The organism is Pseudoalteromonas sp. EB27, assembly GCF_001974875.1.
Lineage (GTDB): Bacteria > Pseudomonadota > Gammaproteobacteria > Enterobacterales > Alteromonadaceae > Pseudoalteromonas.
Genome location: NZ_MTQD01000014.1, coordinates 1 through 163543, shown reverse-complemented (window position 1 = coordinate 163543; position 163543 = coordinate 1). Strand labels below are relative to the sequence as shown.

The 163543-nt window shown below is 38.7% G+C and carries 146 protein-coding genes and 1 other RNA gene; 67 read left to right on the top strand and 80 right to left on the bottom strand.

The annotated features are described in order from the left end of the window. Positions 1–140: 140 nt before the first annotated feature. The 10 genes from BW142_RS16110 to prmB form a co-directional block, all read right to left on the bottom strand. Positions 141–620: a hypothetical protein gene (locus BW142_RS16110; protein WP_076925508.1), complete on the bottom strand. Its 480-nt coding sequence runs from the start codon at positions 618–620 to the stop codon at positions 141–143. A 141-nt stretch (positions 621–761) separates the two neighbouring features. Next, positions 762–2318 (bottom strand): AbgT family transporter, encoded by a 1557-nt coding sequence (locus BW142_RS16105; RefSeq protein WP_076925507.1) that lies wholly within the window; start codon positions 2316–2318, stop codon positions 762–764. Positions 2319–2467: 149 nt separating this feature from the next. Next, on the bottom strand, positions 2468–2743 hold the full coding sequence (locus BW142_RS16100) for a YfcL family protein (RefSeq protein WP_002962183.1): 276 nt from the start codon (positions 2741–2743) through the stop codon (positions 2468–2470). Beyond that, positions 2740–3903, bottom strand: a complete 1164-nt coding sequence (locus tag BW142_RS16095) for an ATP-NAD kinase family protein (protein ID WP_076925506.1) — start codon at positions 3901–3903, stop codon at positions 2740–2742. The genes BW142_RS16100 and BW142_RS16095 overlap by 4 nt, the downstream gene beginning before the upstream one ends. Further along, positions 3893–4447, bottom strand: coding sequence for an elongation factor P hydroxylase (locus tag BW142_RS16090; RefSeq protein ID WP_076925505.1), 555 nt, complete (start codon positions 4445–4447; stop codon positions 3893–3895). The genes BW142_RS16095 and BW142_RS16090 overlap by 11 nt, the downstream gene beginning before the upstream one ends. Positions 4448–4564: 117 nt before the next feature. After that, complete coding sequence (locus BW142_RS16085) at positions 4565–5026, bottom strand: zinc-ribbon domain containing protein (protein ID WP_076925504.1); 462 nt, start codon at positions 5024–5026, stop codon at positions 4565–4567. Between the two features lie 62 nt (positions 5027–5088). Then, positions 5089–5736: a glutathione S-transferase family protein gene (locus BW142_RS16080; RefSeq protein WP_076925503.1), complete on the bottom strand. Its 648-nt coding sequence runs from the start codon at positions 5734–5736 to the stop codon at positions 5089–5091. A 106-nt stretch (positions 5737–5842) separates the two neighbouring features. Continuing rightward, entirely contained in the window at positions 5843–6220 is a 378-nt protein-coding gene (locus tag BW142_RS16075) for a DUF4112 domain-containing protein (protein WP_076925502.1), read from the bottom strand. A gap of 120 nt (positions 6221–6340) precedes the next feature. After that, the gene (gene aroC / locus BW142_RS16070; protein WP_007377744.1) at positions 6341–7438 is read right to left on the bottom strand and encodes a chorismate synthase; all 1098 of its coding nucleotides are present in this window, start codon (positions 7436–7438) and stop codon (positions 6341–6343) included. A gap of 65 nt (positions 7439–7503) precedes the next feature. Next, complete coding sequence (prmB, locus tag BW142_RS16065; protein WP_076925501.1) at positions 7504–8439, bottom strand: 50S ribosomal protein L3 N(5)-glutamine methyltransferase; 936 nt, start codon at positions 8437–8439, stop codon at positions 7504–7506. 152 nt (positions 8440–8591) lie between these two features. On the opposite strand from prmB, the gene smrB reads away from it, so the two are divergent. Both smrB and BW142_RS16055 read left to right on the top strand, forming a co-directional pair. Further along, positions 8592–9149 (top strand): endonuclease SmrB, encoded by a 558-nt coding sequence (smrB, locus tag BW142_RS16060; RefSeq protein ID WP_024598396.1) that lies wholly within the window; start codon positions 8592–8594, stop codon positions 9147–9149. A 27-nt stretch (positions 9150–9176) separates the two neighbouring features. Beyond that, on the top strand, positions 9177–10106 hold the full coding sequence (locus BW142_RS16055) for an AEC family transporter (RefSeq protein WP_024598397.1): 930 nt from the start codon (positions 9177–9179) through the stop codon (positions 10104–10106). Between the two features lies 1 nt (position 10107). On the opposite strand, the gene BW142_RS16050 is transcribed toward BW142_RS16055, so the two are convergent. Genes BW142_RS16050 through sixA form a run of 3 tightly spaced genes read right to left on the bottom strand, consistent with a single transcriptional unit; the run spans position 10108 to position 11702 of the window. Further along, a complete protein-coding gene (locus tag BW142_RS16050) occupies positions 10108–10845 on the bottom strand; it encodes an SDR family oxidoreductase (protein WP_076925500.1) in 738 nt (245 codons plus the stop codon). Between the two features lie 8 nt (positions 10846–10853). Next, on the bottom strand, positions 10854–11207 hold the full coding sequence (locus BW142_RS16045; protein WP_076925499.1) for a RidA family protein: 354 nt from the start codon (positions 11205–11207) through the stop codon (positions 10854–10856). Between the two features lie 24 nt (positions 11208–11231). After that, on the bottom strand, positions 11232–11702 hold the full coding sequence (sixA, locus tag BW142_RS16040; RefSeq protein WP_076925498.1) for a phosphohistidine phosphatase SixA: 471 nt from the start codon (positions 11700–11702) through the stop codon (positions 11232–11234). A gap of 192 nt (positions 11703–11894) precedes the next feature. On the opposite strand from sixA, the gene BW142_RS16035 reads away from it, so the two are divergent. Both BW142_RS16035 and BW142_RS16030 read left to right on the top strand, forming a co-directional pair. Beyond that, a complete protein-coding gene (locus BW142_RS16035; protein WP_076925497.1) occupies positions 11895–14618 on the top strand; it encodes an insulinase family protein in 2724 nt (907 codons plus the stop codon). Positions 14619–14672: 54 nt separating this feature from the next. Further along, positions 14673–16925 carry an EAL domain-containing protein gene (locus tag BW142_RS16030; protein WP_076925496.1) on the top strand — a complete coding sequence of 751 codons (2253 nt, stop codon included), beginning with the start codon at positions 14673–14675 and terminating at the stop codon, positions 16923–16925. Here the strand turns inward: BW142_RS16030 and BW142_RS20860 are convergent. Further along, a complete protein-coding gene (locus tag BW142_RS20860; protein ID WP_076925495.1) occupies positions 16922–17116 on the bottom strand; it encodes a hypothetical protein in 195 nt (64 codons plus the stop codon). The two genes, BW142_RS16030 and BW142_RS20860, sit on opposite strands and share 4 nt — an antisense overlap. Positions 17117–17732: 616 nt before the next feature. Beyond that, a complete protein-coding gene (yeiP, locus tag BW142_RS16020) occupies positions 17733–18305 on the bottom strand; it encodes an elongation factor P-like protein YeiP (protein WP_007580599.1) in 573 nt (190 codons plus the stop codon). Between the two features lie 194 nt (positions 18306–18499). On the opposite strand from yeiP, the gene BW142_RS16015 reads away from it, so the two are divergent. Next, a complete protein-coding gene (locus tag BW142_RS16015) occupies positions 18500–18886 on the top strand; it encodes an MmcQ/YjbR family DNA-binding protein (protein WP_024598404.1) in 387 nt (128 codons plus the stop codon). A 36-nt stretch (positions 18887–18922) separates the two neighbouring features. On the opposite strand, the gene BW142_RS16010 is transcribed toward BW142_RS16015, so the two are convergent. The 3 genes from BW142_RS16010 to fadI all read right to left on the bottom strand — a co-directional run bounded on the left by BW142_RS16010 (position 18923) and on the right by fadI (position 23024). Beyond that, positions 18923–19432 (bottom strand): GNAT family N-acetyltransferase, encoded by a 510-nt coding sequence (locus tag BW142_RS16010; protein ID WP_024598405.1) that lies wholly within the window; start codon positions 19430–19432, stop codon positions 18923–18925. Between the two features lie 74 nt (positions 19433–19506). Continuing rightward, complete coding sequence (gene fadJ / locus BW142_RS16005) at positions 19507–21714, bottom strand: fatty acid oxidation complex subunit alpha FadJ (protein ID WP_076925494.1); 2208 nt, start codon at positions 21712–21714, stop codon at positions 19507–19509. After that, positions 21714–23024, bottom strand: a complete 1311-nt coding sequence (fadI, locus tag BW142_RS16000; protein WP_004335629.1) for an acetyl-CoA C-acyltransferase FadI — start codon at positions 23022–23024, stop codon at positions 21714–21716. Before fadI ends, fadJ begins: the two co-directional genes overlap by 1 nt. Positions 23025–23330: 306 nt before the next feature. On the opposite strand from fadI, the gene BW142_RS15995 reads away from it, so the two are divergent. From BW142_RS15995 to BW142_RS15960, 8 genes are all read left to right on the top strand, one after another. Further along, the gene (locus BW142_RS15995) at positions 23331–24287 is read left to right on the top strand and encodes a MoxR family ATPase (RefSeq protein ID WP_024598407.1); all 957 of its coding nucleotides are present in this window, start codon (positions 23331–23333) and stop codon (positions 24285–24287) included. Between the two features lie 3 nt (positions 24288–24290). Beyond that, on the top strand, positions 24291–25235 hold the full coding sequence (locus BW142_RS15990) for a DUF58 domain-containing protein (RefSeq protein WP_024598408.1): 945 nt from the start codon (positions 24291–24293) through the stop codon (positions 25233–25235). Between the two features lie 2 nt (positions 25236–25237). Then, positions 25238–25672 (top strand): DUF4381 domain-containing protein, encoded by a 435-nt coding sequence (locus BW142_RS15985; protein ID WP_076925493.1) that lies wholly within the window; start codon positions 25238–25240, stop codon positions 25670–25672. Beyond that, on the top strand, positions 25665–26651 hold the full coding sequence (locus BW142_RS15980; RefSeq protein WP_076925492.1) for a VWA domain-containing protein: 987 nt from the start codon (positions 25665–25667) through the stop codon (positions 26649–26651). The genes BW142_RS15985 and BW142_RS15980 overlap by 8 nt, the downstream gene beginning before the upstream one ends. Continuing rightward, positions 26651–28594, top strand: a complete 1944-nt coding sequence (locus BW142_RS15975) for a VWA domain-containing protein (RefSeq protein WP_076925491.1) — start codon at positions 26651–26653, stop codon at positions 28592–28594. The genes BW142_RS15980 and BW142_RS15975 overlap by 1 nt, the downstream gene beginning before the upstream one ends. After that, positions 28588–30246 (top strand): BatD family protein, encoded by a 1659-nt coding sequence (locus BW142_RS15970; RefSeq protein WP_076925490.1) that lies wholly within the window; start codon positions 28588–28590, stop codon positions 30244–30246. Before BW142_RS15975 ends, BW142_RS15970 begins: the two co-directional genes overlap by 7 nt. Positions 30247–30307: 61 nt before the next feature. Next, a complete protein-coding gene (locus BW142_RS15965) occupies positions 30308–30865 on the top strand; it encodes a sigma-70 family RNA polymerase sigma factor (RefSeq protein ID WP_032827217.1) in 558 nt (185 codons plus the stop codon). Beyond that, positions 30865–31617, top strand: a complete 753-nt coding sequence (locus tag BW142_RS15960; RefSeq protein WP_076925489.1) for a DUF3379 family protein — start codon at positions 30865–30867, stop codon at positions 31615–31617. The genes BW142_RS15965 and BW142_RS15960 overlap by 1 nt, the downstream gene beginning before the upstream one ends. 62 nt (positions 31618–31679) lie before the next feature. Here BW142_RS15960 and ggt read toward each other — a convergent pair whose 3' ends face one another. Together ggt and BW142_RS15950 are read right to left on the bottom strand one after the other, a co-directional pair. Next, on the bottom strand, positions 31680–33353 hold the full coding sequence (ggt, locus tag BW142_RS15955; RefSeq protein WP_076925488.1) for a gamma-glutamyltransferase: 1674 nt from the start codon (positions 33351–33353) through the stop codon (positions 31680–31682). 92 nt (positions 33354–33445) lie between these two features. Beyond that, positions 33446–33988 (bottom strand): GNAT family N-acetyltransferase, encoded by a 543-nt coding sequence (locus tag BW142_RS15950; protein ID WP_076925487.1) that lies wholly within the window; start codon positions 33986–33988, stop codon positions 33446–33448. A 51-nt stretch (positions 33989–34039) separates the two neighbouring features. On the opposite strand from BW142_RS15950, the gene BW142_RS15945 reads away from it, so the two are divergent. Then, a complete protein-coding gene (locus BW142_RS15945; protein ID WP_008169794.1) occupies positions 34040–34405 on the top strand; it encodes a hypothetical protein in 366 nt (121 codons plus the stop codon). Positions 34406–34509: 104 nt separating this feature from the next. Here BW142_RS15945 and fabB read toward each other — a convergent pair whose 3' ends face one another. Next, the gene (gene fabB / locus BW142_RS15940) at positions 34510–35721 is read right to left on the bottom strand and encodes a beta-ketoacyl-ACP synthase I (RefSeq protein ID WP_004335606.1); all 1212 of its coding nucleotides are present in this window, start codon (positions 35719–35721) and stop codon (positions 34510–34512) included. Positions 35722–35898: 177 nt separating this feature from the next. On the opposite strand from fabB, the gene mnmC reads away from it, so the two are divergent. Then, positions 35899–37908, top strand: coding sequence for a bifunctional tRNA (5-methylaminomethyl-2-thiouridine)(34)-methyltransferase MnmD/FAD-dependent 5-carboxymethylaminomethyl-2-thiouridine(34) oxidoreductase MnmC (gene mnmC, locus BW142_RS15935; RefSeq protein ID WP_076925486.1), 2010 nt, complete (start codon positions 35899–35901; stop codon positions 37906–37908). Positions 37909–37964: 56 nt separating this feature from the next. Here the strand turns inward: mnmC and BW142_RS15930 are convergent, their stop codons facing one another. Continuing rightward, complete coding sequence (locus tag BW142_RS15930) at positions 37965–39446, bottom strand: OmpA family protein (RefSeq protein ID WP_076925485.1); 1482 nt, start codon at positions 39444–39446, stop codon at positions 37965–37967. A gap of 318 nt (positions 39447–39764) precedes the next feature. On the opposite strand from BW142_RS15930, the gene BW142_RS15925 reads away from it, so the two are divergent. Both BW142_RS15925 and BW142_RS15920 read left to right on the top strand, forming a co-directional pair. Continuing rightward, positions 39765–40088: a hypothetical protein gene (locus BW142_RS15925; protein WP_076925484.1), complete on the top strand. Its 324-nt coding sequence runs from the start codon at positions 39765–39767 to the stop codon at positions 40086–40088. A gap of 183 nt (positions 40089–40271) precedes the next feature. After that, the gene (locus tag BW142_RS15920) at positions 40272–40907 is read left to right on the top strand and encodes an NAD(P)-binding oxidoreductase (protein ID WP_007581997.1); all 636 of its coding nucleotides are present in this window, start codon (positions 40272–40274) and stop codon (positions 40905–40907) included. A 34-nt stretch (positions 40908–40941) separates the two neighbouring features. Here BW142_RS15920 and BW142_RS15915 read toward each other — a convergent pair whose 3' ends face one another. Further along, entirely contained in the window at positions 40942–41700 is a 759-nt protein-coding gene (locus BW142_RS15915) for a sulfite exporter TauE/SafE family protein (RefSeq protein WP_076925483.1), read from the bottom strand. A gap of 186 nt (positions 41701–41886) precedes the next feature. Between BW142_RS15915 and BW142_RS15910 the strand changes: the two genes are divergently transcribed. From BW142_RS15910 to BW142_RS15900, 3 genes are all read left to right on the top strand, one after another. Continuing rightward, complete coding sequence (locus tag BW142_RS15910; RefSeq protein WP_076925482.1) at positions 41887–42891, top strand: YHYH protein; 1005 nt, start codon at positions 41887–41889, stop codon at positions 42889–42891. Between the two features lie 35 nt (positions 42892–42926). Beyond that, positions 42927–43223 (top strand): hypothetical protein, encoded by a 297-nt coding sequence (locus tag BW142_RS15905; protein ID WP_076925481.1) that lies wholly within the window; start codon positions 42927–42929, stop codon positions 43221–43223. Positions 43224–43384: 161 nt separating this feature from the next. After that, a complete protein-coding gene (locus BW142_RS15900) occupies positions 43385–44491 on the top strand; it encodes a hypothetical protein (RefSeq protein WP_253188824.1) in 1107 nt (368 codons plus the stop codon). Between the two features lie 104 nt (positions 44492–44595). Here BW142_RS15900 and ssrA read toward each other — a convergent pair. Further along, positions 44596–44952: a transfer-messenger RNA gene (gene ssrA / locus BW142_RS15895) on the bottom strand. A 263-nt stretch (positions 44953–45215) separates the two neighbouring features. Between ssrA and BW142_RS15890 the strand changes: the two genes are divergently transcribed. Further along, positions 45216–46841 carry a FapA family protein gene (locus tag BW142_RS15890; RefSeq protein WP_076925479.1) on the top strand — a complete coding sequence of 542 codons (1626 nt, stop codon included), beginning with the start codon at positions 45216–45218 and terminating at the stop codon, positions 46839–46841. Here BW142_RS15890 and rnt read toward each other — a convergent pair. Beyond that, positions 46825–47529 carry a ribonuclease T gene (gene rnt, locus BW142_RS15885; protein WP_024598424.1) on the bottom strand — a complete coding sequence of 235 codons (705 nt, stop codon included), beginning with the start codon at positions 47527–47529 and terminating at the stop codon, positions 46825–46827. The two genes, BW142_RS15890 and rnt, sit on opposite strands and share 17 nt — an antisense overlap. Before the next feature lie 202 nt (positions 47530–47731). Here rnt and BW142_RS15880 point away from each other — a divergent pair, with 202 nt between their 5' ends. Continuing rightward, positions 47732–48610: an OmpA family protein gene (locus BW142_RS15880; protein WP_076925478.1), complete on the top strand. Its 879-nt coding sequence runs from the start codon at positions 47732–47734 to the stop codon at positions 48608–48610. Positions 48611–48678: 68 nt separating this feature from the next. Here the strand turns inward: BW142_RS15880 and BW142_RS15875 are convergent, their stop codons facing one another. After that, positions 48679–49572, bottom strand: coding sequence for a DMT family transporter (locus BW142_RS15875; protein WP_076925477.1), 894 nt, complete (start codon positions 49570–49572; stop codon positions 48679–48681). Between the two features lie 215 nt (positions 49573–49787). Here BW142_RS15875 and BW142_RS15870 point away from each other — a divergent pair, with 215 nt between their 5' ends. After that, positions 49788–50990 (top strand): aromatic amino acid transport family protein, encoded by a 1203-nt coding sequence (locus tag BW142_RS15870; protein WP_076925476.1) that lies wholly within the window; start codon positions 49788–49790, stop codon positions 50988–50990. Between the two features lie 72 nt (positions 50991–51062). Here BW142_RS15870 and BW142_RS15865 read toward each other — a convergent pair whose 3' ends face one another. The 4 genes from BW142_RS15865 to BW142_RS15850 all read right to left on the bottom strand — a co-directional run bounded on the left by BW142_RS15865 (position 51063) and on the right by BW142_RS15850 (position 55004). Next, a complete protein-coding gene (locus tag BW142_RS15865; protein WP_024598427.1) occupies positions 51063–52253 on the bottom strand; it encodes an amino acid aminotransferase in 1191 nt (396 codons plus the stop codon). Between the two features lie 80 nt (positions 52254–52333). Continuing rightward, complete coding sequence (locus BW142_RS15860; protein ID WP_076925514.1) at positions 52334–52993, bottom strand: GAF domain-containing protein; 660 nt, start codon at positions 52991–52993, stop codon at positions 52334–52336. Between the two features lie 56 nt (positions 52994–53049). Further along, entirely contained in the window at positions 53050–54699 is a 1650-nt protein-coding gene (locus BW142_RS15855) for a SpoIIE family protein phosphatase (RefSeq protein ID WP_076925475.1), read from the bottom strand. Further along, complete coding sequence (locus BW142_RS15850) at positions 54699–55004, bottom strand: STAS domain-containing protein (RefSeq protein ID WP_024598430.1); 306 nt, start codon at positions 55002–55004, stop codon at positions 54699–54701. Before BW142_RS15850 ends, BW142_RS15855 begins: the two co-directional genes overlap by 1 nt. 135 nt (positions 55005–55139) lie before the next feature. On the opposite strand from BW142_RS15850, the gene BW142_RS15845 reads away from it, so the two are divergent. Beyond that, complete coding sequence (locus BW142_RS15845) at positions 55140–55469, top strand: translation initiation factor (protein ID WP_007581414.1); 330 nt, start codon at positions 55140–55142, stop codon at positions 55467–55469. Positions 55470–55481: 12 nt separating this feature from the next. Here the strand turns inward: BW142_RS15845 and BW142_RS15840 are convergent, their stop codons facing one another. Next, positions 55482–58496 (bottom strand): EAL domain-containing protein, encoded by a 3015-nt coding sequence (locus BW142_RS15840; RefSeq protein WP_076925474.1) that lies wholly within the window; start codon positions 58494–58496, stop codon positions 55482–55484. Positions 58497–58850: 354 nt separating this feature from the next. On the opposite strand from BW142_RS15840, the gene BW142_RS15835 reads away from it, so the two are divergent. Next, positions 58851–60008, top strand: coding sequence for a chorismate mutase (locus BW142_RS15835; protein WP_076925473.1), 1158 nt, complete (start codon positions 58851–58853; stop codon positions 60006–60008). 127 nt (positions 60009–60135) lie between these two features. On the opposite strand, the gene tyrA is transcribed toward BW142_RS15835, so the two are convergent. From tyrA to ffh, 6 genes are all read right to left on the bottom strand, one after another. Then, positions 60136–61269 (bottom strand): bifunctional chorismate mutase/prephenate dehydrogenase, encoded by a 1134-nt coding sequence (tyrA, locus tag BW142_RS15830; RefSeq protein WP_024598433.1) that lies wholly within the window; start codon positions 61267–61269, stop codon positions 60136–60138. 242 nt (positions 61270–61511) lie between these two features. Then, positions 61512–61871: a 50S ribosomal protein L19 gene (gene rplS / locus BW142_RS15825; RefSeq protein WP_007581406.1), complete on the bottom strand. Its 360-nt coding sequence runs from the start codon at positions 61869–61871 to the stop codon at positions 61512–61514. Positions 61872–61904: 33 nt separating this feature from the next. Then, positions 61905–62672, bottom strand: a complete 768-nt coding sequence (trmD, locus tag BW142_RS15820; protein WP_007581405.1) for a tRNA (guanosine(37)-N1)-methyltransferase TrmD — start codon at positions 62670–62672, stop codon at positions 61905–61907. Further along, positions 62672–63208: a ribosome maturation factor RimM gene (rimM, locus tag BW142_RS15815; RefSeq protein ID WP_010554631.1), complete on the bottom strand. Its 537-nt coding sequence runs from the start codon at positions 63206–63208 to the stop codon at positions 62672–62674. The genes trmD and rimM overlap by 1 nt, the downstream gene beginning before the upstream one ends. Before the next feature lie 17 nt (positions 63209–63225). Next, positions 63226–63474 (bottom strand): 30S ribosomal protein S16, encoded by a 249-nt coding sequence (gene rpsP, locus BW142_RS15810; RefSeq protein ID WP_002962192.1) that lies wholly within the window; start codon positions 63472–63474, stop codon positions 63226–63228. A 260-nt stretch (positions 63475–63734) separates the two neighbouring features. After that, positions 63735–65114: a signal recognition particle protein gene (gene ffh, locus BW142_RS15805; protein ID WP_076925472.1), complete on the bottom strand. Its 1380-nt coding sequence runs from the start codon at positions 65112–65114 to the stop codon at positions 63735–63737. A gap of 253 nt (positions 65115–65367) precedes the next feature. Between ffh and ccsA the strand changes: the two genes are divergently transcribed. After that, positions 65368–66174: a cytochrome c biogenesis protein CcsA gene (gene ccsA / locus BW142_RS15800; RefSeq protein ID WP_024593585.1), complete on the top strand. Its 807-nt coding sequence runs from the start codon at positions 65368–65370 to the stop codon at positions 66172–66174. Positions 66175–66235: 61 nt separating this feature from the next. Continuing rightward, the gene (locus BW142_RS15795; protein WP_024593584.1) at positions 66236–67504 is read left to right on the top strand and encodes a CNNM domain-containing protein; all 1269 of its coding nucleotides are present in this window, start codon (positions 66236–66238) and stop codon (positions 67502–67504) included. A gap of 48 nt (positions 67505–67552) precedes the next feature. Here BW142_RS15795 and BW142_RS15790 read toward each other — a convergent pair whose 3' ends face one another. Further along, positions 67553–68164, bottom strand: coding sequence for a transglycosylase SLT domain-containing protein (locus BW142_RS15790; RefSeq protein ID WP_010554629.1), 612 nt, complete (start codon positions 68162–68164; stop codon positions 67553–67555). Between the two features lie 145 nt (positions 68165–68309). Beyond that, on the bottom strand, positions 68310–69887 hold the full coding sequence (gene gshA / locus BW142_RS15785) for a glutamate--cysteine ligase (RefSeq protein ID WP_024598434.1): 1578 nt from the start codon (positions 69885–69887) through the stop codon (positions 68310–68312). Between the two features lie 587 nt (positions 69888–70474). On the opposite strand from gshA, the gene BW142_RS15780 reads away from it, so the two are divergent. Next, a complete protein-coding gene (locus BW142_RS15780) occupies positions 70475–72022 on the top strand; it encodes a PAS domain-containing methyl-accepting chemotaxis protein (RefSeq protein ID WP_076925471.1) in 1548 nt (515 codons plus the stop codon). A 52-nt stretch (positions 72023–72074) separates the two neighbouring features. On the opposite strand, the gene clpB is transcribed toward BW142_RS15780, so the two are convergent. The 3 genes from clpB to rluD all read right to left on the bottom strand — a co-directional run bounded on the left by clpB (position 72075) and on the right by rluD (position 76456). Then, positions 72075–74651, bottom strand: coding sequence for an ATP-dependent chaperone ClpB (gene clpB, locus BW142_RS15775; RefSeq protein WP_076925470.1), 2577 nt, complete (start codon positions 74649–74651; stop codon positions 72075–72077). Between the two features lie 96 nt (positions 74652–74747). Beyond that, a complete protein-coding gene (pgeF, locus tag BW142_RS15770; protein WP_076925469.1) occupies positions 74748–75479 on the bottom strand; it encodes a peptidoglycan editing factor PgeF in 732 nt (243 codons plus the stop codon). Then, positions 75479–76456 (bottom strand): 23S rRNA pseudouridine(1911/1915/1917) synthase RluD, encoded by a 978-nt coding sequence (gene rluD, locus BW142_RS15765; protein ID WP_002962209.1) that lies wholly within the window; start codon positions 76454–76456, stop codon positions 75479–75481. Before rluD ends, pgeF begins: the two co-directional genes overlap by 1 nt. Before the next feature lie 141 nt (positions 76457–76597). Between rluD and BW142_RS15760 the strand changes: the two genes are divergently transcribed. Next, positions 76598–77362: an outer membrane protein assembly factor BamD gene (locus BW142_RS15760; RefSeq protein ID WP_024598438.1), complete on the top strand. Its 765-nt coding sequence runs from the start codon at positions 76598–76600 to the stop codon at positions 77360–77362. 48 nt (positions 77363–77410) lie between these two features. Here BW142_RS15760 and glnB read toward each other — a convergent pair whose 3' ends face one another. Continuing rightward, a complete protein-coding gene (glnB, locus tag BW142_RS15755; protein ID WP_008166582.1) occupies positions 77411–77749 on the bottom strand; it encodes a nitrogen regulatory protein P-II in 339 nt (112 codons plus the stop codon). A gap of 160 nt (positions 77750–77909) precedes the next feature. Between glnB and BW142_RS15750 the strand changes: the two genes are divergently transcribed. Next, the gene (locus BW142_RS15750; protein WP_076925468.1) at positions 77910–78461 is read left to right on the top strand and encodes a GspH/FimT family pseudopilin; all 552 of its coding nucleotides are present in this window, start codon (positions 77910–77912) and stop codon (positions 78459–78461) included. 79 nt (positions 78462–78540) lie between these two features. Then, positions 78541–79071: a GspH/FimT family pseudopilin gene (locus BW142_RS15745; protein WP_024589415.1), complete on the top strand. Its 531-nt coding sequence runs from the start codon at positions 78541–78543 to the stop codon at positions 79069–79071. 6 nt (positions 79072–79077) lie between these two features. On the opposite strand, the gene BW142_RS15740 is transcribed toward BW142_RS15745, so the two are convergent. The 13 genes from BW142_RS15740 to murJ all read right to left on the bottom strand — a co-directional run bounded on the left by BW142_RS15740 (position 79078) and on the right by murJ (position 94074). Continuing rightward, positions 79078–79494, bottom strand: coding sequence for a type IV pilin protein (locus tag BW142_RS15740; RefSeq protein ID WP_076925467.1), 417 nt, complete (start codon positions 79492–79494; stop codon positions 79078–79080). 9 nt (positions 79495–79503) lie between these two features. Further along, complete coding sequence (locus BW142_RS15735) at positions 79504–82740, bottom strand: PilC/PilY family type IV pilus protein (protein ID WP_076925466.1); 3237 nt, start codon at positions 82738–82740, stop codon at positions 79504–79506. 1 nt (position 82741) lies between these two features. Then, entirely contained in the window at positions 82742–83245 is a 504-nt protein-coding gene (locus BW142_RS15730) for a hypothetical protein (RefSeq protein WP_007581376.1), read from the bottom strand. Continuing rightward, a complete protein-coding gene (locus BW142_RS15725) occupies positions 83233–84228 on the bottom strand; it encodes a PilW family protein (RefSeq protein WP_076925465.1) in 996 nt (331 codons plus the stop codon). The genes BW142_RS15730 and BW142_RS15725 overlap by 13 nt, the downstream gene beginning before the upstream one ends. 1 nt (position 84229) lies before the next feature. Beyond that, on the bottom strand, positions 84230–84790 hold the full coding sequence (gene pilV / locus BW142_RS15720) for a type IV pilus modification protein PilV (protein ID WP_007581374.1): 561 nt from the start codon (positions 84788–84790) through the stop codon (positions 84230–84232). A gap of 183 nt (positions 84791–84973) precedes the next feature. Then, a complete protein-coding gene (locus BW142_RS15715; RefSeq protein ID WP_076925464.1) occupies positions 84974–85675 on the bottom strand; it encodes a LytTR family DNA-binding domain-containing protein in 702 nt (233 codons plus the stop codon). After that, positions 85672–86706: a histidine kinase gene (locus BW142_RS15710; protein WP_076925463.1), complete on the bottom strand. Its 1035-nt coding sequence runs from the start codon at positions 86704–86706 to the stop codon at positions 85672–85674. Before BW142_RS15710 ends, BW142_RS15715 begins: the two co-directional genes overlap by 4 nt. Positions 86707–86745: 39 nt before the next feature. Then, positions 86746–87675: a 4-hydroxy-3-methylbut-2-enyl diphosphate reductase gene (gene ispH, locus BW142_RS15705; protein ID WP_024598447.1), complete on the bottom strand. Its 930-nt coding sequence runs from the start codon at positions 87673–87675 to the stop codon at positions 86746–86748. Then, positions 87675–88115 carry an FKBP-type peptidyl-prolyl cis-trans isomerase gene (fkpB, locus tag BW142_RS15700; RefSeq protein WP_002958231.1) on the bottom strand — a complete coding sequence of 147 codons (441 nt, stop codon included), beginning with the start codon at positions 88113–88115 and terminating at the stop codon, positions 87675–87677. Before fkpB ends, ispH begins: the two co-directional genes overlap by 1 nt. Continuing rightward, complete coding sequence (gene lspA / locus BW142_RS15695; RefSeq protein ID WP_002958230.1) at positions 88112–88612, bottom strand: signal peptidase II; 501 nt, start codon at positions 88610–88612, stop codon at positions 88112–88114. Before lspA ends, fkpB begins: the two co-directional genes overlap by 4 nt. A gap of 12 nt (positions 88613–88624) precedes the next feature. Beyond that, positions 88625–91453: an isoleucine--tRNA ligase gene (gene ileS, locus BW142_RS15690; RefSeq protein WP_076925462.1), complete on the bottom strand. Its 2829-nt coding sequence runs from the start codon at positions 91451–91453 to the stop codon at positions 88625–88627. Between the two features lie 5 nt (positions 91454–91458). After that, positions 91459–92409, bottom strand: coding sequence for a bifunctional riboflavin kinase/FAD synthetase (ribF, locus tag BW142_RS15685; protein ID WP_076925461.1), 951 nt, complete (start codon positions 92407–92409; stop codon positions 91459–91461). A gap of 84 nt (positions 92410–92493) precedes the next feature. Then, complete coding sequence (murJ, locus tag BW142_RS15680) at positions 92494–94074, bottom strand: murein biosynthesis integral membrane protein MurJ (RefSeq protein WP_290193044.1); 1581 nt, start codon at positions 94072–94074, stop codon at positions 92494–92496. 253 nt (positions 94075–94327) lie between these two features. Between murJ and rpsT the strand changes: the two genes are divergently transcribed. Continuing rightward, positions 94328–94588: a 30S ribosomal protein S20 gene (gene rpsT / locus BW142_RS15675; protein WP_002958225.1), complete on the top strand. Its 261-nt coding sequence runs from the start codon at positions 94328–94330 to the stop codon at positions 94586–94588. Positions 94589–94663: 75 nt separating this feature from the next. Here rpsT and BW142_RS15670 read toward each other — a convergent pair whose 3' ends face one another. After that, positions 94664–95047: a response regulator gene (locus BW142_RS15670; RefSeq protein ID WP_002958224.1), complete on the bottom strand. Its 384-nt coding sequence runs from the start codon at positions 95045–95047 to the stop codon at positions 94664–94666. Positions 95048–95160: 113 nt separating this feature from the next. On the opposite strand from BW142_RS15670, the gene BW142_RS15665 reads away from it, so the two are divergent. Together BW142_RS15665 and BW142_RS15660 are read left to right on the top strand one after the other, a co-directional pair. Then, on the top strand, positions 95161–95604 hold the full coding sequence (locus BW142_RS15665; RefSeq protein WP_076925460.1) for a hypothetical protein: 444 nt from the start codon (positions 95161–95163) through the stop codon (positions 95602–95604). Between the two features lie 106 nt (positions 95605–95710). Next, positions 95711–95956 carry a hypothetical protein gene (locus tag BW142_RS15660; RefSeq protein WP_002958222.1) on the top strand — a complete coding sequence of 82 codons (246 nt, stop codon included), beginning with the start codon at positions 95711–95713 and terminating at the stop codon, positions 95954–95956. Between the two features lie 203 nt (positions 95957–96159). On the opposite strand, the gene BW142_RS20750 is transcribed toward BW142_RS15660, so the two are convergent. Then, the gene (locus BW142_RS20750; RefSeq protein ID WP_171972335.1) at positions 96160–96306 is read right to left on the bottom strand and encodes a hypothetical protein; all 147 of its coding nucleotides are present in this window, start codon (positions 96304–96306) and stop codon (positions 96160–96162) included. 96 nt (positions 96307–96402) lie between these two features. Beyond that, positions 96403–97323, bottom strand: coding sequence for a glyoxylate/hydroxypyruvate reductase A (locus tag BW142_RS15655; protein WP_076925459.1), 921 nt, complete (start codon positions 97321–97323; stop codon positions 96403–96405). Between the two features lie 129 nt (positions 97324–97452). Between BW142_RS15655 and BW142_RS15650 the strand changes: the two genes are divergently transcribed. After that, complete coding sequence (locus tag BW142_RS15650; RefSeq protein ID WP_076925458.1) at positions 97453–99159, top strand: lysophospholipid acyltransferase family protein; 1707 nt, start codon at positions 97453–97455, stop codon at positions 99157–99159. Positions 99160–99205: 46 nt separating this feature from the next. On the opposite strand, the gene dapE is transcribed toward BW142_RS15650, so the two are convergent. Continuing rightward, the gene (dapE, locus tag BW142_RS15645) at positions 99206–100390 is read right to left on the bottom strand and encodes a succinyl-diaminopimelate desuccinylase (protein WP_076925457.1); all 1185 of its coding nucleotides are present in this window, start codon (positions 100388–100390) and stop codon (positions 99206–99208) included. Between the two features lie 263 nt (positions 100391–100653). Here dapE and BW142_RS15640 point away from each other — a divergent pair, with 263 nt between their 5' ends. Further along, a complete protein-coding gene (locus tag BW142_RS15640) occupies positions 100654–101307 on the top strand; it encodes an OmpW family outer membrane protein (protein ID WP_076925456.1) in 654 nt (217 codons plus the stop codon). Positions 101308–101392: 85 nt separating this feature from the next. Here the strand turns inward: BW142_RS15640 and BW142_RS15635 are convergent, their stop codons facing one another. After that, positions 101393–101929, bottom strand: coding sequence for a thioesterase family protein (locus BW142_RS15635; protein WP_024603739.1), 537 nt, complete (start codon positions 101927–101929; stop codon positions 101393–101395). 105 nt (positions 101930–102034) lie between these two features. Here BW142_RS15635 and BW142_RS15630 point away from each other — a divergent pair, with 105 nt between their 5' ends. Continuing rightward, on the top strand, positions 102035–102529 hold the full coding sequence (locus BW142_RS15630) for a hypothetical protein (protein WP_076925455.1): 495 nt from the start codon (positions 102035–102037) through the stop codon (positions 102527–102529). 28 nt (positions 102530–102557) lie between these two features. Here the strand turns inward: BW142_RS15630 and tyrR are convergent, their stop codons facing one another. The 3 genes from tyrR to bcsE all read right to left on the bottom strand — a co-directional run bounded on the left by tyrR (position 102558) and on the right by bcsE (position 107680). Then, positions 102558–104114, bottom strand: a complete 1557-nt coding sequence (tyrR, locus tag BW142_RS15625) for a transcriptional regulator TyrR (RefSeq protein WP_010555118.1) — start codon at positions 104112–104114, stop codon at positions 102558–102560. Positions 104115–104307: 193 nt separating this feature from the next. Continuing rightward, positions 104308–105888 carry a cellulose biosynthesis protein BcsG gene (gene bcsG / locus BW142_RS15620; RefSeq protein ID WP_076925454.1) on the bottom strand — a complete coding sequence of 527 codons (1581 nt, stop codon included), beginning with the start codon at positions 105886–105888 and terminating at the stop codon, positions 104308–104310. A gap of 169 nt (positions 105889–106057) precedes the next feature. Beyond that, positions 106058–107680: a cellulose biosynthesis protein BcsE gene (bcsE, locus tag BW142_RS15615; RefSeq protein ID WP_076925453.1), complete on the bottom strand. Its 1623-nt coding sequence runs from the start codon at positions 107678–107680 to the stop codon at positions 106058–106060. Between the two features lie 114 nt (positions 107681–107794). Between bcsE and bcsR the strand changes: the two genes are divergently transcribed. From bcsR to BW142_RS15555, 12 genes are all read left to right on the top strand, one after another. After that, positions 107795–107974, top strand: a complete 180-nt coding sequence (gene bcsR, locus BW142_RS15610) for a BcsR/BcsP family cellulose biosynthesis protein (RefSeq protein WP_076925452.1) — start codon at positions 107795–107797, stop codon at positions 107972–107974. Between the two features lie 31 nt (positions 107975–108005). Next, entirely contained in the window at positions 108006–108722 is a 717-nt protein-coding gene (gene bcsQ, locus BW142_RS15605) for a cellulose biosynthesis protein BcsQ (protein ID WP_076925451.1), read from the top strand. A 1-nt stretch (position 108723) separates the two neighbouring features. Next, entirely contained in the window at positions 108724–111393 is a 2670-nt protein-coding gene (bcsA, locus tag BW142_RS15600; protein ID WP_076925450.1) for a UDP-forming cellulose synthase catalytic subunit, read from the top strand. Next, positions 111386–113632, top strand: a complete 2247-nt coding sequence (gene bcsB / locus BW142_RS15595) for a cellulose biosynthesis cyclic di-GMP-binding regulatory protein BcsB (RefSeq protein WP_076925449.1) — start codon at positions 111386–111388, stop codon at positions 113630–113632. Before bcsA ends, bcsB begins: the two co-directional genes overlap by 8 nt. Then, positions 113632–114762 (top strand): cellulose synthase complex periplasmic endoglucanase BcsZ, encoded by a 1131-nt coding sequence (gene bcsZ, locus BW142_RS15590; protein WP_076925448.1) that lies wholly within the window; start codon positions 113632–113634, stop codon positions 114760–114762. The genes bcsB and bcsZ overlap by 1 nt, the downstream gene beginning before the upstream one ends. Further along, positions 114753–118571, top strand: a complete 3819-nt coding sequence (locus BW142_RS15585; protein WP_076925447.1) for a cellulose synthase subunit BcsC-related outer membrane protein — start codon at positions 114753–114755, stop codon at positions 118569–118571. The genes bcsZ and BW142_RS15585 overlap by 10 nt, the downstream gene beginning before the upstream one ends. Before the next feature lie 246 nt (positions 118572–118817). After that, positions 118818–120311, top strand: coding sequence for a peptide MFS transporter (locus tag BW142_RS15580; protein WP_076925446.1), 1494 nt, complete (start codon positions 118818–118820; stop codon positions 120309–120311). Between the two features lie 146 nt (positions 120312–120457). Continuing rightward, on the top strand, positions 120458–123190 hold the full coding sequence (locus tag BW142_RS15575; protein WP_076925445.1) for a metallophosphoesterase: 2733 nt from the start codon (positions 120458–120460) through the stop codon (positions 123188–123190). 318 nt (positions 123191–123508) lie between these two features. Next, on the top strand, positions 123509–124555 hold the full coding sequence (gene hppD / locus BW142_RS15570) for a 4-hydroxyphenylpyruvate dioxygenase (protein ID WP_024589439.1): 1047 nt from the start codon (positions 123509–123511) through the stop codon (positions 124553–124555). A 135-nt stretch (positions 124556–124690) separates the two neighbouring features. After that, positions 124691–126004, top strand: a complete 1314-nt coding sequence (fahA, locus tag BW142_RS15565) for a fumarylacetoacetase (protein ID WP_076925444.1) — start codon at positions 124691–124693, stop codon at positions 126002–126004. A 143-nt stretch (positions 126005–126147) separates the two neighbouring features. Continuing rightward, positions 126148–127311, top strand: a complete 1164-nt coding sequence (locus BW142_RS15560; protein WP_076925443.1) for a M23 family metallopeptidase — start codon at positions 126148–126150, stop codon at positions 127309–127311. Then, positions 127301–127783, top strand: coding sequence for a polymer-forming cytoskeletal protein (locus BW142_RS15555; RefSeq protein WP_076925442.1), 483 nt, complete (start codon positions 127301–127303; stop codon positions 127781–127783). The genes BW142_RS15560 and BW142_RS15555 overlap by 11 nt, the downstream gene beginning before the upstream one ends. Positions 127784–127804: 21 nt before the next feature. Here the strand turns inward: BW142_RS15555 and BW142_RS15550 are convergent, their stop codons facing one another. Next, positions 127805–128278 (bottom strand): hotdog fold domain-containing protein, encoded by a 474-nt coding sequence (locus BW142_RS15550; protein WP_076925512.1) that lies wholly within the window; start codon positions 128276–128278, stop codon positions 127805–127807. Positions 128279–128463: 185 nt separating this feature from the next. Between BW142_RS15550 and BW142_RS15545 the strand changes: the two genes are divergently transcribed. The 3 genes from BW142_RS15545 to BW142_RS15535 are packed head-to-tail and all read left to right on the top strand — an operon-like array spanning position 128464 to position 130807. Continuing rightward, positions 128464–129663: a multidrug effflux MFS transporter gene (locus tag BW142_RS15545; protein WP_076925441.1), complete on the top strand. Its 1200-nt coding sequence runs from the start codon at positions 128464–128466 to the stop codon at positions 129661–129663. After that, positions 129660–130304, top strand: a complete 645-nt coding sequence (locus BW142_RS15540) for a LysE family translocator (RefSeq protein ID WP_076925440.1) — start codon at positions 129660–129662, stop codon at positions 130302–130304. Before BW142_RS15545 ends, BW142_RS15540 begins: the two co-directional genes overlap by 4 nt. Positions 130305–130342: 38 nt before the next feature. After that, the gene (locus BW142_RS15535; RefSeq protein WP_076925439.1) at positions 130343–130807 is read left to right on the top strand and encodes a methylglyoxal synthase; all 465 of its coding nucleotides are present in this window, start codon (positions 130343–130345) and stop codon (positions 130805–130807) included. A gap of 9 nt (positions 130808–130816) precedes the next feature. Here BW142_RS15535 and yegD read toward each other — a convergent pair whose 3' ends face one another. From yegD to BW142_RS15505, 6 genes are all read right to left on the bottom strand, one after another. Next, positions 130817–132181: a molecular chaperone gene (gene yegD / locus BW142_RS15530; RefSeq protein ID WP_076925438.1), complete on the bottom strand. Its 1365-nt coding sequence runs from the start codon at positions 132179–132181 to the stop codon at positions 130817–130819. Positions 132182–132243: 62 nt separating this feature from the next. Next, entirely contained in the window at positions 132244–133086 is an 843-nt protein-coding gene (locus tag BW142_RS15525; protein ID WP_076925437.1) for a DNA ligase, read from the bottom strand. Between the two features lie 33 nt (positions 133087–133119). Beyond that, entirely contained in the window at positions 133120–133776 is a 657-nt protein-coding gene (locus tag BW142_RS15520; protein ID WP_076925436.1) for an HAD family phosphatase, read from the bottom strand. 73 nt (positions 133777–133849) lie between these two features. Next, complete coding sequence (locus tag BW142_RS15515; RefSeq protein ID WP_007376885.1) at positions 133850–134149, bottom strand: hypothetical protein; 300 nt, start codon at positions 134147–134149, stop codon at positions 133850–133852. Between the two features lie 105 nt (positions 134150–134254). Beyond that, complete coding sequence (locus tag BW142_RS15510; RefSeq protein ID WP_076925511.1) at positions 134255–136519, bottom strand: TonB-dependent receptor; 2265 nt, start codon at positions 136517–136519, stop codon at positions 134255–134257. A 433-nt stretch (positions 136520–136952) separates the two neighbouring features. Next, on the bottom strand, positions 136953–137813 hold the full coding sequence (locus BW142_RS15505) for a mechanosensitive ion channel domain-containing protein (protein WP_076925435.1): 861 nt from the start codon (positions 137811–137813) through the stop codon (positions 136953–136955). A gap of 200 nt (positions 137814–138013) precedes the next feature. Here BW142_RS15505 and BW142_RS15500 point away from each other — a divergent pair, with 200 nt between their 5' ends. The 5 genes from BW142_RS15500 to BW142_RS15480 all read left to right on the top strand — a co-directional run bounded on the left by BW142_RS15500 (position 138014) and on the right by BW142_RS15480 (position 143938). Beyond that, positions 138014–138223 carry a hypothetical protein gene (locus BW142_RS15500; protein WP_076925434.1) on the top strand — a complete coding sequence of 70 codons (210 nt, stop codon included), beginning with the start codon at positions 138014–138016 and terminating at the stop codon, positions 138221–138223. A gap of 210 nt (positions 138224–138433) precedes the next feature. Further along, positions 138434–140569 (top strand): M3 family metallopeptidase, encoded by a 2136-nt coding sequence (locus BW142_RS15495; RefSeq protein ID WP_076925433.1) that lies wholly within the window; start codon positions 138434–138436, stop codon positions 140567–140569. 138 nt (positions 140570–140707) lie between these two features. Beyond that, positions 140708–141553 (top strand): carboxylate/amino acid/amine transporter, encoded by an 846-nt coding sequence (locus BW142_RS15490; RefSeq protein ID WP_076925432.1) that lies wholly within the window; start codon positions 140708–140710, stop codon positions 141551–141553. Between the two features lie 74 nt (positions 141554–141627). Beyond that, positions 141628–142959 carry a glycerophosphodiester phosphodiesterase family protein gene (locus tag BW142_RS15485; protein WP_076925431.1) on the top strand — a complete coding sequence of 444 codons (1332 nt, stop codon included), beginning with the start codon at positions 141628–141630 and terminating at the stop codon, positions 142957–142959. 244 nt (positions 142960–143203) lie between these two features. Then, on the top strand, positions 143204–143938 hold the full coding sequence (locus BW142_RS15480) for a dienelactone hydrolase family protein (protein WP_076925430.1): 735 nt from the start codon (positions 143204–143206) through the stop codon (positions 143936–143938). Between the two features lie 31 nt (positions 143939–143969). Here the strand turns inward: BW142_RS15480 and BW142_RS15475 are convergent, their stop codons facing one another. Beyond that, positions 143970–144893, bottom strand: a complete 924-nt coding sequence (locus tag BW142_RS15475) for a LysR family transcriptional regulator (RefSeq protein WP_076925429.1) — start codon at positions 144891–144893, stop codon at positions 143970–143972. A gap of 157 nt (positions 144894–145050) precedes the next feature. Here BW142_RS15475 and BW142_RS15470 point away from each other — a divergent pair, with 157 nt between their 5' ends. From BW142_RS15470 to BW142_RS15450, 5 genes are all read left to right on the top strand, one after another. Continuing rightward, a complete protein-coding gene (locus BW142_RS15470) occupies positions 145051–145734 on the top strand; it encodes a type 1 glutamine amidotransferase domain-containing protein (RefSeq protein ID WP_076925428.1) in 684 nt (227 codons plus the stop codon). 116 nt (positions 145735–145850) lie between these two features. Beyond that, positions 145851–146432 carry a rhomboid family intramembrane serine protease gene (locus tag BW142_RS15465; RefSeq protein ID WP_076925427.1) on the top strand — a complete coding sequence of 194 codons (582 nt, stop codon included), beginning with the start codon at positions 145851–145853 and terminating at the stop codon, positions 146430–146432. 77 nt (positions 146433–146509) lie between these two features. Then, positions 146510–147355 carry a glutathione-dependent disulfide-bond oxidoreductase gene (gene yghU, locus BW142_RS15460; protein WP_076925426.1) on the top strand — a complete coding sequence of 282 codons (846 nt, stop codon included), beginning with the start codon at positions 146510–146512 and terminating at the stop codon, positions 147353–147355. 262 nt (positions 147356–147617) lie between these two features. Further along, the gene (locus tag BW142_RS15455) at positions 147618–149558 is read left to right on the top strand and encodes an EAL domain-containing protein (RefSeq protein WP_076925425.1); all 1941 of its coding nucleotides are present in this window, start codon (positions 147618–147620) and stop codon (positions 149556–149558) included. Positions 149559–150078: 520 nt separating this feature from the next. Continuing rightward, positions 150079–151458: a VCBS repeat-containing protein gene (locus tag BW142_RS15450; RefSeq protein WP_076925424.1), complete on the top strand. Its 1380-nt coding sequence runs from the start codon at positions 150079–150081 to the stop codon at positions 151456–151458. A gap of 88 nt (positions 151459–151546) precedes the next feature. Here the strand turns inward: BW142_RS15450 and BW142_RS15445 are convergent, their stop codons facing one another. Beyond that, complete coding sequence (locus BW142_RS15445) at positions 151547–152002, bottom strand: hypothetical protein (RefSeq protein ID WP_076925423.1); 456 nt, start codon at positions 152000–152002, stop codon at positions 151547–151549. Positions 152003–152014: 12 nt separating this feature from the next. Further along, on the bottom strand, positions 152015–152290 hold the full coding sequence (locus tag BW142_RS15440; protein ID WP_076925422.1) for an EF-hand domain-containing protein: 276 nt from the start codon (positions 152288–152290) through the stop codon (positions 152015–152017). Positions 152291–152601: 311 nt separating this feature from the next. Here BW142_RS15440 and BW142_RS15435 point away from each other — a divergent pair, with 311 nt between their 5' ends. Continuing rightward, positions 152602–153459: a PA4780 family RIO1-like protein kinase gene (locus BW142_RS15435; RefSeq protein ID WP_024604677.1), complete on the top strand. Its 858-nt coding sequence runs from the start codon at positions 152602–152604 to the stop codon at positions 153457–153459. Between the two features lie 24 nt (positions 153460–153483). Here BW142_RS15435 and BW142_RS15430 read toward each other — a convergent pair whose 3' ends face one another. The 6 genes from BW142_RS15430 to BW142_RS15405 form a co-directional block, all read right to left on the bottom strand. Next, the gene (locus BW142_RS15430) at positions 153484–154158 is read right to left on the bottom strand and encodes a response regulator (RefSeq protein WP_076925510.1); all 675 of its coding nucleotides are present in this window, start codon (positions 154156–154158) and stop codon (positions 153484–153486) included. A 39-nt stretch (positions 154159–154197) separates the two neighbouring features. Continuing rightward, entirely contained in the window at positions 154198–155643 is a 1446-nt protein-coding gene (locus BW142_RS15425) for an ATP-binding protein (protein ID WP_076925421.1), read from the bottom strand. Then, on the bottom strand, positions 155643–156173 hold the full coding sequence (locus tag BW142_RS15420) for a hypothetical protein (protein WP_076925420.1): 531 nt from the start codon (positions 156171–156173) through the stop codon (positions 155643–155645). Before BW142_RS15420 ends, BW142_RS15425 begins: the two co-directional genes overlap by 1 nt. A gap of 9 nt (positions 156174–156182) precedes the next feature. Beyond that, positions 156183–157844 carry a YHYH protein gene (locus BW142_RS15415; RefSeq protein ID WP_083707594.1) on the bottom strand — a complete coding sequence of 554 codons (1662 nt, stop codon included), beginning with the start codon at positions 157842–157844 and terminating at the stop codon, positions 156183–156185. Between the two features lie 75 nt (positions 157845–157919). Next, on the bottom strand, positions 157920–159851 hold the full coding sequence (locus tag BW142_RS15410; protein WP_076925419.1) for a S9 family peptidase: 1932 nt from the start codon (positions 159849–159851) through the stop codon (positions 157920–157922). A 43-nt stretch (positions 159852–159894) separates the two neighbouring features. Then, complete coding sequence (locus BW142_RS15405; RefSeq protein ID WP_076925418.1) at positions 159895–160503, bottom strand: flavin reductase family protein; 609 nt, start codon at positions 160501–160503, stop codon at positions 159895–159897. Positions 160504–160618: 115 nt separating this feature from the next. On the opposite strand from BW142_RS15405, the gene BW142_RS15400 reads away from it, so the two are divergent. The 4 genes from BW142_RS15400 to BW142_RS15385 form a co-directional block, all read left to right on the top strand. Next, positions 160619–162142 (top strand): deoxyribodipyrimidine photo-lyase, encoded by a 1524-nt coding sequence (locus tag BW142_RS15400; RefSeq protein ID WP_076925417.1) that lies wholly within the window; start codon positions 160619–160621, stop codon positions 162140–162142. A gap of 2 nt (positions 162143–162144) precedes the next feature. Continuing rightward, positions 162145–162279 carry a DUF2256 domain-containing protein gene (locus BW142_RS15395; protein WP_076925416.1) on the top strand — a complete coding sequence of 45 codons (135 nt, stop codon included), beginning with the start codon at positions 162145–162147 and terminating at the stop codon, positions 162277–162279. A gap of 130 nt (positions 162280–162409) precedes the next feature. Beyond that, on the top strand, positions 162410–162847 hold the full coding sequence (locus BW142_RS15390) for an OsmC family protein (protein ID WP_008136991.1): 438 nt from the start codon (positions 162410–162412) through the stop codon (positions 162845–162847). 347 nt (positions 162848–163194) lie between these two features. Then, the coding region (locus tag BW142_RS15385; RefSeq protein WP_171972334.1) for a transposase at positions 163195–163543 on the top strand (349 nt) is incomplete at its 3' end.

The following is a 163543-nucleotide window of genomic DNA, read 5'->3' as shown; positions in this document are numbered from 1 at the left end:
CTCTTGTTCTATTTTTTGCTCTTCCGAAAAGTCGGGAAACAATAAGTTTATAAATTTCAGTTTATTTCGTTTAGTGTTTGCTATTTTCCCGAACTCAAAAACCTTAGCCTCGAATAGTTTCATAAATTCATATATATACTCTATTTTTTAATATCTATCTCGAAGTATGGATCTTCTTTTTTTGTTGGTTTTGGATAAAAGCGTGTAAAAATTAATGTGGCATCTTCAGGTCTAATGCATTTAAAGTTACCATTGAATATAACTGCAGAGAATTTTTCTCTAAATAGAGTTAACTCTTTATGATAGAGATCTATTTTATGCTCAAACTCTTGCCTTTCTATTGTTCTTTTCTGGTAATTCAAATTAGATTGGAACTGTAATGCACGAAAGTTAGCAGTTGCCAAAGTAGCAAGAGGTAATGCTGAACCTAAAATCCATAAAGGCACATTCATATATTCTAAGAAAACAGATAGGGTTTCTTTATTTGGCCATTCAATTGATAGACCATCATTTATAAAAATAAAACTCATCAGTAAAGAAGATAAGCTAACCGGTATAATTATAGCTATCCAAAAATATGAATATGTGAACACACTACTAATTTTTTTATTGTTATTCATATACTTTAAGTCCCTCAATGCACACTCAAGCTAAGAGAGTTATTATTTAATCCAATTAAATAAATATGCTTAATTTAAAGTTCTAAAAAGCCCTACCAGTTCATGATGGGGCTTTTACTTTTGTTATAGTGATTATTCTTGTTATGGCGCTACTGCCGGATACACATAGCTTGCATCTAAACCTAAAGGAATACCAAGTGCCCAATAACCTAATAAAAAGATACTCCAGCCAATCATAAAGACGATTGAGTACGGTAGCATAATAGCAATTAAAGTACCTATACCTGTGCCTTTGACATACTTTTGACAGTACACCACCACTAATGGAAAATAAGGCATTAACGGTGTAATAATATTAGAACTTGAGTCACCTACACGATAAGCGGCTTGAGTTAAGTCTGGCGAAATGCCAAGTTGCATTAACATAGGTACAAAAATAGGGCCAAGTAACGCCCATTTTGCTGAACTTGAACCTACAAACAAGTTAACAAAGCCTGTTAAAAAGATAATGCCCACAACCGTTACTGCACTTGGCAATTCCATTGCCTTTAATAACTGCGCACCTTCGATTGCGAGTAATGCACCTAAATTTGATTTACTAAATGCAGCAATAAATAGCGAACAGAAAAACGCCATAACGATATAATACGCCATGCCGCTCATCGCTTTACTCATAGCATCAATCATATCTTTTGAGGTTTTAAAGGTACCTACCGTAAAACCATATACAGTGCCTGGAATCCAAAAAAGTAAAAATATTAGTGGGACAATTGATTGCATTAAAGGAGAGCTAAAATTAGTAAGGGATCCGTCACTACTGCGCATTGCAGAATCGTCTGGAGCAGAGACAAATGCTAATAACGCAAGTCCTGCAATCATTACTGTACTGGCTATATAAAAAGCACGTTTTTCATCACTACGTGCATCTTCAAATACAGGTAAATCCTCTTTAGCGCCATCAACCGCGGTTTTTTGTAAACGTGGTTCAATAATTTTATCGGTAATGTACCAGCCTAATGCCACAATAAATAAGCTAGATGCTGAAGCAAATGCCCAGTTATTTAACGGGTTAATTGTCATTGCAGGATTAATTATTTGCGCCGCACTTTGGGTAAAACTTTGTAGCAATGGGTCGATACCCGATGGAATAAAGTTAGCCCCAAAACCACCACTGACTCCTGCAAATGCAGCTGCAATACCCGCAAGCGGATGGCGTCCTGCGGCGTAAAAAATCACACCGGCTAATGGAATGACTAACACATAACCTGCGTCAGTAGCGGTATGGCTCACAATGGCCACTAAAATGATTGAAGGCGTTAATAGCTTTTTAGGAGTGACTTTAAGCATTAACTTAAGGCCGGTATTAATAAAGCCCGAATGCTCTGCAACGCCCACACCTAACATAGCCACTAAAACGACACCTAAGGGAGCGAAGCCAGTAAAGGTTTTTACCATAGAGGATAAAAAGGTAGCGAGCGAATCACTTGCCAGCATATTATTAATGATAATCGCTTCACCGGTACGTGGGTCTATTGCATCAAAACTCACGCCTGAAAACCACCACGACAAAAACCAAATTAATAACATTGCAAATAGAAATATTACGGCTGGATCAGGAAGCTTATTTCCTACTCGCTCAACAAAATTTAAAAAACGCGCTACAACCCCTGAAGGTAAAGCGTCTTGATTATTATTCATTCTTATTGTTCCTAAAATTTATTTTAGTAACAATATCGCATAAAAACAAAACAGTAAATTAACATAAAAATCTACTTTTAAAGTTTCGGGCACAAAAAAACACGATAGTGATAAACAAATCGTGTTTTTATATTGTGCTAAAAAAGGTGTTAAGCGAGTGCTTTAACTTCTTCCCATAGGCGAGCAACTAATGTTTTATCTTCTTCATTAAGCTCACCGTTGCGATATGCTTTAACTAAGCTTTGCTCTACAGTTTCGTTTAGCTCATCTATACTGATTGTCAGCTTTTCTACTTCGGCATAACCAACTGCAAGATCAAAATGACCTCGTAAATAGCCGCCTGCAAATAACTCATCGTCAGTTGCTTTTATTACTAAATCATCGAAGTACTGCTGGGCTGCATCGATATAGTTCACTAAACTCATTTATTAATCTCCTGGTTTTGCAAAGCACCTGTATTTTCAATGTTGTGGTGCCCTACTGCATACATAATATGGTCGTTAAATCCGGTGGTTACTTTAATATAACCGGTTAATTCATCATCTAATTCGCCATCGCCTGTATCACAAATAAGGGGACGACCATTAAGCGCTTGTAGTTTAGTTTTTGTTGCTACTACAATAATATTTTCTTTGCCAATTGCACGTATAAGCGCAGGGCTCAATTGCTGGTTACCACGGCCAAATATATGCCCTTGCCCGCCAATGAGCGTAATAACTAACTTAGTACTTTGCTCATGAGTAAGCTCAAATAGTTGCTTAGCCGTTAAATCTTGAGCAACTAAGGTTTGATCTTTTATTAAGTCAACACCAAGTAACGTATTCTCAAGCCCCATTTCTTCCATTATGGCTTCAACAGTTGAGCCGCTACCCATTATATAAAATGTGTCTTCATCCATTTGCGACACAACATGCGCTGCAATGTCGGCAAGTACGAGTTCGTCGGTTTCTTTACCGCCGTTTTTAACCGCTTGCATATAACGTACTTCGCTAGGTGTTTGCATTTCGCCGTAGCGTTTGGCCTTTACTGTGCCTTGTCTGAAAGCATCTTCATCTATATCCATTACATCTGCATCGGCTAAGGTAACTAACTCACCCTTAACCAGCATTTCGACTACGCGCCCTGCAGCCTTTGGCGTAATAGCGTAAACACCAGAATGAATTTTACAACCTGCGGGAATACCAAGTACGGGAATAGTATCCTCGATTGCATGGCAAATATTACGCGCTGTACCGTCGCCTCCAGCAAATAAAACTAAATCAACACCAAAGTCTTTAAGTACTTTTGCTGCTTGTTCTGTGTCATCTGGGGTTGTTATTACTGCAGAGTTGTATACAACCTCTACCTTAAAGCCCAAAGCTTTTGCTGTTTGCTCACCCATGTCACCGTTAACGGTGTAAATGGTTAAACGTTCTTTATAAGGCAATAGCACTTCAAGTGCTGCTTTTGTGCGGCTATTTGCTTTGGGTTCTGCACCTAATTCGATTGCTTTCGCGGCTGTGTGCGCGCCATCACTACCTTTTAAGGCAACTGTTCCGCCTAAACCCGCTACTGGGTTTACAATTAAACCTAATTTAAACGCCATTACAAAGCTCCTTTGGATGTTGCCAATTAAATTGCTGCGCTGTTAATGGCCACGGTGTATTGTAAAAATCACAGAGTGCTCTTAAAAGTGACTCTGTACGGGAGTTAAAACCATTTTCGATTAGCGATAATACCCGTGCATGTACTCGCTGCTGAAAATCAAACCGACACGTTTGCTCACCGTTTAAATTATCCACCGACACATTAAAATTAAACCCTGCTGCGGTGCTTAATAACCACTCAATAGCTTGGGGCTTTACTTCTACGTTTTCAAACTCAGCTTGTTTTTGTTTGTCGCGCCCATCAGGACAATACCAATAGCCGTAATCTTCTAATAAACGACGTGCATCACCGGCCACCAGCCAGTGTGCTAGCTCATGTAATGCACTCGCATAAAAACCATGCGCAAATACAACTTGGTGATATGGCACGTGCTCTGTTGCTGGTAAATACACAGGTTCAAAATCACCTTTTATCAGACATGTATTATGACTTTGATAAAAAGTGCGTTCAAAAATTGAAATTAGATCAGCTATTTGATGCATAAAATTAGGCTAATTTTTCTCGGTTGCAGCGCTATTTTGCGCAGTAAAAACGAGACGAATTGTACGGGCTTTTACAACTAAAGTAAAAATAAGGCGTGATAGTAAAATATAAGCGGACTAATCTTTCACTTTATTGATATTTTTAATAATACCTAAACAGTAAAGCGTATTGGCAAGTTCTTTACGCTGTGTTTTTTCACTTGAGGTTTTATTGGCTAAGCTAGTTAACATATCGTATCGTTTACGAAGAGTAAGTATATATCTGGCATGCTTACGGCATTCAAAGCAATGAGTACAGTGTGAATCGACCCAAAAACCAAGTACCTCAAACCAATATTGCTGCTCTTGAGCAAAAAAAATAAATGCCTTAGAGCAAGTCCCGCACTTCTCTTCAATATCAACATAAAGTGCCCGAGGATAAATAGCATAGTTTTGCTTTTTTATATCAGCCAATATTACCGTATTAGGGAAGTATTTAAGGCTCGAGTAACGCCAGTGCGCATTCTCAATTGCTTCAATAGTCGAAGATGTATTGGTAATAATTGGTTTATCGCCATACCTAGGATGGTTAAGGTACATCAGCTCGCCTACTTTAAAATTATGGTTTTAATACTAAAAAGTAAATCACATAAAAGCAATAGTTATGCAGGCATGCCTGCTTCATCACATTCTACAATATCGGTCTCGGTTAATGCCTGAGTAATCCAAGTTTGCAATACGGGGCAACGCATCACAAAATCACAATATTGCTGCGCCTCTGGCGATAACGTAATTTGATAGGTTTTTAAGCGCAGTACAACAGGCACATACATGGCATCAGCAATACTAAAGTCACCAAAAAACCACTCATTTGGAAACACATCTTGTTGCTGTGCAAATATCTCGTCTATACGGGCTATGTCTTTTAGTGCTTCGCTCGATAGTTCTACTTTACGGGTTGCTCTTATATTCATTGGCATTTCACTGCGCAGTGACATAAAGCCCGAATGCATTTCAGCACTTAGCGCACGCGCTTTAGCTCTTTGGGTAATATATTTTGGCCATGCAGCGCCTGATAAGTAAGCATCGTTAATATATTCACAAATTGCTAGCGAATCCCATACCTGTAAATCGCCATCAATTAACGCTGGGACTTTTTGCAAAGCAAAGGTCTTTTTTAGTTCATTGTAAAAGTCAGGGGTGTCGAGTACTAGCTGGTTTTCACTAAACTCAACATCAAATTTACTCATTAAATACCATGCGCGTAATGACCAGCTAGAGTAGTTTTTATTACCGATAAATAATTGCATATTGTAGATACCAAAGTGAATAGACGCTCCTACCTTACTAGGTGATTAAACAACCAACAACATTTTGTTTAAAGTCTCTTTGCTAACTGTTACTTAAAGCTATAAATTACTCACTTAACTGCTTGTTTAAATGTTTTTTTAATAGTCGAGTATTACGCGTATTGGCTTTAAAAAATGCATCAAATATATCGCCAAAAAATGGCACTAATCCGCCCACAAAGTCAATGAGCATATTGATAATCATCTTAGTCTTTATACGTTTACTCACCCCTAAACGCTGCGCTTCTATAAGCACATAACTTGATAAAATTAGCCCTGCGGCATCACCTATAACGGGAATTAAACCAATTACAGCCTCCAAACCTATATTAAATTTAGTAAAAGGTATGCCAATGCTGCTATCAGTTAACTTACTGAATCGCTCTAAGCGGGCTATTGCAGCTTGGGCTTTTATTTGTGAGTGTTCATTAATATTATCGTTCATGATTACTACCCTCCTTCTTGCAGTATATAGGGCTTACTTGAACAACTCCTGAAAGGCTTCAAACTAAATTACAGACATAAAAAAACGCGGTAGTCCGCGTTTTTTTATAATTATAAATCTTTATACAGAGCCGTTAATTGGCCCGTGTTCGTGATTTACATGTGGATTTTGTCCGCGTTGACGCAGTAAATGGTCCATTAAAGTAATAGCCATCATTGCCTCAGCAATCGGGATTGCACGAATGCCCACACACGGATCGTGACGACCTTTGGTAATCATCTCAACCGCTTCGTTGCTTGTATTAATACTTTTACCCGGAATAGTAATGCTCGACGTTGGTTTTAGCGCGATAGAAGCAATAATATCTTGCCCTGTCGAAATACCCGCAAGTACGCCACCCGCATGGTTTGATGTAAAACCTTCAGGAGTTAACTCGTCACGATGCTCAGAGCCTTTTTGCTCAACTACATCAAAGCCATCACCAATTTCCACGCCTTTAACAGCATTAATACTCATTAATGAGTGTGCAAGTTCGGCGTCAAGGCGGTCAAATACTGGCTCACCAAGACCTACAGGTACGTTGCTTGCCACTACTTTTACTTTAGCGCCAACTGAGTCACCTTGCTTTTTAAGGTCACGCATATATTCGTCAAGCGCTTCAAGCTTACTTGCATCAGGAAAGAAAAATAAGTTATTTTCAACTTCATCCCAATCAAACGTTTCCGCCTTAATAGGACCTAGCTGGCTTAAACAAGCTTTAACTTCAATACCATGAAATTGCTTTAAGTATTTTTTAGCGATAGCGCCTGCCGCTACGCGTATCGCGGTTTCACGTGCAGACGAACGACCGCCACCGCGATAGTCGCGCAAGCCGTACTTATGCCAATACGTGTAATCGCCATGACCTGGGCGAAATACATCTTTAATTTTGCCGTAATCTTGCGAGCGTTGATCGGTGTTTTCAATTAATAAACCAATGCTAGTACCTGTGGTTTTACCTTCAAAAACGCCTGCTAATATTTTTATTTGATCGCTTTCGCGGCGCTGCGTTGTATAACGGCTTTGGCCTGGTTTTCGGCGATCTAAATCAATTTGTAAGTCGGCCTCTGTGATTTCAAGACCTGCGGGAGTACCATCAACAACGCCGCCTAATGCAACGCCGTGGCTCTCACCAAAGGTGGACACTTTAAATAACTGTCCAATGCTATTACCTGCCATTAACTTTCCTCATTCCTAATGACTACCGATAGCCAAGCACAAGGCTTGGCTATTCATTTTTTTACTTATTTTGAAAAATACTCATCTAGCTGCTTTTTGCTAATTACAAATACACCTAAGCCGCCTTGTTCAAATTCAATCCATTCAAACGGTGCGCCCGGATACAGTGCATCCATATGTACCATAGAGTTGCCAACTTCTACAAATAACAAACCGTTATCAGTTAGATGCTCACTCGCTTCACTTAAGATAGTACGCGTTACGTCTAAACCATCGTGGCCTGATGCAAGTCCAAGCTCTGGCTCATGATGAAATTCACGTGGTAAGTCAGCCATATCTTCTGCATCAACATATGGTGGGTTTGCTACTATTAGGTCATATTTTTGACCTGGTACACCGCTAAATACATCAGACTGAATGGGTAACACACGGTCAGTTAACATGTAATCGTTAATGTTAATATCTGTCACTTCAAGTGCTTCATACGATATATCTACCGCATCAACCTGTGCTTCCTCAAAAGCTTGCGCAAGTGCAATTGCGATACAACCCGACCCCGTACATAAATCTAATATGCGGTTAACCGATTGTGGCTCTTCAAGCCAAGGTGTAAAGCGATTGCTGATAAGCTCTGCAAACGGTGAGCGAGGTATAAGTACACGTTCATCCACATAAAATGGCATACCCGCAAACCATGCAATGTTTGTTAAGTAAGGTACTGGTGTGCAGTCGTTAATACGTTCTGCAATAAGACCCGCAAGTCGGTTTTTTTCTGTGCTTGTTAAACGCGCGTGCATTAATTCTTTTGGCGCATCAACAGGCAAGCTAAGCGCAGGCAGTAATAAGCTTACAGCTTCATCCCATGCGTTATCTGTACCGTGTCCAAAAAATATACTACTACTTGCAAATTGGCTTGTAGTCCAACGTAACCAGTCATGTAAAGTTGACAGTTCTGCAACGGCTTCTTCGAGTGTTGCTTCTTCTATTTGTAAATCGCTCATATATTTTTACCTGTATTAGCTTACTGACTGTTTTGAGTCTTTAAGACGATTGCATTGCCTATCTGCGCTGGGCAAATTACAATTGCCCCTCATTTAAGTATTGTACCGCCTTTTGCGCTGCGTTTTTACGTTTTTTTGTTTAGGTAATAGTTATGAAAAAAGACACTCCATCACATTCGTCCCTAAGCAATGACGACATAAGCTTATTTCGTCAAACGATCACAGGCGCCAAGGTATTTAAACAAGATACTCATCGTTTTGATACAAAACCTAAGGTGTCACAAGCTAAGCAATTTGCCCAGCAAAAAAAGCAGGCTCAGTCTGAATTTTTTTTCTCAGACGTTTATATTCCCGATATAGATACACATGGCACCGTAAAATATGTAAAACCAGGCCAAGACAGCTTTTTAGCTAAACAGCTTCGCCGTGGTGACTTTGCACCCGATTTGACGCTAGATTTACATGGTTTAAATAAAGAACTTGCTAAAGATGAACTCGCTGGACTCATTCACGAATGTAAAAAGCAGCATTACTATTGTGCATGTGTGGTGCACGGTATTGGCGGCGGCGTACTAAAGCACAAAGTGCCTCAATACTTAGTACAGCACCCAGACGTAATAGCAATGCATCAAGCTCCTCTCGAATATGGTGGTAGAGGTGCAGTACTTATACTAATTAACTTACCGCAAAGTGATGAATTTAGACGCTAACTTTAGCTATTACTAGGATGTAACTACGTGCATATTTTTTCAATTATTTTTCCGCTCATTTTCATTGTTGGGCTAGGTTATAGCTGTTGCCGATTAAAATTTTTCGAAAAGCAGCATATTGCAGGCCTGAGTAAGTTCACTTTTTATATTAGTTTGCCTGCTTTTTTATTATTAAATATGTCGCAAATTAACTTACAGCAAAGCATTAGCCTTTTTGCATTTTTGAGCTTTTACATACCTGTTCTGAGTGTATTTGGGGTGGGTATTTTAATTGACCGCTTTTATTTAAGTAAAAAGCATTTAAAAAATTACCAACAACACGGTGTATTTGGACTTGCTTCTAGCTATTCAAATATGGTGTTAGTGGGTATTCCTATTGTTATTGCATCGCTTGGCAAAGAGATGATAGCCATTGCGTTTATGATTATTACTTTTCATAGCACATTGTTATTTGCACTTACTTTTTTAATAGGGGCTAAAGGCAGTAGCGATAAATTTTCGTGGTCGCACTTTGGGAAAAGCATGGTGTTAAACCCAATAGTACTGAGTATTGGGTGCGGGCTTATATTAAACATATTAGGAGTAACACTGTTCACCGACTTAGCAAATAGTTTAGAGCTATTAGCTAAACCAGCAATTGCCTGTGCGTTATTTGTACTTGGTGCAAATTTAGCTTTTTATAAAATAGCAGCAAATTGGCAACCGGCCTTAATAGCATCAATTTTAAAAATATTTTTATTGCCTGCGCTAGTTTTATTGGTAGGTACTTATGTATTCAAACTAGACACGCAAATACTTAACGTATTGGTACTTTTAAGTGCGTCCCCTGTAGGCGTAAATGCTTATCTTATTGCGAGTCAAATAAAGCAGCACGAAGCTACTCTTGCTGGGGCTGTGGTATTGTCTACCATCTTAAGTGTTATTAGTTTTACGTTTTGGCTAGCTTTATTAATTTAGCCTACAAACCGCCGGCTACATCAACAAAACTACCCGTTGTAAAAGAAGCGTGCTCTGAAGCTAAAAAATAAATTGCTGCAGCCACTTCTTCGGGTGTACCGCCTCTACCAAGGGGTAATTTACTTTTAAGCCGATCGACTCGGTCTTTTTCGCCACCATCCCTATGCATATCAGTATAGATGAGCCCAGGTCTAACCGAGTTAACACGAATACCTTTACTTGCTACTTCTTTTGCTAAGCCAATAGTAAATGTGTCCATTGCACCTTTAGATGCTGCATAATCAATGTACTCATTAGGAGAGCCCGTTTTAGCAGCCCCCGATGAAACATTAACAATACTACCGCTATTTCCCATTCGCTTTATTGCCTCACGGCTACATAAAAAAGCACTGGTAATATTTGTAGTCAAAACTTCGTTTATGCGCTCAGCACTCATTTCTAACAAAGGCATTTGTGGTTTTAAAATACCGGCGTTATTTATTAGTACGTCAAGTTGACCAAAGACTTTATCTATATGCATAAATAAAGCTAAAACGTCAGCCTCTAGTGATACGTCACCTTGAATTACTTCAGCCTCAACGCCTAATTGCTTTACTTTTTCTGCCACCAATATTGCACTAGCTAAATCTGCTTTATAATTAATGCAAACATTATAACCGTGCTTTGCAAAATATAATGCGGTAGCTGCGCCAATACCTCGACTAGAGCCGGTGATAAGTACAACGGGGGAGCGAGTCATTAAAGCTATTATTCTTTTAAAGCTGCAACGACTGAAATTTCAACTAGCAGAGCATCACGTGCCATTTTAGCTTCCACACAAGCACGTGCAGGTGCATACCCCTCGGTTACCCATGCATCCCATACCGCATTCATATCAGCAAAGTATTCCATGCTTTTTACGTAAATAGTTGCGCTAAGCATATGTTCTTTTGAACTCCCTGCCTCATCAAGTAACGCCTCTACTTTATCGAGCATGGTTTGAGTTTGTTCTTTAATACCTTTTTGCGCGTCGGCGCATACTTGCCCACATAAATACACAGTGCCGTTGTGTTTTACTATGCGGCTCATACGCGCACCTGTTTGTAAGCGTTCTATCGTCATTTTACTTTACTCAATTATTTGTATTTAAACGTTCTCTGGGGCATTTATACTTAAATAACTACTACGCTGGGTTTGCTCATCGTAATTGATTACTGCAACGGCCCCAGTATTAAAAATAGGCATGTTACCTGGGCTTAATTGGTCTACTAAATAACTGACAATAGGCATGTGCGCTACTATAAGCCAAGTATTGCACTTAGGGTGTGCTGCTATAAGCGTTTCGAGGTAGTCGGCTGCAATTTGTGGTTTACCTTCAGGAATAATATCAGATGTGGTTTCGCTAAATTTAAATACATTATTTTTAGCCACACCTGCAGCTGTCTGCTGTGCACGAATGTAAGGACTAACTAACAGTGCATCAGGAGAATGTGCTTTACTGAGCCAAAGGCCCATTTTTTCAGCTTCATCATGCCCTGCTTGGGTTAAATTTCTACCTGCATCATCAGCCTGCATTGGTGTTGCTTCGCCGTGACGCATTATTAGGATTGTTTTCATAAAAAATCAACCGATTAAAGAATATAAAACAGTAGCCAGTTTGCCCGTTTGTCAGCTATATTAACAATATAAACCTATTTATTTCTAAAATAGTTCTTTCATGAGATTCAGGTAAATCTTTAAGCTGTATTTCGCTTTCCTGAAGCCATCATCTGTTGTTAACAAGTAAACGTTTAGTTTCAGGAGCATCATTTGAATATCAGCCGCAATGATAACAGAGCATACCGCGCGTTTACACTGGACAATGGTCTAAAAGTACTATTAGTGCAAGATAAAGATTCTACAAAAGCTGCAGCATCAATGGCAGTTAACGCCGGACATTTTGACGACCCTCTTGATAGACAAGGCCTAGCACACTTTCTAGAGCACATGCTTTTTTTAGGTACTGACCAATATCCAGATTCAGGTAGTTTTAATAATTTTGTTTCGCAAGCTGGCGGCAACACGAATGCGTGGACCGGCACTGAGCATACCTGTTACTTTTTTGATATTAACAATCAAGAATTTGAACAAGCGCTTACCCAATTTAGCCGCTTTTTTATTGCCCCTCTTTTAAATTCAGCCGAAACAGAAAAAGAACGCAACGCGATTGAAGCCGAGTTTAAGCTAAAAATAAAAGACGATGGTCGCCGTATTTATCAAGCCCACAAAGAAACGGTAAATCCAGCTCATCCATTTGCTAAATTCTCTGTAGGTAACTTACAAACATTAGCTGACAGAGAGCGCTGTATTAGTGATGAGCTTCGTGACTTTTTTAATAGCCAGTACCAAGCTCAGTGGATGACTTTAGTTATTTGCGCAAACGAAACACTAGATACACTACAAAGCTGGACTCAAACTTACTTTAGCGCAATTAACGGCAACAAAAGCCTTAAAAAGCCAGAGATCAGTGAGCCACTTTATCGCAAACAAGACATAGGAAAAATACTTCATATTGAGCCGCATAAGCATATGCAAAAACTTATCATAAGTTTTGCTATGCCTAATATTGACGACTTTTATCGCCATAAAACAGTAAGCTTTATTGCTCATTTACTTGGCTATGAAGGCGCGGGTTCTCTTTATTCTATTTTAAAAGAGCAAGGCTGGATAAACGCGCTTTCAGCTGGCGGTGGTATAAATGGCAGCAACTTCAAAGATTTTAATATTAGCTTAGCGCTTACCGATGAGGGTATTGAATACTTTGAAGATATTATTGAAATGGTGTTTGAATATATTTGTTTAATTAACCATAACACCGAAAAATTACCGCGCTTATACCAAGATAAAAAAAATCTATTACAAATAGCATTCGATAACCAAGAAAAGTCACGCTTAATTGATTGGGTCAGTAATTTAAGCATTAATATGCAGCATTACGATGAAGCAAATTACGTGCAAGGCGACTATTTAATGGAAGGCTTTAAAAAAGCAACCCACGAAATGGCCATGCAGTGGTTAACACCCCATAATATGCGCATCGTACTTATACACCCAGATGTAGAGCCTGAACATAAAACAGCATGGTATAACACACCCTATAAAGTAGAACATATTTCACCTAGTTGGCTTGATGCCCTTAGCGAGATAAATAAACCGTTGAGCGAAATGCTGCTACCTACAGCTAATCCTTATTTAACAAAAGAAGTCGTGTTATTTAATGTCGTAAAACCACAAACAAAACCCGAGTTATTAGTAAAAGAACCTGGTTTTGACTTTTGGTTTAAACAAGACAACACATTTCGTGTTGCTAAAGGCCATTTTTATTTAGCAATGGATTCTGATTTTGCTGTAAAAGACGTAAAACATATGGCACTCACCCGCTTATTTACCGATTTATTTATGGATAGCGTGGGCGAGCAATTTTATCCAGCAGAACTTGCAGGACTTAGCTACCACTTAACTTCGCATCAAGGTGGGTTAACTTTACATACTGCGGGGCTTTCATCTAGCCAGTTAGAGCTAGTTGATCAATTAATAGATGCTTTGTTTAATGTAGAAATTTGTGCAAAACGCTTTGCTGAATATAAAAAACAACTTGTAAGGCATTGGCGCAATAGTAACCAAAACAAACCTGTGAGTGAGTTGTTTAGCATTTTAGGCGCAAAAATAATGCCTTGGAACCCACAACCAGGGGAGCTTGCATCAGCATTAAAAAACACCTGTTTTCAGCAATTTAATGAGTTTAGAACAGACTTTTTTAAAGCACTACATGTTGAATCATTTTTACATGGTAACTGGCAGCAAAGTGATGCAATAGCCTTTCAAAAAAAGGTCGCAGATCACTTAAAAAACGCAGCCATAATTGAAGATTTAAGACGCCCTCTTTTTGAAATTAAAAAAGTAACTCGCTACGAGTTAGAACTTCCTTGTAGCGACCATGCAATGGTTATTTACTATCAAGCGCAAACGGATTGCGTGGCCGAAAAAGTAAAAATGATGGCGTTAAATCATTTAATTAATCAAGATTACTTTAATGAATTACGAACTACACAGCAGCTAGGCTACTTAGTAGGCGCAGGTTATGCACCATTTAATACGCGTGCTGGTATCGCATTTTATGTGCAGTCACCTAAGTTTGATGCAAAAACTTTATTGCATCGTCATAACAGCTTTATTAAAAACTACCTTGATAACATTGATGCACTTGATGAAAACGATTGGCAACAGCAAAAACACGGTCTTAGTACTCATATTGCAGAAAAAGATAAAAACCTGCGCCTGCGCTCACAAAGGTTATGGCTTGCTATAGGCAATAGAGATCATGAATTTCATATGCAGCAGCGACTTTTAGATGCCTTAAATGCGCTAACCCTAAAAGAACTTAAAGTTTATGCACTAAGCCTATTTGATGATAATAGACCAAGATATGAGCTTTTAAGTTCGGCAAAAGTCAATAAATCTCAAAATATGCCCGTTTACTCTCAATCTCTTTGACACTAGGTTTAGCTTGTTTTAAATTATCATTTGTAAATTAGAAGTAATAAAAAAATGATAAAAATAATAATAAAACTAAGCATGCTTGTAGTACTTGCTTACTCATTTGAGCTTTTTGCCTTTGAGTCATCATTTAATTACAACTCCGACAATATACTTATACTAGCAAGCGCCATTATAGCGCTTGCTTTGCCCTACCTGTTATTTGTGATCCACAAACTTAGACGATCACGTCGCCAGCTCCGCCTTTCTGAAAAACGCCTTAAAAGTACTGTAGAAGGTAGTGGCGATACGCTTTGGGACTGGAACATAAAAACAGGCGAAGTTATTCGTATTAACGATAAGTACTTAATGGATTCAACTACCTTAATGGGGTTTCCGCCAAATAAAGGCCTTATTCACCCTCACGATATTAATAACGTTGAGCACTTATTAAAGGTACACTTTGCGCAGCAGTCTGCTTTTTTTGAAGCTACTTACCGGATCAAAGATACATTTGGACGTTGGCACTGGGTACTCGATCGCGGAAAAATAATTGAAAAAGACGCTAACTTATCACCTCTAAGAATGACAGGTACAGTTCGTGATATATCACAGCTAAAATCAACTGAAGAGCGCTTAAACCTGTTTGCTAAATGTGTTGAGTCGCTCACCGACGCCTTAGCAATTTACGATAAAAACTTTAAACTGGTTGATATAAACCCTAGCTTTTTAACCTTGTTTGGTGGCGTACGCGAGCAATACTTAGGAAAAGATTTTAATCTATCTGGGTACGAGCCAAGCTACACAAGCAAAATTATTGAAATAGTAAAAGAGCGCGAACATATTCAAAAAGAAGTAAAACTTCGTAATAGTGAACGCATTTTATTGCCTATAGAAATATCGATAGATGAAATTAAAAACGATCAAAATCAAATAACCAACTATGTAGTGGTTTATTCCGATTTAACAGAGCGTAAAAAAGCCGAGTCACAGTTACATAATTTATCGAATCGAGATCGCACAACCAGTCTCCCTAACCGAAATTTATTTTTTACCGATTTACATAAACTAGTAAAACTCAACTCACACCACGCATTGCTTGTGTTCGACTTAGATAACTTTAAAAAAATAAATGACTCGTTAGGACATCAGCTAGGTGACAGCTTATTAGCTAAACTAGCAATGCGCCTAAATAAACTAACCCGCGATAATGATGTATTTTATCGTTTAGGCGGCGATGAGTTTGCTCTGGTAATGTCAGACACTAACGACATTCATGTAATTACACGCATGGCAAAACAGTTTTTAGCAGCCATTGCTACACCATTTAAAATGGCTGGCCACGAACTAGCAATCACCTCAAGTGTGGGTATTGTATTATTTCCAGAAGACGGTAATACGCCTGAACTGCTCTTAAAGAATGCAGATACCGCGATGTATCATGCTAAAAAGAAAGGTAATAGCTACCTATTTTTTAACGACACGATGAACCGCCAAGCCGTCAAACGACTGCAAATAGAAAACCTTATGCGCTTTGGTTTAAAAGAAGATCATTTTGAAGTGTACTACCAACCAAAAATGAATATTCGCACAGGTAAACTAACCGGAATGGAAGCATTAGTGCGCTTTATTACGCCTAAAAAAGGTATTATTAGCCCGGGCGTGTTTATACCTATAGCCGAGGAAACTGGCCAAATAATTGAAATTGGTGAAGTGGTATTAAACAAAGCCTGCAGAGACGTAAAAGAATGGCTAGATAGCAGTTTGTTTAGCGGTCGAGTAGCTGTTAACTTATCAGCAAAGCAATTCAGCCTCCCCGATTTAACCTCTCGTATTGACGTTATTTTGCAAAAAAACGAATTACCTTCTTACTTTTTAGAGCTTGAAATAACAGAAGGTACAGTAATGGACGACCCCAAAGAAGCCATTGCAATTATGCGTTCGTTAAGTGCCCGAGGTATTCATTTAGCAATGGATGATTTTGGTACTGGTTATTCATCATTAGCGTATTTAAAGCAATTTCCGCTTAATACACTTAAAGTAGATAAAGCATTTATAGATGACATGACCAACGAACGTGGGCGTAATATGGTCGACTCAATAGTCACTATTGCGCATAACCTTGATTTGCATGTTGTTGCTGAAGGTGTAGAACAAGCTCATCAAATTGATATACTTAAAAAGCTTAATTGCGAAACAGTACAAGGTTATTACTATTCTAAGCCACTATCAAAAAGTGAATTTACTGAATTTTTAAGGCAGCAACAAACTAAAGCAGCTCCAAGCTTAATTAGAAAAAATAAAAATGTAGCGTCGATAAATTAAGGGCGCCATATACATGCATTTACTCCTACATTTCTAACTAAAGCACGACGATAATGTAGATTAAACAAGCACCAGGCCACAGGCCCAAGTAAACCGCCTAAAATAAGCCATCGCTTAATTGGCATACCTTTTTTAATGGCTTCTAAATACATTAAAGCTATAAATGTAATGCTTAGTAAAAATATAAACAAGGTCACCTCTTAGAGTTGCTCAAAAATACGGCGCTTATTTTAACGCTAACGTGATTAAATTTAAAGCAACAAATTCCCCACGCACAAAAAAGCCGAACCTGTTAAACACAGATTCGGCTTTTAAAATTATAATTTATACCAATCTGCTTATATATGGGGTCTATTTAACGTTAAGAAAATTACGCTAGAACTAGGGCCTGTTGACCTTTCAGGATTGAAATTTGTTCAATCTAGGGGCGATTTAATCGCGGCGCGAGGTTTGTAACCTAGTGGGCTAAGTAAAAACCGAGCAACAAAGAGTAAATTGCCCCTAGGCAGAACCCTTCGGGCAGCGCATGTTTGGCATTTATTCCACGTTATCGCCTATTTATGGGGAATAACCACACTACATAGGCTCTGCCTTGCCTAAAAACCAAACATACTGCTGCAAATTAACCCACGAAAGGTCAACACGCCCTAGGCAAAAGTTTTTATATCTAGTTGTTCTCGGCAATTGCTCCCTGCATTGCTCTACCTCCTGCATCCATGCAGTCGTAAATAAAAAACTTTTAACGACGTTATAGTGCAATTTAATTCGTTAAATTGATCAAAGATTTATGCAGGTTGGTATTACAAGTTACTTTTCAGCACGACCCATAAATTTGTGTTCAACAGTATTAATACGAATACGATCACCTGTTGAAATATGCTCTGGCACAGAAATATTTAAGCCAGTAGACATACGTGCAGGTTTTGAACGAGCACTCGCAGATGCACCTTTAATAGAAGGGTCTGTTTCTTCAACAACAAGTTCAACGCTTGACGGTAAATCAAGCCCTACTGGCGCGCCATCAATAACAATTACATGTACGCCTTGCGTTTCTTCATTAACAAATAAAATTTCTTCGCTAATAGCATCTTTGCTTAAGTTGTAAGGCGTGTAATCTTCATTATCCATGAACACATACTCGTCGCCATCAATGTACGATAGCATTACTTCACGGCGTGTTAAATCAGCCAGCGTTAGCATGTCACTGTCTTTGAATGTTTCGTCAACTTTACCACCGGTTACCACATCGTATAAACGCATACGGTATAAACTACCACCAGCACGTCCTTGCGGCACAGAGCGCACAATATCTTTTACAACTAAAACGCGGCCATTGAAGTCAATAGCAGTACCTTTTTTAACATCACTCGCCTTTGGCATGTGTGAATTCCTATTATTTTTTTGATTGCCAGAAACATACCACGAACTGGATTTTGTTCAACTAAAATTACGTTGGTTTTACGCTACATGTTGTATTAGCTTATAAAATTTTAATTTATACTAAAATACATATAATCAAATGTGAAAAAAACTGCTATTGTAGCTTTACCGAGTATGACTTCAAGGAATGGATCATGGACCAGAAAAAAGTACATGAGTATTTAGTTAAAAAACCACTTGTTCAGGTTACAAAACCATTTGCGCAAGAGGTTGATGTATATAAAGTGAATCATAAAATGTTTGCGACTCTTGCTATTGGCAATGACGGTGAAACTAATGATGATGGTGAAGTTATTTGGTGGCTTAACTTAAAGTGCGATCCTGACGAAGCAATATCATTGCGTGATATTTTCCCGGCAGTGATCCCAGGTTACCATATGAATAAACGCTTATGGAATACAGTAATTTTAGACGGCACAATTGCACAAGGTGAAATTGAGAGAATGATTGATAACTCATTTAATTTAGTCGTAGAAAACATGCCAGAAAAAGACCGACAAGCTATTTTACTTCACTTGTAAACACATTTTGGGCTAGGCTACTAGCCCATTAAAACCCTACACCTTAAGCGTATAAATTAAATCGTCGTATAACTTTTCGCCTATTGTATGCACTTTAAAAAGTGTATCGATATGGGTTAAGCCGCACTTACTAAGCACCCTTTCAGAACCAATATTGCCACGCGTTACGACTGCTTTAAACTGCCTAATACCACATTCTTTCCATGCCCAGTCAATCACAGCTCTTAGGGATTCTGTCGCGTAGCCTTTATTAAAATACTCTGGCAATAATAAATAACCAAGCTCTGCGGTTTCTCCGTCATAGGCAAAACCTGTAACACCCACAGGTTGTTTTGTTTGATTATTAATAATGAGTAAACACAGTGGATGCCGTGATTTAGCATTCCACTTAGGTAAGCGTATTTCAAAACGGTTTCTTACAAGTGACTCCATTGGCATATCAAAACAATACTTAAGGACTTGAGGATCGCGATGAAGCGCTAGAAAAAGAGGCCAATCAGACTCTTCTATTTGGTACATGCTCAATCTTTGTGTAAATAATGTCATTAAGCTCCTCATTTATTTATAAAAACTATAAAAAAACCGCATTTAAATGCGGTTTTTTTTAGATAGCAGAAACTTTATTCTTTCGTTTCAATCTCTTTAGTAACTTCAGGCTCAATTACACTTTGCTCTTGTGGCTCAGTGCTTTGTACTTCAGGAGCTACAACCTCAACAGGCTTTGTGTTATAAAAAGTAGCACCAGAGCTTGCCATTGTTACCAGTGATTCACACGGCTCAAAGTTAGCGTTATTGTTAGCCAATGTAGACATATCAGAGCTTATTTTACTTGCGCCTAATTTATCCATATAGCTAAATGGGCCACCTAAAAATGGTGGGAAACCAATACCGAATATTGCACCAATGTCGCCATCACGTGGGCTGGCAATAATGCCATCATCTAAACAGCGTACTGCTTCGTTAAGCATTTGCGACACACAACGCTTAGCAATTTCGCTCTTGTTTAAACGTGGAGCCGGGGTAACACCCAATAGTTCGTAAACTGACTCATCAACCTTTTTGCCTTTTTTATCGTATTCATAAAAACCACGACCAGACTTACGGCCAAGGCGTTTTGAATCAATCATACGCATAAATGCATCAGGGCCTTTAAAACGCTCACCTAATTCTTTTTCAAGAATTGGGGCAATTTTAGAGCCAATATCAATACCTACTTCATCAAGTAGAGCCAGCGGTCCTACCGGAAAGCCAAACTCAACAAGGGCTGCATCAATCTTTTCAATTGGCTCACCCGCAAGCATCAAATTAGCGGCTTCGTTTAAGTAAGGCGCTAAAATACGGTTCACATAAAAACCGGCCATGTCTTTTACAACAATTGGCGTTTTACCTTGCTTACGTGCAAAGTTAACAACGCGGGCAATGGTCTCTTGAGATGTACCTTCGTGTGGAATAATTTCCACTAATGGCATTTTTTCTACAGGCGAGAAGTAGTGCAAGCCAATTACATTTTCAGGACGTGCTGCCTGCGCTGCAATTTGCGATATTGGTAATGATGACGTGTTACTTGCAAAAATTGTATTTGCTTGGCATTGCTGCTCTACGTCTGCAACCATACCTTGCTTAAGTGCAAGATCTTCAAACACCGCTTCGATTACTAAATCAATGTGTTTAAAGCCACTGTAGTCAGTTGTGCCTGTAATACGGTTCATTGTTAACTGCACATCAGCTTTAGACATAATACGACGTTTAAGGCGTTTATCTAAAATTTTATAGGTGTAGCTCATTGCATTACTAATGCCCTGCTCTGCTACATCTTTAATACGTACCGGCACTTTAGCTTTAACAGCACTTACGTGCGCAATGCCAGCGCCCATTAGTCCACCACCTAAAACAGCGGTTTTGCTAATTGCTGGTGCGTCATCATTGCGCCACTCTTTTTTCATTTCATTGGTTGCAAAGAAAATACCGCGAAGCGCTTTAGATTCATCACTCATTACAAGTGTTGCAAAGCTTTCAGCTTCTGTTTTATACGCTTTTAGCTCATCAAGCTCTACACTAGCTCGCACTGCTTTAATAATAGCTAGTGGTGCTGGGTAGTGCCCGCCCGTTTTTTTAAGTACGTTTTCTTTAGCTTTTTTAAAGATAAAGTTACGACCAAACGGGTTTGATTCTAATAATTTACTGATGTTATCGAGCTTTGGCTCTTTTGCTTGTGGCTTTTTCTTAGTCGCAAACTCTTTTGCAACTTTTAACAGCACACTATGCGGTACACAATCATCAAGCACGCCTGCTTTTTTAGCTTGCTTAGGACGAATTTGCTTACCTGTTAGCATCCACTCTAGTGCTTTTTGAATACCTACAATTTTAGTTAAACGCTGCGTACCGCCACCACCTGGTAATAAGCCAAGTTGTACTTCAGGTAAGCCAATTTTTGTTAAATCGCTGTCGGTTCCAATACGGTAATCACACGCTAAAGCAAACTCTAAACCACCACCTAATGCAGCGCCATGAATGGCACTTACTGTTGTGTATGGCAGTTTTGTCATATCAAAAAACGCTTGATGACATAGCTCGCTAATCGCTAAAGCATCTTCACGCTTTTGCACGCTATCAAGCATTTTTACATCGGCGCCTGCAATAAAGTTATCGCTTTTACCACTTATAAATACCATGCCTTTTACGTTTTGCGATTTAGCGTCTTCTAATAACGCTTTTAAGTCGTCGGCAAAACTACTGCGCAGGGTATTCATTTTCTCACCCGGTACATCAATAGTCACAATGGCGATTTTGTTTTCATCTACCGCTAAATTAAATACTGAATCTGTCATTACGCGCTCTCCAATACAAAGGCTGCACCTAAACCACCAGCAGCACACGCTGTTGTTAATGCTAAACCGCCACCACGACGTTTAAGCTCGTGTAAGCTTTGCGTAATTAAGCGTGCACCTGTTGCTGCAAATGGGTGACCATATGCTAAAGAGCCGCCGTTAACGTTAAACTTATCCATGTTAATTTCGCCAATTGCTTTGCTGCGACCTAAATGCTCTTGTGCAAATTTGTCTGAAGCAAACATTTTCATATTGGCAAGTGTTTGCGATGCAAACGCTTCGTGCATTTCAATTAAATCTAAATCAGCAAGCGTAATACCCGCTCTATCTAGTGCAATAGGCGTTGAATGAGCAGGGCCCATTAACATGTCTTTTTCTACGCCAATTGCCGAAAATGCAAAGCTACGTACGTAACCTAGTATTTCGTAGCCAAGTGCTTTTGCTTTGCTTTCGCTCATCATAAGTACGGCCGCTGCACCATCAGTTAATGGTGTTGCATTTGCTGCGGTAACAGTACCGTGCTGACGGTCAAACACCGGTTTAAGCTTTGCGTAGCCTTCAACCGTTGAATTTTTACGAATGTTGTTATCTTCTGAAATAAAGCTTTTATATGGCGGTAAATGCGCCGTCATAACTTCATCTTTTAACTTTCCATCAGCCCATGCTTGCGTTGCAAGTGAGTGAGAACGATGCGCTAATGCATCTTGATCTTCACGGCTAATATTATGTGTTTTAGCCATTTGCTCAGCAGTTTGCCCCATCGAAAGGCCTGTTGAGTACTCTGCAACTGCAGGTGGCACTGGTAATAAATCTTTTAAACGTAGTTTTGAAAATATTTTTAAGCGTTGACCAAGCGTACGCGCTTTATTTAAATCAACTAAGCTGCCTGCTAGCTTTTTACTAACACCAATTGGCAGTACTGATGACGAATCTGCGCCGCCTGCAATACCTACGCTTACAGATCCCGCCATAATAGACTCAGCTACATTGGCAATTGCCTGAAAGCTGGTAGCACATGCGCGCGATACAGAATATGCATCAACCGATACTGGCATACCTGTGCCCAATACAATTTCACGTGCAATATTTGGCGCTTCTGGCATTTGTACTACTTGACCAAATACAAGTTGATCAATTTCTGATTTGTTGAAATTTAATCTCTCAAGCATTTCGTTAACCACCAACTTACCCATATCAAGTGCAGGTACATGGTGAAACGCTGTTGCTTGCTTTGCAAAAGGTGTACGTAAGCCGCTAACTATGGCAATACGGTCGCCCTTTGGTGTTTTTAGTATGTTTTGCTCAGACATTTATGCTCTCCCGCTGACAGGTCTGACCTGTTTGTTTTCCTCGATTCTAAACAACCCGTGTGCTAAAGCCAATAGAAAAACACAAATTTATATAAACAGTGTTTAATTACGACTATCACAATAGGCTTTTTTAGACGCATTTACAAAGTTTTGTGGTACGCTAAAAATCGTTAAAAAATAACGAACTATTTTAAAAAATAAAGTCTAACTCTTGAGTTACCCAATTATAAACCTTATAAATAGGTCTGTATTTATCACCTAACACTATTAGGTACAAACCCAGCTGACGAGGACAGTCCACTTATTATGGCAGCTAACGCATTTTCACAATTAAAAACGTACTTAGATACACAAATTATTGGCCAGCCAGAGCTTACTCAAGCGCTACTTATTGCAATTTTAGCTGATGGTCATTTATTAGTAGAAGGCCCCCCTGGTCTTGCAAAAACACGTGCAGTTAATGCACTTGCAAAAGGCATTGAAGGCTCGTTTCAGCGTGTACAGTTTACGCCAGACTTATTACCTGCTGATGTAACAGGTACCGATATTTACCGCCAACAAACTAGCGAGTTTGTATTTGAAAAAGGCCCTCTTTTTCATAACCTAATTTTAGCTGACGAAATTAACCGCGCACCAGCCAAAGTACAATCAGCATTATTAGAAGCAATGGCTGAACGCCAAGTTACCGTAGGTAAAAACACCTATCCGCTTAGCGAGCTGTTTTTAGTTATGGCTACACAAAACCCGCTAGAGCAAGAAGGGACTTACCCGTTACCAGAAGCACAGCTGGATCGTTTTTTACTGCACCTAAGTATTGGTTACCCTGGCGCAGAGCATGAGCTTGATATACTGCGCTTAACGCGCGGCGAAGCACTTAACGAGCAACAGCCGGTATTGCAAAAAATTAGTCAAAGCGATTTATTCGCAGCGCGAAAAGAAATACTAGGCCTTTATTTAGCAGAGCCGCTTGAGCAATACCTAGTACAACTTATTATTGCCACCCGTGAAGGCGCTAAATTAGATGCGCAACTAGGTAGCTGGATTGAGTTTGGTGCAAGTCCGCGTGCAACAATAGCACTTGATAAATGTGCTCGTGCTCATGCATGGCTTCAAGGCCGCGACTTTGTAGCACCTGACGACATTCAAGCTGTTGTGCATAACGTACTGCGTCATCGCATTATTTTAAGTTACGAAGCCCAAGCCGATGGCATTACTAAAGATCAAGTAATAAGCCGTATAGTTGAACTTGTAGCCGTACCATAAGTTATGCAAAAACAATTAGAATCCCAAGCATGGCTCAAACAGAGCCATAGCCACGGTGTTAATTTAGCACTCAAAGAGCTGATGTATTACAAAGCCAAAGCGCAATTGCTTGAACTTGCCCCTAAGGTAAAAATAAAAAATACCTTAACAGGGCAATACCTTGCACCGCACAAAGGCCGAGGAATGGAATTTGCCGAAGTGCGACATTATCAGCAAGGTGACGATATTCGATCTATTGATTGGCGAGTCACTGCGCGTACCGGCGAGACTCACACAAAGCTCTTTCAAGAAGAAAAAGAGCGCCCTGTGTTTGTATTTACTGATTTTTCAAACTCAATGCTGTTTGGCTCAAAGTTACTATTAAAGTCGGTGCAAGCGGCGCACATAAGCGCCCTTGTTGCATGGTCGGCGTGTCAGCGCGGCGACAGAATTGGCGGTATTGTGTTTAATCAGCACTCGCATTTGGAGCTAAAGCCCAGCGCCCGTGAAAAAGCCGTGCTTAAGCTTTGTCATAATTTATGCGACAACCACCAGCAAGCGCTCAACAATATTGATAAAACAGCCACTAACAACTTTAGCGATAACCTAAAGCGCCTTAATCATTTAGCAAAACCAGGCAGCTTAGTGTATTTGGTGTCTGATTTTAACGCTCTCGATGATGCCAGCTTTAAGCAACTCGAAATATTAAGCCGTCACTGCGAGCTTATTGGTTGCCACATAAGCGATCCGTTTGAGCATCAGTTACCTGCGTTTAAGCAAGCTGTCACCGTTAATGCAAATGGTCAAGACTTTGCCCTACCATTAATGGATAACAACTTTAGAGAACGCTTTGCTAAAAATGCTGAGCAAGCATTTAGTACGCGCTTTAATCGCTTAACTAAATCGGGTCTTAATTTAATATCATTCAATGCAGCAACACCGCTTGAGCTGCAATTAGTGAGAAAATAACCATGCAAACCAATCCACTCGATGGCCTGCACGATATAATAGCGCCAAGCCAAGTTAATTGGTGGCCACTCGCCCCTGCTTGGTGGGTTATTATTGCACTGCTGTTTTTAGCACTGTGCGCAGCTATTTATATATTTTACAAAAAACATAAATTTAAAAAGCCTAAACGCTATGCAATACAATTAAGCCAAAGTGAGCAAAGCCCTCAGCAACTGCATATTATTTTAAAACGTTTAGTGATTGAATATTACGACAAGCGCCTTGCTGCGCAATCTACCTCTAAATGGTGCACAACACTTACTACGCTTACCGGTTTAAGCTTTAGCGAACAAGAAATACTAAGCTTGTATAACCCCAGCCAAAAAGATACAACACTGTGCAATAAATTTCGCCAAGGTATTAAGCAATTTAAAATAAAGGAGTCAGTAAATGTTTGAATTTAGCTGGCCATGGTTATTTTTATTACTACCTTTGCCTTTATTACTTTTACTATTAAAACCCGCTGCAAGTAATGCCAGCACGCGTTTACGTATACCCAGTTTTGCAAAACACAATTTAACCAGCCAAAGCATTGAGCCACATGCACGACGTTTAAATCCTTTTGAGTGGGTAATTTGGTTATTACTTGTTACTGCCGCTGCTAATCCAACATGGTTAGATGAGCCAATCTCATTGCCAAACGAAGGCCGCGATATAATGCTTGCGGTCGACTTATCAGGCTCGATGACCGAACAAGACATGGCTTACAATGGCCAATATGTTGACCGCCTTACCATGGTAAAAGCCGTACTTAGTGACTTTATAGAGCAGCGCCAAGGCGACAGGCTTGGGCTGATATTATTTGGCGATACCGCGTTTTTACAAACCCCGCTCACGCGCGACGTTAAAACAGTAAGTAAAATGCTCAGTGAAGCGCAAATTGGTTTAGTGGGACGCGCAACAGCCATTGGTGATGCATTGGGCCTTTCGGTAAAACGCTTTGCCAATAAAGATGAAAGTAACCGTATTGTGGTGCTATTAACCGACGGGCAAAATACCGCAGGCAATCTAAATCCAGAAGATGCACTACTGCTAGCTCGCGAAGAAGGGATTAAAGTGTACACCATTGGTGTTGGCTCAGATAATCCGCGCGGTTTTAGTCTCTTTAATATGGGTGGCTCTAGTGGCAGTAATTTAGATGAAAGCTTACTTAAAAAGATTGCCGAGCAAACTGGCGGGTTATACTTTAGAGCTAAAGATGTAGCAGGCCTTCAACAAATTTACGCAGAGCTTGATAAACTTGAACCTATTAGCGCTGATGAACAAACATTTCGCCCACAAAGTTCATTATTTTACTACCCGTTACTTATTGCCATTTTACTTATTAGCTTAAAAGTAATGCTTAGTACAATGCGTGCATTAAAGGAGCCAAACTAATGGATTTTGAATTTATTCGCCCTGCTCTTTTATGGTTACTCATACCTGCTGTGGCATTATTTTTTGTCGCCTTAATTAAGCATAAAAAAACGACTAGTGAGCAGCTAATTGCACCGCATTTAGCACAATTTATAATGAGCGAAGCAAACACTAAAGCCAGCCAGCCACTTTGGTTAGTTGCTTTGTTTTGCAGCCTTGGCATTTTATTTAGTGCAGGGCCTAGCTTTGAGAAAAAACAAGTTCCTGTATTTCAAAGTAAAAGTGCCCGTGTAATTGTTATGGATATGTCGTACTCAATGTACAGCACCGATATTTTACCAAATCGTTTAATGCAATCACGCTTTAAAGCGCTTGATATGATTGAGCTGTTTAAAGAAGGTGATACCGCGCTTGTAGCTTACGCAGGCACGGCCTACATAATATCGCCGCTAACAAATGACGCCACAACACTTAGTAATTTAATTCCAAGCTTAAGCCCTGAAATAATGCCAGACAAAGGCTCAAACGTTTTAGCCGGTCTTGATATGGCCAAAGAGCTATTAACGCAAGCGGGTTATATTGATGGCGACATTATTTTAGTGACCGACGGTATTGACCAACAAGAACAAAGCGACGTAAGTAGCTTTACCAGTAACACCCAATATAGATTAAATATATATGGCGTAGGCACCGCTCAAGGCGCTCCAATTAAGTTACCTGAAGGTGGTTTTTTGAAAGACAGATACGGCCAAATTGTAGTACCTACACTTAATGCCAGTCAGCTTAAAAATTTAGCATCGAGCAGTGGTGGTAAATTTGCTAGTTACCAACCTAGCAATAACGACATAAATACGTTTGCTCCAAATGCACAGAGTGAATTATTGAAAGACGAAAAACAAAGCCATGCGCTTTGGCGAATAGATGCAGGTATATACGGACTCTTGTTATTACTGCCATTTGGCTTGTATTTATTTAGACGCGCTGCCTTGTTAGGCGCATTTTTAGCTTTTGGCTTTTTACCGCAGCAAAATGCGTATGCCGTAGAGCTCCCCACTCTTTTGCAAAATGCAGATCAGCGTGCATTAGGGGCTTACAATAATAAAGAATACGATGCAGCAACACAGGCTCAATCGAGTGAGTTAAAAGGCGCTGCGCTTTACCAGCAAGGTAATTTTGATGCTGCACTTAGTGAGTTTAGTAGTGATAAGTCGGCTAGCGGTTTATACAACTACGGTAATGCCCTCGCCAAAGCTGGCAAGCTTGAGGAAGCAATTGAAGCTTACAAACAAGCCCAAACCTTACAAGACGACTTTACACAAGCAGCTGATAACCAAACTTTAGTTGAACAATTACTAAATCAACAAGAGCAACAAAACCAGCAAGATCAGCAAAGCGACGGCGACGACTCTCAAGACCAAGATGATAGCCAGAAAAAAGATGAGCAAAACCAAGGGCAAAATTCTGATGAGTCAAAACAGGATCAGCAACAAAATGGTGATAAAAGCGATTCTGAAAAAGGCGAAAACGAGAGTCAAAACCAAAGCGATGAAAAATCTGATAAAGAATCAGATAAAGAGTCTGAACAATCAAAAGATCAACAAGGTGAGCCAGGCGAGCAATCAGACAAGCAAAATGAACCTGATATGCAAGCTCAGCCACAAAGTGAGCAAGGGAAAAATAAAGACGCTGACCAGCCTAAAGAAGACGATCAGCAACAAAGTAAGCCACAAGCGATGAGTGAGCAACCTGCCACTGATGAGCAAAAACAAAATGCTCAGCAACAAGCCATGCAAGCCCAAGCAAGTGAGCTCACTAATGAAGAAAAAGAAAAAGCACAACAGCTTAATCAACTACTTAGAAAAGTCCCGGACGATCCGGCTATTTTATTACGGAATAAAATGCAATTAGAAGCCCAAAAAAGACAATATAAACGTCGCCCTACAGGAGTCGAAAAATCATGGTAATGCGATTATTTTGCTGTTTATTGCTATTAAGTGCGATGCCTTCGTGGGCTGCCACCAAATTAGAAGCCAGCGTAGATAAAAACCCTGTTTTAGCGGGTGAATTTTTTATGCTTAATATATCGGTGGACGATACAGTTAAAGGCGAGCAACCAGACACCTCATCGCTGTTAAAAGACTTTGTTGTAGGGCCTACTAGCTTAAGCTCTCGTACCAACATTATTAATGGCAGCATTAATAAACAAACCACGTGGTCAGTTAAATTAATGACCCGTGCAAAGGGCAATTACACAATTCCTGCATTTAACGTTGCAGGGTTAACCTCACAGCCTATTAAATTAAAAGTGGCAAAACGCTCAGTTGATGCAGATAAAAATAACGAAATATTTTTAAAAACGTCGCTCTCAAGTAATTCACTATTTGTCCAAGAAGCCGGTGTTTACACTATTAAGCTTTACCTTGCCAAAGAACTGCTTGATGGCAGCTTAAGCACACCAAATATGGAAGATGCTCAACTAACCCAATTAGGTAAGCAAACTGAGAGCTATGAGCTTGTTGATGGTAAACGCTACCTTGTTATTACTCGCGAGTATTTGATTCAGCCACAAAAAAGTGGTGCGTATACTATTGCAGGCCCCGCTTTTCAAGGACGTGTACAACAAAATTATCGTCAGTTAGAAGTGTCAGCTCTTGGCGACGATCAGCAAATAGAAATAAAACCAATTCCGGGTGATTACAAGGGCGCATGGTTACCAAGCGAGCTGGTTAATCTTGATGAAGAATGGCAACCTAATGACAACACCGTAGAAGTAGGTACACCTATAACACGTAATATTACGCTTACCGCGCTTGGGGTTACAAAAGAGCAATTACCTGAAATCTCTATGCCTACCATTGATGGCATACGCAGCTACCCAGATAAAAAAGAAAATAACAATGCAGTACGTGACGGGCGAGTTGTATCGCAGCAAACTGCATCGTATGCATTACTGCCGCAAAAGCCAGGTACTTACACTTTACCTGAAATAAAGCTGCCTTGGTTTAATACTAAAATGAACCGTATTAGCGTAGCTACATTACCAAAGCGTACTATTACAGTAACGCCAAGTACTACCGCGCCTAATACAGCCATAGCAAACCCACAACCCAGCACAAATAATTCACCTACTCTTGAAAATATTTCGAATGAAGCAACTGGTACACAACCTATTGAAACTAAAAGTGATACTCCTCTTTGGTTAATAGTTGTTGCCGCTTTAGGGTATATTTTATGGATTGCTACTGTAATTTTTTACTTAATAAGCCGTTCTACTAAAAATACGACTGAAAAATTACAGCTAAATACCCGTGGTACTTCTCAGCCAAGCTTAAATGAGCTTAAAGCATTAGCCAAAACACACGATGTGAAAGCCTTTTACACCGCATTAAATAACTTTTCTGTAAAGGTGACCCATAAAAATGTTGGCGCGATTGATGAGCTTTGCATCCGCGTAAACAGCAGCGAGCTTAATGGTCTCATTAGCCAATTGCAGGCACAACTTTACAGTAATAAAGGCGCAAACACGGATCTTAATGCTATTATTAAAATTCTTGAGAACTATCAAACTCAAGCATCAAAGTCGCAACAAGCTGTATTAAAAGACCTTTATGATTAATAACTACGATACTCAGGTCTTTTTTTGCAATAACTAATAATTTTTAATTAAAAAAGTGCTTATGCTTGGAAAGAAAAAATCAAACAATCAGGTCTTAATCGATATGGCAGAGAAACAAAAGCGTTATGAAGCCTTGGTCCACGTTTACAATAAAGAGCTTTATCGCTTTGCTTATTGGTTATGCCGTGATCCGCACATAGCAGATGATTTAGTACAGGAAACGTTTTTACGCGCATGGCGTTCACTCGACTCTTTACTTGATCAAAAGGCAGCTAAACCCTGGCTGCTTACTATATTACGAAGAGAAAACGCACGCCGATTTGAACGTAAACAGTTTGATTACAGCGACGTAGAAAACGATACGCTTGTTGATGAAACCAGCCATTCATTAGATGATGAAATGGAGCAAACGGTTATCCAACGCCAGATTGCTCTGCTATCTGATGAATACCGAGAGCCATTATTACTGCAAGTTGTAATGGGCTGCTCTGGTGAAGAGATTGCAGGCATACTTAATTTAAATAAAAACACGGTAATGACTCGTTTATACCGTGCCCGAAATCAACTTAAAGAGGCTTTAAGCCGTGATGATGAACAACTTAAAGGGGCATCAAAATAATGGATGAACTTGAGTTTCGTCGCCGCACTATTGCGCAGCCAAACGACATTGACAAGGAGCTTATGGAGTTTGCTAACAATAACCCAGAGCGACAAAGTTTTATTAACGATATGAAAGATTTTGATAAATTTTTACAAGATTCTTTAGATATACCTGTACCTGAAAACCTTGCAGACCGCATTCTTTTAAACACATCGTTAAAAGAAAAAGCACTCCAAGAAGAACAAGCTACAGGTAAAAACGTGGTTGATGCTCGATCGCGTTTTAAGTTTGATCGCGTACACCTTGCGTTAGCAGCGTCTTTTGTAGTGGCGATTAGTGCCTTCTTTTTTAGTACAGAGCAAAATATTGCACACGAAGCGGGTGAGCATGCGCTTGCCCATGTGTACTACGAAATTAATGCGCTTGATAAAAAAGAGCCCATTAGCCTACAAAGCGTTAACGATAAATTAGCTGTTTTAGGTGGTCACATTGATGAACTTCCAGGCGATGTAACGTACGCTATGTTTTGTGATTTTAAAGGCGAAAAAGGACTGCATTTGATATTTGAGTCTGACTTTGGTCCTATGACGGTATTTATAGTACCCTCTGAAAATAAATCATTTGGTTTTGGCGATGATAATTTCAAAGATGAGCGCTTCGAAGGTCATATTAACCGAGGCTCACAAGCAGATACTATTTTAGTGGCAAGTGTTGGAGCACCTCTAAATACTTATAACGAACGCGTTACTGGCGCTATACGCTGGTTATAGCATATATGCCGCTTAGTACTTACTAGGCGGCTTATTTATTATCAATTTTTTCTTCACCGAATTTAAAAAACGATTGATTTACCACGCCCTGTAGCTTCAGAGGCGGCATCTAATTGACCCTCTTTATTAATAATAACGTGTAAATCACCAAAGTGATTCTCATCTATGGTGTAACCCATCTTTATAAGTTCTGCTTTTACACCATCGGCTAAGCCTATGTGCGTTCTAATTATATTTTTAGGCCACAGTTGATGATGAAAACGGGGACTATTTACAACCTGCTCTGCAGTCATATCAAACTCTACCGCATTTAAGATAGATTCGTACACAGAGCTAATAATGGTTGTACCACCAGGCGAACCTGTCACCATTTTAACGGTGTTGTCTTTAAGTAGTATTGTAGGAGTCATAGAACTCAACATACGCTTGTGTGGCTGTATTTCATTAGCTTTACCGCCTATTGCGCCAAACACATTCATAACGCCTGGTTTGGCGCTAAAGTCGTCCATTTCATCATTTAAAATAAATCCCGCACCTTCAACAACTACACCGCTACCAAACCCTAAGTTTATTGTGGTGGTATTTGCTACAGCGTTACCCATTTTATCAACGATTGAAAAGTGCGTAGTTTGCTCACTTTCTTTAAGGCCCGGTTTAATATTTTCGGTAGTAGCGATAGCAGTTAACGAAATGCCATTACTGCGCTCTTTAAGGTAGTTAATATTAGTTAACGCGTTTACTGGTACATCAAAAAAGTCAGGATCGCCTAAATACTCTGCTCTATCTGCAAATACACGTTTACCTATTTCAGAAAGTAAGTGCACATACTGAGTAGAGTTATGCGCTAAGCCTGCATCTGGTTTTTGTAACTCATACATTTTGAGCCACTGTAAAATAGCAATACCACCTGAACTCGGCGGTGGTGAAGTAAGTACTTCATAACCATTCCAACTTGCTTTAATGGGGGTTCGTGATTTAGCTGTATAATTTTTTAAATCATCTTGATTAATAATACCACCATGCTGGTGCATAAATTTAGCAATAATATTTGCAGTTTCGCCTTTATAAAATCCATCTTGGCCGTTATCACGAATACGCTTTAGCGTAGCCGCTAACTCTGGTTGCTTAAAGACTTTATTGGCTTTTACATCAGCAAAATATTTTTCAAAGTTTACATTTATTTTTTGCTCTTTTAGATGGGCAATATAACGGCTAACACCTTTTGCTAACTTAGGCGGAACAACAAACCCTTGCTCAGCCAACGTTACAGCAGGCTGTACTAGTGCTTCCCACTTTAAAGTCCCGTGCTTTTGATGGGCAAGCCACATACCCGCTACACTGCCAGGTACACCGCTTGCGTGAATGCCATATATTGATTTGTTTGCAATAACATTACCTTGCTCATCTAAATACATATCACGATGAGCCGCTGTAGGCGCTGTTTCACGATAATCTATAAAATCGCCTTTGCCATCTTTTTGAATAAGCATAAACCCCCCGCCGCCAATATTTCCGGCTTCAGGAAGCGTCACTGCAAGTACAAATTGTGCCGTAATAGCCGCATCAACAGCATTACCGCCTTGCTCTAATATACTTTTAGCAGCATCGGCACTGAACGAGTCAGGCATTGCGACCGCGCTTTGCGCTAAAGGCTGCGCCAAAACACTAAAAGTAGTGAACTGTAAAACCAGTACACTTTTGACGATTAATTTACGTGGTGAAAAAAACAATCCCATACAACATCCTTAATTTATTATTTTTGTTGCCCATATTAATGCACGCCACTTAAGGACAGGTCAATCTTTATGCTGTTGATATTTAATCATCTTCAAACTTTTTTTGAATAAAGTACCGCGGGTAAGTCGCCTTGCTCATCTGAATGTGTATAATTTTTTATAAATTGCAGGCCTAACTTTTTCATTATTGTTATAGACGCTGTATTATCTTTTAGTGCCGTTGCGCTTATCGCTTTAACGTCATCTTGCTTAATAAGTTCATCACATAATGCTAAAGCCGCCTCGGTTGCATAACCATGCCCCCAACTCGCTTTTTTAAAGCGCCAACCTATTTCAATATCGCTGTAATTTGGTGCATCACTAAAGAAATCAATAGGTCTTATTAATACCCAGCCAATAAATGTATTGCTTTGCTTTATAGCGATACTCCACAGCCCCCAGCCTTTTAGCTCATTTCGATATGCGAGCATACGAGGCACTCCCTCATTTTTTATTTGATCTAAAGAGGTAGGCACACCTCGCGTTAAATACTGCATTACGGCGGGGTCTTGGTCGAGTTCAAATAATTGAGGCCAATCGTGCTCACTCATTAATTTAAAATTTAATCGTTTTGTTACGGGGGCGTTCATTTTCATTGTTGTATAGTCTGCCTCGAATTAATTATCAGTCTCTAAAGGAGATAGCACATGAATAAATTAGCAGGTTTAGCTTTATTAGGCACTTTAATTACATTAACTGGTTGTGAAGATGCCAACGAAGTAAAAGAAGATGCAAAAGATAAAAGCGCACAAATGCAAGAAAAGCTTGGTGATGCATGGAACGACGTTAAAGAGACAACTAACGATCTTAAAAATGATGAGTCTTTAAACGAGCTATTAGAGCAAAGTAAAACAATGGGCTTAGACATGTACGACGACGGCAAAGAGATTGCGGTTGATGCATGGATTAAAAGCAAAGAAGCTGCTGGCGAGTTAACTGAAAAAACCAAGCAGAAAGCGCAAGAAATTGCTGACGAAATTGAGCAAGCGCGTAAAGAACATAACGAAGGTTAATTTAACTTTCGATAATAAAAAAGGAAAGCCTCGGCTTTCCTTTTTTGTTTTAAGCAGTTTAGCCCTAAATATGTGTTTACATATTTAGGGCTTATAAGCTCAAATTAACCTTTGTACTTACTCATAACTAAAGTCGCGTTTGTGCCACCAAAGCCAAAGCTATTAGACATTACAGTATTTAACTCAACGTCACGACGCTCAGTAATAATATCTAAACCTGTCGCTTGCTCATCTAGCTCATCAATATTAATTGAAGGCGCTACAAAGCTGTGCTCTAGCATCAATAATGAGAAGATAGCTTCGTGAACACCTGCAGCACCGAGGGCATGACCCGTCATTGCTTTAGTTGCGCTGATCATTGGTGACTTACCACCAAACACTTCTTGAATCGCACCTAGCTCTTTAACATCGCCTACAGGCGTTGATGTGCCGTGCGTATTTAAGTAATCAATACTGTCTACATCTTGCATAGCTTGGCGCATACAACGTGCTGCACCTTCGCCAGATGGAGCAACCATGTCGTAGCCATCTGATGTTGCACCGTAGCCAACAATTTCAGCGTAAATATGCGCGCCACGTGCAAGTGCATGTTCAAGTTCTTCAACTACAACAATACCGCCGCCGCCAGATATAACAAAACCATCGCGATTTGCATCGTATGTACGAGATGCTTTTTCTGGTGTTTCGTTGTACTTAGTAGAAAGTGCGCCCATAGCGTCAAATTCCATTGCCAATGTCCAGTGCAGTTCTTCACCGCCACCAGCAAAAACAACATCTTGCTTACCTAATTGAATTTGTTCTACTGCATTACCAATACAATGTGCAGATGTTGCACATGCAGAGCTAATTGAATAGTTAACACCTTTAATTTTAAAGGGTGTTGCTAAACAAGCAGATGTAGTGCTCGCCATAGTGCGTGGCACCATATAAGGCCCTACACGTTTTACGCCTTTTTCACGTAAAATATCAGCAGCTTCTACCTGCCATTTCGACGAACCACCACCAGAACCAACAATAATACCCGTGCGCTCATTTGATACTTGGTCGTCAGACAAACCTGAGTCTTCAATTGCTTGAGTCATCGAAATATAAGAATATGCAGCAGCATCGCCCATAAAGCGCATTGCTTTGCGGTCAACATGTGCTTTAACGTCAATATCAATTTTACCCGATACGTTACTACGTAACTTATAATCGGCAAATTCTTGGTTAAAAGCGATACCGCTTTTGCCCGTTTTTAACGATTCTAATACTTCTTCTTTGTTGTTACCAATGCTTGATACAACACCGATACCTGTAATTACAGCTCTTCTCATGGGTAATTCCCTTAGCTTAATACTTAATTGCATTCTATTTTACGCGAATTTAATCACCTAAGTGGTCAGCTTTCTAGCGTACACTTGTACTCTGAACTGCTAGCTTATAAATAACGCCAGACTATTACAAAGAAAACCCGTAAAATAATTAAAAATATATCTATAAATTTAAAAAATATGATTAAAAACGCACATAGTCACATTAATAATTTAGGTACACCTTTGACTAATAACTCCGGTGATATTTATTTTTCTAATGACGATGACTTAGCTCAATCGAATTGTGTGTACTATGAGCAAAATAATATAGATGCACGATTACAAAATCATGACCAATCACATTTTGTTATTGCCGAAACCGATTTTGGCACCGGTTTAAACTTTTTAAATACGTGGCAACGCTTTAAAGACCACCTTGAGCGGATGCAAGTTCAAAATGAATGTGAAAAAAGCGTAAAACGCCTACACTATATTTCGTTTGAAAAGTATCCCTTAACATTAACTGACTTAAAAAAAGCATTAACCGCTTGGCCTACCTTAAGTTATTTTAGTAAGCAATTAACAGTAAACTACCCAATTAATTTAGAAGGATGCCACCGGCTCGAATTTAATAATGGCAGTGTTGTTCTCGATTTATACTTTGGTGATGCGCTTGAATCAATAAAAGCAATGAGCTATCCACAAACAGGTATTGTTGATGCTTGGTATTTAAATGGGCTTGAGCCAAGTAAAAATCCTGATATGTGGCAGCAAAGTTTATTTAACTCCATGGCTGATATATCAAGAGCTAATGCAACCTTATCGACTTTTACTGCCGCTGACTTTGTTCAACGAGGATTAATAGAGGCTGGCTTTAGCACTAAAAAAGCCAAAGATTTTAATCAAAGAGAAGATATCCTTATTGGCCAACTTAAACATGTTAATAACGCTCAATCACCCCCCGCTTATTTTAATCAAGATAGCAGCACTTTAAAAAACGTAGCGGTCATTGGCGGTGGTATTGCCAGTAGCTGTATTTTATACAGCTTGGCTAAACGAGGCATAACCAGCCACTTATTCTGCCAAGATGAAAAGCCTGCAATGGGGGCATCGCACAATGTGCAAGGCGCTATTTACCCTCACCTACAGGCTAAAAACTCGCCGCACAGTGAATTGTTTGCACATAGCTTTTTATACGCCAAACGCCTATATAACAACTTACTTAGCAGTGGTTTTAGTTTTGATTATGATTGGTGCGGCGTATTACAACACGCAGTGAAAAAACCTCTAGCTGATAAGCACGAAAACTTAGCACAAAAGCAACTGTGGCCAACGCAGCTAATGCGTAACGTAACCGCAGAGCAAGGCGATGAAATAGCCGGCGTAACGACAGGTTATTCAGGTGTGTATTTTGAACAAGGCGGCTGGATTAACCCGCCGCAATTAGTAAACGCTATGCTAAGCGCTGCAAATAGCATAAACCCATTCATAAGCGTATTTAACTGCAATATAAAGCAGCTTAAAAAAACTGATGGCAGTTGGTTTTTATTAACGAATGATGAGCAATTAGGCCCGTTTAGCGATGTAGTTATTTGTGCAGGTGAGCACAGCGATGCATTTGAGCAAACAAAAGCGCTACCTATAGTGGGCGTACGCGGTCAGGTTTCACATATTGAGGCAAGTGAGCAATCACGCAAACTTAAAACAGTGCTATGCCATAAAGGATATTTTACACCGGCTTATTTAGATCATCACTGTATGGGTGCCACATTTGAAAAAAACACTAAAAGCCGCCAAGTTACAGCGATCGACAACCAATTAAACCAAGAGCAACTACTTAGCTTTTATAAGCAAAGTGAATTTGCCTCCACCCTTGGCAATATAAACTCGGCAAAAGCGGCTGTTCGCTGCACATTTATAGATCACCTGCCAATGGCAGGGCAATGGTGCGAGCAAAGTGATTATATAATGGCTTTTGCTAATCTACGTTTAGGTAAACGCTACCAATATGAGCAACTTAATAAACCACAACAAGGCCTGCATATTTTTACCGGTTTTGGCGCACGCGCGTTGTGTAGCGCACCGTTAAGTGCAGACCACCTCGTAAGCTGTTTAAATAACGAACCCCGCCCATTAAGCGAACGTGTAAGCCAAGCGATTCACCCTGCCCGGTTTATAGTGCGAGATTTAATTCGTAATAAAATTTAAATGAGGTATGCACATTAAAACAATAGATCTAATGTGCATATAAATTAAAACATAATTTATTTTGAACTAGACAACCTTTCAACTAATTCAACACGGCGATTTAGTTCACGACCTAAATCATTTTTATTAGTTGCAACGGGTGAATAAGGACCCGCTCCTTGAGCTAATAATCTTGCTTTTGCTATCCCATAATCAGCAATTAATGCGCTAACAACCGCATCTGCACGGCGCTTTGAAAGGTTTAAATTATAATCAGGCGAACCTTTATCATCGGTATGACCAACAACATATAAACTCAATTTTTTATTTTTTTCCATAACTTCAGCAATAATATCTAACGCCTCTTTAGATTCAGCTTTGATAGTGGCTTTATCATAATCAAATAAAACACCGTAAATAGACGCATTTCCTTTTTGCTCTAACTGCTCAAGTACTTTATCACTATTCGTTTCTATTAAGCCTGTCACTAAAGGCTCTGTACGAGCAACTAAAAGCTGAATACGGGAATCGCCATTATAGTTACCGATAAAAAAAGCAACGTAGGTAGTTTGCTCATTTACAGTGTTTTTCATGACTTGATATCTAGGTTCGCGAAAGTAGTTATAAACAGATTTAATCGCCAACTTATCGCCTAATGCTTGAATCTCTTTTCTTTTTATACCGCATTCATCTTTTTGACAAGAAAATACACTTTCAAAACCTTCTTTGGTTAAAGCACTCACATAGTTATGATAAATTTTTAACGTCGATACTTTATTAGCAATATAAGTAATTCGCGTTAAATCCCCAGTAACATCAAGCACAGGAGTGGCTTTCGTTTTTTTATCAAATTTGCCAATTGGAATACTAAATTCCTCATAATCAACATTTTGATAATCCTCAATATAGCTACCAGGGTAGCGACTTAATAAAGGATGATCTGCAGAACCTTTAAGATCTTCATGTGTAGATTTTTTTATTTTATTACTAAATTTTTTCTTGAATGCTTCAAAATCAGCTTTTATTAGCCCCGTTTCAATTTCTTTAATATTAACTGTCGTCAAAAGCACTTGTGTCGTATTTTTATATTGTCCAACAAATAACGAAATGGCAGCTTCAGGAAGATCTCCTTTCGTTGCATAAATATAATGTGGTTGCCCGTAATAACTAGAAACGTTGAAATAGCTCGACTCCTCAGCCAGCAATTTATCTTCTCGCCTGCCATAACAGTCACTTAAAGCGCATGTATACAAAACTTTAAATCCAGCATCACTTAAAGCGTTTTTGTAGTTTTCCATTACCTTTAAAGAAGCAACATTCTTTACTTGATAAGAAAAATGACTTACATCACCAATAAATGTTTTATATTCAAACTGCTGAGATTTTTTTAGCGCAGGGTTAAAGGCTGATACAAACTGTGCTTCTTCACCCTCTAAAATGACTTTATTCTCTAGTTTTGCATCGGGATAAGCCGTTAATAGTGGCTTTGCTTGCAGGTTAAATACGCAGCACAGGTAGGTAGTACAAATTAAAAGTACTTTGATAATATTATTTTTCATAGAAATTCCTTTTAAAGTATTAATTTACATTAGCACTATGCCTAATGAGCAAACTTAATTCAACGCTCTTTATTTGCGTAACTTTTTCAAACTTCAATGTATAACTGGAGTGCAGCCATATTACGATTTGTGTAATGCGTCGCTTAATAAGCTGTTTAAATAACGAACCCCGGCCATTAAGCGAACGTGTAAGCCAAGCTATTCACCCTGCCCGGTTTATAGTGCGAGATTTAATTCGTAATAAAATTTAAATGACATCGGTGCTTATTGAGGTAAAATAAGTACCAATAAAAGGAATTTATTACTCAAAGGACTCTAATGAAAACTTTAGCATTTTTAATAATATTGCTATGCACTCTATCGTTTAACGCACTCAGCCAAAACGTCACTGAAATCCCACTTCCTGAAGAATTTGTTACAACGATGGACGTAGCAAGCGAATACCCAATGGTACGCACTGGTTATTTAACGGATTCAATTTCTGATATCACTCGCTTTTATCAGCAAAAATTGGGGGAACCTTTAAAAATAAATGGCAATAATACATATCGCACTTTGTTTTATAATTACCAAGAACGTAAAGTACGTATTAGTCTATACCGCCGTAGTTATGTGACCGAGGTGAGTATAATGGTTGAATAAAAAGGTCTAAAAAAACACTCCCAGAGCAGCTAATTTTAATACTCAGTTAAGCATCGCACTTTAATTAAAGTATTTTTTGAAATTAGCTCATTTAAACTCTTTTTTACCCTTTAAAAATAATCCCCTACCCCAAGGTCTGTTTGTAAGCACATTACTTTTACTATTTATTGGAAGGAGTTAATTATGAGTAAGACCCTAATTATTGGCGCAAGCGGACAAATAGGTAAAATGACAACTGAGCTACTTTTAGAAAATGAGCAAAATGTTGTGGCATTAGTGCGCGACAAAAATAAGCTAAGCGATTTAAACAGCTCTTTTTTAACTATTGTTGAGCAAGATCTTGAAGGCGATTTTGGTGATGCAATGAAAGGCTGTGACCAAGTGATTTTTGCTGCTGGTTCTGGTGGAAGTACAGGCGATGATAAAACTGTACTCATTGATTTATGGGCTGCAACAAAAGCAGCTACATTCGCTAAAGAGCACGGCGTTAACCACTTTATTATGGTCAGTTCAATTGGTGCTGACGATCCAGATTCGATTCAAGGTGATTTAAAACCTTACTTAGTTGCTAAGCACATGGCTGACGAGCACCTAATAAATAGTGGTTTAAATTATACCATTGTTCGCCCAGGTACTTTGACTGACGATAGCGCTTCAATGCAAGTAACTACGCAGCAACCAAGCGATCGTTCAGAAGCTAAAATTAGCCGCGAAAATGTAGCCAATGCATTATTACATATTGCGACCAACTCATTTATTAGTAACCGCATTTTTAAGTTGTTCGACGGCGACAAGCCAATTAAAGCTGCTGTAAAATAAACGTTATTATTTAACGACGATTACTCCACTTTTACTAGTGGAGTAATACTTTTACACCTTGCCAACCAAGTTGCAGGGTTAATAACGTTAAAACGACTCTAAAAATACGCTTAAATTTATCCCCAGACATCCTTTTAAGTAATTTAATTCCTAACCAAGTTCCTACAGCGCCACTTATTAACATAGCGATTACAAGCGGTATCCATTGCCAAAAACTAAAACCAACAGCGCCATAAATTATCGCTTTTAATAAATGCTGCACACTCATAATGCTCGAAAACGTTGCCGTAAATTTTAACTTTTCGTAATTATTTATATATAAACAGCTACCAACTAATGGGCCACTTGCCCCGACAAACATAGAAATAAAAGTAGTTATTCCACCGGCGACCATACGCCACACCTTAGAGGTTAATTTTATAGGTGGCTTTTTACCCCACAGTAAGTAAATAACAAAAATAGCGACCACTAACTTCATGGCATCAAGCGATATATCATCAATTACAAAACTTGATAACCCCGCCCCTACTAAGCCGCCTAACGCAAAATATACAAACATGCTTTTATCAATATGCTTAAAGCTGAGTAAAAGTCTATTTGCATTAGAGCCAAGCTGTACTAAACCATGCACTGGCACAACAACTGCCATAGGCATAAACGACGCCATAACAACAAGCAGCATTAATCCGCCACCAGCACCAAATGCAGCAGATATAAAAGAAGTAAAGCCAGCGGTGATCATTAACAATAAAAACAAAAATAAAGACATGCTGTCGGGAAATAAAAAATCCATAAAACTCCATTGCCTATTTAAATACTTTTAAGTCGCAGTATTTAAATAATAAAAAAGGTACTACACACATTTATAGCCACTTTATCAGCCTCTACCTCAGGCTATGTACTATGTTGCGTTGTTTTTGCACTTTGTTTGCACATTTAACAAATATTATACATTCAACTTCATTACCGGATATTTTTGATGAAAAGATTTAACACACCAATTTTAACACCACTTGCAGTGTGCATACTTACACTGAGTTTAGCCGCCTGTAACGGTAGCGATGCTGAAAGTACAGTTGTAACTGAAACAACCACCGATGAGGGAACTACAACAGATACTTCAACCGATTTTGTTGTAGAAGTCGACCCTTTTAACTTTGAAAGCGATGCGCTCATTTCATCAATTACCACTCAAACATGTACGCTAAGTAACGGCGATGAAGCCTCATGCTATAAAATTGATATAGCAGGTGCGCCTTCAAATTACGAGATTGGTGTATTTTGCCCTCGAAATATCACCTCAACAGCTGACGAAGCTGGTATTTGGTTTGATGGCACCGGTGAGGTTTACGATATAACCGGTGACTTTATTTTAAATCTACCAACATTATATAACGATAGTCATTGGCAGCTATACGACGAAGGTACAGGCCTTGTAAATGTAACCGACACACAAGAATCGTGTGATGGCGCTGCACGCCCAAACGTAGAAGAACAATACCAAAACCACTGCGTAGAATGCTCTATTGATTATGTGGATGGCGGTATATCAGAGTCATTTTTAATTCCAATAACGCCTGTTGCAACCACTCAAAATAGCAGTATTGGTAACGCCAATGTGGGTGTTGCTCTCAATGGTGTTGTACTTGCTGCACCCGCCCCTGTTGATGCTATTTTAGGCGCATACACTATTGCCGCTTTTGATGATTGCGCTGGGCATATTAACTTAGTAGCAGGTTATCACTACCACGGTGAAGCAGGTTGTAGCCAAACACAAATTCAATCAGACGGTCATGCCGCCATGATGGGTTATGCACTCGATGGATTTGGTATATTTGGCATGCTTAACGAAGATGGATTAGAACCCACTGATTTAGACGAATGTAGAGGCCACACCGACGATACACGCGGTTACCACTACCACGCAGCCGATGTATCTGAAAACATGTTTATTGGTTGCTTTAAAGGTGCTACCGCAAGATAAGTCGCATTCTGGCTAAATAATTAACTGAGATACTAATGAAAATATTTAACGTAATAAAAGCACTAACAACTGGCTTTTTACTTGCTACTTCATGCTCAGCCCTAAGTCATGCAGGCCACGGTTCAAATGCGCCTTGGGAAGCATGTGAAGCAAAAGCCATTAATGAAGATTGCAGCTACACAAGCCATGATAAAAAAGCGACAGGCACATGCCAAGCGATGAACAAAGTACTTATGTGCGTTCGAAATAAGCCACTTGAAACATTAATAGACAAAGCAACCCAACCAGCAAGTGCTCAAAAGCAATCAGTTAAATCACTCGCTAAACTATAAAGTAAAATAACAGCTACACGCCAAAGCCTTAACGCTGTTTGTTAAGGCTTTTTTAATTACAAATTATTAGAAAGCATCACCTTTATCTGTTAAATTAACTTTGTGTATCAAATAATAAAAATAAAATTCCAAAAATGGAATTACACAAGCAAGGTACCAACGTGAGCGCCACATTTAAAATTGTTTTTAATGGTCAGTTATATCAAAATACTGACCTTACCTCTGCCCAAGAACAACTCAGCCAACTTCTTAATATTCCTCATAATATTGTTGTTCAGTTATTTGATGGAAAAGCTTACGCTTTAAAAAAAGACTTATCGAGTATTGATGCTGTTAAAACAGAATCCTCACTTAAAAAGCTAGGTTTGATTACTAAAGTAGAACCTCAACTAATTACTGTAATCTCTCAATCTCAAAATAATCAAATAGCACTCACTGAGCACAGTAAAAATACAGATAAACACATTAGTGAAAGTACTGAAGGCAAAAGTATCTCAATACAAAGTGAACGCCTAGATACGGGCAAAGCCCCAAATACAGCTGCAGCTATTAAGCAAAGTTATAATAAATATAAACTACTGCGTAACACTTTAAAAAGCGCATTGTACTTTTGCTATAGCGCACTTTGTATTATTACCTTAATAGGCGTAGTGATCAGTGTTAATGCACTGAAAAACAACTTTGGCATTCTAAATAACGGAACTACAAATAACACAACTACAAACAACTTAAGTTACCAAAATTATAAACAATATTTGATTGATCAAAATAGCCTAAATCAACCAGCACAAAAAGTAACAAACGAGCGAACAACTAACCCTACACAGCAAAAAAGTAATGAGTACTTTAGACGCTTTTCATCGCTAATAAATAGCTACGCGCAAACTACCGGGCAAGCTGATATAAAAACGATGGGGGGTGACAAATTACAACAGCACCTGCAAGAGATAGACGACCTAGGCCCTAAAAATGAATTTTGGCAGCAACTGATACAACTTTCAAAAAGCTTAGATAACGATAAGCACGCAATAGGGATGCTAAACAATACTGACCCCGCCAAAGTACAATGGATAAACGCGGTAGATTGGATCAGCCAAAGCTATATTAGGCAACATCAAAACTCGCAAACTATAAACAACTCTCCTGTCGCTACCTATGAGCCAAGTAACCCTATACTTAACCTAACGTTGTTAATAAGTATGCTGTCATTATTTAGCCTGCTTGTAATTGCAATAAAAATGAAGCTACGTGCAATTAGAATTTCTTAAACTTTATTTTCACTTTATAAATTCCATAAAAAAACCCGCAAATTTGGATTAACAAATTTGCGGGTTTCTTATGGTTTTCGAATAACGAGTTCAAAAACCTTTATTGGTGGAGCTGGGGGGATTTGAACCCCCGTCCGAAAAGCCTCGACCGTCGGTACTACATGTTTAGTATTGTCATTTAATTAACCTTTAAGTCCCGGACAAACACGGTAAATAAAGGCGAGGCCGCTTAGTTTTAGCGCTTCAACCCCGGCCAGGGTTTCCGTCGCGATCAGGTGTTAGGGTGACACTCCAAAATCCAGTCCACAAGAATACATGGAAGGAGCGCTAGCCAGCCTAAGCTGCTAGAGAGTAGTTATCGTCGTTTGCGATTACTTTAGGTTGCGGCTGTTTAACGAGGCAAACCGCACCTCGACATGCACCTTGGGCTTCTTGAATTCCGTCGAATCCTAATCAGCCCCTGAATTAGTAACTCAATTCAGAGCGTACAAACAGTATAACTGAGTAAAGTACTGATACTCAAGGCCTAGTAACGCTTTATTTTAGTTGTATATGTCAATCGCGCGTTAAGTAAGCAAAATTTAGTTTATGCAAGCCTATATAAACATTTACTTAACAATGTGTTTAACCTGTGTTCAAATGAGGAGTTAAGGTTTTTGCTATTTCTAAACCTTTAGTTGTAAAAAATAAAAATAATAACAGGCATAGAGTAGGGAATTAATAAATGTCGGTTTTTTCATTTGATAAAAGTACAGGGTTTGTCTCTTTAGAAAGTCACCCTATTGATAGTGGTTTTCCTGTTACAAGTACTCAGTTAACGCAAATGCTCGAACAATCTGAGTTTAGTGAGTACGAAGCTGTAATTGCTAATATTGGAAAGCTTTTTGCGCCAACTAAAAATTATCAGGAAGTATCGCTTGTCGTTGCTAAAGCTGTAGATGCTTCAATTGTCATTAATATTGATGAAAAAAACATGGTCGCAGAAGCAACATTAACTACCGCTAAAGGTGGCGCACTTTTGTCTATGGAAGGCGCGCAAAAAGCACTTGCTGATGCAGGTATTAAAAAAGGAATAAGTCCTCGTGCGCTTGATACCTTTTTAGGCCAGCAGTTTGAGCAACCAGCAGGAAGCTCTTACAGTGCCATAATTGCACATGGGCGCAATCCTAAAGAAGGCCGCGATGCTAAATTTGTGCGTTTATGCTCAACAGCCCAAGACCGAGTACTCAGCCCACAAGCTAAAGAAGGCGGTAAGGTTGATATGAAAAACCTTGGCGCTATTATCACCGTAAAACCTGGCACTCCCTTAATGCAGCGTATTGCAGCTACCCCTGGAGAAGAAGGCTATACAGTATTTGGCGATTCAATTAGTGCAAAACCAGGTAAAGATCACCAACTCCAGCCGTTCGAAGGTACAAAAGTAGACCCTAATAATCCTAATATGCTTATTGCCGACTGCAAAGGTGTGCCCGTTGCCCTACCCCGTGGTATGCGTGTAGATGATGTTTTATGCTTTGATAACGTAGATGTAAGCACCGGCCACGTTGACTTTGATGGTAGCGTAATTATTACTGGCGATATTAAAGACGGCATGCGTGTAAAAGCCAACGGTGATATTACGGTACTTGGTTTTGTAGAGTCAGGAACTGTTGAAAGTAAAAGTGCGGTAACCATTATGCTTGGCGCAATTGGCCGAAAACGTGAAGGCGAGGAAGCATTTACATGCTCTATAACCTCTCAGCGAACTATTTCGATTGGTTATGCCCAGTACTGCAATATTAAATCCGAACAAGATTTATTTATTGAACGCCAAGCTCTGCATTGTGATTTAAGTGCTAGGCGATTAATACGTGTAGGCAAAGCAAATGACCCGCGAGGTAAAATTATTGGCGGTAATATTTTAGATGCTATGCGCATTGAAACAGGTGAATTAGGCGCGCCAGCCGGTACTAAAACACGCGTATTTTTAGCACAACTCTGGTTTGAGCTTCGCCAAAAGCAAATTCAAATAACTGACTTTGAAAAAATACTTGCGACTAAAGTAACGGCTTTACAACAGGCTCGTGAAAAAGCGAGTAAAATTGCGAGTGCTGCTCAGCGCCAGCAATTCATGAATAAAATAACTGAAAATGAAAAGCATATAAAAATACGCTCTGCGCATATTCATCGTCAAAAACTACTTATTAAGCAAAAAATAGTGCAATTACTTGCCAGTAGTCGTTTAAAAGTAAATGAATTAATGCACCCTGGTGTGGAACTTAAAATAGCGAAAGATTCTAAACAATTTTCGCGTATTTACCCGCCCCACCTAGTTAAGCTAACTGAGGGTAAAATTACTCAGACGTTTTAGTTTCTTCGTCATTTTTTGTTTCAGTGTCAACTTCGGCATCAGCGTCGCCATCATCTAGCGGCGCTAATGGCCAACCACCTAATTGCTGCCAGCGGTTTACTATTAAACAATAAAGCTCGGCTGTACGTTCTGTGTCGTAAAGCGCTGAGTGCGCTTGGCTGTTATCAAACTCGATACCAGCCGCTCTACATGCTTTTGCTAATACAGTTTGCCCTAACGCTAAACCCGCTAAAGATGTTGTATCAAAGCTTACGAAGGGATGAAATGGCGTACGCTTAATGTTATTACGCTCTATTGCTGCATTTAAAAAGCCATGATCGAATGCGGCATTATGCGCCACAATAACTGAGCGTTGGCACCCAGCAGCCTTTTGCGCTTTGCGTACTACTTTACATATTTCTTTAATTACTTCATCTTCAGGTACTGCGCCACGTAATGGTGAAAACGGGTCTATACCATTAAAGTCGATAGCTGCTTGTTCTATATTAGCGCCTTCGAATGGCTGAACATGAAAATGAACTGTATGATCTATGCTGAGCAGTCCTTCGTCATCCATTTTTAAAACAGAGGCTGCTATTTCTAACAAGGCATCTGTTTCTTTGTTAAAACCTGCAGTTTCAACATCAATAACAACAGGAAAAAATCCACGAAAGCGTTTTGCGAAAGGTGTTTGCTCAGTATTTGCCATAGTCTTCTTTGTTTATACGTGTAAGCTGACTATTATGTCAAAATTGATGCCCCCTAGGCTAGGGGATTTAAGTATTTATTGCTTTAAAATTATAGGCACATAACTTGCTTTAACTTATAAGTTAGTTATATAGAGAACAAACTAATCATTGCAGTCGTTAATTTGCCAAATTATTGGCATTCCCGGATAGCTGGAGAGCACCATGAAGTATAAGTTGTTATTTATTAGCCTTAGTATAAGTGCAGTGCTTTGCAGTGCTCACTCGCAAGCTGCTATGCGCCAATACACAGCAACCCAAGACAACTCCAACTGGGAAGTCGTTAAAACAACGCGCTTACAATGCCAGTTAAATCATGAGGTTCCTTATTACGGTGAAGCTATATTTAAAGCTTCTGCAAGTAAAAATAAAAACTTAACATTTAATTTAGATATGGTTGTACGCCCAGATAACTACGCAATTGCAGGTTTAAAAGCAGTGCCACCTACATGGCGTGCAGGATTGCCCGCTCGCGATATTGCAAATATGAAATTACTTAAAAAGTTTGATGGCGAGCTAGGCAATAAAACCGCATGGGAAATGCTTACCGAGCTTGAAAAAGGCTACTACCCTACTTTTTATTATCAAGACTGGCAAAACAGTGCCGATAAAATTGCCGTTGGTATATCGAGCGTAAACTTTAAACAAGCTTACTGGGCTTTTTTACAATGCCGTGATGAGCTACTCCCTTACAGCTTTGAAGATATTTCGTTTACTGTAATGAACTATCAATCTAACAGCAGTAAATTAACTAAATCCTCGCAACAACGTCTTGATAAGATTGCTGAGTATTTAAAAAATGATGCAAGCATAGAGTCCATTAGTATTGACTCATACACCGATAGTTATGGCGGACGCTGGAATAACTTAGATTTATCGCGCAAGCGCGCCAAAACTATAAAAGATTATATGGTGAGCTTGGGTGTTGATGAAACAAAAGTACAAACAACCGGTTTGGGCGAAAAACGCTTTGTTGATAATAACGATAACATTTTAAGCCGAGACAAAAACCGTCGTTTAATTATTCAAATAGAAAAAATGTAGTAAAGCTAATTTGCGCTTACTTTCTTTCGCTTTAAAACTTATCACTAAATTGAAAAAATGTAGTAAAGCTAATTTGTGTTTACTTTCTTTCGCCTTAAAAACTTATCACCAAATTGGAAAAAACCTAGACTAATTAAAATAATAACCGCACCAATTATTAGTTCTTGGCTCAATGACTCATTATTTAGCCAAGCTCCCAAGCCTAACGCAAAGCTAGGGGTGATAAGTGTAGTAAGTGATACCGTGCTTGCATTTAGGTTTTGCAGCACATGAAAATACGCCAAAGCCCCTACTAAAGATCCAAATATTCCTAAATAACCAATAGCCCACAATGATTTTGCACTCCAGTTTTGTATATGCAATTCACCATCTAATAACCACCAAGCAATAAAAAAGAGTGGGGTTACAAAAACCAATGCGCCAAATGTTGTTGCCATAGGATGAATCGCAATTTTCACGCGCTTGATCATCACACCACTTAAACTAAAAAAGCAGACAGCCATAAACACATAAAGTAACCCGAGCCCTTGAGTTTGCGAGCTTTGCACTTGGTTATAACTAACGAAATATAAGCCAATTAAGGCGCACGCTAACGCAACTAATTTAATCGGGCTAAATTTAGGTTCATTTAATAATTGCTGAGCAAGCAACCCTGACAAAATAGGAGCAAGGCCAAACATAAGCGAAATAATACCCGAAGGGACTGTTTTAGCTGCCATATAGCTCAACAACATACCGCCAAAAATACCTATACTCGAATAAAAATAAAGTAAGCATGCATTTTTGCTCCAAGGCACTCTAATATTTGTAATAGCAACAATTAACCCGCCTAAAAATAGCCCCACCAGCATCCGCATTAATACTGCAAGTGTTGGCGATACAGTGTCACTGCTCCACACTATACCCAGTGGTGTAGTAGACCATATAAGAACCATTAAAAAATACGATACTTTAACTGGCACGTGCCATCCCTACGCTTTATATGAATGAATAAAACAAAAAATAAATTATACGCTCACTACTGTGCTTTAGTACTTTTTAAACACTAAAGTCCTTAATAAATACAGTTGTAAATTGTAAGTTACATTTTAATAACGTTCTTTTATTACAAAACTATTTGAGATTTGAGCAACTAGTTATATGGTGCATCAATATTAATAATAATTAAGGTAATTAAGTGCTTAAAAATAAAACAACTGGAAGCATGTTAATTGTTGCAGGCACCACTATTGGTGCGGGTATGTTGGCATTGCCAATTGCATCTGCCGGGCTTGGGTTTAGTACTGCACTTGCATTAATAATTGCTAGCTGGTTACTAATGACCTACACCGCACTACTCATGTTAGAGCTACACCAATATGCACCACGCGATGCTACATTAAATACATTGGCTAAATTATGGCTTGGAAAACGCGGACAATATATTGCGAATTTTTCGATGGTTTTTTTATTTTACGCTTTATGCGCTGCTTATATTGCAGGTGGTGGTGCACAACTCCAAGCGCGTATAAATATAGGCTTTGATGTAGATATAGCCCCACAGTTTGGCTCTGTGATTCTTGCTGTTATTATTGCAAGTGTAGTAACGCTAGGCACTAGCAAGGTAGATAAACTAAATAGAGTGTTATTTACAATAAAAATTATTGTGTTAGCTAGCTTGTTTTACATGCTTACCCCTTATGTGCAAGGTAAGCACTTATTAGAGATGCCTGTGGAGCAAGGGTTAATCCTTTCAGCTATACCGGTTATATTTACTTCGTTTGGCTTTCATGGATCTATCCCCTCTATTGTTAAATATGTTGGTGTTGAAATAAAAGTACTGCGCAAAGTAATGATTGCTGGAGCTGCCCTACCTTTAGTCATTTATATTTTTTGGCAACTACTTAGCCAAGGTATTATGAGTCAAGCTGATTTACTCAACAGCCATGGGCTTAATGGGTTTGTATCTAGCGTGGCAAGCATTGCGCATAACCCAAGTGTGGCAACGGCCGTTAAGTTATTTGCTGATTTAGCACTGGCGACATCATTTTTAGGGGTGAGTTTAGGGTTATTTGATTTTTTTGCTGATGCATTTAAAAAAGGTGACAATAAAACGGATCGAATAAAAACGGCCTTAATTACGTTTATTCCGCCACTTGGCTTTGCGCTATTTTACCCTCAAGGCTTTATTATGGCTTTAGGTTACGCTGCAATAGCACTTGTCGTGCTGGCTATATTTTTGCCTGTAGCAATGGTTTATAAACAGCGTACAACATCAAATAAAACAGGCTATAAAGTAAAAAGTGGGAATGTTGGGCTTGGTATAGCAGCTATATGTGGCATAACTATTATTGCTGCGCAGTTTATGCAAATGGTGGGGCTTATTCCTGCTATTGGTTAAAGTTTTTTGTTTTAATTTAGATAATAAAAAACCGCACATCATCAGGTGTGCGGTTTTTTATATTAACTGCGTTTATTTACAAACGTCAGCAACAGCATTTGAAAAGTATTCAATATTTGAATGACTAACACCTGCAACATTTACGCGGCTAGAGCCAACAATGTAAATGCCGTATTCTTTTTGTAGGCGAGCAATTTGCTCTTTATTAATACCTAAGAAAGAAAACATACCGTTTTGGCGCTCGATAAACGAGAAATCTTGAGCAATATCTTTAGTTGCTAAGCTTTCTTTAATTAAGCTACGTAAGCCATTTATGCGGCTACGCATTTCATCAAGCTCAGAGTGCCATAATTGTGTAAGCTCAGTACTGCTTAAAATAGTATTAACAATGTCAGCACCATGCGCTGGCGGCATTGAGTAAATACTACGTACAACGCTTAGCATTACAGAGTTTGAAATATCTGCTGTTGCGCTGTCTTTTGCAATTAGTGAACATGCACCAATACGCTCGCGGTATAAGCCAAAGTTTTTAGAACATGAAGAACAAATAATTAGCTCTTCTACTGCATCGGCTAAAATACGTAAGCCACGTGCATCTTCTTCAAGTGAAGCACCAAAGCCTTGGTATGCAATATCAACAAGTGGTGTAAAGCCAACTTCTTTTGCAAGTTCGGCAACCGTATTCCACTGTGTTTCATTTAAATCCATACCGCTTGGATTATGACAACATGCATGCACTAAAACCACATCACCTTTAGGCACTTGTTTAAGTGTGTTGATCATTTCATCAAACAGTAAATCTTTATTTTCGTAATCGTAATATGGGTATTCTTTTACTGTTAAGCCTGCAGCTTCAAACAAACTAATGTGGTTAGCCCATGTTGGGTTAGTTACCCAAACAGTCGCGTCTTTATTGCAACGCTTAATAAATTCAGCTGCAACACGAAGTGCACCCGTACCACCAGGAGCTTGTGCAGTACGTACGCGGTTAGCTAGTAATGCTTGGTGTTCACCTAATAGTAACTGCTCCATTTTTTGGCAGTAATCTAAATTACCCGCTAAACCAATGTAAGATTTGCTCATTTCGTTTTCAAGACGAAACGCTTCAGCTTTTTTTACCGCTTTAAGAACCGGTGTATTGCCTTGCTCATCTTTGTAGACACCTACACCTAAATCAATTTTATTAGGGTTCGTATCTTGTTTATAGGCCGCCATAAGGCCAAGAATAGGATCTGTTGGTAATGGTTTTAATACTGAGAACATTGGCTATCTCTTATCGTTATTTAGGGGTTAGCTGTTAAGCTAAGCTTAACATAAAAGCACATCATATTGACTAGCGTTATTTACACTAGAAAGTGAGGAATTTTAATACAACATGCAATTAAAACGGCAAGCGTCTTTTCATCAAAAAAATCATTTTTAAAGGCTTCTGCATCTACAATACCAACACATTCATTTTGTGCATTAAATAAAGGTAGGCAGGTTTCTGATTTAACTTTAGGATCGCATGTGTAGTATTCACCACCTTGTGATAAATACGCTTCAACGTTATTAATAATGCGGCCCTTGTGAGATAGCGCAACCTGTACGTTGTTACTGCCAGCCGCAAATGCTTGCGTTAAAGGAAACAACGGACGACTAGGCGCACCATGATAAGCCAATTTTAATAGTTGCTTACCTTCATGGGTATTAGTTGATTGATAAATACCATACCAATCAACGCCTATTTGCTGCTCAATGTAGCTTACAATACTTTGTAAATTAGCTAGCTTGAACTGTGTTTGCTCATCACTTTTAAGATAGTCAGTTAATTTGAATGGCTCATCTTGTAAGTAACCAAATAAACTACATGCACCGCCCTCGCCAAGCTCAGGTATTTGATACTCCCAACACACATCAGGCAAAGCAGTGTTTGCTAAATGTAGATCAAGCTTTTCAAGCTCTGTTGAAATCAAAGCTGGATTAGCACTAAGTTGTGCTTGTTTTAAGTAAGAAGAAATCACTTGGCCATCCATACATCTAAAGTTTCGAGAATAATAGCATGGATATTTTTACAGAGCTAGCTCAACTTGTAGCACATTTCAACTTGGTTACCACTGGCGTTATAAGTGACTTTTTCGGCTATTTCTTCTAATAAAGACACCCCTCTGCCAAATTCGTTATTAGCCTTTGCCAACTCATCGTGCTTACTACTAAACCCTCGGCCTGAATCACAAATAATAAAATATAAACTGAGCGTGTCGGGGCAATAGCGCATATCAATAATAATCATGGCATCTGTAAGTTTAGCAAGGGCTGCCTCTCTCAACTCGTAATATCGAAAAAAGCCGTCTTCTTGTTTTTTAATTTCTGAATTAAGTCCTAATACACCATGATCAAGCGCGTTGTTATACGCCTCAGACAACAGTAAAAATATATTAGAGCGATGAGTATTTAACCCCTCAACACTGCTTAAAATATTAACGACGTCGTACACTGGATCAGTTTTTTTTATTTGCTCTGAGTTTAAGCTCAAAGATAAATTAAAGGCTAAAGTAGAAAAGGCTTCCCGCTCTTGTTCCTCAGGAATTAAAGGCAGGCAGTTTAGTAAAACAATGCTTAAATCATCTTGCTGTTTAGTGCCATCGGCAAACTTAGTAACGTTAGCAACTATGTCTTCACTACTAATCATCGATTTACTTTTTAAGGTTTGTAAAAATCGCTCTTCCCCAAAAAATATATCCTCTTTGTTTGCCGTTTCTATAATACCGTCGGTTGCTAATACTAGGCGTGTATTACTATTTGTTTCAAAATGAATAACTTCATATTCAAACTCTTGTTCATCTAAAATCCCCAGCGCCATATGCTGCGATTCTAATGTTTGTTTTACATTACCGTCTTTATCTATTAGATACGCATCTGGCAGGCCGCCCATCCATGCAGAAACACTTTTACCTGATGCACTAAGCTCTATAATGGTTGCAGCACAAAACATATGCCCAGGTAGGAGGTTGTACAGTAGTGTATTTAGCTCGCTGGCAATATCGTTAACCGCCATACCTTTTTGTACCATAGTATAAAACACACGAGAAGTTGGTAATGCACCTATAGCCGCAGCTAGGCCGTGACCCGTAAAATCGCCCAACATGCAATACAAATTACCGATAGGACTTTGCGCTACTAAAAACATATCGCCGTTAAACATAGAGGCAGGTGATAAATTAAAATCTAAATACTCTTTAAACTTACCTTGATTTTCTAATGAGTTATTAAAAATATGTTCAATTATTTCGTGTTCACGTTCAATTTGATTATGATGATATTCAAGCAATTTTTTTTGCTGGTTAGCTTTTTTACTCAGCTCTCTGGTGCGAATATGTGCTTTAATTTTTGCATGCAGAATAACTTTTTCAAATGGTTTATGAATAAAGTCATCACCGCCTACCTCGAGGCAGTGCTCAAAACTTGCTTGATCTTCTAAGGAGGTTATAAAAATAATTGGTAAGTAAACTTCACTATACTGCTGCTTTATTTTTTCAGCGGCTTCAAAACCATCCATTACAGGCATTAAAACATCGAGCAAAACAACGTCTATTGGCTCTCTTTTAAGTACATTAAGCGCATCTAGTCCGTTATAAGCCACTGATATTTTATAACCTTCTTGCTCAAGCATTTTACTGAGTAAAATGCGATTGAGCGCCTGATCATCTACAATTAACACATGTATCATTAGCTAATATCAAACTTTTTATCAAAACGTGAAATTTGTAGAATTTTTCTAAGCTGTGGTTGGCAATTGCTTATTTCGATAGTTTTTACTTGGCTATCAATGGTTTTTTTCATGTTAAGTAACATGCCAAGTGCTGAGCTATCCATGTAGTCAGTCTCTCTTAAATCAATAATAACCTTTACAATTTTTTCACTCATTTGAGCATAAGCTTGGCGAAAAGATTGCACTAAATTAAAGTCAAATTTACCTTTGATTTGTATTGTTAATGTAGTGCCATCGACTGATTCATTCTTAGTTAAACTCATATTAAACTCCAATAATATTTCCTTTGAACTAAATATAACCTGTTAAAAGTATTTAGCAAAAAGAAAAACACACAACTTCAAATTTGCTATCATTTACGCCAATATTTAATTAATTTTTATCCATAAAGGTAAGGTATGAGTGATAGTCACTTAGTATATTCAACAAGTACGGGTCGCATTGACCAGCCAAAACCAGAAAAAGAGTTAGAAGCTAAGCTTTTTAAAGATGGCTTTATTCGCATCGAACGTCAAACAAAAGGGCGTAAAGGCAAAGGCGTAATGTTAGTTGTAGGCATTGATCCAAAAGATCACGATTTAAAAAAGTTAGCTAAAACTATAAAAAGCAAAATGGGCCAAGGCGGCGCAGTAAAAGAAGGCATTATTGAAGTGCAAGGTGATGACCGCGATAAACTAAAAGCCATTTTAGAAGCGTTAAAATTTAAAGTTAAAATTGCGGGTGGTTAACCCGCAATTTTATTAACTACTTACTTCGCTATTTGAGAGCTCACTTAACCTTTCATACAATTTTGGTAGTTCGTGCTCCGCAATGGGTTTACTAAAATAATAGCCTTGTACAATGAAGCAATTATTATTTTGTAGAAACTGCATCTGCTCTATTGTCTCAACTCCTTCGGCAACCACGTCTAGCTTTAACTTTTGCGCCATGGCAATAATAGCTGCAGTGATTTCCATATCATTTGTATCCTCAGGGATATCTTTTACAAATGAACGGTCAATTTTCAATATATCAACCGGGAATCGTTTTAAGTAACTGAGCGACGAATAACCAGTACCAAAATCATCAATAGAAATAGATATACCTAAAGCTTTAAGCTCGTGAAGTTGTGTAATTGCAGCTTCTACATTTCCCATTAGCATACTTTCGGTAAGCTCTAAATGAAGGCGCTTAGCCGAAACACCCGTCCTAATTATCATTTTACTCAGTGTTGAGACTAAGCTTGAGTCTTTGAACTGGCGAGCCGATAAGTTTATCGATATATTATTTTCTAAGCCTTGCTTTGTTAATCTTACGGCAAAATCACAAGACTCTTGAAGCACCCATTCGCCTAATTCAACTATAAGGCCTGTCGCTTCTGCAATAGGAATAAATTTATCTGGAGGGATTGCGCCTTCAGTTGGGTGGAACCATCTTAATAACGCTTCATAACCAACTACCTGATGAGTACGACTATCAACTTGAGGTTGGTAGTAAACTACAAACTGTTTTTCTTTTAGTCCTATACGTAGCTCATTTTCAATAAATAAACGCTCATTAGCAGCTGCGTTCAATTCCTGGCTATAAAAGTGGAATGTATTACGCCCTTTTGCTTTTGCCTCATACATAGCTAAGTCAGCATGTTTTAATAACTGATCCTCTTCTAGGCTATCGTACGGAGCCATTGTAATACCAATACTCGCGCTCACAATAACTTCATTGCTACCTAGTTTAATAGGTACATTTAGCGTTTTTTGAATTGTATTGGCAACATCAGTCGCGTGAGCTTGGCTTTCTATACCACTGAGCAACACTGCAAATTCATCACCACCTAGGCGTGCTATGGTGTCCTCGGCTCGTAAACGTTTTTTAAGTCTGTTTGCCACTTCAATTAATAATTGATCGCCTGCATCGTGGCCTAATGTATCGTTAATACGTTTAAATTCGTCTAAATCAAAGTAAAACAATGCAAACGCATAGTGCCCACGTTCAGCTAATGCCATTGATTTGCGTAATTGCATTCTAAAGAACGTTCTGTTGGCAAGACCAGTAAGGGTGTCAAAGTAAGCAAGTTGCTCCATTTTACGCTGGCTTTCTTTTACAAACGAAATGTCTTGTGCTGATGCTACATAACTGGTTATTTCACCGCCCTCTTCACGAATTGGTGAAACACTTAAAGACACCCAAATTGGCTCTTTATTCAAGCCTTGGATTAATGTATCACCGCGCCAATAATTACGGCTGCGTAAATCTATGTCTATGTCTTCAACTAAAATAGACATCTCTGAGGCAATAATATTCAGTAATGGCGCTCTGTTGAAATGGCTTTCTGGGTAGCCTGTCATTTCGAGCATTTTTGGATTTACGTATTCAATTACAAAACTCTCGTCGGTGATCACAACGCCAGTGCCCGAGAATGCTACCGCTTTAGATAAACGGTTAGCTGCTTTTTCAGCAATTTCTTTTTCTGTAATTCTCTGGTTTAAGCCATCGATAAGTTTGCGAATTTCTACCGTCATGTCTCTAAATGAGCCATTAAGCGTGCCAATCTCATCTTTGTTTTCTGGTGGAAATTCTGTAGTTAATTGACCTTTGCCAAAACTTGTAACTGCATAAACCAAAGTATGTAAACGGCGAAGGACTAGTTGATAAAGCGCTTGATGCAGCAATAAGGCAACTAATATTGCGTATAAAATAAAGAGACCAAAAAACTTCAGTTTTAAATCTTGTAATGCAGATAACGTAGAGGAACGCTTTTTATATACCCCTATGTACCAATCTAAGTCATCAATCTTACGAATATTGATAATATGAGCTTCGTCATTTTTTTCAAATGAATTTGCGTATTCAGGTAACTTCACTGCAATAACATCGTCAATAATCGACTGCAGCGCTGGGTTTACAAATTCGTTAGTAGCGAGTGCTTTATTATCACTACCATAGTCAGCTAGTAAGGTCGGATTTAAGTCTGGGTGTGCCAACAATTGCCCTTTGCTATCAAACACAAGTAGGTGTTTTTCTTTATCACCAACAGGTAAAAACGAAATAAGTTTGTTGAGGGAAATATCGCTCCCCGTCACACCTAAAAACTCATTATCAACATAAACAGGTACTAGTAGGCTAATAACCCACTTGCGCCATACTGTATCGTAGTAGACTTTTGACCATGCAGGCTCTCTTACTGTTTCAAGCGTGCTCTTAATCGATTTATAAGTTGAGCCATTCGTCGCTCTAAAACCAGCTGGTGCGTTCAGTGCCCAGTTTGGAGGAGAAACACGAATAAAATCATCATCTGTAATGAGATAAAAGTTAAAAAAGTCGTGCACCAGTGTAGGAGATATTATACGCCACAGCATCTCAGAATCATTAAATAGGCGTTTATAAAAAGGAGAGTAATTTTGCTGCGGTAAAAATGCTGCTGATAAGCCATCAGCCGAGGCACTTCGAATCGTACCGTCGCTATTAAACTGTAACTGTGATTTGTTGCTTAAGTTAATTGGTGAATTGGGTTGGAAAAGTTGCTGTGTCACTACGTTATTAGCTTGCTGCGCAATATTTATTTTTGTTTTAATGCGCTCATTAAATTGCTTCACTAATAAGTCTGTCGAGCTTTTTAAAATCTCATGTTCTTCAAAAACAAGTTGTTTCTCTTCAGATTTAAGCATTAAGGCAGCCGCACACACCCCTGCTATTAGGCAAATAGCGGATATGAGTAGCGATAGTTTTACACTTAAAGAATTCAATCCAAAACGCGATGGAGGGCGTCTGTAAACCACGGGTCAACCTTAATTATTAATAATTGTTATTATTTGAACCAGTTAACGAAATATACCAGATCCAGTTTCATATTTATAAATTATTTGTAAACTTTCTATAAAAACTAATATAGAGGAATAAATAGTACCCTAAGCTTATTTAGATCTTTATTGACATTGTTAGCAACTCTCCATACATTAACCGCATGAAAATATTTATCTCTCGCACTTTTTTTTCGTTTTTTAGCTTCTTTATATAGGAGAGGCTTCCCTGTTTGTGAGATAAAATCAATCGAATAGTAAAGCCTCCCAACCGGGAGGCTTTTTTGTTTTTGCTGTGTAATAACAGCTTACTTTTGGAATGAGGATACCAAAATGACAAATGATGTTTTAAATACCCTAAGACACGATATAAATGAAATAGACTCTGATTTACTCGTGTTATTAGCTAAACGCCGCCGCATTAGCCATGGTGTGGTTGAGTACAAAATTGCTAACAACAAACCAATTCGCGATGAAGCTCGCGAACTAGCACTTTTAGAAAAACTGATTGGTTATGGTAAATCACTAGGTTTAGATGCTTACTACGTAAATAATGTTTTCCAAACTATTTTGGAAGACTCTGTTTTACACCAACAAGCAATGTTACAAAAAAATCTGAATCCAGATGCCCTCAGTGAAACACACCGTGTCACTTACTTAGGTGGTCAGGGTTCTTATAGCCAACTAGCATGTCATAAATATTTTAGCCGCCGCCCGGGTAAATTAGTTGAAATTGGCTGTACATCGTTTGATGAAATAACAGGTAAAGTAGAAAACGGCCAAGCTGACTTTGGCTTGTTACCCATTGAAAACACAAGCTCTGGTAGTATTAACGAGGTGTTTGACTTATTACAGCACGCACAAGTATCAATTGTTGGTGAGGTAACTCACAGTGTAGAGCATTGTTTACTAGCAAATCCAGAAACAGAACTTAGCCAACTAACAAAAATATTTGCACACCCACAACCATTTGCGCAGTGCAGCCGTTTTTTACAGGGCTTAGGTGACTTACAACATGAAACATGTGACTCAACATCAAGCGCACTACAATCGGCATTAAGCACACCAAATAGTGCAGCAATTGGCTCTGCACAAGCGGGGAAAAACGTAGGGCTTGAGGTTATTAAATCAAACCTAGCTAATCAAAGCGAAAACCATAGCCGCTTTATTGTTGTTGCACGTAAGCCTCTACAAGTATCTAACCAAATTCCAACTAAAACTAGTTTGATCATGTCGACAAAACAGCAAGCGGGCTCACTAGCCGATGCGCTAATGATTTTTAAACAGCACAAGATTAATTTAGTAAAACTTGAATCTCGCCCTACTCCGGGTAATCCGTGGGAAGAAGTTTTTTATGTTGACCTAGAAGCAAACTTAGCCGAAAGCCAAGTAAAAGAAGCGCTAGAAGAGCTTAAAGAGCACACCCAATATGTACGTATTTTAGGATGCTACCAAAGCGAGTCATTGCAGGCCGTAAGCGTTAATACTTAATAAGCAATTTTACAAATCAAAAAGGGCCAATATTGGCCCTTTTTAGTTAACCAGTACCAATCTGTATAAGTATTTGAGTAATTTAACGAATTAAGTCCCCATACTTAAGCAAACGGTATAACAAATATTAATCTAAAACTTTTGAATCATTCGCTTTATTTAATAAGCTTCGACTTTGCGTTAAAAAGTGTTCTGTAGAGTCAGAAAAGTAAACTTTAGCTTCAGCAAAAGAATCAATAAGCGCGGCTTTATCTCCCGCTTTTAATTTAGCTAATGTACTTGCAAAGGTATCTTGGTACTGTGCAAGTAGGTTCTCTACATCATCAAATTGTGCGAGCATAATATCTGAGTACAGCTCAGGCGACTGTGCAAACAAACGCCCGACCATCATCAACTCTAATTGATATATAGGTGACGAGCAACTGCGCAACTCTTCTAGCGTATGACTTTGTTTTGCTAAAAACTGTCCGTACACAAATGTCGTTAAATGGCGCATTACTTGAATAATTTGCATTGCTTCATCATGTTTTTTAGCATCAAGCTCAACAAGCTGGCAACCCCATACTTGTAACTGCTGTAATAAACCTTTTGCCGCTTGGTGCTCTCGCCCTTCACATACAACAACTGTTTGCTTTACCCAATGTGATATATCGGGCCCAAACATTGGATGTAAACCAACCACAGGGCCACTGTGCGCAGCTTTTAATGCTTTAATAGGCGATTGCTTTACCGATGTAATATCTACAAGTAAACAGTCTTCATCTAGTTTAGGTAACTTAGCAACGACAGCGTCTAATGCATTAATAGGTACGCTAATCATTACCAGCTTGGCACCTTTTAAAATACTTTTAGCATCGTTTTGCTGATCTTTATCTAAAATTTTAACTTCGTAACCTGAGCGAATAAACTGCTGTGCAAATAACTGCCCCATGGCACCTTGACCACCCACAATTACAATTGGCGAAAGCTCTGGCGCTGCGCATGCAAGTTTCGCTTGTTGGTTTTGATAGGCTTCTCGCATCATACGTCTTAGTATATCTTCAACGAGATCTGGGCTTACATTTTGATTTATTGCTTCTTGTCGTCTTGCCGCTAATAGCTCTGCTTCACGGACAGGTGCATGTAAAGGCGCGCCTGTTTGTTGTTTTATCTCACCAATTTTTTGCGTAATACCATTACGTTTAGCGAGTAAGGCAACAAGTTGTGCATCGCATTCATCTATACCTTCTCTTAGCTGTGCTAAATCACTTATGTCAGCCACGTTCGTCCCACCTTAAAAAACCAAATAACGTAAATATAAATTTACATAAAAGTAAACTAATCAATACGATAAATACTAACAGGATCAGCTAACTGAGAAAAGGTTAAAGCGGAAATTTTACTAATGAGGAATTGAGAATTGAGAATTGAGAATTGAGAATTGAGAAGATAATATTCTAAAACCAAAACGGGTTGCAACCCGAAGGATGCAACCCGTTTTTTTGCGTTGATAAACAGCGCGTATTAGTTAAGTTTTTCTCTAATACGTGCAGATTTACCAGAACGCTCACGTAGATAGTAAAGCTTAGCACGGCGAACTGCACCGCGACGCTTAACTGTTACGCTATCAATAAGAGGGCTGTGCGTTTGGAATACACGCTCAACGCCTTCACCGTTCGAGATTTTACGAACTGTGAATGCTGAGTGAAGACCACGATTACGCTTAGCGATTACAACACCTTCAAAGGCCTGTAGACGCTCTTTAGCACCTTCTTTTACTTTTACCTGTACAACCACTGTATCACCAGGGCCAAATGCAGGTACGTCTGTTTTAAGCTGCTCATCTTCAAGCGCTTTAATAATATTTTGGTTTACTTTTGCCATTATGTTTCTCACTTTCCTAGGTGTAACTGTCTTCTAGCCACAAGCTTTTTGGTACTCTTGCTGAAATTTCGCGAGTAATACCGCTTGCTCCTCAGTCAGAGCTAGGTTATGCAACAAGTCAGGACGTCGTAACCAAGTTCTGCCTAATGACTGCATAAGCCGCCATTTTGCTATCTCTTGGTGGTTGCCACTGAGTAATACAGCAGGAACCTGTTTGTCGTCCAATGTTTCTGGTCGTGTATAGTGTGGACAATCTAACAAGCCATCCGAAAATGAATCTTGTTCCGCTGACTGGTTATGACCTAACACACCTGGCACTAATCGCGCTACTGCGTCAATTAATGTCATGGCAGGTAGTTCGCCACCACTCAAAATAAAATCACCAATTGACCATTCTTCGTCAACATATGATTCTATTATTCTCTCATCTATACCTTCATAGCGACCGGCAATCAAAATCAGTTTTTTAGAGTTAGCGAGTTCGCTAGCACCTTGCTGATCAAGTTTGCGCCCTTGCGGGGACATATAAATTACTTTAGCACCATCACCAGCTGCTTTTTTAGCTTCGGCAATCGCTTTTTTTAATGGCTCAACCATCATTAACATACCAGGTCCGCCCCCGTAAGGACGGTCATCTACGGTTCTATGCTTATCTAAAGCGTAGTCTCGCGGATTCCAGCAGTTAAAATCAATTAAGCCATTTTTTACTGCGCGACCGGTAACACCTTGGTCTGTAATAGCGTCAAACATGTCTGGAAAAAGGCTTATCACCCCTACCCATAATGAACTAGTTTGCGTCATTAAAAACCAGGATCCCAGTCTACGGTAATTTCTCTTGCGTCGTATTTAACTTCTTTAATAACTGAATCAGTTAAAAAAGGAATCAAACGCTCAGCTTGACCAAATGCGTCTTTACTGTTTGCTTTAACAACCAGTACGTCATTTGATCCTGTCTCCATCAGGTCATCAACAATGCCTAAGCTATAACCTTTATCGGTTACAACAGACATGCCAATGAGATCTCGCCAATAGAACTCACCTTGCGGGAGTTCTGGTAAATGCGCTGCATCCATTGAGATTTCAGCATGGGTATAAGCCATTGCTTCGTCTCGGTCGTTTACCTGCGCAAATTTAGCGATAAAGCCTTTGTTGTGGCGACGCCAGTCGACCACTTCTAAGGACTGCCATTTACCTTGCTGCCCTATCAACCACGGGCTGAAATCGAAGATCCCTACGGGATCATCAGTAAATGAATGTACCTTAAGCCAGCCCTTTATACCATATGGGGCACCGAGCTTTCCTACGACAATTATTGATGAGGTGTTCTCTTGACTCATGGTTACACTTACGCCTATTAAGCCGCTTTACGAGCGTCTTTTACTAACTTAGCTACGCGATCTGAAAGAGATGCGCCCTGACCTACCCAGTGTTCAACACGTGGTAAATCTAAACGAATTTTTTCTTCTTGACCTGAAGCAATTGGGTTAAAAAAGCCTACTTTCTCGATGAAGCGACCGTCACGCGAGAAACGGCTATCCGCAACCACAATTTGATAGAAAGGGCGTTTTTTAGCGCCACCACGTTGCAAACGAATAGTTACCATACCGTCCTCTATAAAGATTGACTGTTTTCATTAATAAGATTTACTCCCCAGAATGGGGAGCTGGGGAATTGTACGAGTTTTTGGCAATAACGCAAGTAAGAAGTGAACCAAAAAGGCAGTTTAGTAGGTTAAACCGTGATCTCAACGACAAATAAGAGTTAAAGGTGTATTACATGCATAATTTATTCAACAAAAAAGGAGCTATTTGCTCCTTTAAATATGATTCGCTATTATTTTAAAAAGTAACTTAATGGTACTTTTTAAAATTTAGGACCGCCGCCGCCCATCATTCCAGGTGGTAACATGCCTTTCATACCGCGCATCATTTTAGTCATGCCGCCTTTACCTTTCATTTTTTTCATCATTTTTTGCATTTGCGTAAACTGCTTAAGCAACTTATTGATCTCTTGTACTTGCGTACCTGAGCCTGCTGCGATGCGTTTTTTACGCGAACCTTTAATGATTTCTGGGCGTGCGCGCTCTTTTTTAGTCATAGAGCTAATAATAGCTTCCATTTGGATAAATGTTTTATCACCCATTTGACCTTTAACAGCATCTGGTAAGTTAGACATACCAGGGAGCTTATCAAGCATTGACATCATGCCACCCATATTCTTCATTTGCTTTAATTGATCAGCAAAGTCGTCAAGGGTAAAACCTGCGCCTTTAAATACTTTTTCAGCAACTCGAGCAGCTTGCTCTTTGTCGACTTTCATTTCGACTTCTTCGATTAATGAAAGTACGTCACCCATGCCTAAAATACGTGACGCTATGCGGTCTGGGTGGAAAGGTTCAAGTGCGTCAGTGCGCTCACCCACACCCATAAACTTAATAGGCTTGCCAGTAATATGACGAATCGATAAAGCTGCGCCACCACGTGCATCACCATCGGTTTTTGTTAATATAACACCGGTAAGTGGTAATGCTTCGTCGAATGCTTTAGCTGTATTCGCCGCATCTTGACCTGTCATTGCATCAACAACGAACAAGGTTTCAATTGGATTGATTGCTTTATGAAGATCTTTAATTTCATCCATCATGTTGCTATCAACATGTAGACGACCTGCAGTATCAACAAGTACTACATCTATAAATTTCTTTTTAGCATGTGAAATTGCAGCGGTTGCAATATCAACTGGTTTTTGCGAAATATCACTTGGGAAAAAATCAACATCAACTTCTGCTGCAAGCGTTTCTAGCTGTTTAATAGCCGCAGGACGATAAACATCGGCACTTACTACAAGTACTGATTTCTTTTTTCGCTCTTTTAAAAACTTAGCAAGCTTAGCTACACTGGTGGTTTTACCCGCACCTTGTAGACCCGCTACCATTACAACGGCTGGCGGTTGCGCATTTAGACTTAGCTCTTCATTAGCCTCACCCATTGCTTTTTCTAGTTCTTCACGCACTATTTTTATAAATACTTGGCCCGGGCTTAAGCTTTTTGTAACTTCAACCCCAACTGCACGTTCTTTAACTTGTTTTACAAACTCGCGAACAACAGGCAATGCCACATCGGCTTCTAAAAATGCCATACGCACTTCGCGAAGTGTGTCTTTTATGTTGTCTTCCGTCAGACGGCCACGGCCACTGATATTTTTTAAGGTTTTACCTAATCGTTCTTGGAGGTTCTCAAACATGTAACGGTTCCGATAAGACGTTTATATCAATCCATTTAAATTTTACGGTTAATTTGATTCTTCAATTAACCTAGATTGACTTATTAAGTTTCAATTAAAAGTAGTATACCGTATATGGCGCCTTACAATATAGTGTTCAAGTGCACCTTGTTGAGTTTCTTTTTTTAAGGTCTATGCATTTGCTTTGCTATAAAATACAATGGCTATATAACAACAAGGATTATTTTGTCTCAAATTAAGTGGCCCAAGCACAATGCTGATTATTAGTTTAACTATTATTGCCAGTTTATTTTATGTGTTAGCAACGTCTCACGTGCTTTCACGCCTGTTTCATCAACAAGGCCCTAGCCAAAAAGTAACCGTTATTTTAAGCACGGTTGCTATAGTGGCGCATATGCTGCTGTTAGTTAACTCTGTTTTTAGAGCCGACGGTCAAGATTTAAGTATCGTAAACGTCGCTCTTTTGACCTGCTGGGTGATTGTAGTTTCGGTGACGGCTGTCTCGCTAAAATTCCCTGCAACTTTATTGTTGCCCGTTGTTTATGGTTTTGGTGCCTTACTAACCATTGCCAGTTTATTTATTCCTCATCATATTTTATTACAAAGTATTAATATTGAGGTTGGTTTAGTAACGCACATCTCCTTATCTTTGTTAGCCTACTGTATTTTAATTATTGCTACTTTATATGGTGTACAGTTTTATTTTATTGATAAACGTTTAAAACGTAAAGATTTAGCAATTGTGCACAGCCACCTTCCGCCTTTAATGGTTGTGGAGCGCCAGCTTTACCAACTTCTTAATTTAGGCACTATATTACTCACATTTGCATTGCTTTCAGGGTTTGTATTTCTTGATGGAATGTTCGCTAAAGAGTTCATTCATAAAACAATATTATCGTTAGTTGCGTGGGCTATTTTTGCCGTTGTAGCTATCGGGCATATGAAAAAGGGTTGGCGCGGTAAACCGGTGGTTATTACAATCATGGTCGCTGCATTTGTCCTCACACTCGCTTATTTTGGCAGCCGTTTCATACAAGAAGTGATACTAAATAAGTTTTAACTTGACTCTGCTTGCTCACTCTAGCTTAATACGCATTGATTTATAAGAAAAGGATCCATCGTTGGACGACATATCGACAAGTACCCTATTTATCATTTTAGGTTTTTTGGTGCTTTTTTCTGCTTATTTTTCTGGTTCAGAAACCGGAATTATGTCAATCAATCGTATACGCCTGCGACACCTCGCTAAAGAGGATCATCGTGCAGCTAAACGAGTCAGTAAATTACTTAGCCGTCCAGATAGGCTCATCGGTTTAATTTTAATCGGTAATAATCTTGTCAATATAGCAGCAGCCCAAGTTGCAACCATTATAGGTATTCGCCTTTACGGTGACCTAGGTATTGCTATAGCAACGGGTGTGTTAACTCTTGTAGTGCTTATATTTGCAGAAGTAACACCTAAAACCCTTGCTGCCCTCTACCCTGAAAAAGTTGCTTTTCCAAGTTCAATAATACTTAAGGGATTACTAAAAATTCTGTTCCCTTTTGTTGTGGTTATTAACTGGATGACAAACGGTATACTGCGGTTATTTGGTATTAGTGCCGCTCAAATCGACGAACACAGCATGAGTAAAGAAGAATTAAAAACAGTACTCAATGAGTCCGGTGCACTTATTCCTGCTCGTCATCAAAGTATGCTGACTTCAATTTTAGATTTAGAACAAGTAACCGTTGAAGATATTATGATCCCACGAAACGAAATTGTGGCCATTGATATTAATGACGATTGGAAACTAATTAGTCGCCAACTTACCCATGCACAACATACTCGCGTGTTGTTGTATCGCGATAACATAGATGATGCAGTAGGTTTTATTCACTCACGTGATGCGCTTCGTCTACTTACAAAAGAGCAATTTGATAAACCTTCTTTGCTACGCGCTGTACGTGAAATTTACTTTATCCCTGAAGGAACATCACTAAATACTCAGCTATTAAAGTTTCAGCAATCTAAAGAACGCATAGGCTTAGTGGTAGATGAGTATGGCGACATCCAAGGCCTAGTGACCCTAGAAGATATTTTAGAAGAAGTTGTTGGCGATTTTACAACTACCCAAACTCGTACGCCAAGCGAAGAAGTAGAAACACAAACTGATGGCTCATGCATTGTGGATGGCGGCGCTAACGTACGCGATTTAAATAAAGAAATGGGCTGGGATTTTCCGCTAGATGGACCTAAAACTCTGAGTGGTTTAATTGTTGAATACTTGGAGAATATTCCTGATGCAAATATTAGTTTGCGTATCGCGGGATATCCTATTGAAGTACTCGAAGTAAAAGAAAACATGATAAAACAAGTGAAGATACTGCCGAATAAGCGTTCTCGCTAAATAAAAAAGGAGCCAATTGGCTCCTTTTTTATATCCATTAATAACTATCTAGCCAAATATAAGACGTTCAAACCAACCTTTATCAAGCTCTTCTTCGCAGTGTTTTAATTGCGCACCATAACGGCTAGCTCTGTGCTTAACTTTGTTCGCAACACCCATTAGCCACTTTTTCTTTTTGTATGTGCCACGCTTATACCCACCCCAACCTTCATGATAATTAAGGTATTGTGCGTAAGCATCCCATTTAGATATTTTATTTACTTTATGCGTTTTATAAACAAACCACGCCATAAAGTCGATTGCATCGTCAAAGTCGTCTCTATCAGCACCGTTGTTGCCTGTTTCACGAATATAATCAGACCATGTTGGTGTTTTAGCTTGCGAGTAACCATAGGCATCACTTGCGCGACCGGTAGGAATTATCCATAAGAAGTACTCCATTGGCGGAGCGGCATCATGCTTAAATGAGCTTTCTTGGTACATCATACTCATGAGTACATGCTTGGGAGAACCCCATTTTTCTTGTGCATCTTTTGCGTCGAAATACCAATCTGGCTTTTCTTCAAAGATTTTACATAAATCGTTAGGTTGCTTTGGAGGCGCTGTAGCACAACCGGCTAAAGTAATGGCGAGAGATAGGATAATTGCATTTTTTTTCATTTTTCTAAGATCTCACAGAACTTTTTTAGAAAGTGTGGGTCTGACTCAATGAATGCAGCAGTACAGCATTAATTCATCCCTGAATATATTTACGCAGCCAACTTGGGCTGCGTTTTTTTTGCTTAAATTTTGCTAAATATCAAGGTTATTTACCGTCAAAATACGCATCTAAAAACGCGGTAAATGACTGGGTATCTGCCTGCTCAATTGCAGCTTGTGCTTCGTTAGACTCTACTACTTGTTGTTCCAGCCAAGGTTTTAAAAACTCGCTGTAGCCTGTATCTGCGTGGCTTTGCTTATATTTACTAGCCAATGCTAGTGCAAAATGCCCGTTGTCTAAACCAGACTCTTTTAACTGTGACACGTAACGTCCAGAGTAAGTAAGCTCTGGATTATGTATCCACGTTGCCATGCGCTTTATAGTATCCGAGTAATAGTTAACACCATAAGCATTATCCATCCATTTAGCGACATCAGTAAGCTGGGTAAATATTTCATCGCCCCACGACTGAAGGCTACGCTGTGTGTTATTAAAGTTAAGCATTAGCCCTTCTTCTCGACCTTGGTTTACTACTGTGTCGAGATTTTCAGTACTACGCGCTTGTTCTTTCCAATCCATTGGAGCTGAATCTTTTAATAAACAATACGTTAAAAACACATCTAAAAAGTGAATTTGTTCAATATCAATACCAACTTCACTAAACGGGTTTACGTCTAATGCGCGAATTTCTACGTATTCAATGCCAGCTCGAAGCAATGCATCCGTTGGCGTTTCACCACTTTTTGCATTACGCTTAGGACGAATTGGCGAGTAAAATTCGTTTTCAATCTGCAGAATATTTTTATTTAACTGCTTAGGGTTTTCACTCTTGTAGTCATCAAGATCACCATAAATTTCTGATGGTGTGTTGATTGCTTTTTTAAGGCCCGCTACATATTCATCTAACGAGTTATACATTACGCGTAGTGACGACTGCGCGCTATTTGTATAGCCTAAATTACCTAAACGCAGTGCTGTACCAACTTCTAAGTAAAGCGTGCCTTTACCTAGTTTTTTAAATGGTAAGTCGGTTTTTCGCCCTTGCAAAAATGAGTTACACAATGCTGGCGATGCGCCAAACATATAACTTATTAGCCATAGTTCGCGTTTAAAGTTACGAATAAGCGCTAAATAACCTTCTGAGATAAAATCTTGAAGGTTTGCATTGCTTTTTTGTAACGAATGAAGTGACTGCCAAAGCGTATCTGGAAATGAAATATTAAAGTGAACACCCGCAATTGCTTGCATCATACTACCGTAACGATTTTTTAATCCTTCACGGTATAGTGTTTTCATTTGGCCTGTATTTGAACTACCAAATTGAGCTAGCACTATATCGTCTTGGTGCTCAATAAAACACGGCATGCTAATAGGCCAAAGCAGCTCATCACCCATTTTTTCTAGAGTGAACTTTTGAAGGTCTTTTAATTGCTTAAGCGTTTGCGTTGACGATTCACTAACTGGAGTAATAAATTCAAGTAAAGACTCAGAAAAATCAGTTGTGATATGGCCGTTAGTTAACGCACTGCCCACACCTTTTGGGTGACCTTGAGGTGATATAGCGCCATTATCTTGTATTCTTAGCGACTCTCGCTCTATGCCACGTTTAATGCCTTTAACTGCATGTTGGTGCTCATTTACTGATAACGCTTCAAGTGCGTTAGCTAAATCATGTGTTGTCAAAAAATCTTTCCTCGGGCCACGTGGCTTAATCATAAGGTTATGGGGGCTAATTACTTAGACTCAAGATAAATACCAATTTTATTGAAAATATGATCATTCTATCGCATTAAATAGCGCACTCACTGCGTTAAAAATTATTCATATAGAACAACTATATGTCATAATTTTCGCCTTACTATTGTGCTATTTTCTTAGCGCTATAATAGATCCTTATTTAATGCAACTGGTATAAATTGCTAAGAACAATATAATTTTTCTAAGTTAATAATTATTTACCCACTCTATACATGCGTTTGATATGACCAACATCATTATATTAAGTCGTAATATTGCCATTGCTCTGGGCATTATACAAATGCTTTAAATGCGTATTTAAGTATAAATTAAATACGCAAAATATAAGCCTAAAATAATAGACCGGAACTTGTTTAAAATGAGCTCAATTTAGCTATCCGACATTTAAATTTGATCTAGATCAATAAACACAATTATTTGCCTTATGAGCATACAAGGAATGACGCTATTTTTTGCTTTGTAGTGTGTAACCAATATAATGACAGCAACAATAAAGGATGATAATAAACATAATGCACAATGATAAAAGCTTAAAAAATGAAGAAGTATACTTTGATGAGTCACAAGAGCTTGTTTCTACTACCGACCTCAAAGGTGTAATAACATACGTCAATCAAGAGTTTTGCTCTGTGGCAGGATATAGCGCACAAGAGCTTATCGGTCAGCATCATAATATTGTTCGTCACCCTGATATGCCAAAAGCTGCTTTTGAAGAAATGTGGGCAACATTAAAAAAAGAACACTCGTGGCGTGGTATGGTTAAAAACCGCTGTAAAGATGGCCGTTATTATTGGGTAGATGCCTTTGTAACACCCATTTTTGAGCATAGCCGACTTGTTGGTTATCAATCAGTAAGAACCAAAGCGAGCTCTCAACTTAAACAACGTGCACACGCTCTTTACAACAAAATAAATACCAACAAATCATCATTTAATCTGCGAGAACACACGGCGATAAGACAAAGCATCACATTCATATGCCTATTATTTTGGCTAATTTTTACTGCTGTTGCTGGGTCAATTACTATCGCTGCAATTAGCCTATTTATTTGCGCTTTAGTTATTGTGCTAAATTATGACGAACTGATTATTACCCCTAAAATATTACGCGAACAAAAAGCGCAAGCCGATTCAATCTCTCGCTATATTTACAGCGGCCACACACCGCATAGCGTAAGTGATTATAGAGAGCAAATGCTAAGCGCAAAGTTGCGCACGGTTCTTGGCCGTATGAAAGACTCTACATTAAGCTTTAATGGCATTGCGACTGATCTAGATAAACAATCTACGCTTACTGAAAAAGGCATTTCTTCGCAAGGTGAGCGTTTAGAACAAATTGCATCAGCGATGACTCAAATGAGCTCTACCATTGGTGAAATATCTGTGAATACCGCCCAAACAGCTGATAAAGTGAATAACACCCACCAAAGTTGCTCTGAAATAAAAGACCATATTGCAGATAATAGTAAAATGGTATCTGATTTAGCTTTTCAAGTAGAAAAGGCTGCAACCACAGCCACCAGCTTAGCCTCCGAAGCAGATAAGATTGGTAAAGTAATGAGTGAAATAGAGGGAATTGCCGATCAAACTAACTTACTTGCCCTTAATGCAGCTATTGAAGCAGCTAGAGCAGGAGAGCATGGCCGAGGCTTTGCTGTAGTCGCCGATGAGGTAAGGACTCTTTCGTCACGCACTCAAAATGCTACGACACAAATCCATAGCTCTATTAAAGAAATACAAGACACTTTATTTAGCTGGTCCAAAGTAATGCAAAGCACTAAAGCACAAGCCGATAACTGTGTTTTGACAACCGATAAAACCCAAGTTGAATTAGAGGGGATTTTTATCCAAATCAGTGAAATATCTCACTTGGCAATACAAATATCATCCGCTGCAGAAGAGCAACAAATGGTTAGTAACGACATTAGTAATAATGTTTCGCAAATTAAAGACTTTGGAGATAACAACTTAAGCTTAAGCTTTAATGTGGCAAAAGGTGCAGCTGAGCTTGTTGAAGGCTCACGTAGAGTGAACGATTTATTACTAACTTTTAAAGTTTAACAAACATAAAAAAGCCGCTATTTTAGCGGCTTTAGAGTTTAATTATTTACAATTAGCGTTTGGTAAATACCAAAGCGTCGTCATTTGCATCAATAACAATCACGCAACCAGGTATGTAGTCCCCATTAAGTAGCTTTTGAGCCAGTGGGTTTTCTATCGTTTGTTGGATAGCCCGCTTAAGCGGACGTGCACCGTACACAGGATCAAACCCACTTTCTGCAATTCGCTCAAGAGCCGCATCACTTATTTCAAGTAAATATCCCATTTCAGTTAAACGCTCACGTAATTTCATTAACTGAATATCAGCTATTTCTTTTATGTGCTCGTTAGCTAATGGATGGAACACGACCGTCTCGTCTATACGGTTAATAAACTCAGGCCTAAACTCATTAATTAACACTTCCATTACTTTAGCTTTAAGGGTCGTATAGTCATTATTACCCGCTTGCTCTTGGATAATATCTGAGCCTAAGTTTGAGGTCATGATAATAACGGTATTTTTAAAATCAACCGTTCTACCTTGTCCGTCAGTTAATCGGCCATCATCTAATACTTGCAGTAAAATATTAAACACATCAGGATGTGCTTTTTCTATTTCATCAAGCAATATCACTGAGTAAGGTTTACGACGTACGGCCTCCGTTAAATAACCGCCCTCTTCGTAACCTACATAGCCTGGAGGTGCCCCTACTAAGCGTGCAACTGAATGTTTTTCCATAAACTCAGACATGTCGATACGCACCATGGCATCTTCGGTATCAAACATAAAACCAGCCAGTGCTTTTGTCAGCTCTGTTTTACCCACACCTGTCGGGCCTAAAAATAAGAAAGAACCAATAGGACGGTTAGGATCTGCAAGCCCGGCACGCGAGCGGCGTATTGCGTTAGAAACAGCAACAACCGCCTCATCTTGCCCTATTACTTTACTGTGTAACTTATCTTCCATTTGCAGCAGCTTTTCACGCTCACCTTGTAGCATTCTTGCAACAGGAATACCTGTCCAGCGAGACAGTATTTCAGCAATTTCATCCTCACCTACTTGGTTTTTAAGCAGAGTCATTTCTTGCATTTCGGCTTGTGAGGCTAAATCGAGCTTGCGCTCAAGCTCTGGAATTCGTCCATATTGCAACTCTGACATACGCTGTAAATCACTTGCTCTTCGCGCTACATCTAAATCTAATCTTGCCTGTTCAAGCTCGGCTTTAATTACTTGCGTGCCTTGAAGTGATGCTTTTTCAGCATTCCATATCTCGTCTAGCTCACGGTATTGCCCATCAAGTTCGGTGATCAACTCTTGCATTTCAGCTCGGCGTTTTTGGCTTGCTTCGTCTTTTTCTTTCGCTAGCGCGTTATCTTCTAACTTAAGTTGGATAATACGGCGTTCGAGTTTATCTAATGACTCTGGTTTTGAATCAATTTGTAATCGAATTGAAGAACCTGCTTCGTCTATTAAATCAATCGCTTTATCGGGTAACTGACGGTCGCTAATGTAACGATGAGATAACTGCGCCGCAGCAACAATCGCGGGATCAGTAATTTCTACTGAATGATGTAACTCATATCGCTCTTTTAGGCCTCGCAATATTGCGATGGTATCTTCAACCGATGGCTCTTCAATAAGTACCTTTTGAAATCGACGCTCAAGAGCTGCGTCTTTTTCTATGTATTTACGATATTCATCAAGCGTGGTTGCGCCAACGCAGTGTAATTCACCGCGTGCTAATGCTGGCTTTAACATATTGCCTGCATCCATTGCGCCATCACTTTTACCTGCACCCACAATAGTATGTATTTCATCAATAAATAAAATGACCTGGCCTTCTTCTTTAGCCAATTCGTTTAATACTGATTTTAAACGTTCTTCAAATTCGCCACGGTATTTAGCACCCGCAACTAAAGCACCTAAATCAAGTGATAGTACGCGTTTATTTTTTAATCCTTCAGGTACTTCACCATTAATAATACGCTGTGCTAACCCCTCGGCGATTGCTGTTTTACCAACACCTGGTTCACCGATTAATACAGGGTTGTTTTTAGTACGGCGTTGTAATACCTGAATCGTGCGGCGAATTTCGTCATCGCGACCAATAACGGGGTCAAGCTTACCTTGCTCTGCTCGCTCAGTTAGATCAATTGTGAATTTTTCAAGCGCCTGACGTGTTTCTTCAGCGTTTGGGTCATCAACTTTTTGACCACCGCGAATCGCTTTAATTGCGGTTTCAATTTTAGTCGAGGTAATATTTAACGACCTAAATATATCGCCAAGTGGACCTTTATCATCGCATGCCGCCAGTACAAATAATTCACTTGAAATATATTTGTCTTTGCGTTTTTGCGCGTACTTATCACATAGGTTAATAAGTGATGCCATATTGTTTGATAGCTGGACATCGCCACCGACACCTTCGACTTTAAATAATTTTTCTATTTCTTGTGAAAGTTTGGTGTTGAGTTCGTCAGCGCTGACACCCGTTTGTGCAAATAATGCACGTACACTAGAGCCACTTTGCTTTAGCAATGAATACATTAAATGTACGGGTTCAATAAATTGATGATCGCGGCCAAGGGCTAGCGATTGCGCATCAGAAAGCGCAGATTGAAATTTACTTGTAAATCTATCTAAACGCATGGTGTTACCTATTAAATAATCTAATTGCTTAATTAATGGGTATGTTTAGGTGTTTGTTCAAGGTGTAGGAGGAAATATAATGATTAAAGATACTAATTACTTGCGCCAGATCAAACTAGCCATACGTCCAGTTTGCCCATCTCGTCGATAAGAAAAAAATAAGTCACTTTGAGAGACTGTACAATAGTCGCCACCCGTAATATTTTTAACTCCTAGCTGGGTAAGTAAAGTACGCGCAATACCGTAAATATCAGCAAGATATTTGCCATTAGCTTGTGGTGTAAATGCTTGAATAAATGAAGAAGACCTTTTTTGAAATAACTCAAGCACTTCAGCCCCAACCTCAAATTTAATTGGCCCAATTGCAGGCCCTAGCCACGCACTTATGTTTTCATACTTTGAGCTAAAACATTCTAAAGTATTTTTAATAATTCCCTGCTCAAGCCCTCGCCAGCCGCCATGTATAGCTGCAACTTCCTTTTCATCATCACTCACTAATAAAATAGGCAAGCAATCGGCAGTCATTATAGCCAAAGGCTGATTTAATAACTGAGTATAAAGCGCATCAGCATTGTGTAACTCATCAAAATCAAAATTCTCATCAACAATAACAACATTAGAGCTATGAACTTGATTTAGCCACACGGCAGGTTTAGGTAAGTGTTTGGTTAATAGTGAACGGTTTTTTAATACATGATTTTGATTATCACCAACATGGAATCCCAAATTAAAACTTTTAAATGGGATTTTTGAAACACCACCTCCACAAGTAGTACTTAACGTTCCTACTTTATGAAGGTTTTGCCATGTCGCTGACAATAAGTGCATTATCTATCGATATCAGGATTAGCTTTAGTATCTTCACGTAGTGCATGTGTCATCGCGACCATATCGTCTGGGATAGGTGCTTGCCACGTCATCATTTCACCGGTGATTGGGTGCGCAATACTCAATTTTACAGCATGTAGTGCTTGGCGTCTAAAGCTACGAAGTAACTCAAATAATTCAGGTGTTGCACCTTTAGGTGGACGCGGACGGCCGCCATAAGATTGATCGCCAATTAGCGGATGATTTAAATGTGCCATATGCACACGAATCTGGTGAGTACGACCTGTTTCCAAGCGCAGACGTAAACGAGTATGAGCACGGAATTTTTCAGCAACACGGTAATGTGTAATTGCCGGTTTACCCAGTTCATGTACTGCCATATGAGTACGCTGAGTCGGATGGCGGCCAATCGCTTTTTCAACCATACCACCTGCGGTCATAGTGCCATTACACAGTGCTTCATATTCACGCGTGAAGTTTTCACGCTTTTGTAGCGCTGTTACTAAATGCGTTTGTGCTGGAATCGTTTTAGCTACAACCATTAAACCGGTCGTGTCTTTATCTAAACGATGCACAATACCTGCGCGTGGCACGTTAATTATTTCAGGGTAGTAATGTAGTAATGCGTTTAGCACTGTTCCATTAGGATTGCCCGCACCAGGGTGAACCACTAGGCCCATTGGTTTATTAATTACCAAAATATCATCGTCTTCATAAACAATGTTTAATTTGATATCTTGTGCTTCGTATTCGCGTGGTGCTTCAATTGTTGTTTCAACACTTACAACTTCACCACCTAGTAGCTTTTCGCGTGGAGTGTTGAAAATTTCACCGTCTACGGTGATTTTATCATCCAAAATCCACGTTTTTATACGAGAACGTGAATAATCAGGGAACAATTGTGCTAATACTTGGTCTAGACGTTTACCACCTAATTCGGTTGGAACGTCGGCTTGAAGAGAAATTTGCTCTGACATTAGTAACTTTACCCAATTTACCAGTGCAAGCTTTGCTCGACTGGGTTAGAATCGCTTTTAATAAAAGCATAATATAATACGCATAGTTTACTCGGTTTTACCGACTTGGCCTAGCCGAAGACATCGAAGGTAACAAATAAAATGATAAATAAAATAGGGAAACGTGCATTTGCCATTGTTTTTTCAGTTTCTGTACTTAGTTTAGGCGCTTGTTCGTCTGCTCCAGACCAAGAAGACATTCAACGTGTACCGAATAAATCTGCACACGCTTTATATGAAGATGCAAAAGAAACACTAGATTCTGGCCTATATGCTCGTGCAATCGAACTTTTGAGTGCAATAGACTCTCGCTACCCGTTTGGGCCATTCTCTAAACAAGTACAAATGGACTTAGTGTATGCACATTACCAATCAGGTAATACTGAACAAGCACTTGCAACCATTGACCGCTTTATTCGCTTAAATCCAAACCATAAAGACCTAGATTACATGTATTACATGCGTGGTTTAGTAAACATTAAAGCTGATAAAAATGCGTTCCAAGAATACTTTGGTGTAGATAGAGCAGACCGTGATGCTAACCGTACTCGTGTTGCATTTACCGATTTATCAACACTAGTAAAACGCTTTCCGAAAAGTGATTACGCACCTGAAGCTAAGCGTCGTTTAGTATGGCTTTTAAACCGTATGGCACGTTATGAATTAAAAGTAGCAACTTACTATTACGAACGTGAAGCTTATTTAGCTGCTGCTAATAGAGGTAAATTTGTTGTTGAACATTACTCACAAAGCAGTTACTTAGATCCAGCGCTTGAAATGATGGAAAAAAGTTATAATCAATTAGGCTTAACTGAGCTTAGTGAGCACGCAAAGCAAACAAGAAGACTAAATAAAAGAACTAAATAAATAAAAAAGGCGCTTACTAAGCGCCTTTTTACTGCGTAGAAGAAAATATTAAATCGCTTCTTCATCTTCCTCAGCAGTACGAATACGTATTACACGCTCAACATCAGTGACAAATATTTTACCATCACCGATTTTTCCTGTTTGCGCCGTTTTTACAATAACTTCAATTGCACGATCTACATTTTCATCAGTCAATACAATATCAAGTTTAACCTTAGGTAAAAAATCCACCATATATTCTGCGCCACGGTATAGCTCAGTATGGCCTTTTTGACGCCCAAAGCCTTTAACTTCGCTTACCGTCATACCTGTAATACCCACGTCAGACAATGCTTCACGCACATCATCTAACTTAAAAGGTTTGATAATTGCTTCTATTTTTTTCATATTAATTACTTTTGAAAGCTCCAGTTGCCTCGATTTTAGACAATCATAATGCTCATAGCAAACAAAGCGATTGAATTACGGTGATAAAACAACCGATCATGGTATAATTTATTGTATAAAAATAGCGATACTTAAATGACTAGCAGTAAATGAGATTAATATGAAAAATAAACAAAACGGATTCACTCTTTTAGAGCTCATGGTAACCGTTGCTATCGTTGGGATCATTGCATCCATTGCGATTTGGAATAGCAGCGATATGCTAGAAGAAAATAGAGCTGAGAATTTTTTGTTGGAATTAAAAAGAAATATTACTTATGCTCGCTCTCAAGCTGCAAGTACGGATGAAATAGTTATTTTATGTCCCGCACAAGAAGGCGCTATTAAACAAGCTAAAGATGAGTTTGAATGTGAACCAGAATGGGACACGAATAAAATCATTGTTGTTTTTGTTGATGCTGATAACAATGGAAGTTATAACGTAGCTAACGATGCCCTGTTGAGAGTTATAGAGGATATTCCTGCAACTGATAGCCTTAGTTATAGTGGTAATGAGACAAGTCTTCGTTTTAATACCAGTGGTCGTATTACAACAAATCCGGGAGACTTTATCTATTGCCCTAATAGTGATAATGAAAATAACAAAGCTTTAACAGTATCTCAATCTGGTACTTCTTTTTATACTGGTGATACAGCTCAGACTTGCGGTTAAAAAACATACAAATTAATCTTGTCATATTTGTATCATTTACTAGACTGAGTTAATCATTTATTAACTCAGGTCTTCAAGGATGAGATTATCAATATCAAAAAACAAGGGAGTGACACTTCTTGAATTAATGGTTTCAATTGCTGTTGTCAGTGTAATCAGTCAATTATCGATGTGGTTTTATCCAGACTTCTTGGCTAAAAACCGATTAGATAACCATGTGAATCTACTACACCGAAATATAAATTATGGCCGTCTTTACGCAATTGAAAATGGTACTTACGTCACGCTTTGCGCACTAAAAGGCAGTCAATGCACAAAGGACGAGTGGGATGGTCAAATGTCACTCTTTATCGACAAAGATAAATCAACGACTCTAGATGATGATGAGTTACTCTTAAGCACTTTCGAGGATGTTCATGATGCTGATACTTTAGAGTATCCGCGCAACGCCATTACATTTCGTCCAGATGGTTCTTTAAATGGTTTTCAAAATGGGACTTTTATATATTGCCCCAATAGCGATAAAGCCAATCTCGAAGGATTGGCTTTATCTGTAAGTCAAACGGGTAGAATTCGCATCAAATCAACTGATAAGTGTCAGAAGAAGTAATCTAGGCTATCGACCCCAGCAATAGTCAACATCTGAGTCTCCTTTAGACCCTTTTGCACCTTTGAGACCTGTGTCAGTAATTGTAAGCTCTTTACAATCGTTATCCCCCTTTACAGCACCGGCTATAGGCTTAGCTGTAATAGTGAAGGTATTGCTATCGACTACCTTTATGGATAGCTCAAAGTGACCATTTTCGGTTTTACTTTGCAATCCTAAATCAGTAAATGTCTCTGTATATTCCCTATTATCCACAAAATACTGCTCCTCCTTGTTTGCAGCATCTAATAATGCTGCAGCAGCTTCAGCGCGCGAAGCCCGCTTTACATATTCAGTATAGTTAGGCAGCGCAATTGAAGCGAGTATGCCGACGATAGCAACGGCTATCATCAGCTCAATTAAGGTAAACCCGTGTTGTTTTTTCATTTAACTTCCTTAATTATTAACTTCGTCATTTTCTTCACGTTTATAGATATATGTTTGTTGGGTTTTAAAGCCAAATCCTACAGCATCGTCATTAACTAACACTACTTTACCATCAACGACAGTTAAACCAGGACCTTTTATTTCTACAGGTTTCATTGGATTTTCCGCATTTTCACCCTTAATACCCGGCCCAATTAAATAAAACTGACTTTCTTGTATTACGTCAACTGTTGGGTCGTCATCACATTTACCATCGCCATTACCATCTACACATGAAGGGCTTTCACCAAAGTATAACTGAGGTGTATCTGGTACATCATAGCTGGTTGTAAATTTAAGGTCGTCATACACCTTAGTACCGTAATGTAAGTGAAAAGCGTATAAAGAACCACCACCACCACTTAGCGAACATTGATTTTCAGTCGATGTATCTGATGCAGGAGTGAAGCTTGTAAAATAAGCAACACCTCCAACTACGGTAGCAGCAGCTAATGACTTTTCACCCGTTCCTAACTCATATCTCCAACCATTAAATTTAGCTAAATCGACTTCCAAATCAACAAAATCATCAACGTCATCTAACGCATTACCAAATGGATCTGAGTTCATTTGCATCAAATCAGCAGGTACAATAGTATCTGGAGCATTCGTTTTATACGATTTAGTAACCGTATTTTCATCTCTGATCATAAACAATTGATCTTTTTCATTGGTCCCAGTTGGTTTTGAGCGATTACCACTGCCAATAACTATCGCATCATACGGTGTATCTAAGCGTGTTATAACAGTGCTGCCATTAACTGTTGACTCGCTTACTTTACTATAAATTGTGCGTGCTACGAGTGGTTTATAGAAAAAGCGTCGGTCCTCAGTTGCTTTATTACTACCAAGCTCAGCTAATTTAAAGTGGCTAAACTCGCTAGTATTACTACCAGGCATATCTATACGCCAAATATCTCCACCTGTATCTGCCGCATAAATTCGGTCTATATATCCATCATAATCTGAATCAAGCGTGGTTATATCTGCAGCAATACTATGCTTACCTTTAAAGCCATTAATATCGGGTGTTAACGCCCACACTCGTTTACCTGTTTCGGCTTCAACAATATAGATACCTCGCCCTATATTATCTTCACTACGTATAGCGGCGTCTTTATTAGTGTCATAACCAGCACCAAAAACTAATAAGGGTTTATCCCCAAAGGCTTTAATGTAGGCTATTTGTGGCTTTGACCAGGTTTGTGCAAGCTCTTTAAAATCACCTTTACCACCTTCGATTGGAGCGTCCCATAATTTTTTTGGTATGTTCGGGTTTGTTATATCAAGTCCGTAGTAATTTTTACCACCGCGACGCATCCCCGCAAAAGCCCACACTTTATCGTCGCCACTCGCATCAATAATACCGTCATTTAAACCATCACTATTTAAGTTTTTATTATCAAAATAAATACTAATAGGACCGTCCATACCATATACTTTCGTATCGGCTTGATTTTCACGTAGAGGTTCAATAATGTTGTATAAAGCAGACGGTATAAATGCCCAACTTTCACTTACGCTATCATCTGAATCCTTAAACATATGTAAAAAGCCAGCATTAGTTCCTATCAAAACTCGAATATCATCATTACCATAATCGATTGCAACAGGTTTAGAATGCAGAGGATCACCGAAAATATCTTTGCGCTGATCAATGCTAGACCCATCACCATCTTCATCATCAACGTCTATACCCATTGCCCACTTGATATCATTGCTCGATAAGCTTAGCGGATTGTTATCGACTAGATTGAGAATATCACTCACAACTGAGGTATTAAAATTTACTATAGCTCCCTGATTATCAGTGTATAAATTACGGCTATCTGAATCTAATGTCGTTAAATGAAGGTTCACACCACCTTGTGCAACTAAGTTACCATCCGCTGGCTCCCCACTTGGCAACCAAAATGTTTCTGCATTTTCGTCAATTAAGCCATTCTCATCAAGTGCCGACAATCCTTTTGAATCAACAATTTGATTCCCTGATACTTTCAGTTTTTTTAAGTTTCCACGCCAACGAGCACCGGTTTCAGGGTAAAACATGGCAAAATAAACAGCATCCCGGCTACGAGTTTGATCTACATTATTACTCGCAACTGAAGGCGATGAAAAACTATCATTTACTTCTCTAATTCTTGAAATAGTATTTTTTAATGCTTCTGAAAGCGCTTCTGCAGTTCTTGCTTCTATATACTGCCCTCCACCAACACTTGCCGCCTTGTCTAGTAGATCAATTCCCCCTTGACTCATTCCTGTGCCAAAACCTATTGTGTATACACGGCCTGTATCTAATACATCACTTGTTGGAGTGTATAAATCCACTTTCGTGTCCGAGGTACCATGTAATATTTTAGCCATTGCAACTAAATAGCTTCCGCTATAGCGACCACTGTCAAAAGGGATGGCATCAGTAAAAAGGTTGTTATGGACAGCTGCAATTGAAGCGTCCCTTCCATCATCATTTGTTGGATCACCATCTGTCATTAAAATAATATTAATTGAGTTATCACAGCGTAATGGTTCACCATTACTCTGCTCAAAAGGTGAGCTATAAGTTACATTGTTATCGATACTTTTATCTCGATCATTATAGAATCGACCATAATCAAGGTTTTGCCCTGTTATATAGCGATAAGCCTCCCATAATGTCTCTGTTATTGGAGTCCCACCACTGGCAGGTAAATCATCAATGTCTTGTAAAATATTTGATTTATTAGCGCCAACTTTAGCTACTACATACCCTCCAGCACTATCCTTAAATCGCATCAAACCAAAATCAATATCATCATTATCATTGACTAATTGTGTCATCGCATTTTTAGCTACATCGATTCTTCGGTCATGGCAATCTGCAACTGCAACGCCATTTACACCTATATAGCATTGCTCATTGTATTCATTATATTCTGGCTTACTTGCAAAGCATGTAACCTGTTGGTAAGCATCATATGTAACAGTTTGACGATTTCTGCCACGTCCAGTTGTCTCTTCATATTGATACTTTGTGTAACAGACTTGATCATCACCATTGATAACGCTCCAATCCATACTGCCAGAGGTATCAAATATCATTAACACTCTTGGATTTTCGTCTGTCTCTACATCATGATTTACATAAAGCTCAATATCCTCAGCGAATACCGACATACTTATTGTTAAGCCAAGCAAAGAGGCTAACACTTTGTTTAATTTAAATTTCATCTTAAATCCCCTTGCTTACGCTGGCCATTTCTTGTGCTATACCTGTAACAATAGTTAGTTCATGCTTACTTTTAGATCCATATTCTATTGTGGTCGCAACCTGTAACATATTGCACGATATACCAGCTGTAAAATTAAAGCGTCGAGGACATTCTAAATCTAACGCTCCCTTGTTCAGATTAGTCATTTTGCTTTGCATATCTGCATGATTTGCAATCACCATACCTTTGTCATCACCATCCGCGATTGCAGTTACTTCATCGGGAGTCAGGAAGAACTGATTATTAGCGCCTTGATTTGCCTCATCAGAGATCATGCGCTGCACTTCACCAATGAGTTCATTTTCGGCTACTTCGCGCTCTTGTGCTGCATTGGTAATTTTAATATCAATACTACTACTGCTCATAAGTGTTACAGCAATACCGGTCACTGCAATAACCATTATTAAAGCTGTAATTAGAACTACACCTTGCTGTTTTTTTCGTGATTGTTTTAAATACGCCATAAATTTGATCCAACATTATTTAATCGAATAGTAGTAGTAAACACCGTGCGTCTGAAATTATCGGTAAATGTTAATACACGCTTATCTTCATCTTCACCTAATGTATAAGTTTGGTTTTTAATTTTAACTCCTGGGTCTGGCTGTAATGCGCGTATTAATAAAAAAACCTGAACAGTTAAAATACCTTTACGATTTTCCCAATCTGTATACTTCATATCTTGAATACTTCGGTAGGTATCTACACGATTGTCACTGTTAGTATCAAGACCAAAAACAAACCGCATGTTCTCAACACCTTCCATAATAGTTTCTGTGTTGATGCTTCCACCAACCAGGCGCTTTCTCATTAATGCAGGTACAGTTAAATTCTTATTATTAACTTTATAAGTTTGTTCTGATAAATAATAAACATGATGGCTATAAGGCCAAACAGTTGCATTAACATTAAGAGTAGCAGCGTTAACCGTTCCACGGAAAAATTGAGCTTTCTCTTGCTCAGCTACAAAGTAGTTTTCATCAGCCTGAGTCTCATTAGTTGCTACGTTAACTGTTAAGCTCTTGCCTTGTAAAAATTTTAATTGGATAATGTCAGTGCTTTTAATTGGATTATTTAGGCAGTTAAGCTCTTTTGATTCTCCAGCAACCTTTGCGTAAATAGTTCTAAAATTACTAGCTGTAGCAAAATCAGGAAAACTCCCATTATTTAACCCTTCAAAGCAGTCTGTTCCAGGGTTTGCTAGTGTATCTGTATTTACTGCAGTGAACGAATCGTCATAATAAGTTCCCCAAAAGCCAATTTGTTCAATATCACGTTGCATTATGTTAATTGCAAGGCGCCCTGATTCTTGAAGTTCACCAATAGTCATCGTATCTTTAGTTGTTACTTTCATACCTATATAGGTGAACATAACGCCACCGAGTATTAATCCACCAATAAATAATGAAATCATCATTTCTACAAGTGTAAAACCTTTTTGCTTCATGTTAGCTCCTAAGGTAAATATAACTAGTTAAAACAACTAAGCGGCGCTTTTTGTCAGCCGTTCCACACTTTATAGCGCCAGTAGCATCATTTGCATTAAACTCTTGTCGACCTTGCCACGAAACAATTACTTCTAAATTAAATGCCTTACCACCCGAGCCAGCAACTGCTGTAGGTGCAATACATACGGTAGCACCATCTAAAGATCCCGTATTTTCTCGAGCTCTTATAGCTCTTTTCCACTGCTCAAGATCTAACGCCGCAACTTGCGCTGCGCTACAAGTATTTGTAAAGCACGTTTGCGAGGTTGTCGTTGCAGTTTCACTATCAAATGTTTGTGTGTACAGTCCCGCTATTTGAGGGGTATCGTTAGCACGGATACGCTGCACAATATCATTACCAAGTGCAACTGCAGCAGCGCGCTGCATAGAATCAAAGCTTGCTTGCTTTGCTTTTGCTTGCAGGGCAACTGCGCCTAAAAGGCCAAAACTAAGAATAATAAATGCAATTAACACTTCAATTAGAGTGAAGCCTCTTTGCACTTTTGTTTGAGATGACTGCATATTAGAACCAAATAAAAATTATCTGATTATAAGTTTATGCTATTTATTTGAGGAATCAATGAGGACTAAGACAAGCGGTTATATTTGTTGATAAACGGTTAATTAAATCGGCTCATTCAACAAAACAGTAGTAATTAAGCGTAAATGTATTTAAGTCAGAGGCAACTTAATTGCGAAATAAGTCTAAAGCGTATTTTTAACTAATTTAAGCTCGCGGCGGCTCACTGGCAATAACTCACTGCACCCTTGTAGCTCAATCATATGATTGCTATTCCCTTTTGAATGCAAAGCAATTACTTTTTGTTTATTAACCAATGTATTGCGATGAATTCGCAAAACATATGTGGGATATTGCAGCTCTAATTGCTTTAGGCTTTGCTCCAGTAAAGCTTCCCCACCCGGGAATATCATTTTGGTGTACTTTTCTTCGGCACTAAAGTACAAAACATCATTTATATCAACACTACGTAGAGTACCAGCTAGCTGATAAGAGATTTTTACATTTTGTTGTTTTTGAATATGTACTTTATTTAAACGCCCAACTTGCTTAAGCACCTTCTGCAGTGATTGCTCTGAAATAGGTTTAACTAAATAACCTGCAGCGCTTAATTGTAAAGCATCGAAGGCATGCTCAGGGTGGGCAGTTATAAAAACAATAGCAGGAGGTAGAGTTAAACTATTGAGCTCATTAGCAACTTGTAAACCATTCATACCAGGCATATCAACATCTAAAAAAATCAAATCTGGCGTTTGCTTTTTAGCAAGTACTAGAGCTTCCTTACCATTACTTGCCTCACCTTGTACAACTATACTTTTATCGTGTGTTAACAAACGGATTAAGCGAGATCTCGCAAGAGGTTCATCATCAACAATGAGTACATTCATACACTGCCCTCAATTAGCTTAGGGATAACGACCTTGACCCTAAACACATCATTTTTATTAGTAATTGTTAGCTGCGCTTTATTTTTATAATAAATATTTAATCGCTGGCGAATATTTTCAAGTGCCATTCCGTTATTAGGCCTAGTTTGAGCATTAGAAATTGTTATAGGGTTAGAAACAATCATGGTTATATAGCCGGTAGTGATATGTAGCTCTACTTTTATTTCTGCACCATGCTCACTTGTTTCAACGCCGTGGCATACCGCATTTTCAATTAATGGCTGCAGGGTTAAGCAAGGAATACTCAATGCGGGTAGTTCATTAGGTATTTGCCAATCAACTCTTAAGCGATTACCAAAACGCCACGTTTCAAGTGCGATATATTGCTTACTCAGCGTTATTTCATCTTCAAGAGATACATTCTTCCCCGAGTGCATTGCAGCCTGCGATAAGGCGGCTAAAGCTAAAATGGCTTGCTCTGCCGCATCTGCATCATGATGGGTAAGCTCTGCAGCAGTGTTTAAACTGTTATATAAAAAATGAGGACGTATTCTAGCTTGTAAGGCATCAAGTTCTGCACGAGAGAGTGCTTTAGTTTGTTGCTCTTTTTCAAAATGAATTAATAGAAACTGGACGAATAAAGCAGCCAGTAAAGCCACTATAATACAATTGCGAAGTGTGAAATAAATTAGGTTATTTGTATCATCTATATCAAAAGCAAAATGAGAAAATAAAATACTAAAAATACAGGTAGATAATAAAAAAGAGGCAAAAAATATACTTAACTGAAAAGTTTGAGTACGTTTTTGTAAAAAAGCTCTACAAAAATATAAAGAAGAGGTACCGAATAAAACAATTAAATGCATAAACAAGCTAATGATCCCAAGCCGAAGCCAAATATCTCCTTCTACATTGGGTGCAAAAGCTAAAACAATAGCAATAACTTGAGAAACAATAAGCGAAGCTAGTACGCCTCGCTCATTAAAAAGAGCCGAAAAAAGCAAACCATCATTTTGAAGTGACTTGCTCATAACGACTCTCCTTTAATCTAAATGTTTAATATATTTAAATTAACGTAGCTCTACAGGAACAGCAAAAACGATATTCTCTATCTCGCCCGGGTTTTCAACAACTTGCGTACCACCAAGTTCTTTTAATCGGCTTATAACTTGTTGTACGAGTACTTCTGGCGCAGATGCACCCGCAGTTACGCCTACAGCTTTAGAACCCGAAACCCATTGTTCTTGTACATCAGTTGCATCATCAATTAAATAAGCAACTGTGCCCATTTTATCTGCAAGTTCACGTAAGCGATTAGAGTTAGAGCTATTTTTAGCGCCAACAACTAATAGCACATCAACTTTATCAGCTAAGTCACGAACAGCGTCTTGACGATTTTGCGTTGCATAACAAATGTCATCTTTACGCGGTCCATCAATTGATGGAAACTTATTACGTAGTGCATCAATAACATCTGCGGTGTCATCAACTGAGAGTGTTGTTTGGCTGCAATAAAAAAGATTTTCAGCATTTTTTACATTAAGCGCAACAACATCATCAACGGTTTCAACAAGATAAATGCCACCGGCTGAGTTATCATATTGTCCCATTGTTCCCTCTACTTCAGGGTGGCCATGGTGTCCAATTAAAATACACTCAATACCTTTACGACTCGCACGTGTAACTTCCATATGTACTTTAGTTACAAGCGGACACGTTGCATCAAATACTTTTAAATCACGGCGTTTAGCCTCAGAACGAACAGCTTGCGATACGCCATGTGCGCTAAAAATAACAATGCTGTCGTCAGGTACTTGATCAAGCTCTTCAACAAATACCGCACCACGACTTTTTAGTCCATCAACCACATAGCGGTTATGTACTACTTCATGGCGCACATAAATTGGCTTTTCAAAAATATCTAGAGCGCGCTCAACAATACTAATAGCACGGTCAACACCAGCGCAAAAACCGCGAGGATTAGCTAGTAATATTTCCATTAACCTTCCACCTCAATAATATCAACTTCAAACGTTAAACGCTGACCAGATAAAGGGTGATTAAAATCAATCGTTACCGACTCACCTTGCACTTCGCGAACTAAACCAGGAAGCTCAGTGCCATCAGGTTGAGTAAACGCAATAATTGCACCTACTTTGGCTGGTGTTTCTGGGCCAAATTTACTGCGGTCAACGTAGTAAATATTATCTGGATTTGGCTGACCAAAAGCATCTTCAGGTTCTAATTCAAACGTTTTACTTTCGCCTGCAGTTAAACCTAATAAACACTTTTCGAAGTTTGCCGTTAAGCTGCCATCGCCCATTGTTAATTTAGCAGGTTTGTTGTGCACCTTGGTAGAATCAGCGGCAGAGCCATCTTCTAATTTAATAGAAAAATGGAAAATAACTTGCGAGTTTTCACCAATTACAGCTTGGCTCATGCTTTATGCTCCTTCGGACTCTCGCCGGTAAAGGCGTCAAATAACAATAACGCTGCGCCAATACAAATAGCGCAATCAGCAATATTGAATACCGGAAAATGTGAGTCTTTATAAAATACGTGAATAAAGTCGATTACATAACCATACGCAATACGATCGTATAAATTACCAATAGCGCCTGCAAGTACCAGTGCATAAGCACCGCATAGTACTTTGTTTGTTGCAGGTAAGCGTTTTAGCCACCACACAAGTAAAGCACTAATAGCAACGGCAATCGCACTTAAAAACCAACGCTGCCAACCACCCGCTTCACTTAAAAAGCTATAAGCAGCACCATAGTTATGCACATAAGTAATACTAAAAACAGGGAGTAAGTTTATCGACTCTTGATAAGCCATAGTCCCTACAACAAGTGTTTTACTGGCAAAGTCTATTACTAATAGTAATAGACTCAACCAAAGCCACACTAAACCACTTTTTTGGGCTAGTTTGCTCACTAAGAATAACTCCTAAGCGAATTGACGCTTTTCGCCTTCGCCGTCAACATTACTTACACAACGACCACAAATTTCAGGATGAGCAGGATTAACACCTACATCTTCACTGTAATGCCAACAACGCTCACATTTAGCAGCATCTGTTGCAGCAACACTAATGAACAAACCTTCAATTTCGGTAGCTTGTGTATCAGCTGGCTGACTATCAACTTCAGAAACATTTACGGCAGATGTTAATAATACAAAACGCAGTTCATCACCAAGCGCATTTAATTTAGCGGCAAGCTCTTTACCAGTAAATAAATTAACCGTTGCTTGAAGCGTTGCACCAATGACTTCTTCTTTACGTGCAGCTTCTAATAAGCGGTTTACTTCGTCGCGAACTGTTAAAATCTCTAACCAGTCATCGTTACTAAATTGGCTATTTGTTGGCGCTTGTAAACCATCGTACCAAACAGATGTAAATACGTAGTCACTACGCTCACCCGGTAAAGCTTCCCAAATTTCTTGTGCGGTAAAGCTCATAATAGGTGCCATCCAACGCGTCATTGCTTCTGCAATATGATAAAGCGCTGTTTGACAAGAACGACGTGCATGGCTGTCACTCTTAGCTGTGTACTGACGATCTTTAATTACGTCTAAATAGAACGAACCAAGCTCACCTGTACAGAAGTTCATTAGCTTTTGCGTTACTAATAGCATTTGGTAGCTATCGTATGCGGCTAAAATTTCGTCTTGCAACTGAGCAGCACGACCAACAATCCACTTATCAAGCTCAACCATGTCATCAATAGCCACTTGATCTGTTTTTGGATCAAAACCATTTAGGTTAGCTAGTAAATAACGGCTCGTGTTACGAATACGGCGGTAACGATCGGCAGAGCGCTTAAATATTTCATCCGACACAGTCATTTCTGCCGTGTAATCGGTAGAAGCAACCCATAAACGAAGAATGTCGGCGCCTAGTTTATTCATCACATTTTGTGGTGAAATAACATTGCCTAGCGACTTAGACATTTTGCGGCCGTTTTCATCAACGGTAAAACCATGGGTCAATACTTGGCGGTATGGTGCATGACCATTAATAGCCACTGATGTCATCATTGATGACATAAACCAACCACGGTGTTGATCAGAACCTTCAAGGTATAAATCAGCTGGACCAACCAAGTCTTCACGTGCGTCTACAACACATGCGTGTGAAACACCTGAGTCAAACCATACATCTAGCGTATCTTGCACTTTCATGTATTGCTTGGCATCTTCTTCACCAAGTAATGTAGCTGGTTCTAAATCATACCATGCCTGAATACCTGATTTTTCAACTAGCTGTGCCGCTTGCTCAATTAGCTCTTGAGTATTTGGATGAAGTGCACCGGTATCTTTATCAGCAAACAATGCAATTGGCACACCCCAAGTACGTTGGCGAGATATACACCAATCTGGGCGGCTTTCAACCATGTTTGAAATACGGCTTTCGCCCCACTCTGGCAACCACTGCGTGTTTTTAATTTCTTTTAAAGAATCTTGACGCAAGTTAGCCTGATCCATACTTACAAACCATTGTGGTGTAGCACGGAAAATAATGGGTGTTTTATGGCGCCAACAATGTGGGTAACTATGAGTTATAGCATGATGATGCATTAATGCACCGTGCTCTTTTAATACTTCAATTACGCTCGCATTTGCTTTAAATACATGCTGACCTGCAAAAAGTTCAGTATCTGGTAAATAAACACCATTAGCGCCAACAGGGTTAGCTACTTCAAGGTTGTAATTTAAACCAGCCACGAAATCTTCTTGACCATGTCCTGGTGCTGTATGTACAACACCGGTACCTGAGTCAGTCGTTACGTGTTCTGCAACAATCACGGGTACATCAAAATCATAAAAAGGATGGGCTACAGTTAAGTTTTCAAGTGCAGCACCTTTTACATAACCTAATACGTGAAAGTGATTAAAACCAAAGCGGTCCATTGCATCTTTAACAAGCTCAGAGCCTAAAATTAGACGTTGTTGTGCGCCTTCATCTTCAACCTGCACCAATGCATATTCTAAATCGGCATGCACAGCTACTGCGCGGTTTGCTGGAAGCGTCCACGGTGTTGTTGTCCAAATAACAGTACCAACACTGCCTTCACCCTTGTGACCATCAGCCAAATCAAATGCACTTACAACAGCATCTTGATCAACAAATGTAAAACGTACATCAATCGCTGGTGATTGCTTGTCTTGGTATTCAACTTCAGCTTCTGCTAATGCAGAACCACAATCTGTACACCAATGCACAGGCTTAGCACCTTTATGCAAATGACCTTTTTCAATAATACGACCAAGTACACGAATGGCATTCGCTTCAAAGTCAAAGTTCATTGTTAAGTAAGGCTTATCCCAATCTGCAAATACGCCTAAACGTTTAAAATCAACTTTTTGACCTTCAACTTGTTTTTTAGCGTATGCACGGCATTTTTCACGAAACTCGCTCGCGGTTACTTTTACGCCCGGCTTGCCTACTTTTTTCTCAACCATTAACTCGATTGGTAAACCATGACAATCCCAACCTGGTACTAATGGTGAATCAAAGTCAGATAATGTTTTAGACTTAACAATAATGTCTTTTAATATTTTATTAACTGAGTGGCCTAAATGGATATCGCCATTTGCATACGGAGGGCCGTCATGCAAAATAAAGGTCTTTTTACCTTTCTTAGCGCTGCGAATTTGACCGTACAGGTCGTCTTCATACCATGCTTTAAGCATTTTTGGTTCACGTTGTGCCAAATTGCCACGCATTGGAAACGGTGTTTCCGGTAAGTTCAAAGTATGTTTATAGTCGCTCATTTATCCTACATTCCGTCTCTATCGGCTACCTGATTTAAACCAAAACACTGCTTAGCGGCAGCAACATCAGTTGCTATTTGCGCCGTTAATTGTGTTAATGTCTCGAATTTTTTTTCATTGCGAAGTTTTTTTATTAACTCCACATGCATAAATTGTCCGTAAATATCCTGTGCAAAATCAAAAAGGTGAACTTCTAATAATGCACGAGTTCCATTAAATGTCGGCTTATTACCTACATTTGCAACTCCAAAAATCTGTTTTCCTGCAATCGTTGCTTGCACTGCAAACACCCCGTTGACAGGACACACTTGGCGTTTTAGGGCAATATTTGCCGTTCTAAAACCGAGTTCACGTCCTCTTTTCCAGCCGTGTATAACACGCCCAGAAATAGCATAATCGTGACCAAGCATTATTTTAGCACTTGCTAAGTCACCAGATGCCAAAGCATCTCGTATTAAAGTGCTGCTTACTCTAGCATTTAATTGACGAAAACTCGCGGTGCTTTTTACGTCCATGCCCGCTTGCTTGCCCATGCTAGCAAGTAAGTCAAAGTTACCTTGGCGCTGCTTCCCAAACTTAAAATCATCGCCAACAGTGAGAGCTTTAACACCTAACTTTTTAATCAAAATATCATTAACAAATTGCTCAGCATGCATGTTTGCAAATTGCTGATTAAAGCTAATGCAAATAACTCGCTCAATACCTAAATCACGAAGCAAACGTAGCTTATCTCGTAAGCGTGTTAGCCGTGCTGGTGCATTGTTTTTAGCAAAAAATTCTTGTGGCTGGGGTTCAAATAGCATTACAGTGCTAGGCAAACTATGCGCTTTAGCATCACTAAGTAAGCCTTTTAATACTTCTGCGTGGCCTAAATGAACACCGTCAAAATTACCAATAGTTAACACACAACCAAAGTGGTGTGGGCGAATATTGTGTATACCTCTAATTAACTCCATGCCACCTAATGCCTTGTTTAGCGAGTTATTAATTACGGCTAAAAATTTATTAAAGCCGCAGAGTTGCCGATTATAATCTTTTTTTTAGTTTGATTCAGTAATTGCTACACTTTTTATCGTATTTAGTCTAACGCCCATCAAAAATAGCATTGCAAAGTAGCTAATACCTGCCAAAGCCACTAATACCATTAATAATATTACCTGCTGTGTAAAAGCCCATGTAGCCCAGTAATAGTAACTGCTCACAAACCATGTAACAGCTCCCATAACAATACTTGCTACAACACATTTTAGTGTAAAGCGCATACTCATTGATGAAAACTGATACACATTTTCTTTTTTAAGCTGCCTATACAGCAAAAACGCATTACAACTAGCCGATAGTGAAGTAGCGAGTGCTAAACCTAAATAACCAATGAAAGGAGCCAACATAATATTAAATACCATATTCAGTACTAAGGTGATAATACCAATACGCACCGGCGTTTTTGTGTCTTGACGAGCATAAAAGCCAGGAGCAAGTACTTTAATCAGCATAAAGCTTACAAGCCCTACTGAATACGCGACTACGCCTAAACTTACTGCTTTAACATGATCAACACTGTCTTCTTTAAACGCACCGTGGTCGAACAATACGGTGATAATAAGCGGGCTGATAATCATTAGACCTATCATTGCTGGTAGGCCTAAAAATATAACAAAACGCACTCCCCAGTCGAGGGTATGTTGAAAATCACTGCTTTTTTTACTGCTATGTAACTTAGAGAGTGCCGGTAAAATAACTGTCGCAATACCAATACCAAATAAGCCCAGCGGAAATTCAATTAAACGGTCTGAATAATAAAGCCATGCTATCGAGCCTGTCATCAGTAATGAAGCAATCATGGTATCAAGCAACAAATTAATTTGGCTAATAGATACGCCAAACAAAGCAGGGAGCATAAGTTTACGTACTTTTTTTACGTTTTCGTCTTGCCATGCCCAGCGCGGACGCGCCAACATTTTTGCTCGGTATAAAAATGGAAGTTGAAACAATAGCTGTACAACGCCACCAATAAATACGCCAATTGCGAGAGAATAAGCCCCGACACTAAATTTATCATGTAAAAAAATTGCACATGTGATGATAGAAACATTGAGTAGAACTGGTGTAAATGCAGCAACAGCAAAGCGGTTATACACGTTCATTACCGCACCACTGAGCGCAACTAAGCTTACAAAAAACAAATATGGGAATGTAAATTTAAGTAATGAGCTTGCAAGCTCAAATTTTTCGGCATTAGGTCCGCCCTGCCACCAATCTATAAACCAACCAGTGCCAAACAATGCTGCAATAACGGGTGAAGCAACAACACCTATAATAGTGACAACCAGTAAAATGGTTCCTAATGTGCCTGCTGCTTGTGCAACAAAAAGCCTGACCTTGTCGTCGCCTTGCTGTTCTTTAATTTCACTCAGCACGGGTACAAATGCTTGTGCAAAGGCGCCTTCTGCAAATAAACGACGTAAAAAGTTAGGAATACGGTTAGCAAATAAAAAAACATCAGCCGCCGCACTTGCGCCTAATAAATTGGCAACGACCGCATCTCGAACGAGCCCTAAAATACGCGATATCATAGTCATACAACTAACAATCATACCGGAGCGAAATAAACCTTTTGACACCTTAAACCTACTCAAAAATCCTCAAGATAGGCGATTATGCCACAGTCTTTTTTATAAATCGCTTTAAAGCACTAGGCTGGGGGTCTGTGCTTTGTTACAATGTCGGTATTAACTGCTAAAGCGGCAAATTGATGCTCGTTATATGGTGCAGTTTTTCTTGGATTGTTAAATTTAAATTGACATCCATGATAGAAACAGGCATATTCCACGGCCTTTAATTTAAGCTTTATTTTAAGATTGTTAGGAGCAAACCTTGGCTAACATCAAGTCTGCAAAAAAACGCGCTATCACAAGCGAAAAAAACCGTCAGCACAACGCAAGCCGTCGTTCAATGATGCGCACTTACTTCAAAAAAGTAATTGTTGCTATTGAAGCGGGCGATAAAGAAGCTGCACAGCAAGCTTTTTCTGTTGCTACACCTATCCTAGACCGTTACGCAACTAAGGGTCTAATTCACAAAAACAAAGCAGCTCGTCATAAGAGCCGTATAGCAGCTAAGATTAAAGCTCTATAATTTGTTTTTGATAGAATATAAAAAACCGGCTTTTGCCGGTTTTTTTTTGTTTAAATTTTAAATGTACTTACTTTATTAGACATTTTCTAAATCTGGATAAAACTTCTTAAGCATTGCCGCTATTTTTTTAGGTGTAAATGGCTTGACTACAAACCCTTTAGCGCCTTTATCAATTGCATCCTTAACATTCTCAATACCTGAATGTGCAGATACCATAACCACATTTGTCTCTGGGCTTAATTCATTGATTTGTGCAATCAAATCTTTACCATCACCGTCTGGCAATTCAATGTCTAAAAAAATGATATTATAATTTGCAGCTTGGCACTCACTAATACATTGTGAGGCAGTAGATGCTTCCTTTACGTTATCTATCCCTAAGTGCATGAGCGTTTGGCTCAAAAAACTACGCACTGTGCTAACGTCATCTACAATTAAAATTGATAGCTGCGTATTCATCTTTATTCCTCGTAGGCTATAAGCTAACTTTAAGTTATCATAATAATTAGCTTAGTATATAAATTTACTCATTTAATTATAGAGACCTACGGAAAAAAGGCCAGATTTGCTTTATGTCTAAAACCCCAAATAAACAATCGTTGCTAGGTAAAGCACCGGCTAGAAAAAAAACAGCGCAAAAAAGAAAACCACAGCGTTCTACTCAGCGCCCTTCACCGGCAGAGTTAAATTCCAGTGCAAAGAATGATACAAGCCAAAAAACAACGCAAAAAAAAGGACTGTTTATATCACTCGCTGTCGTTGCTGTAATAATTTTAGCTTTTCCAAAACCTACCTTACTCACCTATAAAAAATTAGGGATGGTAAGTGAGAGTGTTTACTGGCCCGGATTCTTTGGCAAGGGGGCTACTTTGATTGATTCAAACCTACACCCCACCTATGATTCTAGCCGTGAGTCCCTTTATTTATGCAGTGACTTACAAAAACCGCAGAGCTGCCAAAAGTATCAAGTAATTGCTGATAATGGTTTATTTTCAGCAATCGGTAGTTACCTTTAGCATTAAAAAAACTAATCTGAAAATTTAAAATTACTTGGTTGAAAGGTGCGCAAAAGATCAACATAATGGCGCTCCTTTTTTCAACAACTGAACTATTGAAACGACCATGCTAAACGAGCTAGATTGGCTTTTAAATACTACACTACTTGCACTAGGTTTAGGTGCATTCTTTATTAACCAGATAACACTGCTGCGCGTTGCCGCCATTAGTGCGTGTGGTTTATTATTCTTATCATTTAGCTTAGATCTTATGTCGTCGAGTGTTATTTCAAATATGAGTTTAGTGTTGATCAATACTTTTTACTTGTTTAAAGTTTATACATTTGGGCAGTTTAATGTAACCCAAAGTTAACAACTTTTCCCTAGAATATTTAATAGCCCAGCATTGCTGGGCTTTTTTATTAATAATTCAAAAATATTAAAAAGCACTTTGAACCAAGGTGAAAATTAGAACTTCAAACGACACGCCAACACTACTGTGAAAGTAGTGCTAGTGGGCTGCAAAAAAAATGATGCGAAGAAGCACGAAAACTGAGGAATACATAGTAAGTAAAGTTAGTCCGCTACTGTTAACTCGCTTTTGGTTTGTATTTTAGATGGATTATCTTCAGCGTTAGCCTGATTAAACCAAGCTGAAACACCTAGTATAATAATTGAAACAATAACTAGGCTTAATTTAACGCCACTTTGACTCGATTTCATAACACCCTCTTTATATTTTTATTAGTGAGAATACCTTTTACACTAATGAAAATTACAAATGTTAACAAGCTGTTTTTTAAACTAATTAGCTATCAGCTAATAACCTTTAGTTCTATCTACTGAATTATTGAGTGCTAAGCCCTTATTCAAACGTTCAATATTATCGGCTATTTGGTCTATAACACTATTTAAATCAGAAATCGCCGCGCAATGTGGTGTAAGCGTTATTTTGGGGCTCCCCCAGTAAGGGTGATTCGACGCTAAAGGTTCTTGATCAAATACGTCGAGTGTAGCTGCGCGTAAGCTATCGTTATTTAATGCACTTAGTAAGTCTTGTTCAACAACATGAGCACCACGTGCCACATTAATAACAACAGCATGTGAAGGTAGCTTAGCGAGCATTGAGTGATTAATAATGCCTGTCGTTGCTTGCGTAAGGGGTAATAGACATACAAGATAGTCAACCTCAGGAAGCATACAATTAAGGCCTTCCTCGCCATAAAAAATTTCGACATTAGTTGCGCTTTTATTACTTTGCGCCCAAGCACTTACCTTAAAGCCATTATTTATAAGCTTTTGCGCGCATGCTTTACCTAATTCACCAAACCCAAGTATGCCGACATGTTTATTACTATGTGCCCGCTTTGGCTTCCATGTTTGCTGTGTTTGTTTAATGTAATACTCTTTTAAACGTAACTTTTGAGCTAACACATGTGTCAGTACATATTCCGCCATATCTTCAGCTAGCTGATTGTCAACAATGCGGACTACTTCAACACTTTCGTCGAGTAAGGTTAAATCGATACTGTCTACGCCAGCACCAAATGACGACACAGCCTTTAAGTTAGGTAGCTGTGGCCACATAGATTCTGGCGCTTTCCACGCAAGTACAAAATCCACATCATGTGCGTTTTTGCAATCAGGCCATTGCTCTATCAGAGTATTTGGTAACCGCTCTTGTAACTTCGTCATTAGTTTTGTGTTGTCACGCCCAGTAATAGCAACTAATACAGACATAAATTCTCCTAACAATACACTGTTTATAAGTTTGCACTTTAAAAAGTCACACTACTGCAAAGTAACTGTCACACCCTTTTTTTAATCTTACATGTATGGCGAATTGGCCAAACGGAATATGAGGTTAATATGATAAGTGTTGATAAAGTAATTGCTGCAAACTTACCACAACTAGAGAACTCTCCTAAAGTAAAAGGTTTAGTAAAAAAAGGTCTAGGCTACTTATTGCATGAACAGGAGTTTGTTGCTTTTGGTGATGCCTACCCTCACCTACAAGGATTAGAATTTGTTGAACAAGTGCTTGATGAACTCAATTTTGATACCCGCTATAAACCTAAGCAGATAGAGCACATTCCTAACGAGGGTAAACTTGTTATCGTTGCAAATCACCCTATTGGTTCATTAGATGCTTTAGCACTTATTAAAGTACTTTCAACTGTAAGACAAGATTTAAAAGTAGTGGCAAACCGCATGTTGATGTCGGTTACCCCAATGCACTCACTTTTACTCCCCGTAGATAACTTATCAGGCATGAGCAATAAACAAGAGCTTAGTAATATACAAAACCATTTAAAAGACGAAGGTGCATTACTTATATTTCCGGCAGGAGAAGTATCGCGATTAGGGCCAACAGGTATTAAAGACTGCAAATGGAATAGTGGTTTTTTACGTATGGCAAAAAAAGCTAACTGCCCTATCTTACCTATTTATATTAAAGCCAAAAATAGTCCACTTTTTTATGGCACATCAATGATTTATAAGCCGTTGGCAAGTTTGCTCTTAGTAACAGAAATGTTTAAGCAACGCCAAAAATCTTTAGAGTTTGAGATTGGTGCCTCTATCCCTCCTGAATCTTACTTAATAGAAAACCTTAAAGATAAAGAAGTTGTAAACCTTATTCGTAAACAACTTTATAGGCTTACAACAAAAAAAGCCCTACCGCTAAAAACACAAACACCCATCGCTATTCCCGAGTGCCGCAAGGAGCTAAAAAAAGCAATTGAGCAATGCCAACTACTTGGTAAAACACAAGACGGTATGCATATTCATCTATACCAGTATGTAGGTAGCTCACCTATTTTTAGAGAGTTAGGGCGCCTGAGAGAAATCGCGTTTAGAGCGGTAGGTGAAGGTAGCGGTAAACGTCGTGATATAGATAAATACGATATGGATTACCAGCACCTTGTACTGTGGGACCCCATGCAACTAGAACTGGTAGGTGCTTATCGATTAGCCTGCGCACAAGAGATAATACAAAAGCACGGCCGCAAAGGTTTATATACTGATAGCTTATTTTCTTACACCGACGATATGGCCCCTTACCTACAACAAGGAATTGAGCTTGGCCGCAGCTTTGTGCAGCCTAAATATTGGGGACGTAAAAGCCTCGATTATTTATGGTATGGCATTGGCGCTTTTATCAAAAACTATCCACAGTACAGATACTTGTTTGGTGCTGTAAGTGTATCAAATGCTCTACCCGAGCAAGCAAAGGCCATGCTCGTTTATTATTATCAGCATTATTATAAAAGTGGCATTGAATTAGCTACGCCTAATAATGAGTTTAAGTTAACCGAGCTACAGCTAACCCAGTGTAATACTCTTTTTAGCGGCAATGACGTGAAAGAAGATTTTGTAGAGCTAAAACATGTACTAGCTAATATGGGTGCTCAAGTCCCTACTTTATTTAAACAATACACTGAACTTTGTAAACCCGGTGGAGTGCAATTTTTAAGCTTTAGTATTGATCCCGATTTTAATAATTGTATTGATGGATTGGTATTGGTCGATCTTGAAAATGTAAAAGAAAATAAAGCCAAACGTTATTTAGAATAACCAATAAGAAGTAGGTCCTTATATCTATAAAGTACTCTATTTATATTTAATTATTAATAAATATTTGCTCAAGTAAAGTTGTATAAATAGCTTCAATTTTAAGTAAGTCACTAATAGATACATGTTCGTTAACTTGATGAATCGTATTGTTTCGTACACCACATTCAATGACTTGAGTATGGGGGCTGGCAAAAAATCGTCCATCTGATGTCCCTCCATCTGTACTTAGTAATGGGTGACTTGATGTGTTTTTATAAATAGCTTGCTCAATATGAGTAAGTAAACTCCATCCCGTATTATGGCTTGTATAATAAGGCTCGCATGGGCGTTCCCACTCAATCGTAAAACGCTCAGCAAACTTGTTTAGGGTCTTCATTAATTGCGTTTTAACTGCTGTGCTACTGTAACCATGGCTATAACGTACATTAAATGTGATTTCACAATGACTTGGCACTAAATTATCGACCACATTATTTATGTTAATTCCAGTCACTTGCAGTGTGGTTTTTGAGCTAGCCACATCGAGTAACCAGATCTGATCACTCAAGCTACTTACTATTTTTGCAGCAATATGAGCAGCATTGAGTGTGTTTTGAGGGTAAGCTACATGACCTGCCTTACCAGTAACTAAAATCCGAGCTGAAAGCGCACCACGACGGCCATTCTTAACCGTATCGCCAACTTGTGCCACACTTGATGACTCCCCTACAATACAGCCATCTAATACAACACCTTGCTTGGCAAGCTTATTAACTATTTCTTGAGTGCCAAATTCAGCCTCTCCCTCTTCATCTGACGTGATAAGCCAGTAAAGAGTCCCTGCTTTAGCTGATTTACTATCAATTAATTTTTTTGTGGCACTCAACATAGCAGCAACACCACCTTTCATATCGGCTGCTCCTCTACCGTATACTGCACCATTTAGCACTCGCCCTTCAAAAGGAGGACTTAGCCAACCGCTACTTGTTGCTGGTACTACATCAATGTGCCCTGAGAAAGCAACACATGGGCCTTCTTTGAATTTTATGCAGGCAATTAAATTAGTTACACCATTTATAGTAAATTGCTCGCAACTTAAACCTAAATCCACCAATTTATCTGCAAGCCAATCAATTGCACCCGCTTGATTAGGGGTTACTGATTCAAAGCGAATTAGTGTTTGTAAGTGCTTTACAACTTCTTTTTGAATATCCGTTGTTTTTGATTTTTTTTCAAATGCTTCTAAAAACATGGTAAACACACTTTATTATTTAATGTGCCTTTATTAAAACGTGAGTTTATGACTAAGCGATGTCAGCCTTAATACATTCATATGACTGTTAATGGAATATATATGTCAATCGTTACAAAGACAGAACGACACTAAAATTAATCTAAATCAATAAAACAATTCACAAGGTTAAAATATTTTTTAAACTTTGATCTAGAACAGGTTTTCATTTTTATTGCTCGGTAATAATAGCGCCAATTAAACAGTAGTTCTTGGAGAACAACATGAAAACCCAAATTAGCATCGCATTATTAACCTCTTTATTAGCAATCTCTCCAGCTGCACACGCTAACTTTAGCGTAAATGTTGGCGCTATTAACGTAAATCCAGATAACAGTAGCTCAGCAATTAATGAGGCGCCGACACTGGGTCTTAAAGGTGATTCAGATACCCAACTAGGTATCACAGTAGATTATGCTTTTAACGATCAATGGGTGTTGGAACTGATAGCAGCAACACCGTTTTCACACGATGTGAATGGTGCCGGAGGCTTAGCTGGCAACAAAATTGCTGATATAAAACAACTTCCGCCGTCTTTAGTTGCGCAATATCACTTTTTAGATACCAGCTATGCGCTAAGACCTTTTATAGGCGTAGGCATAAACTACACTGCATTTTTTGATGAGCAACCTTCTCAAGCACTTAAAACGACGCTAGGAACAGACGATGTAGAAGTAAAGCTAGATGATTCGTTTGGCTTTATGGCTCAGGTAGGTGCTAACTATAAAATTGATAAAAACTGGGGTTTACACGCTATGGTATCAATTATGGATATTGATACCGATGCCACTGTTTATGCAAATGGTGCAAAAGCACTTACATCAACTGTTGAGCTTGACCCCGTTGTTGCTATGTTCGGTGTTAGATACAGCTTTTAAAGCATATATAAAATAGTACGTAGTTACCCAATTACAATGTGTGTTAAAAGGCCGAAAGGCCTTTTTTTCATTTGGAGAGTATTAATTACCTTGGTAAGTTACTTAACTTTTTCTGCTCTAGCATTTCTTTCCAGTGCATTACTTCACTTGGCAATATAGGTGTTTGCCCATCAAAACCAGCAACCTCAAGCATTTCTTCAATACTTATAATACCCTTTTTACTTTTAAATACACCGCGTACATAAGCAATAGCATGTAGGCCTCGTTCTGAGTGAAACTTTTGCTCAATATAAAAGTATTTATGATCCCAGCCCACTAACTTGGTGCTTATTGTATATCGCTGCATAGGTTTAATATCGCGGATATAAGTTATGGCCGTTGCGTTAACAATGGGAAACCAACGACGCTTCATTATTTGCTTTAATAAGCCAACTCGTTCTGTCATCCAAGTTCGAGATAAGTCCATCATCGCAAGGTAACGTGAGTTTGTTAAATGTAAATTAATGTCACAATCAGTAGGTAAAGCTTTGTAATCAATATCTACCGTATCAAGTAAATTTTGATATTGCTTGTTACGTTTAATTTTAAAAAACAATAATAAAAGTCGAATATATAAGTTCACAAAAAAGGTCTTACCAGTTAAATTTATTCGAGTGTAGCATAGCCTCTTGCGAAGACGAATATTCTACTTTAATCTTAAATCATTATTATAATAAAAAGATAACTCATGAAATCAAAACGAAAAATTATCACTGCGCTAGCTTTATTAATACCTAGTTATAGTGCGTTTGCCGACTTTTCATTACCAGGTAAAGGCTCTATTACTTACCCTACCGGTGTAGTTAAAGAGTTTAAATTTGGTTTTGAATGGCAACAAAAAGCTGAAAAATTCATTATTGGCTCTAAAAGTTACAATATGGAGCAGATCCCTAGTTCTTATTCAGTTGCTATAACGCTTTCAAAAGATGACAGCCAAGTATGGGTGCAAGAATTTAATAATGGGTTTATTAAAGAATTTGAATGGCAAATTGGCGAACATAGGGTCACTTTAAAAAAGCAGCAATTTAGCGACCCCGTAAAAGGCGATTATGTTATTGAACTTAATGGCCGTAGCTATTTTTTCACTCGTAATAACGCCAGTATTGTAATGAACTTTAATGAAGAAGGTATTGAAACGATTGCAATTGATGGGGTTACAAAAAATATGGGGACTAAAAATTAGTCCCCATATTTTAATGTCTTTATGTTAATTACACTTTTACTGTTTTTCGGTTAATACCGTAATCACGTAACTTGTTAGCTACAGCGGTGTGACTTAGGCCCAATCGCTTAGCTAACTGGCGTGAGCTCGGATAAGCTGGGTAGAGTTTACGAAGTAAGGTCGCTTCAAAACGTTTAACCGCTTGATCTAACGAACCTTCAAAATCAGACTCTAAATACCCTAAATCGTGAGTAAAAGTGGGTAACTGTAAATGCTCTACGCGAAGCTCGCTATCATCTAGTAACGACACTGCACGGTAAATTGCATTTTCAAGCTGGCGAACATTTCCTGGCCACGGATACTCTTGTAAAAAGCTCAAACACTCTTGTGATAAAACAGGAATTGCATGACCATTTTGTTGCGCATATTTTTGAATAAAATGTTCTGCAAGTGGTCCTACATCTGCTTTTCTATCTCTTAGTGGCGCTATTTCTAAAGTAAGCACGTTTATACGGTAATATAAGTCTTCTCTAAAAACCCCTTCTTGTACCATTGCAGGTAAGTCTTTTTGAGTAGCAGCAACAATACGTACATTTACTTTAACTTCGTTCTCATCGCCTACTTTTCTAAACGTACCATCTTGTAAAAAACGCAGTAACTTAGTTTGTAGTTGAGTCGACATTTCGCCAACTTCATCTAAAAATACAGTTCCACCATCGGCTTGCTCTAATACACCGCGCTTTGGCGCTGCATTTTCTTCGTACCCGGCATAACCAAATAATTCAGATTCAGCAACATCATCAGGAAGAGAAGCACACGACAGAGCAATAAAAGGTTTAACAGAACGATTAGATGCGTAATGGCACGCTCTAGCTAATAACTCTTTACCTGTTCCTGTTTCACCAGTAATCAAAATAGGGGCTTCTAGTTGCGCCATTTTTCGGGCTTCGCGCACAACTCGGCGCATTGCCGTACTAAAGTTATGAATAGTGGCAAAGCTTTCTTGCCCGTAACGTCTAAACGCACTGACTTGCTGCCCTAAGCGACTTTGCGATTTAATATTAATAACCGCACCAGCAAGTACATCACCTTCACTACCTTGAGGAACTGCAATTGGCAAAATGTCTGCAATAAAATCCTCACCAGCAACTTCAACTCGTGTGGTTTGTCCGAGTACTTCTTTACCTTCTAACCAGCGTGTAAAGTTAAAGCCTTTAAGCAGGTTATTAATATTTGCACCAATCACGTCTTTTTCAATTAGCTGTAAGTCTTTACATGCTGCATCATTACATAAACGTACCCACCCTTTGGCATCAATAGAGATAACACCATCAGGCAATGCACGTAGTAAAGTATTTAATTCGTTGTGTTCACGCTCAGATGGTAAAAATGCAGTGGTACGCACATCATGTACACCGTCGATTAAACGTATCGATGGCATAATTTTTTGGAATTGTTCAAATTCAATTTCGGGAAAACTAACGTACATACGACAATTTACAGAATCGACCTCAATTCCTTTTAAATCAACGCTGTAGTTAACTAATATATTAAGGATTTCTTGAGCAATACCAATTCGATCAGCACAGTGAATATCTAGACGCATACATCCTCAAAGAAGGAAAAACTATATTAGCCGAATAATACGCTAAGTCGCTTTGAGAAGGTAGTTTATTGTAAACATTTTTGGACAAAACAGCTTTAAAGCCAAAGGGTGGGATTGTAATTAAACGAAGAAAAACAGCACTGATATTTATATTTAACTATACCAGTGCTGTTTATTAATTCTTATTATGAGACTACTTACCTTGTGGGTAAGCTGACCAATCACCACCATCTAATTGTATAAATGGTCGTTGATTAACGTACATCATTATTGTGCCTTCATTTTCAGCAACTTTAGGTGCTTTAGGTAGGTTTTCAAGTAAATTAGCAACACTGTTATTCCCACCAAACACATCAGTTTGCAGCGCCTTACTTACCAGCTCTGAAAGCGCAAAGTAACTTGTTGAATCATCAATCACAATTTGCGAATAATTTTGTACGTCTGGGCCTATAAATTTAATCGCTACAGGTACAGACACAATTGCAGGACTAGGGATTTCACGTAAACCTGCAAATTGTACCTTATCACCTTTTAAATTAGCGCCATGCTCAGGCACTATCATCAACATCACATTGCGGCCGCGCTTTTCTAATTTTTTTACAAACTGGTTAATATCAGCAAACAAGTTTTTATGCCTGATTGGGTATGTCTCTTTACTATTCACCCTTGGTTGATTCTCTAGCTGATTACCGTCATGTAAACTTGTGGTGTTGTAGTACATTGCACAGGGTTTACAGTCCTCAGATTGCTCTAACCAACCATCCAGCACAGCTTCATCAGAGTATATAGGGCTATTATCAAATCCTCGAAGCGCCACTGGCATTGAATCAATATTAAATGGTGGGCTATCTAAGCCTCCGTACTTATTTATTAAGCCTTTAAACTCATCAAAATGTCCATCGTGATTCATCACAACGTTATTTTGATAACCTAGTTTCTCTAGGTTTTTAAATAAGTGGCATTGTTCAGGTGCCTCTTTAAATAATGCTGTTTGACTAGTTTGCCCACAACTGGCGCGCAGTAACCTTACCGCAGCCGGCCCGCTGTATGATGTAGCCGAGTTAAAGTCTGAAAACACTACATCAAAATCTTTATACATATCAGTAACACTTACACCAATGGCATTTAAATCAGCAACAGCCATTGAGCATATGTTCAAAATGATAACATCAAACAGTTCACCATTTACCTGGCTTGGAAAGTGACTCATTAATAAGCTTTGTTGTTGATAAAAATCAGCTAGTTTTTGATCAGGAGATTGTGATGCCTGAGTGATCACTTGTGTTTGGGGAGTACTTTGATTTTGTGTAACCGGCTCAGGATTAGCGACATTATTAACGAATTGTGTTTGAGAGTTATCTCCTTGCCATCCTACAACTAAAAGCCCAACAATAGTGACTGTTGTAAAACGTATCCATTGCGATGTGTACCAAAAACACACACTAATTACGAACAAAGCTAATAACATATCAATATTAATAACACGGCTTAATAACTCAATAAAGTAACCAAAACTAAAATCTTGAACGTTACCCGCTTGTTTAGTCAACCTGTTTATTGGCGGCAACCATGAGTCTTGGTAAAGTAATACAACTGCAAATACACCACCTAATAGATGTTTAACTTTTTCTATTAATGGTTTTTTAAATTTAATCGCAAGCAATGCAGCAAAAGCCGCATTGGTAAGTACGTTAAAATCAATTGCACCGTAATAAAACAGAGCAAACTTAACTAAAAAATAAAGGTTCCAAACCCCTAAACCTGATAATTTCACTTCTTATCCTTTTTTACTGTATTTGGTGTATAAGGCTCTAGTACTTCATGTTTAAAAGTAAGCTTATAATAATATTTTGTTATTTGAGATAAAATGTATTTGCCTAGTACACAAAGCACCGCACCAAGCACCATAGCAAGAAACACGGTAATTAGAAGCTGATTCATACTCATAAGTTATCTCTTAATTTCATTATGAAAGGCTTAGCATCTGGACGGCTTTTGTTAGAAAACTCTGGTGTTTTAATATTTTCAGTAACGCTGTTTGCTATATCAGGTGCAAATTTATAGCTATCATTCTCGGCAAGTTTTTGCGAGAAATCTACAACACTCTTACCTTTATAAAAACGCCTTAATTGTTTACATTCTTGCTGGATGTAAAAATGATCAGAAATTACATTTTGCTGTACAAAAAAATCGCTTGTTTTTAATTTAAACAAATGCTTAATCGCATTATCAACGTCATTCTCTCTACAAGCATGCAAATATAAATAAACTGTATTATCTGCAATACTAAATACATCACCTTCGCGTTTAATATGAAATAAATGCAAAGGGTGTATTGGGTCAATCCTTGGCAGTAGTTCTAACTTAACTAGCACACCACTTACGCCTAAGTTGACAGCTGAATCACTATGAACTTCTACTTGTTTTGTAAACTCAATGAAAGGTAGGTAACCTTTCGAAAAAGTGTTCTCGGTGTATTTTAAAACATCTTCAACAGAGGGAGGTAAAGGTCTTGAAAACTGAAAACCTTGAATAGATTGAATTTGTGAGAGCAACCTAGAAGGCTCTGAAAAGCTATACAAAATAAGGTTTACACCCAAGGTTAAAAATAAACACTCATCTTGATGGCGAATAACACCATCTACATTTTGAATAACAAGTTTTAACCAGCGCCCACAGTTTTTTCTGAGCTCAAAACATTGCTTACCTAACTGTGCTAAATCTGTGTAGCGCGTAACTGCAAAAATTAATGTGGCTGCTTCTACTTTTGGACCTTTATTAAATAGGTCATTATTATCTTTCACACTTTTATAGTGCATTGGTAATTTAGTACCTTCAGGTACAGCACTTTTCACGAGCCAAACGTCATCTTCATCGGAAAAGTCTGAACTTTTAGGTGCTTTGCTCTCGTTTATTATTCCCTTTTGAACAACAAACTGATTATTACTTAATAATAACGGGTAATGTTCACCAGCAATAACGCCCGTGCTATGGCGCCAATAATCATATTCAAGAACTCGCATTGCAGAATCATTATCAACAAAAACCAGTCCATCAAATACATTATTTAATCGTCTAATTAAAAAGCGGTAATTAGCAATATCAGGCCCAGATATTAAAAATAGTAATGTAGCCCCAGTACGACGGACAAAATCGTTGTACTCATTCATCATCAGTTTTAAGCTTTTTTCGCCAGCACTGTTTAACTGTGTTGTATTAAAATGAACAAAAATAAGCGCTTCGTTTAGACGTTTATAAGCACTTATCTCTTTTATAATACCTGAATTGATTCGCTCAATTGAATAGTGTTGTGTTTCTGGGGCCAACGAAAAAGGATGTACTCGATTATGTTCATAAGCATAATTTAACGATGCAGAAAAAGAAGAATCAAAAAATGATTCAGCCTCTTGAGAAACTATATATATATCATTAGCCAAACTTTGGTTAATTGAATGTAACGCTAATTCGATTGCAAAATTGTCTAAAGGGGCTAAAACAGCATAACTTGAAGCCGATTTTAACTCTTTTGCAGCAGGCTCTAATCCCGTTATGTTAAAGTTATGCACTTAAAATGCCCTATAAAAAATACTTTTTTACTAGTTTTAACCGTTATTCTATATATAATAGCCAAATATTGTCCACTTTTAATCAAAATAATTAAAGTAACTGTAAAGGTAATGATGAATAACTTAACGTCTAAAAACTCACAAACGTTAACATCGAGTGACATAGAAAACCTTGCGCTGCGCTTCGGTGGTAAGAGTGATGACTACATAGAAATTGTAAACAAACAGCAAAATAATAATACAATTAATAAGTATGCATTACTTAAAGAAATAAACAACGAACTAAATACGTAAGCTAGTTCAATTAACGATAGGTAAACATCCGTTGCAAAGAGTTTTCATTAAAGGTATCAAAGGCGGTTTAGGCAGTACCTCTGTGGTTGCAAACCTAGCGTGCGTGCTAAAAAAATCTGACGTTGATGTTATTGCTATCGACCTAGATGCAAAAAGCGACTTAGGTTTACATTTTGGTTTGCCGTGGAAATACACCAAAGGTTGGAGTAATGAAGCTAGTTTTGAAGATGCTCTTGCGCATTTTCACCAAGATAACGATGGCATTATATTTTTACCATTTGGTGATAGCGATGACACCAACATCGATAAAATTACTAAAATAGTCAATAAATGCAAAAATCTAAATTATAGCGATGAAGCTTGGATACTTTTTGATTGCCCTTCACATATTAATCTTTCTTACTACCCATTAGAAAAAAACGATATTGTTATTGAACTAGTGAATTGTGACGCCATTTGTCACAGCTTAATTTATAGACGCCTGCAAAACCTTAAGAATTCAGATACAACTTGGAAGCATTATTTTTTAGTTAACCGCTATAACTCTGCATCAACGCTAGAGTTTGACTTATTTTCCTTATGGCAATCAACGCTTCCGCTTATGGCTCCGTTTTTTATCAACAGTGATGAAGTAATCAAAGAGTCAACCGCATACAGAAATGTAGCACTTAACTGCGCGCCTTATAGTGTCGCAAATGATGATTTTGAAACGCTAGCCGGTTGGCTAGTTAGTAAAGCGAACTTATAAAATGAGTATTACACTATTTTATCAGCGCCCTATTCACAGCACTTTGTACTTGCTGCTGAGCATTTTATTTACTGATAAGTTAGTTCGGTATATTTTATTTAAGTTTCATAGCTACTTTAATCAACATAAAGTAAATGTAATTGAAGCTTTCTTAATGCCTTTTATTACACTTTTAAGCTCGCTATTTATAAATATTAAACAGCATAAAATCAGCTTTGAGTTTACCCTTTATGACTACTACCCTCATTTAAGGTTGCCTTACCGAACTTATATTTACTCAAATATATTACGCTTTGTTATACAAAGTATTTTTTTAGTGTTTTTTAAAAACCAGCTTAAACCGAGCTCTGTAAAAGAAGATGCAGTTAATTATTTTTACGATGGCGTTAGCTATCTTTTAAGGCAATTGCGTTGGTTTGATTTAAAGTTAGGTAAATTATTAAAGCGCCTACTATCAAAAAACAAGAAAGGCCCTAAAAAGAGTGCTTTTAAAGCAATGGCTGATGCACGTGTATGGCAAAATAAATTAGTTAAGTATGTAATTCTCGCGTTTATTTTATTTTTACTAGCAATATTCATTACAATTCCTTTTAGTTTGGAAGCTCAAGCCGTTTTTATAAGCTTTATTTTATTAGTTGCGTATGCACTTAAGCGAGTAAAAGGCCAAATGGCAACTATTGTTATGATAACCCTGTCAGTAACTACGTCTTCTCGTTACTTATGGTGGCGCTACACTGAGACTTTAAATTGGGACGATCCACTAGCACTCGCACTAGGTGCAGGCTTATTACTTGCTGAAACTTATGCCTGGCTTGTACTTATTTTAGGCTTTTTCCAAACAGTTAATCCACTTGAGCGAAAACCAGTCCCTTTACCTAAAGACACTGACCTATGGCCAACTGTTGATGTATACATCCCAACTTATAACGAGCCGTTAAGCGTTGTAAGGCCGACTACTCTAGCTGCTCTGAGCATCGATTGGCCTGCAGACAAGTTAAATGTTTATATATTAGATGATGGAAAGCGCCCTGAGTTTAAAGATTTTGCAGCCGAGATTGGAGTGGGTTATTTAGCACGTGCGGATAACAATCATGCTAAAGCCGGTAATATGAATAGCGCTATGCGTTATACCGATGGCGAATATATCGCAATTTTTGATTGTGACCACGTCCCTGCTCGCTCATTTTTACAAATGACAATGGGGCAGTTTTTAAAAGACAGTAAAGTGTGTTTAGTGCAAACACCTCATCACTTTTTCTCAGCCGATCCATTTGAGCGAAATCTTAACAACCACAGCCAAATCCCTAATGAGAACATGCTTTTTTATGGACTGATTCAAGACGGCAACGACATGTGGGATGCAACCTTCTTTTGTGGTTCTTGCGCTGTATTAAAACGAGCAGCACTTGATGATATTGGCGGCTTTGCGTTTGAAACAGTAACGGAAGATGCTCACACAGCACTTCGTATGCAGCGTGCTGGTTATAAAACAGCTTATATAAACATTCCACAAGCAGCAGGCCTTGCCACCGACAGTTTGTCAGCGCATATAGGTCAACGTATCCGCTGGGCGCGTGGTATGGCGCAAATATTTAGACTTGATAACCCATTAATGGGCAAAGGTTTAAGTATTCCTCAACGATTATGCTATATAAACGCAATGCTGCACTTCCTTTCGGGTATTCCTCGTATTGTATTTTTAACAGCACCTTTAGCGCTAATATATTTTAATGCATACATAATTTATGCCCCATTTATAGCTATTTTTATCTATGTAGTGCCAACACTAATTCAAATAAAAGCGACTAACTCACGCATTCAAGGCAAGTATCGTTATTCCTTCTGGGGTGAAGTCTATGAGTCAGTACTTGCTTGGTACATATTAAAACCAACTACCGTTGCTTTATTTAATCCTAATAAAGGTAAATTTAACGTAACCGAAAAAGGTGGTTTAAATGATGAAGAACATTACGACTGGGGCATTTCTAAACCGTATTTAATTCTCTTACTTATTAACTTACTTGGAATAATAGTGGGTGTATTACGTCTGTTTTTAGGTGACTCAAGTCAGATTGGTGTACTTATAATAAGTATGGGTTGGGCTTTTTATAATATTATTATTTTAGGTGCTGCTGTTGCAGTTGCTGCTGAAGCACGCCAAGTGAGGCACTCGCATCGTATTAAGGCAAACTTTCCTGCCGGCGTTCGTTTAGCAAATGGTCATACTTTAAAAGTAAAAATAACAGATTATTCAGATAACGGTGTAGGCATAGAGACTGAACACGCACATTTATGCCGCGTTAACGATAAAATTGAATTATTAATGAGTCGCGGTAACAAGCAATTTTCGTTTACAACTTATGTATGTAATACCCGTAGAAAACAAATTGGCCTTACACTTAAAGATTTATCTCTCGAAAAACAGAGAGCGTTTATACAATGTACCTTCTCAAGAGCAGATGCTTGGTTAGATTGGCAAAATAACTTTAGACATGACCGTCCATCGTATAGCTTCAAAGAAGTGCAAAAAACCAGTTTACGGGGCTTTAGTAATTTACTATTTCATGCTCCAAAAGCGTTACAACCAATTATTAAGTTTATGACTAATACCGTCATTTACATAAATTCATTTACTCCAAAAAAACCGATAGTGCATAATAATCATGATTAAAAAGTTACTTAATACATTTCTAACATTGTTACTTATTAGTAGCGCATATAAAGTGCTCGCTATCGAGCCTATGCACGACAAAACTATGTTCGTAAATGGCTACCCTGAAAGCGCTCAGGTCTCTAGTTTACGTCTTAGCTTTGAAAAGTTAGGGTTCAACGACTATAAACTCGACGGTGTTAATAACAATTCTCGTGTCGATTTTACAAATAGAATCGACAAGTTAAGCACTAATTTAAAGCTTAACTTTTCGTACACTAACTCACCTTCATTACTGGCTAATGTATCGCATTTAAAAGTTTACTTTAACGATAACCTAGTCACTGTATTGCCTATTAATGAACAACTAAGTGTTGTAAAAAATACGGTAAGTCACAGCCTAGATCTAAATGCTAAATATATTCAAGACTACAACCAAATCCGCTTTGAACTAGTCGGTTACTATGACTTACGATGCCAAGATTACTTTAGCCGCTCAATTTGGACTGAAATAAACAAATCTAGCCATATTACGCTTGATCAAAAACAGTTAGCAATTGATAGCCGTCTTGAGTATTTACCAGAACCATTTTTTGATGCTAAAGATTACAACAAACTAAACTTACCTTTTGTATTTGCAAGCATACCTAATACACAAGCAATAGAAGCCGCGGCAACTTTATCGAGTTGGTTTGGCGCTCAAGCTGATTGGCGTGGCGCTAACTTTCCTGTAACCGTAAATAAAACACCAGAACAACATAGTGTGGTATTTATTACTAATGACTCAAAACCTGATTTTTTAAAAGATTATCCTGATGTCGAAAAACCTACAGTTGAGCTAATTTCAAGCCCAATCCACAGATACAATAAAATGTTGTTAATTTTAGGGCGTGATGAAAAAGATTTAAAAACAGCGGTCACTGGTTTGGTATTTGGTCATAAAATTATGACAGGCAGAAGTGCAAGCATCGAAGCAATTAATAAGCTACCTCTGCGTAAAGCATACGATGCTCCGCGATGGCTCAGAAACGATCGTCCAGTCCACTTTGACGAGCTTATTGACTACCCAACTCAGTTACAAGCTGAAGGTCTTAACAACGGCCCTATAAAACTAAATGTCCGTTTTGCACCTGATTTATTCACTTGGCGTGAAAAAGGGATCCCGATAACTTTGCAATACCGTAATACACCTGAGAGCGAAACCTTAAATTCGCGTTTAAATATGCTAATAAACCAAGAATTTATAAGTGGTTTCTTACTTGATAAAAAAGATACATCGTTAACAACCGCTAAAACGTTGCTGCCTTTAATCGCTAATACAGACACAACACAAAGCGCAGAAGATTTTTCATTGGAAGGTATTAATCTTGCCAATCGCAATGAACTAAACTTTGATTTTAGATTTGCAGTACTTAAGAAAGGCGAATGTGCCGTTGCTCCCCCTGGCGGCGAATACGGTGTAATTGATGGAAATTCTAATATTGATGTAAGTGGGTTTGACCATTACATGGCTTTGCCTGATTTAAATGTATTTGCAAATAGCGGGTTCCCATTTACAAAGTATGCAGATTTACAGCAAACTTTAGTGTTAATAGACGAAGTTCCATCACCAAAAGCACTTTCTGTATTATTTAACCTAACAGGTCATTTTGGCGCTATTACAGGATACCCAGCTCATAGAATAAGCGTTGCTCATTTAAATGAAGATGCAAACTTAGATGACAAAGACATCTTAGTTATCGCAAAACCTAATAGCATTGCTAATAACTTAGATGAAGATGCACAAACTAATATCCTCCTTGATAACAATCAGCGTGCTATAAAACAAGCTATATACAATGGTGCATATGATGAACAAACTACAGATAAAGTAGAAGTAAGTATTAAAAGTAGCGGGGATATGGCCGTTATCACTGGCTTTCAATCACCGTTTGACTCAGAGCGTTCAATCGTATCGCTTAGTGCAACATCACAAAAAGCCTTTACTCTGCTTGATGATGCGTTAATGAGTTCAGAAGCGCTTGCACAAATTAAAGGCAGTGCGGCGGTTATAAACTCCCAAGGTATTAAAACTATTAAAACTGATGAGCAATATTTTGTTGGTCATATTCCAGTGCATACCCTAATTTGGTTCCATTTGTCGGATCACCCATTTGTGCTGGCGCTATTGTCTATTTTAACACTACTGCTGATCTCATTTATAATATGGCGATTACTGCAAGCATTAACATACAAGCGCTTAGCTGAAGGAGATAAGTAATGAAGTCACTCATTAATGTATTTTTTACCGTGATTGCATTATTTACTTTTAATGCCAATGCACAAGTAGAGCAGTGCCAGCCATGGGATGCATGGCAAACATTTAAAAATAATTTTATAAGCAAAGATGGCCGCGTTATTGATTTGGGGAGTGAGCAAAATATCACAACCTCTGAAGGCCAATCTTATGCGTTATTTTTTGCTGTTGTGGCAAATGACAAAGCAATGTTTGATCTAGTGCTTGATTGGACACAAGAGCATTTATCAGAAGGTGATTTAAGCACTCGTTTACCGGCATGGCAATGGGGTGTTAACAATCAAAATATTGGCGGAATTTTAGACTCAAACCCAGCGTCTGATTCTGACTTATGGATAGCATACAGCTTATCGCAAGCAGCTATTCTTTGGGATGACCGCCGCTACAGTATATTAGCAGCCGTACTTGCGAAGCGGATAATGCGTGAAGAAACCGCCTATATCTCGGGCCTAGGTTTATCATTACTACCCGCCCCTACTGGTTTTGAATTTGATAATGAGCGTTTTAAGTTAAACCCAAGCTACTCACCGTTATTTATTTATCAGCAGTTTAAAAAGCTTTATCCACACTCGCCTTGGCATCAACTGCACGAAGGCTCAGCAAAGTTGATTTTAGATACAGCAAAGCAAGGCGTTAGCCCTGATTGGGTAATGTTTGATGCAAATAACGGCTTTTATTACGATAAAAAAACGAGCGACTTGGGCAGTTACAACGCTATTAGAGTGTATTTATGGGCAAGTATGATGGCAGACAACGCACCTTATAAAAAAGAGCTATTAGCGCAATTTAACCCTTTTATAGAAACAATTAATAAACGTGGTTACGTGCCTTTAAATACTTTTGCTAAATCAGGAAAGTCTGAAAAAAGAGGCCCTCTAGGCTTTAACTCAGCTCTATTACCTTTACTAGCGACTAATAACGATAATTCTACAGTAATGGCTATTCAGCAAAAACTAATGATTGATAAATCATTTACCCAGACTCGTTATTACGACAGCGTGCTTAACTTGTTTGGTACAAGTGCTTTAAATAAGCGTTTTTCAATTACAGCAGATGGGACGCTACAACCGGTATGGAGCACTGAATGCCGTTAAGGTTTGCCCTCGCTTGCACATTAGCGCTTAGCTCTGGATTGAGCGCTAACACAGTCAACGATATTGATACGCAATCTGTTGATTGGTTACTAAGCCAAATAGGTATTGGTGAAGCACAGCAAAATAAAAAACTAGTTGAAGATAGCTTACGAAAGCTAGTCGCTATTGCCCCTGCCCGAATAGAAACGCAGTGCGCAGTAGCGCGTTATGATTTTGCCAATGGCGAATCAGCGAAAGCCAACCAATTACTAAGTAAAATAGATAATGGGCTTACCAAACAAGCTCCGTGCGTTGAAAAGCTAAAAGTCCTTTCGCGTACTGAAGGAAAAGACAAATCTTCAATTCAGCAAGCTAAATTATTGGCTCGCGCGGGTCGTTATGAACAAGCTCGCGAAATCTATAATAATATTTTTAAAAACGTCTACCCTACATTAGATTACGAGCTTGAGCATTTAAGCTGGTATGGACAAGATAGCTCCCAATGGGAAAGTGTTAAAAAAGGCTATAATAAATTAGCTCAAAGCTACCCAAGTATTGCGCAGATAGAAATTGCTTATGCCCGTCACCTACTTAGGCGTAATCTTACAGATAAAAAAGCGATTGATATTTTAAGTAAATATGGCGCAGGCCCTACTTTTATTAATGAAGTAGAATATATTTGGCTTAGTGCTTTGCTAGAAATGCCCTTAACGGATGATACAGTTAAGCAGTATCAGCGCTATTTCACTCTTTATCCCTTTAGTAGTAAAGGTGAATTACAATACCAAGATTTTCTAAAAGATTATAAAAAACGTCAAACACTTCTTGCCGACCCCGCCTATCAGCTTTGGGTTAGGGGCGATAGATTACTTGAGAAAAATAAACTTGCTGCCGCAGAGCCTTTACTTTTAAAAGCTTTAAGAGGCCGACCGCAAGACGGCGCTATAATGCGAAGCCTTGGCACACTCTATTTACGCCTTGGTGAAAACCAAAAGTCGTATCAATATTTTACTCGTGCACAAAAGTACACAACTGAGTTCGCTGAACGTGAAACACTACAAGAATTAGCAAAAACAGCTAAGCTTTGGCTTTATATACGCGAAGCTAAAAATGCCATTAATAATAAAGAATTTAAAACGGCTAAGCTTAAGCTTGATTTAGCAGCCACCTTAGAACAAGAAACTAATACAGTAATATATAACAAAGGTTTATTACAATTTGCTCAAGGGCAATATTCACAGGCTGCACTTACATATCAAATTGTTTTAAGAAGTGATCCACTTAATAGCAGCGCTTTAATAGGTCTACTTGAAATAGCTGAATTAGAGCAGAATGAAAAAGCCCTAACCTCTTTTTACAACAGTTTATCGTTTAATCAAAAGAAACTAATTAAAGAATCTTATTCTGTATCTTTAAGTAGTCAGTACCGCGCAAAGGCAAATACGTTTGCACAGTCGGGAGATTTAGAGCAAGCCGAAAAAGTACTAAAAGACGCTATTGAAATAGCGCCAGAACAGCCTTGGTTATACTACGATTTAGCCTTTATATACCAACAAAAGGGGCTGACAGAAGAGGCCCGCGCTTTATTTAATAATGTGCTGTGGCAATTTCCGTTAAACCCTCAGATTCGTTACAGCCACGCGCTTTTTTTACGCTCTCTTGATGACTATCAAGGTGCTATTAAAACATTGCAGTACATTCCATTTAAATCCAGAGATAAAGACATTATTGCGCTTGAACAGCAGCTGCAACTTAATGAGTCTTTAACACAAAGTGAGCGCCACCTTGATGCTAAAGATAAAGCCACTGCAATCTATCATTTAAGCAACCTAGAGGCACAAAATTTAACACCCGCTATGCAGGCAGAGTTATCGCGAAGCTGGTATCGAATTAATGAAAAAAAACACGCTATAAAACTTATAAACAAAGCACTGGAAGCTGAGCCTTCTCTTTCTGCTTATTGGCATACACTTTATGGTGAGTGGCTTTTAGAGCAAGGTGATGAAAATAAAACGAAGCAATGGTTTGAAAAGTACGTATTACCAGAGAGCGCCACTGAGAACGAAACAACTCAATATGTACAGCTACAAAATAGCTATATTACTCAGTATTACAATGGTAGTGATTTAATCGCTAAGCTTAACCAGCTGGATCAAAAATATAAAAATACTCCAGCAACAACTACTGCCCTTATTAATGCAAATTTAGCACTTGAACAACGCGAAGCGGCCGTTATTTTGTACCAGCAAAAAGTACAAAATAAACAAACCATTGAGCCTCAAGCACTACTCGCTATTGCTAATGCATACATAGAACTTGGAGACGACTTTCAAGCAAAAGAAGTTACGCAAAAAGCGATTACGCAAACCACGTCGCAAGAAGGTTATTTACAACGCCAAATCATGTCATCTCTTAATGAGTTTAAGTACTCAGGGGATGCACTTTATTTAGCTAAGCAACTTGTTGAAAAGTCACCCAACGATCAAGAACTACGTTATTTAGGCGCTCAAGTAGCCAGCAAATTCAACGAAACCGAACAAGCACAATCTTGGTACGCACAAACCCTGTCACCTAATCGTACGCTAAATGAAAAAGAGCTTTACGGAGCGCTTTTAAAAATAGATGAAAACGATGAATGGTATGTAAATGGTGCTAAACGTGAGCTAATAAACGAGCAAAACAAAAACCAAGCCTACATTGCCATTGGTGTTAACTTTAGTGGACAAACAAGTACTGAAAGCGAAGCAACACTTGGTGCAGGCTTAGTCCCGATTGAAGCTTACTTTCCGCTTTGGCAAGGCCAGGGATTTATTAAAATAGACCCGACAACTATTAGTGCACAAACAACGCGCTTTGATGAGCAGTTTGCAGGTAGCCGCTACGGACAAGGTGCACTGTGTATTTTTACCTGCTCAATCGATGAAGTAACACCTGAGGAAAGTGGTGTAGATGTAGGTATTGGTTGGCAGAACGAAAACTGGCGTGTAGATGTAGGTACAACTCCACTCGGCTTTTTAATTGAAGACATTGTATGGGGTGTAAATTACGCAGACAGTTTTGGCGATTTTGGATACAGCCTAGAACTTGAAAAGCGCCCAGTTACAAGCTCGGTACTTTCTTATGCGGGCTTAAAAGATGTAAATACGGGTGAAGTTTGGGGTGGTGTACGCTCTACAGGCCTGACTGCTAATGTATCGCATGACTTAGGCGGAAAATGGGGGTTTTGGTCAAGTGCCGACTTTACCCTATATAAAGGCCAAAATGTAAAAGACAACCAACGCTATCGTATGATGGGCGGTACTTATTACCGTGTAATTAGCAATCAAGAGCGTGAATTTACCGCAGGCGCTAGCTTATTACATTGGGCATACAAGTATAATTTAAGTGAAGAAACATGGGGCCATGGTGGTTATTACAGCCCACAAAACTATGTAGGCTTATCTGTGCCACTCACTTATGACGCGCGTTGGGGCGATGATTTTGTTTATCGATTAAAAACCGGTGTTTCGTACTCGCAAACAAAAACTCAATCTATTGATTTTTTCCCTAATGATGGCGATTTGCAAATAGCTGCATATGATAGAGAGTCAATAACAGGTGTTGATCCTGTATTTGAAGGTGAAACAAGTTCTGGTGTTTCGTATAATCTTGAAGGTAGTTTTGAGTATAGAATAACGCCGAATTGGTTCTTTGGTGGTTATTTAGCCATCGATCGTTCTGACTTTTACGAACCAAACTTTGGTCAGCTTTATATACGTTACTACTTTAATCCTGTGTACGGAACACTTGAGTTTCCAGGCACTCCTATTATTCCTTATGCTGAGTTTTAACTTGGCATAAGGTGATATACCGCGAATACTTCCCCTAGCACAAAGGTATATGTATACTTGAGCGCAATTGTAACTAGGATAAGGGTGTGTCTCTTACTTTGTGGTGTTATAGCCATACAGCAAATCATTATCTTAGCTACAAATACTATACTGATGGTCGAGCATTTTAGTGTGTAAAAACTCTAAAATAGCTAAAGCAAAAAATTATAAGGCCATCATAACAATACTTAAAGTTAGGAAGTAAATATGAGTTCAACTCCAGATAGTGGCTGGTGGGGCCACCCTAAAGGACTTTCGACATTGTTCTTCACTGAAATGTGGGAACGAATGAGTTATTACGGTATGCGAGCTATGCTCGTATTATTCATGACAGCAAGCTTACAAGAAGAAGGCCTTGCCTTTACTGTTGCATCAGCTGCTGCAATCTATGGCTTGTACACAGGCGCAGTATACTTTTTAGGCTTACCGGGTGGCTGGCTAGCTGATAGATTATTTGGTGGTCAAAAAGCAGTTTGGTATGGCGGCATAATTATTATGATTGGCCATATTATTTTGGCTATTCCACATGATTATTCTTTCTTCATTGGCTTAATATTTGTAGCAACAGGTACTGGTTTACTAAAACCAAATATCAGTGCAATGGTAGGCCAATTATATAGCGATGCTGATGAGCGTCGTGATGGCGGTTACGCTATTTATTACATGGGTATTAACATGGGTTCTTTAATAGGTTACTACGTATGTGGTTACTTTATGGAGAACGTAGGCTGGCACTGGGCATTTGGTGCGGCAGCTGTCGGTATGGCCATTGGTTTAGTTCAGTACAAACTCACACTTAATAACTTACCAGAGCACAGCGCTTTACCTGCCAATCCATTGGGTCCTAAAGGTACTTCACGTGCATGGATTGGTATTGCTGTATTTGTAATTGCAGCAGCTGCAGTTACTACAGCTGCAATGACCGGCGCAATTGTAATCAATCCAACAGTGGTTGCAGGTTACACAGCGATTGTATTTACTATTATCTTTTTTGTTTATTTTGGTGTTATTTACTTTACAGGTAAATTAACTGATGCTGAAAAACAAAGAATGTGGGCACTATTTTTAGTCTGTATTGCATCTGCATGTTTTTGGTCTGGCTTTGAACAAGCGGGTTCATCATTAAACTTATTTGCACGCGATTATACTGACCGTCTTATTGGTACTTTTGAAATCCCTACAACGTGGTTTCAATCATTAAATTCACTATTTATTATTGCCTTATCGCCATTTTTTGCAGCACTTTGGATTAACTTATCTAAAAGCTTAGTATCACCTAGCTACAGCGTTAAGTGTGCAATTGGTTTAATTATCATGGCATCAGGCTTTTTAGTGATGTTTATGGCAGCTCATTACGCAGCTGAAGGCTTAAAAGTAGCGCCTTACTGGCTTGTTACTACGTACTTTTTACATACTGTGGGTGAGCTTTGTTTAAGCCCTGTAGCGTTAAGTGCTGTAAGTAAACTATCGCCTAAACGTTACACAGGCCAAATGATGGGTGTATTTGTATTAACTTACTCAATCGGTAATATTATTGCAGGCTTACTTGCTGGTAATTTCGATCCGAACAATGTTGATGAAATTCCTAACTTATACTTACAAATTGCATTATTTAGCATTGGTGTTGGTGTTGTTTTAGTACTAATGACTTTTAAAGCTAAAGTATGGGAAAAACAAGGGTTAGAAGAGAAAGTCTCTTAATTGTTGTTTATTTAAAATATAACAACATAGCCTAAACATTCCTCCATAGCATCTATGGGGGAATTTTTTTATTCAACTTTGCCCCACTCTCGTTAACTGATATTATGTCCTGATTGATTATTGAATAGACTCAGGGACAGCAGTATATGCATTCATTAACGTTATCACGTACCACTCTAATCGCATTATTTCTCCTTATTTTTTTATCTGCCTGTGGTGGCGGTGATGAAGTAACAGTAAATCCAAATGATCCTGTAGAGCCCGAATCTAGTGGCTTAATTATTACCAATGCTAATGGCTTACAAACGTCATTAGATGAAGGTAACTTTACTATCAATGCCCCTGGGGAAATAGTGGCTAACGATACTGAAATAACCTACGGAAAATTAGTCCTTGATGAAAATAATCAAGCAAAAAATATCATTTCAGATATACATACGCTTACCCCGAATACACTTCAACTTTCTAGCCCAATGACAATCACTATAAAAATACCTGACGACTATGTACTAGGAGGCCAGTTATCTATTGCTCGTTTAAGCGGAGACTCTTGGTCAGGTATTACTAATTCAACGGTATCGCAAGGCTTTGTTAGTGCACAAGTAAACCAACTAGGTAGCTATGCAATCGAAATGCAACGTACAGTTGCATTTTCTGATATTGGCCCAACCTGTGATGCTAATGCAACAGAGCAATCTGTAAGGTTTGTTCACGTTGCCGACATGCATTCTCGCTTTGGATATCAAGAACAATATTTTAGTCGCATTAAAGCTTATTACAAAAAAGCGCTAAGCGAATCTCCGTATACATTATTCACCGATGGTGGCGATGATTACGAAAAAGGAACTGTAGCAGAGCAAATATCACAAGGGTTAGCCTCTGATGAAACCGTAAAGCTAATGGCTTTTGATTTACGTGTTTTAGGGAACCATGACTATGCGTGGGGCCCTGAAAAACTACTTGAATTTTCACAAGACGATAATGCCATTGTACTTGCCAGTAATACCCGCTTTGAGGGAGGAAACAGTCAGAATTTTGGTGGTGTCGACTTTGCTAAGGTGCAGGTTGGTTGCATAACATTAGGTGTGTTTGGGATGACGTCGGTACCATGGGATGAGCTTGACGAACCAATTGAAAACGACCCTATTCCTGACTTTATAAAACAATTTAAAATGAGTTGGAAATGGCAACAAATCGCACAAAGTATTGTAAGCCAATACAGCGATGACGTTGATTACATGATTATGCTAAGCCATTTGGGCAAAGGAACTGACGTTGAGATAGCAACCAATGTACCGGGTATAGATTTAGTGCTTGGTGGGCATACTCATGGTGGTGAAGACTTTATAGAGCTTGAAAATAATGCTTTAGTCATTCAACCAGAATTTTATGCTCGCGGAGTCACCGATTTAAATTTAGTATTTAATACTACCGATAAAGCACTAAGTCGTTACGAGTATCAACATGTAGATACGCGAACATCTATAGAACCTGACGAAGAAACTAAGCTAGCTATCGATGAAATAATGGGCCGATATGCACCCGATGCTGATACAGAAATTGCCATTTCAGAAAACTACCCAAGTAGCTTTGAAGTTGCAGAAATAACAGCACTTGCAACTAAACACTCAAGCTCAATCAACGCAGCGCTGCTTAACCCTGAACTTGTACAAAAAAGATGGACGCCTGGCACTGTTACACAAGAAGATTTTCACAAAGCATTTTATGTTGAAAGACAGCCTTCAAACACACCTGGCTTTAATTCACTGTATCAAGTAACCGTTACAGGCACTGATTTAAACACAATGATTGCCAGCCAACCCGATTGGTTTGTGTTAAAGCCAGAAAATATTCAAGTAACGACAAATTATAATGTCGCTTTATTTAAAGGTGCGGCACTTAATCCAGATTTATTTTTTAGCAGTGTTACTTTTAATGATGTAAAGCCAATTGCCGAAGCATGGTGGCTACTTGATCAATACGCGCGCTTTAGAACAACTCAATGTCTTCACCTTGATACAGACGCACAGCTTAATGCTTGCCAAGATGTTGCAAATATAACAACTTGGAACTTTGACGATCCAACAAACCCACTAACTCCAAACTCAGGCCCATCTGTTTTAAGCTACTTTGACCCAGAAAATGACGGTTGGGGCCCAGAAGATACACGCTATGAGACAACCACTGATCTTAATATTTCCGATTTAACTGATGGTCCTTCTGGTGTAATGGCTTTTACTCGTCACTCCCCAACAGAAGGCCTATTGATTACGTTAAACACAGCTGCAAATGGTGATTTTAAACATGACGGGTTAGTGTCTGACTACACAATAGTTATGGATATAAACTGGCCATTGGAAACAAACGACATTTACCGCGCAATAATCCAAGCCGATACCGAAAACTACGATACAGATGATGCAGATATATTTGCAAGCCCTGACGGTGGGTACGGTGAAGCAACCAGCAATAGTGGATACTTTGGCGATACTGAACCAGGTAATTGGCATCGTATTGCCTTTGTATTTTATGCTGCACCAACAAATGGCGTATTTGAAATATATGTAGATGGTGAACTCGAAGGTGTTAAAGAAGAAGGCGAGATAAACCGTCGATGGGCACTTGATAAAACAATCCTGTTATTTACAGATAACAACTACGAAACCCGGCCTGGTTACTTAAATGCATTACTTTATGCTGGTCGTGCGATGACCAGAGATGAAATTAAAAGTATGGGCGGCGCACAACAAAAGCTCTCTTTTGAGCAATCGACACGAGTGCTAAATCAAACCATTGAGCGCCATTACCAAGCAGCTCCAGCAATTAAAACTAACTTGTGGATAGAGCAGCGAAACAAGTTCTTTGGTAATGGCTCTTAAAGTGTAAACAATTAAATACAAAAAGGCTTTGGCTTGTTCATTATAAAAGGGGGGTTGACGCAGTTTAAACCTCCTTTTTAGTATTTAAATACAACAACTTAAAAACAAGTGCTTCCACTTTAATTTTTACCATATAACTTCATTTTATTTAACTGTATTACAAACGCGTAACTTTATAATAACCGTCCTATTAAATTTACACATACCACATTTACTAAATAGTGCCCCCCTCTTCCCCAAATCAAGAATCTGGTTGATTATCTACTGCAATATGACAACAACACATAATCGCAGTGCTTAATTGCGGGAGTAATAATAATGAGTGAAGTAAATAACTATTTAGGTTTAGTCGGTATTGAATTTACCGAGTACGCAACACCTGATGCTGATTATATGGATAAAGTATTTACTGATTTTGGCTTCTCTAAGCTTAAAAAATTCAAAGGTAAAGACATTGTTTATTACAACCAAAACGATATTCATTTTTTACTGAATAACGAGCGTGAAGGTTTTTCTGCAGAATTTGCTAAAAGCCATGGTCCTGCTATTTGTTCTATGGGTTGGCGTGTTGAGAATGCGCAAAAAGCATTTGAAACTGCAGTAGAGCGTGGTGCAAAACCAGCCACTGATTCAACGCATAAAAATATGCCTTACCCTGCAATTTATGGCATTGGCGACAGCCTAATTTACTTTATTGAAAACTTTGGCGACAAAGGCACTATCTACGAAAGTGATTTTGAAGATTTAGAAACGCAAAATGTTGTAGAAGATAAAGGCTTTATCCGAATCGATCATTTAACTAATAACGTCTATAAAGGCACCATGGAAAAATGGGCTAACTTTTATAAAGACGTGTTTGGTTTTACAGAAGTACGCTACTTTGACATTAAAGGTCAAAAAACGGCGCTTATTTCGTATGCACTTAAGTCCCCTTGTGGCACCTTCTCTATTCCAATAAACGAAGGTAAAGGTAACGATAACAACCAAATTGATGAATACCTTGGTGAGTACAACGGCCCTGGCGTTCAACATTTAGCGTTTTTAACAGATGATTTAGTAAGCTCTCTTGATAAACTTGATAAATCTACAATCGCTACTTTGGATATTATTCCAGAGTACTACGACACTATTTTTGACCGTGTACCTTGGGTTGCAGAAGATAAAGAAAAAATTCGTCAACATCAGATACTCGTAGATAGCCAAAGTGAAAATTGTTACTTATTACAAATTTTCTCTAAAAACTTATTTGGTCCAATCTTTATAGAAATGATCCAACGCGTTGATGATGGTGGCTTTGGTGAAGGTAACTTCCAGGCATTATTTGAATCAATCGAACGCGACCAAGAGCGTCGCGGCGTTTTATAAAATATTTGAGTAAATTAAAAGCAGCGAACTTCGCTGCTTTTGTCGTTTTAATATTTAAAAAGTATTGCGCTAAGTACAAGTATGATTAAATAAACTATACCTTGTCGCCATACAGTAAAATCCAAAGGAAATGTAATGAGCCTAATTAACGAAACCCATGATATTAATTTAACCAGCTGGGTAGAGTCAGCTAATGTTGATAATTGTGACTTCCCAATTCAAAACTTACCGTTTGCAGAATTTCGTCGCAAAGGATCTGATGAGGCCTTTCGTGGTGGTGTTGCAATTGGCGACCAAGTAATTGATTTAGCAAAACTGAGCAAATTAAACGTTTTAACGGGCGACGCTAAAACAGCCACTGATGCAGCAAGTGAAGCAACCCTAAATACATTTATGGGTTTAGGGGAACAGTATTGGTCAGCACTTCGTTTAGCGCTTTCAAATGCACTACGAGCAGGCTCTGAGCACCAACAAGCACTTAACGATACGCTTATTTCACAATCTAATATAGAGTTTTCACTACCTTGTCGCATCGGTGATTACACCGACTTTTACACTTCTATTTATCATGCTACAGCCGTAGGTAGTTTATTTCGCCCTGATAACCCATTACTACCTAACTATAAATGGGTACCTATTGGTTATCATGGTCGCTCTTCATCTATTGACGTATCGGGTCAAACATTTTATCGCCCTAAAGGTCAAACCAAAGCGCCAGATGCAGAAGTGCCGTCATTTGGTCCATGTAAGCGCCTTGATTACGAACTAGAAATAGGTATTTATTTAGGTAAGGGTAATGCACTTGGCGATGCAATTGCGATTGAAAATGCAGAAAACCATGTATTTGGCTTTTGTGTATTTAACGATTGGTCAGCTCGCGACTTACAAGCGTGGGAATATCAACCGCTTGGTCCTTTTTTAGCTAAAAACTTTGCCTCAACTGTATCGCCTTGGATTGTTACAACCGAAGCACTAGCACCTTATAGAACAAGCTGGACACGTGATGAAAACGACCCACAGCCTATGGACTATTTAGAGTCAAAAGCGAATCGCGACCAAGGTGCTTTTGATATTCAAATGGATGTTAAAATCCAAACGGAAAAAATGCGTAGCGAAGGCCATAACCCAACGCGCGTATCAACATCTAGCTTTAAGCACTCTTACTGGACTGTGGCACAAATGGTCACTCACCACACAGTAAATGGCTGTAACTTTATGCCAGGTGACATGTTAGGTTCGGGTACTCAGTCTGGTCCAACGCACGAAGAAGCGGGTTCTTTACTTGAGCTTTCTCGTGGCGGTAAGGAAAAAATTACGCTAAGCAATGGCGAACAACGTAGCTTTTTAGAAGATGGCGATAACGTTATTATGCGCGGTTGGTGTGAAAAAGAAGGCTATGCACGCATAGGTTTTGGCTCGGTAGAGAGCACCGTATTGCCTACAAAATAATACATTTTCATAAATTAAACATAAAAGGGCCGCTTGCTAAAAGCAGCCCTTTTTTATTAATTTTTGAACAGTTACAATTTTTTTCTAGCTTTTTTAACTCAAATTGCTATCTTAATTCGGTTAATAGCCAGTGTTTATATGCCATGTCAGTATTTATAAAGTCTTTTTATCATAAATTTTTCCCAGCTCGACAGCTACTTATTCGTCAAAATGGCGAAGTTAAGCACGTTGTTTTAGCTCCTTGGTTTCAACTTCTTGTAGCACTGCTTATTTTAGTCACTTTCACTTGGCTGAGTATTTCAAGCTTTCGTGTTTACACACAAACAAATAAAATTTCCGACATAGAACAAAGTCAAATAAACGAGCAAACACTTTGGCAACAAAAAGTAAATGAGCAGCAAGCTCTTCAAGCGACGCAATTAGAACAACTTGCAGTACTTGAACAAAAGCAGGCGCTACTGCAAAGCATGATAGAGTCCCTTCCCGCTTCAATCAGTAAAGACGTTATTAAGCTTGATACAGATCTTGACGTACCAATCAATGAAAACAGCAATGAGTTTCACGAACCATTAGTCGATGAAAACCTAAAAGATAAACAGGCTCAGTTAGTAGCTCCGATTACATTCGCAGCAAGAATTGCTAACTTGGATAAGCATTATGAACAAAGCTTTAATTTTTTAGATAACCAAATTAGCGAACGTCACCAAGCTATTTTAGCTATGGTGAAAGGTGCAGGGATTGAGTCTGCGCTTGAGCAACATTTAATCTTAAGCGACCAAACAACCGCACAAGGTGGCCCACTTGATACATTTAACGAAACAAAAATCCCAAGCCACTTTTTAGCTATCGTTGATAAGTTATTAGCATTAAATAATTTAGAAAACTTTTTAACTGAGCTACCAAATACCCTGCCTTTAGCTAAAGCTAAATATTATATTTCAAGCAACTTTGGCCTCAGAAAAGATCCAATGAATAGCAATCATGCCTTTCATAAAGGAATAGATTTAGCCGGTTGGCATAAAACCGAAATATTTGCGCCAGCAGACGCTGTAGTGCTTCGTGCCGGTCGCAATGGTGGTTATGGTAACTTTATTGAGCTTGAGCATAAAAATGGCTTAGTGACACGATTTGGACACTTAAATAAAATTAAGGTGAAAAAAGGTCAGCAGATCACTAAACACGACATAATTGGTTTAATGGGCAGCACAGGTAGAAGCACAGGCACTCATTTACACTACGAAGTATTGCTTAACGGTAAACAAGTCAATCCTCTAAAAATAACAAAGGCGCTTTCTCGTGTTTGGTAGAAAAAAACAAAAAACAGTTAGCTCTAATTTAAAAAGAGTAAATCACACACCGTCTATTATTTCACAAGACGTCTGCCTTACAGGCACTTTAATTAGCCAGGGTGAAGTACAACTTGATGGCCGCATTGATGGAGACATAAAAGTGGAGCATTTAGTTATTGGTTCAACGGGTGTTGTTGAAGGTATTGTTGAAGCTAAAAGCGTCATTGTTAAAGGCAAAGTTATTGGCTCAATTAATGCCAGTGAAGTGAAAGTACAAAGCGGTGCGCATGTTCATGGCGATGTGTTTCACGATACATTGAGTATTGATGCAGGCGCAGTAATTGAAGGCAGTTTAAAGCAACGTTTTGAAAAAGAAGAGCCTGAACTAATTTCGAAAGAACTTAAACCCGCAAAAGAAGTTAAAGCATTGTTGAAGGAAGACGGCAGCGACTTATCGTTTGTAAATAAACAAGCCGCTGATAAAAGCTAAGTCAAATCTGCTTAACGTAAGTTACCTTTTTTCAGTAATGTACATTGTAATATCTGCAGTGAAAACGAGTTCATTGCGGGTGTTATAAAGCTTAACCGGTACTACTAAGTCCTCTTTATCAATCCACTTATGTGGTAAATCAATTTCCGCAATTGCAGTCACGTCAGTATCTACTTTTGCTAAGTAGCGGACAGTCATCCCTTTTGGGATCCAACGATGGGTTTTAACTGGCACTGTTGCATCGACCATCACACCCGCACACAACTCAGCTAAGTTACACTGCGCAATAGCATGAATAGTTCCAATATGATTATGAACGCTGCGACGATTTTTAACCACTGCGCTACAATGCCCTTCTCGAAGGTCAAGTACGTAAGGCTTCATCGAACCAAAGTATGGCGCTTTAAAACAAACAGCTTTAGTAAAAAGCCAATTCCCAAAAGGTAGACGCTTAAATTTATGCCATGTTTGTACAAGTGCAGATTTATTACTCATTATTATTTTTTCCATCAACAGTTACTTTTCTCAAACTAACACATCAGACCAGTTTTAAAAAGCGCATTTATACTGCCTTTTTAGCTTAATCTAATCAAATAATAATAATGACAATCTATGCAGGGGCCATAAGCCCTTTCTTTTTTACGAGTGCCCACCTAAAATACTCGGCAAAAGGAGACTCAATGCAAACACAGCCCGCTAAACCTAATATGACTTTATTACTTATCTTAGCGTTACTCGTTATATTTTGCCCTATGGCAATCGATATTTACTTACCCGCTTTTCCTACTATTGCAGAACAATTTGCAGTAACAGAACAACAAGTACAGCAAACCGTTGCTATTTTTATGCTAACAGTAGGTTTAGGCCAATTGATTGCAGGTCCTTTAGCTGATAAATTTGGCCGAAAGCCAGTGGCTATAGTGGGCATTAGTTTATATGCAGGCTCAGCATTACTTGCCTATTACTCACCATCTTTTGAAGTATTAATGATTGCACGTGCGCTTCAAGGTTTTGGAGCGTGTGCCACATTTGTTGTCGCATTTGCGATAGTGCGTGACAAATATGGTAGTGAACGAAGCGGGCAAATGATCACTTATCTTAACGGGATTGTGTGCTTTATTCCGGCAATGGCACCTATTTTAGGGGCCTGGCTTACCGTACAATTTGGCTGGCGTATGAACTTTATGTTTTTAACCGCGTTTGCCATTTTAGGCCTTATTGTTACTCTATTCTTTTTTAGAGAGACCCGTCCTGCTGATAGCCATTATCAGGGCCATATTTTAGATTTGCGTCGCTTTACACCGATTATTAAAACACCAATATTCTTGTTTAATAGTCTAATTTGTATGGTCGCCATGTCGGCTATATTAGTTTATGTAACGCTCGCACCAGGCTGGCTTATTACGCATTTAGGCGGCACAGTAGCCGACTTTACTTTTTGGTTTACGTTAAATGCCGTAATAAGTATTGTCGCAAGTTTTATACTACCAACGTACATTAAACGAAATAGCCAGCGCGCTTTGCGTGTCGGTGTGAGTGTACTGGTTTTTTCAGGCATTTTAATGCTAGCCCTTAGCGGTATAGAAACAGCATTTGCGCTTATGTTACCTATCTTAATTGCAGCATTAGGGTTTGCTTTAAGTTTAGGCTCTGCTGCAGGTATGTCCCTATCTAGCTTTCCTAAACAAGCAGGCACAGCCTCTGCATTACTTGGTGCTATGCAAATGAGTGGCGCGAGTATACTCGTTGTTTTAACCCAATATTTGGGGTTAAGTACACCGTGGTTAATTGCTTTTCATTTATTATTACTAGTTCCGCTTTGGATTATTTTAATGAGCAAAAAAGCACATACTTTACATCCAACTAAAAGCGCTCAATGATCAATCCTGATTTTTTAGTTTCATTTTTATTAGCCAGCTTTTTAATGGCAGTAGCGCCTGGGCCATCAAATGCATTTTTGATGGCACAAACATTTGCTAATGGACGAAGCGCTGGTATGCAAAGTGCTTTTGGTTTTGCATTAGGTGGGGTTGTTCATACACTGTTTGCTGTTGTAGGCCTAAGCGCAGTACTAAAAGCTTCTCCTAGTACCTATGCCGCAGTGCAATATGCAGGTGCTGCATACTTATGTTATTTAGGGCTTGTGATGATTAAAGGCACGTTAAAGCAGCAAGAGCTTGTATCAGAGGGCACGCAAACCGATAAACCGCATATAAATACCAGCAAAAAAAGTAACGTCATGTTTCAGGCCATGATGACTGAAGTACTGAACCCCAAAGTAGCGTTATTCTTTATTGCATTTATTCCGCAATTTGTAGATCCAACGCTTTCATCTGCTACTTTTCAGCTCGCTTTTTTTGGCTTACTTTACCCTCTTTTTGCTTTTCCGATTGACTGCACGTATATTTATTTTGGCGACAAAATTGCACAGTTTTTTAGACGTAACCCAAATAGCCAACTTTGGATTGATAGAATCACCGGCATTGTATTTATTGCCCTTGCTATCAATCTATTATTTTAACTAACCAAAACAGTGGTTAACTAATAAAAAGAATCAGCATGGAACAAAAAACACAATCTCTTCCCGCGCAAAAGAATATTGCTTTAGTTGCACACGACGGTAAAAAAGCAGCATTAAAAGTATGGTGTGAAAAGCACAAAGACATATTAAGCAAACACACTTTATATGGCACCGGTACTACGGGGCATTTAATCCAAAAGACCACAGGGCTTGATGTAGTTCAGCTTTTAAGTGGCCCAATGGGCGGCGATCAGCAACTAGGCGCTAAAATAGCGGAGCATGAAATACATGTTTTAATATTTTTTTGGGACCCATTAGCATCACAGCCTCACGACCCTGATGTTAAAGCACTGCTACGTTTAGCCGCTGTTTGGAATATTCCGGTGGCGTGTAATGAAGTAAGCGCCGATATGTTATTGAGCTCACCGCTTATGGACGTAGAGCTTGAGCGTACATTGCCAGATTACGAAAAATACCTCGCAACCCGACAAATAGATCTTTAAATTTTTAAGCTACTTATAAAGCATGCTGGCCCATTTAGTCAGGCCAGCGGTTACACTACCAAAGTGATCCCCGTTAACCATTTTTATATCGCCTAAGTGCTCACTTAAAGCCGCTTTAATCAATGGTGATTGTGCACTACCGCCTGTTAAGTAAATAATGTCTGGCGTGGTTGCAGCGTCGCTGATTGCTTGTTTTGCTAAAGTAACTATTTGGCTAATACTACTCTCAACGGCAACAGCTAAATCGCTTACCGATACATTTTTATTCAGCCCACTATCTAAAAAGCTTAAATCACAATAAAACGCACTAGCTGATGAAAGTGCTATTTTAGCCGCTTCACCTTGTTGCACTAACTGATGGCCTTGCTTGTTTTGCTGTAAATGTATTAAACGCTTATAAAGCTCTGGCGCACTTACATCACGTAATTGTGCATTCAGCTCTCGGGTATGGCTCTCACTATAGAATTGGCTTTGTAAGTTTACATCGTTAATTTTACACGCTTGCCAAAATGCTTGATTAGGCAAAGGCAAACCCGATTTAAACGTACTGCCTAAACCCAATAACGGCATTAAACCATGATAGCTCAATGCAATATCTAAATCATTTCCGCCAATACGTTTACCGCTGTGAGATAAAAAATCGCCATCGCGCTGGCTATTGCCTCTAAAGCTTGGGCCCATTTGTACAAACGAGCAGTCACTTGTACCACCACCAATATCAATAACAAGTACTTTTTGATCCTGAGTTAAATCACTCTCATAATCGATACCCGCAGCAAGTGGCTCATATAAAAACTCTACGTCTTTAAAACCAGCACGTTTAGCAGCGCGTTCTAAAATACCGACCGCTTGTTGATTTGATTGCTCACCACCCACAGCCTGAAAGTTTACTGGGCGACCAATCACTGTTTGCGTAAGTGTTTTACCTAGAGAGAGCTCAGCGCGTTGCTTAATTTTTAAGATCATCGCTGTTGCGATATCTTCAAAAAAGTTAATTTGACCTTGTTTAAGGCCCGTTGCGCCAAAAAATGATTTAGGGGACTTAACAAAGTAACCTTCTTCAGGAAACTGCACGTACTCGCTAATCGCTTCACGACCAATAAATAGGGTTTCATCTGAAGGTTGTAAATCAAGGTCTGACTTAATACGCGGCAAGGTATTTAATAATGCTTGGCGCTGAGTTAAAAAGTTATGTTCATGGTCTGTGCCGTGTAAATGCTTAGCAACAAAGTCAACAACCAAGGCACTGTGATGAGTGTAAAGTGTAGACGGTAGGTAATGTTTTCCTTGCTCTAGCGGTACTAATTGAACATTACCCTCGCTCATTACACCCATAGCACAATTAGAACTACCGTAATCAAAACCTACAAACATACTTCACCACACATTACCAAAAAGGCCGCGCAATTTAGCACACTTTGTAAAATTTATAAATGTTATAAACTGTCTCTGGCACGTAAAAAACTAGCGAAACGCGGTAAACCATTTTTTGTTAAACCATGAAATCGATATGTTACAGTGCTACCTATCTCGGGCGGGGCTGCGCGCTGTGCATCACTAAACCCAGTACCAATAGAAAACACCTGCCCTTGTGCTGTTTTTACTCTTAATGCCCCTAACATACCTTGGTACTTGCCTTTACCTGGTAAATGCGCTACTACAATCGCTTCAGCATCTAAATAAGGCTTTAATTTTAGTAATGAATTGCTCCGTCCATTACTGTGCTTAGCACTAGCCAAATGAAGCATTACGCCCTCACCGCCCTGTTTAGTTATGTTTTCAAAATACTCTGTAAGCTGCTCATTATTGGTAAAGCTATATTGAACTACAACACTAATATGCGGCGAGTTTAGGCTAGTAATGAGCTCATTATAGTTTTTATAGCGAGTGCTAAAAGGCAAGTTTTTATCTGGCATATCAAATACTTTATAAGTAATAGTTTGCCAATCATGATTATTAGGTTTTTTAGTTCTTACTATGCCACTAAGCACAGAAAAGTGCTTACGCTTGGTCCATAGCTCACCATCAAGCCATACATTTGGCAATGTGGCTGTAAACCAACTTGGCGAATTGATAATATTGCCCTTGCGAGTAACAAACTGCGTGCCAGTCCATATAGCTCTCACACCATCATATTTTTCACTGACTAAATATTTACTTACATCGTAATGTTTAGTTTCGTCATATACTTTAGCCAGTAAAACAGAGGGTTGTGCTGCACTTATACATTGCGTAAAAAGTACAGCAACAATTAAAAGCAGATGTTTAAAAGTAAACATTGGCGCATCCAAGCAAGTAAAAGTTGGCTTAAACTATAGTTGAGATTGCGCCCATTGCCAAAACTCATCTAAGTTACTCATTTTATAAGTAGCTTGGCTAAAATCATGATCTTTAGTGTGGCTATTAGCAATAGCTACAACACGTAATAAGGCGTTGTTGGCCGCCGTAACGCCGGTAAATGTATCCTCAACAGCAATTGCATTGCCAGCTTGTATATTTATCTGCTTAAGCGCCAGTAAATATGGGTCTCCTGCTGGTTTAGGGTTAGTTACATCATCTTTTGTTACCACCGTGTCAAACAGCTCATAAAACCCTAAACCTTTAAGTATTGGCATGGCTTCACTTTTAGCACTACCAGTTACTAGCGCCATTTTTAAGCCACTCGCTTTTACGGCTTTCAATGTTTGCTCTGTAAATGGCATGAGTGGCGGTAAATGTGTTATTACATATTCGCCAAATAGGCGGTATTTTTCATCCGCTAAAAACTGTGCACTTACCGGTAAGTTATGCTCTTGCTTAATCTCTATTGCAGCTTCTAAAGTCGGGCGCCCCGAAAAACGCTGACAAAAATCATTTTCTAAATAACTAACACCATAAGGCTTAAGTAGTTTACTCCAACATACAAAATGCATGCTTTCTGAATCAACTAATGTGCCATCCATATCAAATAATACTGCCTGTAATGTCATCCTCATTCCTTATTTAACCTAAGCTAAATTTTGATAATAAAAAAGGCGCCTAAGCGCCTTTATTAAATTGTAGTTATTGCGTTAGACCAGCTGGTGGCTCACCAGTGGCTTCTTCACCCGTATCAACATCAACAAGCTCATAGCCACGCGTTTTACGCATAACTTTAAGTACAGGTTTTTCAAATGCTGTTTTTAAGCGTTCTGAGTCATCTTTCAATTCATCTAAGGTCGTACCAAAAGGGGCTGCGCCAGTTTCTGACCAGTTAGTTACTTTACCATTTAGGTTATATTCTACTTCGTGTATTTGATATTGCGCTGCTTCGTCTTTCGTTGCTTCACAAAAAATTACACGGTAATTCCAAAATCCAGCCATTTTCTTATCTCTTTAAATTAATTAACGCTACTTTACCAGCTTTATAAAAACATAAAAGCCTGCACAAGGCAGGCTTTTAAAAATTAATATAATTTAAGGTTATCTTTAGAAGAAGTTAACTTTAAATTCAGCACCAACATAACGCTCTTCGTTAACAATACCTGTATTGTTATTAAAGTCTACTGCGCCAATAACTTGTTGCTCGTCAAATAAGTTACGAACAAAAGCAGCTACTTCGTATTCGTAATCGCCTTCAGACCATGTGTAACCTGTACGCAAACCTGTTTCAATAAGCTCTTTACCTTCAAACTCTACCGATTCGTAAAGGAACATATTGATTTTACTGCGATAAGAAATATCACCGCTTGCGAAGAAGTTACCATCGGCAAGTTCTTTAGTGTAGCGAAGCGTAAAGTTAGAGATCCACTCAGGCGCATGCGGTAAGCTATTACCATCAAGTACAGCAAGCCCAGAAGCATTAATTGGGTCAGTTACAGTACATTGTGCACAAACAGCTACAGCTAAATCGTTATCTTTGATTTCTGTTTTGTTATAGCTTAGGTTAAACGTTGCATTGAACTCATCACTCAATACCCACTGTGTATCTAGCTCAAAACCATAACCAGTCGTTTTATCAGCATTAACTAAACGGTTAAAGTTAGCACCACCGCCAACAGCTGTAAGCTGTTGGTCGTCCATTGTGTAATAAAACACAGTTGCGTTAACACGACCTTGGCCGTCTAGCACGTCTGACTTTATACCCGTTTCGTACGATGTTACCGTTTCTGATTCAGCTGTTGTTACATCATCACCAAACAAAATACGACCTTGTAAACTAGGTGCGCGGAAGCTATTGGCTACACGGCCGTACCAGTTAACATCATCGTTTACTTTATAATTTGCAGATAAATCCCAGCTAACATGGTCGTCACTAACATCACGCTCTACCAGTAATGCACCGCCGCCAATTGGGCTAAGTGTACGGTCTGCTACAAAATCTTTATCATCATCAGAGTAACGAAGTCCCGCTGTTACTTTTAAGTCATCTGAAAAAGTATAATCTACAGAACCAAATACAGCCCAAGCTGTAGTATCTTGCTGTTGGCGAACATAGCCATTTAAAGCACCAGCATCGGGTGTTGAGAATGTATCGTAGCTGTAGTTTTCAATAGTTAGTTCTTCATCGAAGTAAAAAACACCTACTTGATAATTTAAATCGCCATCAAAGTTACTAGATAAACGTAGCTCTTGCGTCAACTGGTCGTGATCTGGAATACCATCAGCACTTTCTGAAGAGAAAGGGATAAAACCAGGCCCCATGAAATCAGGAATATAAGAAGCACCGTAACCGCCGTCGATGTCAGCGCGAGAATAAATTTCAGCACTTTCCCATGCAGAAATTGAAGTGATTGTGTGGTTTTTAAGTTCCCACTCAAGCTTTAAGCTCGCACCTTCAGATTCTACTTGTTGAGTAGAGCGAGATGCCGCATCTTGATAAACAACATCACTTTCATAGTTATCTACTAGCTCGTTAGTACCCGTTTTAATTACATTTGCACGAAAGGCAATTGGCGAGCCATCTAAATCACGTGTGTGATAGTTTAATAAAGCAGTAAAATCATCGCCTTCATATAAAAATTGAACACGTGCCGCTTTTTCAGTGTAACCACCTTGCTCGTCTTTAGCTTCAAAGCCTGGAGCTTGGTTATCAATGTAATCGTCTTTATCTTGCCATAATAATGAAACACGAGCAGATAAACGGTCAGTTAAAGCACCACCTACAGCACCACTTGTGTCTACAGCGCCACGGCTACCGTATGAAACAGAGCCATAACCATCAAATTCTTGGCTTGGTTTAACAGTATCAAACTTAACAAGGCCAGCCGGCGTGTTACGTCCAAATAAAGTTCCCTGCGGTCCACGTAATACTTCTACGCGTTCAACATCAAATACTGGGAAGCCTTTTAAAATTGCATTTTCTTGAACGACTTCATCAACAACAAGTGATACTGGTTGTGATGCATTCAGATCAAAATCGGTATTACCTAAACCACGAACGTAAAAGCGTGGGAATGAACGACCAAATGAAGATTCAATTGATAAACTTGGAATTTTCGCATTTAAAAAACGAATATCCATACCAGCTGAGCTATACGCATCAAGGTTATCACCTTGTAGAGCAGATACTGCTACTGGTACTTCTTGAGCGTTTTCTACACGTTTACGAGCTGTTACCTGAATAACTTCTAGTTGGTTACTTTTTTTAGCTGCTTCTTCAGCGGCTAAAGAAGAAAATGAAGTACCTGCTACTGCAGAGAACAACGTTGCATTGATTAGGGTGGCTAACGTAGATCTTTTCATTGCTTTCATGTTGGGTTTAACCTTTTTTGTGCACTCTTGTTCAACGGTTTTTTGTGTTGCGCTACTTATACCTTGAAGGTAAGTTGCGGGCTCGTTCAATTTTTCGCGACTTGCGTCATGCGCGCGGACCTTATTATCGAGAGTACAAAAACGATGCTATAAGGCTGAACGAACGATTAAGATTATATCATTTTGTAATAATTTTACTGCATAAATATTGACATAATTAGAAACTTTTTTGCAACATTTAACTACAAGATTACGCATTTTTATCACTATTTAGATGCAAAAACCTAATAGTGCGGACATATGTCCTTTGTTGGTTTTAATAAACTGGAGTAGGAAGAATGGATTGTTTTACATGTTAACCTAAAATAGAAACATCTACTTATATACAAATAAAGCCATCCAAAAATGACTTTAAATAGCTACTGTATTTGGATTATGAGCGCTTAAACGCAATTTCACCGTCGATATGAATGTCGCGCTGAGGGAAGGCAATCACTACATCATGCTTTTCAAATACAGCGTAAATACTAAAACGAATATCACTGCGCACTTTTCTAAGCATGGTTTCGGACTCGGCGCATACCCAAAAAATAGCATTAAATACGAGCGAGCTATCAGCAAAGTCATCAAATAATACCGACGACTTTGGATTAACCAATATTGCTTCATGGTCGTCAAGCACTTGTTGAATAAGCTTTTTAACCAGTATCACATCTGAACCGTATGCAACACCTACACTGACCGATGAGCGTGCATTGCCATCTATTAGCGTCCAATTTGTTACTGTATTTTCGAGCAATTGAGAATTAGGAATAAGCATATGTACGCCGTCATTTCGACGGATACGCGTTGAGCGAGTGTTAATTGTTTCTACTACGCCTTTTGCATTCCCTACCTCTAAAAAGTCACCAATACGTATTGGACGTTCCCACATCAATATCCAGCCACTAATAAAGTTATTTATTATGTTTTGCGCACCAAAGCCTACACCAATGGCTATTGCACCCGACACAAAAGCAAACGCAGTCAGCGGTATGCTTAATACTTCTAAAGATGTAAAAATTAAAATTGCGATACTTAAAATAAAGTAGATACGTGTAAATAAATGCACGGCATCTTGGCTTAGTTTTTTTGCCAATAATGTTTTTGTTATTAGCTTGCCAATACGCGTCACAATAAACCAAATAGCGAAAAGTATTAAAGGCACTTTAATAATTTTTGCTACGGTAATGTGTACATCGCTGTAACTAAATACAACAAAGGCAAGAATTTGGTTTATGTGTTCTAACGTCATTTATTTTCCAAAACAAGCAAAGGAGCGCTTTAAATTAAAATCGCTATAAAGTGAAAGCGGTTCAGTGTTGGGTAAGTTTAGCAGTCATAATATAACTAAAACGCCAAGTTAATAAGTTCAATATGCTTTTTATGAACAATTTATTAACTCTTTATTGCACCGAGTGCTATATAAATAGTGTACAAGCACTGGAGATCACTATGTCACAACTAACTTTAAATCAAAGGTTGGCAACATTGCAGCCACAGGTAGACTTACATTTATTTGAAAGTAGTCTAGATTATCGAAATAAAATTTTGTGTCTTCTTGCGGAGCAAGAGCAAGCCTTGGCAACTATTAACAAAGAATTTGGCCAACAACAACCTAGCAGTTTTGGCTCTGAGAGAAAATTTGTACTTGGATATAACTAAGTAAACAATGGCTCGACCGCTTAATTAAGTAGCTCAAGTGTTTACTTTTAGAGCTACTTTTACCTACCTTAAAGCTAAATATTAGCTAATTTGCGTTCAAATCCCCCTTAATACCGATAAACTTTATTGTATAAACTCCAAAATTTGATAAGTTAACTAGGTTTTTCGACTCGCAAAGCCTATTCCGGCTAATCTTTTTATGGAGTTATTATGCGTAAAACCCTGATCGCCACTACTATTGCTAGTGCCTTAATATTATCGGCCTGTTCATCTAACGATACACAAAACATGGCAAAAGAAGGTGCAGCACAAGTGCAAGACATGAACGCAAACAATGTTTTATTTAAGCCAAGCCCATTACAATATATGGCACCAGAGTTTGATAAGTTTGGTACAAAAGACTACGAAGCAGGCTTTGACGCTGGTATTGCGCAGCATACAGCGCAAGTCCAAGCGATTGCTAACAACCCTGCTCCTGCAACATTTAAAAATACCTTAGTTGAAATGGAATTGTCAGGCGAGCTATTAAATCGCGTATCGGCTGCGTTTTTCAATTTATCAGGCTTAATCTCAGATGACGAATACCAACGCATTAGCAAAAAAATGGCGCCGGTACTATCTGCTCACTCAGATGATATTTACCTAAATGGCGAGTTATTTAAGCGCGTACAAACAATTTACGACAATCAAGATAAATTAAATGCTGAAGATCAACGCCTAGTTGATTTTTACTACAAGCAGTTTGTAAAAGCGGGTGCTAAGTTAAACGACGCTGAAAAAGCTAAAATGCGTGAAATTAACTCAGAACTAGCTCAGCTATCTACTGAATTTTCACAAAACATTTTAAAATCGTTTAAAGAAGACGTTATTGTAGTTACAGATAAAAGTGAATTAGCAGGTCTTTCTGAAGGTGAAATTGCCGGTCTTGCAGCTTCAGCTAAAAAAGCAGGCAAAGACGGCTACATGATCACGCTTGTTAACACAACACAGCAGCCTATCTTAAGCAGCCTTGAAAACCGCGATCTACGTGAGCGTATTTTTAAAGCCTCTGCAAACCGCGCAGCAAAAACCAACGGTCCTATTATTATTAAAGAAACCAACCTACGTGCCCAAAAAGCAGAGCTTTTAGGCTATAAAGATTGGGCTTCTTATGTAATGACGTCGCGTATGGCACAAACAACTGAAAACGTTTACGGCATCCTTGATGACCTAGCGCCAAAAGCAGTTGAAAAAGCAAAAATTGAAGCGGCTGCTATTCAAAAAGTGATTAACGATTCAGGCGAAAGCTTTGAGCTTAAACCATGGGATTGGACTTTTTATGCTGAAAAAGTACGTGCAGAAAAGTACAACTTAGACCCAGCACTTGTTAAGCCATACTTTGAAATGCAGTCGGTTATTCACGATGGTTTATTCTTTGCGATGAACAAACTTTACGGTATTACGTTTAAAGAACGTAAAGACCTTCCTGTTTATCATGAAGATGTAACCGTATACGAAGTATTTAACGCTGATGGCAGCGCTATTGGTTTATTTTACTTAGACCCATATGCACGTGAAGGCAAACGTGGCGGTGCATGGATGAGCGCATACGTTAGCGAAAGTGGCTTAAAAGGCACTAAACCTGTTATTTACAATGCGCAAAACATTCCAAAGCCTGCAGAAGGCGAACCTACGCTAATGACGTTTGACGAAGTGTCTACTATGTTCCATGAATTTGGTCATGCTGCACACGGTTTATTCTCAGACGTAAAATACCCAAGCCTAGCGGGTACTGCAACGGCGCGTGACTTTGTTGAGTTTCCGTCACAAGCAAATGAAGATTGGATGATTGAACCAACCGTTCTTGCTAACTATGCGAAACATTACAAAACAGGTGAGCCAATTCCACAAGCTTTACTTGATAAAGTACTTGAATCGCAAAAATTCAACCAAGGTTACGGCACTACTGAATATTTAGCCGCTGCCCTACTTGATATGGAATGGCATTCATTTGGTTCTGATAAGAAAATTACTGACGTTCAAAAGTTTGAGCAAGACGCATTAGAAAAGCATGGTATTGCTTACTACCCTGTACCACCGCGTTATAAATCAAACTTCTTTAGCCACACATTTGCAGGTGGTTATTCAGCAGGTTACTACGCGTACCTGTGGACTGAAGTATTTGCAGCAGATGCCTTTGCACATATGGAAAACAATGGTGGCTTAACCCGTAAAAATGGTGACAAGTTCCGTAAAGAAATCCTATCTAAAGGTAACAGCCGCGACTTAATGCAAAGCTATATTGAGTTTAGAGGTCAAAAACCAACAACCGACGCACTACTTAAGCGCCGTGGTTTGGTTGAATAATTAATAGCTTAGTTGAGTAATTAATAACGTAGTTTATTAATTTTAGACTTTATAAAAGCCCGCTTGCGGGCTTTTATTGTTTATACATTAATTTATAACAGATAAACTGCTGCCATTAATTATTTAAAGACGACGGCTATGCGGTACTTATTTGCAGTAACTTTACTTTGGGCATTTTCATTTAGTTTAATTGGCGTGTATTTAGCCGGCCAAGTTGATGCTTGGTTTAGTGTGTTAATTCGCATAACACTAGCAACTCTCGTATTTTTACCATTTTTAAAGCTTAAACATACGCCTAAACCTTTAGCCTTAAAGCTTATGCTGATTGGCGCTATACAACTTGGTGTTATGTATAGCTTTTACTACCACTCATTTTTATTTTTAACCGTCCCAGAAGTACTACTATTTACAGTAATGACCCCTTTGTACATTACCTTGCTAAATGATGCATTGAACAGACGCTTTAACCCACGCTTTTTTATAGTCGCGCTTATTGCTGTAATCGGTGCAATTACCATTCGTTACGAAAACCTAAATAGCAATTTTATAATCGGCTTATTACTTGTTCAAGGCGCGAATATAAGTTTTGCTGTAGGCCAAGTTACCTACAAACGATTAATGAATAGCAATCAGCTTGACGATAAAACCGTATTTGGGTGGTTTTTTATAGGCGCACTTATTATTGCCACAATTTGTTATGCGTTATTTGGTAACTCAAACAAATTACCAACCACTTCCACCCAGTGGGGCATACTGGTTTATTTAGGAGTCGTTGCATCAGGCCTTGGTTACTTTATGTGGAATAAAGGCGCAACACTCGTCAACGTTGGAGCTCTGGCAGTCATGAATAACTTACTAATCCCAGCTGGGATTATTGTTAACGTGCTTATTTGGAATAGAGATGCAGATATAGTTAGGTTAAGTATTGGGGCAGCTATAATGTTAGGTGCATTATTGGTGAATCAAATTATTAATAAAAAGTAAATTAATAAGCTTGTAGCTAAGTTGTCATTAATAATCATTAAGGTAGTAAAAATTTTACTTTTTAAGGATAAACAATGAAGCGTATTACCTTACTTACAAGCTGTATATTGTTAGCCACGCTTACAGGCTGCGATGACGATGTAGAAATAGTAGAAAAAGAAGTCGTTGTTACCAGCACCGAAGTTGAGATTATTGAAGTACCTACGCCTGTTATTGTAGAAGTGCCAAACGGTAACGCTCCAGATATTCAACTAGGCACTCGTCCATATTATTTAGTCAATGATATGAGCGACAGCGCTTTAAAAACACAATTAGAGTCGTGCAAAGAAGGTCCTTTTTATCGTACTGACTTTTCTATTGGTCATCGCGGTGCATCAATGCAATACCCTGAGCACACTAAAGAAGCCTACATTGCTGCAGCCAGAATGGGCGCAGGCATTGTTGAATGCGATGTTACATTTACAAACGACAAAGAGCTTGTTTGTCGCCACTCTCAATGCGACTTACACACCACAACTAATATTTTAGCCATTCCTGAACTTGCAGCTAAATGTAGTGTCCCTTTTACATCCGCAGACCCTACTAATGGTATTGCCGCTTCAGCTAAGTGCTGTACCAGTGATATAAGCTTAGCGGAATTTTTAACGCTTGAAGGTAAAATGGATGGTGCAAACATTAATGCAACTACCGTTGCCGATTACATGGATGGTACTCCAAATTGGCGCACTGATTTATATGCTACCCAAGGTACATTAATGACCCATAAGCAAAGCATTGCATTATTTAATGAGATGGGGGTAAAAATGACCCCAGAACTTAAATCGCCACAAGTAAGCATGCCATTTGATGGAATGACGCAAGAGCAATATGCGCAAAAAATGCTAGATGAGTACACACAAATGGGCGTGCCAGCCTCAAAAGTTTATCCGCAATCGTTTAACCTTGATGACGTAAAATACTGGATTAACACTAACCCTGACTTTGCAGATAAAAGCGTATACCTAGATGGTCGCGACAGTGAAGCCGGATTCGATACAAGTAACCCACAAACATGGCAACCGGGTATGGATGAGTTAGTGGCTGATGGCGTTAAAATTTTAGCCCCTCCAATTTGGATGATGCTAACAATAGATAACGAAAGCAATATTGTGCCATCACAATACGCAATTGACGCTAAAGCAGCAGGTTTAGAGCTTATTGCATGGAGCCTTGAGCGCTCAGGTCCGCTTAATGAAGGTGGTGGTTATTACTATCAATCAATTGCTGATGTTATAGATAACGATGGCGATATGATGACGGTCGTTGATGTGCTCGCACAAGACGTAGGGGTAATGGCTATATTTTCAGATTGGCCGGCTACCGTAAGTTATTACGCTAGTTGTAATAAAATGCCTGCAAGTATTTAATACCAATCTGCTTATATATGGGGTCTATTTAACGTTAAGAAAATTACGCTAGAACTAGGCAAAATTTTTTTTATCTAGTTGTTCTAAATAAAAAATTTTTAACGACGTTATAGTGAAATTTAACTCGTTAAATTGATCAAAGATTTATGCAGGTTGGTATAAATACTCAACAACAAAAGTCGTTTATTTTATCGCGCTCAGTTACCATATCATTATATATAATTTTATTTAACTGAGCGCTTTTATGATAATTCAACAACATAATGCAGACTTGCCAACACCTACAGGTTTAATGCGAACAACAGTATATCGCCCTCAGGCACAAGGACAGTTCCCTGCTATTATTTTTTATTCTGAAATATTTCAGCAAACTGCACCTATTGCACGCAGCGCAGCTATTTTAGCAAGCCATGGCTTTGTAGTGTTAGTGCCTGAAGTGTTTCATGAGTTAAATCCTATAGGCACTGTGCTTGCTTATGATGATACAGGTAAAGACAAAGGCAATGCCGACAAGTGGGCAAAGCCACTTGAGCACCACGACAGCGACACACAAACTATGATCGACTTCATTAGATTGCAAAGCTATTGCACAGGCACCGTCGGCGCAATGGGCGTATGTATTGGAGGGCATTTAGCTTACAGAGCGGCACTAAACCCTGAAATTAAAGCGGCTTTTTGCTTATACGCGACTGATATTCACAGCGACACATTGCCTGCACAAGCTGGAAACAACTCATTTGAACGCATGGCTGATATACAAGGCGAAATTCACTTTATATGGGGTAAACAAGACCCGCATGTGCCAAAGGAAGGCCGTACTAAAATATACCAACAATGCGTAAGCACGGGCATTAATTACCAATGGCAAGAAGTTAACGCGCAGCATGCCTTTATGCGTGATGAAGGTGAGCGATACGATGCAGCCCTTGCAATTCATATGTATCAACAAGCGGTGGCATTATTTAGCCGTACTTTATAAGTATTTTATAAATGCTTTAAAAACGAAATAATTAAACACTTTTCAGCATACCTAAAGCGGTATGCTGTTTTACAAAATAGGCTTTTAAGTAATCAATAAATAATCGTAGTTTTTTAGAGCCCGCAGCTCCTGGCGGAAATACACCATAAAGCTCTATATCTTTACTTTTATAATCATCTAGCACTATTTCAAGTAATCCTGCTTGTACTTTAGGCCACGCATCGTAAAGCGGAATACGCCCAATGCCATGCCCTGCTTCTACAAAGGCAGTACGTGCAGCTGCGTTATTAGTACTTAACCCGCCTTGCATTGTAATATCGTGTTTTTTGCCATCTTTTGAAAGCGTTAAGGTTTTACTGCCCAATTGATAAACCACCCATTGATGATCTGCTAATTCTAAAGGGGTTTTAGGCTTCCCAAAATGTGTAAAATAATCTGGTGCACCACAAATGCAGGTACTCATTGTTGTAAGCTTGGTTGCTTGCAAGTTCGAATCGCTAAGTGCCACGCCTCTAATTGCAAAATCGAACCCATTTTTAATAATATCAACCACATCGTCAGTAAGTTGTAAGTCTATTTGAATTTTAGGGTATTGGCGCTTAAACGTATTTATTGCGGGCACAATTAGCTGCATTCCTACATTTACAGGGCAGCTAATTTTAAGTAAACCTTGTGGCTCACTCTTTATATTTTCTATTTGTTGGTTAGCCGCATTAGCTTGTTCGGTAATTATTCTACAACGTTCATAGTAAGCAATGCCCGCCTCAGTGAGTGCCATGGTACGAGTTGATCGATTCAATAAAGTAACTTCAAGCTGAGTTTCTAACTTTTTTAAATGATAACTTGCTACGGCTCGCGTAAGCCCTAACTGTTTAGCGGCAGCGGTTAAACTGCCTTGCTCTACAATTTGCGCAAATACGACCATGCTCTTTAACTGCTCAAACGACACCTTCATGTGTGCTCCGTAGCGTATTTTAAATTCAACCCACTTATTGTATCAATTATTAAACTAATAAAGTTAAATTTATCACCGTTGTTTAAAGCTCTGTTAGTGCATATAGTAATTGGTAAGCAAGATAAACTAATTCAAATCATCAGAAGGAATATATTCAATGTCTAAAAAAATACTTATGGTTCTTACATCTCACGCAGAACTTGGTAACACTGGCGAAAAAACAGGTTTTTGGGTAGAAGAATTTGCAGCCCCTTACTATGCATTTGTTGATGCAGGCGTTGAAGTAACATTAGCGTCTCCAGCTGGCGGCCAACCACCAATTGACCCGACAAGTACACTTGTCGATTTTCAAACAGATGCAACAAAACGTTATGACGCAGATAGCGCAGCACAAACACTTATGGCAAACACTAAAGTATTGAGTGAAGTGAACTCAAGCGACTTTGATGCTATATTTTACCCAGGCGGTCACGGTCCATTATGGGACTTGGTTGACAACACTGATTCAATCTCACTTATCGAAAGCTTTGTAAAAGAGCAAAAGCCTGTTGCTGCGGTATGTCATGCAAGTGCTGCATTTTTAAATGTTAAAGATGCTGATGGCAATGCACTAGTAGCGGGTAAAAAAGTAACTGGTTTTACTAACTCTGAAGAAGCTGCAGTGCAACTTACCGATATCGTGCCATTTTTAGTTGAAGATGAGCTAATCAAAAAAGGCGGCGATTATCAAAAAACTGACGACTGGGGTGTATTAGCGCTAGTAGATGGTTTAGTAATTACCGGCCAAAACCCAGCAAGCTCTGAACTAGCAGCCAAAAAACTATTAACTAAATTAGGTTAATAGTGAGTAATAATTAAAATTAAGCACAGCATTTTATGCTGTGCTTTTTTAATTGCTTTTCATTAGCAAATACAATTCCTATACTGGCAACTCTTAAAGTCAATTAGGGTAATTATATGGCAACCAAGCCAACCACACTGTCATTACTAACTAGTACCCGCTTCGCAATTTTCAGTATTGTTGTTATTTGCTTCGTACTACAAGTGATTAATAGTCTACCTGGCATAAACCTAAATGGTTTAGGCATATATCCACGCAGTATCCAAGGGTTAATTGGCATACTATGCGCACCTTTTTTACATGGTAGCTGGTGGCACTTCGCCAGTAATATGATCCCATTTGTAGTGTTAAGTTGGCTAATTTGCCAGTACAGCGTAAAACGTTTTTATAACGTATTTATTTTTACCGCTCTAGTTGGTGGGCTGTTAGTTTGGGCATTTGGGCGCGGTAACATACATGTTGGTTTAAGCGGTGTTATATATGGTTTGTGGGGTTTTATCCTATGCTACGGCTTAGTAAGACGCTCATTAAAATCAATTATAATTGCTGTTGCAGTGGCTGTACTTTATAGCGGTTTTATATGGGGTGTTTTACCTCAGCGCTATCATGTATCGTTTGAAAGCCATTTATTTGGAGCGCTAAGCGGATTGTTTTTAGGTTATAGATTAGCAAAAGCCGATAAATTGAAAGGTCGGTAAATTAAATATTAGGGCCTTTAATTAATTTTTTATGGCCACATTTACCATATATGTATTTCATCTAACAGAGGTTATTTATGAGTGATAAAAACGAATACACGCCCCCAAAAGTATGGACGTGGGAAAGTGAAAGTGGCGGTAAGTTTGCCAGCATTAACCGCCCAATTGCAGGCGCGACTCATGACAATACCCTACCTATTGGTGAGCACGCATTTCAGCTTTATTCTCTTGCGACACCTAATGGCCAAAAAGCTACAATCATGTTTGAAGAGCTTTTACAGCTTGGTTGCACCGATGCAGACTACGACGCATATTTAATAAACATAGGTGATGGCGATCAGTTTGGATCTGACTTTGTTGATATTAATCCAAACTCAAAAATCCCAGCGCTAATGGATCATTCAACCACGCCACCTACTCGCATCTTTGAATCAGGTTCTATTTTACAGTATTTGGCTGAAAAATTTGATGTACTCATCCCTAAAGATCTAAAAGCTAAAACAGAGTGTCGTAACTGGCTATTTTGGCAAATGGGCTCAGCACCTTACTTAGGTGGTGGGTTTGGCCATTTTTATAGCTACGCACCAAGTAAAATGCAATACCCTATTGACCGTTTTACAATGGAAACTAAACGCCAACTTGACGTGTTAAATCGCCATTTAAGCGAAAATGAATACATGGCAGGTGATGAATACTCAATTGCCGATATTGCAATTTGGCCATGGTATGGCTCGCTTGTTTTAGGCGACTTATATGATGCCGCAGAGTTTCTAGATGTTGCCTCATACATTCATGTTGTTCGTTGGGCAAAACAAGTTGCTGTTCGCCCTGCTGTAAAGCGCGGCCGCCGCGTAAATCGCACATGGGGCCCTGAAGAAGAGCAAATGGCAGAGCGCCATAACGATAGCGATTTCGAAGGTTAAATCTATAGAACAGCAAGTAAAGTTCTTAAGACTTTAACCTGCTTGATAATTTTAAGGCTCAAAATAAATATTTATTTTGGGCCTTTTTACTTTTTAAACTTTTTTTATCCCTTCCGTAAACTATATTTACTTTTACATTAAAGTTTTATTTAGCTGCGTAAAGGCTTATTAAGCTCTTTGTATTACCAGTATTGCATTGGTGGAATTTGCTAAATGGTTTACTTAATTCCCTAGGGGTTGTTTTTGAAAAAGGTTTTAATTAGTGCCATATAACAATTTAAGTAATAATGAGCGAAAAGAAGCGCTCAAAATTTTATACTCAAATGCTATTTCCGGAATTGCAGTCTCTGTATTAGTCAGCGTTGCTTTGGTATTTGCTTTTGATATAAATAATGAGGAAACAAACCACGATAAAATAGTATGGTTAGGCATAATGATGTGCGTACTTACTTTACGAATTATTGATTTGGGTCTTTTTTTTAAAGATCAAAATTCTAGCCAACCTTACAATACACATTGTTATTTAAATCGCTTTGCTATTGGTTGTATATCAACAGCCGTGTCTTGGTGTGGCTATGCTCTTTGGTTTCACAGCACTTCATCTACGGTGGAAGTTACTACGACCATTGCTATTTTATCAGCGCTTGCCGGTGGCTCTGCAAATTTACTTTCTGGCAGTCGTTTTACCGCTGTTTTATACAGTTTTACTTTATTGGCGCCCTACTCTTTTTTGCTAACGCTTTCAAACAATCACTACCAACACGTATTGGGGCTGTTAGGTTTAACTTTTGCCACCATTATGATTGCTTCATCTTACAAATCAGCCACATTTACACACAGTGCAATCAAGCTCAAAAACCAAAACAGAGAGCTACTTAATGAAATGGAAAACAAGGTAGAGCAACGCACTGAAGAAATTTACCACCTGTCTAATACCGATCCACTCACAAATTTATTAAACCGAACCGCATTTTTAAAAAATGCAAACAAACAACTAGCAGATAACCCTAAAGAACCCTTTGCTTTATTATTTGTAGATTTAGATGGCTTTAAACAAATAAATGATTCATTGGGGCATAAAGTAGGCGACAAAGTATTAAAAGAAATAGCACTGAGAATTAGTAATGTATGTAACCAACAACTTTTTAAATGTCGATGGGGCGGAGATGAGTTTTTAATTTTAGCAACCTATCAAAATCAAGCTGAGCTTATCGAATTTGCTAATAAAGTACTTAAAAGTATTAGTGCCGAGCATGAAACATATAAATATCAAAAGTGGATATCAGCAACGATGGGGATTGCCATTTATCCAGAACACGGGAGTGATTTAAATACTTTAATTCGCTCTGCTGATACTGCTATGTATCACCAAAAACGCATTGCTAAAGGTAATATCAATATTTATAACGATTCACTCAAATTAAAACAAGAAAGAGAGTATCTTTTAAGTCAACGCTTAGCCAATGCGATAGAAGAAAATAGTTTAAGGCTAGTATTTCAACCAATTGTAGATAGTAAAACATCAAAAGTAACCTCTTTCGAATCATTATTACGCTGGCAATTAGACGGTGAAAATATTTTCCCTGATGAGTTTATAACTATTGCCGAGCAATACGGTTTAATAACTCAATTAGGCCTTTGGGTAATTGATCAAGCCTGCATACAAGCTAAAAAGTTTAGCCATTTACAACCCCAAATTGCAGTGAGCGTGAACGTATCAGTTATTCAACTGCAAGATCCTGATTTTGTAACTAAGGTATTAAAAATAGTAAACAATTACCAAGTAGAGCCTAAAAACCTACACATTGAAATTACCGAATCAGTATTTGCCGAGGATAAACTCACATTTTTAACAGCCGTTAAAGCACTACAAAAACAAGGTTTTTGTATTTCAATTGATGATTTTGGAACTGGCTATTCATCACTATCAAGCATGCTTGATATTGGTGTAGATATAGTAAAAATAGACAGAAGTTTTATTCAAAATATGGATAAAAGAGGGTTAAGTATTATTCATGCAATTGTACAAATGGCCTCATCTTTAGATTTTACGGTTGTTGCCGAAGGCGTTGAAACTATTGAACAAGCAAACACGCTTACTAATATTGGTGTATCTCACCTGCAAGGTTATTACTTTTCAAAACCAATGGAAGTAAATTTTGTAGATGCCTATTTAAATGAGCAAAATAAACAGTGTAGTTAACAGCCAAAACCCGCTAAAAGCGCTTAACTGCCATATTAGTTTTGCGCTACCTTTCTTATTAGGACTTGTTTATCTTTCGAGGTTAAATTTACAGCAGACTGTTTGGTATTTAGGCAAGGCAGAGCCTATGTAGTGTGGTACTTCCCCATAAATAGGCGATAACGTAGCATAAATGCCAAACATGCGCTGCCCGAATGGCTCTGCCTAGGGGAGATTGACTCTTTGTTATTAGGTTACAAACCTCACGCCGCGATTAAATCTTCCTTGGGTTGAACAAATTTCAATCCTGAAAGTTCAACAAGCCCTCCTTAAAACATAATCTTACAATTACTTACACCCGATACATAGTTATTAGCGTAGGCTAAATATAAACCAACTTACATAAGTGTATTACGTTTAAATTTACGCTAATTAGCAAATCACCAGCGCTAGACCCTACGTTAAGTTGTGCGCTGATGTGGCTTATATAAGTGAATAATAAAAATGTAACGATACAACTAAATATAAAAAAGGAATTTGCATGATAAAACCACTTTGCTATTCACTCATCACTTTAATTACTCCCATTAGCGCTATAGCTCAAACAATGGCAATAAAAACAACGGATGAATTAGTATCAACCGATTCAGAGATTTTATTTGCATATAATAAAGAATCAAAACAATTAGAAGCCATCAATTTACTCACATCACTAAGTAGTGAACTTGCTTTACCAAAAAATGCCATCGGGTTTGATGTGGCTACACTTGCTAACATTACCGATAAACAAGCACTCGTACTAACAAGTGATGGCGTATACAAAGCCCAAGCTGGTAAACCTACACTGTTGTTTAATTATGAGTCGGTTCTAAATCAATTAAAAATAGATAAATTTGAAAAAGTAGACTTTGTTTTCGATGCTAACAATGACGGTCTAAGCGATATTTTCATTCCTGGGTTAGCAAGCAGTACTTTATACATTCAAAATAAAGATGGCAGCTTTAAGCCTAACCAATTTAAGCAAACGCCTAAGTATGAAGGCCACTTTTCAGGAAAAGGGCTTTCTCTAGAAGTTAATATTAACAATAAACCTGTCGTTATTGATTTTAACCACGACGGATTAAACGACCTGGTTTTTTCAAATGACTTTGGAGCAGATGTACTACTTGCTAATTCAGAGGGCTTTGAGCAAAAGCTCACCTCAATTAATTTTAACATCGAGTTAGGCGAGCTAAGTAATGGCGAGACTCGCAAAATAAAGCAAATTATTGATATTAATAACGACGGATTTTTAGATTTTACAACTAGGCAGTTTAAACCTACGCAAGGTATGGATTCGTTAGATATAAAAATAGCGCACACTTTGTACCTAGGAAGTGCTAAAGGGTTTAGTAATACGCCCATTCCCTTATTTGAAACACAAGGCCCTAGCGAGTTATTACTCAAAACAGATTTTAATAATGATGGTTTAATTGATTTACAAAAAATGGATTTGGATATTGGCTTAGGTACTATTGCGTCTATGGCATTAGGCGGCGGCAGTACTGATGTAGATGTAGAAATGAATCTTTATAAGCAGCAACCTGATGGCTCATTTGCCAATAAATCGAGTATCGAACTTGATTTAGAAATGGAAGTGGGAATGAATGGCGATGACTCCGAACCAGCACTCTATTTAGGTGATATTAACGGCGACAGCTATATTGATGCAGTATACAAATACAGTAAAAAAACACTGTATATTTATTATGGTGAGCAAGACTCACTGCTAAATGATAAGCGTAAAAAATTAAAGTTAACGCTGCCTAAGAATAATAAAGATATTCTTTTGGTAGATATAAACCAAGACGGTAAAAAAGATTTTGTATTTAAATTTACCGAAGAAGATGGCACCAGCAAAATAGAAACGCGTTTAAATTAAGCCATTAAAAAAGCCCAACAGAATTAACCGTTGGGCTTTGGACTTAAGACTTTCGAGTAACAGTCAGCTTTACTCTAAGTTATAACACCTAAGCAGTTACATTTAGCAGTGAATCGCCTTCACTTAAACCAAACTTCTCTTGCACTGATGCAAGGATTGATTCTTTATCTTCATCTGACAACTGGCTTGAATACTCAGTTAATAGCTCATCTAAGTAGCTTACTACTTCGTCTGTATCTACTGATTCTAATGAGTTTTGTGGCGGTGGCGGCGGTCTTTGACCTTCCACTCGTCCTGCATCACCTATACTTTTAGCATCAAACTCAAGTTCGCTCATTAAATCAGCAAGCTCTTTTGTTGGCTCAATACCTTGTTCTTTAAATGCCGCTTGAATACTTTGCGCGTCTTCTGCGCTTAAGTTTTCTGCATTAAACTCTGCAAGCGTTTCTTTAACAAAATCGCTTTGCTCTGTTGTTAATTTTGAAGCTTGGCTGCTTTGTTGCGATATGAAACTCGCAGAACTACCACTAATACTATTAATCATTTTATTATCCTTTCAACGTTCACGACGAGGTGGTTTATGTTCGCTAAGTTCTTGCTCACTAATTTCACCATTACCATCAGCATCTATAGAATCAAAAATTGTTTGTGCATCGCCGTGCGGCGGTTTTTTTGCACTAAACTCTTCAAAGCTGATTACGCCATCACCATCAGTATCAATAGCTGAAAAGTCAGGTTTTTCAGGAGGATTGTCACCGCCTCGAGCAGCTACATTAGCTGAAAAAGCAATAGATAATATTGCCACAGTGGCAAGAGTTGAAAAATGCTTCATAGTAATAACCTCGTATTTAAGAATTAAACTAAGCTTACGCTTTAAAAACGCAAACAATGTGCAAATAATGAGGAAGTAATAAATTATTTTAATAAAAAATAGTAATCTAAATACTTATTTAAAAAGTTCTGGTTGATTGCTTTGCAATCAATATATAAGCTAATAAAATAATACGATTAATTACTCTCAGGCAGTAGTGTTACTGCCCTTAATTCTCAAAGCTGATATACTGCTTGAGCCAATTAAACAAACAAATACAGAGCACTTTCATAAATAATGATTAATAACCAACCCTACTTAGCAGGCAATCTGTGAAAATACCTAAACGCCTACAACCCCTTGTTGATGATGGCCTTATTGACGAAGTTATAAGCCGACTAATGAGCGGTAAAGAAGCCGATGTATTTATTGTCCGCTGTGGTGAGCACATTCGCTGTGCGAAAGTGTATAAAGACGCGGTTAAGCGTAGCTTTAAAAAAGCGGCACAATACCAAGAAGGCCGAAAAGTACGTGGTGGACGCCAAGCGCGTGCTATGGGTAAACGCTCTAGCTATGGCCGTCAATTAGAAGAAGAAATTTGGCAAAATGCCGAAGTTGATGCGTTATCTCGTTTAGCTGGCGCAGGTGTACGTGTTCCTGACACTTACTTTTGTATTGATGGCGTGCTGCTTATGGAACTTGTGTCGGACGAGGACGGTAACGTAGCCCCTCAACTTGGGCATGTCGTTTTTAGTGAAGAGCAAGCGATTGAGCAGTATAAACTCATGATACATTACATTAAGCTTATGCTTTGTGCAGGTATAATACACGGTGATTTATCCGAATTTAATGTACTTGTAGATAATAACGGCCCTGTAATTATAGATTTACCGCAGGCAGTTAATGCTTCAGCAAATAACAGTGCGCAAGCTATGTTTGCACGTGATGTAAATAACATCCGCCGCTACTATGGTGAATTTGCGCCAAGCATACTAAAAACTCAATACGCTAAAGAAATGTGGGCACTATTTGAAGAGGCCAACTTAACGCCTAATTCAACGCTTACAGGTGAATTTGAAGACAGCGACGAACTTGCTGATGTAGATTCTATTCTTGATGAAATTCAGGCAGCAGAATACGAAGAGTTTGACCGTTTAGAGCGAATTAAAAATGCTGACGATGATGAGTAACTCATCGTCATAGCTCATTCTATTTTACTGTGGATGCACAAATCGGTAGCCAACCCCATAAACAGACTGGATAACACTTTCAGTTTGTGTCACTTCATCTAGTTTTTTACGCAACTTTTTAATATGGCTATCAATAGTACGGTGGCTCACAATACGCTGATCGGCATACATAGTATCCATCAAACTATCACGCGAATAAATACGATTTGGGTTGTTAAACAAAGGTTTAAATAGCTGAAATTCAAAGTTTGTCAGCTCTATACTGCTTGATTTGTATTTTACGCTGTAGCTGCTCTCGTCAAGCTTCATTGTTGACTCTGTAACATCACTTGCGTTATTTAATCGCCTTAAAATAGCTTTTACGCGTGCCACCAGCTCAGCATAACTAAACGGCTTACAAATATAATCATCTGCACCTAATTCAAGCCCAAGTAATCTATCTATTTCTTCTACCTTTGCCGATACCATAATAATAGGCACGTTTGAAAAGCGCCTGATTGCTTTACACAGTTCAATACCACTTTGACCTGGTAACATTATGTCTAGCAAAATTACACTCGGCCTGTTAATTTCAAGCCAAGGTAATACATCATTCCCGTGATGTATTTGATGAGTAATAAAGTGATGGCTACTTAAAAAGTCACTCATTAAGTTAGCTAGCTTTACTTCATCTTCCACAATCAGTATTTGTTCACTCATAGGCATCTCTGTAAGTAACCTCAACTTTATTTTTATAAACTAAATAGTTGGCAATCTAATAATAATAGCTAGGCCGCCTAAACTGGCTTTTTCTGCAGCGATCTCACCTTTATGACCTTTAACTATATGCTGGCAAATAGATAAACCTAAGCCAGAACCGCCCTCTTGGCGATTACGCGAACTATCTACTCGGTATAAATACTCAAATAAATGCGATAAATGCGACTGCTCTACACCTACGCCATTATCTTCGATTATAAGCTCTAAATAAGTTTGCCCTTTAATACTTATATTGCTAGCCGTTAATGAAATAGTTGTACATTGTGCATAGTGTACTGCGTTCATTAAAATATTATCGAGTAGCTGCAAAAGGCGTGTTTTGTCTGCTTGTACAGTTATGTGTTTAGCGCTATTTAATAGATAAAGTTTTATACAATGTTGTTCAAGCACAACCTGATATTTCTGCTCAATAGTATTTAATAATAACGCCATGTCAGTAGGTTGCATAGTGTAGTGCATACCTCCTAACTCTGCGCTATTGAGCATATGCAAGTCGTCTATTAAGCGTTTTAAATGCAAGGCTTCATCGTTAGCCGAACTTATATTTTTTGCGTTCGGTTCTCGTATGCCAAGTAGCATAGCTTCAAGCTCACCGAGTAAAATGCTCATTGGCGTCCTAAGCTCATGGGAAATATTAGCAAGCCAACGTTTACGCACTTGCTCGTCTTTGGCGAGTGTAAATGCAAGGGTATTAAAATCTTCGCTTAATTGGCCTAATTCATCTTTTCGCTCAAGCGTAAGTTTGGTCTCGTAATTACCTTGCGTTAAGCGATGCATACCGTTAGCAATTTGCTTTACTGGACTAACTAAGTGGCGAGATAATAAAAAGGTAACCAGTAATGTTAGCAGTACCGCAGCTAAAGCAATAAACCATAAGTAGTTAGTTTGCTGCTGTAAAAAATCAAGTTCGTAGCCATCAACCAAGCTATCTCTTTTAGAAACAGCTAAGTAACCCACTATTTTATCGTTAACTATAATTGGGGTTGTTATATATTTTAAATCGCTGAGGTATTTTCCCACTACTCGCTGTTTATTTTCGTCAAGCAAAGCGTAGTGAGCAATATTTTCTGGCGGTGGGTGACGATCCTCTCCAAAACGCATATGATCTGGCGGCGGTCGTCGCATCACTCGCCCACGCGGACCAGGCCCTTCTTGGGGTCTAGGTAAAAATTGGCTACTTTCTAACTGCGATTCAACACGTTTTCTAAAATTTTCGCCACTGCCTACAACACGTTCCCATGAGGGTGTCTGTTCGTACTGCTTTGCTAGTTGCACAACAAGTGGTTCAAGCGCTTTCACCTCTTTTGCATTAACAAAATCAATTACGCCTTGCCCTATACTCCACTGTATAAGTACCACCAGCCCTGCAATAACACTAAAAGTAAAACTAAATAGTATTAAAAAAAGTTTATTATGAATTTTCATTAATGCGTATTTTCAACCTTGCTAGGAAAGCTTTCAAATCGGTATGTTATAAACTCTTTGGTTTGATCGTTAACATACAATGTAGCAACTATTTTTTTGCCTTGGGCGGTCCAATACATATGACCATGATTATTTAAAGTAACCGATACGGTATTTATACCACTTTTAAATAAGTTAGCAGGTAAATGCAATGCATGTCCGTAAATTCGCTGTATTTTAACCCCATTTATATATAAATGAGCATGACCTTGTAAAAAACCCGTGTCATTGTTTGTAGTAACGCTCATCATTTGCTGCATGTTCATTGCGCCCTCAGGCGGCACAGACAAGTCATAGCGCTGAGTATCTAAAATTAAGTTATAACCCGACATACTATCTTTTAATAACTTAAGGCTTAATGCCGGAATTGTCGTATCACTTGGCACTGCTATAGGCATATGGCTATGATCCATCATTTCCTGCTGCGCAAAGAGCTTAAAGCTCAATAGTGCAGCAGAAGTTAGGATCAATGCGTATTTAAAATAACGCATAGTTACTCCTTACACACCCGGTGGTGGACCCATTGTTTCGCCCGTATCACAGTGACCAATTGAATTATCAGCTAATTGACCTTTAAAACGCGGGCCAATTTGATAAGGGAAAGAAGGCTGTAATTTACCATCGCTGCCTAGCGTTAGTGTTATATGGTAATGATAACCCTTGCCATCATTAGTATCGTGGCCGTTATGCTCATCTAATTGAGCACCGGTTACTGTTTTTTGTGCGTAGTAATAATCTTCAAAGTAAAACCCATCGTCGGCATTTAATGTATTACCGGAGAGCGTCGTTACTTCTGCGCCAATAGCAGGGCCTGCATCACTTGTTTGTATACCTTGGCTAACATCGTATTGATCAACTAAAGTACAGCTTCGCTCGCCCTCAGTACCGCAACCACCTTCGTTTGTAGATGCGCCGTAATCACGCATTTCCCAGCCGCTTAATGCAAGTTGACCGTTACTTTCATAAGGGCCGTAAAGTGGATAACCATCAGCTGCAAACCCATAAATAGGTGAATGCGCATCGCCATCATCTTCAAGTAAATCAGCTAAGCAACTAGTGTAAAAATGGTGGTGATATTCACCGTTAGCTGCATGCCCGCCACACACATCAACATCGTATTGCTCAGCAATGGGCGCTAATGTATACCAGATATTATTACCGTAACTCATACCATCGCCCCAGTTAAATATACTGGTGCCATTAACCATTAAGCCAACGGTGCCTAAACCTGTTTCACAAGTTTCAGTGTCAGATAAATCGGTAGGTGTTATCGGAAAATACGCCTCAACCGCTTGTTCTGTTGGGCAACCTGGTCCTGGAGGCCAATAACCTGCCCCGCCTGTGTCATCACAGTTTTCAGTGCTGCTGTTATAGCCAATATCTTCACCAAACGAAATAGTTTGACCTGCTGCTGCTGAGGTTACACCGTTATAAAAATCAGTAGCTGCACGCGGACGGTTATTTAACGCGTCTACTTGGTCTTGTGTAAGCGTTACGTCATATTTAGGAATGTCAGTTGTTTGCACATACATGTATTCAACGTCAGCATCATCTTGTGTAACGCTAACAACTTCAACTAATTGAACATCTTCAACCACTGCACCATTATTTTGTATGTAAGTAGAGGTTGTATCGTTGTTGATCAACCAGCTGGTAAGTTTTGCACTATTATCAACTGCGCCGCTATCAGAGCCTGATGAAGCAACAACATTAATTATAATTGTATCTACAACTACATCGTTTGTTCCGTCATCTGCACTGATTTCAAATACAAGTGCTTCATCGGTTAATACCTCTGGGGCAACAAACTCTGTAGACGTTGCTGTACTTGAAGATAAGCTAACGGTAGTGCCTGATGTTTGTGACCAACTAACCGATACTTCACCATCATCTTCAACTGTTGAACTTAAATAAACGGTATCACCCGCATTAACAGTTTGGTCAATACCGGCGTCAACCGTTGGAGCACTATTACTGGCTGTATCGCCGTCTGTTGTAGTACTTGTTGAATCGCTATTACATGCGCTTAAAGCGATACAAAGCGCACTTAACGCAAATAGCTTAGTTACATTAGAGGCTTTTATTTTAAGAAGTGTTTTCAATGCTTGAACCTTTACTTTAACGTTTAATAAAACAAAGTTAACAAGTAAAAGTGCAAGCAATGTGCACAAACTAAGGAAAGTTATGATCAAAAAAGACAACCTAAGTTGTCTTTTTGCTATTTAACTGGAGTCTGGCTATTTATTATTTTTCAAATGTTTATCAAAAAAGTCTAAAAATGCCTGAAGAGTTTTAACTCTGTGTTCTTGATAAGATAAGTAATGGTCACCATCTTCAAGCTCAATATAAGTAACATCTTTTCCTTCATCATCAAGTTCATCCTGCATTTCTCTACTATGATAAACAGGTACAACACTGTCATCAGTTCCGTGCACAAGTAGTATTGGTCTTGTTATTTTTTTAGCAAAATTCACCGGAGAATTAGCTTCTAGCAAATCATCATCAGTTCCAAACTGCTTTCTAACAATATTTTTGTTTGTAAAGTGTCGTGCTTTACTCACTAAATACTCTAAATCACTTACCCCAGCAAAACTAGCTGCACATTTAAACGTTTCTGGATGCTTAATTACAGCCATTAACGCTGCATAGCCACCATAGCTAGCACCACCAATACAAATGCTATCTGCTTGCGCTATCCCTTGGTCAATTAACCAGTTTGCACCGTCTTGCAAGTCATCTTGCATAGCTAAACCGAAACCTTGAATTGACTGCATTAAAAAGTCGTACCCATAGCCGCTTGAACCACGGAAGTTAGGCTGTAAAACAGCATATCCGTTATAGGCTAATAAAGCTGTCCAGTAATCAAAGTTGGCATAGTCTCTTGCCATAGGGCCGCCATGTGGAAATATAATTGTTGGTAACTTATCACCATCTTTATATTCTACAGGTAGAGTTAAATAGCCTTCTATTTTTAAGCCATCTCTTGCCTTATAGCTAATGCGTTTTTTTCCTCTGTATACAGAGGAATCTATTTGCGGGTAAACATCAGCGATTGCACTCACCTGCTTTTTAACTCTATCCCCAAATAGATAACTACCAGAGGTTTTGTCTGAACTGATATAAAGTATATATTTTTGCTGATCTTTACTGGTACTTACAATACTTAATTTATATTCATCTTTAGGGAGTGATACGCGTAAAGATCGATGTAATTTATCTAAGTCTTTATCCCAATATTTAATACCATCATCTAAATGGGAATCAGTAAAGCCTGCAACTTCGCCAGTTTGTTGTGAATAAAAAATAGCCCCATCAAAATCATATTTACTATTACTGTAAATTAGCTCGCGAGCTTTAGTCGTTAAATTGAGTTTAAATAATGCATCGCGCCCTTCATGTAACGCAGTGATATATAAAAAATTAGAGTCTTTATCAAACCCTAATATAGAAATGCTTTGCTTACTAAAAACTTCATAATCAAATAATGTTTCCCACGACTGTTTATTCTCATCAAAATAATCGTAAGTAAATTGCGTATCGTCCATTTTTTTTGCAATACGAACTTTACCTTGCCTGTCGGCAAGCCAAGTAACTACATTACTGCGTGGCCTTTGTATTTGAGTCTTACGTAATGTAGTTAAATCTAACTCATAAACTGCTGGGGTATTTGCTATTTTAAAATCCCCCTCGACTAAAATTTTATTTTCTTTTTCAGGTAAAAAACTAACAATTCGGTCTGAATATTGTGGCTGGATCTCATCTCGTACTGTGTTGGCTTTAAAAGCTAATTTAAGGCCTTTATCATTTTTAAAGTTATACGCATACATAAGCGTTGATGTATATTTAACTCCGCCAAATTGATACTTTATATAACGAGCACCAAGCAATAATACGTCATCATTTGCCCAGTTATACCAATCAAAAAATACTGTATGGTTATTTGAGTTTATAATTGGTGTAGTAACCCCCGTCTCCAAGTTTTTAACGATTAAGATTAAAGTCCCTTCATGGTTTCTTACAAAAGCGAGGTTCTTACCATTGGGGGATAGCTTAACTTGGCTAAAATCTTTTAAGCCGGCAAAAACTTCTATAGGTAATTTTTTATCTTGTGTGGCAATAGAGCCAAAACTTTGCAAAGCAATTAACAAAGTTAAAATGAACTTAAGCATTCGTAAATCCTTTTATTATTATGTTCCTAAGTAAACTATTATTTCACAACTGCGGCCTTTTAAGCAAAAACTTGTCTTTAGTGGTTGCATAGTAATCCCCACCCATTCGACCTACCGCATCTAAAAGTGTTGGGTCAATATAACCATCGACAAACACTTCATCGTCAACACAAATACCCACTATATCTAGTAGCATCATTTGCCCGCCACCTGGCTCGCTTGAAATAGTAATCACTTCACGTAGCTTACACTCATAGCGTACTTTTGAATCAGCAACACTCGGCACTGCGACCATTTGGCTATCAATTTTAGATATATTTGCAGCATCAAATTCACTCACATCACTAGGGTAATTAGCACAGCTTTGATTCATTTTTTCAACCTGCTGATGGCTCACAATGTTAATTACACATTCTTTAGTCGCTAATATGTTAATTAATGTATCTTTGATTGCTTTATCGCTCGGATTTACTTGCGTCACACTCAATACTGGTGGGTTACAACTCGCTACTGTAAAAAATGAGTAAGGGGCAATATTAGCCACACCGTCGCTACTTAATGTACTTATCCATGCAATTGGGCGAGGACTAATCCCGCCAACTAAATACGAATAAACATTAAGCTCTTTATTTACAGTTAAATCTAAAAACATGTTTTTCCTTTTTAATATCTAAAACTAAGTCGTAATTTGAATTAGTTACGTATGAGATATGTCAGTTTAGTAACAAACTAAATATATTTTACATTTAAAGCAATACACAAATTATATGAAAATAAATATCGTGTGGTTTAAACGTGATTTGCGTCTTAGCGATCATCAACCATTAAAAAATGCATTTAGTAATGGCTTACCTACCCTATTACTTTATAACTTTGAACCATTACTGCTTGAAGATGCGCACTACAATGAGCGACATTGGCGTTTTGTATATCAATCTATAGTTGAGTTAAACAATCAGCTTGCTCGTTTTAATACCTGTGTTTATATATTTAATTTAAATATGAACGATTTACTTGAATCGTTAAAGGCACAGTTTGAAATAATAAATATTTTTAGTCATCAAGAAATAGGCTTAAACAACACCTTTGATCGCGATAAGGCAATAAAAGCATGGTGCCAGCTTAACCACATTAATTGGCAAGAGTCGCAAACAGGCGCGGTTATTCGCGGCAAAAAAAATCGTAATAATTGGAATGAACGCTGGCAGCAAACAATGCAAGCACCTATTGCTGTTCCTAATTGGAAGAGTATAAAAACAATTACCCTCAATAACTACCAAGCACCTGAGCTGCCAAGCGCTTACACGCAAGATCACGACAGCTTTCAACAAGGCGGCCCGTTGCATGCACGCCAAGTAATGCAGAGCTTTTTTACCGAGCGCGGTAAAGGTTATCAAAAAGGAATATCGAGCCCAAGTTTAAGCCAAACCCATTGCTCTCGGCTTTCGCCTTATTTAGCGTGGGGGAACATTAGCCTTAGGCAAGTGTATCAAATGGCAATTGATGAATATCACTCAAAGCATCCCGATAAAAGAGGCTGGAAGCGCCCACTTGCTGCGTTTGTATCGCGCTTGCATTGGCACTGCCACTTTATGCAAAAGTTTGAAAGCGAATGCTCTATGGAATTTTTAGCCCTTAATTCGGGTTATCACGTATTTCCGTATCGCGATGATGAACATGTTAAAAACGATATTGAACGCTGGGCGCAAGGTCAAACAGGTATTCCCATTATTGACGCTTGCATGCGCTGCTTAAAAGCCACCGGTTATATAAACTTTAGAATGCGCGCCATGCTTGTAAGCTTTGTAACCCATCATTTAAATATAAGTTGGCAGCAAGCAAGCTTTCCGCTCGCTAATTACTTTTTAGATTTTGAGCCCGGAATTCACTACCCGCAAATTCAAATGCAAGCCTCGGTAACAGGCATTAACACCATTAGGCACTACAACCCAATTAAGCAGTCAGAAGATCAAGACCCAACAGGCTCGTTTATTAAAAAGTGGTGCCCAGAGCTTGAAAAACTCCCTATTGAATATTTACATCAGCCTTGGGAGCAAACTCCAATGGAAGCACTCTTTAACGACTTTAAATTAGGGGAGGATTATCCCGAACCCATGCTTGATTTAACAGCAGCCTCAAAAGAAGCACGCGAACGCTTATGGCAATATCGTGAGCGAGCCGATGTTAAACGCGCCATAGGGAAAATTCTTAGGAGGCACGTAGCAATTACACCAAAAACAAGCCAAGTAAGAAATAAAAATAACACTGAAAGTAATAGTGAGACTAAGTAAGCATGACGCATAAAAAACTAAACTTACCTCAAAAAATATGCCCTCTTTGTAATAAACCTTTTACGTGGCGTAAAAAATGGCAACGCGACTGGGATAACGTTATTTACTGTTCAGAGCGCTGCAGACGTAATAAATAAGAGTAACAATTAACTGGCGTCTATTTTGCAACATCATCAGTAATTAGTGCTTTTAAGGCTTTATATAAGTTTATTTTGTAAATAACGCTTAACTAACCTGAAAAGCTTACACCCAAGCAAGGAGAAGATGATGACTATTAAAAAAACGGCAAGTTCTACATGGTCTGGCGACATTAAAACAGGCAAAGGTAGTATATCAACTCAAAGTGGCGCGCTTAACAAACAACCTTACGGTTTTAATACCCGCTTTGAAGATAAGGCAGGCTCAAATCCTGAAGAATTAGTAGGTGCAGCGCACAGTGCATGTTTTAGTATGGCGCTTTCGCTTGCATTAGGTGATGCAGGCTTTACTGCAGACAAAATTGATACTAAAGCCACTGTAAGCCTTGATGAAGTAGATGATGGTTTTTCGGTTACGCATATTGCCCTTGAAGTAAAAGCGCGTATTGATGATATTCAAAATGAGCAGTTCCAAGCCTTATGCGAGCAAACCAAAAAGAACTGTCCTATTTCCAAGCTCTTAAATACTGAAATATCATTAGATGCGACACTTCAATCAGCATTTTAACTATTTAGACTTAACTATTACAGTCCCTTACTAAACAAGCCAAGTAAATATTTACTTGGCTTTTTTATTATAAAGAAGTATCTCTAGGGCGTGTTGTTCTTTGGTGGTTGAATTTACAGCAATGTGCTTGGTATTTAGGCTAGGCAGAGCCTATGTTGTGTGGTTATTCCCCATTAATAGGTGATAACGCAGCATAGATGCCAAACATGCGCTGCCCTTTGGGTTCTTTCTAGGGACGATTGACTCTTTGTTGCCTACATGGTTGTAGGTCTGTCTCTTATACACAAGTCTTTGAATATCGATAAGTCTGTGATCTAATCGATCATCATCACTCATGGATTTATCGTATGCACACAAACACTTCTGAAGAATGGGCTCAATTAATTTTTGGTAACGCTAATTTAGGGGATCCGAGACGCACCCGACGATTAGCTGTACTAGCAAGCGATATGGCTGAGAATGCAGACAGCTCAATTGTTAAGGCTTCTGATACACCCGCCAAAATTGAAGCCGCTTATCGTTTCATTAGAAATGAGAAAATATCTCCTCAAGCGATTGCCGATTCAGGGTTGACATTTAAACACAGTGTTTGCAAAGAATTAGGCGATGTGAACTGTGCAAATACATTAGGAAAACCATCAAAAACAAGAACGCTATATGCGCATTCAACTTTAGCAATTGATGCAGATACGGAGC

Coding starts and splice junctions, on each gene's coding strand:
- BW142_RS16110 (WP_076925508.1), bottom strand. CDS start 620: ATGAATAACAATAAAAAAATTAGTAGTGTGTTCACATATTCATATTTT.
- BW142_RS16105 (WP_076925507.1), bottom strand. CDS start 2,318: ATGAATAATAATCAAGACGCTTTACCTTCAGGGGTTGTAGCGCGTTTT.
- BW142_RS16100 (WP_002962183.1), bottom strand. CDS start 2,743: ATGAGTTTAGTGAACTATATCGATGCAGCCCAGCAGTACTTCGATGAT.
- BW142_RS16095 (WP_076925506.1), bottom strand. CDS start 3,903: ATGGCGTTTAAATTAGGTTTAATTGTAAACCCAGTAGCGGGTTTAGGC.
- BW142_RS16090 (WP_076925505.1), bottom strand. CDS start 4,447: ATGCATCAAATAGCTGATCTAATTTCAATTTTTGAACGCACTTTTTAT.
- BW142_RS16085 (WP_076925504.1), bottom strand. CDS start 5,026: ATGTACCTTAACCATCCTAGGTATGGCGATAAACCAATTATTACCAAT.
- BW142_RS16080 (WP_076925503.1), bottom strand. CDS start 5,736: ATGCAATTATTTATCGGTAATAAAAACTACTCTAGCTGGTCATTACGC.
- BW142_RS16075 (WP_076925502.1), bottom strand. CDS start 6,220: ATGAACGATAATATTAATGAACACTCACAAATAAAAGCCCAAGCTGCA.
- aroC (WP_007377744.1), bottom strand. CDS start 7,438: ATGGCAGGTAATAGCATTGGACAGTTATTTAAAGTGTCCACCTTTGGT.
- prmB (WP_076925501.1), bottom strand. CDS start 8,439: ATGAGCGATTTACAAATAGAAGAAGCAACACTCGAAGAAGCCGTTGCA.
- smrB (WP_024598396.1), top strand. CDS start 8,592: ATGAAAAAAGACACTCCATCACATTCGTCCCTAAGCAATGACGACATA.
- BW142_RS16050 (WP_076925500.1), bottom strand. CDS start 10,845: ATGACTCGCTCCCCCGTTGTACTTATCACCGGCTCTAGTCGAGGTATT.
- BW142_RS16045 (WP_076925499.1), bottom strand. CDS start 11,207: ATGACGATAGAACGCTTACAAACAGGTGCGCGTATGAGCCGCATAGTA.
- sixA (WP_076925498.1), bottom strand. CDS start 11,702: ATGAAAACAATCCTAATAATGCGTCACGGCGAAGCAACACCAATGCAG.
- BW142_RS16030 (WP_076925496.1), top strand. CDS start 14,673: ATGATAAAAATAATAATAAAACTAAGCATGCTTGTAGTACTTGCTTAC.
- yeiP (WP_007580599.1), bottom strand. CDS start 18,305: ATGCCAAAGGCGAGTGATGTTAAAAAAGGTACTGCTATTGACTTCAAT.
- BW142_RS16015 (WP_024598404.1), top strand. CDS start 18,500: ATGGACCAGAAAAAAGTACATGAGTATTTAGTTAAAAAACCACTTGTT.
- BW142_RS16010 (WP_024598405.1), bottom strand. CDS start 19,432: ATGACATTATTTACACAAAGATTGAGCATGTACCAAATAGAAGAGTCT.
- fadJ (WP_076925494.1), bottom strand. CDS start 21,714: ATGACAGATTCAGTATTTAATTTAGCGGTAGATGAAAACAAAATCGCC.
- fadI (WP_004335629.1), bottom strand. CDS start 23,024: ATGTCTGAGCAAAACATACTAAAAACACCAAAGGGCGACCGTATTGCC.
- BW142_RS15995 (WP_024598407.1), top strand. CDS start 23,331: ATGGCAGCTAACGCATTTTCACAATTAAAAACGTACTTAGATACACAA.
- BW142_RS15990 (WP_024598408.1), top strand. CDS start 24,291: ATGCAAAAACAATTAGAATCCCAAGCATGGCTCAAACAGAGCCATAGC.
- BW142_RS15985 (WP_076925493.1), top strand. CDS start 25,238: ATGCAAACCAATCCACTCGATGGCCTGCACGATATAATAGCGCCAAGC.
- BW142_RS15980 (WP_076925492.1), top strand. CDS start 25,665: ATGTTTGAATTTAGCTGGCCATGGTTATTTTTATTACTACCTTTGCCT.
- BW142_RS15975 (WP_076925491.1), top strand. CDS start 26,651: ATGGATTTTGAATTTATTCGCCCTGCTCTTTTATGGTTACTCATACCT.
- BW142_RS15970 (WP_076925490.1), top strand. CDS start 28,588: ATGGTAATGCGATTATTTTGCTGTTTATTGCTATTAAGTGCGATGCCT.
- BW142_RS15965 (WP_032827217.1), top strand. CDS start 30,308: ATGCTTGGAAAGAAAAAATCAAACAATCAGGTCTTAATCGATATGGCA.
- BW142_RS15960 (WP_076925489.1), top strand. CDS start 30,865: ATGGATGAACTTGAGTTTCGTCGCCGCACTATTGCGCAGCCAAACGAC.
- ggt (WP_076925488.1), bottom strand. CDS start 33,353: ATGGGATTGTTTTTTTCACCACGTAAATTAATCGTCAAAAGTGTACTG.
- BW142_RS15950 (WP_076925487.1), bottom strand. CDS start 33,988: ATGAAAATGAACGCCCCCGTAACAAAACGATTAAATTTTAAATTAATG.
- BW142_RS15945 (WP_008169794.1), top strand. CDS start 34,040: ATGAATAAATTAGCAGGTTTAGCTTTATTAGGCACTTTAATTACATTA.
- fabB (WP_004335606.1), bottom strand. CDS start 35,721: ATGAGAAGAGCTGTAATTACAGGTATCGGTGTTGTATCAAGCATTGGT.
- mnmC (WP_076925486.1), top strand. CDS start 35,899: ATGATTAAAAACGCACATAGTCACATTAATAATTTAGGTACACCTTTG.
- BW142_RS15930 (WP_076925485.1), bottom strand. CDS start 39,446: ATGAAAAATAATATTATCAAAGTACTTTTAATTTGTACTACCTACCTG.
- BW142_RS15925 (WP_076925484.1), top strand. CDS start 39,765: ATGAAAACTTTAGCATTTTTAATAATATTGCTATGCACTCTATCGTTT.
- BW142_RS15920 (WP_007581997.1), top strand. CDS start 40,272: ATGAGTAAGACCCTAATTATTGGCGCAAGCGGACAAATAGGTAAAATG.
- BW142_RS15915 (WP_076925483.1), bottom strand. CDS start 41,700: ATGGATTTTTTATTTCCCGACAGCATGTCTTTATTTTTGTTTTTATTG.
- BW142_RS15910 (WP_076925482.1), top strand. CDS start 41,887: ATGAAAAGATTTAACACACCAATTTTAACACCACTTGCAGTGTGCATA.
- BW142_RS15905 (WP_076925481.1), top strand. CDS start 42,927: ATGAAAATATTTAACGTAATAAAAGCACTAACAACTGGCTTTTTACTT.
- BW142_RS15890 (WP_076925479.1), top strand. CDS start 45,216: ATGTCGGTTTTTTCATTTGATAAAAGTACAGGGTTTGTCTCTTTAGAA.
- rnt (WP_024598424.1), bottom strand. CDS start 47,529: ATGGCAAATACTGAGCAAACACCTTTCGCAAAACGCTTTCGTGGATTT.
- BW142_RS15880 (WP_076925478.1), top strand. CDS start 47,732: ATGAAGTATAAGTTGTTATTTATTAGCCTTAGTATAAGTGCAGTGCTT.
- BW142_RS15865 (WP_024598427.1), bottom strand. CDS start 52,253: ATGTTCTCAGTATTAAAACCATTACCAACAGATCCTATTCTTGGCCTT.
- BW142_RS15855 (WP_076925475.1), bottom strand. CDS start 54,699: ATGATACATGTGTTAATTGTAGATGATCAGGCGCTCAATCGCATTTTA.
- BW142_RS15850 (WP_024598430.1), bottom strand. CDS start 55,004: ATGAGTTTAACTAAGAATGAATCAGTCGATGGCACTACATTAACAATA.
- BW142_RS15845 (WP_007581414.1), top strand. CDS start 55,140: ATGAGTGATAGTCACTTAGTATATTCAACAAGTACGGGTCGCATTGAC.
- BW142_RS15835 (WP_076925473.1), top strand. CDS start 58,851: ATGACAAATGATGTTTTAAATACCCTAAGACACGATATAAATGAAATA.
- rplS (WP_007581406.1), bottom strand. CDS start 61,871: ATGGCAAAAGTAAACCAAAATATTATTAAAGCGCTTGAAGATGAGCAG.
- trmD (WP_007581405.1), bottom strand. CDS start 62,672: ATGACGCAAACTAGTTCATTATGGGTAGGGGTGATAAGCCTTTTTCCA.
- rimM (WP_010554631.1), bottom strand. CDS start 63,208: ATGAGTCAAGAGAACACCTCATCAATAATTGTCGTAGGAAAGCTCGGT.
- rpsP (WP_002962192.1), bottom strand. CDS start 63,474: ATGGTAACTATTCGTTTGCAACGTGGTGGCGCTAAAAAACGCCCTTTC.
- ffh (WP_076925472.1), bottom strand. CDS start 65,114: ATGTTTGAGAACCTCCAAGAACGATTAGGTAAAACCTTAAAAAATATC.
- ccsA (WP_024593585.1), top strand. CDS start 65,368: ATGCTGATTATTAGTTTAACTATTATTGCCAGTTTATTTTATGTGTTA.
- BW142_RS15790 (WP_010554629.1), bottom strand. CDS start 68,164: ATGAAAAAAAATGCAATTATCCTATCTCTCGCCATTACTTTAGCCGGT.
- BW142_RS15780 (WP_076925471.1), top strand. CDS start 70,475: ATGCACAATGATAAAAGCTTAAAAAATGAAGAAGTATACTTTGATGAG.
- clpB (WP_076925470.1), bottom strand. CDS start 74,651: ATGCGTTTAGATAGATTTACAAGTAAATTTCAATCTGCGCTTTCTGAT.
- pgeF (WP_076925469.1), bottom strand. CDS start 75,479: ATGCACTTATTGTCAGCGACATGGCAAAACCTTCATAAAGTAGGAACG.
- rluD (WP_002962209.1), bottom strand. CDS start 76,456: ATGTCAGAGCAAATTTCTCTTCAAGCCGACGTTCCAACCGAATTAGGT.
- BW142_RS15760 (WP_024598438.1), top strand. CDS start 76,598: ATGATAAATAAAATAGGGAAACGTGCATTTGCCATTGTTTTTTCAGTT.
- glnB (WP_008166582.1), bottom strand. CDS start 77,749: ATGAAAAAAATAGAAGCAATTATCAAACCTTTTAAGTTAGATGATGTG.
- BW142_RS15750 (WP_076925468.1), top strand. CDS start 77,910: ATGAAAAATAAACAAAACGGATTCACTCTTTTAGAGCTCATGGTAACC.
- BW142_RS15745 (WP_024589415.1), top strand. CDS start 78,541: ATGAGATTATCAATATCAAAAAACAAGGGAGTGACACTTCTTGAATTA.
- BW142_RS15740 (WP_076925467.1), bottom strand. CDS start 79,494: ATGAAAAAACAACACGGGTTTACCTTAATTGAGCTGATGATAGCCGTT.
- BW142_RS15735 (WP_076925466.1), bottom strand. CDS start 82,740: ATGAAATTTAAATTAAACAAAGTGTTAGCCTCTTTGCTTGGCTTAACA.
- BW142_RS15730 (WP_007581376.1), bottom strand. CDS start 83,245: ATGGCGTATTTAAAACAATCACGAAAAAAACAGCAAGGTGTAGTTCTA.
- BW142_RS15725 (WP_076925465.1), bottom strand. CDS start 84,228: ATGAAGCAAAAAGGTTTTACACTTGTAGAAATGATGATTTCATTATTT.
- pilV (WP_007581374.1), bottom strand. CDS start 84,790: ATGCAGTCATCTCAAACAAAAGTGCAAAGAGGCTTCACTCTAATTGAA.
- BW142_RS15715 (WP_076925464.1), bottom strand. CDS start 85,675: ATGAATGTACTCATTGTTGATGATGAACCTCTTGCGAGATCTCGCTTA.
- BW142_RS15710 (WP_076925463.1), bottom strand. CDS start 86,706: ATGAGCAAGTCACTTCAAAATGATGGTTTGCTTTTTTCGGCTCTTTTT.
- ispH (WP_024598447.1), bottom strand. CDS start 87,675: ATGGAAATATTACTAGCTAATCCTCGCGGTTTTTGCGCTGGTGTTGAC.
- fkpB (WP_002958231.1), bottom strand. CDS start 88,115: ATGAGCCAAGCTGTAATTGGTGAAAACTCGCAAGTTATTTTCCATTTT.
- ileS (WP_076925462.1), bottom strand. CDS start 91,453: ATGAGCGACTATAAACATACTTTGAACTTACCGGAAACACCGTTTCCA.
- ribF (WP_076925461.1), bottom strand. CDS start 92,409: ATGGAGTTAATTAGAGGTATACACAATATTCGCCCACACCACTTTGGT.
- BW142_RS15670 (WP_002958224.1), bottom strand. CDS start 95,047: ATGAATACGCAGCTATCAATTTTAATTGTAGATGACGTTAGCACAGTG.
- BW142_RS15665 (WP_076925460.1), top strand. CDS start 95,161: ATGTCTAAAACCCCAAATAAACAATCGTTGCTAGGTAAAGCACCGGCT.
- BW142_RS15660 (WP_002958222.1), top strand. CDS start 95,711: ATGCTAAACGAGCTAGATTGGCTTTTAAATACTACACTACTTGCACTA.
- BW142_RS20750 (WP_171972335.1), bottom strand. CDS start 96,306: ATGAAATCGAGTCAAAGTGGCGTTAAATTAAGCCTAGTTATTGTTTCA.
- BW142_RS15655 (WP_076925459.1), bottom strand. CDS start 97,323: ATGTCTGTATTAGTTGCTATTACTGGGCGTGACAACACAAAACTAATG.
- BW142_RS15650 (WP_076925458.1), top strand. CDS start 97,453: ATGATAAGTGTTGATAAAGTAATTGCTGCAAACTTACCACAACTAGAG.
- dapE (WP_076925457.1), bottom strand. CDS start 100,390: ATGTTTTTAGAAGCATTTGAAAAAAAATCAAAAACAACGGATATTCAA.
- BW142_RS15640 (WP_076925456.1), top strand. CDS start 100,654: ATGAAAACCCAAATTAGCATCGCATTATTAACCTCTTTATTAGCAATC.
- BW142_RS15630 (WP_076925455.1), top strand. CDS start 102,035: ATGAAATCAAAACGAAAAATTATCACTGCGCTAGCTTTATTAATACCT.
- tyrR (WP_010555118.1), bottom strand. CDS start 104,114: ATGCGTCTAGATATTCACTGTGCTGATCGAATTGGTATTGCTCAAGAA.
- bcsR (WP_076925452.1), top strand. CDS start 107,795: ATGAATAACTTAACGTCTAAAAACTCACAAACGTTAACATCGAGTGAC.
- bcsA (WP_076925450.1), top strand. CDS start 108,724: ATGAGTATTACACTATTTTATCAGCGCCCTATTCACAGCACTTTGTAC.
- bcsB (WP_076925449.1), top strand. CDS start 111,386: ATGATTAAAAAGTTACTTAATACATTTCTAACATTGTTACTTATTAGT.
- bcsZ (WP_076925448.1), top strand. CDS start 113,632: ATGAAGTCACTCATTAATGTATTTTTTACCGTGATTGCATTATTTACT.
- BW142_RS15585 (WP_076925447.1), top strand. CDS start 114,753: ATGCCGTTAAGGTTTGCCCTCGCTTGCACATTAGCGCTTAGCTCTGGA.
- BW142_RS15580 (WP_076925446.1), top strand. CDS start 118,818: ATGAGTTCAACTCCAGATAGTGGCTGGTGGGGCCACCCTAAAGGACTT.
- BW142_RS15575 (WP_076925445.1), top strand. CDS start 120,458: ATGCATTCATTAACGTTATCACGTACCACTCTAATCGCATTATTTCTC.
- hppD (WP_024589439.1), top strand. CDS start 123,509: ATGAGTGAAGTAAATAACTATTTAGGTTTAGTCGGTATTGAATTTACC.
- fahA (WP_076925444.1), top strand. CDS start 124,691: ATGAGCCTAATTAACGAAACCCATGATATTAATTTAACCAGCTGGGTA.
- BW142_RS15560 (WP_076925443.1), top strand. CDS start 126,148: ATGTCAGTATTTATAAAGTCTTTTTATCATAAATTTTTCCCAGCTCGA.
- BW142_RS15550 (WP_076925512.1), bottom strand. CDS start 128,278: ATGAGTAATAAATCTGCACTTGTACAAACATGGCATAAATTTAAGCGT.
- BW142_RS15545 (WP_076925441.1), top strand. CDS start 128,464: ATGCAAACACAGCCCGCTAAACCTAATATGACTTTATTACTTATCTTA.
- BW142_RS15540 (WP_076925440.1), top strand. CDS start 129,660: ATGATCAATCCTGATTTTTTAGTTTCATTTTTATTAGCCAGCTTTTTA.
- BW142_RS15535 (WP_076925439.1), top strand. CDS start 130,343: ATGGAACAAAAAACACAATCTCTTCCCGCGCAAAAGAATATTGCTTTA.
- yegD (WP_076925438.1), bottom strand. CDS start 132,181: ATGTTTGTAGGTTTTGATTACGGTAGTTCTAATTGTGCTATGGGTGTA.
- BW142_RS15525 (WP_076925437.1), bottom strand. CDS start 133,086: ATGTTTACTTTTAAACATCTGCTTTTAATTGTTGCTGTACTTTTTACG.
- BW142_RS15520 (WP_076925436.1), bottom strand. CDS start 133,776: ATGACATTACAGGCAGTATTATTTGATATGGATGGCACATTAGTTGAT.
- BW142_RS15515 (WP_007376885.1), bottom strand. CDS start 134,149: ATGGCTGGATTTTGGAATTACCGTGTAATTTTTTGTGAAGCAACGAAA.
- BW142_RS15510 (WP_076925511.1), bottom strand. CDS start 136,519: ATGAAAGCAATGAAAAGATCTACGTTAGCCACCCTAATCAATGCAACG.
- BW142_RS15505 (WP_076925435.1), bottom strand. CDS start 137,813: ATGACGTTAGAACACATAAACCAAATTCTTGCCTTTGTTGTATTTAGT.
- BW142_RS15500 (WP_076925434.1), top strand. CDS start 138,014: ATGTCACAACTAACTTTAAATCAAAGGTTGGCAACATTGCAGCCACAG.
- BW142_RS15495 (WP_076925433.1), top strand. CDS start 138,434: ATGCGTAAAACCCTGATCGCCACTACTATTGCTAGTGCCTTAATATTA.
- BW142_RS15490 (WP_076925432.1), top strand. CDS start 140,708: ATGCGGTACTTATTTGCAGTAACTTTACTTTGGGCATTTTCATTTAGT.
- BW142_RS15485 (WP_076925431.1), top strand. CDS start 141,628: ATGAAGCGTATTACCTTACTTACAAGCTGTATATTGTTAGCCACGCTT.
- BW142_RS15480 (WP_076925430.1), top strand. CDS start 143,204: ATGATAATTCAACAACATAATGCAGACTTGCCAACACCTACAGGTTTA.
- BW142_RS15475 (WP_076925429.1), bottom strand. CDS start 144,893: ATGAAGGTGTCGTTTGAGCAGTTAAAGAGCATGGTCGTATTTGCGCAA.
- BW142_RS15470 (WP_076925428.1), top strand. CDS start 145,051: ATGTCTAAAAAAATACTTATGGTTCTTACATCTCACGCAGAACTTGGT.
- BW142_RS15465 (WP_076925427.1), top strand. CDS start 145,851: ATGGCAACCAAGCCAACCACACTGTCATTACTAACTAGTACCCGCTTC.
- yghU (WP_076925426.1), top strand. CDS start 146,510: ATGAGTGATAAAAACGAATACACGCCCCCAAAAGTATGGACGTGGGAA.
- BW142_RS15450 (WP_076925424.1), top strand. CDS start 150,079: ATGATAAAACCACTTTGCTATTCACTCATCACTTTAATTACTCCCATT.
- BW142_RS15445 (WP_076925423.1), bottom strand. CDS start 152,002: ATGATTAATAGTATTAGTGGTAGTTCTGCGAGTTTCATATCGCAACAA.
- BW142_RS15440 (WP_076925422.1), bottom strand. CDS start 152,290: ATGAAGCATTTTTCAACTCTTGCCACTGTGGCAATATTATCTATTGCT.
- BW142_RS15430 (WP_076925510.1), bottom strand. CDS start 154,158: ATGAGTGAACAAATACTGATTGTGGAAGATGAAGTAAAGCTAGCTAAC.
- BW142_RS15425 (WP_076925421.1), bottom strand. CDS start 155,643: ATGAAAATTCATAATAAACTTTTTTTAATACTATTTAGTTTTACTTTT.
- BW142_RS15420 (WP_076925420.1), bottom strand. CDS start 156,173: ATGCGTTATTTTAAATACGCATTGATCCTAACTTCTGCTGCACTATTG.
- BW142_RS15410 (WP_076925419.1), bottom strand. CDS start 159,851: ATGCTTAAGTTCATTTTAACTTTGTTAATTGCTTTGCAAAGTTTTGGC.
- BW142_RS15405 (WP_076925418.1), bottom strand. CDS start 160,503: ATGTTTTTAGATTTAACTGTAAATAAAGAGCTTAATGTTTATTCGTAT.
- BW142_RS15400 (WP_076925417.1), top strand. CDS start 160,619: ATGAAAATAAATATCGTGTGGTTTAAACGTGATTTGCGTCTTAGCGAT.
- BW142_RS15395 (WP_076925416.1), top strand. CDS start 162,145: ATGACGCATAAAAAACTAAACTTACCTCAAAAAATATGCCCTCTTTGT.
- BW142_RS15390 (WP_008136991.1), top strand. CDS start 162,410: ATGACTATTAAAAAAACGGCAAGTTCTACATGGTCTGGCGACATTAAA.